222 protein-coding genes, 4 tRNA genes and 1 riboswitch (1 of these 227 running past the window's edge) are annotated in these 225710 nt (G+C 63.9%); of the genes, 101 read left to right on the forward strand and 125 right to left on the reverse strand.

Features of this window, described 5'->3' with window-relative positions; all coding sequences use genetic code 11:
• Positions 1–368: 368 nt before the first annotated feature.
• Positions 369–686: a DUF6455 family protein gene (locus OE856_RS07625; protein ID WP_263715487.1), complete on the reverse strand. Its 318-nt coding sequence runs from the start codon at positions 684–686 to the stop codon at positions 369–371.
• A gap of 58 nt (positions 687–744) precedes the next feature.
• On the reverse strand, positions 745–2241 hold the full coding sequence (locus OE856_RS07630) for an FMN-binding glutamate synthase family protein (RefSeq protein WP_263715488.1): 1497 nt from the start codon (positions 2239–2241) through the stop codon (positions 745–747).
• 118 nt (positions 2242–2359) lie between these two features.
• Here OE856_RS07630 and OE856_RS07635 point away from each other — a divergent pair, with 118 nt between their 5' ends.
• Both OE856_RS07635 and OE856_RS07640 read left to right on the forward strand, forming a co-directional pair.
• On the forward strand, positions 2360–2803 hold the full coding sequence (locus tag OE856_RS07635; protein ID WP_263715489.1) for a DUF302 domain-containing protein: 444 nt from the start codon (positions 2360–2362) through the stop codon (positions 2801–2803).
• Between the two features lie 146 nt (positions 2804–2949).
• Positions 2950–3450, forward strand: a complete 501-nt coding sequence (locus tag OE856_RS07640) for a fasciclin domain-containing protein (RefSeq protein ID WP_263715490.1) — start codon at positions 2950–2952, stop codon at positions 3448–3450.
• A 74-nt stretch (positions 3451–3524) separates the two neighbouring features.
• Here the strand turns inward: OE856_RS07640 and clpB are convergent, their stop codons facing one another.
• Positions 3525–6140 carry an ATP-dependent chaperone ClpB gene (gene clpB, locus OE856_RS07645; RefSeq protein ID WP_263715491.1) on the reverse strand — a complete coding sequence of 872 codons (2616 nt, stop codon included), beginning with the start codon at positions 6138–6140 and terminating at the stop codon, positions 3525–3527.
• Positions 6141–6275: 135 nt separating this feature from the next.
• Entirely contained in the window at positions 6276–7001 is a 726-nt protein-coding gene (locus OE856_RS07650; RefSeq protein WP_263715492.1) for a hypothetical protein, read from the reverse strand.
• Between the two features lie 122 nt (positions 7002–7123).
• On the opposite strand from OE856_RS07650, the gene pyrF reads away from it, so the two are divergent.
• A complete protein-coding gene (gene pyrF, locus OE856_RS07655; RefSeq protein WP_263715493.1) occupies positions 7124–7825 on the forward strand; it encodes an orotidine-5'-phosphate decarboxylase in 702 nt (233 codons plus the stop codon).
• On the opposite strand, the gene OE856_RS07660 is transcribed toward pyrF, so the two are convergent.
• Positions 7822–8088, reverse strand: coding sequence for a hypothetical protein (locus OE856_RS07660; RefSeq protein ID WP_263715494.1), 267 nt, complete (start codon positions 8086–8088; stop codon positions 7822–7824). The genes pyrF and OE856_RS07660 overlap by 4 nt on opposite strands.
• Positions 8088–8969 carry an SPFH domain-containing protein gene (locus OE856_RS07665; protein WP_263715495.1) on the reverse strand — a complete coding sequence of 294 codons (882 nt, stop codon included), beginning with the start codon at positions 8967–8969 and terminating at the stop codon, positions 8088–8090. The genes OE856_RS07660 and OE856_RS07665 overlap by 1 nt, the downstream gene beginning before the upstream one ends.
• Positions 8970–9110: 141 nt before the next feature.
• Between OE856_RS07665 and OE856_RS07670 the strand changes: the two genes are divergently transcribed.
• A complete protein-coding gene (locus OE856_RS07670) occupies positions 9111–10364 on the forward strand; it encodes a DNA polymerase IV (RefSeq protein ID WP_263715496.1) in 1254 nt (417 codons plus the stop codon).
• Here OE856_RS07670 and OE856_RS07675 read toward each other — a convergent pair whose 3' ends face one another.
• Positions 10365–11225, reverse strand: a complete 861-nt coding sequence (locus OE856_RS07675) for an N-formylglutamate amidohydrolase (RefSeq protein ID WP_263715497.1) — start codon at positions 11223–11225, stop codon at positions 10365–10367. It lies immediately after the preceding gene.
• Between the two features lie 150 nt (positions 11226–11375).
• On the opposite strand from OE856_RS07675, the gene OE856_RS07680 reads away from it, so the two are divergent.
• Both OE856_RS07680 and ykgO read left to right on the forward strand, forming a co-directional pair.
• Positions 11376–11450 (forward strand) — tRNA-Val (locus tag OE856_RS07680).
• A gap of 71 nt (positions 11451–11521) precedes the next feature.
• A complete protein-coding gene (ykgO, locus tag OE856_RS07685) occupies positions 11522–11647 on the forward strand; it encodes a type B 50S ribosomal protein L36 (protein WP_010141322.1) in 126 nt (41 codons plus the stop codon).
• Positions 11648–11721: 74 nt separating this feature from the next.
• Here ykgO and OE856_RS07690 read toward each other — a convergent pair whose 3' ends face one another.
• On the reverse strand, positions 11722–13368 hold the full coding sequence (locus tag OE856_RS07690) for a peptidoglycan-binding protein (RefSeq protein WP_263715498.1): 1647 nt from the start codon (positions 13366–13368) through the stop codon (positions 11722–11724).
• 51 nt (positions 13369–13419) lie between these two features.
• Complete coding sequence (locus tag OE856_RS07695; protein ID WP_263715499.1) at positions 13420–14643, reverse strand: phenylacetate--CoA ligase family protein; 1224 nt, start codon at positions 14641–14643, stop codon at positions 13420–13422.
• Between the two features lie 117 nt (positions 14644–14760).
• Here OE856_RS07695 and OE856_RS07700 point away from each other — a divergent pair, with 117 nt between their 5' ends.
• Positions 14761–15591, forward strand: a complete 831-nt coding sequence (locus OE856_RS07700; protein ID WP_263715500.1) for a hypothetical protein — start codon at positions 14761–14763, stop codon at positions 15589–15591.
• A 14-nt stretch (positions 15592–15605) separates the two neighbouring features.
• Here OE856_RS07700 and OE856_RS07705 read toward each other — a convergent pair whose 3' ends face one another.
• The 7 genes from OE856_RS07705 to OE856_RS07735 all read right to left on the reverse strand — a co-directional run bounded on the left by OE856_RS07705 (position 15606) and on the right by OE856_RS07735 (position 23108).
• A complete protein-coding gene (locus tag OE856_RS07705; RefSeq protein ID WP_263715501.1) occupies positions 15606–16430 on the reverse strand; it encodes an ABC transporter ATP-binding protein in 825 nt (274 codons plus the stop codon).
• 120 nt (positions 16431–16550) lie between these two features.
• Entirely contained in the window at positions 16551–17834 is a 1284-nt protein-coding gene (locus OE856_RS07710) for an ABC transporter substrate-binding protein (protein ID WP_263715502.1), read from the reverse strand.
• A 94-nt stretch (positions 17835–17928) separates the two neighbouring features.
• Positions 17929–19005: a branched-chain amino acid ABC transporter permease gene (locus OE856_RS07715; protein ID WP_263715503.1), complete on the reverse strand. Its 1077-nt coding sequence runs from the start codon at positions 19003–19005 to the stop codon at positions 17929–17931.
• Complete coding sequence (locus OE856_RS07720) at positions 19005–19262, reverse strand: hypothetical protein (protein WP_263715504.1); 258 nt, start codon at positions 19260–19262, stop codon at positions 19005–19007. The genes OE856_RS07715 and OE856_RS07720 overlap by 1 nt, the downstream gene beginning before the upstream one ends.
• Positions 19262–20266, reverse strand: coding sequence for a branched-chain amino acid ABC transporter permease (locus tag OE856_RS07725; protein WP_263715505.1), 1005 nt, complete (start codon positions 20264–20266; stop codon positions 19262–19264). The genes OE856_RS07720 and OE856_RS07725 overlap by 1 nt, the downstream gene beginning before the upstream one ends.
• Before the next feature lie 56 nt (positions 20267–20322).
• Complete coding sequence (locus tag OE856_RS07730; RefSeq protein WP_263715506.1) at positions 20323–21141, reverse strand: ABC transporter ATP-binding protein; 819 nt, start codon at positions 21139–21141, stop codon at positions 20323–20325.
• Entirely contained in the window at positions 21138–23108 is a 1971-nt protein-coding gene (locus OE856_RS07735) for a long-chain fatty acid--CoA ligase (RefSeq protein ID WP_263715507.1), read from the reverse strand. Before OE856_RS07735 ends, OE856_RS07730 begins: the two co-directional genes overlap by 4 nt.
• Positions 23109–23301: 193 nt before the next feature.
• Between OE856_RS07735 and OE856_RS07740 the strand changes: the two genes are divergently transcribed.
• Positions 23302–25230: a PAS-domain containing protein gene (locus OE856_RS07740; RefSeq protein WP_412174871.1), complete on the forward strand. Its 1929-nt coding sequence runs from the start codon at positions 23302–23304 to the stop codon at positions 25228–25230.
• Positions 25227–25931: a response regulator transcription factor gene (locus OE856_RS07745; RefSeq protein WP_263715508.1), complete on the forward strand. Its 705-nt coding sequence runs from the start codon at positions 25227–25229 to the stop codon at positions 25929–25931. Before OE856_RS07740 ends, OE856_RS07745 begins: the two co-directional genes overlap by 4 nt.
• Before the next feature lie 3 nt (positions 25932–25934).
• Here the strand turns inward: OE856_RS07745 and OE856_RS07750 are convergent, their stop codons facing one another.
• The 10 genes from OE856_RS07750 to OE856_RS07795 all read right to left on the reverse strand — a co-directional run bounded on the left by OE856_RS07750 (position 25935) and on the right by OE856_RS07795 (position 37978).
• The gene (locus tag OE856_RS07750; RefSeq protein ID WP_263715509.1) at positions 25935–26252 is read right to left on the reverse strand and encodes a DUF3775 domain-containing protein; all 318 of its coding nucleotides are present in this window, start codon (positions 26250–26252) and stop codon (positions 25935–25937) included.
• A 75-nt stretch (positions 26253–26327) separates the two neighbouring features.
• On the reverse strand, positions 26328–27563 hold the full coding sequence (locus OE856_RS07755; protein WP_263715510.1) for a DNA recombination protein RmuC: 1236 nt from the start codon (positions 27561–27563) through the stop codon (positions 26328–26330).
• Positions 27560–29395 carry a DNA mismatch repair endonuclease MutL gene (mutL, locus tag OE856_RS07760; protein ID WP_263715511.1) on the reverse strand — a complete coding sequence of 612 codons (1836 nt, stop codon included), beginning with the start codon at positions 29393–29395 and terminating at the stop codon, positions 27560–27562. The genes OE856_RS07755 and mutL overlap by 4 nt, the downstream gene beginning before the upstream one ends.
• 57 nt (positions 29396–29452) lie before the next feature.
• Positions 29453–30760 (reverse strand): M16 family metallopeptidase, encoded by a 1308-nt coding sequence (locus tag OE856_RS07765; RefSeq protein WP_263715512.1) that lies wholly within the window; start codon positions 30758–30760, stop codon positions 29453–29455.
• A complete protein-coding gene (locus OE856_RS07770) occupies positions 30757–32097 on the reverse strand; it encodes a M16 family metallopeptidase (RefSeq protein ID WP_263715513.1) in 1341 nt (446 codons plus the stop codon). The genes OE856_RS07765 and OE856_RS07770 overlap by 4 nt, the downstream gene beginning before the upstream one ends.
• Positions 32098–32178: 81 nt before the next feature.
• The gene (locus tag OE856_RS07775) at positions 32179–32721 is read right to left on the reverse strand and encodes a DUF3035 domain-containing protein (protein WP_263715514.1); all 543 of its coding nucleotides are present in this window, start codon (positions 32719–32721) and stop codon (positions 32179–32181) included.
• Positions 32722–32771: 50 nt separating this feature from the next.
• Positions 32772–33242, reverse strand: a complete 471-nt coding sequence (gene lspA, locus OE856_RS07780) for a signal peptidase II (RefSeq protein WP_263715515.1) — start codon at positions 33240–33242, stop codon at positions 32772–32774.
• A gap of 3 nt (positions 33243–33245) precedes the next feature.
• Positions 33246–34835: a bifunctional phosphoribosylaminoimidazolecarboxamide formyltransferase/IMP cyclohydrolase gene (gene purH / locus OE856_RS07785; protein WP_263715516.1), complete on the reverse strand. Its 1590-nt coding sequence runs from the start codon at positions 34833–34835 to the stop codon at positions 33246–33248.
• Positions 34836–34850: 15 nt separating this feature from the next.
• Entirely contained in the window at positions 34851–36614 is a 1764-nt protein-coding gene (locus OE856_RS07790) for a heparinase II/III family protein (RefSeq protein ID WP_263715517.1), read from the reverse strand.
• Positions 36615–36703: 89 nt separating this feature from the next.
• A complete protein-coding gene (locus tag OE856_RS07795; RefSeq protein ID WP_263715518.1) occupies positions 36704–37978 on the reverse strand; it encodes an RsmB/NOP family class I SAM-dependent RNA methyltransferase in 1275 nt (424 codons plus the stop codon).
• A 71-nt stretch (positions 37979–38049) separates the two neighbouring features.
• On the opposite strand from OE856_RS07795, the gene OE856_RS07800 reads away from it, so the two are divergent.
• On the forward strand, positions 38050–38229 hold the full coding sequence (locus OE856_RS07800; protein WP_263715519.1) for a DUF1674 domain-containing protein: 180 nt from the start codon (positions 38050–38052) through the stop codon (positions 38227–38229).
• Positions 38230–38238: 9 nt separating this feature from the next.
• Here the strand turns inward: OE856_RS07800 and dapB are convergent, their stop codons facing one another.
• Entirely contained in the window at positions 38239–39048 is an 810-nt protein-coding gene (dapB, locus tag OE856_RS07805; protein WP_263715520.1) for a 4-hydroxy-tetrahydrodipicolinate reductase, read from the reverse strand.
• A 101-nt stretch (positions 39049–39149) separates the two neighbouring features.
• On the opposite strand from dapB, the gene rbfA reads away from it, so the two are divergent.
• The 10 genes from rbfA to OE856_RS07855 all read left to right on the forward strand — a co-directional run bounded on the left by rbfA (position 39150) and on the right by OE856_RS07855 (position 45782).
• Positions 39150–39572, forward strand: a complete 423-nt coding sequence (gene rbfA, locus OE856_RS07810) for a 30S ribosome-binding factor RbfA (protein ID WP_263715521.1) — start codon at positions 39150–39152, stop codon at positions 39570–39572.
• Positions 39559–40296 (forward strand): phosphodiester glycosidase family protein, encoded by a 738-nt coding sequence (locus tag OE856_RS07815; protein ID WP_263715522.1) that lies wholly within the window; start codon positions 39559–39561, stop codon positions 40294–40296. Before rbfA ends, OE856_RS07815 begins: the two co-directional genes overlap by 14 nt.
• Before the next feature lie 54 nt (positions 40297–40350).
• Positions 40351–41259 (forward strand): tRNA pseudouridine(55) synthase TruB, encoded by a 909-nt coding sequence (gene truB / locus OE856_RS07820; RefSeq protein ID WP_263715523.1) that lies wholly within the window; start codon positions 40351–40353, stop codon positions 41257–41259.
• Between the two features lie 153 nt (positions 41260–41412).
• Positions 41413–42270, forward strand: coding sequence for a DUF2189 domain-containing protein (locus OE856_RS07825; RefSeq protein WP_263715524.1), 858 nt, complete (start codon positions 41413–41415; stop codon positions 42268–42270).
• Positions 42271–42312: 42 nt separating this feature from the next.
• A complete protein-coding gene (locus tag OE856_RS07830; protein ID WP_263715525.1) occupies positions 42313–42828 on the forward strand; it encodes a DUF1643 domain-containing protein in 516 nt (171 codons plus the stop codon).
• 94 nt (positions 42829–42922) lie between these two features.
• The gene (locus tag OE856_RS07835; protein WP_263715526.1) at positions 42923–43849 is read left to right on the forward strand and encodes a calcium-binding protein; all 927 of its coding nucleotides are present in this window, start codon (positions 42923–42925) and stop codon (positions 43847–43849) included.
• Positions 43850–43895: 46 nt separating this feature from the next.
• The gene (locus OE856_RS07840) at positions 43896–44171 is read left to right on the forward strand and encodes a DUF5665 domain-containing protein (protein WP_263715527.1); all 276 of its coding nucleotides are present in this window, start codon (positions 43896–43898) and stop codon (positions 44169–44171) included.
• A 71-nt stretch (positions 44172–44242) separates the two neighbouring features.
• Positions 44243–44725, forward strand: coding sequence for a SixA phosphatase family protein (locus tag OE856_RS07845; RefSeq protein WP_263715528.1), 483 nt, complete (start codon positions 44243–44245; stop codon positions 44723–44725).
• A 138-nt stretch (positions 44726–44863) separates the two neighbouring features.
• Positions 44864–45133: a 30S ribosomal protein S15 gene (rpsO, locus tag OE856_RS07850; protein ID WP_263715529.1), complete on the forward strand. Its 270-nt coding sequence runs from the start codon at positions 44864–44866 to the stop codon at positions 45131–45133.
• Between the two features lie 238 nt (positions 45134–45371).
• On the forward strand, positions 45372–45782 hold the full coding sequence (locus tag OE856_RS07855) for a hypothetical protein (protein WP_263715530.1): 411 nt from the start codon (positions 45372–45374) through the stop codon (positions 45780–45782).
• Between the two features lie 71 nt (positions 45783–45853).
• Here the strand turns inward: OE856_RS07855 and OE856_RS07860 are convergent, their stop codons facing one another.
• Together OE856_RS07860 and OE856_RS07865 are read right to left on the reverse strand one after the other, a co-directional pair.
• Positions 45854–46441, reverse strand: coding sequence for a hypothetical protein (locus OE856_RS07860; protein ID WP_263715531.1), 588 nt, complete (start codon positions 46439–46441; stop codon positions 45854–45856).
• A 3-nt stretch (positions 46442–46444) separates the two neighbouring features.
• Positions 46445–46945 (reverse strand): hypothetical protein, encoded by a 501-nt coding sequence (locus tag OE856_RS07865; protein WP_263715532.1) that lies wholly within the window; start codon positions 46943–46945, stop codon positions 46445–46447.
• 290 nt (positions 46946–47235) lie between these two features.
• Between OE856_RS07865 and OE856_RS07870 the strand changes: the two genes are divergently transcribed.
• Together OE856_RS07870 and pnp are read left to right on the forward strand one after the other, a co-directional pair.
• Entirely contained in the window at positions 47236–47682 is a 447-nt protein-coding gene (locus tag OE856_RS07870; RefSeq protein WP_263715533.1) for a DsrE family protein, read from the forward strand.
• Between the two features lie 222 nt (positions 47683–47904).
• On the forward strand, positions 47905–50037 hold the full coding sequence (gene pnp / locus OE856_RS07875; RefSeq protein WP_263715534.1) for a polyribonucleotide nucleotidyltransferase: 2133 nt from the start codon (positions 47905–47907) through the stop codon (positions 50035–50037).
• 84 nt (positions 50038–50121) lie between these two features.
• On the opposite strand, the gene OE856_RS07880 is transcribed toward pnp, so the two are convergent.
• Positions 50122–50907: an SDR family oxidoreductase gene (locus OE856_RS07880; protein WP_263715535.1), complete on the reverse strand. Its 786-nt coding sequence runs from the start codon at positions 50905–50907 to the stop codon at positions 50122–50124.
• A gap of 12 nt (positions 50908–50919) precedes the next feature.
• The gene (locus tag OE856_RS07885) at positions 50920–51822 is read right to left on the reverse strand and encodes a glycosyltransferase family 92 protein (RefSeq protein ID WP_263715536.1); all 903 of its coding nucleotides are present in this window, start codon (positions 51820–51822) and stop codon (positions 50920–50922) included.
• Positions 51823–52010: 188 nt separating this feature from the next.
• On the opposite strand from OE856_RS07885, the gene OE856_RS07890 reads away from it, so the two are divergent.
• Positions 52011–53453, forward strand: a complete 1443-nt coding sequence (locus tag OE856_RS07890; protein ID WP_263715537.1) for an aldehyde dehydrogenase family protein — start codon at positions 52011–52013, stop codon at positions 53451–53453.
• Between the two features lies 1 nt (position 53454).
• Here OE856_RS07890 and OE856_RS07895 read toward each other — a convergent pair whose 3' ends face one another.
• Positions 53455–54105, reverse strand: a complete 651-nt coding sequence (locus OE856_RS07895; protein WP_263715538.1) for an RluA family pseudouridine synthase — start codon at positions 54103–54105, stop codon at positions 53455–53457.
• Positions 54106–54201: 96 nt separating this feature from the next.
• On the opposite strand from OE856_RS07895, the gene OE856_RS07900 reads away from it, so the two are divergent.
• The 3 genes from OE856_RS07900 (at position 54202) to OE856_RS07910 (ending at position 56672) form a co-directional block, all read left to right on the forward strand.
• A complete protein-coding gene (locus OE856_RS07900; RefSeq protein ID WP_263715539.1) occupies positions 54202–54540 on the forward strand; it encodes an STAS domain-containing protein in 339 nt (112 codons plus the stop codon).
• Complete coding sequence (locus tag OE856_RS07905) at positions 54506–55003, forward strand: ATP-binding protein (RefSeq protein ID WP_263715540.1); 498 nt, start codon at positions 54506–54508, stop codon at positions 55001–55003. Before OE856_RS07900 ends, OE856_RS07905 begins: the two co-directional genes overlap by 35 nt.
• Before the next feature lie 88 nt (positions 55004–55091).
• The gene (locus OE856_RS07910; RefSeq protein WP_263715541.1) at positions 55092–56672 is read left to right on the forward strand and encodes a gamma-glutamyltransferase family protein; all 1581 of its coding nucleotides are present in this window, start codon (positions 55092–55094) and stop codon (positions 56670–56672) included.
• 3 nt (positions 56673–56675) lie between these two features.
• On the opposite strand, the gene hspQ is transcribed toward OE856_RS07910, so the two are convergent.
• Positions 56676–57002 carry a heat shock protein HspQ gene (gene hspQ / locus OE856_RS07915; protein WP_263715542.1) on the reverse strand — a complete coding sequence of 109 codons (327 nt, stop codon included), beginning with the start codon at positions 57000–57002 and terminating at the stop codon, positions 56676–56678.
• A gap of 85 nt (positions 57003–57087) precedes the next feature.
• Between hspQ and OE856_RS07920 the strand changes: the two genes are divergently transcribed.
• Both OE856_RS07920 and OE856_RS07925 read left to right on the forward strand, forming a co-directional pair.
• Positions 57088–57969 carry an AEC family transporter gene (locus OE856_RS07920; protein ID WP_263715543.1) on the forward strand — a complete coding sequence of 294 codons (882 nt, stop codon included), beginning with the start codon at positions 57088–57090 and terminating at the stop codon, positions 57967–57969.
• Between the two features lie 78 nt (positions 57970–58047).
• Positions 58048–58635 carry a lytic transglycosylase gene (locus OE856_RS07925; RefSeq protein WP_263715544.1) on the forward strand — a complete coding sequence of 196 codons (588 nt, stop codon included), beginning with the start codon at positions 58048–58050 and terminating at the stop codon, positions 58633–58635.
• Here OE856_RS07925 and OE856_RS07930 read toward each other — a convergent pair.
• From OE856_RS07930 to OE856_RS07945, 4 genes are all read right to left on the reverse strand, one after another.
• Entirely contained in the window at positions 58632–59240 is a 609-nt protein-coding gene (locus OE856_RS07930) for a LolA family protein (protein WP_263715545.1), read from the reverse strand. The genes OE856_RS07925 and OE856_RS07930 overlap by 4 nt on opposite strands.
• 69 nt (positions 59241–59309) lie before the next feature.
• Positions 59310–62147, reverse strand: coding sequence for a DNA translocase FtsK (locus OE856_RS07935; RefSeq protein ID WP_263715546.1), 2838 nt, complete (start codon positions 62145–62147; stop codon positions 59310–59312).
• A 9-nt stretch (positions 62148–62156) separates the two neighbouring features.
• Complete coding sequence (locus tag OE856_RS07940; RefSeq protein WP_263715547.1) at positions 62157–63338, reverse strand: aminotransferase class I/II-fold pyridoxal phosphate-dependent enzyme; 1182 nt, start codon at positions 63336–63338, stop codon at positions 62157–62159.
• Positions 63339–63466: 128 nt separating this feature from the next.
• Entirely contained in the window at positions 63467–64798 is a 1332-nt protein-coding gene (locus tag OE856_RS07945; RefSeq protein WP_263715548.1) for an amidase, read from the reverse strand.
• Between the two features lie 42 nt (positions 64799–64840).
• On the opposite strand from OE856_RS07945, the gene OE856_RS07950 reads away from it, so the two are divergent.
• Positions 64841–66103 (forward strand): FAD-dependent monooxygenase, encoded by a 1263-nt coding sequence (locus OE856_RS07950; protein WP_412174872.1) that lies wholly within the window; start codon positions 64841–64843, stop codon positions 66101–66103.
• Here OE856_RS07950 and OE856_RS07955 read toward each other — a convergent pair.
• The 5 genes from OE856_RS07955 to OE856_RS07975 form a co-directional block, all read right to left on the reverse strand.
• Complete coding sequence (locus tag OE856_RS07955) at positions 66100–66282, reverse strand: Trm112 family protein (protein ID WP_263715550.1); 183 nt, start codon at positions 66280–66282, stop codon at positions 66100–66102. The two genes, OE856_RS07950 and OE856_RS07955, sit on opposite strands and share 4 nt — an antisense overlap.
• The gene (locus OE856_RS07960) at positions 66279–66923 is read right to left on the reverse strand and encodes an LON peptidase substrate-binding domain-containing protein (RefSeq protein WP_263715551.1); all 645 of its coding nucleotides are present in this window, start codon (positions 66921–66923) and stop codon (positions 66279–66281) included. Before OE856_RS07960 ends, OE856_RS07955 begins: the two co-directional genes overlap by 4 nt.
• Positions 66924–66949: 26 nt before the next feature.
• The gene (gene trxA, locus OE856_RS07965) at positions 66950–67864 is read right to left on the reverse strand and encodes a thioredoxin (RefSeq protein WP_263715552.1); all 915 of its coding nucleotides are present in this window, start codon (positions 67862–67864) and stop codon (positions 66950–66952) included.
• A 69-nt stretch (positions 67865–67933) separates the two neighbouring features.
• Complete coding sequence (locus OE856_RS07970) at positions 67934–68722, reverse strand: exodeoxyribonuclease III (protein ID WP_263715553.1); 789 nt, start codon at positions 68720–68722, stop codon at positions 67934–67936.
• 201 nt (positions 68723–68923) lie between these two features.
• Positions 68924–69610: a response regulator transcription factor gene (locus OE856_RS07975; protein ID WP_263715554.1), complete on the reverse strand. Its 687-nt coding sequence runs from the start codon at positions 69608–69610 to the stop codon at positions 68924–68926.
• Positions 69611–69773: 163 nt separating this feature from the next.
• On the opposite strand from OE856_RS07975, the gene ribA reads away from it, so the two are divergent.
• Both ribA and OE856_RS07985 read left to right on the forward strand, forming a co-directional pair.
• Positions 69774–70865, forward strand: coding sequence for a GTP cyclohydrolase II (ribA, locus tag OE856_RS07980; protein ID WP_263715555.1), 1092 nt, complete (start codon positions 69774–69776; stop codon positions 70863–70865).
• The gene (locus tag OE856_RS07985; protein ID WP_263715556.1) at positions 70862–71359 is read left to right on the forward strand and encodes a L,D-transpeptidase family protein; all 498 of its coding nucleotides are present in this window, start codon (positions 70862–70864) and stop codon (positions 71357–71359) included. The genes ribA and OE856_RS07985 overlap by 4 nt, the downstream gene beginning before the upstream one ends.
• Here OE856_RS07985 and OE856_RS07990 read toward each other — a convergent pair.
• Both OE856_RS07990 and OE856_RS07995 read right to left on the reverse strand, forming a co-directional pair.
• Positions 71356–72003, reverse strand: coding sequence for a YggS family pyridoxal phosphate-dependent enzyme (locus tag OE856_RS07990; protein WP_263715557.1), 648 nt, complete (start codon positions 72001–72003; stop codon positions 71356–71358). The genes OE856_RS07985 and OE856_RS07990 overlap by 4 nt on opposite strands.
• Before the next feature lie 92 nt (positions 72004–72095).
• On the reverse strand, positions 72096–72947 hold the full coding sequence (locus OE856_RS07995) for a porin (protein WP_263715558.1): 852 nt from the start codon (positions 72945–72947) through the stop codon (positions 72096–72098).
• Between the two features lie 249 nt (positions 72948–73196).
• On the opposite strand from OE856_RS07995, the gene OE856_RS08000 reads away from it, so the two are divergent.
• From OE856_RS08000 to OE856_RS08020, 5 genes are all read left to right on the forward strand, one after another.
• Positions 73197–73733, forward strand: coding sequence for a DUF3576 domain-containing protein (locus OE856_RS08000; protein WP_263715559.1), 537 nt, complete (start codon positions 73197–73199; stop codon positions 73731–73733).
• 78 nt (positions 73734–73811) lie between these two features.
• On the forward strand, positions 73812–76472 hold the full coding sequence (gene leuS / locus OE856_RS08005; protein ID WP_263715560.1) for a leucine--tRNA ligase: 2661 nt from the start codon (positions 73812–73814) through the stop codon (positions 76470–76472).
• On the forward strand, positions 76459–76956 hold the full coding sequence (gene lptE, locus OE856_RS08010) for an LPS assembly lipoprotein LptE (RefSeq protein WP_263715561.1): 498 nt from the start codon (positions 76459–76461) through the stop codon (positions 76954–76956). The genes leuS and lptE overlap by 14 nt, the downstream gene beginning before the upstream one ends.
• Positions 76953–77972 (forward strand): DNA polymerase III subunit delta, encoded by a 1020-nt coding sequence (holA, locus tag OE856_RS08015; RefSeq protein ID WP_263715562.1) that lies wholly within the window; start codon positions 76953–76955, stop codon positions 77970–77972. Before lptE ends, holA begins: the two co-directional genes overlap by 4 nt.
• A 60-nt stretch (positions 77973–78032) precedes the next feature.
• Positions 78033–78629 carry a glutathione S-transferase family protein gene (locus OE856_RS08020; RefSeq protein WP_263715563.1) on the forward strand — a complete coding sequence of 199 codons (597 nt, stop codon included), beginning with the start codon at positions 78033–78035 and terminating at the stop codon, positions 78627–78629.
• On the opposite strand, the gene OE856_RS08025 is transcribed toward OE856_RS08020, so the two are convergent.
• Entirely contained in the window at positions 78599–79774 is a 1176-nt protein-coding gene (locus OE856_RS08025; RefSeq protein WP_263715564.1) for a TIGR03862 family flavoprotein, read from the reverse strand. The genes OE856_RS08020 and OE856_RS08025 overlap by 31 nt on opposite strands.
• 38 nt (positions 79775–79812) lie before the next feature.
• Here OE856_RS08025 and OE856_RS08030 point away from each other — a divergent pair, with 38 nt between their 5' ends.
• The gene (locus tag OE856_RS08030; protein WP_263715565.1) at positions 79813–80106 is read left to right on the forward strand and encodes an HNH endonuclease; all 294 of its coding nucleotides are present in this window, start codon (positions 79813–79815) and stop codon (positions 80104–80106) included.
• On the opposite strand, the gene OE856_RS08035 is transcribed toward OE856_RS08030, so the two are convergent.
• Together OE856_RS08035 and OE856_RS08040 are read right to left on the reverse strand one after the other, a co-directional pair.
• On the reverse strand, positions 80103–80720 hold the full coding sequence (locus OE856_RS08035) for an enoyl-CoA hydratase/isomerase family protein (protein ID WP_263715566.1): 618 nt from the start codon (positions 80718–80720) through the stop codon (positions 80103–80105). The two genes, OE856_RS08030 and OE856_RS08035, sit on opposite strands and share 4 nt — an antisense overlap.
• Entirely contained in the window at positions 80720–81472 is a 753-nt protein-coding gene (locus OE856_RS08040; protein ID WP_263715567.1) for an SDR family oxidoreductase, read from the reverse strand. The genes OE856_RS08035 and OE856_RS08040 overlap by 1 nt, the downstream gene beginning before the upstream one ends.
• A gap of 97 nt (positions 81473–81569) precedes the next feature.
• Here OE856_RS08040 and OE856_RS08045 point away from each other — a divergent pair, with 97 nt between their 5' ends.
• The 6 genes from OE856_RS08045 (at position 81570) to lpxK (ending at position 87815) form a co-directional block, all read left to right on the forward strand.
• Entirely contained in the window at positions 81570–83096 is a 1527-nt protein-coding gene (locus OE856_RS08045; protein ID WP_263715568.1) for a DUF2125 domain-containing protein, read from the forward strand.
• Between the two features lie 97 nt (positions 83097–83193).
• Positions 83194–84540, forward strand: coding sequence for a TldD/PmbA family protein (locus OE856_RS08050; RefSeq protein ID WP_263715748.1), 1347 nt, complete (start codon positions 83194–83196; stop codon positions 84538–84540).
• Positions 84533–85303: a 3'(2'),5'-bisphosphate nucleotidase CysQ gene (locus OE856_RS08055; protein ID WP_318527633.1), complete on the forward strand. Its 771-nt coding sequence runs from the start codon at positions 84533–84535 to the stop codon at positions 85301–85303. The genes OE856_RS08050 and OE856_RS08055 overlap by 8 nt, the downstream gene beginning before the upstream one ends.
• Positions 85304–85368: 65 nt before the next feature.
• A complete protein-coding gene (locus OE856_RS08060) occupies positions 85369–85605 on the forward strand; it encodes a DUF4170 domain-containing protein (protein ID WP_263715570.1) in 237 nt (78 codons plus the stop codon).
• Positions 85606–85614: 9 nt separating this feature from the next.
• Positions 85615–86823, forward strand: coding sequence for a 3-deoxy-D-manno-octulosonic acid transferase (locus OE856_RS08065; RefSeq protein ID WP_263715571.1), 1209 nt, complete (start codon positions 85615–85617; stop codon positions 86821–86823).
• On the forward strand, positions 86823–87815 hold the full coding sequence (gene lpxK / locus OE856_RS08070) for a tetraacyldisaccharide 4'-kinase (protein ID WP_263715572.1): 993 nt from the start codon (positions 86823–86825) through the stop codon (positions 87813–87815). The genes OE856_RS08065 and lpxK overlap by 1 nt, the downstream gene beginning before the upstream one ends.
• Here lpxK and OE856_RS08075 read toward each other — a convergent pair.
• Complete coding sequence (locus tag OE856_RS08075) at positions 87812–88438, reverse strand: DsbA family protein (RefSeq protein ID WP_263715573.1); 627 nt, start codon at positions 88436–88438, stop codon at positions 87812–87814. The two genes, lpxK and OE856_RS08075, sit on opposite strands and share 4 nt — an antisense overlap.
• Before the next feature lie 14 nt (positions 88439–88452).
• The gene (locus tag OE856_RS08080; protein WP_263715574.1) at positions 88453–88974 is read right to left on the reverse strand and encodes a DUF721 domain-containing protein; all 522 of its coding nucleotides are present in this window, start codon (positions 88972–88974) and stop codon (positions 88453–88455) included.
• 116 nt (positions 88975–89090) lie between these two features.
• Here OE856_RS08080 and mutY point away from each other — a divergent pair, with 116 nt between their 5' ends.
• Together mutY and OE856_RS08090 are read left to right on the forward strand one after the other, a co-directional pair.
• Positions 89091–90113, forward strand: coding sequence for an A/G-specific adenine glycosylase (gene mutY / locus OE856_RS08085; RefSeq protein ID WP_263715749.1), 1023 nt, complete (start codon positions 89091–89093; stop codon positions 90111–90113).
• A gap of 7 nt (positions 90114–90120) precedes the next feature.
• A complete protein-coding gene (locus OE856_RS08090; RefSeq protein WP_263715575.1) occupies positions 90121–91245 on the forward strand; it encodes an alkane 1-monooxygenase in 1125 nt (374 codons plus the stop codon).
• Between the two features lie 4 nt (positions 91246–91249).
• Here the strand turns inward: OE856_RS08090 and OE856_RS08095 are convergent, their stop codons facing one another.
• The 4 genes from OE856_RS08095 to OE856_RS08110 all read right to left on the reverse strand — a co-directional run bounded on the left by OE856_RS08095 (position 91250) and on the right by OE856_RS08110 (position 94432).
• On the reverse strand, positions 91250–91846 hold the full coding sequence (locus OE856_RS08095) for a LysE family translocator (RefSeq protein ID WP_263715576.1): 597 nt from the start codon (positions 91844–91846) through the stop codon (positions 91250–91252).
• A gap of 180 nt (positions 91847–92026) precedes the next feature.
• Positions 92027–93139 (reverse strand): site-specific DNA-methyltransferase, encoded by a 1113-nt coding sequence (locus OE856_RS08100; protein WP_263715577.1) that lies wholly within the window; start codon positions 93137–93139, stop codon positions 92027–92029.
• An 89-nt stretch (positions 93140–93228) separates the two neighbouring features.
• Entirely contained in the window at positions 93229–93867 is a 639-nt protein-coding gene (locus OE856_RS08105) for a ribonuclease HII (RefSeq protein WP_263715578.1), read from the reverse strand.
• A gap of 40 nt (positions 93868–93907) precedes the next feature.
• On the reverse strand, positions 93908–94432 hold the full coding sequence (locus tag OE856_RS08110; RefSeq protein WP_263715579.1) for a hypothetical protein: 525 nt from the start codon (positions 94430–94432) through the stop codon (positions 93908–93910).
• A 48-nt stretch (positions 94433–94480) separates the two neighbouring features.
• Between OE856_RS08110 and OE856_RS08115 the strand changes: the two genes are divergently transcribed.
• On the forward strand, positions 94481–94891 hold the full coding sequence (locus tag OE856_RS08115) for a hypothetical protein (protein WP_412174873.1): 411 nt from the start codon (positions 94481–94483) through the stop codon (positions 94889–94891).
• On the forward strand, positions 94863–95567 hold the full coding sequence (locus OE856_RS08120; protein WP_263715580.1) for a winged helix-turn-helix domain-containing protein: 705 nt from the start codon (positions 94863–94865) through the stop codon (positions 95565–95567). The genes OE856_RS08115 and OE856_RS08120 overlap by 29 nt, the downstream gene beginning before the upstream one ends.
• Positions 95568–95595: 28 nt before the next feature.
• On the opposite strand, the gene OE856_RS08125 is transcribed toward OE856_RS08120, so the two are convergent.
• Positions 95596–95967: a hypothetical protein gene (locus tag OE856_RS08125; RefSeq protein WP_263715581.1), complete on the reverse strand. Its 372-nt coding sequence runs from the start codon at positions 95965–95967 to the stop codon at positions 95596–95598.
• Positions 95968–96107: 140 nt separating this feature from the next.
• Positions 96108–96184 (reverse strand) — tRNA-Arg (locus OE856_RS08130).
• Positions 96185–96314: 130 nt separating this feature from the next.
• Between OE856_RS08130 and OE856_RS08135 the strand changes: the two genes are divergently transcribed.
• Entirely contained in the window at positions 96315–97352 is a 1038-nt protein-coding gene (locus OE856_RS08135) for a LacI family DNA-binding transcriptional regulator (protein ID WP_263715582.1), read from the forward strand.
• 101 nt (positions 97353–97453) lie between these two features.
• Complete coding sequence (locus OE856_RS13720) at positions 97454–101056, forward strand: calcium-binding protein (protein ID WP_318527631.1); 3603 nt, start codon at positions 97454–97456, stop codon at positions 101054–101056.
• Here OE856_RS13720 and OE856_RS08155 read toward each other — a convergent pair.
• Positions 101053–104289, reverse strand: coding sequence for a translocation/assembly module TamB domain-containing protein (locus OE856_RS08155; RefSeq protein ID WP_263715583.1), 3237 nt, complete (start codon positions 104287–104289; stop codon positions 101053–101055). The two genes, OE856_RS13720 and OE856_RS08155, sit on opposite strands and share 4 nt — an antisense overlap.
• Positions 104289–106067 carry an autotransporter assembly complex protein TamA gene (locus OE856_RS08160; protein WP_263715584.1) on the reverse strand — a complete coding sequence of 593 codons (1779 nt, stop codon included), beginning with the start codon at positions 106065–106067 and terminating at the stop codon, positions 104289–104291. The genes OE856_RS08155 and OE856_RS08160 overlap by 1 nt, the downstream gene beginning before the upstream one ends.
• Positions 106068–106261: 194 nt before the next feature.
• On the opposite strand from OE856_RS08160, the gene OE856_RS08165 reads away from it, so the two are divergent.
• A complete protein-coding gene (locus OE856_RS08165; RefSeq protein WP_263715585.1) occupies positions 106262–107230 on the forward strand; it encodes a hypothetical protein in 969 nt (322 codons plus the stop codon).
• 43 nt (positions 107231–107273) lie between these two features.
• Here OE856_RS08165 and OE856_RS08170 read toward each other — a convergent pair whose 3' ends face one another.
• Together OE856_RS08170 and OE856_RS08175 are read right to left on the reverse strand one after the other, a co-directional pair.
• Positions 107274–108101, reverse strand: coding sequence for a M48 family metalloprotease (locus OE856_RS08170; protein ID WP_263715586.1), 828 nt, complete (start codon positions 108099–108101; stop codon positions 107274–107276).
• A 147-nt stretch (positions 108102–108248) separates the two neighbouring features.
• Positions 108249–108324, reverse strand: a tRNA-Lys gene (locus tag OE856_RS08175).
• Between the two features lie 108 nt (positions 108325–108432).
• Here OE856_RS08175 and dapF point away from each other — a divergent pair.
• The 6 genes from dapF (at position 108433) to OE856_RS08205 (ending at position 114151) form a co-directional block, all read left to right on the forward strand.
• Complete coding sequence (dapF, locus tag OE856_RS08180) at positions 108433–109269, forward strand: diaminopimelate epimerase (protein ID WP_263715587.1); 837 nt, start codon at positions 108433–108435, stop codon at positions 109267–109269.
• Positions 109269–110549, forward strand: a complete 1281-nt coding sequence (gene mtaB / locus OE856_RS08185) for a tRNA (N(6)-L-threonylcarbamoyladenosine(37)-C(2))-methylthiotransferase MtaB (protein WP_263715588.1) — start codon at positions 109269–109271, stop codon at positions 110547–110549. The genes dapF and mtaB overlap by 1 nt, the downstream gene beginning before the upstream one ends.
• Positions 110550–110596: 47 nt before the next feature.
• Positions 110597–111211, forward strand: a complete 615-nt coding sequence (locus OE856_RS08190; RefSeq protein WP_263715590.1) for a glutathione S-transferase — start codon at positions 110597–110599, stop codon at positions 111209–111211.
• 218 nt (positions 111212–111429) lie between these two features.
• Complete coding sequence (gene petA, locus OE856_RS08195) at positions 111430–111993, forward strand: ubiquinol-cytochrome c reductase iron-sulfur subunit (protein WP_263715591.1); 564 nt, start codon at positions 111430–111432, stop codon at positions 111991–111993.
• A gap of 11 nt (positions 111994–112004) precedes the next feature.
• The gene (gene petB, locus OE856_RS08200; protein ID WP_263715592.1) at positions 112005–113342 is read left to right on the forward strand and encodes a cytochrome b; all 1338 of its coding nucleotides are present in this window, start codon (positions 112005–112007) and stop codon (positions 113340–113342) included.
• Positions 113343–113359: 17 nt separating this feature from the next.
• Positions 113360–114151 (forward strand): cytochrome c1, encoded by a 792-nt coding sequence (locus OE856_RS08205; RefSeq protein ID WP_263715593.1) that lies wholly within the window; start codon positions 113360–113362, stop codon positions 114149–114151.
• Positions 114152–114202: 51 nt separating this feature from the next.
• Here the strand turns inward: OE856_RS08205 and thiQ are convergent, their stop codons facing one another.
• From thiQ to thiB, 3 genes are read right to left on the reverse strand one after another with little or no spacing between them, the layout of a single operon-like run.
• Positions 114203–114895, reverse strand: coding sequence for a thiamine ABC transporter ATP-binding protein (gene thiQ, locus OE856_RS08210; protein WP_263715594.1), 693 nt, complete (start codon positions 114893–114895; stop codon positions 114203–114205).
• Complete coding sequence (locus tag OE856_RS08215) at positions 114882–116441, reverse strand: thiamine/thiamine pyrophosphate ABC transporter permease ThiP (RefSeq protein WP_263715595.1); 1560 nt, start codon at positions 116439–116441, stop codon at positions 114882–114884. The genes thiQ and OE856_RS08215 overlap by 14 nt, the downstream gene beginning before the upstream one ends.
• Positions 116417–117397, reverse strand: coding sequence for a thiamine ABC transporter substrate binding subunit (thiB, locus tag OE856_RS08220; RefSeq protein ID WP_263715596.1), 981 nt, complete (start codon positions 117395–117397; stop codon positions 116417–116419). Before thiB ends, OE856_RS08215 begins: the two co-directional genes overlap by 25 nt.
• Positions 117398–117436: 39 nt before the next feature.
• Positions 117437–117536: riboswitch (TPP riboswitch) on the reverse strand.
• 115 nt (positions 117537–117651) lie between these two features.
• On the opposite strand from thiB, the gene OE856_RS08225 reads away from it, so the two are divergent.
• The 3 genes from OE856_RS08225 (at position 117652) to aroC (ending at position 121173) form a co-directional block, all read left to right on the forward strand.
• A complete protein-coding gene (locus tag OE856_RS08225) occupies positions 117652–119427 on the forward strand; it encodes a SulP family inorganic anion transporter (RefSeq protein ID WP_263715597.1) in 1776 nt (591 codons plus the stop codon).
• Between the two features lie 54 nt (positions 119428–119481).
• Positions 119482–119955, forward strand: coding sequence for a c-type cytochrome (locus OE856_RS08230; protein ID WP_263715598.1), 474 nt, complete (start codon positions 119482–119484; stop codon positions 119953–119955).
• A gap of 114 nt (positions 119956–120069) precedes the next feature.
• Entirely contained in the window at positions 120070–121173 is a 1104-nt protein-coding gene (gene aroC / locus OE856_RS08235; protein WP_263715599.1) for a chorismate synthase, read from the forward strand.
• Here the strand turns inward: aroC and OE856_RS08240 are convergent.
• The 5 genes from OE856_RS08240 to OE856_RS08260 form a co-directional block, all read right to left on the reverse strand.
• Positions 121170–121583: a thioredoxin family protein gene (locus OE856_RS08240; RefSeq protein ID WP_263715600.1), complete on the reverse strand. Its 414-nt coding sequence runs from the start codon at positions 121581–121583 to the stop codon at positions 121170–121172. The genes aroC and OE856_RS08240 overlap by 4 nt on opposite strands.
• Positions 121584–121595: 12 nt before the next feature.
• A complete protein-coding gene (locus tag OE856_RS08245) occupies positions 121596–122309 on the reverse strand; it encodes a cytochrome c biogenesis CcdA family protein (protein ID WP_263715601.1) in 714 nt (237 codons plus the stop codon).
• Positions 122310–122376: 67 nt separating this feature from the next.
• The gene (locus OE856_RS08250; protein WP_263715602.1) at positions 122377–123243 is read right to left on the reverse strand and encodes a DMT family transporter; all 867 of its coding nucleotides are present in this window, start codon (positions 123241–123243) and stop codon (positions 122377–122379) included.
• Positions 123244–123318: 75 nt separating this feature from the next.
• Positions 123319–123606: an HU family DNA-binding protein gene (locus tag OE856_RS08255; protein ID WP_263715603.1), complete on the reverse strand. Its 288-nt coding sequence runs from the start codon at positions 123604–123606 to the stop codon at positions 123319–123321.
• Between the two features lie 133 nt (positions 123607–123739).
• Positions 123740–125218, reverse strand: coding sequence for an AMP nucleosidase (locus OE856_RS08260; protein WP_263715604.1), 1479 nt, complete (start codon positions 125216–125218; stop codon positions 123740–123742).
• A 114-nt stretch (positions 125219–125332) separates the two neighbouring features.
• Between OE856_RS08260 and OE856_RS08265 the strand changes: the two genes are divergently transcribed.
• Positions 125333–126169 carry an SDR family oxidoreductase gene (locus OE856_RS08265; protein ID WP_263715605.1) on the forward strand — a complete coding sequence of 279 codons (837 nt, stop codon included), beginning with the start codon at positions 125333–125335 and terminating at the stop codon, positions 126167–126169.
• Here the strand turns inward: OE856_RS08265 and dxs are convergent.
• The 6 genes from dxs to OE856_RS08295 are packed head-to-tail and all read right to left on the reverse strand — an operon-like array spanning position 126166 to position 131376.
• Positions 126166–128094, reverse strand: a complete 1929-nt coding sequence (gene dxs, locus OE856_RS08270; RefSeq protein ID WP_263715606.1) for a 1-deoxy-D-xylulose-5-phosphate synthase — start codon at positions 128092–128094, stop codon at positions 126166–126168. The two genes, OE856_RS08265 and dxs, sit on opposite strands and share 4 nt — an antisense overlap.
• Positions 128095–128114: 20 nt before the next feature.
• The gene (locus tag OE856_RS08275) at positions 128115–128984 is read right to left on the reverse strand and encodes a polyprenyl synthetase family protein (RefSeq protein ID WP_263715607.1); all 870 of its coding nucleotides are present in this window, start codon (positions 128982–128984) and stop codon (positions 128115–128117) included.
• On the reverse strand, positions 128984–129226 hold the full coding sequence (locus tag OE856_RS08280; protein ID WP_263715608.1) for an exodeoxyribonuclease VII small subunit: 243 nt from the start codon (positions 129224–129226) through the stop codon (positions 128984–128986). Before OE856_RS08280 ends, OE856_RS08275 begins: the two co-directional genes overlap by 1 nt.
• Entirely contained in the window at positions 129223–130158 is a 936-nt protein-coding gene (locus OE856_RS08285) for a histone deacetylase family protein (RefSeq protein ID WP_263715609.1), read from the reverse strand. Before OE856_RS08285 ends, OE856_RS08280 begins: the two co-directional genes overlap by 4 nt.
• 1 nt (position 130159) lies before the next feature.
• On the reverse strand, positions 130160–130867 hold the full coding sequence (locus OE856_RS08290; RefSeq protein ID WP_263715610.1) for a response regulator: 708 nt from the start codon (positions 130865–130867) through the stop codon (positions 130160–130162).
• Positions 130864–131376: a MarR family winged helix-turn-helix transcriptional regulator gene (locus OE856_RS08295; protein ID WP_263715611.1), complete on the reverse strand. Its 513-nt coding sequence runs from the start codon at positions 131374–131376 to the stop codon at positions 130864–130866. The genes OE856_RS08290 and OE856_RS08295 overlap by 4 nt, the downstream gene beginning before the upstream one ends.
• Before the next feature lie 183 nt (positions 131377–131559).
• On the opposite strand from OE856_RS08295, the gene OE856_RS08300 reads away from it, so the two are divergent.
• Positions 131560–132426 (forward strand): branched-chain amino acid aminotransferase, encoded by an 867-nt coding sequence (locus tag OE856_RS08300; protein WP_263715612.1) that lies wholly within the window; start codon positions 131560–131562, stop codon positions 132424–132426.
• 51 nt (positions 132427–132477) lie between these two features.
• Here OE856_RS08300 and OE856_RS08305 read toward each other — a convergent pair whose 3' ends face one another.
• The 3 genes from OE856_RS08305 to OE856_RS08315 are packed head-to-tail and all read right to left on the reverse strand — an operon-like array spanning position 132478 to position 134786.
• The gene (locus OE856_RS08305; RefSeq protein ID WP_263715613.1) at positions 132478–133401 is read right to left on the reverse strand and encodes a DMT family transporter; all 924 of its coding nucleotides are present in this window, start codon (positions 133399–133401) and stop codon (positions 132478–132480) included.
• Positions 133402–133461: 60 nt separating this feature from the next.
• Positions 133462–133656, reverse strand: coding sequence for a hypothetical protein (locus OE856_RS08310; protein ID WP_263715614.1), 195 nt, complete (start codon positions 133654–133656; stop codon positions 133462–133464).
• 53 nt (positions 133657–133709) lie between these two features.
• Positions 133710–134786, reverse strand: a complete 1077-nt coding sequence (locus OE856_RS08315; protein ID WP_263715615.1) for a HupE/UreJ family protein — start codon at positions 134784–134786, stop codon at positions 133710–133712.
• An 82-nt stretch (positions 134787–134868) separates the two neighbouring features.
• Between OE856_RS08315 and OE856_RS08320 the strand changes: the two genes are divergently transcribed.
• Entirely contained in the window at positions 134869–135675 is an 807-nt protein-coding gene (locus OE856_RS08320; RefSeq protein ID WP_263715616.1) for a DUF4198 domain-containing protein, read from the forward strand.
• A gap of 3 nt (positions 135676–135678) precedes the next feature.
• Here OE856_RS08320 and OE856_RS08325 read toward each other — a convergent pair whose 3' ends face one another.
• The 6 genes from OE856_RS08325 to OE856_RS08350 all read right to left on the reverse strand — a co-directional run bounded on the left by OE856_RS08325 (position 135679) and on the right by OE856_RS08350 (position 145550).
• Positions 135679–136833: a PQQ-dependent sugar dehydrogenase gene (locus OE856_RS08325; RefSeq protein WP_263715617.1), complete on the reverse strand. Its 1155-nt coding sequence runs from the start codon at positions 136831–136833 to the stop codon at positions 135679–135681.
• Positions 136834–136843: 10 nt separating this feature from the next.
• Positions 136844–137851 carry a tRNA epoxyqueuosine(34) reductase QueG gene (gene queG, locus OE856_RS08330; RefSeq protein ID WP_263715618.1) on the reverse strand — a complete coding sequence of 336 codons (1008 nt, stop codon included), beginning with the start codon at positions 137849–137851 and terminating at the stop codon, positions 136844–136846.
• Between the two features lie 99 nt (positions 137852–137950).
• Positions 137951–138616, reverse strand: coding sequence for a glutathione S-transferase family protein (locus tag OE856_RS08335; protein WP_263715619.1), 666 nt, complete (start codon positions 138614–138616; stop codon positions 137951–137953).
• Positions 138617–138672: 56 nt separating this feature from the next.
• Positions 138673–139410 (reverse strand): monofunctional biosynthetic peptidoglycan transglycosylase, encoded by a 738-nt coding sequence (mtgA, locus tag OE856_RS08340; protein WP_412174874.1) that lies wholly within the window; start codon positions 139408–139410, stop codon positions 138673–138675.
• A gap of 86 nt (positions 139411–139496) precedes the next feature.
• Complete coding sequence (gltB, locus tag OE856_RS08345; RefSeq protein ID WP_263715620.1) at positions 139497–144035, reverse strand: glutamate synthase large subunit; 4539 nt, start codon at positions 144033–144035, stop codon at positions 139497–139499.
• An 81-nt stretch (positions 144036–144116) separates the two neighbouring features.
• Entirely contained in the window at positions 144117–145550 is a 1434-nt protein-coding gene (locus OE856_RS08350) for an NAD(P)-dependent oxidoreductase (RefSeq protein WP_263715621.1), read from the reverse strand.
• 217 nt (positions 145551–145767) lie between these two features.
• Between OE856_RS08350 and OE856_RS08355 the strand changes: the two genes are divergently transcribed.
• On the forward strand, positions 145768–146571 hold the full coding sequence (locus OE856_RS08355) for an undecaprenyl-diphosphate phosphatase (RefSeq protein ID WP_263715622.1): 804 nt from the start codon (positions 145768–145770) through the stop codon (positions 146569–146571).
• Positions 146572–146621: 50 nt separating this feature from the next.
• On the opposite strand, the gene OE856_RS08360 is transcribed toward OE856_RS08355, so the two are convergent.
• A complete protein-coding gene (locus tag OE856_RS08360) occupies positions 146622–147605 on the reverse strand; it encodes a complex I NDUFA9 subunit family protein (protein ID WP_263715623.1) in 984 nt (327 codons plus the stop codon).
• A gap of 145 nt (positions 147606–147750) precedes the next feature.
• Between OE856_RS08360 and OE856_RS08365 the strand changes: the two genes are divergently transcribed.
• The 9 genes from OE856_RS08365 (at position 147751) to OE856_RS08405 (ending at position 153805) form a co-directional block, all read left to right on the forward strand.
• Positions 147751–147837 (forward strand) — tRNA-Leu (locus OE856_RS08365).
• Positions 147838–147862: 25 nt separating this feature from the next.
• Positions 147863–148474: a ribonuclease D gene (locus tag OE856_RS08370; protein WP_263715624.1), complete on the forward strand. Its 612-nt coding sequence runs from the start codon at positions 147863–147865 to the stop codon at positions 148472–148474.
• A 3-nt stretch (positions 148475–148477) separates the two neighbouring features.
• On the forward strand, positions 148478–149443 hold the full coding sequence (locus OE856_RS08375; protein ID WP_263715625.1) for a KpsF/GutQ family sugar-phosphate isomerase: 966 nt from the start codon (positions 148478–148480) through the stop codon (positions 149441–149443).
• 4 nt (positions 149444–149447) lie between these two features.
• Positions 149448–150059, forward strand: coding sequence for a hypothetical protein (locus OE856_RS08380; RefSeq protein WP_263715626.1), 612 nt, complete (start codon positions 149448–149450; stop codon positions 150057–150059).
• Between the two features lie 16 nt (positions 150060–150075).
• Entirely contained in the window at positions 150076–150582 is a 507-nt protein-coding gene (lptA, locus tag OE856_RS08385; protein ID WP_263715627.1) for a lipopolysaccharide transport periplasmic protein LptA, read from the forward strand.
• Positions 150579–151340: an LPS export ABC transporter ATP-binding protein gene (gene lptB / locus OE856_RS08390; RefSeq protein WP_263715628.1), complete on the forward strand. Its 762-nt coding sequence runs from the start codon at positions 150579–150581 to the stop codon at positions 151338–151340. The genes lptA and lptB overlap by 4 nt, the downstream gene beginning before the upstream one ends.
• 8 nt (positions 151341–151348) lie before the next feature.
• Positions 151349–152659 (forward strand): RNA polymerase factor sigma-54, encoded by a 1311-nt coding sequence (rpoN, locus tag OE856_RS08395; RefSeq protein WP_263715629.1) that lies wholly within the window; start codon positions 151349–151351, stop codon positions 152657–152659.
• Between the two features lie 63 nt (positions 152660–152722).
• Positions 152723–153286 (forward strand): ribosome hibernation-promoting factor, HPF/YfiA family, encoded by a 564-nt coding sequence (gene hpf / locus OE856_RS08400; protein WP_263715630.1) that lies wholly within the window; start codon positions 152723–152725, stop codon positions 153284–153286.
• Between the two features lie 51 nt (positions 153287–153337).
• The gene (locus tag OE856_RS08405; RefSeq protein ID WP_263715631.1) at positions 153338–153805 is read left to right on the forward strand and encodes a PTS sugar transporter subunit IIA; all 468 of its coding nucleotides are present in this window, start codon (positions 153338–153340) and stop codon (positions 153803–153805) included.
• Here the strand turns inward: OE856_RS08405 and OE856_RS08410 are convergent.
• From OE856_RS08410 to cysQ, 8 genes are all read right to left on the reverse strand, one after another.
• Positions 153802–155208 carry a nodulation protein NodH gene (locus OE856_RS08410; protein WP_263715632.1) on the reverse strand — a complete coding sequence of 469 codons (1407 nt, stop codon included), beginning with the start codon at positions 155206–155208 and terminating at the stop codon, positions 153802–153804. The two genes, OE856_RS08405 and OE856_RS08410, sit on opposite strands and share 4 nt — an antisense overlap.
• Before the next feature lie 3 nt (positions 155209–155211).
• Positions 155212–156909, reverse strand: coding sequence for a beta-1,6-N-acetylglucosaminyltransferase (locus OE856_RS08415; RefSeq protein ID WP_263715633.1), 1698 nt, complete (start codon positions 156907–156909; stop codon positions 155212–155214).
• Positions 156906–157916, reverse strand: coding sequence for a glycosyltransferase family 2 protein (locus OE856_RS08420; RefSeq protein ID WP_263715634.1), 1011 nt, complete (start codon positions 157914–157916; stop codon positions 156906–156908). Before OE856_RS08420 ends, OE856_RS08415 begins: the two co-directional genes overlap by 4 nt.
• A 118-nt stretch (positions 157917–158034) precedes the next feature.
• Positions 158035–159078 (reverse strand): glycosyltransferase family 2 protein, encoded by a 1044-nt coding sequence (locus OE856_RS08425; protein WP_263715635.1) that lies wholly within the window; start codon positions 159076–159078, stop codon positions 158035–158037.
• Entirely contained in the window at positions 159038–160021 is a 984-nt protein-coding gene (galE, locus tag OE856_RS08430) for a UDP-glucose 4-epimerase GalE (RefSeq protein ID WP_263715636.1), read from the reverse strand. The genes OE856_RS08425 and galE overlap by 41 nt, the downstream gene beginning before the upstream one ends.
• Before the next feature lie 15 nt (positions 160022–160036).
• Positions 160037–160933 carry a UTP--glucose-1-phosphate uridylyltransferase GalU gene (gene galU, locus OE856_RS08435; protein WP_263715637.1) on the reverse strand — a complete coding sequence of 299 codons (897 nt, stop codon included), beginning with the start codon at positions 160931–160933 and terminating at the stop codon, positions 160037–160039.
• Between the two features lie 211 nt (positions 160934–161144).
• Positions 161145–161945: a 3-deoxy-manno-octulosonate cytidylyltransferase gene (locus OE856_RS08440; protein ID WP_263715638.1), complete on the reverse strand. Its 801-nt coding sequence runs from the start codon at positions 161943–161945 to the stop codon at positions 161145–161147.
• Positions 161945–162742: a 3'(2'),5'-bisphosphate nucleotidase CysQ gene (gene cysQ / locus OE856_RS08445; RefSeq protein WP_263715639.1), complete on the reverse strand. Its 798-nt coding sequence runs from the start codon at positions 162740–162742 to the stop codon at positions 161945–161947. Before cysQ ends, OE856_RS08440 begins: the two co-directional genes overlap by 1 nt.
• 135 nt (positions 162743–162877) lie before the next feature.
• Between cysQ and OE856_RS08450 the strand changes: the two genes are divergently transcribed.
• Entirely contained in the window at positions 162878–163699 is an 822-nt protein-coding gene (locus tag OE856_RS08450) for an ABC transporter permease (protein ID WP_263715640.1), read from the forward strand.
• A 204-nt stretch (positions 163700–163903) separates the two neighbouring features.
• Here OE856_RS08450 and OE856_RS08455 read toward each other — a convergent pair whose 3' ends face one another.
• Entirely contained in the window at positions 163904–164512 is a 609-nt protein-coding gene (locus tag OE856_RS08455; RefSeq protein ID WP_263715641.1) for an alpha-ketoglutarate-dependent dioxygenase AlkB family protein, read from the reverse strand.
• A gap of 199 nt (positions 164513–164711) precedes the next feature.
• Here OE856_RS08455 and dnaK point away from each other — a divergent pair, with 199 nt between their 5' ends.
• The 4 genes from dnaK to radC all read left to right on the forward strand — a co-directional run bounded on the left by dnaK (position 164712) and on the right by radC (position 169388).
• The gene (dnaK, locus tag OE856_RS08460; protein WP_263715642.1) at positions 164712–166625 is read left to right on the forward strand and encodes a molecular chaperone DnaK; all 1914 of its coding nucleotides are present in this window, start codon (positions 164712–164714) and stop codon (positions 166623–166625) included.
• Between the two features lie 74 nt (positions 166626–166699).
• A complete protein-coding gene (gene dnaJ, locus OE856_RS08465) occupies positions 166700–167857 on the forward strand; it encodes a molecular chaperone DnaJ (protein WP_263715643.1) in 1158 nt (385 codons plus the stop codon).
• A gap of 109 nt (positions 167858–167966) precedes the next feature.
• The gene (locus tag OE856_RS08470; protein WP_263715644.1) at positions 167967–168590 is read left to right on the forward strand and encodes a class I SAM-dependent methyltransferase; all 624 of its coding nucleotides are present in this window, start codon (positions 167967–167969) and stop codon (positions 168588–168590) included.
• A gap of 36 nt (positions 168591–168626) precedes the next feature.
• Entirely contained in the window at positions 168627–169388 is a 762-nt protein-coding gene (gene radC / locus OE856_RS08475) for a RadC family protein (protein WP_263715645.1), read from the forward strand.
• On the opposite strand, the gene OE856_RS08480 is transcribed toward radC, so the two are convergent.
• The 3 genes from OE856_RS08480 to secA all read right to left on the reverse strand — a co-directional run bounded on the left by OE856_RS08480 (position 169385) and on the right by secA (position 174794).
• Positions 169385–170935, reverse strand: a complete 1551-nt coding sequence (locus tag OE856_RS08480) for a substrate-binding domain-containing protein (RefSeq protein WP_263715646.1) — start codon at positions 170933–170935, stop codon at positions 169385–169387. The two genes, radC and OE856_RS08480, sit on opposite strands and share 4 nt — an antisense overlap.
• An 18-nt stretch (positions 170936–170953) precedes the next feature.
• A complete protein-coding gene (locus OE856_RS08485) occupies positions 170954–171994 on the reverse strand; it encodes a hypothetical protein (protein WP_263715647.1) in 1041 nt (346 codons plus the stop codon).
• Positions 171995–172103: 109 nt separating this feature from the next.
• The gene (gene secA, locus OE856_RS08490) at positions 172104–174794 is read right to left on the reverse strand and encodes a preprotein translocase subunit SecA (RefSeq protein WP_263715648.1); all 2691 of its coding nucleotides are present in this window, start codon (positions 174792–174794) and stop codon (positions 172104–172106) included.
• A gap of 187 nt (positions 174795–174981) precedes the next feature.
• Between secA and OE856_RS08495 the strand changes: the two genes are divergently transcribed.
• The 3 genes from OE856_RS08495 (at position 174982) to mutT (ending at position 177619) form a co-directional block, all read left to right on the forward strand.
• Complete coding sequence (locus OE856_RS08495) at positions 174982–175827, forward strand: peptidylprolyl isomerase (RefSeq protein ID WP_263715649.1); 846 nt, start codon at positions 174982–174984, stop codon at positions 175825–175827.
• A 191-nt stretch (positions 175828–176018) separates the two neighbouring features.
• The gene (gene argJ, locus OE856_RS08500; protein WP_412174876.1) at positions 176019–177224 is read left to right on the forward strand and encodes a bifunctional glutamate N-acetyltransferase/amino-acid acetyltransferase ArgJ; all 1206 of its coding nucleotides are present in this window, start codon (positions 176019–176021) and stop codon (positions 177222–177224) included.
• Positions 177221–177619: an 8-oxo-dGTP diphosphatase MutT gene (mutT, locus tag OE856_RS08505; protein WP_263715651.1), complete on the forward strand. Its 399-nt coding sequence runs from the start codon at positions 177221–177223 to the stop codon at positions 177617–177619. Before argJ ends, mutT begins: the two co-directional genes overlap by 4 nt.
• 362 nt (positions 177620–177981) lie before the next feature.
• On the opposite strand, the gene infB is transcribed toward mutT, so the two are convergent.
• From infB to pip, 5 genes are all read right to left on the reverse strand, one after another.
• A complete protein-coding gene (gene infB / locus OE856_RS08510) occupies positions 177982–180489 on the reverse strand; it encodes a translation initiation factor IF-2 (RefSeq protein WP_263715652.1) in 2508 nt (835 codons plus the stop codon).
• Positions 180486–181118: an RNA-binding protein gene (locus OE856_RS08515; protein ID WP_263715653.1), complete on the reverse strand. Its 633-nt coding sequence runs from the start codon at positions 181116–181118 to the stop codon at positions 180486–180488. Before OE856_RS08515 ends, infB begins: the two co-directional genes overlap by 4 nt.
• A gap of 23 nt (positions 181119–181141) precedes the next feature.
• The gene (nusA, locus tag OE856_RS08520) at positions 181142–182761 is read right to left on the reverse strand and encodes a transcription termination factor NusA (protein ID WP_263715654.1); all 1620 of its coding nucleotides are present in this window, start codon (positions 182759–182761) and stop codon (positions 181142–181144) included.
• A gap of 3 nt (positions 182762–182764) precedes the next feature.
• Positions 182765–183349: a ribosome maturation factor RimP gene (gene rimP, locus OE856_RS08525; protein ID WP_263715655.1), complete on the reverse strand. Its 585-nt coding sequence runs from the start codon at positions 183347–183349 to the stop codon at positions 182765–182767.
• Between the two features lie 129 nt (positions 183350–183478).
• Positions 183479–184468 carry a prolyl aminopeptidase gene (gene pip / locus OE856_RS08530; RefSeq protein WP_263715656.1) on the reverse strand — a complete coding sequence of 330 codons (990 nt, stop codon included), beginning with the start codon at positions 184466–184468 and terminating at the stop codon, positions 183479–183481.
• 67 nt (positions 184469–184535) lie between these two features.
• On the opposite strand from pip, the gene ubiG reads away from it, so the two are divergent.
• Positions 184536–185288: a bifunctional 2-polyprenyl-6-hydroxyphenol methylase/3-demethylubiquinol 3-O-methyltransferase UbiG gene (ubiG, locus tag OE856_RS08535; protein ID WP_263715657.1), complete on the forward strand. Its 753-nt coding sequence runs from the start codon at positions 184536–184538 to the stop codon at positions 185286–185288.
• Here ubiG and OE856_RS08540 read toward each other — a convergent pair.
• From OE856_RS08540 to OE856_RS08555, 4 genes are read right to left on the reverse strand one after another with little or no spacing between them, the layout of a single operon-like run.
• Positions 185285–185680 (reverse strand): MarR family winged helix-turn-helix transcriptional regulator, encoded by a 396-nt coding sequence (locus OE856_RS08540; RefSeq protein ID WP_412174877.1) that lies wholly within the window; start codon positions 185678–185680, stop codon positions 185285–185287. The genes ubiG and OE856_RS08540 overlap by 4 nt on opposite strands.
• A 47-nt stretch (positions 185681–185727) precedes the next feature.
• On the reverse strand, positions 185728–186564 hold the full coding sequence (locus OE856_RS08545) for a carbon-nitrogen hydrolase family protein (protein ID WP_263715659.1): 837 nt from the start codon (positions 186562–186564) through the stop codon (positions 185728–185730).
• 3 nt (positions 186565–186567) lie between these two features.
• On the reverse strand, positions 186568–186825 hold the full coding sequence (grxC, locus tag OE856_RS08550; RefSeq protein ID WP_263715660.1) for a glutaredoxin 3: 258 nt from the start codon (positions 186823–186825) through the stop codon (positions 186568–186570).
• Positions 186826–186862: 37 nt separating this feature from the next.
• Complete coding sequence (locus OE856_RS08555; protein WP_263715661.1) at positions 186863–187585, reverse strand: double zinc ribbon domain-containing protein; 723 nt, start codon at positions 187583–187585, stop codon at positions 186863–186865.
• Between the two features lie 37 nt (positions 187586–187622).
• Here OE856_RS08555 and OE856_RS08560 point away from each other — a divergent pair, with 37 nt between their 5' ends.
• Complete coding sequence (locus OE856_RS08560) at positions 187623–188471, forward strand: methyltransferase domain-containing protein (protein WP_263715662.1); 849 nt, start codon at positions 187623–187625, stop codon at positions 188469–188471.
• Between the two features lie 19 nt (positions 188472–188490).
• Entirely contained in the window at positions 188491–189573 is a 1083-nt protein-coding gene (gene hemH / locus OE856_RS08565) for a ferrochelatase (RefSeq protein WP_412174875.1), read from the forward strand.
• A 61-nt stretch (positions 189574–189634) separates the two neighbouring features.
• Here hemH and OE856_RS08570 read toward each other — a convergent pair whose 3' ends face one another.
• Together OE856_RS08570 and OE856_RS08575 are read right to left on the reverse strand one after the other, a co-directional pair.
• A complete protein-coding gene (locus OE856_RS08570) occupies positions 189635–189814 on the reverse strand; it encodes a hypothetical protein (protein ID WP_263715664.1) in 180 nt (59 codons plus the stop codon).
• Between the two features lie 138 nt (positions 189815–189952).
• Positions 189953–190558, reverse strand: coding sequence for a L,D-transpeptidase (locus OE856_RS08575; protein WP_263715665.1), 606 nt, complete (start codon positions 190556–190558; stop codon positions 189953–189955).
• A gap of 154 nt (positions 190559–190712) precedes the next feature.
• Here OE856_RS08575 and OE856_RS08580 point away from each other — a divergent pair, with 154 nt between their 5' ends.
• Positions 190713–191252, forward strand: coding sequence for a CAP domain-containing protein (locus OE856_RS08580; protein WP_263715666.1), 540 nt, complete (start codon positions 190713–190715; stop codon positions 191250–191252).
• A gap of 3 nt (positions 191253–191255) precedes the next feature.
• Here the strand turns inward: OE856_RS08580 and OE856_RS08585 are convergent, their stop codons facing one another.
• The 5 genes from OE856_RS08585 to OE856_RS08605 all read right to left on the reverse strand — a co-directional run bounded on the left by OE856_RS08585 (position 191256) and on the right by OE856_RS08605 (position 195789).
• Positions 191256–191756 (reverse strand): L,D-transpeptidase family protein, encoded by a 501-nt coding sequence (locus tag OE856_RS08585; RefSeq protein ID WP_263715667.1) that lies wholly within the window; start codon positions 191754–191756, stop codon positions 191256–191258.
• A 74-nt stretch (positions 191757–191830) separates the two neighbouring features.
• On the reverse strand, positions 191831–193045 hold the full coding sequence (locus OE856_RS08590) for a class I SAM-dependent RNA methyltransferase (RefSeq protein ID WP_263715668.1): 1215 nt from the start codon (positions 193043–193045) through the stop codon (positions 191831–191833).
• Positions 193042–194193, reverse strand: a complete 1152-nt coding sequence (locus OE856_RS08595; protein ID WP_263715669.1) for a CCA tRNA nucleotidyltransferase — start codon at positions 194191–194193, stop codon at positions 193042–193044. Before OE856_RS08595 ends, OE856_RS08590 begins: the two co-directional genes overlap by 4 nt.
• Positions 194193–194750 (reverse strand): CoA pyrophosphatase, encoded by a 558-nt coding sequence (locus OE856_RS08600; protein WP_263715753.1) that lies wholly within the window; start codon positions 194748–194750, stop codon positions 194193–194195. Before OE856_RS08600 ends, OE856_RS08595 begins: the two co-directional genes overlap by 1 nt.
• A gap of 31 nt (positions 194751–194781) precedes the next feature.
• The gene (locus OE856_RS08605; RefSeq protein ID WP_263715670.1) at positions 194782–195789 is read right to left on the reverse strand and encodes an Hsp33 family molecular chaperone HslO; all 1008 of its coding nucleotides are present in this window, start codon (positions 195787–195789) and stop codon (positions 194782–194784) included.
• A gap of 76 nt (positions 195790–195865) precedes the next feature.
• On the opposite strand from OE856_RS08605, the gene OE856_RS08610 reads away from it, so the two are divergent.
• Positions 195866–196300: an NUDIX hydrolase gene (locus OE856_RS08610; protein WP_263715671.1), complete on the forward strand. Its 435-nt coding sequence runs from the start codon at positions 195866–195868 to the stop codon at positions 196298–196300.
• Here the strand turns inward: OE856_RS08610 and OE856_RS08615 are convergent, their stop codons facing one another.
• Entirely contained in the window at positions 196301–197563 is a 1263-nt protein-coding gene (locus tag OE856_RS08615) for a PP2C family protein-serine/threonine phosphatase (RefSeq protein WP_412174878.1), read from the reverse strand. It lies immediately after the preceding gene.
• A gap of 169 nt (positions 197564–197732) precedes the next feature.
• Here OE856_RS08615 and OE856_RS08620 point away from each other — a divergent pair, with 169 nt between their 5' ends.
• Positions 197733–198062 (forward strand): Hpt domain-containing protein, encoded by a 330-nt coding sequence (locus OE856_RS08620; protein WP_263715672.1) that lies wholly within the window; start codon positions 197733–197735, stop codon positions 198060–198062.
• Here OE856_RS08620 and ilvA read toward each other — a convergent pair.
• Positions 198059–199306 (reverse strand): threonine ammonia-lyase IlvA, encoded by a 1248-nt coding sequence (ilvA, locus tag OE856_RS08625; RefSeq protein ID WP_263715673.1) that lies wholly within the window; start codon positions 199304–199306, stop codon positions 198059–198061. The two genes, OE856_RS08620 and ilvA, sit on opposite strands and share 4 nt — an antisense overlap.
• Before the next feature lie 189 nt (positions 199307–199495).
• Between ilvA and OE856_RS08630 the strand changes: the two genes are divergently transcribed.
• The 3 genes from OE856_RS08630 to msrA all read left to right on the forward strand — a co-directional run bounded on the left by OE856_RS08630 (position 199496) and on the right by msrA (position 202619).
• On the forward strand, positions 199496–200443 hold the full coding sequence (locus OE856_RS08630) for a hypothetical protein (protein WP_263715674.1): 948 nt from the start codon (positions 199496–199498) through the stop codon (positions 200441–200443).
• A 128-nt stretch (positions 200444–200571) separates the two neighbouring features.
• Positions 200572–201795, forward strand: a complete 1224-nt coding sequence (locus OE856_RS08635) for an argininosuccinate synthase (protein ID WP_263715675.1) — start codon at positions 200572–200574, stop codon at positions 201793–201795.
• Between the two features lie 161 nt (positions 201796–201956).
• Positions 201957–202619 (forward strand): peptide-methionine (S)-S-oxide reductase MsrA, encoded by a 663-nt coding sequence (msrA, locus tag OE856_RS08640; RefSeq protein ID WP_263715676.1) that lies wholly within the window; start codon positions 201957–201959, stop codon positions 202617–202619.
• A gap of 56 nt (positions 202620–202675) precedes the next feature.
• Here msrA and OE856_RS08645 read toward each other — a convergent pair whose 3' ends face one another.
• Positions 202676–204934, reverse strand: coding sequence for an NADP-dependent malic enzyme (locus tag OE856_RS08645; protein WP_263715677.1), 2259 nt, complete (start codon positions 204932–204934; stop codon positions 202676–202678).
• Between the two features lie 159 nt (positions 204935–205093).
• Between OE856_RS08645 and mutS the strand changes: the two genes are divergently transcribed.
• Complete coding sequence (gene mutS / locus OE856_RS08650; protein WP_263715755.1) at positions 205094–207709, forward strand: DNA mismatch repair protein MutS; 2616 nt, start codon at positions 205094–205096, stop codon at positions 207707–207709.
• A gap of 60 nt (positions 207710–207769) precedes the next feature.
• Here mutS and OE856_RS08655 read toward each other — a convergent pair whose 3' ends face one another.
• Together OE856_RS08655 and hrcA are read right to left on the reverse strand one after the other, a co-directional pair.
• Entirely contained in the window at positions 207770–208288 is a 519-nt protein-coding gene (locus OE856_RS08655; protein WP_412174879.1) for a nucleotide exchange factor GrpE, read from the reverse strand.
• Positions 208289–208336: 48 nt separating this feature from the next.
• The gene (gene hrcA / locus OE856_RS08660) at positions 208337–209407 is read right to left on the reverse strand and encodes a heat-inducible transcriptional repressor HrcA (RefSeq protein WP_263715679.1); all 1071 of its coding nucleotides are present in this window, start codon (positions 209405–209407) and stop codon (positions 208337–208339) included.
• A 117-nt stretch (positions 209408–209524) separates the two neighbouring features.
• On the opposite strand from hrcA, the gene rph reads away from it, so the two are divergent.
• The 4 genes from rph to OE856_RS08680 are packed head-to-tail and all read left to right on the forward strand — an operon-like array spanning position 209525 to position 212354.
• Positions 209525–210241 carry a ribonuclease PH gene (gene rph / locus OE856_RS08665; protein ID WP_263715756.1) on the forward strand — a complete coding sequence of 239 codons (717 nt, stop codon included), beginning with the start codon at positions 209525–209527 and terminating at the stop codon, positions 210239–210241.
• Between the two features lies 1 nt (position 210242).
• Positions 210243–210851, forward strand: a complete 609-nt coding sequence (gene rdgB, locus OE856_RS08670) for an RdgB/HAM1 family non-canonical purine NTP pyrophosphatase (RefSeq protein WP_263715680.1) — start codon at positions 210243–210245, stop codon at positions 210849–210851.
• A gap of 46 nt (positions 210852–210897) precedes the next feature.
• A complete protein-coding gene (hemW, locus tag OE856_RS08675) occupies positions 210898–212001 on the forward strand; it encodes a radical SAM family heme chaperone HemW (protein ID WP_412174880.1) in 1104 nt (367 codons plus the stop codon).
• Positions 212001–212354: a YbaN family protein gene (locus OE856_RS08680; RefSeq protein ID WP_263715682.1), complete on the forward strand. Its 354-nt coding sequence runs from the start codon at positions 212001–212003 to the stop codon at positions 212352–212354. Before hemW ends, OE856_RS08680 begins: the two co-directional genes overlap by 1 nt.
• On the opposite strand, the gene OE856_RS08685 is transcribed toward OE856_RS08680, so the two are convergent.
• The 7 genes from OE856_RS08685 to hemJ form a co-directional block, all read right to left on the reverse strand.
• Positions 212329–213240, reverse strand: coding sequence for a ParB/RepB/Spo0J family partition protein (locus OE856_RS08685; protein ID WP_263715683.1), 912 nt, complete (start codon positions 213238–213240; stop codon positions 212329–212331). The two genes, OE856_RS08680 and OE856_RS08685, sit on opposite strands and share 26 nt — an antisense overlap.
• An 11-nt stretch (positions 213241–213251) precedes the next feature.
• A complete protein-coding gene (locus OE856_RS08690; protein WP_263715684.1) occupies positions 213252–214061 on the reverse strand; it encodes a ParA family protein in 810 nt (269 codons plus the stop codon).
• Positions 214054–214662, reverse strand: a complete 609-nt coding sequence (rsmG, locus tag OE856_RS08695) for a 16S rRNA (guanine(527)-N(7))-methyltransferase RsmG (protein WP_263715685.1) — start codon at positions 214660–214662, stop codon at positions 214054–214056. The genes OE856_RS08690 and rsmG overlap by 8 nt, the downstream gene beginning before the upstream one ends.
• Positions 214659–216524 (reverse strand): tRNA uridine-5-carboxymethylaminomethyl(34) synthesis enzyme MnmG, encoded by a 1866-nt coding sequence (mnmG, locus tag OE856_RS08700; protein WP_263715686.1) that lies wholly within the window; start codon positions 216522–216524, stop codon positions 214659–214661. The genes rsmG and mnmG overlap by 4 nt, the downstream gene beginning before the upstream one ends.
• Positions 216525–216536: 12 nt before the next feature.
• Positions 216537–217823, reverse strand: coding sequence for a tRNA uridine-5-carboxymethylaminomethyl(34) synthesis GTPase MnmE (mnmE, locus tag OE856_RS08705; RefSeq protein ID WP_263715687.1), 1287 nt, complete (start codon positions 217821–217823; stop codon positions 216537–216539).
• Positions 217823–219094: a transcription termination factor Rho gene (gene rho / locus OE856_RS08710; protein WP_263715688.1), complete on the reverse strand. Its 1272-nt coding sequence runs from the start codon at positions 219092–219094 to the stop codon at positions 217823–217825. Before rho ends, mnmE begins: the two co-directional genes overlap by 1 nt.
• A gap of 125 nt (positions 219095–219219) precedes the next feature.
• Positions 219220–219669 (reverse strand): protoporphyrinogen oxidase HemJ, encoded by a 450-nt coding sequence (gene hemJ, locus OE856_RS08715; protein WP_263715689.1) that lies wholly within the window; start codon positions 219667–219669, stop codon positions 219220–219222.
• 429 nt (positions 219670–220098) lie between these two features.
• Here hemJ and OE856_RS08720 point away from each other — a divergent pair, with 429 nt between their 5' ends.
• From OE856_RS08720 to dnaQ, 4 genes are read left to right on the forward strand one after another with little or no spacing between them, the layout of a single operon-like run.
• A complete protein-coding gene (locus tag OE856_RS08720) occupies positions 220099–220698 on the forward strand; it encodes a Maf family protein (protein WP_263715690.1) in 600 nt (199 codons plus the stop codon).
• The gene (locus tag OE856_RS08725) at positions 220695–221528 is read left to right on the forward strand and encodes a shikimate dehydrogenase (protein WP_263715691.1); all 834 of its coding nucleotides are present in this window, start codon (positions 220695–220697) and stop codon (positions 221526–221528) included. The genes OE856_RS08720 and OE856_RS08725 overlap by 4 nt, the downstream gene beginning before the upstream one ends.
• Entirely contained in the window at positions 221525–222124 is a 600-nt protein-coding gene (gene coaE / locus OE856_RS08730; protein WP_263715692.1) for a dephospho-CoA kinase, read from the forward strand. Before OE856_RS08725 ends, coaE begins: the two co-directional genes overlap by 4 nt.
• Positions 222117–222851 (forward strand): DNA polymerase III subunit epsilon, encoded by a 735-nt coding sequence (gene dnaQ / locus OE856_RS08735; protein ID WP_263715693.1) that lies wholly within the window; start codon positions 222117–222119, stop codon positions 222849–222851. Before coaE ends, dnaQ begins: the two co-directional genes overlap by 8 nt.
• Positions 222852–222888: 37 nt before the next feature.
• Here the strand turns inward: dnaQ and secB are convergent, their stop codons facing one another.
• Positions 222889–223374 carry a protein-export chaperone SecB gene (secB, locus tag OE856_RS08740; protein WP_263715694.1) on the reverse strand — a complete coding sequence of 162 codons (486 nt, stop codon included), beginning with the start codon at positions 223372–223374 and terminating at the stop codon, positions 222889–222891.
• Positions 223375–223431: 57 nt separating this feature from the next.
• Positions 223432–223914, reverse strand: a complete 483-nt coding sequence (locus OE856_RS08745) for an FxsA family protein (protein ID WP_263715695.1) — start codon at positions 223912–223914, stop codon at positions 223432–223434.
• 98 nt (positions 223915–224012) lie between these two features.
• On the opposite strand from OE856_RS08745, the gene OE856_RS08750 reads away from it, so the two are divergent.
• The 3 genes in view from OE856_RS08750 to OE856_RS08760 are tightly spaced (at most 3 nt apart) and all read left to right on the forward strand, a layout consistent with a single transcriptional unit that may run on beyond the window.
• Positions 224013–224675: a Tim44/TimA family putative adaptor protein gene (locus OE856_RS08750; RefSeq protein ID WP_263715696.1), complete on the forward strand. Its 663-nt coding sequence runs from the start codon at positions 224013–224015 to the stop codon at positions 224673–224675.
• A complete protein-coding gene (locus OE856_RS08755; RefSeq protein WP_263715697.1) occupies positions 224672–225706 on the forward strand; it encodes a murein transglycosylase A in 1035 nt (344 codons plus the stop codon). The genes OE856_RS08750 and OE856_RS08755 overlap by 4 nt, the downstream gene beginning before the upstream one ends.
• A gap of 3 nt (positions 225707–225709) precedes the next feature.
• On the forward strand, position 225710 holds a 1-nt sliver of the coding sequence (locus OE856_RS08760) for a Smr/MutS family protein (RefSeq protein ID WP_263715698.1). The gene runs 587 nt beyond the window's last position; only 1 of the gene's 588 nt is visible here; its start codon straddles the right edge of the window (only 1 of its three bases is visible, at position 225710); its stop codon lies beyond the right edge, outside the window.

Raw genomic sequence — 225710 nt, forward strand, 5'->3', positions numbered from 1 at the left:
ATTTTCCGTCCCGCTAGCCCTAAGATCCGTTCCCGAACCGCCAGGCTGGCGTCCCAACCGCGCCTCAGCGCCGCCGGTGAAGGGGTATTTACGGATTGAGCCGACAGGCCGCAAGAGCTTTTTGAAGAAAAGATGACGCTTTTTGAAAAAATCTTATTTCTTGTTTTATTTCAAAGTCTTACCTGGCGCCCCCTGAAAGGGCGGCCAAATTGGCAGCGGCGGGCATGGTCTGGCAGCCGGCGAAAATCGGCGCTTTTACCCCATATATTGGGGTTCAAAACAGAGTCGCCCCCAGAACTGCTGAATCGCAGGCGACGACTCGGGGCGAAGGGCCGGAATCGGGCATGCGGCCAGATCGCCGGGCCGGTTCATTTTTTTGATTTTCCGGGTGCGGGGCGGGTAACGCCACCCTCAAGATCGGCCTTGAGCGCCAGGATCATCTTGCGGTTGGGGCAATAGCCGGGCGGTTCGGATAGTGAGCGGTCGGCCAGTTGGCGCCGGCAATCACCCGGATCAGAGCAGGCCGCGCAATGGCCCATCATCCGTTCAACGGTGGTATGGCGGAGGCCCAGCCGTTGCTGCGCCGTAAAGAGGTTGACCCCCAGCCGGGCGGCCACCCGTTCCATCAGCCCCTCATAGCCGGGCGGCGGCAGAATTCCGAATATCTTTCCGAGGTTGCTACCCATGGCGTTCCCCTTCCTGCCGGACAGGGTGCCATGGGCGGCTGAACAAATCCTTAACGGGTCAGGATTCGGTCGAGAGCGGCGCCGAGCGCGGGTAGATCTCGCTCATGGGTTTCGATGACCCATCAGGCTGAACGATCCGCACATGGCGGCGACGCATCTGGCGCGGCTCGGCCACACCGACCGAATGGGCGATCATCTCGACCTCGCTGATCACTGCCCGCGCATAGGCCGCGACGCGTTTGTATTTGCGTTCGACCACCAGGCCCTTTTGCAGATGCGGGTCATGGGTGGTGATCCCGGTCGGGCAGGTGTTGCGATTGCATTTCAGCGCCTGGATACAGCCCAGCGCGAACATGAACCCGCGCGCCGAGGTCACGAAATCGGCCCCCGTGGCGATCGCCCAGGCCACATCGCCGGGGTTCACCAGCTTGCCGCTGGCAATCAGACGGATGCGATCATGCAGCCCGTAGATGTCGCGCAGGTCGCTGACCATCAGCATCGCCTCGCGGATCGGCATCCCCACCAGATCCATCAGCGGCATCGGAGAGGCCCCCGTGCCGCCCTCGCCGCCATCAATGGTGATAAAATCAGGCGCGCTTTCGATACCGCGCGCGAGGATCGCCCGAAACAGGTCGTGAAACGGCTCGGGCGCGCCGACCACGGTCTTAAAGCCCACCGGCTTGCCCGACACCTCGCGGATGCGGTGAATCAGATCCAGCATGTCTTCCCAGTTGTCGACCTCGGGGTGACGGTTCGGGGAAAAGCTGTCCTTGCCCATGGGAATGCCGCGGATCTCGGCCACTTCGGGGGTGATCTTGCTGGCGGGCAGAATGCCGCCCTTACCGGGCTTGGCGCCCTGGGCCAGCTTGATCTCGAACATCTTGATTTGCGGATTGGCGGCAATGGCGCGCAGCTTGTCCTCGGACAGGTTGCCGTTTTCATCGCGCAGCCCGTATTTCGCGGTGCCGATCTGGTAGACGATGTCGCAATTGGCAGCCAGGTGATAGGGCGACAGCCCGCCCTCGCCGGTGTTCAGCCAGATCCCCGCCTCGGCCGCGCCCCGGCTCAGCGCCTCGACCGCCGGCCGCGAGATCGCGCCATAGCTCATGCCCGAGATATTAAAGATCGACGGCGCATTATAGGGGTGCCGCGCATAGGGCCCGATGCACATGGGCTCGGTCTTGGCGAACTGGTCATCCAGCGGCGGAAAGGCGGCGTTCACGAAAATCGGCGTGCTGGGCACGTTCAGGTTTCGGGTCGAGCCAAAGGCAATGGTATTGCCCTTGCCCTCGGACGAGCGCGACACCCAATCACGCTGTGCCCGGTTGAACGGCATCTCTTCGCGGTCCATCGCAAAGAAATACTGCCGAAAGAATTCGCCCAGCGTGGTGAAGAGATGCCGAAACCGCCCGATCACCGGATAATTGCGCCGGATCGCGTCGCCCGTCTGGGTGCGGTCGATGACAAACATGGCCAGTACCGCAAATACCAGGACCCCAAGGGCCAGAACGAACCCCAAAGCCAGAAACTCCAACACACGTCCTGCCCAGCTCATAATTGCCTCCCGCGACAGTTTGTCCAACACCATGATTCATGATGTATCTTGCTGCACACTGAACCCGCAGCAATGATAGGGCAAGCCTGAATGACAGGCTTTTGTATGGGAGGTTATCATGAAACGCCTATTTTGCGCACTGACCCTTGGAGCGGCCCTGTCGGCCCCGGCCTATGCCGACCAGGCCGTCACCTACTCCACCACCGACAGCTTCGATGACGTGGTCTTTGCCCTCGAAACCGCGATCATCGGCCAGGGGCTGGTGATCGACAGCATCAGCCACACCGGCGATATGCTGGAACGCACCAAGGCCGATGTCGGATCAGATGTCACCCTGTTCACCAAGGCCGATATCTTCAGCTTCTGCTCGGCCAGCCTGTCGCGCAAGGCGATGGAGGCAGACCACATGAACCTGATCTTCTGCCCCTATGACATCTTCGTCTTTACCCGCCCCGGTTCCGACGAAACCGTGGTGGGCTATCGCACCTTCCCCGACGGCCCAATGCAAGAGGTCCAGGCCCTGCTCGATACCATCGCGCGCGAGGCCGCGGGCCAGGATTGACCCCAAACGGTCACATTGATGTGACTGGAAACCGACAGCCGGCCGGGCTTAGCGCGCGGCCGGCCGTCGTCAAGCTGAAACCGCACTGATCCAGCGGCCCGGCACCCCCGTAACACCCCCATCACAACGTTACGGGAGACCAAACAATGATCCGCAGAACTTTCCTCAGCCTGACCGGCGCCGCCCTCATGACCGCCACCGCCGCCTGTGCGGGGTCGCATGAAATGGCCAGCAAAGACATCGTCGATACCGCAGTCGAAGCCGGCAGCTTCACCACCCTCGTCGCCGCCGTCCAGGCCGCAGGCCTGGTCGACACCCTCAAGGGCGACGGCCCCTTCACCGTCTTCGCCCCCACCGATGACGCCTTTGCCGCCCTGCCCGACGGCACGGTCGACATGCTGCTGAAACCCGAAAACAAGGACGCTCTGGTCGCGGTGCTGACCTACCACGTCGTGCCCGGCGCGGTAATGTCCACCGACCTCAGCAACAACATGATGGCCGGCACCGTCGAAGGCTCGAAAGTCACGATCATGACCGAAGGCGGCGTCACCGTCGATGGCGCCAATGTCACCGCCGCCGACATCAAGGCCAGCAACGGCGTAATCCATGTCATCGACGCGGTCATCCTGCCGCCCTCGATGAAATAATCCTGGCTTCTTCTTCGTGAAAATATCCCCGCCGGAGGCATCAAAGTAAAAGGGGGCCGCAAGGCCCCCTTTCGTCAATGCACCACCGCATCCTCAGGCGGTTGCCGATCCGACGTGCCAACCCGGTCGCCGATCAGCAACCCCTCGGCCCCGGCGCTGACAGGGATGGTGTCGCCATCCATGATCTCGCCGCCCAGGATCATCTCGGCCAGCCGGTCTTGCAGACTGCGCTGGATCACCCGCTTCAGCGGCCGCGCGCCAAAGACCGGGTCATAGCCTTCATCCGCCAGCCAGGTCTTGGCCGCCGCATCCAGCTCCAGCACGATCTTGCGACCAGCCAGACGTTTGGCCAGACGGCGCAGCTGGATCTCGACAATGCCATCCATGTCATCGCGCGACAGGCGGTCAAAGATGATGGTCTCATCCAGACGGTTCAGGAACTCGGGGCGGAAATGCGCCCGCACCGCATCCATCACATCGCGCTTGGCGACGCCACTATCCGCGCCCTCGGGCAGCTGGCTCAGCGCCTGCGACCCAAGGTTCGAGGTCAGCACGATCAGCGTCTGCTTGAAATCGACCGTGCGGCCCTGACCATCGGTCAGCACACCGTCATCCAGCACCTGCAACAGCACGTTAAACACGTCCGGATGCGCCTTTTCGACCTCGTCGAACAGCACAACCTGATAGGGCCGGCGTCGCACGGCCTCGGTCAACACGCCGCCCTCGTCATAGCCGACATAACCCGGAGGTGCGCCGATCAGCCGTGCCACGGCGTGTTTCTCCATGAACTCCGACATGTCGATGCGCACCATCGCGCTGTCGTCATCAAACAGATACTCGGCCACGGCCTTGGTCAGCTCGGTCTTGCCGACACCGGTGGGGCCAAGGAACAGGAACGACCCCAGCGGGCGGTTCTCGTCGTTCAGCCCCGCGCGCGCCCGGCGCACGGCGTTGGCCACGGCGGTCACGGCCTGTTTCTGACCGATCACGCGCTTGCCCAGCTCTTGCTCCATCCGCAACAGCTTTTCGCGCTCGCCCTCCAGCATCTTGCTGGTCGGAATGCCGGTCCAGCGTTCCACCACCTGAGCGATCTGCTCGGGGCGCACGGCCTCTTCGACCATGACATCGTCGTCTTGCGCCTCGGCCTCGGCCAGCTGCTTTTCAAGCTGCGGGATCACGCCATAAGACAGCTCGCCCGCCCGCGCCAGGTTGCCCTCGCGCTTGGCATGGTCCAGCTCGGCGCGTGCACGGTCCAGCTGTTCTTTCAACTCGCGCGCACTGTCCAGCTTGTCACGCTCTGCCTGCCATTTGGCGGTCATCTCGGCCGAGCGTTGCTGAAGATCGGACAATTCCTTTTCCAGCTTTTCCAGACGGTCCTTGCTGGCGGCGTCGTCTTCTTTCTTCAGCGCCTCGGCCTCGATCTGCAACTGCAGGATCTGGCGATCCAGCTGATCCAGCTCTTCGGGCTTGCTGTCGACCTCCATCCGCAGACGGCTGGCAGCCTCGTCCACAAGGTCGATCGCCTTGTCGGGCAGGAACCGGTCGGTGATATAGCGGTGGCTCAGCGTCGCGGCGGCAACCAGCGCGCTGTCGGAAATCCGCACGCCGTGGTGCAGCTCGTATTTCTCTTTGATGCCGCGCAGGATCGAAATTGTATCCTCGACCGTCGGCTCATCCACCAGCACCGGCTGGAACCGCCGCGCCAGGGCCGCGTCTTTTTCGACGTGCTTGCGGTATTCATCCAGCGTGGTCGCACCGACGCAGTGCAACTCGCCCCGCGCCAAGGCCGGCTTGATCAGGTTGGCGGCATCCATCGCGCCATCGGCCTTGCCCGCGCCCACAAGGGTGTGCATCTCGTCGATGAACAGGATGATCTCACCGGCGGCGGCCTCGATCTCCTTGAGGATCGCCTTGAGGCGTTCCTCGAACTCACCGCGATATTTCGCACCAGCGATCAGCGCACCCATGTCCAGCGCCATCAGGCGCTTGTTCTTCAGGCTTTCAGGCACGTCGCCATTGATGATCCGCAGGGCCAGACCCTCGGCAATCGCGGTCTTACCCACGCCGGGCTCGCCAATCAGAACGGGGTTGTTCTTGGTGCGGCGGCTCAGCACCTGCATCGCGCGGCGGATTTCCTCGTCGCGGCCGATGATCGGGTCGATCTTGCCCTGCTCGGCGGCCTCGGTCAGATCGCGCGCGTATTTCTTGAGCGCATCATAGCCCTCTTCGGCGCTGGCGGTATCGGCCGTGCGCCCCTTGCGAATGTCATTGATCGCCGCATTCAGGGCCTGCGCGTTGACAGCCCCCGCATCCAGCGCGTCCTTGGCGGGCGATTTGACCAGCGCCAGCGCGGTCAGGATGCGTTCGACCGGCACGAAACTGTCCCCGGCCTTTTTCGCCAGCTTCTCGGCCTCGTCCAGCACCCGGCCAGTGGCCGCATCCAGATAGACCTGACCCGCGGCACCCGTCACCTTGGGCAGTTTCGAGAGGGCCAGCTCGATCGCCTCGACAACGCGTTCGGGCGCGCCACCGGCACGTTTGATCAGGTTGCTTGCCAGCCCCTGATCGTCATCCATCAATGCTTTGAGCAGGTGAACGGGCGCCAATTGCTGATGGCTTTCCCGCATTGCAATCGTCTGGGCCGCCTGGATGAAACCGCGCGACCGCTCCGTGAACTTCTCAAGGTTCATCGGTATCTCCTTTCACTAAGCGCCCTCACTCGGATGCCCGCCCGGCGGCACATCCCTCTCGGGCCTTGTCCCCGATTTGTGGCTGCCGCCGCGCCAGTTCAAGATGCAACGTGAAGATGTCGCAGGGATTTTTGCCTAGTAGATATCGGTGATCCGATCCAGCAGACCGGGGCGCGGGATCTGCTGCGGTGGGTTGAACCGGTCCAGCAGGGCAAATTCGGCGTCCGACAGCCGACCCCGCACAAAGCGCCACGCGCGGCGTTTGTGCCAGTCGCTAAGGCCGCGCTGATGAAACTTGAAATCTCCGGGCGCATCCTTGGTCTGTGAACCGCCACCCACGGCCTGTTTCACATCATATTGCGACCGGCTCTGTGCACCCAGTTCCTCCCATTCATCCGCGATCTGCCGGCGCGTGGGGGGCTCGCGGCCCTCGGCCACCGGAATGGCCAGGAATTCCAGCAGGTCGGCCATGCGATCAGGATCCGAGACCAGCTCGTCATAATAGAACACCGCCTTATGCGGGGCATTGGCGCGCGCATAGAACTGGATGTTGCCGGTATAGCACTTGAACCTGTGCAGGGCCCGCTTCGACATCCGGGCATAGGTTTCCAGAGGATCGCGCAAGATCAGCGCCACGCGAGCATCCTGCATCGCGGCAGGGTCCAGCCGCTGCCACACCCCGGTTTGCCGGCGCTTGGTCAGGTTCAGCGCGTCATGCGACCGCTGGAACGCCTCGCTCGGGTCATCCTCGACCGCAATAAGCGAGGTCTTCCCCGGCGTCCGCACGCCGTGGAAATGCTCGACACAATAGCGCAGCCAGTTCATGCCGCTGCGCGGCGCAGAGACCACATAGGAAACCATATCGCCTCACTTTCCTCGGCAGCTGCTATCGCATGGCGGGGACCGGGCTGTAAATATTCTTGGCCTTGCTGCACCTGCCTCTGGCCGGTAAACCCGGCACGATACCTACCCGGAGAGCTGCCATGACCACCGACCAAGACCGCCTGATCGTCGCCCTTGATGTGCCCAACGCCCTGGCCGGGTTGCAACTGGCGGGTCAGATCGGCGATGCGGTGTCGTTCTACAAGATCGGGCTGGGCATGCTGACCGGCGGCGGGCTGGCCCTTGCCAACGAGCTGAAGCAGGACCACGGCAAGCGCATCTTTCTGGACATGAAACTGTTCGACATCGGCGCCACTGTTGAAAACGCGGTGCGCGGGCTGGCGCAGTTCGATCTCGATTTCCTGACCGTTCACGGCGACCCCTATGTGGTGCGTGCCGCGAAACAGGGCGCGTCGGGCAAGGACATGAAGATTCTGGCCGTCACCATCCTGACCTCGCTGGACCGTGCCGACCTGGACGGCGCGCTGATCAAGCCGGGCGAGATCAAGGATCTGGTGCAGGAACGCGCGGGCCGCGCCTTTGACGCCGGCGCTGATGGCGTGATTGCCAGCCCGCAAGAGGCCGCGCTGATCCGCGCCCTACCCGAATCCGCTGGCAAGCTGATCGTCACCCCCGGCGTGCGCCCCGCCGGCGCGGCGCTGGGTGATCAGAAACGCGTGGCCACCCCGGCCAGCGCCATCCGTGACGGCGCCGACCATATCGTGGTGGGCCGCCCGATCTGGCAGGCCCCGGACCCGCGCCAGGCGGCCGAGGCCATCCAGGCGGAACTGGCCGCGATTTAATCGTCGTTGATATCGCGATCAAAGATCTTGGGCCCGCCGCCGCGCAGCCCAAAAACCTTGCGCATCACCAGCCAGGCCATCAGCGACGCCACCGCGAAAACGACCAGCAGCTGGGGCAGGCTGATCCCGGCGACAAATCCCACGACCAGCGCCGCGACCGCCGCCCCGGCGGCAAAGCCCAGAAAGATATAGCCGGGGGCGAAGAGTTCCAGAATGAACAACACCACCGCCCCGGCCATCCAGACCCACCAGACATCCCACATCAGCCGCGCCCTTTCAGCATCTTGAAGGCATCGCCAAAGGCCTCGAGCGCACTGGCGGGCACCACGATCGTCTGCTTGCCCGCGCCCTGCCCCACGGCGGTCAGCGCCTCGACCTGTTTCAGCGCCACCTGATATTGCGCCGCCTCGATCCCGTGATCGGCAATGGCCTTGGCCACGACCTCGGTCGCATAGGCCTCGGCCTCGGCGGTAATCCGGCGGGCCTTGGCGGCCTGCTCGGCGGCATAAAGATCGGCATCGGACGACAGCTCGACCGCGCGTTTCTTGCCTTCGGCCTCGGTCACCTGGGCGCGACGGGCGCGTTCGGCATTCAGCTGCTGCAACATCGCATCTCGGGTCTGCTGATCCAGGTTAACATCCAGAATCTCGGCCCGCGTCACCTCGATGCCCCAGGCATCAACCGCATCCTCAACCGCCTCTTTGATCGTGTTGATCAGATTCGACCGGTTCGCCTGCACCTCGTCCAGATCCATCTTGCCGATCTCGGCCCGCACGATACCCGCCACGGTGGTGGCAATCGCGGCATCCACGTCACGAATGCGGTAAACGGTCTTTTCGGGCTCGGTGATGCGATAGAACACGCTGGTATCGACCTGCACCAACACGTTGTCCTTGGTGATCGCGTCCTGGCTGGCGGTGGGTAGCTGGCGCTCGAGAATCGAGATCTTGTGCGCCACCCGATCCAGGAAGGGCACGATCATGTTGATCCCCGGCCCCATAACCGCCCGCAGCCGGCCAAAACGTTCGACCACGTGCTTTTCAGACTGCGGCACGATCCGCACAGCCTGATACACGGTAAGGATGATAAACACCGCAAACAGGATCAGAACCAGATTGCCGCCGGTCAGGTCGCTCTCATTCATGTCAAACCTCATACCATGATAATACAACCGGGATGATGCACGCCCCGCCGGGGGTTGCAATCCGAAAGGGCGCGCGCTGCGGAAATTCCGTTCCCCCCGCCCGGCGGCAGGCGTATCCTCGGGCCTTGAAAGGTGCCGAACATGCCTGCCCTGTGCCGCAACTGCCTGTCCCAGATCGACCCCGCCCCGCGCTGCCCGCATTGCAACAGCCCGCGGGTGATCGCGCATGACGAACTGTTCGCCCTGTCGATCGCGCATATGGATTGCGACGCCTTCTATGCCAGCGTCGAAAAGCGCGAAAACCCCGACCTGGCCGACAAGCCCGTCATCATCGGCGGCGGGCGGCGCGGGGTGGTGTCCACCGCCTGCTACGTCGCGCGCATTCGCGGCGTGCGCTCGGCCATGCCGATGTTCAAGGCGTTGCAGCTTTGCCCCGACGCGGTGGTGATCAAGCCGCGCGGCAGCCTCTATGCCAAGGTCTCGAAAGAGATCCGCGCGATGATGAACGACCTGACCCCCGCCATCGAGCCGCTGTCGCTGGACGAGGCCTTTATCGACCTCACCGGCACCGCCCGGCTGCACGGCGCGCCGCCGGCGGTGATGCTGGCCCGGCTGATCAAGCGGATGGAATCAGAGCTGGGCATCTCGGGCTCGATCGGGCTGAGCCACAACAAGTTCCTGGCCAAGATCGCATCCGATCTGGACAAGCCACGCGGCTTTGCCGTGATCGGCCAGGCCGAGACCCTGGATTTCCTCGAACCCAAACCCGTGCGCCTGATCTGGGGCGTGGGCGGCAGCACCGGCCAGGCGCTGGAACGCGCGGGCATCCGCACATTCGCCGACCTGCGCCGTTGGGACAAACAGGATCTGCACGCGCGCTTTGGCAATATGGGTGATCGCCTGTGGCACCTTGCACGCGGGCAGGATCACCGCCGCGTATCGCCCGACAGCCCGATCAAAAGCATCTCGCACGAAACCACATTCGACACCGATACATCCGACCCCGATATCCTGGACGGCCATATCTGGCGGCTGGCCGAAAAGGTGGCCGACCGCGCCAAGGCCCGCGACCTGGCCGGGCGGGTGGTGGTGCTGAAACTGAAACGCGCCGATCATTCCGCGATTTCGCGGCGGATCTCTTTGCCCGACCCCACCCAGATGACCGACCGCCTGTATCGCACCGCGCATGACCTGTTCGCGCAGGTCGGCAAGCAGGGGCCTTATCGTCTGATCGGGGTGGGGCTGTCTGACCTGCGCCCCGCCGCCGAGGCCGACCGATCAGGCGACCTGCTGGACCCGCAGGCTCGCAAGCGCGCCGAGGCCGAACGCGCCACCGACACGATCCGCAGCCGGTTCGGCAAGGATGCCATTGTCAAAGGGCGCGCGCTGCGCTGATCACTCGGCCGCCAGTTTCTGATTGCGGCGCCCGACCTGCGCAATCTCTTCGATCACGCCACGCATCATGTCGCGAAACTGTTCAAAGCTGCTATTGGGGCGGATCTGCTGTTCATTCATGTACAACGAGCGGTCGATCTCGATCTGCACCGCATGCTGGTTGCGCGACGGGCGGCCGTAATGCTGGGTGATATAGCCGCCGGCAAAGGGCGCGTTGCGCACCGTGCGCAGCCCGGCCCGGCGAAACGCCTCTTCGATCCGGTCCACCACCTCGGACGAGGCCGAGGCCCCGAACCGGTCGCCCAGCACCACCTCGGGCCGCCGCCCGCCGCGGCGCGCCAAGCTGTCCAGCGCCTCGTGCGGCATCGAATGGCAATCGACCAGGATCGCCTCGCGGAAAGTGTAATGGGCGCTGTCCAGCAGATCCTGCAAACAGTCGTGATAGGGGTGCCAGTAATCACGCAACCGCGCCCGCGCCTCGTCCAGGGGAATCTTGCCCGACCGGATAACCCGGCCATTGGCCACCACGCGCGGGATCACGCCCAGGCCCGAACTGATGCGCGGGTTGTGGGTGACACGGCCCAGCCCCTCGATCAGGGCCGGGTCCAGCTCATCCGAGGCGCGGTTGAGATCGACATAGGCGCGCGGCGCCATTGCCGCCAGAAAAGGCGCCCCATAGGCCGGGGCCGAATCGAACAGCATGTCGACAAAGGCATCCTCGGACGATCGCACCATATGCTCGGACAGCTGTGCATCACGCAGAAACGCCCGCGGATAGTCCCGCCCGCTATGCGGAGACGAGAAAATCACGCTGGTGATCTGAACCGAAGGCTGCAACAACCGATAGGGCACGGACGACATGGGAACTCCTGAACTCTCAGGAAAACTATAAAGCGAAAATTTCTATCGCCAAAAGCTCTTGAACCCTTTTCCGACTCTTATTATAGACCTGCGAACCGACGCGGTCCCGCCGCGCCATATCTTATGGCAGAACGCAGGATCGAACGGTAAGGGCGGTTAGCTCAGCGGTAGAGCACTACGTTGACATCGTAGTGGCCACTGGTTCGATCCCAGTACCGCCCACCATGAATTCCCTGCCCCGTCAGGCAGACCCGCAACCCCAGGCGCCTGCCGCGCCGCGAATGAGGAGAAGACCCATGAAGGTCCGTAACTCGCTCCGCTCGCTCAAGCAGCGTCACCGCGACTGCCGCGTCGTGCGCCGCAAAGGCCGTGTCTACGTCATCAACAAGACGCAGCGCCGCTTCAAAGCCCGTCAGGGCTGAGCGATCTGAACAGATCATGAAAAAGGCCGCACCGGGAAACCGGGGCGGCCTTTTCCTTTGCGGTCACGGCCCGATCAGCGGGGGCGCGAGAACAGCGAATCCGCCAGCAACTGCACAACCGTCTCTTCGCGCAGAAAGCCCGTCGGCTCCATGTTGCGGGCCGATTGATAGCGCCGGATCGCACGGCGGGTTTTCTGGTCGAACACCCCGTCAACCGGGCCGGGCTTGAATCCCATGGCGTTCAGGCGGCCCTCGATATCCTTGCGGATCGGCAGCGGCAGACCCAGCGCTTCTTCGGCGGCACGCGCCTGGTCGCGGTCGGGCGTTTCCTGCTCTTGCGTGGTCAGCTCTGCGATACGGGCGCGGGCCTCTGGCTCGAAGGCGCCCTTGGGATAGGCCACCAGGTAATCGCGATAGGCCGCTTCGGTGTTGGCCTGAACCGCCCGATCCCAGGCCTGGCGGTCTTGCTCGGCGGCGATGGCGCGCTTTTGGTCCTCGAACACATCCAGCCGATCCTGCGCAACCTCGGCAAAGACGCCATCGGGATAGCGTTTCAAATAGGCACGCAGCCCCGGCTCATCGCCCGCCGCGCCGGTTTCGGCCCAATAGGCCCGGTCGGCCTGTTCCAGCTGAGCACGGCGGGCCTCGGCCTCGGCCTCTAGTTCAGCCGAGCGGCGGTCGGCCTGCGCATCAAGGCGCACGATCTGGTCGCGGGTCAGATAGCCCGTTGCCTCGAACCCGTTTTCGCCCTGCCAGCGCGACAGCGCGCCGCGCGTGCCCGGCCCGAATATCCCGTCAATGCCGCGGGTATTGTATTCAAGCAGGGTCAGATCGCGCTGAATCTGCCGGCGCGCATCGCGGGTCAGGTTAAGCGACTCTTCGGTCTGCCGGGCAATCCGGTTCGGCTCTGCCAAGATCTCATCCAGCCGCGACTTGGCCGTGGCGGCATTGGCGCCGTTCGGGTAGCGATCCAGATAGGCGCGATAGGCCGCTTCGGTGTTCATCGCGGTTGTGGCATCCCAGAACGCGCTTTCGGCATCGACCTTGTTGTCATCCGGCGCCTCGCCCGTGGGCTGCGGCACCAGCACCAGGTCACGCGCGGCAAAGCCGGCAACATCCAACCCGGCCAGCTCGGCCTGAGACACCAACGCCATTCCGGGCAGCGGCAAACGGTCTTCGGCGAAATCGCCGATCTGGCGCGGGCTGCCGGTCAGAACCGTGACACCTTGCGGGATATCCAAACGCCCAAGGCCGGCCGAGACATAGTCGTCGATCGCACCGGTATCATCGTCGGGGCCCAGCAACAGCACCGCCTGCCCCTGATGGCCAGCCAGCACCGTCATCACCAGCGACATCGGCAGGGCCTGCGTGCTGACCGAAATCAGATCGGCGGCCTGGGCATCGACCGGCAGCAGCCAGGTTTCCCGATCGGTATGCACGAACCGACCCGTCAATATCACGGCCACGCGGTCGGCCTTGGATGCCTCGTCCAGGAAATCGCCTAGCGCACCGGCGATATCAGCGGCACTGGCATCCGGGCGTGTAAAGACCTGAAACCCGGCCGCAGCCAGACCATCGCTGGCCTGGGCGGCGTTGTCGCCTCGGCTGACATCGGGAAATTCATCATAATTTTCGTTCGCGACGATCAGGGCAAGATCGTCGGCATTGGCGCTGATCGGCAAGCACAGCGCCAATGCGGTCGACAAGAATAGCTTTCGCATTGTCAAATCCTCCTGACATTACGAAAGCACTTGGCGTGCTGCTATGGAATATCAACCACCATAATCGCGCTGATCGTCGATGACCTTGCCGTCATTGGGCAGGCTGCCCTTGCCGACGATCTCGATCTTGCCTTTCAGTTTCAGCAACTCGGCCACGCTGGCCGCATAGGGCGCGGGGTCGGTCGCATCGCTTTCGACCTGCACGGTCATCACGTCCATCTCGCCTTCGCGGCTGGCAATGACACGGGCACGGGCCACTTCGGAATGCTTGGCGACGAAATCGGCCACCTGCTCGGGGCGGACGAACATGCCCTTGATCTTGGTGGTCTGGTCGGCGCGGCCCATCCAGCCCTTGATGCGGGTGTTGGTGCGGCCGCACGGGCTGTCGCCCGGCATCACCGCCGACAGATCGCCCGTGGCAAACCGGATCAGCGGATAATCGGGGTTCAGCGTGGTCACGACGACCTCACCCACCTCGCCGGGGGCAACCGGGTTGCCGGTGCCGGGGGTGACGATCTCGACGATGACGCCCTCATCGACGACCATTCCGTTCATCGCGGGGGTCTCGTAGGCGACACAGCCCAGATCGGCGGTGGCATAGGCTTGCAGGCAGGTAATGCCGCGATCGGCATATTCCTGGCGCAGCGACGGGAACAGCGCCCCGCCCGACACGGCGGCCTTGGTGATCTTGAGGGCCAGGCCCATCTGGTCGGCCTTGTCGAGAATCAGTTTCAGGTAGTCGGGCGTGCCGGCATAGGCGGTCACGCCCACGTCATGGGCCGCGCGGGCCTGCAGCTCGGTCTGGCCGGTGCCGGCGGGCAGCACGGCGGCGCCAACGGCACGGGCGCCGTTTTCAAAGATCATCCCGGCCGGGGTCAGGTGATAGCCGAAACAGTTCTGCACGATATCGCCCTTGCCGACGCCGCAGGCATTGAGGAACCGGCCCAGGCGCCACCAGTCATTGCTGACGCGGCCCGGTTCATAGATCGGGCCGGGCGACTGAAAGATGTGGTCGAAATCGGTGGCATCGCAGGTGGTAAACCCGCCAAAAGGCGCACTTTTCGCCTGGCCCTTGCTCAGCTCGGACTTGCGGATCACCGGCAGCGCGGCCAGCGCCTCGACCGAGGTGACCGAGGCCGGATCGACATCGCCAAGGATCTCTGCCAGGCCGGGCGCGGATTTCGCGCGCGCGATCTGCTCGGGCAACGCCTTGGCCAGATCGGCGGCGCGCTGGTCGGCGCTGCGGGTCTCTAGCTGATCGAAATAGCGAGTCATTCAGGCTCTCCTTCTTCAACCCGTCGCGGAATTCCGCACATGGGCACTCCGCGTTAGGTCCGCGGCAAATTTCGTGTTACGCAACGTAAGTTCATCTGGTGATGTGAGGAGACACGGATGCCTACCCAGTACGACCCCCGGATTACATTCGACGACGAACGCGAGATCTTGGAGGTCGATTTTTCCGACATTGTTTTTGACAGCTCGGCCGAGGTGAACCGGTTTTACGATCGCATCGAGGAACGCGTGGCCGAGACCGGTGAAACGAAATGGTTCTTTCTGGTCAACTACTCGGGTATGCGCATCGACAGCTCTGCCTGGTTCGCCTTCAGCCGTCGCGGCAAAGAGCTGAACCTGGCCTTTTCGCAAGGCAGCGTCCGCTTTGATGCCAGCGAGGAAACCCGCCGCCAGATCGAACGCGCGGCCAAGACCGATGCCTTTGATCCCAATCTTTTTTCCGATCGCGAAAGCGCCCTGGCCCGGATCGGTGAACTGTCGTCGCAGCGGCTGCGCAAGCTGAACCATGTTCCCAGCTTTGGCCGCGACGACATCGCCCGCCGCGTCACCTTTCACGAGGAACCGGTCATCATGGAGGCCGATCTCAGCAACCTGATCTTCCACCACTCGACCGACGTGAACACGCTTTACGATTACCTCGAAGAGGCGATCAAGGCCTCGGACCGCAAGTGGTTCTTTCTGATCAACTACGAGAACTGCGAGATCTACCCCGAAGCCTGGGTGTCCTTCGCGGCGCGCGGTAAGCGTCTCAATATTGCGGCTTCTCTGGGCTCGGTCCGGTTTTCGCCCGGATCCGAAACCGAAGAAGACATTCGCCTGCGCGCCGAAAGTCAGGACTTTCGCCCCAATATCCGCAACACCCGCGCCGAGGCGCTGGAACGGATCGAAGAGCTGCGGGCCGAACTGCTGGCGTCCATGCGGCAAGACTGAGACGCAAGCCGTCATTAGGCCAGCCAGCGCTTGCGGCGGCGGTACGACCGCACGTCGCGGAAGCTCTTGCGGCCTTCGTCCGACATACCCAGGTAGAATTCTTTCACGTCCGGGTTTTCACGCAGTTCCTTGGCGGGGCCATCCATCACGATGCGGCCCGATTCCATGATGTAACCATAGTGGGCATAGCGCAGCGCGACGTTGGTGTTCTGCTCGGCCAGAAGGAAGCTAACCCCTTCGCCCTCGTTCACCGCCTTCACGATCTCGAAGATCTGTTCCACCAGCTGCGGGGCCAGACCCATCGAGGGTTCGTCCAGCAGAATGGTTTCCGGGCGGCTCATCAGAGCGCGGCCCATGGCACACATCTGTTGTTCACCGCCCGAGGTATAGCCGGCCTGCGATTTGCGGCGCTCTTTGAGGCGGGGGAAATAGTTATAGACCATCTCGAGGTCGGCCGCGACGGCGCCCTTGCCATCCTTGCGCGAATAGGCGCCGGTCAGCAGGTTTTCCTCGATGGTCAGGTGTTCGAAGCAGTGACGGCCTTCCATCACCTGGATCACGCCGCGCGACACCAGGTCAGAGGGGCTCAGATCCTGCACGCGATCGCCGCGATAGTGGATCGACCCTTTGGTCACTTCGCCGCGCTCGGAATGCAGAAGGTTCGAGATGGCCTTCAGGGTGGTCGTCTTGCCGGCGCCGTTGCCCCCCAGCAGGGCGGTGATACCGCCTTTGGGAACACTCAGGCTGACGCCTTTCAACACGAGGATCACGTGGTTGTAGATCACCTCGATGTTATTGACTTCCAAAAGGGTCTCTTTGGTAGCGGTGCTGTCCAGCATCTGTAGGGCCTTCCCTTTATCACATGGTCGCCATCTGGCGTATCTGGTCTCCGGCGCGGCGATCGGGAGCCGCGCCGGAGGAGTTCCCCGGGTCAGGCCGGGGAAAGATCTACGAACTGCTTAGTTGCAGCGCTCGGAGATGTTGTTTTCGGCAGCATAGGCAGCCGAGTCCGCATCGATCAGCGGCTGGATCACGTCCATGTCCGACGGACCAAAGTCAGAGATCAGCGACCACTTGCCGGCGGCTGCGTCCCACTGCTGGATCGCACCGGTGCCGGGGCCACCGTGGTTGGCGCAGTTCACTTCGAAGGCCGGACCAAAGTTCGGCATGCCCAGTTCGGCCATACGCTCTTCGGAGATCGAGAAGCTTTCCAGCGCGTTACGCATGTCGGCGGCGGTGATGTCGGCATTGCCGGTCGCTTCCTGAGCGGAACGAGCAGCTTCGGCCATCAGCATCGCGGCATAGAAACCACGGTTGTAGAGAGCCTTGCCGATGTTGTCGCCAGCGCCGGCAGCCTTGCCAGCATCGACAACGTATTTCTGCACGTCGTCAAACACCGGGAAGTCGGAACCAACGTTGTGGAAGGTCACAGCCTTATAGCCGGTGGCGTTGGCACCAGCCGGGGCCACGTCGTGTTCAGCACCCGACCACCACGCACCGATAAAGTTTTCCATCGGGTAACGGATGTTCGCGGCTTCCTGGATCGCGACCTGGTTCATCACGCCCCAGCCCCACATCAGAACGTTGTCGGGCTTTTCGCGACGAATTTGCAGCCACTGCGACTTCTGTTCCTGGCCGGGGTGGTCAACCGGGATGGTGACCAGCTCGAAACCATGCTTGGCCGACAGCTGTTCCAGGGTCTGGATCGGCTCTTTGCCATAGGCAGAGTTGTGGTAGAGCAGCGCGATCTTCTTGCCTTTGAGATCGCCACCGTTGACTTCCAGCAGGTGGTTGATCGCCAGCGACGCCGCGTTCCAGTAGTTGGCCGGGAAGTTGAAGACGTTCGAGAACACCTTGCCGTTCGCAGCCGAGGTACGGCCGTAACCCGGGGTGTAGAGCGGGATACCATCAGCGGTCACTTTGGGGATCAGCTGGTAGGTGATGCCGGTCGACAGCGGGTTGTACACCAGCGAGCCTTCGCCCTTGGTGGCTTCGTAGCATTCCACGCCTTTTTCGGTGTTATAGCCGGTCTCGCATTCGATGACCTTGGCCATCACGCCACCGATACCGCCGTCACGCTCGTTCAGCAGGGTAAAGTAATCGGCATAACCGTCCGCGTAGGGGATACCGCCCGCGGCGTAGGGGCCGGTGCGATAGGACAGCGACGGGAACACAAGGTCCGCCATCGCAGGCGCTGCGACCATAGTCGCCGTCAGAGCCAGGGTTGCCAGTTTCGTTTTCATCGGTTGATTTCCTCCCATAATGGTTTCCGATGGATCCCGCATTTGCAGGGGGCGGGCACGATTTTGTTCGTGCTCCGCCGAACTTGTTTTCCGCTTAGTGCGGGAAGGGCCAAAGCCGCAGCTTCTCTTTCGTCACGCGCCACAGCTGGGCCAGCCCGTGCGGCTCTGCGATCAGGAAGATGATGATCAGACCACCGACGACCATCAGCTCGAGGTGAGCCGCGATGTCGATCGGCCAGTTCATGCCGCCAACCAGCACGTTCTTGAGCAGCACCGGCAGGATCACCAGGAAGGCCGCGCCAGCGAACGAACCGAAGATCGAACCCAGGCCGCCGATGATGACCATGAAGAGCACCAGGAACGACTTGTTGATGCCGAAGGCTTCGCCGACTTCGACGGCGCCCAGATAGACGCTGAAGAACAGCGCGCCCGAGATGCCGATAAAGAAGGACGACACGGCGAATGCGGTCATCTTGGCCTTGAGCGGGTTAACCCCGATGATCTCGGCCGCGATGTCCATGTCGCGAATGGCCATCCAGCTGCGGCCGACGGTGCCGCGGGTCAGGTTGCGCGCGATCCAGGCCACGGCCACCACGAACACCAGGCAGATCAGGTATTTCGCCCAGGCGTCGGTGTTGGGACCGGTCACGGCGATGTTGAACACGGTGCGCTCGGGGGCGCTGATCTGACCCGAAGCCGAGTAGTTGTAGAACCACGGCACCTTGTTGAACAGCCAGACCAGGAAGAACTGCGCCGCCAGCGTGGCCACGGCCAGGTAGAACCCCTTGATCCGCAGCGACGGCAGGCCGAACAGCACACCCACAAAGGCGGTAATGGCGCCGGCACCGATCACATGAAAGACGATGCTCACGTCCGGGAAGGAGGTCATCAGCTTGTAGCAGGCATAGGCGCCCACCGCCATGAAACCACCGGTACCCAGCGACACCTGCCCGCAATAGCCGGTCAGGATGTTCAGGCCGATCGCAGCAATCGCATAGATCAGGAACGGCACGACAACGGCGTTCGCCCAGTAGTCGTTGATGATGAAGGGAATGATACCGAACGCGACGGCCAGCACCGCGTAGTAGCGGATTCGGTCGAACTTGATCGGGAAAGTCTGGCTGTCATCCGTATAGGACGTTTTAAAGTCGCCTGCCTCACGGTAAAACATCAGACGGTCCCCCCAAATTGATAAGTTGCTTCAGTGGTCGGATAGGCCCGTTTGGGCCGTTTGGCATAGCCGGTGTCTTCCGAGTGGCGGATCAGCATGGCATAGGCCCACAGTCCGACACCCGCCCCCAGCGCGGCCAGGATCACCGCGGTGATCAGCTGGCCAGAGTTCTCGATCTCGGCCGAGAGCGCCAGGTAGCCGAAGGCCCAGAAGCCGGACCAGGCAATGATATTGGTAATGGCGATCAGTTTGGACATCACACCCTCTCGATGATCTTTTCGCCGAACAGACCCTGGGGACGGAACACCAGGAAGATCAGCGCCAGAACATAGGCGAACCAGTTCTCGGTCGCGCCGCCGACCATCGGGCCGATGGCGAATTCGAACACTTTCTCACCCACACCGATGATCAGACCGCCGACAATGGCGCCCGGGATCGAGGTGAACCCGCCCAGCATCAGCACCGGCAGAGCCTTGAGCGCGATCAGCGACAGCGAGAACTGCACGCCCGATTTGGCGCCCCACATGATGCCCGCGACCAGAGCCACGAAACCGGCGATCGACCAGACCAGAACCCAGATGAACTTCAGCGAGATGCCTACCGACAGCGCGGCCTGGTGGTCATCGGCCACAGCGCGCATGGCGCGGCCCTGCTTGGTGTACTGGCTGAAAGCAACCAGCGCCGCCACCAGGATCGCCGCAACGACGGTTGCCGTGATGTCGAGGTTGTCGATGAAGAAACCGTACCCGAAGATATTGTACGTGATCGAGTCGATCGTCGCGTTCAGGCCCTGCGGCAGACAGGTATCACCGGTCAAGCAGACGTTCAGGGTCTTGATTTCCGAACCCCACATCAGGTCGGCCAGACCTTCAAGCAGATAGGCCAGACCGATGGTCGCCATGAACAGAATGATCGGTTCCTGGCCGACAAGGTGTCGGAAAATCAGCTGTTGGACCGCGAGCGCAAGCCCGATCATCACCACCACGGTCAGCGCAATCGCAAGGAACGAATGCATGGTCCAACCGAAATAGTGGAACTCGGTGCCCAGAATTGCGTTGATCAGGTGGGAAAAGGGCACCTGACCCTTTTGAATACCCACCAGGGTCATCGCCGCGAACAGCGCCATAACACCCTGGGCAAAGTTGAAGATCCCCGAGGCCTTGTAGATCAGAACGAAGCCAAGGGCGACCAGAGCGTAAAGCACGCCGGCCATCAGACCGTTCAGCGTGACTTCCATCGCGAAAATCAGGTTATCAGACATGGGTTCCCTCCCCGCCGTTCATGCGCATCGTTTTGCACGCGTTCTGCATGATGAAATCAGTCATGTTCGACCCCCAGATAGGCGTCGATGACCTCTTGGTTGTTGCGAACTTCGTCAGGGGTGCCGTCACCGATCTTTTTGCCATAGTCCATCACGACCACGCGGTCGCTCAGGTCCATGACGACGCCCATGTCATGTTCGATCAGTGCAATCGTGGTGCCGAATTCGTCATTCACATCCAGGATAAAGCGGCTCATGTCCTCTTTTTCCTCGACGTTCATGCCGGCCATCGGCTCATCGAGCAGCAGCAGCTTGGGCTCGGCAGCCAGGGCGCGGCCCAGCTCGACCCGCTTTTGCAGACCATAGGGCAGACGGCCAACGGGCGTCTTGCGGATGGCCTGGATCTCGAGGAAGTCGATGATCTTTTCGACCTTCTCGCGGTGCTCGCTTTCCTCGCGCTGCGCCTTGCCCCACCACATGGCCTGAGTGACCAGGTTGGTGTTCATCATGGTCATGCGTCCGGTCATGATGTTGTCCAGCGTGCTCATGCCTTTGAACAAGGCGATGTTCTGGAACGTCCGGGCGATGCCCTGCTGGGCAACCTGATAGGGTTTCATCTGCGGGCGCTTTTTGCCGTGGAACCAGACTTCGCCCACGGTGGGGACGTAGAACCCGGAGATCACGTTCAGCATCGACGATTTGCCAGCGCCGTTCGGGCCGATGATGGCGCGAATTTCGCCCTCGCGGATATCGAACGAGATGTCCGTGATCGCCTTCACACCACCGAACTGCAGGGTGATGTTCTTCATCTCCATCAGAACCCCGCCGATCTGGCGGCCGTCTGCGGTCACATATCCTTCGGTTGTGTCCTTCATTCCGCTGCCATCCTCTTGTTCTTGGTGTCCACCACCTTGGCGTCACGCAGCGACAGCGTGGCCTTGATCTTGCCCTTGCGGCCGTCCTCGTAGGTGACTTCGGTCTCGGTGTAGACCGAGTCCGAGCCGTCATAGAGAGCGTTGATCAGGTCGGCGAATTTCTCTTCGATGATCCGACGGCGCACCTTACGGGTACGGGTCATCTCACCATCATCGGGGTCCAGTTCCTTGTGCAGGATCAGGAAGCGGTGAATCTGGCAGCCCGACAGCATCGTGTCTTCGGCAACCGATTTGTTCACCTCTTCGACATGCGCCTGGATCGTGTCCAGCACCCGCGGGTGGCCGGCCAGTTCCTGGTAGGACGCATAGGCGATGTTGTTGCGCTCGGCCCAGTTGCCCACGGCGGTCAGGTCGATGTTGATGAACGCGGTACACATGTCGCGACCGTTGCCCAGAACCACTGCCTCGAGGATATCGGGGAAGAACTTGAGCTTGTTCTCGACATATTTCGGCGCGAACAGGCTGCCATCGGCCATCTTGCCCACGTCCTTGGCGCGGTCGATGATGCGCAGGTGGCCGGTGCCTTCCTCGAAGAAGCCCGCGTCACCCGTGGCAACCCAACCTTCGGCATCCTTGGTGTCGGCGGTGCTTTCGGGGTTGTTGTAATACTCAACAAAGGTACCCGAGCTGCGATAGTAGACCTCGCCGTTGTCGCCGATGCGAACCTCGACACCCGGGCTGGGAACGCCAACGGTGTCGTTGCGCACCTGACCATCGGGCTGCTGCGTGATGAACACGCTGGCCTCGGTCTGACCATACAGCTGCTTCAGGTTGATCCCGAGCGAGCGGTAGAACTCGAAAATCTCGGGGCCGATCGCTTCGCCGGCGGTATAGGCCACGCGAACGCGCGACAGACCCAGCGTGTTTTTCAGCGGCCCAAAGATGAACAGGTTGCCCAGCCAGTAGGCGAATTTGCCACCCGTTACGTTCTTGCCGTCCAGAATGGCCGGACCGACCTTGCGGGCGACGGCCATGTACTTGTCGAACAGGCGTTTCTTGAACGGGCTCGCGTCTTCCATGCGGATCATCACGCTGGTCAGCATGGTTTCAAAGATCCGCGGCGGCGCGAAGTAGTAGGTCGGGCCGATCTCGCGCAGGTCGGTCATCATGGTTTCGGCGCTTTCCGGGCAGTTCACGCAGAACCCCGTCCAGCTGGCCTGACCGACCGAGAAGATAAAGTCGCCAACCCAGGCCATCGGCAGATAGGCCAGAACCTCGTCGGTGTGACGCAGGTTGTCGAACTCGGAAGAGTTCTTGGCGGTCTCGATGATGTTGCGGTTCGACAGAACCACGCCCTTGGGCTTGCCGGTGGTACCCGAGGTATAGAGCATCACGCAGGTGTGGTCATAGGTCAGCTCGGCGATGCGGGCATCCAGCTCGGCGTCCAGACGGGTATGACCGGCGCGACCTTCGGCAGAAACATCATCCAGCCAGTTCAGGTGCGAGTGATCGTATTTCCGCATCCCGCGCTTGTCGTTGTACAGGATCTGCTCGACGTTCGGCAGGCTGTCCTGCACTTCCAGAACCTTGTCGACCTGTTCTTGGTCGCCACAAACGACAAAACGCGCGCCGCAGTGCTGCAACACGTATTCCATCTCTTCGGCGACGGCATCCTGATACAGGGGAACCGGAACGGCCCCGCACATCTGCGCGGCGACCATGGCCCAGTAGTGGGCCGGACGGTTACGACCGATGACCGCGACGTGATCGCCGCGATTCAGACCCAGCGCCAGGAAACCCAGAGCCATGGCGCGGGTTTCTTCCGCGACCTGAGCCCAGTTCCAGCTTTGCCAGATCCCGAATTCTTTTTCCCGATAGGCGGGGCTATTACCGTAAGTTCTTGCGTTCCGAGCCAGGAGCGCCGGAATAGAACACAAATCGCCCGAGGGCGTTGCTTCGCTGACCAAGTTCTCTCCTCCCTGTGCCGTTTTCCGGCTTGCAGAACGGGGTTCTTCGATTCCCGTTCCGGCATTAGGTGACATGTTCTCAATGAAGGTCAAACATTTCGTGACTTTTTCCTAATTCTTACAAATTGTAACAACTGCGCCCCGCCCTTTTCGCGCCCGTCTTCGGGTGCTAGCCATGGCGCAGGAGGAACCTATGGCGATGAACCCAGACAGCCGCGCGCGCATGACCGATGCCGGCCTGAACCTTATTCAACAGGCGATGTCGATCTATGACGCCGATCTGACGCTGGCCGTCTGCAATCGCAAATTCGGCGAGATGTTCGATCTGCCCTCCGAATTCGTCACCCCCGGCGCCCGGTTCGACGATACAATTCGCTTTCTTCTGGCCCGTGGCGAATACGGCCCGGTCGAGGATGCCGACGCCTTTGTGGCCGAACGCGTCAAGCAGGCCCAGGCGTTCGAGGCCCATTACATGGAGCGCACCCGCGCCAACGGTCGCACCATCTCGGTCGAGGGCAGCCCCCTGCCCCATGGCGGCTGGGTCACGGTCTATACCGACATCACCAGCATCAAGCTGCAGGAACGGCTGCTGCGAATCCGCTCGGCCGAACTGTCGGATCAGCTGCTCAGCCATGCCGAGAAGCTGGCCCAGACCAACCGAGAGCTGGCCTCGACCAACGCCGTGCTGGCCGAAACCAAACAGCAGCTGATCGAGATGGAGGCCCGGACCCGCACCGTCACCGAGATGATGCCCGCCCATATCGCCCATGTCGGCATCAACGGGCGCTATACCTATTCGAACCGCCGCCTCAGCGCGGTGATGCCCAGCCGGCCCAGCGATATCCTGGATATGACCACGATCGATGCCCTGGGCGAAGAGGCGTTCAGCAAGATCAACCCGCATATGCAGCGCGCCCTGGCCGGAGAGGCCAATATCGTCGAGTTCAACCACGAGGAAAGCGGCCGCCGCATCCGCGTCGCCCTGACCCCCGAGGTCGCCCCAGATGGCGCGGTGATCGGTGTCTATATCCTGTCAACCGATGTCACCGAAGAGGCCCAGGCCCGCGCCGCGCTGGCCCAGACCCGCAAGCGCGAACTGGCGGCCCAGCTGACTTCGGGCCTGGCCCATGATTTCGCCAACCTGCTGACCATCATCCTGGGCCTGCAAAGCCGTCTGGAACGGCAGGTGCCCGACCAGACCACGCTGGATCTGGTCGCCGCCACCCAGGCCGCCGCCCGGCGCGGCGGTATCCTGCTTGACCGGATCGCATCCATTTCGGGCCAGCGCCAGATGCGGCCCGAACCCACCGATATCGACGCCTTCCTGTCAGAGCTGGGCACCATGGCCAACGCCTCGCTACCCGAGGGCGTGACGCTGGATATCCGGCCCGCGCCGCTGGATACGCCGATCCTGATCGACGCCGGCGGCTTGCAGGATTCGCTGCTGAACCTGGTGCTCAACGCCCGCGACGCGATCGGCAAACAGCCGGGCCAGATCACCCTGCAAACCCAGACCCATGGCGACACCTGGATCGAATTCATCGTGCGCGACACCGGCCCCGGCTTTTCAGGCGAGGCGCTGAAACACGCGCTGGACCCGTTCTTTACCACCAAGGGCGGCGAGGGCTCGGGCCTGGGCCTGTCGGTGGTCTATGACCTGACCAAACTGGCCGGCGGGCGCTGCACCCTGTCGAACGCGCCCGATGGCGGGGCGATGGTGTCGCTGCGCCTGCCGCTGCGCCGCCCCACGACCGGCCCCGGACCCAGCCTGGTGCTGCTGGTCGAAGACAACCCCGACATCCGCGAGGCCGTGCGCGAAGACCTGATCGCCCAGGGCCATGCCGTGATCGAGGCCGCCAGCGCCGACGAGGCCCTTGCCCTGGCCGATCTGCCCGGCATCGACGTGGCGCTAAGCGACATGATGCTGACCGGCGAGAAAACCGGCGCTGACCTGCTGGATGCCCTGGCCGCGCGCGCCCACCCGGCCCGGCGCCTGCTGATGAGCTCGCTGCCGCCATCCGACGACCGCCTGCGCGCCGCATCCGACCGTTACCCGGTGCTGCGCAAGCCCTTTGATGCCGACGCCCTTCAGGCCTTTCTGACACAGGATACCGCCCAATGACCGCCCCCATGATCGCCATTCTGGATGACGAACCACAGATCCGGCAGATGCTGTCCGAGGCCCTGGGCGATGCCGGGTTCCGCACCGCCACCTTTGCCCGCGCGACCGAATTCGAGGCCGCCCTGGCCCGTACCGCCCCCGATGTCTGCCTGGTCGACCTGGGCCTGCCCGACCGCGACGGGCTGGCGCTGGTGCACCGGCTGGCGCTGGAATCGGGCGCGTCGATCATCATCATCTCGGGCCGCGCCCAGGTGCAGGACAAGGTCACCGGGCTGGATCTGGGCGCCGACGATTACATCATCAAACCGTTTGATCCCGCCGAGGTCGTCGCCCGCGTGCGGGCCCGTCTGCGCAAAAGCCGCGACAGCGGCAGCAACCAGTCGATGATCGCCCATTTCGAAGGCTGGACGGCCCATTTCGACCGCTACATCCTGACCGCCCCCGATGGCGACGAGGTGCCCTTTAGCCATGCCGAGGGCGAGGTTCTGCGCCTGTTCCTGGACAGCCCGAAACGCCTGATCTCGCGCGCGCAGATGCAGGAAACCCTGGGCGGCGCGGCGGGCGACAGCTTTGACCGGGCGATGGATGTGCGCATCTCACGCCTGCGCACAAAGCTGGGCGAAGACCCGAAAAACCCGCGCCTGATCAAGACGATCTACGGGGCGGGCTATATCTTTCTGGGCACTGTGCGCTGGGGCTGACGCCTAAAGGAAATCTTCTTCTTCATCCGCGACATCGACACCCAGCCGTTCCAGCCCTTCCTCCAGGTAATCCGCCAACAGCGGCATCCCGATCAGATAGTCGGCGGTGGGGGTGGTGGCCTCCATCTTGGCCATCTCGATCGCCTCGTCCAGGTCCTCGGGGTCATAGGTATCGCGGCCGATCCAGGCCACGGCCGTCAGGCTGGCCTGCTCATCCTCGTTCAGCGCGTCGATAAAGGCATGCAGCTCGGCCTCGGCCCAGTTCTTTTCGCGCGCCTGAAAAATGATGTGAACGACTTTGCGAGGGCTGATTTCCAGCATGATCGACTCCGCTGTTGTTTTCCCCACTGTCGCGCCATTGCGCGCCCCGCACAAGTGGATTTGCGGCGCCCGCGCCTAGTCGCGCTTGCCCAGCGCCACGACCTGCGCACCCTCGTCGGGGGCCAGTTCCTCGAAGTCGAAATTATCCAGCCGCGCGGCCCGTTTGCCTGCCCGTTCAGCGGCCGTGCCGATGCCGTCCAGATCTTCGCGCGCCTGTCGGAAATGGGTGTCCAGCTTGCCCACCCGTTCGACCACGATTTCCACATCGCGATGCAGCATCCGCAGGGTCTTGCGAATGGCGCCCGCCTGTTCGCGCATCCGGGCGTCTTTCAGAATGGCGCGCATCGTGTTCAGCGTCGCCATGCAGGTGGTCGGCGACACGATCCAGACCCGCGCGTTGAACCCCTCGCGCACCAGCTCGGGGAAATTGGCGTGCAGCTCGGCATAGACCGCCTCGGAGGGCAGGAACATGATCGCACCGTCGGCGGTTTCGCCCTCGATCAGGTATTTCTCGGAAATGTCGCGGATATGCTTGCGCACCGCGGTGCGCAGCGCCTTGGCGGCCTCGTTGACCTCATAGTCGGTCTTGGCCCGGCGCAGCGCCTCATAGGCATCCAGCGGAAATTTCGCATCAATGACGATCGGCCCCGGCGGGTTGGGCAGGTGAATCAGGCAATCGGCCCGCTTGCCGTTCGACAGAGTCGCCTGCAACGTATAGCTGTCGCGCGGCAGGGCCTTGCCGACGATATCGTTCAGCTGAATTTCACCAAACGCGCCGCGGGTCTGCTTGTTCGACAGAATGTCCTGCAAACTAAGCACATCACCCGACAGTTTCTCGATATTCGCCTGTGCGCGGTCGATCGTGGCCAGACGTTCCTGCAATTCGGTCAGCGACTTGGTGGTTTTTTCGCTGTTCGTGCCCAGGGTCTTGTCCAGCCGCTCGTTCAGGTCGGAAATCGAGCGCGCCGATTTCAGCGCGTTCACATGCAGGGTCTCGTTCATCTGGCGCTGCACCTCGGCCAGACGCATTTCCATGGTCTGCACCACCTTGGTCTGGCTGTTGGCCTGCGCATCCGACACGGTCTGCAAGCCGCCCGCCAGCCGTTCCTGCCCCTGGCCCAACATCTCCACCGCGCGGCCCAGTTGATCCATCTGATAGATGATCGGCGCGGTCATGTCGGCCGCCCGGCCCGACCGGCGCAGGGTGGCAATCAGCAGCACCAGCACCAGCAGCACCACCAGCGCCCCCGCGATGATCCCCAGAACCAGCGGATCGCTGATCGCATACATCTGTCCGCCAATCTGGATCATGTGCGCCCGAACAGCCTTTCGATATCAGAGAGTTTCAGCTCCACATAAGTGGGCCGACCGTGGTTGCACTGACCCGAATGGGGCGTGGCCTCCATCTCGCGCAGCAGCGCGTTCATTTCCTCGGCCCGCATCCGCCGCCCCGACCGGATCGAGCCATGACAGGCCACCCGGCTGAGGATCGCCTCGATCCGGGCCTGCACCATCTGGCTGTCGCCCAGATCGTCCAGCTCGTCCAGAATGTCGGTCAGCATCGCCTTGGCGTTGATCTCGCCCAGAATGGCCGGGGTTTCGCGCACACAGATCGCGCTGCCGCCAAAGGCTTCGATATGCAGGCCCAGCTTGGCAAGATCCTCGGCGTGATCCAGCAGGCGCGCGCAATCTCCGGCGCTAAGGTCCACGATCTCGGGGATCAACAGGGCCTGCGACGCCACGCCATTCTCGGCCATCTGGCGTTTGAGTTTCTCATAGACCAGCCGTTCATGCGCGGCATGCTGATCGACGATCACGATGCCGGTTTCGGTCTGAGCGATGATATAGTTTTCGTGCACCTGCGCCCGCGCCGCGCCCAAAGGCAGATCGGCGGAGGTGTCTTCGACGATATCCTCAACACGGGCCGAGGGCGCCTCGGCAAAACCCGGCATCGGCGGCATCGGCGCCTGCGCGGCATAGCTGGCGCGCATCGCGCCAAGGCTGGGCCGGTCCATCTGATAAACGCGCGGCGCGCCAGTCACCGGCTCGGGCCGCATCGCGCCCAGCGTCGCCCCGGCCACGGTGGTCGAGGCCCGGTGCCCCGCCCCCGCCAGCACGGCCCGCAAGCCGGACACGATCAGCCCGCGCACGATCCCCGGCTCGCGAAACCGCACCTCGGCCTTGGCGGGGTGCACGTTCACATCGACCAGATGCGGGTCGCAATCGACGAACAGCGCCGCCGCCGGATGCCGGTCGCGCGACAGGAAATCGGCATAGGCGCCGCGCAGCGCACCGATCAACAGCTTGTCGCGCACCGGGCGGCCATTGACGAACAGATACTGCGCCACCACAGACCCACGCGAATAGGTCGGCAGCGCGGCATAGCCGGTCAGGTGAAAGCCCTCGCGCTCGGCATCGACCGCCAGCGCGTTCTCGGCGAATTCGGTGCCCAGAACCCGCGCCAGACGGCCATGCAGCGCGTCGAACATGTCGCCGCTTTCGGGATCGGCGCGAAACACCACGCGCCCCTCGCCGCCGCCCGACACATCGCGCAGGGTAAAGCCGATGAACGGCTCGGCCATGGCAAGGCGCTTGATCACATCGGTGATGGCCTGATGCTCGGCCCGGTCGCTGCGCAGAAATTTCAGCCGCGCGGGCGTGGCGTAAAAGAGATCGCGCAATTCGACCACCGTGCCACGGGTCAGCGCGGCGGGCCGCACCGGCCCCATGGCCCCGCCCGCGACGGAAATCTCGGCCGCCTCGCCCCCGGCGCGTGAGGTGATCTTCAGCCGCCCCACCGCGCCCAGGCTGGGCAGCGCCTCGCCCCGAAAGCCGAAGGAATGAATATCCAGCAGGTCCGACCCGTCGATCTTCGAGGTCGCATGTCGGCTAAGCGCCAGCGGCAGTTGATCGGCCGCGATCCCGCAGCCGTCATCGGTGACCCGGATCAGCGTCTTGCCGCCATCGGCAATCGCCACCTCGATCCGCGTGGCGCCGGCATCGATGGAATTCTCGACCAGTTCCTTGACCGCCGAGGCCGGCCGTTCCACCACTTCGCCTGCCGCGATACGGTTGATGGCGGCCTCATCCAGTTGGCGGATAATCGGCAAATCGGCGCTTATATTGGGGTTGGGCTGGTTCATGCCACAACAATTAGCATGCCCCCGCCCGATTCTGCCACCATAGTTTCGCCCGCGGGATCAGTTGCCCGGCAGTCCCTCGGGCTGCCCCACCACCACGAAATGCAGCGCATCCGCATCCAGCAGCCGCGCGGCCACGCGGCGCACATCGTCCAGCGTGACGGCGTTGACCTTGTCGTTGCGGGTGGCGATGTAGTCGAGGCCCAGCCCCTCCATCTGCATGCCGACCATGATATTGGCGATCGGTCCGTTGCCATCGAACCGCAGCGGATACGACCCGGTGAGGTAGGTCTTGATGGTGTCCAACTCGTCCTCGGTGATGCCCTCGGTCGCGGCGCGGGCCCATTCGGCGCGGATGACCTCAATCGCCTCGGCGACGCGATTGTTGGCCGAGGCCACCTTGCCCAGCACCATGTCAGCGTGGTCGAGGTTATAAAGATAGGTCGCGATGCCATAAGTCAGGCCGCGTTTTTCGCGCACCTCTTCCATCAGGCGCGACGAGAACCCGCCGCCACCCAGAACGCTGTTCAACACATAGGCCGCAAAGAAATCAGGATCGTCGCGCGGAATGCCCGTATGGCCGAACACCACCACCGATTGCGGCGTGTCATAGGGCACCACGTCAATACCGCCGGTCAGGGCGAAATCGGCCCGGCCCGGCATCGGCGCGCCGGTTTCGGGCAGGCCGTCGAACAGCCGATCCAACAGCGCGCCCAACTCCTCGGCGGTGATGTCGCCCACCGCCGACACGAACAGCCGGTCGCGCGCCATGACCCGATCCTTTGCGGCGATCAGATCGTCGCGGGTCAGCGCGGCCACGCCATCCAGCGTTCCGTTCACGTCTGACCCATAGGGATGATCGCCAAAGGCCAGCGCGTTAAACCGGTCGCTGGCGATGTCGTCGGGGTCTTTCTGCCGGGCGCGGATACCGCCCAGCACCTGCCCGCGCACGCGCTCGACCGCGTCATCGTCGAACCGTGGCTCGGTCAGCGCAAGGTGCAGCAGCTCGACCCCCTGATCGCGGTTCTCGGTCAGGAACTGCGCCGAGACCGACAGCGCGTCGTTATGCACGTCAAAGGAAATGCGCGCCGCCAGACCATCGCGCGCCGTGGCAAAGGCGCGGGCATCCATGTCGCCGGCGCCCTCTTCCAGCAGGCCGGTCATCAGGTTGATCGCGCCGCGCTTGCCCGGCGCATCCAGGCCTGCGCCGCCTTGAAACCGGATTTCCAGCGCGACGAACGGAATTTCATGGCTTTCCACCAGCCAGGCGTTGATGCCACCGGGCGAGGTGACCTCTTGAATATCGACCGCCGCGCGCGCCGGCAGCGCCGCCAGCATCAGGCAAAGGGCACTGATGATCCGAATCATTGGGTTTCCTCCCGCACCAGCCAGCCGGTGACCGAGGCCCGGCGATCAAACACCATCCGTGCCGCATCCATCACGTCATCGGGGGTAACGGCCTGCAACACGTCGGGCCAGGCCTGCACATCCTCGACCGTCAGCCCCACCGCCAGCGCCTGCCCGTATTTCTGCGCCAGCCCGGCAACGCTGTCCTTTTCATAGATATTCGAGGCGCGCAGCTGCATCTTGAGGCTTTCAAACAGGGCCAGATCGACGCCAGTTTCCATGAACTCGGCAATCACCGCATCCATACGCGCCTCGGCCTCTTGCAGGGGCACTTCGGGGCTGGGCACGACGATCATGCCGAATGTCGTGTCATCGAGGCTGGTGCCGCTATACCAGGCGGCGGTGTAAAGCGCGGTGGGTTCCTCGAACATCAGCTTTTGCCCCAGCAGCGAGGTCGCGCCCTCGCCCCCCAGCAGCTCGGCCAGATAGACCAGCGCGGCGGCGGTTTTCTGGTCGCCCGGGTCACGCTCGGGCGCAAGGTAGCTGCGCACCAGATAGGGCTGGGCCACACGCGCATCGGCCAGGGTCAGCCGGCGCTCGGCACGTTGCGGGGGCTCTTGCGGACGGGCGCGCGGGGTGACGGCATCACTGGGGGCGATGGGGCCGTAATAGGTATCGGCCAAGGCGCGCACATCGTCAGGGGTGACATCGCCCGCGACCACCAGAATGGCATTGTTGGGCGCGTAATGGCGGCGGTAGAATTCCAGCGCATCGGCGCGGGTCAGGCCCTCCATCTCGGCGCGCCAGCCGATTACCGGAATGCCGTAGGGATGGTTCACATATTGCACGGCGTTGCGCTGCTCGGTGAACAGCGCGCCGGGCGAATTTTCGGTGCGCTGGTTGCGTTCCTCAAGAATCACGTCGCGTTCGGTCAGCACCTCGGCCTCGCCCAGGGTCAGGCCGGTCATGCGGTCGGCCTCCATCTCCATCATCAGGGCCAGCCGGTCGGCGGCGACGCGCTGGTGATAGCCGGTGTAATCATAGGACGTGAACGCATTGTCCGAGCCGCCATTGGCCTCGACCAGATCGGAAAACGCGCCCTCGGGGAAAGAATCCGTGCCCTTGAACATCAGGTGTTCGGTGAAATGGGCGAGGCCCGACTTGCCCGGAGGCTCGTCGGCGGACCCGACCCGGTACCAGACCATATGCACCACCACGGGGGCGCGGTGGTCTTCGATGACGACGACCTGCATGCCGTTATCCAGCGTAAAACTGGTGACATCATCGGCCCGCCCCGCACCGGCCCCGGCAAGAAACAGCGAACACGTGGCTACAAGCAGGCGCGACAGGCGCATCATCGGCAATCTCCGGCAAATCACTGGGGTTAAGCTACGGCTTCGTGCCGTCAGTTCAACCCCACCCAAGAGACTGTGATCGGATCAGTTGGCGTTGGGGTTCTCGGGCGGCGCGCCCACGGTGCGCACGCCGGCGCGGCGCCAGCGCTCCAGCTCGGCATGCTGGTTCAGCGACTGTTCGCGGTAGGCTTTGAAATAGACCGACACGTTCATCACCCGCTCTAGGAAGCGGCCGCGGTTTTCCTTGCGGAATTCCAGGTCTTCGGCGGCCAGGATCGGGCGGATATCGTTTGCCACCCCGAATCGCGAGGCCTGCGTGACCAGCGCGCTGTCAGAGGCGGGAATGCCGGTTTCCTGCAAACGCTCCGGACGCCCGCCAAGCGCGGCAATGGCATCGGCCTCTGGCGTGGGATCAACCCGGTTCGCCCCGCCCGGCGTCGGCGCGGGCAGCGCGGCCAGGTCCAGCGTTTCGGGCACTTCGATCGGCTTGTTGGGCACGAAATTGAATTCGTCGGGCGCGCGGCCCTCGCGGATGTTGAACAGCTGCGGCTCTTCATCGCGCGAACAACCCGCCAGCCCGGCAAGGGCAGCTACCGAAATCAGGGCAATAGCGCGAACAACAGGCATACCGGTCTCCTTCACCGTTCGGCCCTGTTTAGCCCAAGGCAGGGGCCACGTCACGGGGTCTTGTTGCCGGGTGTAAAAAGGATCAGCCCCAGCGCCCCGGCAAAGATCGCGATGTCGGCCACGTTGAATGAAAACGGGTTGTTGATGCCGCAGCAGGACATGTTGAGAAAATCGGCCACCGCGCCCCAGACGATGCGGTCGACCATGTTGCCCAGCGCCCCGCCAACCAGCACCCCGGCCGAGGCCATCGCCAGCGGCGGCTGCGGCGTTCGGCGCAGCCAGATCAGCACGCCCAGCGAGATCGCGCCCGCAACGCCGACCAGCACCCAGCGCATCAGGTCGGCGTCATTGGCCATCAGGCCGAAATTGACGCCCCGGTTCCACGCCATGCGAAAATTGAGAAACGGCGGCCATACGTCGATGGCCAGCCGGTTTTGCAGGTCCATCCCGACCACGACCGCGTATTTCGTGGCCTGGTCGACCACGAAAACGACGACTGCGATCAGGGACAGCAGGCGCATCGCTTAGTGACGGAAGTGGCGCATGCCGGTGAACACCATGGCAAGGCCAGCCTCGTCGGCGGCGGCAATCACCTCGTTGTCACGCATCGAACCACCGGGCTGGATCACGCAGGTCGCGCCAGCGGCAGCGGCCTCGAGCAGACCGTCGGGGAACGGGAAGAACGCATCCGACGCCACGGCCGACCCGATGGTCAGCGGCTGCGGCAGGCCCAGGGCCTCGGCCATGCGCTCGGCCTTTTTGGCGGCGATCAGGGCCGAATCGACGCGGCTCATCTGGCCGGCGCCGACGCCGACGGTGGCGTTGTCCTTGACGTAAACGATGGCGTTCGACTTGACGTGTTTCGCCACTTTCCAGGCGAACAGCAGGTCGCGCATCTGCTCAGGCGTCGGGGCCTTTTTGGTGACGACCTTAAGGTCATCCATGCCCACGAACCCGGCATCCTTGTTCTGCACCAACAGGCCACCCGCGACCTGGCGCACGGTCTGGCCGCCCTCCAGCACATTCGGCAGACCCTCGGTGGTCAGCAGGCGCAGGTTCTTCTTGGCGGCAAAGATTTCCTTGGCCTCGTCCGACGCGCCGGGCGCAATAACAACCTCGGTGAAAATGCCCGAGATCTCGCGCGCGGTGTCGGCATCCAGCGGCTGGTTCAGCGCGATGATGCCGCCAAAGGCCGAAGTGCGGTCACAGTCGAACGCGGCCTTATACGCCTCGACCAGCGTCGCGCCCTTGGCCACGCCGCAGGGGTTGGCGTGCTTGATGATCGCACAGGCGGCGCTTTCGGCGGGGTCGAACTCGGCGACCAGCTCGAACGCGGCGTCGGTGTCGTTGATGTTATTATAGGACAGCTCTTTGCCCTGATGCTGCACAGCGGTGGCCACGCCGGGGCGGTTGGTGCCATCGGTATAGAACGCCGCCTGCTGATGCGGGTTCTCGCCATAGCGCAGGGTCTGGGCCAGCTTGCCCGAGAACGAGCGATACCGCGGCGTGGTTTCGCCAATCGCGCCAGCCATCCAGTTGCTGACGGCGGCATCATAGGCGCCGGTGCGGGCATAGGCGGTCTGCGCCAGCTTCTGGCGGAAGCCCAGCCCGGTCGCACCGTCATTGGCGGCCAGTTCGGCCAGCAGGGCGTCGTAATCCTCGACATCCACAACCACGCTGACAAAGCCGTGGTTCTTGGCGGCAGCGCGGATCATCGCGGGGCCGCCGATGTCGATGTTCTCGATGCAATCGTCATAGGCCGCGCCCTTGGCGACGGTGGCCTCGAACGGATAAAGGTTCACCACCAGCAGGTCGATCGCGCCGATACCGTGCGCATCCATCGCGGCGACATGTTCAGGGTTGTCGCGCAGCGCCAGCAGGCCGCCATGCACCTTGGGGTGCAGCGTCTTGACCCGGCCGTCCATCATCTCGGGGAAACCGGTGATTTCCGACACGTCCTTGACCGCCAGGCCCGCGTCGCGCAGCGCCTTGGCGGTGCCGCCGGTCGACAACAACTCTACCCCGCGCGCATCCAGCGCCTTGGCGAAATCAATCAGTCCGGTCTTGTCGGATACGGAAATCAGCGCGCGGCGCAGCGGCACGAGGTCGGTCATCGGTCGGTGTCCTGTTCAGTTTTCTTCGGGCAGCGGATCATCGTCGGTGACGAGATCCCGAATCGCCTGCGGTGTATCCTGTGCCTTGGCGAGGGTCCAGTTTAACTGGCCAGCCTGCATCAAAACCCGCGAAGAAAGCACGATTTGACGGCTTGCGCGCGGCTTTAGCCGCCCGGTTTCCAGGTAAACCGACGGCTCAAGCATCAGCTCGGCATGGCCGTCATGGCGGAACACCCAGATCTCGCCGCTTTTCAGCGCCAGCGACACCGCGTTACCGCCCATGTCCAGCGCGGCATCCACATCCGGGTGCAGATGAAAGCGCAGCTTGTAGACCACGCCCTGCAACTTGCTGCGGGTCATCACCGCGTCGAACGTGGCCAGATGGTCGTCGGTCAGCGCGGCCAGCGTGTCTTCGCCGGTCAACATCCGCCCGTCGGGCGACAGCGACAATTGCCGCGCATGCACCAGGCCATGGGTGCGGGCATAACCGTCATGCCAGCCGCTAAGAACCTGCCCCTGAGGGCCGGCTTCGCGCTCGGCACGCACCTTGCGCGGGGCATCGGCCAGCAACTCGCGCCCATGGCCGCCGATCTGTCGGCGCGGCGCAAGGCGCGACGACGAATAGCCCGCGATCTCCAGCGTCGAATGCGACCCCGTGGCGCGGCCCGCGCGCCGCCAGTCTTCGCCAAAAGATACGCCAGAGCCGCAATTCACGATCACCGGCCGCCGCCCCGATGTCAGCTCGAACGCCAGGGTCGAGGCATGGGCGTTGTAGGATGCGGCCCCGGTGGGCGGCGCCGCGGCGTCGATGATCACGCTGGATCGCCCCGCCGATAGCCGGGCATAGCCCATGGCCAGCCCATCCGCCGCGGGGGTCTTGATGCGTGAGGCCGCCAATGCGTGATCCAGCCGCCCCTCGGCCCCGCGCCCGCCGCCATGAAACCGCGCCAGCCCGCCATCGGAATGACGCAGCGTGCGCAGCGTCGGCGCAATCCGCCGGATCGCGTCCACATGCTCGGCCGGGGGTGTCTGCCCCGAGGCCTCTAGCGCCGAGGCGGCCCAGCTGAGCAGGGTGAACACCTCTAGCAATTCTTCGGGGTTGCGGGTGGGGATGCCGCCCTGGGCGTCGATCTGCTGGCGGCATTCGCGCGCCAGCGCCCGTGCCGCCGGTGCCACGTGGCGGCCCATGCCCTGCAAGGCCAGCCCGGCATAGATCAGCCCGGTCAGCGCCTCAAAGCGCGGCAGGCCCGGCGCGGCGGCCTTCCAGCGCCGCGACAGGAAAATCGTCTGTTGCCCGAGCGAGCGGAAATAGGCCTGCGAGCCGCTTTTTTCCTGCCCCGCCAGCAAAAAGATCGCATGGTTGATCCAGCGGATGATCCGCCGCCCGGTCAGGTCGGGCGTCCAGCCCACGCCGGTGCCGTTTCCATAGCGGTCGATCCAGGTGGCGATCCAGGCCTGCGCCTGTTTGCGCGCCGCGCCATCGCCCACCGCCGCCAGATCATCCAGCCAGCGAAAGCCGTGAATTTCCTCTTCGAAGGCCAGCGAGGGCGGCGGCACGTCCCAGACCGGGGCGCCGGGGGCCTCGACCAGATAGCCCGCGAACAGGTAGTTGCCGCTGATCAGCTGTTTGCCACGGGCATAGCCGCCGATGGTGCGCGGCTCGGGCTGCGACACGAACCCGCCCGCCGGGCGCGCCAGCGACGACATCCGCGCCTGCAGCCGGTTCATGTAACCGCTGCACCGGGCCGTCCAGTTGCCGGTGGTGATCTGCCCTGCCATTGATCCGCTTGTCTGCTCTCACGCGGCTGTCCCGCTTTGGGCCGCAGGATAGCCCCCGGGCGGCGGCCTGTCACCGCCCTTGTGCCGGCTCAGGCGGGTTTGCGCAGACGGGCGATGTAGAACCCATCCATCCCGCCCCGTTCAGACCAGTAATCGGGCCGCAGCCGCAGCCCGCCCTGGGCATCGGTCCAGCCCGGCTCCAGCCCGGCCAGATCGGCAGGTTCGACCACCAGGCCGGGATGACGCTCCAGCGCGGCGGCGATCTGGTCCTCGCCCTCTTCGGGCAACAGCGAACAGGTGCAATAGACCATCCGCCCGCCCGGCTTCAGCAGGGTCAGCGCGCGGTCGATCATCTGGGCCTGCAAGTCGAACAGCGGCTTGATATCCTTGCCACTGCGCACATGCGGCAGATCGGGGTGACGGCGCAGCGTGCCGGTGGCCGAACAGGGCGCATCCAGCAGGATCGCGTCGAATGGCCCGGCCTGCCAGTGCAGAAAGTCACCCTTGACCACATTTGCGGTCAAGCCGGTGCGGGTCAGGTTCTCACGCAGCCGCTCCAGACGCGGCCCGGAAATATCCAGCGCGGTCACATCGGCGCCGGTCGCGGCCAGTTGCATCGTCTTGCCGCCGGGCGCGGCGCAGATATCAGCCACGGCCTCGCCCGGTTTCGCATCCAGCACCCGCGCGGGAATCGCGGCGGCAGCATCCTGCACCCACCAGTCGCCCGTGTCATAGCCCGGCAGGGCCGAAACCTGCACGCTGCCCTGCACGCGCACCGACCCGGTCGGCAGGGCCTCGCCCCCCACCTGTTCGGCCAGCGCCTGAGCATCGCCCTTGGGCGTCAGGTCCAGCGGCGCACCGGCGGCATGAGCCACCTCAAGCGACAGCACCCCGGCGCGGCCCAGCTTGCTTTCCAGCCGACCGCGCAGCCACCCGGCCATGCGCGTGGGCGTCAGCGCGGCCCATTCGTCTGGTGTAACGGTCGAGGCCTTGCGCAGCACCGCATTGGCCAGCCCGCCCAGGGGCGCCGTGCGCGGATGCAGGCGCAGCAGGTTCACGGCGGCATTCACCACCCCATGCGGGGCAGAGCCCTCTTCCAGCATTTCAACGATCGCCAGCCGCAGCACCAACAGCACATCTTCGGGCGGGTGCTTGCGCAGCAGGGGTTTGATCACCGCATCGGCACGACCCATATGGCGCAGGGTCGACACCACCAGCCGCTGCGCGCGGGCGCGCTCGGCGGGCGACAGCGACCCCAGCGGGCCATCCTCGCCGGTCAGTTCGGTCAGGGCCAGTTTTTCATCCAGAACCGCATGCAGCAACTGCACCGCCGCCAACCGAACCGGATCTGCCTTTTGCGCCATGACGGCCCCTTTGCTTGCCTGTGTCGAGGCCGGGGTATATCAATCCCCCGCGCCCGACAAGGAGTGAGCCCATGAGCGACGATTCCAACAAAGACCTGCCCCCCGCCGCCCAGCGCGCGCTGGCCGAGGCCGAGGAACGCCGCAAGAAAGCCGCTGCCGAGGCATTGCCCAAGGAACTGGGCGGGCGCGATGGCCCCGAGCCCGTGCGCTATGGCGACTGGGAGAAAAAGGGCATCGCCATCGATTTCTGAGGCCGGGCCTCAGATCCCCAGCACATCCACCATGTCATATTCGCCCGGGTGCATCCCCTGCCCCCAGATCGCGGCGCGCAGCGCGCCACGGGCAAAGATGCGCCGGTCGGTGGCGACATGGCGCAGGATGATACGTTCACCCTCGCCCGCGAACAGCACGTCATGCTCGCCCACGATATCGCCGCCGCGAATGGCGGAATAGCCGATCGTATTGGTCTCGCGCGCGCCGGTGATGCCATCGCGGCCCCGCACCGCCATCTCGGCATGGTTCAGCCCGCGCCCTTCGGCGGCGGCCTCGCCCAGCATCAGCGCGGTGCCCGAGGGCGCGTCGACCTTGTGCTTGTGATGGGCCTCGATCACCTCGATGTCGAAATCGGGGCCAAGGGCGGCCGCGACCTTCTTGGTCAACTGCACAAGCAGGTTCACGCCCAGGCTCATGTTTCCGGCGCGCACCACGACCGCGTGACGGGCGGCAGCGCTGATCATGGCCAGATCGGCATCCGACAGCCCCGTGGTGCCGATCACATGCACCGCCCGCGCCTGCGCGGCCAGCCCGGCAAATTCCACCGTGGCGGCGGGCGAGGTGAAATCGATCACCGCCTGCGCCTTGGCGAAGGCCTCGAGCGCGTTGTCGGTGACGACCACGCCGGTATCGGGCTCGCCGATCAGGGCGCCCACGTCGCGGCCCAGCCATTCGTTGCCGGGGCGCTCGACGGCACCCACCAGCCGCGCCTCGCTGCTTTCCAGAACGGTGCGCAGCAGCATCCGCCCCATGCGGCCGCTGGCCCCCGTGATGACGATTCCGGGCAGATCGGTCATTGCGCTCTCCATCAAACCTTTGTCGGCTTCGTTTAGCCGAGCCGGGCGCGCTTGGCAAAGCCCCGCTTGCAGCAAGGCCCGGCATGCCCTAGATGCGGGGAATGGCTAAGAACAGGTTCCATACGGGCGCAGGCCCTTCTCAGCGACAGCTTCGCGTGGGCGAGCTGATCCGCCGCACGCTGTCGGATGTGCTGGCGCGCGGCGACGTGCATGACCCCGACCTGAACCGCATGTCGATCACCGTGGGCGAGGTCCGCACCTCGCCGGATCTCAAGGTCGCCACCGCCTATGTGATGCCCCTGGGCGGCGCCAATGCCGAAGAGGCCCTGGCCGCCCTGCGCCGCAACCGCAACGAATTGCGCCGCCAGGTCAACAAGGGGCTGACGCTGAAATTCTCGCCCGAGATCCGGTTCGTCATCGACCAGACCTTTGACCAGATGGACGAGACCCGCCGCCTGCTGAACCAGGACGCCGTGCGCCGCGATGTGGCTGCCGATGGCGAGGACGAGGATGACCAGGCTTAGGCGCCTCGCGCTGACGGTCTTGGCCGGGCTGATGCCCGCCATCGCCCATGCGGGCTGTGCCGAGATCAGCCACCAGGGCCAGGATTACGTCGCCTGCCGCTATGACCCCGCCAGTGCCGATCTGCGCCTGTTTCACCGCGGCGCGCACGGGCAGGTGCTGGGCAGCTTCGGGCAGGTCAATCACCAGCTGGCCGCCGAGGGCAAAAAGCTGGCCTTTGCAATGAATGCCGGCATGTATCACCCCGACCGGTCGGTCGTGGGCCTGTATATCGAGAACCGCCAGCAGGCCCGCGCCCCCGTCACCCGCGCCGGGCCGGGCAATTTCGGGCTGCTGCCCAACGGCGTGCTGTGCCTGACCGACGACGCCGCGCAGGTGATTGAAACCCGCACCTATGCCGCCGCCCCGCCCGATTGCCGCTATGCCACCCAATCGGGGCCGATGCTGGTGATCGACGGCGCGCTGCACCCGCGTTTCCTGCCCGACAGCGACTCGCGCCATATCCGCAATGGCGTGGGCGTGAAAAAGGATGGCACGGTGGTCTTTGCCATCTCGCAGCGCCCGGTCACGTTTCACGAATTCGGGCGGCTGTTTCGCGACCGGCTGAACACGCCGAACGCGCTGTTTCTCGACGGCAGGATCTCGCGCCTTTATGCGCCCGAGCTGGGCCGCAACGACCTGGGCTTGCCGCTGGGGCCGATCGTCGGCGTGGCCGTGCCCCGTTGACGCCCGCCCCGGGCTTTTGTAGCACCCGCACCTCAACCAACCCGGAGACGACACATGGGCCGCAGCCGCAAGGGACGCGACATTTCAGGATGGCTGGTGGTGGACAAGCCCGCCGGCATCTCCTCGAACGCAGTGGTGAACAAGGTGCGCTGGGCCTTTGGCGCGAAAAAGGCGGGCCATGCCGGCACGCTTGACCCCGAGGCCACCGGCGTTCTGGCCGTGGCTTTGGGCGAGGCCACCAAGACCGTGCCCTATATCACCGACGCGATGAAGGCCTATGTCTTTACCGTGCGACTGGGCCAGGCCACCAACACCGACGATGCCGAGGGCGAAGTGACCGCCAGCAGCGATGCGCGCCCCTCTGATGACGAGATCCGCGCCGCCCTGCCCGCGTTCCAGGGCGACATCATGCAGGTGCCGCCCAAGTTCAGCGCGGTCAAGATCGACGGCGAGCGCGCCTATAAACTGGCCCGCGACGACGAAGAGTTCGAGATCGCCGCCCGACCCCTTTACGTCGAAAGCCTGGTGATGCTGGACCGGCCCGACGCCGATCATGTCACGCTGGAAATGGTCTGCGGCAAGGGCGGTTATGTGCGCGCCATCGCCCGCGATCTGGGCGCGGCGCTGGGCTGTCACGGCCATGTACGCGAGCTGCGGCGCGTCTGGTCTGGCCCGTTTGACGCCGAAGACGGCATCAGCATGGACCTGATCGAGGAACTGGCCAAAACGCCCGAGCTCGACGACTATCTCCGCCCGCTGGAACAGGGCCTCGAAGACCTGCCCGAGCTGAAATGCACCCCCGAGGGCGCCAACCGCCTGCGTCACGGCAACCCCGGCATGGTGCTGATGGCAGGCGATGTCGACTATGGCGACGAGGCCTGGGCCAGCGAAAACGGCAAGGCCGTGGCCGTGGGCATCTATCGCTCGGGCGAGCTGCATCCCAGCCGCGTGTTCAATCACTGACCCGCACACGCCTGATCGCGCGAAGTTGCGAACCGCTTTACCGGCGCCCGTGATACTTTGGTATCAGGAAGGCCGGCTGGCATCGACCCGCCCACGCCGTGACGGGCCGCCTCCTCCGGCCGTGTCCTGATTGATCAGGAACGGGAGGACACCATGGTCAACACGATCGGAAATCCCCTTACATGGGGCGCGCAGGCCGCGCGGCAGACCGGCCACCATCTGGCAGACGCCACCGCTCACGTGCAATCCAGCCGCAGCGACAGCGCACCCATCGTCAACAAGATCGGGCTCGAGGATCTCAGCCACGCCCTGCGCATGGGGGTGAAAGACTTTGCCGCCTTTCGCAGCGATGTGATGTTTCTGGTGATCCTCTATCCCATCATCGGCATGGTCATGGCCTGGGTCGCCTTCAACGCCAACCTGGCGCCCTACATGTTCCCTCTGGCCTCGGGCTTTGCCCTGCTGGGGCCGGTGGCGGGGATCTTTCTTTATGAGCTCAGCCGCCGGCGCGAGATGGGCATGCATGCCACATGGGGCGATGCCTTTGGCGTGCTGCGCGGCCCGCAGGTCGGGCCGATCATCGTGCTGGGCATGTATCTGTTGGGCATGTTCCTGACATGGATGATCGCCGCGCACGCGATCTTTACCGCCACGATGGGCCCCGACCTGCCCACCAGCACGATGGGCTTTTTCCGCGAGGTCTTCAGCACCGAGGGCGGCGCGGCCCTGATTATCATCGGCATCCCGGTCGGCGCGGTCTTCGCAGCCATCGTCCTGGCGATCAGCGTGGTGTCTTTCCCGCTGCTGATGGATCGCGACGTAGGCCTGCCGGTGGCCGTGGCCACCTCGCTGCGGGTCACCGCGAAGAACCCGCTGGTGATCGGCGCCTGGGGCCTGATCGTCGCCGCCGCGCTGGCCATCGGGTCGCTGCCGATGTTCCTGGGGCTGGTGATCGTGATGCCCATTCTGGGCCACGCCACCTGGCACCTCTATCGTCGGGCGGTCAGCTAAACCGCTTGCAATTGTCCCATGGCCCGGGCGAAAACCCGGGCCATGATCACGCGCACCCATCTGAAAGGCGATGCCGCCTCGACCGCCGTCTATTCCGACTGCGAGGCCTATCGCTATACCCTGACCCGCATCTGGGATGAGACCGGCAAGCGCGCCCTGTTCATCATGCTCAACCCCTCGACCGCGACCGAGGTGCAGAACGACCCCACGGTCGAACGCTGCGAGCGCCGGGCGCGGGCGCTGGGGTTCGGCGCGTTTCGCGTGACCAACATCTTTGCCTGGCGCGATACCGACCCCAAGAAAATGCGCGCCGCCGCCGATCCGGTTGGCCCGGCAAACGACGCGGCCATTCTGGAAAGCTGCCCCTGGGCCGATCAGATCATCTGTGCCTGGGGCACCCATGGCGCGCACCTTGACCGAGGCCCGCAGGTCGAGACCTTGCTGCGCGGCACCAGCCTGCCGCTGTTTCACCTTGGGCTGACACAGGCGGGCCACCCCAAGCACCCGCTTTACATCAGCTATACCCAACAGCCCCAGCCCTGGCCAACGCTCACCTAACGTTAACCTATTAAAGGATATTTCCTTCGCACGGCGGTCGCCCGGGCGTATCCTCGGGCCATTGCGCGGGATGCGTCTGGGAACGAGGTCTGCCATGTTGGGTATTGCGGGTTTGATGGGTCTGTTGCTGGCAGGCGTGGCGGTCGATCTGACCGGCGTGCTGAAACAGGGCGACGACAGCGACGAACGGCTGGACGGCACCGACGGTGACGACATCATCGACGGCGCCGGCGGCGACGACGTGATCTTTGGCTTTGACGGCGACGACATCCTGCATGGCGGCGACGGGCAGGACATGCTGGATGGCGGCGCGGGGCAGGATCTGCTGCTGGGCGCGGCGGATGGCGACATCCTGTCGGGCGGCGATGGCGATGACCGGCTGGCTGGCGACACCGGCGATGACCACATGTTCGGCGGCGACGGTAACGACGAATTGCTGGGGCAGGCCGGTGACGATTTCATGCAGGGCGACGCCGGCAATGACCGCATGATCGGCGGGCCGGGCGAGGACGTGATCTATGGCGGCGAGGGCGATGACGCGCTGATGGGCGGCAATGACGATGACATCGTGCTGGGCGGCGACGGCGCCGATATCGTCAACGGCAACCTGGGCGATGACCTGCTATCGGGCCTGACCGACGACCCCGACCTGACAGATGACAACGACATGGATTACCTCAACGGCGGCGACGGCGACGACATTCTGCTGGCCGGCGCGCATGACCTTGCCACCGGCGGCGACGGGGCCGACAGCTTTGTCATCGGTGACTGGCTGACCGAGGGCGAAAGCGCGATCGTGGCGGATTATCAGGCGGGCGAGGACGCGCTGATCGTGGTCTATGACCCCGACACCGACCCCACGCCAGAAATCACCATCGATACCGATGCCGAGGGCACCAGCGTCATCCGCCTGAACGGGCTGGCCGTGGCCACGGTCACAAATGCGCCGGATCTGATGCCCGGCCACATCACCCTGATCCCCGTGCAAACCCTGGACGACCTCTTGGGCCTTGCCGCCTAAGCCACCGGGGCGCTAGGCTGCGCAAAGGCAACCAAAGGCGCACGGCGTGGCAGAGCAACCCCATAATCTGGCTCAGGAATTGGCCGCCGTTCGGGCCGAGCTGGAGAAACTGAACAACCACAGCTTCTTTCGTGGCCACCGCACCATTGCCCGAATGATGACATATGCTTTTTTGCGGGGCATGGCGATTGGGCTGGGTACGGCTCTGGGCGCAACGCTGCTGGTCTCGGTCGCGGCCTATTTCCTGGCGCAAATCGACTTTATCCCGATCATCGGCGAATGGGCGCAACAGATCGCCGCCGAGATCCGCGGACCGGAATAGCCGTCGCCGGGGTTTTGCCATAGGCGCCGCCCATGTGTCACACTGACGGCGGCACCGGACAGGAGGACAGGATGAGAACGCGGCTTTGGTGGGCGATTCCGGCCCTGATACTGGCATTGGCCTCGACCGCATCGGCGCAGGAAATGCTGTATGTCATTCGCCACGCCGAAAAGGCCGACGCGCCCGCAGACCCGCCCCTGACCGAGGCCGGCCGCAGCCGCGCCGCCGCCTGGGCCACCATGTTGCGCGACAGCGGCATCGACGTGGTCTTTACATCCGACGCCGCGCGCAGCCGCGAAACCGGGCAGATCATCGCCACGGCGCTGGGGGTTGACCGCACCGAGGTTCCCCTGGCCGAATCCGGTTCACTGGCCGACCTGATCCAGTTCGACCACGAGGACGACACCGTGCTGGTGGTCGGCCATACCGAAACCATCCCCGGCCTGATCGCCGGGTTCGGCGCCACCATCCCGGTCACGCTGGACCATTCGATGTATGACTACCTGTTCGTGCTGCCCCGCGACGGCGCGCTGCTGCATCTGCACATGCCCTGACACTCAAGGCTTTTCATCGCGCCCCGAATCCCGTATACGCGCGCATCCGTCGCGTTTTTTGGGCGTGCGGAGACCTCCATGGGCCCTGCTGGACGACATCCCGGCCTGCGCCATCAACCCTTAACCAAGGAGACCCCGATGTCGATCACTGCTGACGAAAAGAACCGCCTGATCAAGGAATTCGCGACCAAGGAAGGCGACACCGGTTCGCCCGAAGTTCAGGTTGCTATCCTGACCTCGCGTATCTCGACCCTGACCGAGCACTTCAAAAGCCACAAGAAAGACAACCACTCGCGTCGTGGTCTGTTGATGATGGTTGCCCAGCGCCGCAAGCTGCTGGACTATCTGAAAGGCAAAGACGAAGGCCGTTATCAGAGCCTGATCGAGCGCCTGGGCATCCGCCGCTAAGCTTGCGATCAAATCGAATTTCGAACCACCCGCTCGATCGAGCGGGTGGTTTTCGTTTGGGCGCTGCTCACACCCCAGAGGTGCGGATCAGCCGGCTGAACGGTTGCATGTTCCCGCGTCATACCAGTCGACCGACAGCCTCCAGTTGGCTGTCGCCCGGGAATGCAGTTGAAATGTTTGCGACATTCCAATCTTATCCCATTCATGCGGCTTAACCCAATCAGGATGGCAAACACGTATGTATGACTATAACAAGGTTCAGGGCGTTTCCGAGGAAGTTTTCGAAAAAGCCCTTGAGAGCAACGACTTCGAAGACGCGTCAAAGTTCACGAAATCAGATGCGGAAGACCGGCGAAAGATCGAACGGCTGTTGGATCTGCGCGAAGGCACCTTTGAGAACGAGGATTTCTACTTCGAGAAGGGCAATTGCTCTTGCGGCAGAACGCTTACCTTTCTGGACTTCGTCTTTACCGCGATTGTCGACGCGGACCACCCAAAGTCATTTATCCTGCATACGCTCGTCGGAACAAAGAAAACCGCCAACCCCGCGCGACATGTTCGTTGCTCGGAATGTTTCACCGTATCCTCTGGCGTCATGAAATACGGCATGCCGAGCAGTTATCTTTGCCGGGATACAACAACAAGGTGAATCGCCGCGCGGCCCGCCGCATGCAGCGCGGGCCGCCCAGCCCCAAACCCAATCTATTCTCGCGGCAGGATTCAGAACCGGTGCAGCAGCGCCTTGCCCACCGTCACATCCGCCCCGTATTTGGCGCGGATTTCGGGCAGGGTGCGGGCGAATTCGTCACGCACCGTGGTCGAGGTGATCGTGTAGAAATCATCGCGGCGGTAGACCACCGTGCCCACATAGGCGACCTGCGCCCCGGCCGGCATCCGCGTGCGCAGACCGCCGGGCAGCTTGATCTGCGACATGCCGGCCGTGTTCAGCGAATAGACACCCTCTTGCAGGTAAAGCGTCGCGCGCGGCACGGTGATGAAAAACGTCTGCGACAGCGGCAGCGCCCTGTTCTCATTGCCATAAAGGAACATGCCCTGCGGCTTGACCGGCTGGGTCGAGAACGCCGTGCCCACGCGGTTTTCGGCATATTTCTTGCCCAAACCCAATGGGTCGCGCAGCCCGGTCGCGACATATTGCGGTATGTCCGGCGAGATCACCATCTTGCCGACCAGCACGATCTGATCCTGGCGCGCCGGGGCCTTGTCGGCCTCGGCGATCATGTCGGACATGCAGCCCGACAACGCCAGCATCAGCGTCATCAGGCCAATGATGCGGGTAACGACCAACATGCGTTACAGCCGGTTGATGGCTTGCTGAATCAACGGTTTCTGCTGATCGGGTGCCTCTTTCAGAATGGCCTCGAGCATCTGGCGGCGCGACGGGCCGTTGGCGCGGCTGACCGTGAAATCGCGCGGGGCAAAGAACAGGCCGCGACGCGTCTTAAGCGCATAGCTGCCCAGGTAATAGACACCCTTGCCGCGCACATTGGCGGCCGCGACATCGCTGCCCTGGGCGCCGAAATCATAGACGTTGACGACATTTCCACACAGCCCGACGCAGGTCATGGTGCTGAGGGTGTTCAGCTTGATCGGTCCGGGCGCAATGCCCACGTGGTAAAAGATATAACCCTCGCCGAACTTCATATAGCCCGAGGGATAGAGGTTCTTGTCGGCGGGCATATTGTAGGCCCGGATCGTGCCGCCAACGACCTTGTTACCGGCGGCCTGGGACAGATCGACCCAGCCGTATACGACAGATCTGTCGCTGTAATCGGAAATGGGGGTGCCCCCCATACACGCGCTCAGCGTCAGAGCGGCGAACAACAGGGCAAACATACGCGCCAAACGGGAAACCATCAGAAACTCCTTGTCTTTACCAGTGGTTACTCACTTTCGTCACAGAGGCGTTAAGCGCAGTTCTTGACGAAAGAATGGCGGATTTGGGCGATCAACGCAGCAAATCTGTTCGCATTATCCCGACCATGCTGCGCGCCCGACCCAATCTGCGCATTTGTTGATTCATATCATATGCCAACATTCGAATGTATGATCTGATTTTCCAGGCAACCAATCAGGAGACAAAGATGCGTACCTTTCTGACCAAACTCGCGCTTGCCCTTTCGCTGGTGTTCATGCCGCTGTCGGCCAATGCCGATACCGACAAGCCCGGCCTGTTCATCAACCTGACCACCGACGACACTTGGGCCGCGACCAAGGCGATCATGTTCGCGCATGAAAAGTCGCTGAAGAACGGCCACCCAACCGCGATCTGGATGAATGTGCGTGCCGTCTATCTGGCCGACAAGAAACGCCCCAGCCATGTGCACGGCCTGATGGCGGAAAAGGGTTTGTCCGTTCAGGACATGCTGACGAACTTTATGGCCGATGGCGGCGTGGTGATCATGTGCGGCGCCTGCTCGAAAGCGGCCGGTCTGACCAAGGCAGATTATATCGACGGCGTTCAGATGGGCGATTTTGCCCTGGTTGAAAGCTGGCTGTTCAACCCGAATGTTACCACTCTTTCCTGGTAAACACGGGCAATAGTGAACCAAGGGGCGGTCTGCGGGCCGCCCTTTTGCAATGCAATCGCAGCTTTCAAAACGCGCCGATCTGCGATATGGCACCCTAATCTGAGACGTGACGCCCGGACCCCGGCGTCGTGAAGGAATGATAGAGGGGTCGGCGGCAATGGGGCCGCCATGCAAAACGGGAGACCCGGAAGGCCGGGAGTGCTCCCTTACAGGATACGATAGATGTTCAACGTTACGACGAAATCGATGCAGTGGGGCAATGAAACGCTCACACTGGAAACGGGCAAGGTTGCCCGTCAGGCCGATGGCACCGTCATCGCCACCCTGGGCGAAACCTCGGTCATGGCCAACGTGACCTTCGCCAAGGAACCGAAACCGGGTCAGGACTTCTTCCCGCTGACGGTTCACTACCAAGAGAAATACTATGCTGCCGGCAAGGTGCCCGGTGGCTTCTTCAAGCGCGAGGCCCGTCCGACCGAAAAGGAAACGCTGACCGCGCGCCTGATCGACCGTCCGATCCGCCCGCTGTTCGTGCCCGGCTTCAAGAACGAAGTTCTGGTCATGTGCACCGTGCTGTCGCACGACCTGGAAAATGACCCGGACATCGTGGCGATGATCGCTGCCTCGGCCGCGCTGACCATTTCGGGCGCGCCGTTCATGGGCCCGATCGCTGGCGCCCGCGTGGGCTTTGTTGACGGCGAATATGTGCTGAACCCGACCGTCGACGACATGCACATGCTGCGCAACAACCCCGAGCAGCGTCTCGACCTGGTTGTCGCCGGCACCAAAGACGCCGTGATGATGGTTGAATCCGAGGCTTACGAGCTGACCGAGGCCGAAATGCTGGGCGCCGTGAACTTTGCGCATCAGCAGATCCAGCCGGTGATCGACCTGATCATCGACCTGGCCGAAGACGCCGCGAAAGAGCCGTTCAACTTCCAGGCGCCCGATTACAGTGCGCTTTTCGAAGTTGTGAAGGCCGCCGGCGAAGACAAGATGCGCGCCGCCTATGCCATCACCGACAAGCAACAGCGCGTCGCCGCCGTTGCCGCCGCCAAGGAAGAGATCAAGGCCGGCCTCACCGAGGAACAGCTGGAAGACGCCAACCTTGGCTCGGCCATCAAAAAGCTGGAATCGGTCGTTCTGCGCGGCTCGGTCGTGAAAGAGGGCAAACGCATCGACGGCCGCGCGCTGGATGAGGTTCGCCCGATCGTCTGCGAAACCGGCCTGCTGCCCCGTACCCACGGTTCGGCCCTGTTCACCCGTGGTGAAACCCAGGGTCTGGTCGTGACCACGCTGGGCACCGGCGACGATGAGCAATTCATCGACGCGCTGCATGGCAACTTCAAATCGAACTTCATGCTGCACTACAACTTCCCGCCCTATTCGGTCGGCGAAGTTGGCCGCGTGGGTTCGCCCGGCCGCCGCGAGATCGGTCACGGCAAACTGGCATGGCGCGCCCTTCAGGCCGTTCTGCCCGCCGCAACCGATTTCCCCTACACCCTGCGTCTGGTGTCGGAAATCACTGAATCGAACGGCTCCAGCTCGATGGCATCGGTCTGTGGCGGTTCGCTGTCGATGATGGATGCCGGCGTGCCGCTGAAGGCCGCCGTTGCCGGTGTGGCCATGGGCCTGGTGCTGGAAGAGGATGGCTCTTACGCCGTTCTGACCGACATCCTGGGCGACGAGGATCACCTCGGCGACATGGACTTCAAGGTTGCCGGCACCGAGGCAGGCATCACCTCGCTGCAGATGGACATCAAGGTCGCGGGCATCACCCCCGAGATCATGGAAAAAGCCCTGGCCCAGGCCAAGGCCGGCCGTCTGCACATCCTGGCCGAGATGAACAAGGCCCTGTCGGGCGTTGGCGAATTCAGCGTCCACGCCCCGCGCATCGAGACCATGCAGATCCCCACCGACAAGATCCGCGAAGTGATCGGCTCGGGCGGTAAGGTCATCCGCGAGATCGTCGAGGTTTCGGGCGCCAAGGTCGACATCAACGACGACGGCATCATCAAGATCGCCTCGCCGAACGGTGACGCCATCCAAAAGGCCTATGACATGATCTATTCGATCGTGGCAGAGCCCGAAGAAGGCCAGATCTACAAAGGCAAGGTCGTGAAGATCGTCGATTTCGGCGCCTTCGTGAACTTCTTTGGCAAGCGTGACGGCCTGGTGCATGTCAGCCAGATCGAGAACCGCCGCCTGAACCACCCCTCGGACGTTCTGAAAGAAGGCCAGGAAGTTTACGTGAAACTTCTGGGCTTTGACGACCGCGGCAAGGTGCGCCTGGCCATGAAGATGGTCGACCAGGAAACCGGCGAAGAGCTGAAGAAAGAAGAAACCGCCGAGTAATCGGCGCCTTTCTGACAAACAGGAAAGCCCCGCCATCAAGGCGGGGCTTTTTTGTTGGGGCCAGCGGCCTGGCCGTTCAGACGATCAGGGCGCCAGCCCGCCCGCGACCGTCAGTATCGTCCCCGACACAAAGCCCGACCGGGGCGAGGCCAGCCAGACCACCGCATCGGCAATGTCTTGGGGCTGTGCAATCCGCCCCATTGGGGTGGCCTCGGCAACCATTCTTGGGCGGTCGGGGTTGCCTTCGCGTTCATGCATGCTTGTGGCGGTGGTGCCCACCCGGATGGCATTCACGCGGATGCCCAGCGGGCCCAGCTCTTTCCCGGCGCCGATGGTCAAGGTTTCCACCGCCGCTTTTGAGGCGGCATAGTGGACATATTCGCCCGGGCTGCCCAGCGTGGCGGCCAAGGACGACATGTTCACGATCGCCCCACCTGCCCCGCCCTGGTCGGTTCGCATGCGTTTCACCGCCTCTTGAAGACAATAGACAGTGCCGAACAGGTTGGCCTCGAATGTCCTGCGCAGCGCCTCTTGCGCGAGATCGGGCAATGTCGACGTCCCGCCGATGATGCCGGCATTGTTCACCAGGCAGGTCACGGGCCCCAACAGCTCATCGCAAGTGTCAAACATGGCCCGCACGGCCTGCTGGTCTGCAACATCTGCCCCCACCGCAATGGCGCGCACCCCCGCGTCCCGACAGGCCGCGACGGTTTCGTCCGCGCCCCGGCGGTCAGAACTGTAGTTTACGCAGACATCATAGCCTTCCTTCGCGAAAGCCAGGGCGGTGGCGGCACCGATACCCTTGCTTGCGCCGGTGACCAACGCGGTTTTCCGGTAGCCAGGCGGCAGGTCATCTTGCGGCAGGGACATTCCGTTCCTCCTTTAGGGCTGCTCATGCCCCGCGAACCACTGTTTGGCCGCAAGGTCTTCGACGCTTTGCGCCTCAATCTGGTCAACCTTGCGCATCACTCGGCGCAGGTGGTCGGCCTGGTTCTGGGTCATGTTTGACCCGCGGTTGATCTTGGCCTGCAATTCGCTGTTCGACCGGGTGTAATAGTGGTTCAACTGGATGTGGTCGGCCGAATAGAACCCCGGCTTTGCCCGATCGGCCGCAGCCGCCCTTTGTCCGCGATCATTGACCGAATCCGTCGATCCATCGGTCTCGATCGAATGCACCTTGATCGCGGTCACGTGGCAGGGATCGACGATCATCTTGAAATTGCACATGCCTTTCAGCGGGCTCATTGGGTCGGGGTGGCGACGGGTATAATTGGGCACGATGCCGCCCTCGGGCGCATCCTCGAACCCGTTGCGCCCGAACATGTGCCAGGGCAGCGAAATATTCACCTCTTGCCCCAGATGACCCAGGCATTCCGGCAGGGTCTTGCCCGAGCGCGGCACCAGAAATTCATCGACATCGATAAAGGTCATCCAGCGATAGCCGCCGCCGAAATTGCGCACCGCATGGGCATAGGCGAGCACCTGGTTGTGAATCTCGGCCCCATTCACCCCGTCGCGCAGTTTCTGATCCCAGGGCATCACGGTAACGGCCCCCGCCCCCGCCGCATCAATCAGGCGGCTGACGGTCTGATCGGTCGATCCGTTGTCGTAGACATAGAAATGCGCCACCCCGGCGGCCCTGTGAAACCGGGTCCATTCAGCGATGTGGCGTTCCTCGTTTCTGACGATCAGCACCACCGCCAGCCCCGCACGCCCCGGCGCGGGCACGGGCGGGTCAAGCGCGATACGCGAGATGGATTTGGTGCGGCGCAGGAATGAAAACATAAAGACCCCCAATTCGCGGGCAGCTTAGAAAATCCGGGGGCGCGGGAACAGGGCAATTGCGGCGCGAGAAGACTCGAAAATCCTGCCGCAGCGTCATAGATAGCGTTAACGACCCTACAGGATTCGGCAGCTTGCGCATCATCCGATCGGATGACAGAGTGCCGCACGATTGGCCAAAGGAGGCGCAGATGATCGAGAAACGTCAGTTCTATATCAATGGCCAGTGGGTGAACCCTGCTCAGCGCAATGATTTTGATGTCATCGACCCCTCGACCGAGGATAGCTGTGCCGTCATTTCGCTGGGCACTCAGGCCGACACCGACGCCGCCGTTGCCGCGGCGCGTGCCGCCTTCCCGGCCTGGTCGACCACCCCCAAGGCCGACCGCATGGCCCTGTTGCAGCGCATCCTTGAAATCTACATCCGCCGCAGCGACGAGATCGGCGATGCCATCAGCCTCGAGATGGGTGCCCCGATCGACTATGCCCGCGCCAACCAGGTGAATTCGGGCCGCAGCCACATCAAGAATTTCATCCGGGCGTTTGAGGGGTTCGAGTTCGACCGGATGCTGGGCGCGCATGCCCCCAATGACCGCATCCTGCTGGAACCGATCGGGGTTGCGGGGCTGATCACGCCGTGGAACTGGCCGATGAACCAGATCACGCTCAAGGTCATCCCGGCCCTGGCCACGGGCTGCACGATGGTTCTGAAACCGTCGGAAATCGCGCCCCTGTCGGCCCTCATCCTGGCCGAGATCATCGACGAGGCCGGCGTGCCCGCCGGCGTGTTCAACCTGGTCAACGGCGACGGCGCGGGCGTCGGCACGCAGCTGTCGGTGCATCCCGATGTCGACATGATTTCCTTTACCGGCTCGACCCGCGCGGGCATCGCGATCACCAAGGCCGCGGCCGATACCGTGAAACGCGTTCACCTCGAGCTGGGCGGCAAGGGCGCCAACATCATCTTTGCCGACGCCGATGAAAAGGCCGTCAAGCGCGGCGCGGTCGATTGCTTTCTCAACACCGGCCAGTCGTGCAACGCCCCCACCCGGATGCTGGTTCAGCGCGACATCTATGACCAGGCGGTCGAGATTGCCGCCAATGTGGCGACGAATGTCATCAAGGTCGGCTCGGGCCATGACGCGGGCCGCCATATCGGCCCCGTGGTCAGCCAGGCCCAGTTCGACAAGGTGCAGGGCCTGATCGCCAAGGGCATCGACGAAGGCGCGCGTCTGGCCGCCGGCGGACTTGGCCGCCCCGAGGGCTTTAACCGCGGCTATTTCGTGCGCCCCACGGTGTTTGCCCATGTGTCGAACGACATGACCATCGCGCGCGAGGAAATCTTTGGCCCGGTTCTGTCGATCATTCCCTTCGACACCGAGGCCGAGGCCATCGCCATCGCCAATGACACCGTCTATGGCCTGACGAACTATGTTCAAACCCAGGACGGCGCCCGCGCCAACCGCGTGGCCCGCGCCCTGAAATCGGGCATGGTCGAAATCAACGGCCAGTCGCGCGGCGCCGGGGCGCCCTTTGGCGGCGTCAAGCATTCGGGCAACGGCCGCGAAGGCGGTGTCTGGGGCCTCGAAGATTTCTGCGAGATCAAATCGGTCGCCGGTTGGGCGGCCGAGTAATCTAGAACGGCGCCTTGGCCGAGAACGTCATCCCGACTCCGCCATCGGGGTGACGAATACGCAGGCTTTCCGCATGCAGCATCATCCGCGGCGCCTCGCGCGCGGGGCCGGTCGCATAGAACGGATCACCCAGAATCGGGTGCCCCTGCGCCAGCATATGCACCCGCAACTGATGGCTGCGCCCGGTCTGCGGGTATAGCCGCACCCGCGTGGCGTCTTCCTCATAGCGCATCACCCGCCAGTCGGTGACCGCCGGCTTGCCGTTCTCATGATCGACCATCTGAAGCGGCCGGTTCGGCCAATCGACGATCAGCGGCAGATCGACCGTGCCGGTTTTCGGCTCCAGCCGCCCCGACACCCGCGCGACATAGGTTTTCTTGACCTGCCGGTTCTCGAACTGCCGTCCCAGATTGCGTTGTGCATCAGGCGTCAGGGCAAAGACCATCACCCCCGACGTGTCGCGATCCAGCCGGTGCACCAGCAACGCCTCGGGGAAAACCGCCTGAATGCGGGTGATCAGGCAATCGGCCAGATGCTCGCCCCGGCCGGGCACCGACAACAGGCCCGCAGGCTTGTTCACCACCAGGATCGCGTGATCGTGGTGCAGGATATCCAGAGGCGTATCGGGCGGGGCATAGGCGGCGTCAGTCATGGCGCCTGTCTACGCCCATTCGCGCAGCCGGGCCAGTGGATACCAATTGGTAACGATTGCCCGCTAGCCTTGCCCCGATTGCGGAAGGAGAAAACCATGGATCTTACAGCGCAGGATTGCGGCGATGCCCTTTTGATCTGCGTCCCCGACACCCGGATCGACGCCTCGGTCGCCATTCAGTTCAAGGACAAGATGCGCGAGATCACCAACTCTGCCCACGCGCGTATCGTGCTTGACCTGTCGCGCGTCGATTTCGTCGACAGCAGCGGCCTGGGCGCGGTCGTCGGCGCGATGAAACAGCTGGGCAGCGAACGTCGGCTTGATCTGGCCGGGCTGACCCCCAATGTCGCCAAGGTTTTCCGCCTGACCCGTATGGATCGCGTATTCCGGATTTTCGACGATGCCGACAGCGCCACGCAAGCCGACGCCGCCTGAGCCGATGGCCGGTGAATGTCCGCTGGGCGAATGTGGCGGCCAGCTCAGCCTGAACTTTCCGGGCCAGCCACATGCCGTTCGTGCTACCCTGCTAAAGGTGCACGCCTGGCTGAAATCCGGTGGCTACAGCGACACCATCTGCGGCGATGCCGAATTGGTGCTGGCCGAGCTGTTGAACAACATCGCCGAACACGCCTATGCCGATCATCCCGACGGCCAGATCGACATGACCCTGTCGCGCTGCGGCGATCGGCTGTGTGTGCGGCTGCATGATCAGGGGGCCGAACTGCCCCAGGGCCTGTGGCCCGGTGCCGGCAACACACCCTCGGCGCCCGCGCCCGAAACCCTGGCCGAAGGCGGGTTCGGCTGGTTCCTGATCACTCATCTGGGCGAAGACATCTGCTATTGCCGCAGGGGCAAGGATAATGTGCTGACACTGCGAATCCCGCTGGCCGATCCCTAAGGCGGAACGCTGCGAAACGGGTCGAAATCTCGCATTGGAAATCGCAATTGCCCCCCATATCCTGCCCCGAGCAATCAAGGGAGCACCGATGCGCGATTTTCACCTGCCCGGCCGCTCGGCGGTCTTTGCCGCCAACGGTATCTGCGCCACGTCGCACCCGCTGGCAGCCAAGGTCGCGGTGCAGATGTTGGAATCGGGCGGCAATGCCGTTGACGCGGCCATTGCCGGTGCCGTGCTGCTGGGCCTGTGCGAGCCCCAGATGACCGGGCTGGGCGGCGACTGTTTCGCGCTGCTCAAACCCACGGGCACCGAAGATGTGATCGCGCTGAACGGATCGGGCCGCGCCCCCGCCGCGCTGTCGGCCGCCGAAATGCGCGACCGCGGCCTGACCCACATGCCGCATTACACACCCGACGCCGTGACTATCCCCGGCGCGATTGATGCCTTTTGCCGCCTCTCCGCCGATTGGGGCCGCGCGGGACTGGCCGCCAGCCTTGCCCCCGCCATTCACTACGCCGACGCGGGTATCCCGGTCGCCCCGCGCGTGGCCTTTGACTGGGCCGAGGCCGCGCATCTGCTGCAAGGCGACGCCCGCGCGCATTACCTGCTGAACGGCGCCGCCCCGCGCGCCGGACAGATCTTTCGCGCCCCCGGCCAGGCCGAGGTGCTGCGCCGCATCGCCCGCGACGGGCGCGACGGGTTCTATCAGGGCGAGGTCGCACAAGACATGGTCGACACGCTGCGCGGCCTGGGCGGCGTGCATACGCTGGACGACTTCGCGGCCATAGAATGCACCTATACCACCCCGATCAGCGGCCCCTACAAATCGGTCGAGCTGGTCGAGCATCCGCCAAACGGCCAGGGCGCCACGGCGATCCTGATGGCGAACATCCTGTCGCATTTCGACCTGCCCGCGATGGATCCGCTAGGTGCCCAGCGCGCCCATATCGAGGCCGAGGCCGCCAAGCTGGCCTATGACACCCGCAATCGCTTCCTCGCTGACGCCGATCACATCACCCGGCTGCAACACATGCTGGCGCCCGAAACCGCGCGCGCCTTGGCGGCGCTGATCAACCCGGCCCGCGCCATGGACAGCGCCACCACGATCAGCGAGGCGGTGCACAGGGAAACCATCTATATCACCGTCGTCGACCGCGACCGGATGGCCGTGTCGCTGATCTATTCGATCTTTCACAGCTTTGGCTCGGGGCTGGCGTCGAACCGGTTCGGCATCAATTTCCAGAACCGCGGCGCCGGGTTCACGCTGGAACAGGGCCACCCGAACGAGGCCGCCGGCGGCAAGCGCCCGATGCACACGATCATCCCGGCGATGCTGCGCCGCGATGGTCGCGTGGTGATGCCCTTTGGCGTGATGGGCGGCGCCTATCAGCCCAACGGCCATGCCCGCGTGATGACCAACATCGTCGATTTCGGCATGCACCCGCAGGCCGCCATCGACGCGCCGCGCTGTTTCAGCGATGCCGGCACCCTGCAGATCGAGCGCGGTTATGACCACAAGGTGCACGCCGAGCTGGCCGCCATGGGCCACAAGGTCGCCACCCCCTGCGCCCCGATCGGCGGCGCGCAGGCGATCTTGATCGACCATGAAACGGGTGTGTTGCAGGGCGCGTCCGATCCTCGCAAGGATGGCTGCGCGCTGGGTTACTAGGGCCTAGTTCAGCTGGAACTGCAGCGGGTAATGCCCATCTTCGAAATCGCCGAACAGGTCGCAGACATCAGGATGGCTGACCGGCTGTCCGGTATCGTCGGGCAGAAGGTTCTGCTCGGACACATAGGCCACGTAATAGCTTTGCTCGTTCTCGGCCAGCAGGTGATAGAACGGCTGGTCCTTGGACGGGCGGCTTTCCTCGGGGATGGCGTCATACCATTCCTGAGTATTCGAGAACATGGCATCCACATCAAAGATCACGCCGCGAAACGGATGTTTCCGGTGACGGACCACTTGGCCAAGATGATATTTCGCCTGCGATTTCAGCATTGCGTTAGTACCCCCAACTAACGTTAGTAATCCTCGAGAGGGGGGCTTGTCCATCTTGACCCCGCCGGAAAGCGGGAAACAGATTGTGAACCTCGTCCTGACAGTGCTGGAAATCGTGGCCCCGGTTTTCCTTTTGGCAGCGGTAGGTTACGCGTGGGTCAAGCTGGGGTTCGACTATCAGCTAGAGTTCGTCACCCGCCTGACCATGACCCTGTCGGTGCCCTGCCTGATCTTTGTCGCCCTCATGAAAACCGAGATCGACCCGCAGGCGCTGACCACGCTGTCGCTGGCGGCACTGGCGGGCTATGCCGTGATCACCGTTCTGTTCTGGGGGCTGGTGCGTCTGGCGGGGCTGGAAACCCGCACCTATCTGGCGCCTCTGATCTTTGGAAACACCGGCAACATGGGCCTGCCATTGGCAATTTTTGCCTTTGGTAACAGCGGCTTGGGATATGCTGTCGTGGTGTTCGCGGTGATGGCTGTCTATTCGTTCACCTTCGGGGTGTGGCTGGTGTCGGGCGGCGGGTCGCCCTGGAAGGTTTTGCGCGAGCCGCTGGTGGCCGCCACGCTCTTGGGCGGGCTGTTCCTGTGGCAGGGCTGGCAGACGCCGCGTTTTCTGACCAACGCGCTGGAGCTGACCGGCCAGATGGCCATTCCGGTGATGCTGATCACACTGGGCGTGGCGGTGGCGCGACTGCGGCCCGGAAGGCTGGGCCGGGCGCTCTGGATCTCGGTCGCCAAGATCGGAATTTGCGTTGCGGTGGCCTGGGGCGTGGGCCGCGCCTTTGATCTGTCTGCGGAACCATTCGCCGTGCTTGTGATGCAATTGTCCACGCCGGTGGCGGTGACCTCGTATCTGCTGGCCGAAAAATACGGCGCTGATTCGGATGCGGTGGCCGGGCTGGTGGTGGTTTCGACCCTGCTGTCGGTGGCCACGATTCCGCTGACCCTCGCATTTTTGATCTAGGGCCGCGCGGTCGCATTTGCCCAGGGCGCGAAATTCCCCTATTCTCTCGGCAAAACAAAGATATCGAGCGAGAGGCAGATGAGCAGATTCTTTCGCGCCATGGTTGGTATGTGCCTGCTGGCGGTCGTCGCCGGATGTGGCGGGGGGGCCGGTTCACCGCCGCGCAACCTCGACAACGCGTGCAGCATCCTTGACCAGCGCCCCCAATACGCCCGTGCCATGCAAAAAACCGAGCGCCGCTGGGGCGTTCCGATGCATGTGCAGATGGCGACGATCTATCAGGAAAGCAAATTCGACAGCGACGCCCGCACCCCGCATAAATTCCTGCTGGGCGTGATCCCGATGGGGCGGCAAAGCTCGGCCTATGGCTATGCGCAGGCGCTGGATGCCACCTGGGATGAATATGTGCGCCAAACCCGCAGCTATGGCGCCCGGCGTGACAAGATCGCCGACGCGACCGATTTCATCGGCTGGTACATGACCACTTCGCGCGACAAGCTGGGCATTCCGCTGCACGACGCACGCAACCAGTACCTGGCCTATCACGAAGGCCAGACCGGCTATGCCCGCGGCAGCTATCGCAGCAAGGGCTGGCTGAACAACGTGGCCAATTCGGTCGCGTCGCGGGCCGAGACCTATCGCGTGCAGCTGCAACGCTGCCGCTAGTTGCGGCCCAGCCGGGACGAGGTTTCCATGTTGATGTTGAACAGGGTGGGCGACAGCCGCACGCCCTGTTCCAGCGCATCCAGCGTCACGATGGTCTGCCCGCCGGTATCATCGACGATAACCCACTGCTGCAACGCCAGGGGCGCGCCGCCAAAGACCAGTGCGATCGTCCCGTAATCGGGGTTCTCGGGGTCTTGGGCCACCACGATGGTGCGCGTTTCATCGCCCGAATGCCCCACCACCATATTGGCGCGCCCCAGATTGACCTGCGGTTCCAGGATCAGGTTCAACGGCGTGCGCTTTAGCGGGTATTGCTCGGGCGGCTGGTTCGACTTGGGGTCAAAGACCGCCACCTGCCCGCCCCCGGCCATCACCAGCGCGGCATTGGGCGGGTCATATTCGAACCGCATCCGGCCCGGGCGATTGATATACAGCGTGCCGGCCGAAACCGACCCGTCGGCATTGTTCTGTGTGAACCGCGCCGAGGCCGTATCCAGCCCGTTAAGATAATCCGAGATCCGCGCCAGCGGGATCGGGTCTGCCGAAACCGGCAGGGCGACAAACGCGGCCGCAAGGGCCAGGGAAGCAACACGAAGCATTTTCATGCCGTCAATCTAGGCCCCGCGCGACCGGTTTGCACCTGTGCATTTGCTCACTTTCCGGCGAGCGGCATGTTATTGCTCGGGCACCAGGATTTCGCGCTTGCCGACATGGTTCGCGGCGCTGACCACGCCCTGCTCTTCCATCTGCTCGACCAGCCGCGCGGCCTTGTTATAGCCGATGGCCAGCTTGCGCTGGATGTAAGAGGTCGAACATTTGCGGTCTTTCAGCACGATCGCGACGGCGGTGTCATAGAGCGCATCCTCCATGTCGGTATTGCCGCCGGTCAGGCCCAGCACCAGGTCGATATCGCTTTCCTTGTCCTCATCGGGGCCTTCGACCACGCCACCGACGTAATCGGGCGGGCCATAGGATTTGAGGTAGGTCACGATTTCCTCGACCTCTTCGTCGCTGACAAAGGGCCCGTGCACGCGGGTGATCTTGGCGCCACCGGCCATGTACAGCATGTCGCCCATGCCCAGCAGCTGCTCGGCGCCCTGCTCGCCCAGGATGGTGCGGCTGTCGACCTTGGAGGTCACCTGGAACGAGATCCGGGTGGGGAAGTTCGCCTTGATCGTGCCGGTGATCACGTCAACCGACGGGCGCTGCGTGGCCATGATTAGGTGAATGCCCGAGGCCCGCGCCATCTGCGCCAGGCGCTGGATGCAGGCCTCGATTTCCTTGCCGGCCACCATCATCAGGTCGGCCATCTCGTCGACGATCACCACGATATAGGGCAGCGCCTCGGGCTGGAACTCCTCGGTCTCGAAGATCGGCTCGCCGGTATCCTCGTCAAAGCCGGTCTGAACGGTGCGGCTGAACATCTCGTTCTTGGCCAGCGCATCACGCACGCGGCCGTTATAGCCCTCGATGTTGCGCACGCCCATTTTCGACATGCGGCGATAGCGGTCCTCCATCTCGCCCACCACCCATTTCAGCGCGACCACAGCCTTTTTCGGGTCGGTCACAACGGGCGACAAAAGGTGCGGGATGCCGTCGTAAACCGACAGTTCCAGCATCTTGGGGTCGATCATGATCAGGCGGCATTCATCGGGCGTCAGCTTGTAAAGCAGCGACAGGATCATCGTGTTGATCGCCACCGATTTACCCGAGCCGGTCGTCCCCGCGATCAGCAGGTGAGGCATCTTGGCCAGGTTGGCCACCACCGGGTCGCCGCCGATATCCTTGCCCAGCGCCAGCGGCAGACGCATGTTGCTGTCGCCGAAATCGCGCGCGGCCAATATTTCGCGCAGCACCACCTTTTCGCGGTTGGAATTGGGCAGCTCGATCCCGATCACACTGCGTCCCGGCACGGTCGACACGCGGGCCGACAGGGCCGACATGCTGCGGGCGATGTCATCGGCCAGGCCGATCACCCGGCTGGCCTTGAGGCCCGGCGCCGGCTCCAGTTCATACATGGTGACAACGGGGCCGGGGCGCACGCTGACGATCTCGCCCTTGACGCCGTAATCGTCCAGCACGTTTTCCAGCATCCGCGCGTTCTCTTCCAGCGCATCATCCGACAGGTGGTGACGTTCAATGCTGACCGGGTTGGTCAGCAGCGACAGCGGCGGATGTTCATAGGATTCGGCCTGATCGTCGAATTTCAGCGCGGGCTGGGCCTCGGCCTGAGCCTGGCGCGAGGGCTGCACCGGCTTCTTGACCGGATGCTGCACCACCTTGCGCGGCGCGGCGGGCGCGGGGGCGTCAAAGGCGGCGGGTTCGGGCTCGATCAGCTCGGGCTCGAACACGTCGATCTGTTCCTCGACCTCGGCGGCCAGCGGCTGGGGCGGCGGGGTCATGCGCGGCGCGGCGACCAGCGGTTCGGGCGCACCCTTGCGGCGGGCAATGGCGGCGCTGACGGCGCTGTTGACCACCGGTTCGCGGCGCTGACCGGCGGCAAGCGCGGGTTCGACCCGCGGCACACCGTTGCCCTGGCGCACGCGCGTCCGGATCACATCGGCGATGCGGGCCTTGATGCGCTCTTCGCTCATCGGTTCGCCATTATAGTCGGGCAGCTCGGGCTCGATCAGTTCGGGCTGCGGGTCGGGCTGACGGCGCATCAGCGCGGGCACGCGGGCAAAGAGGCTGGGCTTGGCCGGCGCGGCAAGCGGGGCGGCCATGGCCACGACCTCGGGTTCCTGGGCCACGGGCGCGCGACGAACCATCGGTTCGCGCGTATGGGCAGGATGATGGGCAACGGCGTCACGACGGGCCTGGTTGCGGGCCTGCATCACGCGGGCCCCCTGAACCGCACCGCTGGCGCCACGGCCCAGCAGGGTCATCATCTGGGCATAGGTCACGATCAGCCCGACAATCAGGAACCGCGCCAGCGCGCGCAGCTCGGCCCAGTCGAACCCGGTGACGAACAGGCCAAACCCGATCATCACAACCAGGCTGATCACGGCCATCAGTTTCAGGCCAAAGCCCACGCTGAGCGGCAGAATGTTCAACAGCGCACCCAGAATGGTATCGCCAAACAGGCCACCCATGCCGAATTCATGGGTCCACTCGGGCCCCGGCACCAGGGTGGCGGCATAGATCGACATCAACGCAATGGCGATCGGCGCAAAGACCACGCGGCCCAGCGCCCGGTCTTCGCCACGATGCAGCACAAAGCGCAGCCCCCAGGCCATCGGCACCAGCGCGATGCCCCAGGCGCCCAGCCCGACGATCACGTTCAGCGGCGAGGCAATCGACGCCCCGAACCGGCCCAGCATGTTAGAGGCGGGCTCGTCCGTGGCCGACAGCCACGACGGATCGTCCGGCACATATGACACCAGCATCATCGCCACCATCGCCCCCAGCGCGATCAAGCCCAGACCCAGCAATTCCTTGCCGCGTCGCTCGATCGCTGCCTGCATGTTCGTGTCGAACAAGGGATCCCGCTGTTTGATCTGATACGAAGCCATACCTAACCCTTACCTGTAGAGACAGTCGCGAAGCCGGATCAGCCCGCGCTGCATTTCTGTGATTGGGGCCACCAAAGCGACCCGAACGAACCCCTTACCGGGGTTTTGCCCGTTTACCTCGCGGGCCAGATAGGCGCCGGGCAACACCCGCACGCCGGTCTCCAGCCACAATTTCATCGCCGCCTCTTCGCTGTCGGCCACCGGCAGCCACAGGAAAAACCCAGCCTGCGGCGCCTGATAGCCCGGCACCCCGTCAAAGATCTGATCGGCCAGCGCGAATTTCTCGCGGTAAAGGCGGCGGTTTTCTTCGACATGGGCCTCGTCGGCCCAAACCTGTTCGGCCACGCGCTGCAACGGCAGCGGCAGCGGCGCACCGGCATAGGCTCGCAGGCGCTTGATACGCACGATGTCATCGGCCCCACCGGCCACGAAACCAGACCGCAGCCCCGGCAGGTTCGACCGTTTCGACAGCGAATGAAAGATCACCACGCGGTTGGGGTCTGCCCCCATGTCGCGCGCCACCTGCAAGGCACCCACGGGGGCCTCGTCGCGGTAGATCTCGGAATAGCATTCATCGGCAAAAACGCGGAAATCGTGCTTTTCGGCCAGCGCGATCAGCGTTTCCCAATACTCGCGGCTGGCAATCGCACCCTGCGGATTTGACGGCGAGCACAGATAGGCAATCGCCGTGCGATCCAGCACCTCGGCCGGCAGCGAGGCGTAGTCGGGCAGAAACCCGTTGCCCGCATCGGCGGGCACGAACACCGGCTCGGCCCCTACGGCCGCGGCGGCCACGGCATAGACCTGGTAGAACGGGTTCGGTGTCAGCACGACCGGGCGCTGGCCATTCTTGGCCTCGTTGCACAGCGCCAGCGCCGCGTTGAACAGCCCCTCGCGCGTGCCGTTCAGCGCCATGATCTGGGTCTCGGGGTCGACCGTCACGCCATAGCGACGACCCAGCCACGCGGAGATCGCGGCGCGCAGCTCGGGCGAGCCCTCGTTCGGGGGATAGCTGCCAAAGCCATCGACATTCTCGGCGATGATGCGGGCGACGAAATCGGGAAAGGCATGCTTGGGCTCGCCGATGGTCATATGCATGACCTCACCGCCCGGCTCTGATGAGTCGAGAAGCGCCCGCAAACGCGGAAATGCGTATTCTGGCAGGTTCGAAAACCGCTCGGGATAGGCCATGTTGCCCACTATGTCTGCCTCGTCATCGGGGTCATGTCGCCCCGTTTGCAAATCAGGATACCGTTTAGCAACGGATTGGTCCAGAAAAAGCCCGCGAATTTCGGCCCTTGACGGAAAAACTGTGTCTCTCAGGCCAAGGCAGCCTCGGCCGCCGCGCCGATGCGCAGCAAACGCTCTTCGCCGCCGGGCGCGCCCAGGAACATGATGCCACAAGACGGCACGCCCGTGGGCAGCGTCAGCGCTGCGCAATCCATCAGGTTGCCCACCCGCGTGTTGCGCAGCGCCAGCAGGTTTTCGGTGACGTAATAGTCGCCATCCGACATCAGCCGCGCCGCATCGGGCGGCAGAATGGGCGAGGTCGGCAACAGCACCGCGTCATAGCCCGCCACCCGTGCGGCCCATTGCGCGCGCAGATCGCGCAACCGATGCCAGGCGGCAACGAAATCGGCCGCCGTATACTGCGCCCCGGCGCGGAACCGTTCCAGAATGGGCGGGAACATGCGCTCGGGCGCGGCCTCGATCTGTTGCCCCCAGGTGCCATAAGCCTCGGCCGTGAACAGGATCGCGGCCAGGTCCATCGCCTGCGCCACCTCGGGCGCCTCGGCGGTGTTCACGATCGCGCCTGCGGCCTGCAAGCGTTCAACCGCACTGGTAAAGCCGGCGCGGGGGGCGTCGCGCAGGTTTTCCATGCCAACGGTTTTCAAGATCATGAACCGCGTTCCGCGCAGGCTGGCCCCGCGCAGATCGGCGGCGCGCCCACCGCCCAACGCGGCCAGCATCAGTGCCGCATCCTCGACCGTGCGGGTCAGCGGGCCGACCGTGTCGAAACTGGCGGCCAGCGGCACAGAGCCGGTCAGCGACAAACGCCCGCTGCTGGTTTTCAGCCCAACCAGATCGTTCCAGGCCGACGGGATGCGCACCGAGCCGCCGGTATCCGACCCCACCGCCGCCGCCGCCAGCCCAAAGGCCACCGACGCCGCCGCGCCCGAAGACGACCCGCCCGACACCGCGCTTTCGTCATTCACACAAGGCGGCGTGGCCGTCACCGGGTTCAGCCCAAGGCCCGAGAACGCCAGCTCTGACATATGGGTCTTGCCCAGACAGACCAGCCCGGCCGCCGTCGCATTGCGCAGCACCGCCGCATCGCGCGTGGGCACACGGCCGGCCAGCAAGGCCGACCCGGCCTCGGTCACCACGCCGGCGGTATCAAAGAGATCTTTCCAACTGACCGGCACGCCATCCAGCGGCCCCAGCCGCGCGCCATCACGGGCACGCGCGTGTGCGGCCCCAGCCTCGGCCAGGGCGCGTTCCATCGTGGTGCGGGCATAGATGCGGGGGGCGTGCGGATGCGCGGCAATCGCCTCGAGATAGGCCTCGGTCAGGGCCACCGGATCAATCCGCCCTGCCCCGATCGCGCGCCCCAGATCGCCCGCGCTCATCCTCAGCCAGTCGCCCGCCATGATGCCCTCCGCTTTTGCCTCACGCTAGCGACACGTGGGCGCATGGACAATCCCGCCCGTGGCGGCATATTGCTTGGCATGACTTATGATTCCGACGTTGTGATCGTGGGCGGAGGGCTGAACGGCCCGGCCCTTGCGCTGGCCCTGGCCGAGGGCGGGCTGGATGTCACCGTGATCGACGCGCTGCCCCTGGCGGCACGTCAGGGCGATGACTTTGACGGGCGCGGCTATGCGCTGGCGCTGGCGTCGCAGCGGTTGCTGCGCGCGGTGGGCGTCTGGGGCGCGGTCGCCGATCACGCCCAGCCGATCCTTGAGATCAAGGTCACAGACGGGCGCGCGGGCGAAGGGCCGTCGCCTTTCATGCTGGAATTCGACCATGCCGAGATCGAAGAAGGCCCGATGGGTTACATGGTCGAAGATCGCTATCTGCGCCGCGCCTTTCTGGACGCGATGGAGGCCCAGCCGCGCATCACGCAAGTGTCGGGCGAAACCGTCACCGCGCAGGAGATCACCGCCACCGGCGCCACCGTCACGCTGGCCTCGGGGCGCAGCCTGACCGCGCGGGTGCTGGTCGGCTGTGACGGGCGCAAAAGCGGCACCGCCCAGCGCGCGGGTATCGGGCGCACCGGCTGGGATTACGGCCAGACCGCGCTGGTCTGCGCCATCGGCCACGAAAAGCCCCATAACGGCATCGCGCATCAGTTTTTCATGCCGCCCGGACCGCTGGCCATCCTGCCGCTGCCGGGCAACAAATCGTCCATCGTCTGGAGCGAAACCCACGCCCGCGCCGCCGAGATCGCAGCGCTGGACGACGCGGGATACCTGGACGCCCTGCGCCCGCGGTTCGGTGATTTCCTGGGCGAGATCCACCTGGAAGGCGCGCGCTTCAGCTATCCGCTGAACCTGACGCTGGCCAATGCGTTCGTCAAAGACCGGCTGGCGCTGGTCGGCGACGCGGCCCATGGCGTGCACCCGATTGCCGGTCAGGGGCTGAACCTGGGCCTGCGCGATGTCGGTGCCCTGGCCGAGGTTCTGGTCGACGCTCACCGCCGCGGCGAAGACATCGGCACCATCAACGTGCTGGATCGCTATCAAGCCTGGCGGCGCTGGGACACGGCCACGCTGGCCCTGGCCACCGACGGGTTCAACAAGCTGTTTTCGAACGACAATCCCATCCTGCGCGGGCTGCGCGATGTGGGGATGGGCGTGGTCAATGCCATGCCCGGCCTGCGTCGCAAATTCATCCGCGAGGCCGCCGGCCTGTCGGGCGACCTGCCCCGCCTGATGCAGGGACGGCGGATCTAGTCGATCTCGCGCGCCTCGTCGACCAGCATGATCGGAATGCCGTTGCGGATGGGAAAGGCCAGATGCGCGGCCTTGGACACCAGTTCCTGCTTTTCGGCATCATAGCTGAGAACGCCATGCGTCACGGGGCAGACAAGCGCCTCTAGCATGCGGCGGTCAAAGGCGGGTTGGTCGCTCATTGCATCATCTCTTCGTTTGATCCGCCGCGCAGGGCGAATTCGATCAGGGTTGTCATGGTCTCGCGCCGCTCGGTCAGGGTGGGCGCCTCTAGCAGGGCCTGTTTATCCTCGACCGAGAACGGGCACAGCATCGAAAGCGCGTTGATCAGCATTTCGTCATCGGCGTCTTTCAGACTGTCCCAATCGGTCGACAGCTGCCGATCGGCGAAATAGCGCGACAAGAGCGGCAGGAACGTCTCGCGGTCAAACCCGGCGTCATGCTCGGCCGCGCCCAGGTCGCGGGCGAACCCGTCCCAGCCGATCCGCGCGCGGATATAGGGCGCAAACCCTTCGACCTGTTCGATCATTCGAAACCGCGACACGCCGGTGAGGGTGATCATATAGCGCCCGTCCTCGGTTTCGGAAAACGCCGTGATCCGGCCCGCACAGCCGATCGAGTGCAGCTTTTTCTCGGCCCCTTTCGGCACCGGGCGGGGCTGGATCATCCCGATCAGCCGATGCCGGGTTTTCAGCACATCCTCAAGCATCGCCAGGTAGCGCGGCTCGAATATATGCAACGGCAGCTTGGCGCGGGGCAGCAACAGCGCCCCGGGCAAGGGAAAGACCGGAATGGTCGCGGGCAGATCAGCAGCAGGAAACATGCCCCTAACCTAGCGCAGCCCGGCGATCAGGCAAATATCATCGACGATAGTTTCCGCCGGCCGTTCAGCGCGATCGGGTCATTGGCCTTGAGCGCATCGAAGATCGTGAACAGCTGTGCACGCGCCGCGCCGTCGTTCCATTCGCGGTCGCGGCGGAACAGGTCCAGCAACTGGTCCACGGCCTCTTGCACCTCGCCCGCCGCATGCAGCGCCTGGGCCAGGTCGAACCGGGCCTGAAGGTCGGCCGGATCGGCCTCGACCGCGGCGCGCAGCTCGGCCACGGGGCCGGCATCCTGCGCCTGCCGGGCCAGCGCAGCCTGGGCGCGTGCGGCTTCCAGCTCGGGCGCCTTGGCGATCTCGTCGGGGGCATTGTCCAGCAGGGCCAGCGCCTGATCCAGCTCGCCCAGCGCCAGATGCGCGCGCACCAGCCCGCCATAGGCGGCGGCATTCAGGGGATCTTCGCCCAGGATCGCGGCAAAGGTCTGGGCGGCATCATCCACGGCACCCTCGGCCAGCATGGCCTCGGCAGCCTCGACAGCCTCGGCCAGCCCGTCGCCCTCATCCCCCGCCGCAGCGGCGACGCGATCGATAAAGGCCTTGAGTTCCGACGCGGGCAGCGCGCCCTGGAACCCGTCGACCGGCTGCCCCTGATAGAAGGCATAAACGGTCGGGATCGACTGCACCCGCATCTGGCCGGCGATCTGCTGGTTCTCGTCCACGTTGACCTTGACCATGCGCACCTTGCCACCGGCCTCGGTCACAGCCTTTTCCAGCGCCGGACCCAGCGATTTGCACGGGCCACACCAGGGCGCCCAGAAATCGACGATCACCGGCACGTCCTGGCTGGCCTCGACGACATCCTGCATGAAGGTCATCTCGGAAATGTCTTTGATCAGATCCCCGGCGGGGGCAGCGGCAGCATTTGCACCGAATTCAAGCATCGTCGTCCTCGTGGTTTAAGACGTTTGCGCCCTATATGTGCGCGTTTTGGGCAAAACCCAAGGGGCAAGTCACAGATCGAATGTCGCAAAGACCGGCGCGTGGTCGCTGGGCTTTTCCCAGCCCCGAGCCGCCCGCAGCACGCGCGAGCCATGCCCGGCGTTGGAAATGTCGCCCGTGGCCCAGATGTGATCAAGGCGCCGGCCCTTGTCGGCCTCATCCCAGTCGCGCGCGCGATAGGACCACCATGAATACAGCTGCCCCTCGGGGATGTCCTGCCGTGTGATATCGACCCAGCCCCCGGCATCCTGGGTCTCGCCCAGATGGTCAACCTCGATCGGGGTGTGGCTGACGATCTTCAACAGCTGCTTGTGGTTCCAGACATCATCCTCGCGCGGGGCGATGTTGAGATCGCCCACCAGGATCGATTTCTCGGGCCGTTCGCCATGAAACCAGTCGCGCATGCCGGTCAGGTAATCCAGCTTTTGCCCGAATTTCTCGTTCACCTCGCGGTCGGGCACATCGCCCCCGGCGGGCACATAGAAATTGTGGATCGTCACCCCGTTTTCCAGCTGCCCCGCCACGTGGCGGGCATGGCCCAGATCGGCAAAGTCACGGTCGCCCACATCGCGGATCGGCAGTTTCGACAGGATCGCGACGCCGTTGTAACCCTTTTGCCCACGGGCAACCATGTGCTGATAGCCCAGAGCGGCGAACTGTTCGGTCGGGATCTTGTCGACCGGCGACTTGCATTCCTGAAGGCACAGGATGTCGGGTGCCTCTTCCTGCAACAGCTTGCACACGATCGGTTCGCGCAGGCGCACGGAATTGATGTTCCAGGTGGCGATGGTAAAGGGCATGGGGCTCTCCGGCAGATGTCTCGCCCAACCTAGGCGCGGGCCGCCACGGCCTCAACCCGCGAAAAAAGACCCGGGCACGAAACCCGGGTCAGTCCAACAGGGAGGTCGTCACGCTGGAGGATAGCGTGACAAGAGAAACTAGGTCGCAACAATCCGCGGCCTGATTTCAGTATTGCCCATCTTTCGGGCAACAATGTGGCGTCAGGCCACCAGCCGATAGCCACCCGATTCCGTCACCAGCAGGCGGGCATTCGACGGGTCGGGCTCGATCTTCTGGCGCAGGCGATAGATGTGGGTTTCCAGCGTGTGCGTGGTGACACCCGCGTTATATCCCCAGACCTCGTGCAGCAGCACATCGCGCGGCACCACGCCCTCGGAGGCGCGATAGAGATATTTCAGGATGTTGGTTTCCTTTTCCGTCAGACGAATCTTTTTCTCGTCTTCGGTGATCAGCATCTTCATCGAGGGCTTGAAGGTATACGGCCCCAGCTGGAACACGGCGTCCTCGGACTGTTCGTGCTGGCGCAGCTGGGCGCGGATGCGGGCCAGCAGCACCGGAAACTTGAACGGCTTGGTCACGTAATCATTCGCACCGGCATCAAGGCCCAGAATCGTGTCGGCATCGCTGTCATGGCCGGTCAGCATCAGGATCGGGCATTTCACACCCTGCTTGCGCATCAGGCGGCACAGCTCGCGGCCATCGGTATCGGGCAGACCCACGTCGAGGATCACCAGATCATACAGCGCCTCTTTCGCCTTCTCCATCGCGCCCGCGCCGCTGGCGGCCTCGAACACGTCGAAATCTTCGGTCATGACCAGCTGTTCGCTCAGCGCCTCGCGCAGGTCGTCATCATCGTCTACCAGCAGGATTTTCTTGAGATTGCCCATCGTGGCCCTCCTTGGTTGCTGGGTTCAAAATTGTGGGAACACACGCCGCCGACAAGATTTGCTGCAATATTCTCACGCAAGCGTGTGGCATACCCGCGTTTTGTTTCATATTTCCCTTCAAACAGGCTAAAGCCTTGAAACACTGTTACAGCCGGAACCCCGCATGAGCCTTGGCCCCGCCCCTGTCGAAACCCTAGCCCGCGCCCGCGCCGACCTGCGCATGGGCGTGCCCGTGGTGCTGGCCGAGGGCACGGCCGGGTTGCTGTGCATGGGCGCCGAGACGCTGACACCCGAACGGCTGACCGATCTGCGCGCATTGGGTCGCCCGCTGATGCTGACCATCACCGCGCGCCGGGCCGAAACCCTAAAGGCGCGCGCCTATGACGGCGATATCGCGCGGCTGGCCGTGCCCGGCGATGCCGATGCCGGCTGGGTGCAGGCCGTGGCCGACCCCGCCGACGACCTGCGCACACCCATGAAGGGCCCGTTCAAATGCTATCGCGATTCTGACGCGGCCCTGCACCGCGCGGCGATCAGCGCGGTGAAATCGGCGCGGATGCTGCCGGCGGTGATCGGCTGTGATATTGACGATCCTTGGGGGTTTGCCGCGCAGCATGGGCTGACGCTGCTGAACCTTGCCACCACCCGCGACCTGCTGGCCGAAACCAGCCCGCTGCATGAAATCGTCCATGCCCGCGTGCCCCTGCAGGTCTCCGAGGCCGGCCGCCTGCATATCTTCCGCCCCGAGGACGGCGGCGAGGAACATTACGCAATCGAGATCGGCGACCCGCCCCGCGACGCGCCAGTTCTGTCGCGGCTGCATTCGGCCTGTTTCACCGGCGACCTTCTGGGCAGCCTGAAATGCGACTGCGGGCCGCAACTGCGCGCCGCGCTGGCCCAGATGGGGGCCGAGGGCGCGGGTGTGCTGCTGTATCTCAACCAAGAGGGCCGGGGCATCGGCCTGGCCAACAAGATGCGCGCCTATTCCTTGCAGGATCAGGGGTTCGACACGGTCGAGGCCAACCACCGGCTGGGCTTCGAGGATGACGAGCGCGATTTCCGCATCGGCGCCGCCATTCTGCGCGAGATGGGGTTTGGCGTCGTGCGGCTAATGACCAACAACCCCGCCAAGGTCGCGATGATGCAGGCCAACGGCATTGACGTGGCCGAACGCGTGCCGCTGCGCGTCGGCAAGGGCAAGCATAACGAGGCCTACCTGGCCACCAAGGCCGCGAAATCGGGGCATCTGCTGTGACACCGGCCGATCTGGTCGTCACACGCCAGGGCGCGCGGCTGTTAGGCCACACCCTGCCCTGCGCCATCGGTCGCGGCGGCATCCGCACCGACAAGCGCGAGGGCGACGGCGCCACGCCGGTGGGCTCGCATCGCATCGTCGGGCTGCTCTATCGGCCCGACCGCATTACCCGCCCCACGCCCTGGGCCATGCCGATCGGCCCGCGCGATCTGTGGTCGGATGACGGGGCCGACCCGGCCTATAACCACCTCGTGCGCGCGCCCTATGCCGCCAGCCACGAACGCCTGCGCCGCGCCGATCCCTTGTATGACATGGTGATGATCACCGACTGGAACTGGCCCGACGCGGTGCCGGGGCGCGGCTCGGCCATCTTTCTGCATCAATGGCGCCGGCCGCGTTACCCGACCGAAGGCTGCGTGGCCTTTGACCGCCCCACCCTGCTGTGGGTCGCGCAGAACATGCCGCCGGGCAGCCGGATGATCGTGCGGCCCTAGCCGCGCTGCCCGAAAATCGCGCTGCCCACCCGCACATGGGTCGCGCCCAGCGCCACGGCGCGTTCGAAATCGTCGCTCATGCCCATCGACAGACCAGCCAGCCGGTTGCGCGCGGCGATCTTGGCCAGCAGGGCGAAATGCAGGCTGGGTTCCTCGTCGACGGGCGGGATGCACATCAGCCCCACCAGCGGCAGGCCCAACTCTCGGCACAGCGCCACAAGGTCATCGACCTCGCCCAGCGCGACACCCGCCTTTTGCGATTCGTCGCCGGTGTTGACCTGAATGAACAGTTTGGGATGGCGGCCGATCTCGTCGCCGATCATCTTGATCCGCCGGGCCAGTTTTTCGCTATCGACCGTGTGGATCACGTCGAACAGTTCCAGCGCAGGGCGCACCTTGTTGCTTTGCAGCGGGCCGATCAGGTGCAGTTGCACCCCGTCGAACCGTTCTTTGAAGGCCGGCCACTTGCCCTCGGCCTCTTGCACGCGGTTTTCGCCGAACACGCGGTGGCCTTGTTGCAGCACCTCTTCGACGCGTTCCAGAGGTTGCACCTTGGACACGGCAATCAGCGTTACCGCCCCCGCATCGCGTCCCGCGTCGGATTCGGCCTTGGCGATTTTGCTTTGGATATCGGTCAAGCCCATGGCGCACCTCGTGACTGTTGCTGCGACCGGGGTAGCAAAAAGAAAAGAGCGGGCACAAGGCCCGCTCTTCCCTTAATCAGACTGAGTTCAGATTAGAACTTCAGCGAGATACCAGCAGCAGTGGTGGTCACGTCGTTACGCTCACCGGTCTGAGCCAGCAGGGTGGCGCCGCCGCCCAGGTCGTAGGTGACGAACACGGTGTAGTCGTCGGTGTCGGCGACATCGTTCATCAGGTAGTTGGCGCCAACGGTCAGGCCGTTAGCCGAGTACTGGGCCGAAACGTCCCACTGCTCGGTGTCGCCGTTGTTGTCACCTTCCCAGTAGGCGGTGCGAACTTCGAAGGCGTCCATCGACAGGCCAGCCGACACAGCGGTCAGGTCGCCCAGGTCCGAATCTTCGTAGGCCAGACCGAAGGAGGCACCCATGCCGCCCAGGTCGCCCGACCAGTTGATGCCAACGCCGGTGGCGTCGTCAAAATCAGCGTACGAGGCCGAGAAGCCGAAGTCGCCGAACTGGTAGTCGTAGCGCAGGATGTTCTGGTTGTCGCTGTTGTCGACGTAGCCGCCCCACAGTTCGTAGTCCAGACCGATGATGCGGTGAACTTCGGTGATGCGCTTGTCCAGGGCACCGTCGGTGTTACCCAGGGTCAGGGTGCCGAAAGCGCCCGAAACCGAAACCCACGAACCGTCCGAAACGCCCGAGCCAGCTTTCGCCAGGTTGGCGGCGTCTTCGTTTTCATCGTATTCGATGAAAGCCGAGAACGACAGACCGTTGTCGGTTTCGCCCGACATGTTCACGTACAGGTCGACGTTGTGATAGATGATGGCGTCAGCGCCTTCGACGTCCAGAACACCCATGGTGCCCATGCCGCTCAGTTTCACTTCGGCGGAAGCGATGCCAGCAGTCGCGATCAGCGCGGTGGTGGCAAAGAGAACCTTTTTCATGGTTTTCCCTCATTCATTAAAAGGTGACCTCAACCCGATGTGAGCTGAGTATGCTGCTGTGTCGCTCTTTGCCGGACCAAATGCAACAAAACCGGCCAGCCCGATCTGATTGGCGATGCAAATGATGCACCTTTGCCACACCGCAGCATGCCACCCTATACCGCTATATATAGGCCGGTATGGGAAAATCCTTGTTCCCGCCCCACCCCTCGGCTAGAGATCAGCTAGAACTTACAGGGGCAGCATCCCATGACCTTGAAGAGACTCATGCGCATTACCGCGATGGCGCTGGCAACCGCCAGCTTGACCGGTTGCGGCGGCATTGGCAGCGGCGACAGCGGCCTGTTCGGCGGCCGCAAACAGCCGACCGCGACCACCCCCGAACGCGAGGCCGAGCTGGAGCTGCAGCGCCAGAACCTGGCTGGATACGAGGACCGCAATCGCGAAACCATCTGGGATCTGTTCAATAATGCCGACAATCCCAACACCACGGTCGAGGTGAACAGATACCTCTGGCAGGCCTCGCTCGAGGTTCTCAGCTTTCTGCCGGTCGAATCGATCGATCCGTTCTCGGGCGTGATCGTCACCGGCTATGGCACCCCGCCGGGCGGCGGCCGCGCCTATCGCGCCACCGTCTATGTGCAGGATCCCTCGCTGGATGCGCGCGCGCTGAAACTGGCCATGGCCACCAAGTCTGGCCCGGTTGCGGCCTCGACCGTGCGCGCCGTCGAAGATGCGATTCTGACCCGCGCCCGCCAGTTGCGGGTGCGCGACGGCAAGCTCTGACTTTACGGCCCCGCGCCGCACGACTATGACCACGCCGGGCCATTGCGCCCGGCGTTTGACTGACAAGGACCAAGAAACATGTCCCGTTTTGAGCCCCGCGAGATCGAGCCCAAATGGCAAGCCGCCTGGGATAAGGCCGGCACATTCACCGCCACCCGCGATCCGGCCAAGGAAAAATACTATGTCCTGGAAATGTTCCCCTACCCGTCGGGGCGCATCCACATGGGCCATGTGCGCAACTACACCATGGGCGACGTGGTCGCGCGGTATAAGTCGTCTTGCGGGTTCTCGGTTCTGCACCCGATGGGCTGGGATGCGTTCGGCATGCCCGCCGAAAACGCCGCCATGGAAAAAGGCGTGCATCCGGGCGACTGGACCTACAAGAACATCGCCGACATGCGCGACCAGATGAAACCGCTGGGCCTGTCCATCGACTGGAGCCGCGAACTGGCCACCTGCGACCCCGAATATTACGGCCAGCAGCAGGCCATGTTCATCGACATGATGGACAAGGGCCTGGTCTATCGCAAAAACGCCGTGGTGAACTGGGACCCGGTCGATATGACCGTGCTGGCCAACGAACAGGTCGAAGACGGGCGCGGCTGGCGCTCGGGCGCGCTGGTCGAACGGCGCGAGCTGACGCAATGGTTCTTCAAGATCAGCGAGTTCTCCGAGGAACTGCTGTCGGCCCTCGACGGGCTGGATGACTGGCCCGAAAAGGTCAAGCTGATGCAGCGCAACTGGATCGGCAAATCGCGCGGCCTGCAATTTGCGTTCTCGACCGTCGATGCCCCCGACGGCCATGATCGGATCGAGGTCTACACCACCCGCCCCGACACGCTGATGGGCGCGTCTTTCGTCGGCATCTCGCCCGATCACCCGCTGGCCAAACATCTCGAGGCCCATGACGAGAAAATCGCCGCCTTCACCGCCGAATGCCGCCGTGGTGGCACCACCGAAGAGGCGATCGAAACCGCCGAAAAGCTGGGCTATGACACCGGCATCCGTGTGCGTCATCCCTTTGACAACGCTTGGGAACTGCCGGTCTACATCGCCAACTTCATCCTGATGGATTACGGCACCGGCGCAGTTTTCGGCTGCCCGGCCCATGACCAGCGCGATTTCGAATTCGCGACCAAATACGCCCTGCCGATCACCCCCGTGTTCGAGCCCGAAAACGCCGGCATCGACCCGACCGAGGCCTATGTGCCGCTGAAATCGGAAAAGGTGCGCTATGTTCGCGGATTCGCGGGCGACAGCCTGCAAACCGGCGAAGACGCGGTGAACGCCGCCATCGATTTCTGCGAATCCCAGGGCGTGGGCCATGGCGTGACCAAATTCCGCCTGCGCGACTGGGGCCTGTCGCGCCAACGCTATTGGGGCTGCCCGATTCCGGTGATCCACTGCGAAAGCTGCGGCGTGGTGCCCGAGGCCAAGGAAAACCTGCCGGTCGAGCTGCCCAAGGACGTGACCTTTGACAAGCCCGGCAACCCGCTTGACCGTCACCCGACCTGGCGCAACTGCACCTGCCCGCAATGCGGCGCCGACGCCCGGCGCGAAACCGACACGATGGACACGTTCGTGGACAGCAGCTGGTACTACGCCCGCTTTACCGCGCCGCGCGCCACCACGCCCACCAGCGCCGAGGATGTCGAATACTGGATGAACGTCGACCAGTATATCGGCGGCATCGAACACGCGATTCTGCACCTGCTTTATTCGCGCTTCTTTGCCCGTGCGATGCAGATCACCGGCCACCTGCCGAAAAAGGCGATCGAGCCGTTCAATGCTCTGTTTACCCAGGGCATGGTCACGCATGAGATTTATCTGACCCGCGACGAAAACGGCCGCCCGGTCTATCACCTGCCCGAGGACGTTTTGACGTTCTCAGACCTCGACGGGCAACGCCGTGCCATTCTGAAGTCGGAGGCCAAAGAACAAGGACTCTCGAGCGAGAACTTCCAACTCAATATGCAAGTGGCTCTCGACAACCTGAAGAAGGTTACGAATGCCGATGGCGCATTCTCCGATGTCGAGATCATCCCCTCGGCCAAGATGTCGAAATCGAAAAAGAACGTGGTCGACCCGGTCAACATCATCAGCGCCTATGGCGCCGATACCGCGCGCTGGTTTGTGCTGTCCGACAGCCCGCCGGAGCGTGATGTCGAATGGACGGCCTCGGGCGCCGAAGCGGCCTATAAACACTTGGGTCGCGTCTGGCGCATGGCCAATGACATCGCCGCGCAGAGCGGCGCAGGCGAGGGCGACGAAGACCTGCTGCGCGCCCTGCACAAGGCCATTCACAACGTCACGATGGGCATCGAAAGCTTTGGCTTCAACACCTCGATCGCCCAGCTGTATGGCCTGGCCAATACCATCCAGAAATCCAAGGCCGGTGCCGATGCGCGTCGTCATGCGATGCTGATGATGGCGCAGCTGATGTCGCCCATGACCCCGCACCTGTCCGAGGAAATCTGGGCGCTGCTGGGCGGCGAAGGCCTGATCGCCGACGCCCCCTGGCCCAAGGCCGACCCCGCGATGCTGGTCGAGGATACCGTGACCCTGCCGATCCAGATCAACGGCAAGCGCAAGGCGGAAATCAGCGTGCCCAAGGACATGCCCAAGGAAGAGGTTGAAAAGCTGGCCCTTGCGCATGATGCTGTGGTCAAGGCGCTGAATGGCGGCGCCCCGAAAAAACTGATCGTTGTTCCGGGCCGCATCATCAATGTCGTCATCTGACCGCCGCGCATTCCTGACCCTGCTGGCCGGCCTGCCGGCTCTGGCAGCCTGCGGGTTTGAGCCGGTCTATGGCACCGGCGGCGCGGCAGAGGCGCTGCGCGGCACCGTGCGCGCGGCCGATCCAAAAAATCGCGATGAATATCATCTGGTTACCAGGTTCGAACAACGTCTTGGGCGCCCGCAAACCCCGGTTTACGATCTGTCCTATAAACTGACGGTCGACACCGAGGCCCTGGCCATCAACGCCAATGACGACGCGCTGCGCTATCACCTGTTGGGCAAGGTCGAATTCACCCTGACCGACCGGCGCAGCGGTGCGGTGGCCCTTTCGGGCGCGGTCGACAGCTACACCGGGTATTCGGCAACGGGCACCACGGTCTCGACCCTGACCGCCGAACAGGATGCCCATGAACGGCTGATGGTGATCCTGGCCGATCAGGTCGTCACCCGCCTGTTGGGTGCCGCGGGGGGGCTGACCCCGTGAAGCTGACCGGCCGCGACGCGAACCGCTATTTCGCCCGGCCCGAGCCAAACCGGATGGGTCTGCTGATATTCGGCGCCGACGCCATGCGCGTGGCCCTGAAACGCCAAGAGGTCATCGCCGCGCTGATCGGTCCCCAGGGCGAAGAGGAAATGCGCCTGACCCGGATCAACGCCTCCGAACTGCGGTCAGACCCCGCCGCCCTGTCCGACGCCATCAAGGCACAAAGCTTTTTCCCCGGCCCGCGCGTGGCCTTTGTCGAAGACGCCACCGATGCGCTGGCCCCCACGATCAAGGCCGCGATCGAGGATTGGCAAGAGGGCGATGCGCAGGTGATCGTCACCGCCAAGCAGCTGACCGCCAAATCGGCGCTGCGCAAGATATTCGAGACCCACCCCAACGCCTATGCCGCCGGCATCTATGACGACCCGCCCTCGCGCGAGGAGATCGAGGCCGAACTGACCCGCGCCGGGGTGCGGCCCGATGCCGACGCCATGGCCGCGCTGACCGCCCTGTCGCGTGAGATCGACCCGGGAGATTTCCGGCAAACCCTTGAAAAACTGTCTCTTTACAAATTTCAGGACAGCACCCCCGCCACCGCCGAGGATGTTGCCGCCTGCGCGCCCAGCTCGACCGAGGCCGATATGGACGACGTTCTGCACGTCGTCGCCGAGGGCCGCACCGGCGAGGTTGGTCCGCTGATCGGCAAGCTGGAAAGCCAGGGCATAACCCCGGTCAGCCTGTGCATCGGCGCCACCCGCCATTTCCGCGCCCTGCATGCCGCCGCCGCCGATCCGGGCGGGGTGTCGTCCGGCATCGCCCGCCTGCGCCCGCCGGTTTTCGGCCCGCGCCGCGACCGCATGGCGCGGCAGGCGTCAAGCTGGGGCATGGCGCGGCTGGAACAGGCGCTGGCGCAACTGACCGACACCGATCTGCAACTGCGCTCGACCTCGCGCGCGCCGGCAATGGCGGTGGTTGAACGCACGCTGCTACGGCTGGCCTCGATGGCGCGTCGCTAAAACCCTTGCGGGAATCTGTTCCGCCGGGTCAGATGGGGCGAAACCAACAAAGGACACGGCATGTATCAGGTCATCGGAAACCTCAAAAGCCGCACCCTGCGCGTGCTGTGGATGCTCGAAGAACTGGGCCTGCCCTATTCCAACGTCAACTCCGGCCCGCGCTCGGATGATGCGCTGGCGGTGAACCCGTCGGGCAAGGTGCCGGTGCTGATCTGCGATGGCGGCACGCTGATCGATTCGACCGCGATCCTGTCGTTCCTGGCCGATACCCACAAATCGCTGACCTATCCGGCGGGCACATTCGCCCGCGCCAAACAGGACAGCATGACCCATTTCCTGCTGGATGAGGTCGACGGCACCCTATGGACCGCCGCGCGCCACACCTTTGTCTTGCCCGAAGAACGGCGCATGCCCGCGGTCAAGGACAGCCTGCGCTGGGAATTCGCCCGCAGCATGGACACCTTGAACCGGCGTCTGGGCGATGGGAAATTCTTGATGGGCAGCGAAATGACCGTGCCCGATATCATCGCCACCCATTGCCTCAGCTGGGCCACCAACGCCAATTTCCCGGTCGAGCATCCGGCCCTGGTCGATTACATGAACCGCATGACCGCGCGCCCGGCCTATCAGCGCATGATCGCCCGCGCCACGTCCTGAGCCGCCCAGCGCCCCGTCGCCAGGCAGGCGGTCAGCAGATAGCCGCCCGTGGGTGCCTCCCAGTCCAGCATCTCTCCGGCGCACCAGACGCCCGGCTTGTCACGCAGTTCCAGCCCCGGCGTCAGCCCGTCCCACATCACCCCGCCCGCGGTCGAAATCGCCTCGTCAATCGGGCGCGGGCCGGCGTGGTGCACCGGCAGATGTTTGACTAACCCGGCCAAATCCGCGCCTTCGGGCAGGGGGCGGCCGAATTCCAGCAACAGCGCCAGCCGCACCGGATCAAGGCCCAGAGCCTTGCGCAGATGGTTGCCCAGGCTGGCCTTGCCGCGCGGTCGCGCCAGCCGGGCGGCGATCTTGTCGGCGGGCCAGTCGGGCATCAGGTCGATGGCCAGATCCGCGCCCTCGCGCAGGTCACGCGACACGGCATAGATGCCGCCGCCCTCTAGCCCGCGCGCCGAAATCACATATTCCGCCCGCACCCGACGCGCGCCCGCGATCAGCTCGGTGCCCTTGACCGGCTGGCCGAACTGTTTGCGCATCGGGTCCGACCACGGCACCACGAATCCCATATTGGCCGGCTGAAACGGCGCCAGCGGGCTGTGATCACGCAGCGCCTCAACCCAGGCCCCGTCCGAGCCCAACCGCGCCCAGCTGGCCCCGCCCAGCGCCAGGATCGTCGCATCGGGCGTCAGGTGGATCTCACCCGCAGGCGTGTCAAAAACAGTCTCTGTTCCGGCCCAACTGCGCCATTTCCACCGGGTTTCGACCCGCACGCCCTGCGCCGCCAGCCGCCCCATCCAGGCGCGCAACAGCGGCGAGGCCTTCATCACGCTCGGAAACACCCGGCCCGACGATCCGGTGAACACCTCTTGGCCCAGACCCCGCGCCCAGTCCCGCACCTGCTCGGGGCCAAATGCGGTCAGCATCGGGCGCAGATGCGAACCCTCGGGGCCATAGGCGGCGACGAAATTGGGCAGCGGTTCGTCCTTGGTCAGGTTCAGCCCCGACTTGCCCGCCATCAGGAACTTGCGCCCGACCGAGGGCTTGGCCTCGGCCAGCGTGACCCGCGCCCCGGCCGCCGACAACACATCCGCCGCCATCAGCCCCGCCGGGCCGGCGCCGATGATCAGCACCTGCGCGCTCATGCTTGCCCCGCGCCGCGCGCGGCCCCATTCTGCCCGGCATGACCGACCCGACCTGCCCGCTGTGCGGCCGCCCCATCCCGGCGGAGGCGCAACAAAGCCAGCACCACCTGACCCCGCGCCTGCGCGGCGGCAAGGGCGGGCCGACGGTGTTGCTGCATCAGATCTGTCACAATGAAATCCACGCCACGCTTTCCGAAACCGAACTGGCCCGCAGCTATAACACCATCGAGGCGCTGCGCAGCCACCCGCGGCTGGAAAAATTCATCCGCTGGGTGGCCGGGCGCCCGGCGACCTTTCATTCGAAAACGCCGGGGCCGCGTCGCCGGCCCTAGGCGTGGCACATATGCTTGATGGCGACGCGCACATCGGCGGGGCCTGCCTCGGCGGCCTGGGCCAGCTCATCCACCGCCGCGGCCAGATCCTCGGGGGCGACGACGCGATCGACCAGGCCGAATGACAGCGCCTCGTCCGTGGTCAGCTTGGCCGCGCCCATCAAGATCATCTTGGCCCGCGCAGGCCCAACCAGCGCCACCAGCCGCCCCGGATCAGAGGGCTGCGGCAGAAAGCCCAGCTTCATCACCGGGTAAAAGAACTTGGCGCCGGGCACGGCGATCCGCAGGTCACAGGCCAGGGCCATGCCGAACGCGCCCCCCGCCAAGGTGCCGTTCAGCGCACAGATCGTCAGGCTGTTCAGCGACGCCAGACGCCCCGACAGCCGTTCCCACACCCCGTCAGTGGCCAGACCGGCGCGCGCCTCGTCCAGATCGGCCCCGGCGGAAAACACCTTGCCCGTGCCGGTCAGCACCAGCACCGGCACCCGCGCCATGTCGGCCTCGGACGCGAGCGTTTCGATCTGGCACAACATGTCCTTGGTCAGCGAATTTGCCTTGTCGGGCCGGTTGATCGTGATCGTCCAGCGCGTTTCGGTCTTTTCCAGTTCGATCATCAGATCAGCCCCACACGTTTCCTTATGTCTTCGTCACGCAACGCGATTTCCTGCCCGATCATGTCGTCGGCCTCGGGGCCGCACATCCACAGCAGCGCGCGCGCGGGCCATAGAGGGGGGATATGCGCGCTCCAGTCAAGCTGGCTGACCGGATTAATCCCGCTGGCGCTGATCTCGCGCTGCATCTGGGTGGCGACGGTGCCCGGAGACAGGCCCATCGCGCGGATGCCGCGACGGCGGTATTCCTTGTCGAGACAGCGGGTCAGCATCGCCGCGCCCGCTTTCGAGCTGCAATAGGCGCTCCAACCTTCCAGCGCGTTATGCGCCGCGCCAGAGCTGACGGTGATGATCGTGCCACCTCCCGCCGCCAGCATCCCCGGCAGAACCGCGCGCATGCCGTTGAACGGGCCCTTGAGGTTGATGTCGATCAGATGCGCCCATTCAGCCGGATCGGCCTTGCCCAACAGCGAGATCGGCTCGATCACGCCGGCATTGTTGATCAGCACGTCAACCCCGCCAAAGGCCTGACGCGCGGCATTCACCGCCCCCTGCACCGCGCCGAAATCGGCCACGTCGCAGGTCAGCGCCAGCGCACGCTCGCCGATCTCGGCCGCCAGTTCGCCGATGGCGCCGCCACTGCGCGCCAGCAGCACCACATTCGCCCCCTCGCCCGCGAATACCCGCGCGGCCTCGGCCCCGATACCGCGGCTCGCGCCCGTGATCATGACCGTCTTTCCCTGCATCTTCGGCATGGTTCCTCCCGATTAGATTCAACCTGCATCATGCCCTTGACCCCCCCCGCGTGAAAGCAGAAGGTGTCGCCAAAGTTTGCTTATGGAAAGGTTTGTTATGCTTTATCGCAACATGGTTTCGTCCGCGTCGCTGATGGCGGGGCTTTTTGCCGGGCAGATGGCCCTTGCGGATGTGACCGCCCAGGAAGTCTGGGACAACATGGTTCGCATGGCCGCGATGTCGAATGAAACGCTGACCGGCACCCTGAGCCAAAAGGGCGACACGCTGACCGTCAACGACACCGTTCTGACCTATATCGATGACGAAGGCACCACCGTCACCGTTCCGCTGGGCACCATGACCCTGGAAGAAAAGCGTAACGGTTCGGTCGAGATCAACAGCCCCGACAGCTATCAGATGCTGGTCAACGTGGCGCCCGAAGATGGCGAGAAGGTCGAGATCGTCATCGACGTCACCCAATCCGACGCAGATATCATTGCCAGCGGCAGCCGCGAAGCGATGAAGATGACCTACGAGTTCGGCAAGATCGAGCTGGATGTCAGCAGCCTGACCGTCGATGGCGAGAAGGTCGATGCCAAGATCAGCGGCACCCTCAACGACCTCGACGGCGCCTATGAGATGACCCCCAATGGCGGGATGATCCTGACCAAGTCGGAAATGTCGCTGTCCAGCGCCGATGCCACCGTCAAGGCCACTCCGCCCGCCGAAGAGGGCGCCGAGAAAGAGGGCCACCTGAACCTTGAGCTGACCATCGCCGATGTCGCCAGCGCGTCGAAAGCCACCATGCCCGAAAACGTCGACCCCACCGATTTCGGTGCGATGGTCGAGGCCGGCCTGGACACCACCGGCACGCTGACCCACGGCGCCGTGACCATGGCGATTGATTTCGCCGACAAGATGGAAACCGGCCAGGTGAATGCCTCGGTTGCCAGCGGCCTGATCGATTTCGGCCTGGTCGGCGGCGTGGTGAGCTATCGCAACACCTATCGCGACACGTCGATCTCTGCCTCGGGCTCGAACATCCCGCTGCCGATGGTGGCGTTCGGCCTGGCCGAGACCGATTTCAACATCCAGATGCCGCTGGCCAAAGGCGACGAGCCGCAGGATTTCACCTTCCTCACCGCGCTGCGCGGCCTGACCATCAGCGAAGACCTGTGGGGCCTGTTCGATCCCGCCGGCCAGCTGCCGCATGACCCGGTCAACCTGGTGATCGACCTGGCGGGCAAGGGCAACTGGGCCATCAACCTGTTCGATCAGGACGAAGCCAAAACCATGCAGGGCCCTCCGGGCGAACTGCACGAGCTGAACGTGAACGATCTGGAACTGACCGTGGCCGGCGCCTCGCTGACCGGCAAGGGCGGCTTTACCTTTGACAACACCGACCTGACCACCTTCAACGGCACGCCTGCGCCCGACGGCACGCTGAACCTCAAGCTGGTGGGCGGCAACACCCTGCTGGATACGCTGGTCGCCATGGGCCTGGTGCCCGAAGATCAGGTCATGGGCATGCGCATGATGATGGGCCTCTTTGCCCGCCCCGGCGACGGCGAAGACACCATGGTGTCGGAAATCACCGTCAAGCCCGACGGCCAGGTTCTGGCCAACGGGCAGCGCCTGAAATAAGGGCCAAACGCCCAAACCAACCAGAAAACCGCCCCGTGAAGCTTGCACGGGGCAGTTTCGCGTTTTAGGTGCTGTGGGAACACAAATTATGGCCCCCATGTCGGAACGTCTTTCCTCTCTGACAACACAACTGCTGGACGCCGCGCGCAAGGCCGGTGCCGATGCCGCCGACGCGATGGCCGTCAGCGGCACCTCGCTGTCAATCGACGTGCGCCATGGCGCGCTGGAACATGCCGAACGGTCCGAGGGCACCGATATCGGGCTGCGCGTGCTGATCGGCACCCGGCAGGCCTGCGTCTCGGCCTCGGATACCCGCGCCCAGACCATCACCGAGATGGCCGAACGCGCCGTCGCCATGGCCCGCGAGGCGCCCGAGGATGACACCGCCGGGCTGGCCGACCCCGCCGATCTGGCACGCGCCTGGGATCTGGACGCGCTGGAAATCTGCGACCACAGCCCCGAGCCCGACCCCGCCGCCTTGCAAGACGATGCCGCCCGCGCCGAGGCCGCCGCCCTTGCGGTGGATGGCATCAGCCAGGTGCAATCGGCCTCGGCCGGCTATGGCCGCCGCGCGCTGCACCTGGCGGCCAGCAACGGCTTTGCCGGCGGCTATGCCCGCAGCAACCGCGCCATGTCCGTCGTCGCCATCACCGGTACCGGCGGCCAGATGGAACGTGACTATTACGGCGAAAGCCGCATCCACCAGGCCGACCTGCCCGATGCCGAGCTGATCGGCCGCATCGCCGCCGAACGCACCATTGCCCGCGCCGGTGCCCGCAAGCCCAAGACCGGCGCCTATCCGGTGCTGTTCGACGAACGCATCGCCAGCTCGCTGATCGGGCATCTGCTGGGCGCCATCAACGGCACCGCCATCGCGCGCGGCGCGTCCTGGCTGCGCGATGCGATGGGCGAACAGGTGCTGCCCGCGCATCTGTCGCTGATCGACGATCCGCTGGCCCCGCGCCTGTCATCCAGCAAACCCTTCGACGGCGAGGGCCTGCCCACCCGCCGCCGCGCCATCGTCGAGAACGGCGTTCTGAAAAGCTGGACGCTGGATCTGGCCACAGCACGCAAGCTGGGCCTGACCAGCACCGGCAACGCCTCGCGCGGGGTCTCGGCGCCGCCGTCGCCCTCGGTGTCGAACGTGATGCTGACACCGGGCACGCACAGCCGCGACGACCTGCTGCGCGAGATGGGCACCGGGCTGCTTGTGACCTCGATGATCGGCAGCACGATCAACCCCAACACCGGCGATTATTCACGCGGCGCCAGCGGGTTCTGGGTGGAAAACGGCCAGATCACCTATCCGGTGAACGAATGCACCATCGCCGGCAACCTGCGCGACATGCTGCGCGGCATCATCCCCGCGAACGATGCCCGCACCCACCTGTCGCGCCAGGTGCCCAGCCTTTTGGTCGAGGGGCTGACGCTTGCCGGTGACTGACGACCTGACCCTTCTGATCGACGCTGCGCATGAGGCCGGGCATATCGCCGCGCGCTATTGGCGCAAGTCGCCCAAGGTCTGGCACAAGCCCGACCACCAGGGCCCCGTGACCGAGGCCGATATAGCCGTCGACACCATGCTGCGCGACACCCTGCTGGCGGCGCGCCCCGATTACGGCTGGCTGTCCGAGGAAACCGCCGACAGCCCGGAACGCCTGCGCAACCGGCGCATCTTTGTGGTCGATCCCATCGACGGCACCCGCGCCTATATGAGCGGCGACCGCACCTTTGCCCATTCGCTGGCCGTGGTCGATCAGGGCGAGGTCAAGGCCGCGGTGGTGTTCCTGCCGCTGCGCGACAAGCTCTATACCGCCAGCCTTGGCGGCGGCGCGGCGCTGAACGGCACCCCGATCGCCACCGGCACCCGCGCTGATCTGGAGGGCGCCGAGCTGTTGGTCGCCCGCCCCGCAATGGAGCCGCGTTTCTGGCAGGACCGCGCGCCCAAGGTCGGCCGCAACCTGCGCCCCTCGCTGGCCTATCGCCTGTGCCTGGTGGCCGAGGGCCGCTATGACGCCATGGTCACCATCCGCGACAGCTGGGATTGGGATATTGCCGCTGGCGCGCTGATCCTGACCGAAGCCGGCGCCGTGATCAGCGACCGCAAGGGCAACCCGCTTAGCTTCAACACCCCGCACCCGGCCTCGGGCGGGGTGGTGGCGGGCAACGCGGCCATCCATCGCCAGATCATCGACCGCCTGACCTAAGCCCCTTTCGCGGCGGCGCAGCGTGGTCTAGATTGCCCGCGAACGACCTACAGGAGAAAGAATCCATGGCGCAGCGACTGCATCTGGTGTTTGGGGGCGAGCTTGTCGACCCGACCAAGACCGTTTTCAAGGATGTCGATAATATTCACGTCGTGGGCATCTTCCCCGACTACGCCACCGCCTATGACGCCTGGAAGGCCGAAGCCCAGCGCACCGTCGATGACGCCCATACCCGCTATTTCATCGCCCACCTGCACCGCCTGCGCGACGAAGAGGCCGAAACCAGCGCCGACGCCGGCTGATCTCGGCCCATGGCGGGAATGCTGAACTGGCTGCGGACCCTGGTGCCCGGCCCTGCCCCGCAGGAGCCGGACACAACCGATCCGCAGACGCCCGACATTCCCCTCGAACGCCCGGGCGGCGGCCCGCTGATGTGGGTGCATATCGAAGCCGGCCGCCCCGCCGGCCCCGTGCGGGCGCTGATGACCGCGCTGGACGATGAATACGGCACCCTCAATTTCCTGGTCACCGGCCCAGGCAGCCGTGATGCCGATTTCACCAACCTGCCGGTGCTGCGCACCCTGGCCCCGGGCGACAGCAACACCGCTGCCCGCACCTTTCTGGATCACTGGCGGCCCGATATCGGCCTGTTCTTTACCGCCGGCATCCCCGCCACTGCCGAGGCCCAGAAACGCGGCATTCCGCTTTACCTGATCGCCGACGAGGATTCGCTGCGGATCAAGCCCGCCCGCCTGGCGCTGCGCCGGTTCGATCACATCTTTGCTTCGGGTTATGAACAGGCGGCCACCATCCTCAAGCTGGGCGCCACGCCCGAGCGGGTCGAACAGGTCGGCCTGCTGTGCGAAGGCACCGTCCCGCCCCATTGCAGCGAGATCGAGCGCGACGATTTCGTCCGCCTGCTGGCCGGGCGGCAATGCTGGCTGGCGCTGGATGTCACCGCCCGCGAAGACCATATCGTCGTCGCCGCCCACGCGGTTGCCGCGCGTCACGTGCACCGGTTGTTGCTGATCCTCGTGCCCGCCGACCCGACCCGTGGCCCCGATCTGGCCCAGACCCTTCAGGCCGAAGGCTGGCGCGTAGCGCTGCGCTCGGCCGGGCAGGAACCGCATGAAGAAACCCAGATCTATGTCGCTGATACCGCCGGCGATCAGGGCCTGTGGCTGCGGCTGTCGCCGATCACTTTCGCCGGCGGCACCCTGTCCCCCGACACCGAGCCCCCCGCCCAGCCGCAGGCGATCGCGGCGCTTGGCTCTGCGCTTTTGCACGGGCCGAAACTGGGCCGCCACGAAGCCTTCTACCGCCGCTTGGATGTCGGGCGCGCCTGTCGCACCGTTGGTGACGCCAATGCGATGGCGCGCGCGCTGGGTATCCTGCTGGCCCCCGAGAAAGCCGCCGAACTGGCCCATGCAGCCTGGGATATCTCGACCCGTGGCGCCCAGACCACCCAGCATATCGCCAGCCAGCTGATGGATCGGCTCGACACGCTGGAGGGCATCTGATGCGCGCGCCCCGGTTCTGGTTCAACCCGCCCGATCAGCCGGGCCTTGCCACCCACGCGCTGGCACCGTTGGGCGCGCTCTATGCCGGGGCCACGGCCCGCCGCCTGCGCCAGGGCGCGCCGCATCGCGCCAAGGTGCCGGTGATCTGTGTCGGCAACATCAATGCCGGCGGCACCGGCAAGACGCCCACCACCATCGCGCTGGTCATGCGCCTGATCGAACGCGGCCACACCCCGCATGTGGTCAGCCGCGGCTATGGCGGCCGCCTGGAAGGCCCCGTTCAGGTGATCGAGCGTGACCACACCGCCGATGACGTCGGTGACGAGCCACTGCTGCTGGCCGCCTTTGCCCCGACCTGGGTCGCCAAGGACCGCGCCGCCGGTGCGCGCGCGGCCGAGGCCGCCGGGGCCGATGTGATCATCTTGGATGACGGGTTTCAGAACCCCGCCGTGCACAAGGATCTGTCGATCATCGTGGTCGACGCAGCGCGCGGGTTCGGTAATGGCCGGGTCATCCCCGCCGGGCCGCTGCGCGAACCGGTGCCCACCGGCATGGCGCGCGGCGATCTGGTGCTGTCGATCGGCCCCGCCGCCGCCCAGCGCCACTTTGCCAAGACATGGGGCCATGCGGTCACGCTGCCGCATCTGACGGGCGCGCTGAAACCGCTGCCCACGGGGATGGACTGGGCCGGGCTGAACGTGCTGGCCTTTGCCGGGATCGGCCACCCGCAGAAATTCTTTGCCACGGTCGAGGCGTTGGGGGTCAACCTGTTGCGCGCGGAATCGCTGGCCGATCACCAGCCCCTGACCGAGGCCCTGATGAAACGGCTGGAGATCGAGGCCGCCGCCCTGGGCGCCCAGTTGATCACCACCGAGAAAGACGCCGTGCGCCTGCCCGACAGCTTTCGGCAAAAGGTGCTGACCGTGCCGGTGCGGCTGGAACTGGCCGACCCCGCGCCGCTGGATGCGGCGCTGGATCGGCTGTTGGCTTAAAGCGCCTCGTCGATCGCCTCTTTCAGGCCCTTGTAGGTCAGGTTGCCATGCAGCGTGCCGTTGACCACCAGCGAGGGCGTGCCCTCGATCGCATATTCCTTGCGGTTCGCCTGGTCGTGGTCATAAAGCGCTTGCGCGGTGGCGCCGTCGCTCAGGCACTGGTCCAGCTCTTCGGCGGTCAGGCCAGCGGCCAGGCCGATCTTGCGCAGGTTCTGCACGATCGCATTGCCGCTGCCATCGCCGATCCACTCGCGCTGTTTTTCATACAGCATGTCGGTGATCGCGAAATAGCGGGCCTCGCCGCCGCAGCGCGCCACCATCGCCGCCCACAGGCCGGGGCCGTCGAAATAGACCTCGCGATAGATCATCCGCACCTTGCCGGTCTCGATGTAATCGGCCTTGAGCTTGGGCATGACCTCTTCGTGGAAGGCGCGGCAATGCGGGCAGGTGAAAGAGGCATATTCGATCACCGTCACCGGCGCGTCTTCGGCGCCAATGGCGTAATCGATGATCTCGGGCGCGGCGGCCTCGGCGGCGGCCTCTTCGTTGGCCAGGGCCGACATCGGGGTCGCCATCGCGGCGACTGCGCCGGTGCCAAGGATCAGTGCGGTTCTGCGGTCCATTTACTCGGTCTCCGTTACCGTTTCTTTCGGGATAATACGTTGCGCCCCAGGTTTTCCAAGGCGGCGCGCAGGTGGTCGTCACCTACGCCCCGCGACAGGGCCTTGGCCTCGGCCAGGGCCTGCGGATCGGGGGCGGGTTTCTGTTTCGGGGCGGGGTCGAACTGGGCCTGCCCCTCGGCAAAGCCGGTGGGCGCAGTCTGGGTCAGCATGATCCGGGAAATCGCGGCATAGCCATAGCAGGCGTTCACCTTTTCGCGGATCTGTTCCTTTTGCATCTCCAGCATCGGCGCATTGGCGCCCGTGGTCAGCACCGTCAGCGTGGCGCCGAACCCGTGGCGTCCATAGCTGACCTTGACCGGACGGGCCACGCGGGCGGTGCCCTCACCGACGATCTCGGCCCAATGGGTCAACAGCCGCGTCACGGCAAAACCGCGCGCCTCGCCCGCCTGCCGCACCTGCCCGTTCAGCAGCTGCGACGCCCGTTCAAACCCGCGTTTGCGGCGCTTGGGGGGACTGTCGGTGGGGGCTTTGCTCATCACGCCTGTCAATTCCTGTCTCAGCCCCTATTCTTATGCACCGGCGCCCGGCGCGCCAATGGGTATCACGGAAAAGGGCATAAAACTTGCGTGACAAAGAGGTGAGCACCGCGCTGATGCACTGGTATGACCGCCACGCGCGCGATCTGCCCTGGCGCGTGGGGCCGCTGGCGCGCAAGGCCGGGCAGCGGCCCGACCCCTATGCCGTGTGGCTGTCCGAGGTGATGCTGCAACAAACCACCGTTGCGGCGGTGCGCGACTATTTCCACCGCTTCACCACGCGATGGCCCGATGTGGGTGCGCTGGCGGCGGCCGAGGACGCCGATGTCATGGGCGAATGGGCCGGGCTGGGATATTACGCGCGGGCGCGCAACCTGCTGAAATGCGCGCGGGTTGTGGCCCAAGACCACGGCGGCCAGTTCCCGCAGTCGCGCGAGGGCCTGCTGACCCTGCCAGGCATCGGGCCCTATACCGCCTCGGCCATTGCCGCGATCGCCTTTGACGAACCGGCCACCGTCGTTGACGGCAATGTCGAACGCGTGATGGCCCGCCTTTTCGCCGTCGAGACCCCGCTGCCCAAGGCCAAGCCAGAGCTGACCGCCCTGGCCGCCCGGCTGACCCCGCAAACCCGGCCCGGATGCCATGCCCAGGCGGTGATGGATCTGGGCGCCACGATCTGCACCCCGAAATCGCCCACCTGCGGGCTGTGCCCGCTGCGCCCGGCCTGTGCCGCCCATGCCGCCGGCATTCAGGCCGATCTGCCGCGCAAGACCCCGAAAAAGCCCAAACCCACGCGCCACGGTATTGCCTATCTGGCCCGCCGCGCCGATGGCGCCTGGCTGCTGGAGCGCCGCCCCGACAAGGGGCTGCTGGGCGGGATGCTGGGCTGGCCCGGATCGGACTGGGGCGAATCGCCCACTGACTGCCCGCCAATCACGGCGCAATGGCACGATCCCGGCGCCGAAGTGCGGCATACATTCACCCATTTCCACCTGCACCTGGCGCTGCGCGTGGCGCAGGTGCCGCTCGATTCTGCCCCTGATCGCGGGCACTTTGTCGCGCCGGGCGATTTTAGGCCCTCGGATCTGCCCACGGTGATGCGCAAGGCCTTTGACCTTGCCCGCCAGCCCGGGCAATAGTCGCGCCATGAAACCTACGCTACGCCACGCCCTACCGTTCTGGTTGTCTCTCGGACTGATCCCGATGGCCGTCATCGCCGCCATCTGGGGCAGCTGGACCGTTCTGCTGTTGCCCTTTTACGCCTGGTGGCTGACCACGTTCATCGACCTGGCCAGCGGGCTGGACCGCGAGAACCTGCCCACCGAAACCGCGCGCGCCGATCTGTTCTGGTATCGGCTGATCACGCTGATCTGGTTCCCGGTGCAGGCGGCCAGCATCTATGGGATGATCTGGTGGGTCACCCACACCGACCATCTGTCGGTGATCGAGATCATCGTGCTGTTCTTTGGCGTCGGCACAATCTCGGGCACGGTGGGCATCGTCTATTCGCACGAGCTGATGCACCAGAAGACCCGGCTGGAACGCTGGATGGCCGATCTGTTGCTGGGCTCGGTGCTGTACAGCCATTTCCGGTCAGAGCATCTTTTGGTCCACCACCGCCATGTCGGCACCCCGCGCGACGCGGTGACGGCACGCTTTGGCGAGAGCTTTTACCGGTTCATCCTGCGGGTGCTGCGCGAATGCCCCGGCTCGGCCTGGCGGGCCGAGGCGGCGATGCTGGCGCGCAAGGGCCTGCCCGCGACGCACCGGTCAAACCCGTTCTGGCGTTATGGTGCGTTGCAACTGGCGGCGCTGGCGCTGGCGGTTGTGGTCGGCGGCTGGGTCGGGCTGTTGCTGTTCGTCTGGCAGGCGATCAGCGCGATCTGGCAGCTGGAGCTGACCAACTACATCGAACATTACGGCCTGACCCGCAAACACCTGGGCGACGGCAAATACGAACATGTCCAGCCGCATCACAGCTGGAACGCCGCGCATCGCGGATCGAACTGGCTGTTGATCAACCTGCAACGCCATTCCGACCACCACTATAAACCCGACCGGCCGTTTCCGCTGTTGCAGAACCACGGCCCCGATCAGGCGCCGCAACTGCCGCTGGGCTATCCGGTGATGGGCACGATGGCGATGGTGCCGCCGCTGTGGCGCTATCGGATGGACCCGCGCGTGCGCGCCTGGCGCCGCAAGTTCTACCCCGAGATCGACGACTGGGCCCCCTACGACTGCGCCGCCACACCGCAGCCGCGCGGCGCCTGACGGGCTAAGAGACCAGCATCCAAACCGCGACCAAAGCCAGGATGACGCCGAACATCCGGTTCAGCCTTCGGGCGCTGTCCTGGGCGCGGAACAGCCGGGCGATCTTTTGGCCGATCACCGTCCACACGGAAAACGCCACCAGGTTATTCAGGGTAAACACCGTGCTGATCAGCAAAACCGCCAACAACTGCCCCGACTGGACCCCGCCCAGAAACTGGGTGAACATCAAGGCAATGATCACATAGGCCTTGGGGTTGAGGGTCAGCAGGATCACCCCATCCCAATAGCCGGCCGGCCTGGCGTGCGGATCAGCATCCACCGCCCCAGCCCTGAACAGTTTCCAGGCGATCCACAAAACATAGGCCGACCCGGCCAGTTTAAGCGCGACGAAAAGCTGGGGCAGCTGATCCATGACCACCACAAAGCCTGACCCGATCGCCACGGTGACGATCCATGTCGCGACGTGATAGCCGATGCTGGCGGGCACGGTGGCGGCAAAACCAAATCGGGCCCCCATCGCCGCAAAGAACATGTTGCCCGGTCCGGGGCTGTAGGCGAGGGGAAACAGGAAAACGATCAGGGCGGCGGCGGTCTGAAACATCTGGCATCTCCGATACTATGAGACCCCAGATCATCTGATCCCGCGTCGCGTATCGACCCGGTTCCTGCGCAAATCCACTGCACTGCGCACACGAAAAAAGCCCCGCCAGGCAGGCGGGGCAAGTTGATGCCGTGGTGTCAGGCCACAGGCACCGGCGGTAAGCCTAAATTTTCGGTAAGATCAGTGCGGGCGCTCAGCCATCTCCGACCGGATCTGCTGGCGCAGCACGTCGATGGGCACGGTTTTGCCGTCGCGCTTGAACATCCAATAGGTCCAGCCGTTGCAGCTGGGCGCGCCTTCCAGCGCGGCACCCACCTGGTGGATAGATCCCTTGACGTCTTGCGCCACCAGCGTGCCATCGGCGCGCACCTTGGCGGTTTTCCCGCGCGGAGAGGTCAGAACCTCGCCCGGACGCAGCATGCCGCGTTCGACCAGCTGGCCAAAGGGCACGCGCGGCTCGGCGCGTTTCGAGGTGCTGACCGACAGCGCCTCGCGGTCAAACTTGCGCACATTGGCGATGCGTTTCTCGGCCACCTTGCGATAGGCCTCTTCGCGCTCGATCCCGATGAAATCGCGGCCCAGCATTTTTGCCACGGCGCCGGTGGTGCCGGTGCCAAAGAACGGGTCAAGGATCACGTCGCCGGGGTTGGTGCTAGCGACCAGCACGCGGTGCAGCAGGGCTTCGGGTTTTTGCGTCGGATGGGCCTTGTCGCCGTTTTCGTCTTTCAGACGCTCATGCCCGGTGCAGATCGGCAGCACCCAGTCGCTGCGCATCTGCACGCCCTCGTTCAGGGCCTTCAGCGCCTCATAGTTGAAGGTGTATTTGCCACCCTCGGATTTCGACGCCCAGATCATGGTTTCATGGGCGTTCGTCAGGCGCTTGCCGCGGAAATTCGGCATCGGGTTCGATTTGCGCCAGACAACGTCGTTGAGAATCCAGAACCCCTGGTTCTGCAACTCGGCGCCCATGCGGAAAATGTTGTGATAGCTGCCGATCACCCAGATCGCGCCATTCGGTTTCAGAATGCGGCGCGCGGCGGTCAGCCAGTCGCGGGTGAACGTGTCATAGGCGCGGAAGCTGTCGAACTGATCCCAGTGGTCGTCAACCGCGTCGACCTTGGAATTGTCGGGGCGATGCAGGTCGCCCTTGAGCTGCAAGTTATAGGGGGGATCCGCGAAAATCAGGTCGACCGAATTCTCGGGAAGGCTGTTCATCACTTCCACGCAATCGCCGGCCACAATCTGATTGAGCGGCAACTCGGCCGCCTTCTTCGACTTGGTCATCGTCTTCATCTCTGCCTCTGGTGCCGCGCCATTTTGGCGTCGTCTTGTTACCCACAAAGATGAGTCAAAGGTGATTCGGCGTCAAATTCTTTTTTGAATCAGTCACTTACTGTTTTGGCTTGATACAAGATATTGTGCACGGGTTTGAAACAACGCCTATGGTGTGGGGTCACACCAAGATTTTGCAGCGCCTCCAGATGCGCTTTTGACCCGTATCCGGCGTTGTTTTCCCATCCATAGCCGGGATGCTGTTGCGCCAAATCCACCATCAGCCGATCGCGCACCGTTTTGGCAACAATCGACGCGGCCGCAATCGACACCGACCGCGCGTCGCCCTTGACGATGGCCTCGCCCGCGCAGGGCAGATCCTTGGGCAGGCGGTTGCCGTCAACCAACGCCAGGTCAGGCAGCTGCGGCAGCCCCGCCACCGCCCGGCACATGGCCAGATGCGCGGCCTGCAAGATGTTGATTTCGTCGATCTCTTCGACACTGGCATGGGCGACGCTGACATCGGCCACCTGCATCAGCTCGTCATACAGCGCCTCGCGCCGTTTCGCGCTTAGCGCCTTGGAATCGTTCAGCCCTTGCGGAATTCGGTCGGGCCTCAGGCGTACGGCGGCGGCCGTTACCGGCCCGGCCAGCGGCCCGCGCCCGACCTCATCCACCCCCACCACATAGCGCGCACCACGCGCCAGGGCGGTCTGCTCGAAGGTGAAATCAGGGGATGTCTTGGTCATACCCCCTGATCACCCGCCCATCCGCCGGGGGCAAGCGGAATTATCGGCTGGCGCGCACCACATAGCCCTTGTCGCGCAGGCAGCCCAGGTCATAGCCCTGATACCGATAGCGGCCATTCACATAGCTGGCCTTGCAGCTGCGCGGCATCGACGGGATGGCGCCGCGGCGGGCCAGACATTGCATCGACACAAAGCTTTCGGCGCGGCTGTGGCGCTTGCCAACCTCGAACCCGGCGCGCAGGCACGATTGCGGCACAACCTTCGACGAATGGCGGCCGCGGCGATCGTTGTCGCGCCAGCGGTCATGGCGATGGTCGCGATCCCAGCGATCATCGCGGTCATAATAGCGTTGCTGCGAGCGATCATCACTGCGCGTGATGATGGTCTGGCGATGGGGCGAATTCCGGGCGTTCTTGTTCTTGTCGTCGATGACGGCGGCAACGGCGGCGGCGCCCAGCAGCCAAAGCGCGATCTTTTCACCATCGCTGGCCGCCTGGGCCGGTGCGGCACCGACGCTAAGCGCAATCGCGGCCGCGGCAATGCCTGCAATCAGTTTGCGGGTCATGGCGTTTCCTTTCCTGTTGCCCGCGACCGGGTGTCAGCGGGCTGCCCCATGACGATGCGCCCGCCCCGGCATGCAGGCAATAACAGCCCCGCGCTATCGGATAGCCCGACCAAAATCCTTATTGTTATTGAATATCTGACGCGCCTGCCGCATCGTGGGGGCATGAAAAACCGCATGCTACCCTTGTCCGCTTTCGCGATCAGCCTGTTCCTGGCCCTGCCGGCCAGCGCGGCCTGCTATGCGGACTACAAGGCCAAGAAAGCCTCGCCCCTGCGCCTGCATTACGGCGTGATCGAACTGCCCGATGCGGCCTGCGGCAATCGCAAGGCGGCCGCGTCCGAAGTGGAAAAACGCCTGACGCGCAATGGCTGGCAGTTGCTGAATGTGATGTCACTTTTCGACCAAGGCGGGCTGGCTGAAAGGAAAGACAGTGCGGGACAGTACTTCCTCCGCTTCTGAGACACGGCGATCGGGCACGTTCGTTGTGCAGATCGGCATCGTGATTATCGTCGCGATCCTGCTGACCGCGGCCGTTCTGCTGTTCATCAACCTGCCCGATGCCAACGCGTTCAACGCGCGGGTCGAACAGATCTTTGTCGAGAATGACGACCTGACCTCGAACGCGGAAATCAAGCTGCTTGAGATCCTGGCCGAATCCGGCACCGCCTTTTCGGGGGTTCTGGCCTCATATCGCACGGTGATCTTCGTGCTGCTGGTGTTTTCCACCGCGCTGCTGATCGCGGCGCTGGTGTTTCTGGTCACCATCATCGCGCTGAACCGCCGCATGGGCGAGATCGAGCGCGCCGGCATCCAGGTCTCGTCGCTGTTGATCAGCCGCAGCGAGAACACCGTGCTGCTGAACAACATGGCCTTCAAGCTGACCGAGGCCGCGATCGAAACCCTGTCGGTGCTGGCCGAGGCCCGCATGGATGACGACGTTCTGTCAGGCGCCGAGATCGAGGCGATGATATCGGGCCGCAGCGCCGCCGATTGCGACGAGGCCGCCGGCGCCACCCGCATCAAGCGCCTGCGCGATGCCCTGGGCAATCAGATGGTCAGCGAGCTGTTGATCAAGAACATCGCCCGCAAGGGCTACATGCTGTCGATCGACAAGGATGTGATCCGCATGATCTAGGCGCGCGTGGGGGCTTTGAACAAAGACCCTACTCGCACATTAGCGTGGGCTTCTCATAGCCTATCACGGTAAAGCTATCCTGCGCGTTTTCCTTTGCATACAACGTATAAACACAACGCGAAGACCCGACATATCCGCCCGTAGTGGTGGCATACCCGGTGGTCACGTTTCCATATGTTGTTGCATTATAGGTCGTGGTCGATGGCAATACGACATTGCTATCAACCCTCCACTGAAACGCCTTCCGGCCATCAGGCATTTCCAACATGTTCATTGGCGGACCGTATTTGACAATCACTTCTGTGATATCCTTGCCCACATAGCTCTCCATAATCTGGCTTGCACAGCCAGATACAAAGAAAGCCACCGCGACGGCCACTATACGCAGGTTGTTCTTCACCATCACCTCCGATTGCATTTATTTGGAAAGACTCCAATAAGGAGATCCTGTCAACACGTCAAAGACAAGTCAAAACGACGGGAGATTTCTGTATCCGTTGGAAATGCGACTAAGCCGGTCAGCCTGAAAGCATTGGAGAATGGTGACCCCGGCAGGATTCGAACCTGCAACCTGCCCCTTAGGAGGGGGCTGCTCTATCCAGTTGAGCCACGGGGCCAGCCCATGCCTTTCTTGCCGGAATGCGCCGCCGTTGCAAGCCCGCAGCCGCTGCCGCAATTACGGGCTTGGAAAACCGACAGCTTTACCGCTAACTATTGGGAACAAGCACAAAGAATGCAGGGGCCCACATGTCACACCCGCCATCCGACCGTCCGCGCCGACCGCTAACCCTTCGGGACGTGTCCGAGGCCTCGGGCGTCAGCGAGATGACGGTCAGCCGGGTGCTGCGCAATCGCGGCGATGTCAGCCCCGCCACCCGCGAACGGGTGCAGGCGGCGGCAAAGCGTCTGGGATACGTGCCCAACAAGATCGCCGGGGCGCTGGCATCGCAGCGGGTCAACCTTGTGGCGGTGATCATCCCGTCGATGTCGAACATGGTCTTCCCCGAGGTTCTGACCGGCATCACCAAGACGCTGGAAAACGGGCCGTTGCAGCCCGTTGTGGGCATCACCCATTACCACCCCGAGGACGAGGAACGCGTTCTGTACGAGATGCTGTCCTGGCGGCCCTCGGGCGTGATCATCGCCGGGCTGGAACATACCGATGCCGCGCGCGCCATGCTGATGAACGCGGGCATTCCGATCGTCGAGATCATGGATACCGATGGCGAGCCGGTCGACAGCATGGTCGGCATCTCGCATCGCCGCGCCGGTATCGAGATGGGCCGCGCCATCGCCGCCGCCGGCTATAAACGCATCGCTTTTCTGGGCACCAAGATGCCGCTGGACCACCGCGCCCGCAAACGGTTCGAGGGGCTGACTTCGGCCCTGGCGAAACAGGGGATCGAGATCGCCGATCACGAGTTCTATTCCGGCGGTTCGGCCATGGTCAAAGGCCGCGAGATGACCGAGGCCGTGCTGAAACGCACCCCCGACATCGATTTCATCTATTACTCGAACGACATGATCGCCGCGGGCGGGCTGCTGTATTGCCTGGATAACGGCATCGACGTGCCCGGACAGGTCGGGCTTGCCGGTTTCAACGGGATCGAGCTGCTCGAGGGCCTGAACCCGCGCCTGGCTACGATGGATGCCTGCCGCCGCGAGATCGGCGCCAAGGCGGCCGAGATCATCGCCCGCTGTGTCGACGAGGGCGCCCCCAACGCGGGCGAGCGTATCGAGCTGACGCCGCGTCTGGAAATCGGCCAGACGCTGAAACGTAGCTGATACAGCTTTATTAACATTTTCGGGAAACTCCCCGCCGCCGCCACAATCGGGCAAGCGGCGATTAACACCTGAGGGCCATCCTTTTCCCTACGCAGGGGTGCGTGGAAAGGGTGGTTGTGGTGGCCTATTTCACCAACGCGGGTGCTGTCGTGGGCGGCGCCCTGGTCTTACCGTTGACGGCGGTGCGGCTCGACGCTTTGTCGGGCCAGCTGTTCCTGACTGACAATGACAGTGGCACGCGGCTGACCTTTGACCTGGCGCAGGGCGCGCTGGCGGTGCTGAATGCCACCGCCTATTACCCGCCCAACCTGGGCGAGGTCACCAGCGCCATCCTGGGCGCGCGCATCGTGCTGCTGGGCAAGGATGATCTGGCCGCCGTCACAGACCAGGCCGAAGCGGACAGTTTGCGGCTCTATTCCCGCCGAACAGGCACTGAAGCCGACCGGGTCGAGGCCTTGTCGATCACCACGCCGAACGGCACATTCGTCTACCTGGCCGATCCGAATGCCAGCGGCCTGACCTCCTATGCCAGCGCGCTGGATGGCAGCCTGACAATGCTGGTCGCAACGCCAGAGTCGCCCACCATGCCGCTGTCGGGCATCACCGCCATGGCCCGCGTCGAAACCGCCGGCGGCACCTATCTGATCGCCGCGTCCGGGCCCGATGACCGGCTGACGGTCTTTGCGGTGGATGACGACGGCGCGCTGACGCCGACCGTTGCGCTGGGGGCGTCCGATCTGTTGCCCATCAACAGCCCCGAGGCAATCGAGGTGGTCGATATCATGGGCGCGCCGCATCTGGTGGTGGCCTCGTCGGGCAGTTCCAGCCTGACGGTGCTGGCCATTGGCGATGACGGCACTCTGACCCCGGTCGACCACGTGATCGACGACCTGAGAACCCGGTTCGCCGGCGTGTCGGTGATGGAGAGCTTTGTCTATGACGGGCGCGCCTACATCCTGGCATCGGGGCGCGATGACGGGCTGTCGCTGTTCACGCTGCTGCCCAATGGCCGGCTGCTGCATCTGGAAACCGTGGTCGACAGCTATCAGACCGCCCTGTCCAACATCAGCGAAATTGCCGCCCGCGTGGTCGGTGCCGAGGTGCAGGTTTTCGTCACATCCGCCTCCGAGGCCGGCATGACCCAGTTCATGCTGACCCCCGGCCTGTCGGGTCAGATCCTGTGGGGTGGCACATCGATAAGCGGCACGGCAGGGAACGATGTATTGATCGATTCCGCCGAAACAGAGACGTTTTTCGGCGGCGCAGGCGCCGACATGTTCGTCTTTACCGCCGATGGCGCGCCAGACACGATCCTTGATTTTCAAAAAGGCGTCGACCGCATCGACCTGTCCGGGTTGGGCATGGTCTACGACATCTCGAATGTTGTGATCACACCAACCGCCACCGGCGCCACGCTGGTGGTGCATGACGAGATCCTGACCCTGATCAGCCATGACGGCCTGCCGCTGAGCGCATCGGATTTCACCTCGGCCGACCTGGTCAACCTGTCGCGCATCGCCTTTCAGGTCACCCTGCCCGACCCGCTGCCGCCGCAGCTGACACCGGTGCAGGGCACCGACAGGGCCGATGTCCTGATCGGGCAGGACATCAACGAAAGCCTGCACGGCGAAGGCGGCGGCGACCGTATCCAGGCCAATGGCGGCAATGACGAACTGTTCGGCGGGGCCGGGCCGGACAAGCTGTATGGCGATGCCGGCAACGACCTGCTGTCCGGCGGCGATGGCGACGACCTGCTGTTTGGCGGCGAGGGGCAGGACCGCCTGTATGGCGATGCCGGCATCGATATCCTGCGCGGCGACGGCGGCGACGATCTGCTCGACGGCGGCGACCACAACGACAAACTATACGGCGGCGATGGCGGCGATCAGCTGTATGGCGGGATCGGCAACGATATCCTGTATGGCGATGATGGCGACGATGTCATGTATGGCGGCGACGGGCATGACAGGATGTTCAGCGGCGAAGGCGATGACCAGGTCTTTGGAGAGGCCGGAAACGACCTGCTGATCGGCGTGGGCGGCGACGATATTCTGAACGGAGGCGCCGACAATGACCGGCTGGTCGGCGGCGACGGCAGCGACACGCTCTATGGCGATACCGGCAACGACAGGCTCTTTGGCAATGACGGCAATGATATCCTGTATGACGATACCGGTGATGACAGGCTCTTTGGCGGGAACGGCAACGACCGCATGTATGGCGACGCCGGCAACGACATACTGAACGGCCAATCGGGCGATGACATCATGTATGGCGGGGCCGACAACGACCGGCTGATCGGAGGCGACGGCAATGACCGGATGTCGGGCGGCACGGGTATCGACATCGTGATCGGCAATAATGGTGACGACATCATGTATGGCGGCGATGGCGACGACCGGCTGCTCGGAGGCGAGGGCAACGACCAGATCTGGGGCGGCGCGGGCATCGACCTGCTGATCGGTGCCAATGGTGACGACTCCATGGATGGCGGAGACGGCGATGACCGGCTGTTGGCCGGCGCGGGCAATGATCACATGATCGGCGGCGCGGGCAACGATACCCTTCTGGCCGCAATCGGCGATGACGTGCTGGATGGCGGCCTGGGCGATGACACGCTGCTGGGCCATGCCGGTGATGACATCATCGACGGTGGCGAGGGCAACGACCTGTTGAATGGTGGCACCGGCAATGACCAGATGACCGGCGGCACCGGCAATGACACGTTGCTGGCCGGCGGCGGAGATGACAATCTCGATGGCGGCGAGGGCGATGACTCTTTGGTGGGTCATGCCGGCAACGACATCATGCATGGCGGCGACGGCAACGATACCCTGAGCGGAGGCTCCGGCCATGATCTCATGACCGGCGGCGCCGGCAATGACACGCTGTGGGGTCAGTTCGGTGACGACATGATCGACGGCGGCGAAGGTGACGACACCCTGCTGGGCCATGGCGGCAACGACACAATGCATGGCGGCGGCGGCAACGATACCCTGAACGGAGGGTACGGCCACGATCTGATGACCGGCGGCACGGGGAATGACACGTTGCTGGCCGGAGATGGTCACGACACGCTTTATGGCGACGACGGCAACGACCTGCTGGACGGCGGCGGTGGCAACGATCTGCTTGTCGGGGGCGCCGGGGCCGACACCTATATCGGCGGGGCCGGAATAGACACTGTTTCATTCGAACATTGCCTTGCCGGCGTGACCATCAACGTGCCCGACGGGGCCGCCGGCACGGGCGAGGCACAGGGCGACAGCTATGCGCAGGTCGAGATATTTATCGCCACCAATCACGACGACCAGCTGCATGGCGACAAGTATAACGAAACCCTGATCGGCCTGGATGGCGATGACCTGATCATCGGCGGCCAGGGCAACGACACCCTTATCGGCGGGCGCGGCGACGACACGCTATGGGGGGGCGAGGGCAAGGATATCCTGTCAGGTGGCGAAGGCGCCGATGCCTTCTACTTTGACTTCATGAACCTGACGCAGCTTGATGTGATCAAGGATTTCGAGGTCGGAATCGACACGATCCACCTGGATGCCGATCCGCTGTATCCCGGCTATGACCTGTCGGAAAAACTGCTTTCAGGCCAGCTTTCGACGCTGATCAAATGCGGCTACCAGACTATCATCGTCGAAGGCGTGGCCCTGGCCGATTTTTCGACCGACGACATTTTCCTGTTCTAGTAGTCGCGCTCGTAGAACACGCCCAGGCTGGTATCACCCTCGTTTGTGACCCCGCCGCGGACGGTGATGTCGCGGGTGATATCCAGGTTAAGGTTGATCTCGGCCTGGCCTTCGCTATCGACCACCACGTCGGAATAAAGGTTGTCTGACAGATACTTACCAACGCGCAGCTCGGTGGTTCCCTCGGTGGTCGAGGTCACGTCAAGATCGTCCAGCCCAAAGTTGCGCCGCAGCTTGTCGATCACGCCGCCATCGCTGCGGCCGGTCAGAACCGACACGGCGCTGGCCAGTTGCAACGCCTGCAAGGCGCTAAGGTTGGTGACGCTGCCCCCGAAAAGCAACCGCGCCAGGATCTCGTCTTCGGGCAGCTGGGGCGCAGACAGGAAACTGATCTGCGGCGCACTCACCAGCCCCTCGGTGACGATCTCGATATCGGTGCCATCCTCGGCACGGGCCTGCGCCACCAGACGCAGATAGGGGTCAAACGACCCCTGCAGCCGGATCAGACCCTCGGCAAGCTCCAGCCGACGGCCCAGAATATCCAGCCGCCCGCGGATCAGCTCGAACCGGCCCACGGGCACCACATCGGCCGTCGTGCCGGTCAGCTGCAACCGCCCGCCCAGCTCGGCCTCTAGCCCGCGGCCACGCAGGAAAATCTGGTTCGGCGCGTTGATCACCACATCCAGCCCATAGGCCGGGCCGCCCGAGCGATCGGTCGAATTCGTCTCTATTCCGGCCCGATTGCGCGTCGCGCGCACATCTGCCTCATCGTTGACATGGCTCAGCCCGTCCGGGATCGACCCACCCGACCCGATATGGCCCGAAGGCACCCTCAGCTCGGTCGGATCAAGATTGATCTGGCCCGCGATCAGCGCGCCGCCCGCCAGAGGGCCGGCCACCGACAAGGCACCGCTGATCCGGGTCTGATACAGTTCCGGATCACGCAAAATCAGCCGGTTCAGAGACAGATTCAGGTTCGCATCATAGGGCGCGGCCAGGTTGATCGGGCCGGTCAGCTCTAGCCGCCCGCCGGTCAGCAAGCGCCCGCTGCCTGTCACCTGTGCCTGCCCCCCGGCCAGCGCCAGCCGCATCTCAAGGTCGGTCAGTGCCTCGCCCAACAGCGGCGCCGACAGCCGCGCGCCGCTGGCGCTAATCTGGCCCGACAGCGCCGCCAAACCGGGCGCACCAGCCATCTTGAGGTCAAACTCCGCCACACCTTGCAGGTTGCGCGGCGCGATGAACCCGTTCGCCAGGCCCAGGGGCACCGCCCCGTCGATATCAAGATCGACCAGCGGCGCCTGCCCCTCGCGCGGATCAATCGTGCCGACCACCTGCGCGCGGGCGCCGGCGGCGTCGATGTCAAACTGATCCAGAACCACCGGCGTGCCTTCGACCCAATGGGCGCGCGCAGTCACGCTGCCCGGCCCCGTCACGCCATCGGCCAGCGGTGCGATGTTGCTCAGCCGGGCATCCAGCGCGCCCTGCCCGCGCTCGGACGACAGCTGGCCCGAGGCCTCGATCGTGGCGGTGGCGCTGGTGACTTTCAGCGTATCCAGCGTGGCGCCGGTCTCGTCGCGCCGGGCCACGATCCGGGCCTCGGCCGCGCCTTGCAGATAGGGATCAAGCTGCGCGATTCCGACCGACAGATCCTGGGTCTGGGCGTTCAGAGTGATATCGAACATCCCACCCAACGGGGCGTAATCACCGCGCAGATCCAGCTGCCCGGCCCCCTTCAAGGGCCGCTGCGCAACCCCCGAGAACCGGGAGAAATCGTCACTAACAACGCCCAATTCGCCCGACATGGTAAAGGCATCGGCCAGCCCCCGCAGCTGGCCCTCCGCGATCAGTTGCGTGCCGCCCGAACGCAGCCGCGCCTGCGACACCTGTACCGGGCTGCCTTGCACCCAGCCAATACGCGCCGCCGCATCCAGCGCTTTGCCGATGGCGCGGGCCAGAGCCGGGTCATCATGGGCCAGATCGCTGGCGCGCAGGGTCAGATCGGCGCTGATGCCCTGACGGCCATCGGCCAGAATGCGCCCTTCGCCCGCCAGCGCGGCCCGGCCAACAGCCAGCCCGCCCCGCGCCAATCCACGCAGGCTGCCATGCGCCACCCAGCGATCGCCGCGATCGGCGTCGAATTGCACCGCCAGCGCCGCGGCCTCGATCGTGGTTTCGGGCCCCGCAAGCGGCAAGACGACCGGCCCGGTCCCGGCAATGCGCCCGGTCACGTCGATGTGGCGCGGCAGGCCGCCGGGCAACAGCGTCAGGCTACCGATCAGGTCGATCTGATCGGCCTGAAGCCCGAATTCGCCAATCTCTGTCGCGCCATCCGCCAAGCGTTTTCCGCTGAAATAGAGCCGCATTCCCGACCCGAAAAACGCCCGCATCTGCGGCGCGAACAGGGGCGCGATATCGCCCGACAGATCGCCGCTGAACAGCCTTTCGGGCGTGGTATCATCATCGGCGGGCGCATCTTGCAGACGCACAAAACCGCCAAGGCGGGGCTGTTGATCAGACGACAACGCGATCGTCGCGGTGAAATCCGACAGCGGCGCATCACCCTGAACCGTCAGCCCCAGCGCGGGCTGCCCCGGCAGGCGCAGCAGGTTGCCAACGATGCCGCCCTGGTCTTCGCGCAGGGCCAGATCAATGCGCAGATGGCGGGTGAGGTTGGCATAGTCGACATCCAGCCCAAGGGTATCGGTGCGTTCGTCGATCCGCTGGGCGGTCAGCTTGGCCGCACCTTCGCCATTGGCCAGGCTCATGCTGCCGCTCAGCGCGAACTCGGCCGGCTGACCCAGCACCGGCGCGCCCAGCACCACCTTATCGGCGCCCAGCGTGCCGATCTGCACCGAAACCGGCAATTCCGGCAGGGCAAACCCGCTGGCATTCGCATCATCGGGGGTGATCTCGGATTTCGGCAGACGCGGCAGCAGGATTTCCTCGGCGGTCAGGGTGTTGACCTCGACGCGCCCCGACAACAGCGCGGCGCGCGACCAATCCAGTGTCACCCCGCGCAGCGTCAGCCACACGCCGTCACCATCGGCAATGGTCAGCTCGCGCAGCGTCGCGGTCGAAGACAGCGCGCCCTGAAACCCGACGATAGTGACCGCCCGCCCGGCATCGGACAGTTTTTCTTCCAGAAAGCTCTCAAGCGCGCTGCCGTCATCCTGCTGCGGCTGGGCCGGCAGGGGCAGCATCATCAACAGGGCGGCGAAAACGATCTTGCGCATCAAAAGGCCTGCCCGATCCCGACATAGAATTGCATGCCGTCGCTTGTGCTGCCCGAAACGGGCACGGCCACGTCCAGGCGGATCGGGCCGATGCCGGTATTATAGCGCAGCCCCAGCCCGGCACCCGAATGCCAGTCGCCATCGCCGCCCAGCGCCTTGCGCCCGACAAAGCCCGCATCGGCAAAGCCGACAACGCCCCAATCGTCGGTGACGTCATAGCGCAGCTCGGTCGAGAGACCCAGGAATGAGCGCCCGCCGGTGGAATCGCCGCCGCCCAGATCGACACCCAGCGATTGATAGGGCTGCCCGCGCACGGTGCCTCCGCCGCCCGAATAGAACAGCATCTCGGGCGGAATTTCCGACAGGCCCACCCCAAGGGCCGAGCCCAGCTGCACCCGCGCGGCGGCGGTCAGACGCTCATCGGCACCAAAGCTTTCATAGGCCCGCCCGTCGATATAGAACCGCGCGCCCGAGGCGCTGCCGCGCAGACCCAGAAAGGGCGTGGCCTCGGCATTGATGAAAAACCCGTCATCGGCGTTCAGCGTGCTGTTGCGACGTTCCCAGGTGGCGACGACCGGAAACAGCAGCAGGTCGAAGTTGCGCGCGCCCAGATCATCCCAAACCTCGGAATGGCGCAGGCCGACCCCGACGCCCCATTCCAGGTTCTCGATATGGTGAAAGCGTAGCGCCGCCTCGGCGGTCAACTTTTCCTCGATGTAATCGGGCTCGTCCAGCCGCTGGGCCGCGATGGCAAAGCGCAGGCTGGTATCGGGGCCAAAGGCGGCGGGGCGGGTCAGGCTGGCGCCCAGCAGGTAATCCTCGCCGCCCGATTGCCCGCCGATACCGCCGATCTCGGCGTCAAAGCGCAGCCGCTCGGCCCCGCCGAAAAAGTTGCGATGCATCCAGTGCGCCGACAGGCCGACGCCCTCTTGCGACGATATCTCGGCCCCGACACCGATACGGCGCGGGCGCTCGTCGGTGACGGTCAGGCCAATATCCATGCTGCCATCGGGGTTGATCTGGTCAGATTCCGTCAGCACCACCGACCGGAACGCCCCGGTGCGGCGCAGGCGGTTGGCAACACGGTCCAGTTCGTGCGGGTCAAAGATCGTGCCGACCGGCAGGCCGGCAATGCGATGCAACCGGTCATCGCGCACACGGCTTTCCCCGTGCAGGACCAGATCGCCAAACTGCACACGCGGACCGGGGGCGAGGGTCAGATCGGCCGCCAGGGTCGCCTTGCGGTGATCGGCCAACAGCCTCTGCCCCGCCAGCGCGGCCTTGGCGTGACCGGCACTGCGCCAGCCATCAACCCCCGCCACGGCGGCAGCCTTGATTACGTCGGCCTCGGCCGGCTGCCCGGCGGCAAACCCCTCGGGCAGGTCTACCCGTTTGGGCAAGGGGGCCATCTCGGCGCGCGAAAACACGAAACGCTGGCCCGGATCGACGGTTATGACGATCTCGCGCACCTTGTGCGGCCCGTCAAAGGGCGGCAGGGCGGCGGCCTCGGCCCCGTCGATGCGAATATGGATCACCGGCCCGTAATAGGCCCGGCCATACAGCACCCCCACCAGCCGCGCGTAATCGGCCCGCGCGGCGGCGATCAGATCCTGGGTGGTGCTGGCGGCATCGGCATTGGCGGAAAAGGTCAGCGAAGCGGCGCGCAGCTCTTCGTGCAGGCCTTCGGGCGCCTCGCCGGTCAGCTTCAGGCTCAGCTCGGCCGCTTGGGCGCCAGACACGCCCAACATCACGGCCAGAAAGAGAGTAGATAACCGCATACGCCCGCACCCAGATGCACCCAGCCATGCCTAGCACCGTTCGAAACCGCCTGCCAGCACGCGGTTGTCACGATCGCATCAGACGCGGGAAATCGCTTGGGGGCGGGGTGAAAGGCGGCTTGCCAATCAACGGGCCGCATCGAATACTTGCCCGAAAGCCGACCAGCCCGGCCAACACCCCGCGAGGTTCAGCAGTGACCATCCCCGTCGTCTTTCTATACGCGCGCGGCCATGCGACCCGCGGTTCGGTGGTCATGCGGTGTTTTCAGTTCGCCGAGATGGCCCAAACCCTGCTGGGTCAGGATTACAGCTTTCGCACCATCGCCCTGCCCCGCAAGGGAACCGGAGGCCATCTTGAGGCCGTTCAAGGGATCAACGGCGCGGTTGTCGTGCTGGTCAAGGCGCTGATCCAGCATCTCGACCCCGAGGCGATGGACCATCTCAAGGCCCATAACCGCGCGATCCTGGCCGACTGGATCGACAAGGCCCTGCGCAGCCCGCATACCGATCAGATCGACATTCACATCGCGTCGTCACGCGCCCAGGAACAGGCGCTGCGCAACCGGTTTCCCCAGGCCGAGATACGCCATGTCACCCACCACGCCGATCCGCGGCTGATGGGGCAAAGCTTTGGCGCGCTGGCCGATCTGCGCTGTTGTTACCTGGGCCGCCGCGAGAACGCGCCCGAACTGCCCGGGGCTGAGGGCCGGATCGACTGGCTGGACGCCCAGACATCGCAAGGCTTCGAAGACCTGCTTGGCCGGCTGCCAAACTATAACCTGCATCTCGCCGCTCGGGCCGAACCCGCCGACCCGAGGATCCACAAGCCCTTTACCAAGGGCTTTACCGCCGCGCTGTGCCGGTCGAACATTCTGGTGCCGCGCGATGTGCCCGATGCGGTGCATTACCTGGGTGCGGATTACCCGTTTCTGCTGGATGACGACCGGCCCGAAACCGTGATGCAGGGGCTGAGCCGCGCGGCCGAGGCCTTTGGCAGCCCCGAATGGCATCGCGGGCTGGCCGTGATGGCCCAGATCATGCGGCTGTCGTCTCCGAGCCATGTGATGGGGGAATTCGGCGCCATTCTCAGCGAGATCACCGGCCTGCCGCTGCGCCAGAACATGGCGCCACCGCAACTAGACCCCGTGCCGCTGACGGCCTGACGGACGGGTCTGCCCAAGGGACGGCGCCCCTTGGGCAAGGGTGTTACTTCTTGGCTTCCTTGCGCACCAGGGCCTGACGCGCCTTGATCTGCTCGGATGTCGCGATGACCACGGCAATGCGATCGGCATCGGCCGGATGCGTGCCCCAGAACGACAGCTTGCCCGTCTCCCCGCGCGCCTCTTCGGCTCGGGCGAAATATTTCGCGCCCCTGACCGGGTCATAGCCCGCCGCCGCCGCGATCCGCGCGCCCAGCATGTCGCTCTCCAGCTCGTAATTCTTCGAGAAGGCACCATGGCCCAGCGCCGCGCCCAGCTCGATGCCCGAGTTGACCGCATCAGCGTCATAGGTGGTGCCACCGCCCGCCGCCGCAATCAGAGTGCCCATGATCAAGGCCCCGGCAATCGCTTGTTTCTGCTGCTTGTCGATATGCTGACCGATCAGGTGACCGTATTCATGGCCCAGGATGAACGCCACTTCGTCATCGCTTTGGACATCGCGCAGAATCGGCACGGTAAAGCGGATGACCGGGCTTTTCTTGCCCTTCTCGGCATAGGTGAAATAGGCGTTGCGCTCTTCGGCCTTGTAATCCAGCTCTAGCCGCACGTTGCAATCAATGCCCGGCTTGTTGGCCAGCTCTGCCTCGCAGAACTTTTTCGCAACCGGCTCGACCCGGAGCGCAACGCGGGTAAAGCGGGCAACGCCAGAGGCCTGGCTGTTCAGGCCGCGCTCGGGCGAGGACTGCGCCTCGGCAAACATCGCATTGGCGCGAGAGGTGACACCCTCATCAACACCGGGCAACTCATAGGTCGTACCGCAGGCCGCAAGCACCGCAAGCGCCATGCCGGAACAGGCAATTCGAAACAGTTTCATGTTGTCTCCACTCTTAACTCGCCCAAAGGTATAGCGTTGATCGTGGCAACAATTTTTCGGCGAAACAGCAACTTGGCGACGGCGCGACAAACAAAAACCGCGCCCAATGGCGCGGTTTGTTAAGACCCTGATAAATCCGGGAATAAGTGGTGAGCCGTGCAGGATTCGAACCTGCGACCCACTGATTAAAAGTCAGTTGCTCTACCAACTGAGCTAACGGCCCACTTGAGGCCCGCTAACTAGAAAAACCCCGGGGGGCGGTCAAGCCCAATTCGTCGCTTTTTTTCGCTATCTCTGGATTTGGCCGATTTCGCGCGTTATATGCCGCCGCATGGTGACACAGATCGGCACATCCGGCCTGCCCTTCATGAAAATGCACGGGCTGGGCAATGACTTCGTGGTCATGGACCAGCGGGCAGGCGATGCACCGCTGTCTGAGGCGCTGATTGCGGCGATTGCCGACCGGCATCAGGGCGTGGGCTTTGACCAGCTTGCGGTGATCCTGCCGGGGGGCAACGCCGATGCGCGGCTGGTGTTCTACAATTCCGACGGCTCGGTCTCGGCGACCTGCGGCAATGCCACCCGCTGTATCGCACGGCATCTGATGGATGAGACAGGCCAGACCCGCCTGACCCTGACGACCGAGCGCGGCACGCTGATTGCCGAGGATGCGGGCGACGGGCTGACCCGTGTGAACATGGGCGCGCCGCTGCTGGCATGGGACGAAATTCCGCTGGCGCATCAGATGGATACGCTGGAATTGCCGATCGAGGGCACACCGACCGCCACCGGCATGGGCAACCCGCATTGCACCTTTTTCGTCGAGGATGCCGAGGCCGTCGACCTGGCTACCCGCGGCGCCGAGATCGAACATCACCCGCTGTTTCCCCAGCGTACCAATGTGCAATTCGCCAGCCTGATCGGGCCCGACCACCTGCGGATGCGGGTGTGGGAGCGCGGGGTTGGCGTCACGATGGCCTCGGGCTCGTCCTCTTGCGCCACCGCCGTTGCGGCGGCGCGGCGCGGGCTGACCGGGCGCAATGTGCGTATTGATCTGGACGGCGGCACGCTATGGATCGACTGGCGCGACGATGGCGTCTGGATGACCGGCCCGACGACGCATGTGTTTTCCGGCACGTTCACCCGCGAATTCCTGGATTCGGTCTGATGACCGCCAAACCCCCTGTCTTTGCCACGCTGGGCTGCCGCCTGAACGCCTATGAAACCGAGGCGATGAAGGATCTGTCGGCCCAGGCGGGCATGGATAACGCGGTGATCGTCAACACCTGCGCCGTCACCGCCGAGGCCGTGCGCAAGGCGCGGCAAGAGATTCGCAAGCTGCGCCGCGACAACCCCGGCGCAACCTTGATCGTCACCGGTTGTGCCGCCCAGACAGAGCCCGACACCTTTGCCGCCATGGCCGAGGTCGACATGGTGATCGGCAACACCGAGAAAATGCAGGCCGAAACCTGGGCGCGCATGGCCAAGGGGCCTGATTTCATTGGCGAAACCGAAAAGGTGCAGGTCGATGACATCATGTCAGTCACCGAAACCGCCGGCCATCTGATCGACGGATTCGGCACGCGCAGCCGCGCCTATGTGCAGGTTCAGAACGGGTGTGATCACAGATGCACCTTCTGCATCATCCCCTTTGGCCGTGGCAATTCGCGCAGCGTGCCGGCGGGGGTTGTGGTCGATCAGATCAAGCGGCTGGTGGACCGGGGCTATAACGAGGTCGTGCTGACCGGCGTCGATCTGACCAGCTGGGGCGCCGACCTGCCGGGCGAGCCGCGCCTGGGCGATCTGGTCATGCGCATCCTGCGGCTGGTGCCCGACCTGCCGCGCCTGCGGATCAGCAGCATCGACAGCATCGAGGCCGACGAGAACCTGATGCAGGCCATCGCGACCGAGCCGCGCCTGATGCCGCATCTACACCTATCGCTGCAGGCCGGCGACGACATGATTCTGAAACGGATGAAGCGCCGCCACCTGCGCGATGATGCGATCCGGTTCTGCCAAGAGGCCCGCGCGCTGCGGCCCGACATCACCTTTGGCGCCGATATCATCGCCGGCTTCCCGACCGAGACCGAAGCGATGTTCGAGAACTCTCTGCGGCTGGTGGCTGACTGCGATCTGACCTGGCTGCATGTCTTTCCCTATTCGCCCCGCCAGGGCACCCCGGCGGCCCGGATGCCGCAGGTGAACGGCAAGGCGATCAAGGACCGTGCCGCCCGGCTGCGGGCGGCGGGGGATGCGCAGGTCGCGCGGCATTTGCAGGCGCAGATCGGCGCGACGCATCAGGTCTTGCTGGAAAACCCGCGCATGGGCCGCACCGCGCAATTCACCGAGGTGACATTCGGCACCGATCAGCCCGAGGGCCAGATCGTCACCGCCCGGATCACCGGCATCGACGGCCAGCAGCTGACCGCCACCGCAATCGGCGCTTGAACCGGGCCGGACGGGCGCTAAGCTGCCCAAAACCCCGGAGGCCCGCCATGAAACTCTATCACAGCCCCACATCCCCCTTTGCCCGCAAGGTGCGGATGGTTCTGCTTGAAACCGGGCTGGACGCCGGGGTCGAGAAACAGGTCGGCTCGGGCACCCCGGTCGATCCGGGCCAGGCGCCGCTGACCGAAAACCCGCTGGGCAAGATCCCGGTACTGACCCGCCGCGACGGCCCGCCGATCTATGACAGCCGGGTGATCTGCCGCTATCTCGACGCCCGCGCCCAGGCCGGCCTGTACCCGGCCGAGCCCGATCTGTGGGAGGTGCTGACCGCCGAGGCGCTGGCCGATGGCATCATGGAGGCGGCCGTGCTGATGGTCTACGAGACCCGCGTGCGGCCCGAAGAGCTGCGCTTTACCCCCTGGGTCGAAGGCCAATGGGCCAAGATCGACCGCTCGCTGGGCGATCTGAACTCGCGCTGGATCATGTGGCTGAACCGGCCAATGACCATGGGCCATATCGCCGTGGCCTGCGCGCTGGGATACCTCGATTTCCGCCATCCCGCCCGAAACTGGCGCGCGTCCTATCCCGATCTGGCGCAATGGTTCGAAGGATTCGCGACCCGTGACAGCTTTGTCACCACAACTCCGCCGCAAGCTACCTAGTTCGACCCGAATCCGCGCCAAACCGCGACGAAACCGCCCATATGCCATGCTGCGACCGCTACCATGCGGAAACGCCGCGCGAAAATGGTACATGTAAGGTCAATGATTGCTGGACGAAAGGGTTGAGCACCGCTAAAACCGCGCCGATTGCAATGTCATAGCACCCTCCGTCCGGGGGGTGTTTTGGCCACCGCAGGGCCAAGGAAGGGAGAAGTCTCGTGTCCCACGCTGAAGACCACGATAGCACCCGCCGCGATTTTCTATATTACGCGACCGCTGGTGCCGGTGCTGTGACGGCAGGTGCTGCCGTCTGGCCGCTGGTAAATCAAATGAATCCGTCGGCTGACGTTCAGGCGCTCAGCTCGATCCGTGTTGACGTGTCGGGTGTTGCCGAAGGCAGCCAGCTGACCGTCAAATACCTGGGCAAGCCGGTGTTCATCCGCCGCCGCACCCCCGAAGAGATCGAGGCCGGCCGCAACGTCGAGATGAGCGAACTGATCGACCCGCTTTCGCAAAACCCCAACGCCCCGGTCGGCGCCGATGCTTCGGATGCCAACCGCGCGATGGATGAAAACGGCGAATGGCTGGTCATGATCGGCGTCTGCACCCACCTGGGCTGCGTTCCGATCGGCAACGCCTCGGGCGATTTCGGCGGCTGGTTCTGCCCCTGCCACGGTTCGCACTACGACACGTCGGGCCGCATCCGCAAAGGCCCCGCGCCGCAGAACCTGCACATCCCCGTTGCTGAATTCGTGGATGAAACCACGATCAAGCTGGGCTGAGGGAGAACACGATGTCTGGAATTCCGCACGATCATTACGAACCGAAAACCGGTATCGAAAAGTGGCTGCACGCCCGCCTGCCCATCGTTGGGCTGGTCTATGACACCATCATGATCCCGACCCCCAAGAACCTCAACTGGATGTGGATCTGGGGTATCGTCCTGGCCTTCTGCCTGGCGCTGCAAATCGCCACCGGCATCGTTCTGGCCATGCACTACACCCCGCATGTCGATCAGGCCTTTGCCTCGGTCGAGCACATCATGCGTGACGTGAACGGCGGCCACATGCTGCGCTACATGCACGCCAACGGCGCCTCGCTGTTCTTTGTTGCCGTGTATCTGCACATCTTCCGCGGCCTCTACTATGGCTCGTACAAGTCGCCGCGCGAGATCACCTGGATCGTCGGCATGCTGATCTACCTGGCAATGATGGGCACCGCCTTCATGGGCTACGTTCTGCCCTGGGGTCAGATGTCGTTCTGGGGTGCCACCGTTATCACCGGCCTGTTTGGCGCGATCCCGCTGGTTGGCGAGTCGCTGCAGACCTGGCTGCTGGGCGGGCCCGCCGTGGACAACTACACGCTGAACCGCTTCTTCTCGCTGCACTACCTGCTGCCCTTCGTCATTGCCGCTCTGGTGATCGTCCACATCTGGGCTTTCCACCACACCGGCAACAACAACCCCACCGGTGTTGACGTTCGCCGCAGCTCGAAAGCCGAAGCCGAGAAAGACACCCTGCCGTTCTGGCCCTATTTCGTGATCAAGGACTTCTTTGCCCTGGCCGTCGTGCTGGTGGTGTTCTTCGCGATCGTCGGCTTCATGCCGAACTACCTGGGCCACCCCGACAACTACATCGAAGCCAACCCGCTGGTGACGCCCGCGCATATCGTTCCCGAATGGTACTTCCTGCCGTTCTACGCGATCCTGCGTGCCTTCACCTCCGAAGTCTGGGCGGTGCAGCTGGTCGAATTCGTCACCTTCGGCATCGTCAACGCCAAGTTCTTTGGTGTGCTGGCCATGTTCGGCGCGATCATCGCGATGGCTCTGGCCCCGTGGCTGGATACCTCGTCGGTGCGCTCGGGCCGCTATCGCCCGATGTTCAAGTGGTGGTTCTGGCTGCTGGCCATCGACTTCATGGTCCTGATGTGGGTTGGCGCGCGTCCGACCGACTTCCCCTACGACTGGATCTCGCTGATCGGTGCCACCTACTGGTTCGCTTACTTCTTCGTCATCCTGCCGCTGCTGGGTGTCATCGAAAAGCCGACCGCACAGCCGGCCACGATCGAAGACGACTTTAACGCCCACTACGGGACCGATGGCGCCGCCGCGCAATCGACCCCGGCCGAGTGAGAGAAAGGATCAAGAACATGATCAAGCAACTCACCCTTACGGCGGCGACCGCCCTGGCCTTGACCGCTGGCAGCGCGCTGGCGGCAGGGGACACCGGCCATACCCACGACGTCGCCTTCTCGTTCGAAGGCCCGTTCGGCAAGTATGACCAAAACCAGCTGCAGCGCGGCCTCAAGGTCTACACCGAGGTCTGCTCGGCCTGTCACGGCCTGAAATACGTGCCCTTCCGCACCCTGGGTGACGAAGGCGCACTGGGCTACAACGAAGAAGAAGTCATCGCCTATGCCGAACAGTTCGAGGTCTTCGACCCCGAGCTGGACGACTTCCGCCCGGCCAAACCGACCGACAAGTTCCCGGCCTCGGGCCTGGAAACCGCGCCTGACCTGTCGCTGATGGCCAAGTCGCGCTCGGGCTTTCACGGCCCTGCCGGCACCGGTCTGAACCAGCTGTTCAAAGGTATCGGTGGCCCCGAATACATCGTCTCGATCCTGACCGGTTACACCGGCGAGGAAAAAGAAGAAGCGGGCACCACCTACTACAAGAACACCGCCTTCCCCGGCGGCTGGATCGCGATGGCCCCGCCGCTGTACGGCGAGGATGTCGAGTTTGACGACGGTCACAGCAACGATCTGCACCACGAAGCCGAGGACGTTGCCTCGTTCCTGATGTGGACTGCCGAGCCCAAGATGATGGCCCGCCAGCGTGCCGGTTTCGCCGGCGTGTTCATGCTGGTCGTGCTCAGCACCCTGCTGTACCTGACCAACAAGAAACTCTGGGCCCCGGTCAAGAAAAAGGCCAAACAAGCCTAAGGCTGACCACAGTCGAAAAAATCAAAGCGCGCCTCTCGGGGCGCGCTTTTTTCATCCCAGATAGGCCCGCAACGCCGGGGGCGGGTCGTTGAACAGCGCCTCGGTCGGTTGCGGCGGATGGGCCAGGCCGCCAGCCACCAGAACCGTTTGGTCGCCCAGCGCCCGCGCATCGCGCGGATCATGCGTCACCATCAGAACCGTCGCGCCGGTTTCATCGGCCAGCTCGCGCACCAGCATCAGCATCTCGGCCCGCAGCGCCGGCCCCAGCGCGGCAAAGGGCTCATCCAACAGCATCAGCGGCCGTGCCCGCAACAGCACCCGCGCCAGCGCCACGCGGCTGCGCTGTCCGCCCGACAGGGCCGCGGGCTTGCGCGCCTCATAACCGGCCAGGCCGACACGGGCCAGCGCGGCACCCACGGCCGCCCGCTGATCGGCCGACAGCCGCAGATCGGGCCGCAGGCCAAGGCCCACGTTTTGCGCCACGGTCAGATGCGGGAACAGGTTGTTGTCCTGAAACAGCAGGCTGATCGGGCGATCGCCCGGCGGCATCCGGGTCAGGTCATTGCCCTGCCACAGCACACGACCCTGCACCGGGGCAAGAAACCCCGCGATCATATCCAACAGCGTCGATTTCCCCGACCCCGACGGCCCGATCACCGCCACCCGCGCGCCGGGAGGCACGGCGAAATCGGCGCTCAGGCTGAAATCATCCGACCGATAGACAAGACCCTCAAGCGTCAGCATTCACCCGTCCTCCGCGATCGAACAGCCAGAACAGGGCCAGCGACAGCCCCAACAGCAACAGCGCGGCCCCCGCCGCCTGATCCAGCCGATAAGACCCCATCAGGCGATACAGCTGCAACGGCAACGTGGCCTGCGACGGATCGGCAAACAGCGCGATTACCCCCAGATCGCCCATCGACAGCGCCGCCGCCAGCCCCATCGAAAACCCGATGGGCCGCCGCAGACGCGGCACCAGCAACAGCCGCAGCCGCGCCCAGCCGCGCATGCCCAGGCTGTCGGCCAAGTGGCCATAGGTGGCCTCGACCTCGCGCAGGGCGGGCAGCAGGGCGCGCAAGGCAAAAGGCAGGCTCATCACCGCGTTCACCAGCGCCGTCACCGGCAGGGCCAGCGCCACCGGATCGGCCACAGGGCGCAGCAGGATGAACAGCCCCGTGCCGATCACCAGCGGCGAGGCAGCGATCGCCAGCGTGCCGATCACCTCGAACAGCCGCCCGGCCCGCACCGCCGCCACCGACAGCGGCAGGGCCAGCGCCAGCATCAAACAGGCCGACCCGACCGCCACCAGCACGGACCGCAGCGCCGCGCCGAACACCTGCGGCGGCAGGCTGAACAGCGACGCCACGCCCTGCCCCACCACCATGCCCAGCGGCAACAGCAGGAACAGCGCCGCAAGGCCGATCCACAGCGCATCCAGCGCCCGCAGCCAGCCGCGTCGCGCATCCCAGCGCAACACCGGCCGATCCAGCCCCGCGCCGCTAAACCCCGGCACCGCAATCCAGGCGGCCAGCACGGCAGCCAGCGCCGACAGGCCGAACTGCACCACCGACAACAGCGCCGCATGGCCCAGATCAAAATCGAAGCGGAACGCCTGATAGATCGCCAGTTCGACCGTGGTCGACCGCGGCCCGCCGCCCAGCGTCAGCGCGACCGCGAAACTGGTCATGCAGATCACGAAAATCACCACCAGCGCACCGGGCACCACTGCCCGCAGCATCGGCCGCCCCAGCAGGCGATTCACATCATCGGCGCGAAAGTTCAGACTGGCCGCCAGGCGAAACCGCTCGGACGGGATCGACAGCCAGCCTTGCAGGATCAGCCGCGTCGCCAGCGGCAGGTTGAAAAACACATGCGCGACCAGCACGCCTTGCAGCCCGTAGATCGAAACAGGCTCTATTCCGGCCCAACTTAGCGCAATATTCAGCAATCCGTTGCGCCCGAACACCGCCAACAGACCCAAAATCGCGACGATTACCGGCAAGATGAACGGCGCGCCCAAGAGGGTGATCAACAGCCCCCGGCCGGGGAATTGCCGCCGCGCCAGCGCGCGCGCCACGGGTATCGCCAGCGCAACGCTGATCAGCGCCGACAGGCTGGCCTGTAGCAGGGTAAACCGGATGGCGGCCCAATCGGCCGGGCCAAAGCCCGAGAATGACCCGGCGCGATGCATGACCGCGCCGAGCGTGCCCAGCGTCAGCATCAGGATCAGGGCCGCCGCAGCCGCCCCGACCCAGAGGCCCACGCTTATTGGCTGAGCGCGGCGCGCCATTCCTCGACCGCCGCATCGCGCAGGGCGGCGGCTTGCTCTTCGTCAAAGAACAGCACGGTTTCGGGCATGTTCAGCTTGGCAAACCCTTCGGGCAGCTTGTCGTCGGCCAGCTTGGCGGGCAGCGACCAGTTGCCGGTCGGGATCATGTTCTGAAACGCCTCTGACACCACGAAGGCCATGAACTGATCGGCCAGTTCAGGTTGATCAGTGCCTGAAATCTTGCCGGCGAGCTCGACAAACAGATAGTGCCCCTCGGGGAAGATCGCGGCCTTTTTGGTCTCATCGCCCTCGGCGATGATGTGATAGGCGGGCGAGGTGGTGTAGCTTAGCACCATGTCGGCCTCGCCATCGGTGAACAGGCCATAGGATTCCGACCATCCCTTGGTGACGGTCAGGATCTTGGGCGACAGCTTGGCCCAGGCCTCGCCCGATTTGTCACCGTAAACCGCCTTGACCCACAGCATCAGCGCCTGCCCCGAGATCGAGCTGCGCGGATCCTGGATCACGATCTTCAGGTCATCGGGGGCGTTCAGCAGCTCGTCAAAGCTGGCCGGCGGGTTTTCCACGCGCGTGGTGTCATAGATAAAGGCCACATGCGAATAGTTGAACGGCAGGAACACCTCGTCCGACCACGAAATGGGCAGTGTTAGAGACGCATTGTCCTGCCCATGCGGGGCAAAGAGGCCCGATTCCCGCGCCTTTTTGGTGACGTCGGTATTCAGGCCGATCACCACATCGGCGTCGGTCTTGTCGCCCTCTAGCAGCAGGCGCGGCATCAGATCGCCGGTGCGGAATTGCAGGTCGCAGCCGCATTCGGCCTCGAACAATTCCTCCATCTTGGGGCCGGGGCCCCATTCCGAGGCGAAATAGTCAGGCGCATAGACGGTAAGCACTGGGGTCTCGGCCACGGCCATCGTGGCGAACAGGGCTCCCGCAGCGAAGATCGGATATTTCATCTGGTCATCCTCATTCACGACGGGCGGGGTCGGGGTTGGTGGATGTCCACGTGCCTTCCCTCCGCCGGTCTTAACCGGTTCAGGTTCAACGGGTTTGCGTCATGCATCTCAGCCCGGCCGGGCACCCCGAGGTAAAGCGCAATCTAGGCCAGCGCCCCGGTGGCCACAAGGGGCAGCAATGGTGCAAAACCCTTGTGTTTTCAGGGGCAGATGCTAATCACATCATAAAACATGAATATAAAAGGTTGGTTCTGGTGACCCTGCCCCCGCTGAAGGCGTTCAAACGATACCTGCCGATTCTCGACTGGGGGCGGCACTATAGCCGCGACACGCTGACCAATGACCTGGTGGCGGCGGTGATCGTGACCATCATGCTGATCCCGCAATCGCTGGCCTATGCGCTGTTGGCGGGGCTGCCGGCCGAGATGGGGCTTTATGCCTCGATCCTGCCGCTGGTGGCCTATGCGGTGTTCGGCACCTCGCGTGCGCTGGCGGTGGGGCCGGTGGCGGTTGTGTCGCTGATGACGGCGGCCGCTGTGGGCAACCTGGCGCTGCAAGGCACGGCCGAATATGCCGCCGCCGCGATCATCCTGGCGTTTCTTTCGGGTCTGATCCTGCTGATCATGGGGTTTTTCCGGCTGGGCTTTCTGGCGAACTTTCTGTCGCACCCGGTGATCGCGGGGTTCATCACCGCCTCGGGCATCATCATCGCCACCAGCCAGCTAAAGCACATCCTGGGCATTCCGGCCTCGGGGCATAACCTGCTTGAACTGCTGCAATCGCTGATCGCCAATCTGGGCCAGATCAGCATCTGGACCCTGCTGATCGGCATCAGCTCGACCGCGTTCCTGTTCTGGGTTCGCAAGGGGCTGAAACCGCTGCTGCTGGCGCGGGGCATCAAGCCGCGCCTGGCCGACATTCTGGCCAAGGCCGGGCCGGTGGGCGCGGTGGCGGTGACCACTCTGGTGACCTGGATCTTTGGCCTGCACAAGCACGGCGTCGCGATCGTGGGCGAGGTGCCGCAGGGCCTGCCGCCGCTGGGCCTGCCCAGTTTCGACTGGGAGATCTGGACCGGCCTCTTTGGCTCGGCGGTGCTGATCTCGGTCATCGGATTCGTTGAATCTGTGTCAGTCGCGCAAACCCTGGCCGCCAAGCGCCGCCAGCGCATCGTGCCCGACCAGGAACTGATCGGCCTTGGCGCATCGAACGTCGCGGCGGCGATCTCGGGCGGCTATCCGGTGACAGGCGGTTTTGCCCGGTCGGTGGTGAATTACGACGCGGGCGCCGAGACCCCCGCCGCCGGCGCCTTTACCGCCGTGGGCATCCTGCTGGCCGCGCTGGCGCTGACGCCCTTGCTGTATTTCCTGCCCAAGGCCACGCTGGCCGCCACCATCATCGTGGCCGTGCTGTCGCTGGTCGATTTCTCGATCCTGCGCACCACCTGGAACTATAACCGCGCCGATTTCGCCGCCGTGGCTGCGACCATCCTGCTGACGCTGGGCTTTGGCGTCGAAATCGGGGTGTCGTCGGGCGTGGGCCTGTCGATCTTTCTGTTTCTCTACCGCACCTCGCGCCCGCATATCGCCGAGGTTGGCCTGGTGCCCGGCACCGAGCATTTCCGCAACATCAACCGCCACAAGGTGGAAACCCGCCCCGAGATCCTGACCATCCGGGTGGATGAGAACCTGTATTTCGCCAATGCCCGCTATCTCGAAGATTACCTCTATGACCGCGTCGTCGCCGATTGCGATCTGAAACATGTGATCCTGATGTGCTCGGCCGTGAATGCGATCGACACTTCGGCGCTTGAATCGCTCGAGGCCATCGACGCGCGCCTGCGCGACATGGGCATCAGCCTGCACCTGTCCGAGGTCAAAGGCCCGGTGATGGACAGGCTGGCCCGCACGCATTTCCTGCATGATCTGTCGGGCCGCGTGTTCCTTAGCCAGTTCGACGCCGTGCAGCAGCTGTCGAAACCCGGATCGGCAGCAAATCGCCCGGCCCATGCCCGCGTCTCGGCGACCGATTGACCGGCCCATGCGCGCCAATATTGTGACGCGCGTGACCTACCTTGGAGACACCCGATGAAATTCCACCTGTCCCTTGCAGCCGCCTGCCTGCTGGCCGCCGCCCCCGCATTTGCCAACTCGCACGGTGCCCAGCCCGCCGCCGAACCCGCGGTCGAGGAACTGACCGTCACCGGTGACGCCGCTGCGGGCGAAAAGGCCTTTCGCCAATGCGCCGCCTGCCATGTGGTGGTGAACCCCGCCGGTGACATTCTGGCCGGCAAGGCGGGCAAGACCGGCCCCAACCTTTACGGTATCGCCGGCGCACCCATGGGCGCGGTCGAGGGCTTTCGCTATTCCAAGCTGATGGAGGCCGCCAATGCCGCCGGCCTGACCTGGACCGAAGAGAATTTCGCCGCCTATATCCAGGATCCCAGCGGCTATCTGACCAGTGCCACCGGCGAAAGCGGCCGCTCGGCCATGACCCCGCAGCGCCTGCGCAAGCCCGAGGACGCCGCCAACCTCTTTGCCTTCCTGCACAGCCTGCAATAACGGCCACACGCGCCATTCGGGCCGCTGGCGCGTTCCGGCGGCCTTTTTCATTGCGCGCCGCACCCTTGCGACAAATCGCCGGGGCGGCTATTCCGGCTGGAAAGGAGCCCGCCCATGAGCATGAACACATTCGGCCATCTTTTCCGTGTCACCACCTGGGGCGAAAGCCACGGGCCGGCGCTGGGTGCGACGGTCGATGGCTGTCCGCCGGGCGTGCCCGTGGATGCCGCGCAGCTGCAACACTGGCTGGACCGTCGCAAGCCGGGCCAGAACAAGTTCACCACACAGCGGCGCGAGCCTGACGAGGTGCGCATCCTGTCGGGCGTGTTCGAGGGCGTCACCACCGGCACGCCCATTCAGCTGATGATCGAGAACACCGACCAGCGGTCCAAGGATTACGGCGATATCGTCGAGAAATTCCGCCCCGGTCACGCCGACATCACCTATTGGCAGAAATACGGGATTCGTGACTATCGCGGCGGCGGGCGCAGCTCGGCCCGCGAAACGGCGGCGCGTGTGGCCGCGGGCGGGATCGCGCGCGAGGCCCTGACCGCGCTGGTGCCGGGCATCCAGATCACCGGCTATATGACCCAGGTCGGCCCGCACAAGATCGACCGCGACAATTTCGACTGGGACCAGATCGAACAAAACCCGTTCTGGACGCCTGACGCCAAATCGGCCGAGACCTGGGCCACCTATCTGGACGATCTGCGCAAATCGGGCAATTCCGTCGGCGCCGTGGTCGAGGTGGTCGCGCGCGGCGTGCCCGCCGGGCTGGGCGCCCCGATCTATGGCAAGCTCGACACCGACCTTGCCGCCGCGATGATGAGCATCAACGCCGTCAAGGGCGTGGAAATCGGTGAAGGCATGGCCGCGGCCGAGCTAACCGGCGTCGACAATGCCGACGAGATCTTCATGGGCAATGACGGCCAGCCGGTGTTCTCATCGAACCACGCCGGCGGCATTCTGGGCGGGATTTCCACCGGTCAGGATGTCGTGGTGCGCTTTGCGGTGAAACCGACCAGCTCGATCCTGACGCCGCGCAAGACGATCACCAAATCGGGCGAACCGGCCGAGATCATCACCAAGGGCCGCCACGACCCCTGCGTCGGCATCCGCGCCGTGCCCGTGGGCGAGGCAATGATGGCCTGCGTGCTGCTGGATCACATCCTGCTGCACCGGGGTCAGATCGGCGAAAACCGCGGCAAGATCGGTTAAGAGGTCGCCGCGCCCAGCGCGGTGTCCATCAGCGCCTTGATATCCTTGCGCGAGGTGCCGGCGACGATCCGGCCCAGTTCCTGGTCGCCCTTCAGCACCACCAGCGTCGAGCGGCGCGGGATGTTCATCTGGCGCACCAGCGACCCGTTGCCGTGGGTATCCCAGTCGATGTCGATAAAGGTCACGGCACGCTCATAGGCGGGGTTCTCGGCCTTGAGCGCCTTGATCACCCGTTCCTGCGCGGCGCAGGTGCTGCACCAGCTGGCCTTGAAATCCAGAAACAGGGTCTCGCCCGCGGCAAGGCGCTGTTCAACCAGCCCCTTGGTATAGTCCAAAGGCTTGGCCTGCCCCATCACCGGCAGGGTGACGGCGGCAACTCCGGTCAGGGCCAGAAAATCACGACGGTTCATGGGTGTGTCTCCTTAAATCGCAACAGACAGATCGATCAGCCAGGCGGGCAGGCTTTGCACGGCCCAGGCCTCGATCAACAGGTGAAGTTTGAACAGAATGGCCAGCCCGACGGCGGCAAAGATCACCCCCATCAGCGGCCGCGCCTTGACGGCGATGCGGCGCATCAGGGCCTGACGCCGTTGCAGGGCCGAACGCGCGCCATAGCCCAGCGCCAGAATGATGGTGGACACGCCCAGCGCAAAGCTGACCATGATCGCCCCCGCCAGGCCCAGGCTTTCGCCCTGGCTGGCCAGCGAGATCGCGCCGCCCAGCGTGGGGCCGATGCAGGGGCTCCAGACCGCGCCCAGCAAGAGGCCGCCCAGAAACTGCCCCGGCAGGCCCGACCGGTCGACGCCATCCAGCCCGGCATCGGCACGCGCCGACACCCCCGCCGTTGCCGTGGCAAAGCGCGCCCCGAATTGCGGCACCAGCAGGATCAGGCCAAACCCGATCATCAGCACGGCGCCGGCGTTGGCGACCATCTCTTCGGTCAGGCCCAGGCTGCGCCCGGCGACCGTGACGACCATGCCCAGCGTGACGAAAGACAGGCTCATCCCCGCAGCCACGGCAACCGGCCCCAGCCGATGCGCCTGCAACGCGGTGGCCAGCACGATCGGCAGCACCGGCAAAACGCAGGGGTTGATCAGCGTCAGCAGCCCCGCCAGATATCCAAGCAAAAGATCCATGCCCTCAATCTGGCCTCGGCGCGCGGCCAAGTCACCAAACATCAGCTGACATGCCTTCACATGCGCGTCAGCGCACCTGCCGCGACAGCTGCACCGCCAGGATGCCGGCGGCGATCACCGCCACGCCCACCAAATCCATGACGCCCAGTTTCTCGTTCAACAGCACCGCCGCGATGGCGACGCCAAAGAACGGGTTGAGAAAATGAAAGGTCGCGGCCCGCACCGCGCCGATCCGCCCGACCAGCACGAACCAGATGATCGTTGCCAACAGGCCCGGCACCAGCGTCGTATAGACAAAGGCCGCGATCCAGCGCGGGCTGATCGTCACCACCCAGGTTTCGGTCGCCAGGCCGATCACGCCCAACACGGCGCTGCCCACCAGCATCTGCAAGCCGACAATCATGATCAGGTTGCCGCCCGAAGACGCGCTGCGCACCGTCAGCGTCGCCACCGCCAGCGCCAGCGCACCGATCAGGCACAGCCCCACGCCCACCATGTCGACCCCGCCGCCCAGGCGGCTGGACATGATGATCGCCACGCCGGCAAACCCCGCGACCAGCCCGGCAATGCCCATGGGCCGCAGGCGTTCGCGCCAGATCAGCCAGCCCAGCGCCGCCACCAGCAACGGCATGGTCGAGGCGATGATCGACGCCAGGCTGGCCTCGACCGTCTGCATCGCGAAAAAGTTCAGCCCCAGATACAGCGCGTTCTGACACAGGCCAAAGATGATGGTGCTTTTGATCTGAGCGCCGTTCAGGCGCCAGCTTTGCCCCAGCGCCCGCGCGATGGCGATCGCCATCAGCCCCGAGATCAGAAACCGCAGCGACAGCGCCAGCAAAGGCGGCGCATCGGCCACGATGATCCGCGCCGAGGTAAAGGCCGAAGACCACATCAGGGCAAAGGCCAGCCCCATGCCGATGGCGCGAATATCCATGGAACCTCTGCACAAAAGAAAAGGGCCGCCCAAGGCGACCCTAAGCCATTTTCACAGGGGCACAAGCCCGTGTGATCAGCCGTTCACGCTGTCCTTCAGCGCTTTGGCAATGGTCATCTTGACCACCTTGTCGGCCTCTTTCTTGATCTGCTCGCCGGTGGCGGGGTTGCGCACCATGCGCTCGGGGCGCTCGCGGCAGTAGATCTTGCCAACGCCGGGCAGGGTCACTGCGCCGCCGCCGGCAACTTCCTTGGTGATCACGCCGGTCAGCGCGTCCAGAGCAGCCGAGGCGGCTTTCTTATCCGCACCCATTTCCTCGGCCAGCGCAGCAACCAGCTGAGTCTTGGTCATCGGTTTTGCCATGTATGGTCTCCTCACTCCTGCCCCATTGGGTTGGGGCTGATCCGCATAATGTAACGGTATGTAGGCATGACACACAATGATTTGCGGACGCAATCAAGTGCTTTTCATGCATTTTGTAGTTGTTTTCGCCACGTCAGAGGAAAGCTGTTTCCTCAAAGCTACGCAATTTCCGGCTGTGAATACGTTCCAGTGGCATTTCGCGCAATTGCTCCATCGCCCTTATACCGATCTGCAAATGCCGCGAAACCTGTGTTTTATAGAAATCACTGGCCATTCCGGGCAGTTTCAGCTCGCCATGCAGCGGCTTGTCGGACACGCACAAAAGCGTGCCATAGGGCACACGGAACCGATAGCCGTTGGCGGCGATCGTGGCGCTTTCCATGTCCAGCGCGATGGCCCGCGATTGGCTTAGGCGCTGCACCGGGCCCGACTGGTCGCGCAGTTCCCAGTTGCGGTTGTCGATCGTCGCCACGGTGCCCGTGCGCATGATGCGCTTCAGCTCGAACCCCTGCAATTCGGTGACCTGCGCCACCGCCTGTTCCAGCGCGATCTGGATCTCGGCCAGCGCCGGGATCGGCACCCAGACCGGCAGGTCGTCGTCCAGCACGTGATCTTCGCGCAGATAGGCATGGGCCAGCACGAAATCGCCCAGCCGCTGCGAATTGCGCAGCCCCGCGCAGTGCCCCACCATCATCCAGGCATGGGGGCGCAGCACGGCGATATGGTCGGTCGCGGTTTTCGCATTCGACGGCCCCACCCCGATATTGACCAGGGTGATCCCGTTCCCGTCGTCGCGTTTCAGGTGATAGGTCGGCATCTGCGGCAGCTTGGCTGGCACCGGCAAGGGCGCCTGCGCATCGCGGATCGTCACATTGCCCGGCCCCACCAGCGCGCAATAGCCGCTGTCCGGGTCGGCCAGCGCATCGCGGGCGAATTGCTCGAACTCTTCGACATAGAACTGGTAGTTGGTGAACAGAACATGGTTCTGGAAATGCTCGGGCGCGGTGGCGGTGTAATGCGACAGCCGCGCCAGCGAATAGTCGACCCGCTGCGCGGTAAAGGGCGCCAGCGGCGCGGCGCCGTCGTCATACTTGAACCCGTATCCGTTGACGATCTCGTCATGGGTGGTGCTGAGATCGGGCACGTCGAACACATCGCGCAGCGGGAAATCCAGCGCGCCCTCTTGCGGCACGGTGATGCTGGCGTCGCCCGCCACCGCGAAATGCACCGGGATCGGCGTCGTCGACGGGCCGATCGTGACCGGCACGCGGTGGTTCTCGATCAGCAACCCGATCTGCTGGCGCAGGTAGTTGGCGAACAGGTCGGGCCGGGTGATCGTGGCCGAATACATGCCCGGATCGGTGACATGGCCAAACGACAGGCGGCTGTCGACATGGGCAAAGCTGTTCGTGACGAACCGGATCTCGGGGTAATAGGCGCGATAGCGGGCCAAGCGCGGGGCGCCTTCGATCGTGTGCTCGAACCGGTCTTTCAGAAAGGCCGTCGCCTGGGCGTAAAGCTCGCACAGCCGGCGCACGGCGGCGGCGGCATCGGAAAACTCCTCGGGCGCGGTCGCGGGGGGCGTTTCAAAGGGCAGGGTCTGCTCGGCCATGGGGTCACTCGTTTTGGCGCTGTATCGCGCGGGGTTGCTCAAATAGTGACCATCCCGCGCCAAGGCGCAAGCCCGGCCTTGCGCCCCGCCGCCCAAGATCGGATGATCGCGGCCATGAACACACTGCTTTCCATCGGTCACGGCTATAGCGCCCGCGCGCTGGCCAACATCCTGCCCGCCGGCTGGCGGGTCATCGCCACCACCCGCAGCCCGGAAAAGGCGGCGCAGATGACGGTTGATCAGGCCGTAATCTGGCCCGGCGGCGATCTGGCGGGCGCGCTGGCGCAGGCCACGCATGTGCTGTCATCCGTCGCGCCCGATGATCAGGGCGACCCGGTTTTGCGCGAGATCAGTGACGCATTGGCCCGCGCCGATCACCTGCAATGGGTGGGCTACCTGTCGACCACGGGCGTTTACGGCGACCATCAGGGCGGCTGGGTCGACGAGGCCACGCCCCTGACCCCCGCCACCGAACGCGGGCGCGCCCGCGTCGCGGCCGAGGCCGAATGGGCCGCGCTGAACCTGCCGCTGCATATCTTTCGGCTGGCAGGTATCTATGGCCCCGGCCGCGGCCCCTTTGCCAAGGTCAAATCGGGCAAGGCGCGGCGGATCATCAAACCGGGCCAGGTGTTTTCGCGCACCCATGTCGAGGACATCGCGCAGGTGCTGCTGGCCTCGATCCAGCGGCCCAACCCCGGCGCGGTCTATAACGTCTGCGACGATGACCCCGCCCCGCCGCAAGACGTGATCGAACATGCCGCAAACCTGCTGGGTCTGCCGGTGCCGCCCGACATCCCGTTCGATGAGGCGACCTTCACCCCGATGGCGCGCAGCTTTTATGCCGAATCCAAAAAGGTGCGAAACGACCGCATCAAGGAAGAGCTGGGCGTAACGCTGAGATACCCCGACTATCGCGCCGGGCTGGCGGCGTTGTTAAAGGCGGAAAGCTAGGCCCGCTTTTCCCCGATCTGCGCGATGCCCAGAACCTCTAGCACCTTGGCCTCGATATCGGGGGCGTTCAGATGGGCGGCGGCATACATGTCGTCGGGGCTGGCCTGGTCGATGAAACTGTCGGGCAGCACCATCGAGCGGAACTTGAACCCTGCGTCAAACACGCCCTCGTCCGACAAGAGCTGCGCCACATGTGAGCCAAACCCGCCCACGGCGCCCTCTTCGATGGTGATCAGCGCCTCGTGCGTGGCGGCCAGATCCAGGATCATCTCGCGGTCCAGCGGCTTGGCGAACCGGGCATCGGCCACGGTGGGGGTGATGCCCCGCGCCGACAGGGCCTCGGCGGCCTTGGTCACCTCGGACAGGCGCGTTCCAAATGACAAGATCGCCACCCGCGCGCCTTGCTGGACCATCCGGCCCTTGCCGATTTCCAGAACCTCGCCGCGCTCGGGCATCTCGACGCCCACGCCCTCGCCCCGCGGATAGCGAAATGCAATCGGCCCGTCATTATAGGCGGCGGCGGTGGCGACCATATGTACCAGCTCGGCCTCGTCGGCGGCGGCCATCACCACCATGCCCGGCAGGTTGGCCAGATAGGCGATGTCAAAGCTGCCCGCATGGGTCGCGCCATCGGCGCCGACCAATCCGGCCCGGTCGATCGCAAAGCGCACCGGCAGACCCTGCAGCGCCACATCATGCACCACCTGATCATAGCCGCGCTGCAAGAATGTCGAATACATCGCGCAGAACGGTTTCATCCCGCCCGCCGCCAGCGCGCCGCAAAAGGTCACGCCATGCTGTTCGGCAATGCCCACATCGAAACAGCGGCTGGGATAGCGCTCGGCAAAGAGGCCCAGACCGGTGCCATCAGGCATCGCCGCCGTGACCGCGACGATCTTGTCATCGCGCGCGGCCTCGGCCACCAGCGCATCGCCAAAGACCGACGTATAGCTGGGCGCATTCGACGGCGCCTTGTGCTGTTTGCCGGTGACGACATCGAACCTGGCGGTGGCGTGGCCCTTGTCATCGCGGGCCTCGGCGGGGGCATAGCCCTTGCCCTTTTTGGTGATCGCATGAATCAGGATCGGCCCGGTGGCGCGCGCCTTGACGGTGCGCAGCACGGCCAGCAGCTGTTCCATGTCATGGCCGTCAATGGGCCCGAGATAGCTGAAGCCCAGCTCTTCGAACAGGGTGCCGCCGACGGTCATGTGCTTCAGCATGTCCTTGGCCCGGCGCGCGCCTTCCTGAAAGGGCGAGGGCAGCAGGCTGACCGCACCCTTGGCGGCGGCCTTCAGCTCCTGGAACGGATCGCCGGCATAAAGCCGCGACAGATAGGACGACAGCGCGCCCACCGGCGGGGCGATCGACATGTCGTTGTCATTCAGAATGACGATCAGGCGGCGGCCCAGATGGCCGGCATTGTTCATCGCTTCGAAGGCCATGCCGGCGCTCATCGAGCCGTCACCGATTACGGCAATCGCGTCGCCGATGCCATGCTCGGTCGCGCCGCCCAGATCGCGCGCCACGGCAAAGCCCAGCGCGGCGGAAATCGAGGTCGAACTATGCGCGGCGCCGAACGGGTCATAGGGCGACTCGCTGCGCTTGGTAAAACCCGACAGCCCGCCCTTTTGCCGCAGCGTGCGAATACGGTCGCGCCGCCCGGTGATGATCTTGTGCGGATAGCACTGGTGCGACACGTCCCAGATCAGCCGATCCTTGGGCGTATCGAACACCGCGTGCAGCGCCACGGTCATTTCGACCACACCCAGACCCGCACCCAGATGGCCACCGGTTTCGGACACGGCGGCGATGGTCTCGGCGCGCAACTCGTCCGCCACCTGACGCAGCTCGGCATCCGAAAACTGTTTCAGATCGGCCGGAACGTTCACACGGTCCAGCAGGGGGGTGTCTGGTTTGGCGCTCATGGCTTGCCCTCCCCGGGCGCTTACATCTCGCGCGAGATAACGAAACGGGCGGCTTGCCGCAAGTTTTCCGCGCTTGTCCCGTAGGGGTCAAGGGATGTGCAGGCCTGATCGACCAATTGTCGCGCCCGCGCCTTGGCCCCATCGAGGCCCAGCAAAGACACGAACGTGGCCTTTCCGGCCTCGGCATCCTTTTGCAGCCGCTTGCCCGCCTTTTCCGCGTCGCCCTCGACATCGAGAATGTCATCGGCGATCTGAAACGCCAGGCCCAGCGCATCGGCATAGGCACCCAAGGGCGCCACATCGGCCCCGGCCAGACGCGCGCCCGCCTCGGCCGACCAGCGGATCAACGCCCCGGTCTTGCCCGCCTGCAACTCGGTGATCTGATCCAGCGTCAGCGGCTGGTCGGCGGTTTCGGCGGCGATATCCAGCGCCTGACCGTAAACCATGCCCCGCGCCCCGGCCGCCAGCGCCATAGACGCCACCAGATCGGCCCGCACCGCGCCATCGGGGTGGGTGGCCGGATCGGCCAGCAGGCCGAAACACAGGGTCTGCAACGCGTCCCCCGCCAAAACGGCGGTGGCCTGATCCCATTTCACATGCACCGTGGGCAAGCCGCGGCGCAGGTCGTCGTCATCCATGCAGGGCAGATCGTCATGCACCAGGCTATAGGCATGCAGCGCCTCGACCGCCGCCGCCGCGTTCAGCGCGCGGGCCACGGGCACGTCATGCAGCGCCGCGCCCTCGATCACCAGAAAGGCGCGCAGCCTCTTGCCGCCCGCCACCGCATAGCGCATCGCCTGCACCACGCGCTGATCGGGGTAGTCTGCCAGAATGTCATCCAGATGCGCGGCAACCTGCGTTGCCACGTCGGTAAGGCGCGCCTCGAACATCAGACCTCGTCTAGCGGACGGGTGCCGGTGGGCGTGCCGCTGGCATCGGTGGTGATGGCGGCAACCTTTTCCTCGGCCTCTTTCAGCTTGGCCTCGCAGCGTTTCTTCAGCTCGGCCCCGCGCTCATACAGCGTGATCGATTCCTCAAGCGGCACGTCCCCGCGCTCTAGCTGGCCGACAACCTGCTCCAGCGCGCGCATGGCCTCTTCAAAGCTCATCTCATTCACCGGTTTGTCGCTCACGATCCCCGCTCCATCAGAACCTGCACATGCGCGGCCGTGCTGGCCGCCAGCGCATCCAGATCATATCCGCCCTCCAGTGTCGAGACCACCCGCCCCCCGGCATGGGTCTCGGCAAGGTCGCAGATCTGTTGCGTGGCCCAGACGAAATCATCCGTGCCCCAGTTCAGCTCGGCCAGCGGATCGGCCATATGCGCGTCGAACCCGGCCGAAATCAGCACCATCTGCGGTGCGAAAGCATCCAGCCGCGGCAGCGCATAGTTTTCGAACACCATGCGCAATTCACGCCCCGTCGATCGCGGCGGCAGCGGCAGGTTGATGATGTTGTCGCAGCCGCCCTTGTCCGTCAGCGCGCCAGAGCCGGGCCAAAGCGGCGACTGATGCGTCGATACGAACCGCACCCGGCCCTCGTCCCACAACAGATCCTGCGTGCCATTGCCGTGGTGCACGTCGAAATCAACGATGGCGACGCGATCCAGCCCGTGGTGATCAAGCGCATATTTGGCTGCAATAGAGACGTTTCCGAATAGGCAGAACCCCATCTGCTGGGCCTTTTCGGCGTGATGCCCCGGCGGGCGGCAGGCGACAAAGGCATTCTGCGCCTCGCCCGTCATCACCATATCAACGGCCCGCATGTTGCCGCCCACCCCGCGCAGCGCGGCGGTAAAGCTGCCCGGCGACACGAACGTATCGGCATCCAGCGCGGCAAAGCCGTCGGCAGGAATGGCGCCCTTGATCCGCGTCAGGTAGTCGGCGCTGTGACAGCGCAGCACCTCGGCCTCGTCGGCCAGGGGGGCGTCAACGCGCAAAAGCGGCTCGAACTCGGCTGAACTAAGCCGTTTCAGAATGGTTTCCAGCCGCGCCACGCGTTCGGGGTGGCCCGACGGGGTCAGGTGGTTCAGGCAGTCGGAATGGGTGATCAGCGCAGTGGTCATGTCAGAGATCCGGTTGCAGCATGTAACCCGCCCCGCGCACGGTTTGCAGGTATCGCGGTTGTTTAGGGTCTTTTTCGATCTTTTTGCGCAGCCTGGTGATCTGCACATCGACCGCTCGTTCCTGAGCCTGCCCCCCATCGCGGCCCAGCTCCTCGACCAGGCGCGACCGCGCGATCGCCTGCCCCGGCTCGGCCGAGAAAATCCTCATCAGCTGCGCCTCGGTGGCGGTCAGCCGCACCAGAGCATCACCCTGCCACAGCTCGCCCCGATCAATGTCATACCGCACCGCGCCCAGATGCAGCACGGTCGGCCCCGAGCTGGGCTCGGCCGCCTGCGGCACCCGGCGCAAAATGGCGTTGATCCGCAGCAACAGTTCCTTGGGCTCGAACGGCTTGGCCAGATAGTCGTCGGCCCCGGCCTCAAGCCCCATGATCCGGTCGGGGGTCTCGCCCCGCGCGGTCAACAGCATGATCGGCGTGGTGATATCCTTGCGCAGCTCGCGCGTCAGGGTCACGCCATCCTCACCCGGCATCATCACGTCCAGCACGATCAGGTCGAATTCCAGCCCGCTCAACAGCCGCCGCGCATGGGCCGCATCGCGCGCCGCGCTGACCAGAAAGCCGTTGCGCATCAGAAATTTCTGCAACAGCCCGCGAATGCGTTCGTCATCATCAACGATCAGCAGGTGAATATCCTGGCCCGCGCTCATTGGCCGCCATCCCGCATCGAGGCATATTGCCGGCGCATCTCGGGATCCATCATCGCCTCTAGCACCTGGCGAAAGCCTGCCACGGCCTCGGGGCCGGCGGCGCGAAAGGCGCTGCGCATCCGCGCGCGCTGGGCATCCGACAGCTCTTGTTCCAGCGCGGCACCGACGGGGGTCAGATACAGGTGCCGTTCACGCTTGTCGCGCTTGCCGACCCGGCTTTCGACCAGCCCATCCTCGATCAGCGCCCGCAGCACCCGGTTGAGAGACTGTTTCGTCACCCCCAGAATCGCCAGCAGGTTATTCACCGTCGTGCCGGGCGCGCGATGGATGAAATGCACCGCCCGGTGATGCGCCCGGCCATAGCCATGCTGTTCAAGAATGCGATCGGGATCGGACGTGAAGGCCCGATAGGCAAAAAACATTGCCTCGATCCCCTTGCGCAGCTGCTCGTCAGTCAGGAACAATAGGCTTTCGCCATGCTGGATAGGCCCGGTGCCGGTATCGGCCATATTGCGCGTCCCTTGTGTTCACGTATTATGTTTCAGGCACCGATTTTATGTCAGTCTTGTTGACATTCCAAGAATCAATTACTAGGAATGCCTCAATTTCGCGCAACATTATGTCCGAACCGGCCCTAAGTTGCGCAACATTAGAAAAACGGGCCCGGCCCGACGCTTGGAAAGGACAAACCGATGACCGGCTATGATGACCGCGACGGCAAGATCTGGATGGATGGCAAGCTGATCGAGTGGCGCGATGCCAAGGTGCATATCCTGACGCATGCGCTGCACTATGCCTCGTCGGTATTCGAGGGCGAGCGCGCCTATAACGGCAAGATCTTCAAAAGCGTCCAGCACTCAGAGCGCCTGCGCCATTCGGCCAAGCTGCTGGATTTCCAGGTGCCCTACTCGGTCGAAGAGCTGGAAAAGGCCAAATATGACGTTCTGGCCGCCAATGGCTGGTCGGACGCCTATGTGCGCGCCATCGCCTGGCGCGGTGCCGGCGAAGACATGGGTGTCGCCTCGCGCCGCAACCCGGTTCGCGTGGCCGTTGCCGCCTGGGAATGGGGCAACTACTACGGCGACGCCAAGATGAAAGGCGCCAAGCTGGACATCGCCAAATGGCGCCGCCCCGACCCGGCCACCATCCCGTCCGAAGCCAAGGCCGCGGGCCTTTACATGATCTGCACCATGTCGAAACACGCCGCCGAGGACAAAGGCTGTTCCGACGCGATGATGTTCGACTATCGCGGCTATGTGGCCGAGGCGACCGGCGCCAACATCTTTTTCGTCAAGGACGGCGAGGTGCACACGCCCAAGCCCGATTGCTTCCTCAACGGGCTGACCCGTCAGACCGTGATCGGCATGCTCAAGGAAAAGGGCATCACCGTGAACGAACGCCACATCATGCCCGAAGAGCTGGAAGGCTTTGAGCAATGCTGGCTGACCGGCACCGCCGCCGAGGTTACCCCGGTGGGCCAGATCGGCGAGTTCAACTTCGAGGTCGGCGCTCTGACGCGCGACATCTCGGACAGCTATGAAAAGCTGGTGCGCGCCTAAGCGTTTTCGGCTGAAACAGTCTCGAATGCGGCCCCCTCGTGGGGCCGTTTTTCATCCCAGCGGGGTCTGCGCCTTACGCTGCTTGTCGCGCTCGAGCCCCAGCTGGCGTTCGCGCCAGATGATCACCACCCCAGCCCCGATCACCAGCGCCGCGCCGCCCACCATCGGCCGCGTCGGCAGTTCGTCAAAGAACACGTAGCCGATCGCCACCGCAAACAGCATCGACGCATAGTCAAACGGCGCCACGACCGAGGCATTGGCAAACCGATAGCTTGAGGTCAGGAAAATCTGCGCCACCCCGCCGATGAACCCGGCCAGAACCAGCATGACCGCCACATCCCAAGTGGGCATCACCCAGCCAAAGGGCAGCGTCAGCAGCGACAACAGCGTCGCCGAGATCGAGAACCAGAACACGATGGCCGAGGTCTGTTCGGTCTGCACCAGCTTGCGGATGAACACCTGCGCCAGCGCCGCGCAGCCCGCCCCGGCCAGTGTGATCACAGCGCCCAGCGCCAGACGGGCATCCATTTCATGATTGGTCAGCGCCGTCAGCCGCGGCGATAGCATGATCAACACCCCGATCAGCCCGACCATGACCAGCCCAAGGCGAAACAGCCGCACCTCTTCGCCCAGGAACATCGCGGCAAAGATAACCACCAACAGCGGCGTGGCATAGCCGATCGCCGTCACCTCGGGCAGGGGCAACAGCGCCAGCCCGGCAAACATCAGCCCCATCGCGCTGGTGCCAACAAAGCCCCGCCAGAAATGCCCCATCGGGTTGGCACTGCGCAGCCCGGTGCGCAGATCGCCCCGCGCCGCCAGCCACAGCACGATCACCGGCACCGCAAAGAGCGACCGGAAAAACACCGCCTGCCCCGCCGGCACCTGGTCCGACGCGGCCTTGATCAGCGACGCCATGATCACGAACAGGGCGACGGACAGCAGCTTGAACAGAATGGCGCGCAGGGGATTCATAAGGAGTCTCGCTTGATCCTCCTCATCTCGATCAGCTTTGGCGCGCAAGCAAGACCAACGTCAGGTCAGATAACCTTTTTCAATCCGCAGATACTCGGCCATGCGCATCGATCTCTCATCGACATTGGTGGGCCGCCGCTGCGCCGCAACCGCCGCCCGATGCGGGGCAGTCTGCCGTTCGATCCGGGCGAACTGCGCGGCGCGCTTGGTCACGTCATAGTCACGCAGATGGTCAAAAAAGCTGCGTTCGGTCATGTCTGATCCTCCTATTGGGGCGATCATACCACAGCGCGGGGCGCTTTTCGCCCTTACAGCAGCGTCCGTTCCACAACCCACCACGCCCCGACCAGCGCAATCGCCGCCGATCCGGGCACCACGATGGCCGCGCGATACCAGGGCTTGCGGCCAAACCACAGCCCGACCGCCAGATAGGCCAGGGCAATCACCGTCAGCTGCCCGATCTCGACCCCGATATTGAACCCGATCAGATCGGCAACAAACCGCGCGGGGTTCAGCCCGATCTCGCCCAGCACACTGGCAAAGCCCAGCCCGTGCAACAGGCCAAAGGCAAAGACCACAGCCACCCGCCGCCAGCCCAACTTGCCGCCGATGATGTTTTCAACCGCCACGAAAACGATCGACGCCGCGATCAAAGGTTCGACGATTTCCGCTGGAACAGTGACGATTTTCAGGCTTGCAAGCGCCAGTGTCACCGTATGCGCCAGGGTAAAGGCCGTGACCTGCAACAGCAGCGGGCGCATCTGCAACGAGAACAGGAACAGCCCCAAAACGAACAGGATGTGGTCCAGCCCCTTGGGAAGGATATGTTCGAACCCAAGCACCACATAGCGCCCGAATTCCGTGATCGCGCCCACCTGCGCCACACCCTCGCGCGGCAGCGGGTCAGACAGCGCGCCCCCCGTCAGATAGCCCGAATACAGGTCGTCCCCCTGCCCCATCTGCCGCAGCACCAGCGGGCCGTTGGTCGCGGCCCAGCCGATCTGCACCGGGGCATCGCCCGTCGGCAGCACAGCGGTCAGCACCAGAACCGAATCGCGCGGCAGGGCGGTGTCGCCCACTTCGGGAATGCGCAGCCCGGCCAGGTCAGGCACAATACGCGTGTCACCCACCTGAAATACCAGCCCCTGTGCGATACGCGGCCAGACCTTGTCAAAGGCTTGCTCCAGCTCTTGCGGAGGCAGCGCGCGCAGGCGGTCATAATAGCCCGACAGGGGCGATTCATTGGTGTCGCTCAGCCCAGCCATGTCGATCCCGGCCACCAGCGCCTCTAGCGTCACGGTCAGATCGACGCGCACCTGCTCGGCCGTAACCGTGACATCGCCAACCGCCGGCCGCACCTCATGCGCCTGCCCGGGCAGCGTCATCACAAACAAGACAACCGCCGCCAGGACGCTTGACCGCCCACAGATCCGGTTCACATTGAATATCATCGCTGAAAGGCCCCTCATGCGTTTGCCCATATTACTGATCACTGCCCTACTTAGTGCACCCATGGCGCTGGCCCATGAATTCTGGCTGTCTCCGCAAACCTATCAGGTTGATCCCGGCGCGCCAGTCATTGCCGACCTGCGGCTGGGGCAGAATTTCAGCGGCGCGCCCATGTCGTTTTTGCCCGGTCGGATCACCCGGTTCGAGCTGTTTCAAGGTGAAACAGTGACTGAAATCACCAGCCGTATCGGTGACCGCCCCGCCATGTCTCAGCCCGCCCCGGCCCAGGGCCTGGCGATCATCGTACATGAAACCACCGATCAACGGCTGACCTATACGGAATGGGCCAAGTTCACTGATTTCGTCACGCACAAGGCCTTTGACGGCCTGCCAGACACTCATACCGCGCGCGGCCTGCCGCAAACCGGGTTCGACGAAACCTATCGCCGCTATGCCAAATCTCTGGTCGCGATCGGCGACGGCCAAGGTCAGGATCGCGCCATCGGCCTCGAGACCGAGATCGTCGCCCTGCGCAACCCGTATACCGATGACCTGACCGGCGGCCTGCCCGTTCGGGTGCTCTATCAAGGCCACCCGCGCAACAACGCCCAGCTCGAGCTGTTTAACCGCGCCCCGGGCGGCCAGATCGAGATACAGCGCCTGCGCACCGATCAAAATGGTGAAGTATCCGTGCCGGTCGCGCCGGGGCATGAATACCTTCTCGACGCGGTGATCTTGCTGGATACAGGGCAGAATGACCCCGCACTGGGGCCTGTCTGGCATTCGCTATGGGCCAGCCTGACCTTCAGAGTTCCGCTGGAATAGAGCCTATTTCAGCGACAAACGCAGAATACCGCCATCATCGGCATCGACCAGCACCAGGATCGACCCGTCCGGGGCAACCTCGACATCGCGCACCCGCGTGCCGGTCAGCATCCGCTGTTCGCCCACAACCCGACCATCGCGCAGACGCAGCCGCACCAACCCGCCGGGCCGCAGCGACGCGATCAACAGATCACCGCGCCATTCCGGGAACATCGCGCCGTCATAGAACACCATCCCCGAAGGCGCGATCACCGGATCCCAGTAATACACCGGCTGCTCCATCCCCGGCGCCTGGGTCAGCCCGCGCCCAACCGGCGTGCCGCTGTAATTCTCGCCATAGGAAATCACCGGCCAGCCGTAATTGGCCCCGCGCGTGATCTTGTTCAGCTCATCCCCGCCCTTGGGGCCGTGCTCGATCGCCCACAGCTGTCCGGCCGCGTCAAAAGCCGCACCCTGCACGTTGCGATGACCCAGCGACCAGACGGCATTGCCGAACGGGTTATCCGCCGGCAGCGCGCCTTCGGGCGACAGGCGCAGCACCTTGCCGTAATCGACACCCTTGTCCTGCGCCAAAAGCCGGTTCGCGGGCGAAAACCTCTCTCCCGTGGTGATGAACATGTGGCCCCCGCCAAACACCACCCGCGACCCGAAATGCGCGGCGTTCCGGCTGGGTCGATTCTGGAAATAAACGTCTCTAATATCGCCCAATTCGGTCATATCATGTGACAACTGACCGCGTGCCACCGCCGTTACCGACCGCCCCAGACCCACCGGTTTCGCATAGCTCAGATAGATCGCGCGACTACTGCCAAAATCGGGCGCCAAAGCCACATCCAGCAGCCCGCCCTGCCCACGGGCCACAACCTCGGGCACGCCCAAGATCGCCGCTGAAACAGCCCCATCCGCACCGACATGGCGCAACCGCCCGTCGCGCTCGGTCACCAGAAAGCCGCCTCCAGGCAGCGCTGCAATCCCCCAGGGATGCGCCAGACCCTGGGCAAAGATCGTGACATCCAGGCCATCAATCGCGGCCATTTCGGGCGCACGGGTCTGCCCAGCGAATGCGGGCGCGAACTCTGGCACATTGGGAGCGCCCTGCGGCACCTCGCCCCAGGAAATCGACGGAATCAGCAGGAATAGTGACAAAACTCGGCGCATTTGGCCTCCCTTATCGCAGCCGCCCAACCGCCCAGCACGCCGCATCGGCCACGGTGTCATCCTCATCCTCGCACAAACCCTGCGCCACCGCCATAAGCGCCGGATCACCGGAATTGCCGATCGCATACAGCACATTCCGAACGAACCGGTTGCGCCCTACCCGCTTGACCGGCGAGCCCGAAAACAGCGCCCGAAACGCCGCATCGTCCAACACCGCCAACTCGGCCAGACGGGGCGCAACCAATTCAGGCCGGGCCGCATAGCGCGCCTCACTCGCAGTCTGGGCAAACTTGTTCCACGGGCACACCGCCAGGCAATCATCGCAGCCATAGATCCGGTTGCCCATCAACGGGCGCAATTCTTCCTCGACGGGTCCGTGATGTTCGATCGTCAGATAGGAAATACACCGCCGCGCATCCAGCTGATTGGGCGCAGGAAACGCCGCTGTCGGACATACATCCAAACACGCCCGGCACGACCCGCAATTGCCGTTTTCAGGCGGATCAGGCTCTAATTCAATCGTCGTAAAAATCGCTCCCAGAAAGAACCAGCTCCCCAGATCACGCGACAACAGATTGGTATGCTTGCCCTGCCAGCCCAACCCCGCAGCAGCGGCCAGCGGCTTTTCCATCACCGGCGCGGTATCCACAAACACCTTGATTTCGTCACCCGGCGCCTGCTCCAGCAACCAGCGCCCCAGCCGTTTCAGCCGCTTCTTGACCAGATCGTGATAGTCCCGGTTCTGCGCATAAACCGAAATCGCCCCACGATCGCGCTGCCCGATCACCTGCATCGGATCATGCGCGGGCGTGTAAACCTCGGCCAGCATGATCACCGATCGCGCCTCGGGCCACAGCGCCGCCGGATTCCCGCGCCAACCCATCCGCTCAGCCATCCAGCCCATCTGCCCATGCCGCCCCTGCGCCACGAACTCATCCAGCCGCGCCGGCAATTCCGGCACCGCATCGGGCCGTGTCACCCGGCACTTGGCGAACCCCTCTTCAAGGGCACGCGCCATCAAACGATCTTTCAACACAGCCCCCTCCCTTCTTCTTTGGAAAAGTATCCTCGGGGGGGAATTCGCCGTAGGCGAAGGGGGGGCAGACAGCCCCCCACCCTAGAAATCCAGATCGGCATAATGCGCCGGCGGCGGAAAGCCCGGCACCTGGTCGGCCAGCAACCCGCGAAAGGCCGGGCGAGATTTGATCTTGGCATACCAGTCCCGCACCGTCGCATTGCGGTTCCAGTCGACATCGGAAATGTAATCCAGGCACGACAGATGCGCGGCGGCGGCGAAATCGGCCATGGTCATCACATCACCCGCCAGCCAGCGGCGCTGATCCAGCAACCAACCCATATAGTCGAGGTGATACTTGATCTTCTGCGCGCCCGCCTTGACGTGCTTGCTTTCGGGATAGCCCAGCCCCATGACCTTCTTGTTCACCCGCTCATACAACAGCTTCGACGTCACCTCGGCGTGAAACTTGTCATCGAACCACGAGATCAGCCGCCGCACCTCGTAGCGGGCTGCGGGGTCGCTGGGCAGCAGCGGCGGGTTGGGGTTGGTTTCCTCGATATACTCGCAGATCGCCTGGCTTTCCGACATGGTACGCCCGTCCAGCCGCATCACCGGCACCTTGCCTGCGGGGTTACGGCGCATGAATTCGGCGGATTGCTCCCAATAGCGCTCTTCGATCAGCTCGACCTCGATCTTCTTTTCGGCCAGCACCAGGCGAACCTTGCGGCAATACGGAGACAGGGGAACGTGATAAAGGCGGTTCATAAGGGGGCCACGACTGATTTGATTGCCCCCTGTCTTGCCGTGCCGCGCAGGGTTTTTCAACCTTCGAAACAGGATGCGCGGCCGTCTGCCTGTATCGTTGCGGCCCCATCGACCACCCCGTCGACCCGGCGCAGCATCCGGCGTGACAGATCTGCGGCGTTGCGATTCTTGGGGTCGGGCAGGATGGCGGCCAGCCGCGCCGCCTGGCGCGCGGTCAGCTTGTCGGGCGTGGTCTTGAAGTAATGCCAGGCCGCGGCCTCGATCCCGAACACGCCAGTGTCGAACTCGGCCACGTTCAGGTAAACCTCAAGGATACGCCGCTTGGGCCAGGCGGCCTCGACCATCGGGGTCAGCATCGCCTCTAGCGCCTTGCGCAGCCAGCTGCGCTCTTGCCACAGGAACACGTTCTTGACGGTCTGCTGGGTGATGGTCGACCCGCCCCGGCGCGCACCCTCGCGCAGCGCCGCCCGGATCGCGCCCATGTCGAACCCCCAGTGGTGACAGAAGTTGGCATCCTCGGCCGCCACGACCGACCGCACCATCACCGGCGCGATGTCGTCGATATCGACCCAGTTGCGCTCGATCCGGCCCAGCCGCCGGCCCTCGGACCAGATGGTGTGGGTGATCGGCGGATTGACGACCCGGTAAAGCAGCACCAGCCCCAGCACCAGCAACACCGCCGCCCCCAGCCCTCGCAGCGCCCAGCGGCGAATGCTCCGCCAAGGCACCAGCCATTGCCAGAGTGTGCGCTCGTCGCGCTTGGGTTTCCTTGCCTGTTTCGTCTTCTTTGCCACGGCGGCACAATATCCGCCCGCGCGGCGGCGACAAATGAAAAAGGCCGGGCAACGGGGCCCGGCCTTTGCAATTTATCGTGCGGCGATTACTCGGCCGGCACGGCGGCGCTTTCCACCGACAGCGGATGCGCGATCTTGTCCAGCATCTCTTTCGGGCAGACCTGAACAAAGTTCGCCAGCTCGAGATCCCAGTGCTGCAGGATGTTCCGCGCCTTGGCGCTCTTGGTTTCCAGGGCGTGCCGCTCGATCAGGTCTTTCAGCTGGTTCTCCCAGTGTTCGACCGTAACCGGGCAGGTCACCAGCGTTTCCAGGTTCATCATGTCGGCGGCCTTGCCGTCGGGGTCATAGAGATAGGCCATGCCCCCGGTCATACCGGCGCCAAAGTTGGCCCCGATCGACCCCAGGATCACCGCGACACCGCCGGTCATGTATTCACAACCGTTGCTGCCACAGCCCTCGATCACCACCTTGGCGCCCGAGTTCCGCACCGCGAACCGTTCACCCGCACGGCCGGCGGCAAACAGATAGCCGTCGGTGGCGCCGTACAGAACGGTGTTGCCGATGATGGTGTTTTCGGCGGCGACCAGCGGGCTGGCCATCGGCGGACGCACGATGACGATACCGCCCGACAGACCCTTGCCGACATAGTCGTTCGCATCGCCCGACACCTCGATCTTGAGGCCCGGCGCGGCGAACGCCCCCAGCGACTGCCCGGCCGAGCCGGTCAGCTTTACCGTCAGGTGGTCGGGCTGCAGACTGTTGCGCATGCCGAACCGTTTCACGATATGGCTGGAAACGCGGGTGCCCACGGTGCGGTCGGTGTTCTGCACCGCATAAGACAGCTGCATCTTTTCGCCGTCTTCCAGGAAGCGGTGACCGTCTTTGACGATCTGCGCATCCAGCGTGTCGGGCACCGCGTTGCGCGGCTTGTAGCGGTCATAGGTGATCTGGGCCGAGCCATCCACGGTCAGCAGCAGCGGGTTCAGGTCCAGGTCATCCAGATGCGCCGAGCCACGGCTGACCTGGGTCAGCAGGTCGGCACGCCCGATCACCTCGTCGATGCTGCGGGCACCGATCGAGGCCAGGATCTCGCGGACCTCTTGCGCGTAGAAGGTGATCAGGTTCACCACCTTGTCGGCATTGCCGGTGAACTTGTCACGCAGGCGCTCGTCCTGGGTGCAGACGCCCACCGGGCAGGTGTTCGACTGGCACTGACGCACCATGATACAGCCCATCGCGATCAGCGCGGCGGTGCCGATGCCGTATTCCTCGGCACCCATCATGGCGGCCATGACGATGTCGCGGCCGGTGCGCAGGCCACCGTCGGTGCGCAGGGTCACGCGGTCGCGCAGGTTGTTCATCGCCAGAACCTGATGCGCCTCGGTCAGGCCCATCTCCCACGGCAGACCCGCATATTTGATCGAGGTCGCGGGCGACGCGCCGGTGCCACCGTTGTGGCCTGAGATCAGGATGATGTCGGCCTTGGCCTTGGCCACGCCGGCGGCGATGGTGCCAACGCCCGAGGACGCCACCAGTTTGACCGTCACCTTGGCCTTGGGGTTGATCTGCTTGAGGTCGTAGATCAGCTGCGCCAGGTCCTCGATCGAATAGATATCGTGGTGCGGCGGCGGCGAAATCAGCGTCACGCCCTTGGTCGAATGGCGCAGCTTGGCGATCAGGTCGGTGACCTTCATGCCGGGCAGCTGACCACCCTCGCCGGGCTTGGCGCCCTGGGCAACCTTGATCTCCAGCTCTTCGCAATGCAGCAGGTATTCGGCGGTGACGCCAAAGCGACCCGATGCCACCTGCTTGATCTTGGCCGACGCGTTGTCGCCATTGGGTTCGGGGGTGAAATCCTCGGGGCTTTCGCCGCCTTCACCCGAATCCGACTTGGCGCCGATACGGTTCATCGCGATCGACAGGGTGCGGTGCGCCTCGGGCGACAGCGCGCCCAGCGACATGCCCGGCGTCACGAACCGCTTGCGGATCGAGGTGATCGATTCGACCTCTTCGATCGGCACCGGCTTGCCCAGCGGTTTGATGTCCAGCAGGTCGCGCAGGTGGATCGGCGGGTTCGCCCGCATCGCGGCCGAGAACCGTTTCCACATCTCATACGAGGCACGATCACAGGCCGATTGCAGCATATGCATGGTCTGCGCTTCCCAGGCGTGTTTCTCGCCCGAGCGACGCGCCTTGTAGAAACCGCCGATCGGCAGAACATCGGTGCCGGCTTTCCAGCCCTTGGCGTGCACCTCTTCCAGCTTGTGCTGGATGCCGTGCACACCGATGCCCGAAATGCGGCTGTGCATGCCGGGGAAGAACTCGGCGCACAGCGCGCGCGACAGGCCGACGGCCTCGAAGTTCAGACCGCCGCGATAGGACGAGATCACCGAGATGCCCATCTTGGACATGATTTTCAGCAGGCCGTAATCCACCGACAGGCGATAGTTTTTCACCGCTTCGGTCAGCGACATGTCCAGCAGGCCGCGCTCGATGCGGTCGGCCAGGCTGTCTTCGGCCAGATAGGCGTTCACCGTGGTGGCGCCACAGCCGATCAGCACGGCGAAATAATGCGGGTCGATACATTCGGCCGAACGCACGTTCAGCGAACAGAAGGTCCGCAGCCCCTTGCGGGTCAGCCAGGAATGCACGGCCGAGGTGGCCAGGATCATCGGCATCGCGACCTTGCTGGCGCTTTGATGCTGATCGGTCAGCACCAGGTGGCCGGCACCCGAACGCACGGCGTCTTCGGCCTCGGCGCGGATGCGGGTCAGCGCGTCATGCAGCGCCTCGGGCCCGCCATTGGCGGGGAAGGTGCAGTCGATCACCGACACTTGCGCGTTGAACTGGCGCACCAGCTCGTCGAACTGGGCGTTGCCCACGAACGGGCTTTCCAGCACGAAAATCTCGGTCTGGCTGCCGTCTTCATCCAGCACGTTCTTGAGGTTGCCGAACCGCGTCTTCAGCGACATCACGCGATATTCGCGCAGGCTGTCGATCGGCGGGTTGGTCACCTGGCTGAAGTTCTGGCGGAAGAAGTGGCTAAGCGGGCGATACTGCGTCGACAGAACCGCCGACGGGGTGTCGTCGCCCATCGAGGCAATCGCCTCTTTGCCATCCTCGGCCATCGGTGCGAGGATCTGTTCCAGCTCTTCGATGGTGTAACCGGCGGCAATCTGACGCTTGCGCAGCTCGGCGCCCGAGAACATCGGCTGTTCGGTCACCTCGGCCAGCACGTCGTCCAGCTCGTTGATCTTGCCGACCCATTCACCAAAGGGCTGGGCGGCGGCCAGCTTGTCCTTGATTTCCACATCGTGGAACAGCTTGCCCTCTTTGGTGTCGACGGCAATCAGCTGACCCGGACCCAGGGCGCCTTTTTCACGCACGGTCGACTCGTCGACGGGCACCATGCCCGCCTCGGAACCGGCAATCAGCAACCCGTCGCCGGTGACGACATAGCGCATCGGGCGCAGGCCGTTCCGGTCAAGACCGGCGCAAACCCAGCGGCCATCGGTCATGGCCAGCGCGGCGGGGCCGTCCCAGGGCTCCATCACGCTGTTGCAATAGGAATACATGTCGCGCCAGGCCTCGGGCAGTTCGACGGCCTGTTTCGACCACGATTCCGGCACCAGCATGGTTTTCGCCATCGGCGCCGAGCGACCAGCACGCACCAGCACCTCGAACACCGCGTCCAGCGCGGCCGAGTCCGAGCTGCCCTGCGGCACGATCGGCTTGATGTCATCGGCCAGATCGCCAAAGGCGGCCGAGGTCATGCGGATCTCGTGGCTCTTCATCCAGTTCAGGTTGCCCTTAAGCGTGTTGATCTCGCCGTTATGGGCCAGCATGCGGAACGGCTGAGCCAGCCACCACTGCGGGAAGGTGTTGGTCGAATAGCGCTGGTGATAGATCGCGAAGGCCGATTCAAACCGGACATCCTGAAGATCGGGATAGAACACGGCCACCTGTTCGGCCAGCATCATGCCCTTGTAGATGATCGACCGGCACGACAGCGAACAGACATAAAGGTTGTTGATACCTGCGGCGATCGCGGCCTTTTCGATGCGGCGGCGAATGACATACAGCTCGCGCTCAAACGTCTCTTCGTCCACGCCCTTGTTGTTCGAGATCAGGATCTGCTCGATCTCGGGGCGGGTGGCGTTGGCCTTTTCACCCAGGCAGGTCACATCGACCGGCACGTGGCGCCAGCCATAGATGTAATAGCCCATGCGCAGCACTTCGGCCTCGACGATGGTCCGGCATTTTTCCTGGGCGCCGAAATCGGTGCGCGGCAGGAACACCTGGCCAACAGCGATCAGCCGATCCATCTGCGGCTCGTGGCCGGTGCGGCGGATCTGGTCGTAAAAGAACGGAACCGGGATCTGCACGTGAATGCCCGCGCCGTCGCCGGTCTTGCCGTCGGCGTCGACAGCACCGCGGTGCCAGATCGCCTTGAGCGCATCAATGCCGGCCTCGACAACCTTGCGCGACGGCTTGCCGTTGACCGACACAACCAGGCCCACACCACAGGACGAATGCTCGTCCTCGTCACGATACAGGCCATTCTCGGCCATGAAGGCGCGCTTTGCCTCTTCGGCGGCGACCCAAGCGTCATCGTATTTCGTCATCGTCGTTCTCCTGCTTTCGGCGGCGGGGCGGTTCTGGGCCCTCGGCCACCACAGTCCGGGCGTGGCCCGGAAATCCTTGTCTTACTCGGCGGCGGCCTGAGCGGGCTGCGCCAGATATTCCAGAATGCTGTCGGCGGCTTCGCGGCCATCGCGGATCGCCCAGACCACCAGCGAGGCACCGCGCACGATGTCACCCACGGCATAGACGCCGGGCAGGCTGGTCTGGTGGCTGCGGAAATCGGCCTTGATGGTGCCCCAGCGGGTCACTTCCAGCGCCTCTTCGCCCCACAGCGTCGGCAGATCCTCGGGTTCGAACCCCAGCGCCTTGATCACCAGATCGGCGGGCTCGGCATAATCGGCGCCTTCGATCACCTCGGGCGACTGGCGGCCGCTGGCATCGGGCGCGCCCAGGCGCATCCTTTGCACCAGCACGCTTTCGACATGGTCACCGGCAAAGCCCTTGGGCGCCGACAGCCAGACGAATTCGACGCCTTCTTCCTCGGCGTTCTGGGTTTCGCGCTGCGAACCGGGCATGTTGGCGCGGTCACGGCGATAGAGGCATTTCACGCTGGTCGCACCCTGGCGGATAGCGGTGCGCACACAGTCCATCGCGGTATCGCCGCCACCGATGACGATCACGTTCTTGCCCTCGGCGTTCAGCTCACCGCTGTCATATTCGGGCACGTCATCGCCAAAGCTCTTGCGGTTGCTGGCGGTCAGATAGTCGATCGCATTCACGATGCCCTGCGCGCCCGAACCGGGGCCTTGCAGGTCGCGGGTCTTGTAAACGCCGGTGGCGATCAGCACCGAGTCATGCTTGCCGCGAATGGCGTCGAAGGAAATGTCCTCGCCCACGTTGCAGTTCAGCACAAACTCGACGCCGGCTTTTTCCAGCTGCTCGATGCGGCGCATGACCACGTCTTTTTCCAGCTTGAAGCCCGGAATGCCATAGGTCAGCAGACCGCCGGCGCGGTCATACCGGTCATAGACCGTGACCTGCACACCGGCACGGCGCAGACGATCGGCGGCGGCCAGGCCACCGGGGCCGGCCCCGATGATGCCAACGCTTTCGCTGCGCTCTTCGGCGGGGGTGATCACCTGCACCCAGCCTTCGTCCCAGGCGGTGTCGGTGATGTATTTCTCGACCGAGCCGATGGTCACGGTGCCGTGGCCCGACTGTTCGATCACGCAGTTGCCTTCGCACAGGCGATCCTGCGGACAGATGCGGCCGCAGATCTCGGGGAAGGTGTTGGTTTCCTGACTCAGCTCATAGGCTTCTTTCAGGCGGCCCTCGGCAGTCAGGCGCAGCCAGTCGGGAATGTTATTGTGCAGCGGGCAATGGGCCTGGCAATAGGGCACACCACATTGCGAACAGCGGCTGGCCTGGGTCTTGGCCTTTTCCGCCGCGAATTCCGCGTAGATCTCGTTAAAGTCCTGTTTGCGCGCCTCGGCGTTCCGCTTTTGCGGCATTTCCCGTTGCACATCCACGAACTGGAGCATCTGCTGCTTTGCCATTGCCAACCTCTTCAATCTCTCAGCCGCGTTGTAATACTTTGGTTGTTCGGGAAATAAAAGTCAGTATGAGTGACCTAAAACAAATATTTTTAGCCCATGCTCGCCCTGATTGCCCTCAAAAGGTGGAAATTTAGGTTATATATACTGACCTATTAATCGGCTTTTCTTTAAAAAACATTGATTTAGTATCTGCACAGGAAAATGAGGCCCTCAAACGATGTCCTGGCTCTATCTTCTTGCCGTTGCTGCGCTTCAGGGCGTGACAGAGTTCCTGCCCGTGTCGTCATCGGGTCATCTGATTCTCTTGCCGGCGCTGACAGGGCATGCGGATCAGGGCCAGATCATCGACGTCGCGGTGCATGTCGGCACCCTGCTGGCGGTGATGCTGTATTTTCGCCGCGACGTGGCCATGGCGGCCGGCGGCATTCCGCGGCTGCTGACCGGGCGGATCGACACGCCGGGCAGCCAGCTGGCGTTTTTCCTGGCCGTGGCGACCGTGCCGGTGGTGATCGCCGGGCTGATCCTCAAGATGACGGGCCTAAGCGACGCGATGCGGTCGATCGCGGTGATCGGATGGGCGATGCTGCTGTTCGGGCTGGTGCTGTATTGGACCGACCAGAAAGGCCCCGCCCGGCTGGAAGCCCGCGACTGGACGCTGCGCGACGCCATTATCATGGGCCTGTGGCAGGCGGTGGCGCTGATACCGGGCACCTCGCGGTCGGGCATCACCATCTCGGGCGCGCGGGCGCTGGGATACAAACGTCAGGATGCCGCGCGGCTGTCGATGCTGATGTCTATTCCGACCATCATCGCCTCGGGCACCCTGCTGGGGCTAGAGGTCGCCGCCACCGCCAATGCCGCCGTCGCCCGTGACGGGGCCATCGCGGCGGTGTTCGCCTTTCTGGCGGCGCTGCTGGCACTAAGCCTGATGATGCGGCTGCTGCGGTCGGTCAGCTTTACGCCCTATGTGATCTATCGCGTGATCCTGGGCGTGGTGCTGCTGGTCATCGCCTATACCTGAACGAAAAAGGCCGGGCGCAATGGCCCGGCCCCTATTCGATTGTCACCCGATCAGGCCTTGAGGTTCTTGGCCGAGTTGGTGATCGCGTCATACTGACCCTGCGGGCGATAGCGATACAGGTATTCCGGCACGACCGCCTCGGACGGCGTCGGCGTGATGCCCAGATCGGCGAACCCCTTGGCGCCTTCGGATACAACATTGTCGTTGCGCAGATCGCGCACCTGGTTGCCGGTCAGGATCTTGTTGGTGATCAGGCCGCCAGTGACGAACTGCATGAAATCAAAGCCCATGGCGAGCGCGCGGCCAACAAGGAACGGCGCGTTGATCACCAGGCGGCGGCGATGCGCGACCTTGGCGATGCCCTTGACGATATCGCCCAGGGTTTCGACATCGGGACCGCCCAGCTCATAGATACCCGCCTGGGCCTTGCCCTGCGCGGCGGCGACGGCGGCGCGGGCCACGTCATCAACATAGACCGGCTGGAACTTGGTGTTGCCACCCACCAGCGGAATGATCGGGCTGAACCGGGTCATGCTGCCAAAGCGGTTATAGAACTGGTCCTCGGTGCCGAACATCACCGACGGGCGCAGGATCACGGCGTTGGGGTGGCCGGCCTGCACGGCAGCCTCGCCTTCGCCCTTGCTGCGGCTGTATGCGCTTTTCGAGTTCGCATCCGCGCCGATGGCCGACACATGCACCATATAGCCAATGCCCAGCTCATGAGCGATGCGGGCGATACGGCCGGCGCCTTCGGCCTGAACGGCGCCGAACTTGTTCTTGCCGACCTCGTTCATGATGCCCACGCAGTTGATCACCGCATCGGCGCCCTCGGCCACCGCACGCACCGAGGCGTCATCGCGGATGTTGCAGAACACCGGCTCTACCTGACCAACGCGGCCATAGGGTTTTACATGCAGCGCCTCGTTGGGGCGGCGAACGGCGACACGCACGCGCCAGCCATCCTGTGCCATGCGCCGGGCGATATACTTACCCAGGAAACCCGAACCGCCGTAGATCGTAACAAGCTTGGACATCTTCAAGCCTCCATGCCTTTCGTTACTGCCCTGAATAGCTTTCCAAGCCGCCACAAACAAGCCGATATGCAGTTTGTGAAAAAACTGTGCGAAAGCCCGTTGACACTATCTGCACCCGCCTATAAATCCCCGCTCCACGACACCTGCCCAGGTGGCGGAATTGGTAGACGCGCTAGCTTCAGGTGCTAGTGTCCGTATGGACGTGGAGGTTCGAGTCCTCTCCTGGGCACCAACCCCTTCTCAACACAGGGGCCACCGTGGCGAATATCCTTTACAAGAACGACCTGCCCGCCGATCTCGACCTTGGTCCGATCGTTGCGATTGATTGTGAAACCATGGGTCTCAACCCGCATCGCGATCGCCTGTGCGTGATCCAGATGTCGGGCGGCGACGGAAATGCCCATCTGGTGCAGATCGAAAAGGGCCAGACCAGCGCCCCGAATCTGTGCAGGATGCTGGCCGATCCGACCGTGCTGAAACTGTTTCATTTCGGCCGGTTCGACATTGCGGCGATGCATCACGCCTTTGGCACGCTGGCCGCGCCGGTCTATTGCACGAAAATCGCCTCCAAGCTGATTCGCACCTATACCGACCGGCACGGGCTGAAATTCCTGTTGCAGGAACTGGTGGGCGTGGACATTTCCAAACAGCAGCAGATGAGCGACTGGGGCGCCGAAACCCTGACCGATGCCCAGCTGGAATATGCCGCTTCTGACGTTCTGTATCTGCACCAGCTGAAAGAGGCGCTGGATGCCCGCCTGGCCCGCGAAGGCCGCACCGAACTGGCGCAAGCCTGTTTTGATTTTCTGCCGACCCGTGCCAAGCTTGATCTCGAAGGCTGGCCCGAGATCGACATTTTTGCGCACTGAGACATGAGCACTGAAACCTTCCTGACCGTCGGCCGCCGCGTCGTCACCCGCGAGGCCGAGGCCCTGACCCTGCTGTCCGAGGCGCTGGGCGACAGCTTTGCCCAGGCCGTGCAGCTGATTCTGGACGCGCCCGGCCGGGTGATCGTGTCGGGCATGGGCAAATCTGGCCATATCGGGCGCAAGATCGCGGCGACGCTGGCCTCGACCGGCACGCCCGCGCATTTCGTCCACCCCGCCGAGGCCAGCCATGGCGACCTGGGCATGCTGGCCAAGGGCGATGTCACGCTGGTGCTGTCGAACTCGGGCGAAACGCCCGAACTGGCCGATATCGTTGCCTATACCCGCCGGTTCTCGATCCCGCTGATCGGGGTTGCGGGGCGCGAGGGCTCGACCCTCTTGCGCGAATCCGACGTGGCCATTCTGCTGCCCGCCGCGCCCGAGGCCTGTGAAACCGGCATCGTGCCGACCACATCCACCACGATGACCCTGGCATTGGGCGACGCGCTGGCCATCGCGCTGATGGAACACCGCAAGTTCACCCCCACCGATTTCCGCCAGTTCCACCCCGGCGGCAAGCTGGGCGCGCAGCTGTCCAAGGTGCGCGACCTGATGCATGGCGCCGACGAACTGCCGCTGGTGGCCGCCGACGCGCCGATGGCCGACGCGCTGCTGACGATCAGCCAAAAGGGCTTTGGCGTGGTGGGTGTCACCGACGACACAGGCGCGCTGGCCGGCATCATCACCGACGGCGACCTGCGCCGCCACATGCAGGGCCTGCTGGATCTGACCGCATCGCAGGTCATGACCCGCGCCCCCAAAACCATCGAACCCGACGCCCTGGCCGAAGAGGCGCTGGCGCTGATGAATGACCGCAAGATCACCTGCCTTTTCGTCACTGATCCTGCAGAAAACGGCCGTGCCTGCGGCATTCTGCATATTCACGACTGCCTGCGCGCCGGGGTAGCCTGAGGCCATGGCCTCGTATGACAACAGCTATTCGCGCTTTATCGCCTGGGCAAAGGTGATCCTGCCGCTTGCGGCGCTGGCGCTGTTGTCGACGCTGTTCCTGTTCTCGCGCACGCTCGACCCGACGGCGGCCATTCCCTACGCGCAGGTCGACGTCGAGGAACTGGCCCGCGAGCAATCGGTGTCCTCCGCCGAATATGCCGGTGTCACCGAAGACGGCGCTGCGATCTCGATCTCGGCGGCGCGGGTCGATCCCAGCAATGCCGACCGCCCCGACACCCTGGCCCGCGACATGACCGCCCGGCTGGAATTCCCCGACGGCTCTTACGCCGTGATCCGCGCGCCGCAGGGCCAGGTCGACGCCCGCGCCTCGGTCGCGACACTGGGCGGCGGGGTCGAGATGGACAGCTCGACCGGCTATCACATCACCGCGCCGCAGATCGACACGGCGCTGGACCGCACCGAGGTGCAGGCCGACGGCCCCGTCGACGCCACCGGCCCCGCCGGCACGCTGACCGCGGGCCAGATGCAGATCACCACCCAAACCACCGATGACGGTGACAGCCACGTTCTGGTTTTCAACCAGGGTGTGAAGCTGATATATCAACCCCCGAATTAGGATGGATTTTCGGTTGATGCGGTTGCGTTTTGTTCTTGTGGCCTTGGCACTGGCGCTTTCCCCTGGTCTGGCCACGGCGCAGGGCACGGATATCTCTCTGGGCGCGCTGGTCGTCGACAGCAAGCTGCCGGTGCAGGTAACGGCCGATCAGCTGCGCGTGGCCCAGGCCGATGGCACCGCCACGTTTGACGGAAATGTTCTTGTTATTCAGGGTGATATGCGCCTGTCGGCCGATCGGGTCGGGGTTGAATACGTGCTGGAAAACGGCCAGCCCACCCGCCGCATCGCGCGCATGCAGGCCGAGGGCAAGGTGCTGTTGGTCAATGGCTCCGAGGCCGCAGAGGGCCAGCGCGCCACCTATGACATCGAGGCCTCGACCCTGGTCATGACCGGCGACGTGTTGCTGACCCAGGGCGGCAACACCGTGTCGGGGCAATCGCTGTCGATCAACCTGAAAACCGGCGCCGGGCAGATGCAGGGCCGGGTAAAGACCGTGTTTTCCCCGCAGGGGGGCGCCGAATGAGCAAGGCCCCCAAACTGACCGTCGAACAGGGTGACGCGGGCCTTAAGGTCGTGAACCTGCGCAAAAGCTATCGCCGCCGCCCCGTGATCCGCGATGTCAGCCTGGAGCTGAACCGGGGCGAGGTCGTCGCCCTGTTGGGCCCGAACGGGTCGGGCAAGACGACGTGCTTTTACAACATCGCCGGGCTGATCCGCCCCGAGGGCGGGCAGGTGCTGATCGACGGGCGCGACGTGACCAACCTGCCGATGTATCGCCGCGCCAAGCTGGGCATCGGCTATCTGCCGCAAGAGGTCAGCATCTTTCGCGGCCTCAGCGTCGAAGACAACATCCTGGCCATTCTCGAAGTGGCCGAGCGCGACCCGCACAAGCGCCGCGAACGGCTAGAGGAGCTGCTGTCGGAATTCTCGATCAGCCACCTGCGCCGCGCGCCCGCTCTGTCGCTGTCAGGCGGGGAACGCCGCCGGGTGGAAATCGCCCGCTGCCTGGCCGCCAACCCGAAATACCTGCTGCTCGACGAACCCTTTGCCGGGGTCGACCCGATCGCCGTGGGCGAGATCCGCCACCTTGTGCATGACCTCAAGGATCGCGGCATCGGCGTGCTGATCACCGATCACAACGTGCGCGAGACGCTGGAAATTGTCGATCGGGCCTATATCCTGAACGATGGCACGGTGCTGATGAGCGGCACCACCGACGAGGTGATCCGCGACGAGAACGTGCGCCGCGTCTATCTGGGGCAATCCTTCCGCATCTCATAGGAACGCGCATGGCGGCTCGGCAGACCCTTACCGCGACCCAGACCCAGCGCCTGAGCATCACGCCGGGCTTGCGGCAGGGCATGTCGCTGTTACAGCTCAGCACCGTCGATCTCTGGGCCGAAATCGCCCGCGTCGCCGCCGAAAACCCGCTGCTTGATTACACCGAGGGCGGCGAGCGTCAGCTGCCCGATTTCGACACCGCCACCCGCACGATCAGCGAATCTCAGACCCTGGCGCAGAACCTGACCAAGCAGATCACCCTGATGGACCTGCCCAAACAGGTGTCATTGCTGGCGCAATACCTGGCCGCCGACCTGACCGAGGACGGCTATATCGAACACAGCGACGAAGATATTTCCGATATGCTTGACCTGTCGCTGGTCACGGTCGAACGGGCCATCGACGCGTTGCAGGCCTGCGAGCCCACCGGCATCGCGGCGCGCAATCTGGGGGAATGCCTGGCATTGCAACTGATCGAAAAGGGCGTGCCCGGCCAGGCCGCGCACCTGGCCTGTCAGCATCTCGACCTGCTGGTCGAACAGCAATGGCGCCGCGCCCACCGGGTGACCGGCCTGGCGATCGAGGCCCTGCAAGACATCGCCCAGCTGCTGCCCGGGCTGAACCCTCATCCCGGCCGCGACTATGCCCCCCTGGCCGCGCCCATGATCCCCGAGATCGAGGTCGAGCTGGATCGCGGGGGCAACCTGAACGTCGTTCTTATTCGGGACGTGCAACCCCGGCTGCAACTCGACGATCAGCTGCTGGCGCAGATGAGTCGGGACTCGGCCCTGCGGCGGCAATTCCGAACACCGGCGCAGGCGATGATCGGCGCATTGGCTTTCCGCAACGAAACTTTGCTGAAAGTTGCCCAGGTTCTGGTGCGCCGGCAAACCGCCTTTTTCACCCGCGGCCCCGACCACATGGCGCCCCTGACTCGCGCCGATCTGGCCGCCGATATGGGCCTGCACCCGTCGACCATCGGCCGGGCAATCTGCGGCAAGGCTTTGATTTTCAACGGTATTACTCATCCGCTTTCGGGCTTTATCTCGTCCGCGGTTTCAAACGGGACGGGCGCGCAGGTTTCGGCCTATTCGGTGCAGCGCCGCATTCGCCGCATGATTGAGCACGAACAGCCCGACGCGCCGCTGTCAGACAGCGAAATTGCTGCGGTGCTGCGCAGCGAGGGCGTTGACATCGCCCGTAGAACTATCGCCAAATACAGGGGATGCATGAACATTCCATCATCATTCGAGCGTGGCCGTTTGGGGGCCATGCGTCGAAATCGCCCGGCACCACCGGGCAGCGGTTCTCCCGAATAATCAACATGCCCAAGTATGCCCGCGGGCAGCTAGGGGCGTGACTTTAACACTAGAGGAGGCGATATGCGCTATCAGATCACTGGCAAACAGATCGACATCGGGGATGCCCTGCAAACCCACGTCAAGCAAGAGCTTGGCGCCGTCGTGGACAAGTATGCCGAACGGCCGACCGATGCTATGGTGATTTTCTCGCGCAGTGCCCACGAGTACGTGTGCGAAGCCACCGTGCACCTGTCGACCGGTCTGACGGCTCAGGCCAAGGCCCATGCGAACGAAATCTACGCCGCATTCGACAGCTGCGCCGAGAAAATGGAAAAACAGCTGCGCCGCTACAAGCGCCGGCTCAAGGACCACCACCGCGACCGCTCACAGCCTGTTGAACTGTCCGGCGCATCCTCGTATATCCTCGCCGCGAACGACGGGGCCGAAGATGTGGAACCGGATTCGCTGGCGCCGATTATCATCGCCGAGATGGAAACCAGGATTCCGTCTTTGTCGGTGGGCGAGGCAGTGATGCAGATGGAACTTGCCGGCGCACCGCTGTTGGTGTTCCGCAACGAAAAAACCGGGGGCGTCAATGTTGTCCACCGCCGCGATGACGGCAATGTGGGCTGGATCGACACCTGACCGAAAACGGGATCAGCCTGCGCGCAGGCGCAGGAAAGGCAGAGCGGATACATGGAACTTTCGAGCATTCTTAAGCCCGAAGCGGTAAAGGTATTCGGCACCCTTACCAGCAAGAAGCGTCTCTTCCAGGACCTGGGAGAGATCGCCGCCAGCTGTTACGGCCTGCCCGCGTCCGACGTTGTGGACGCCCTGCAAGAGCGTGAAAGCCTGGGCCCGACCGGCGTCGGGCAGGGTGTCGCCCTGCCCCATGCCCGCCTCGAAGGCCTCGACCACGTGGTCGGCGCCTTCCTGCGGCTCGACAAGCCGATGGATTTCGACTCGGTCGACCGCCAGCCCGTCGATCTGATCTTTGCCCTGTTCGCGCCCAAGGATTCGGGCGTCGATCACCTGAAAGCGCTGGCGCTGGTCTCGCGCACGCTGCGCGACACGACCGTCTGTGCGAAACTGCGCGCCAATGACGACCCGGTCACCCTGCACGCCCTGCTGACCGAGGCGCCCAGCTCGACCAAGGCCGCCTAAGCCCAGGCGCCGTAGCCGAACACCATGTAATCTCGCTGATAGACATCGCGCACCGCGGCCTCGACCTGGCTGTCATAGATGCTGCGCAGCGCCTCGGCCATGTCATCGCCCGCAGGCGCCTCGGGCGCCGCAACGCCCACCTGCCCCGCCAGAACCGCCCAGTCGCCCGGCAGACGTTCCTCGCGCAGGATCAGGTCGGGCAGGGTGAATTGCGCCATGCCCTGCACCAGCGCGTCCTGGCTGGCCCAGGCCTGATCGACCCGAATGCTGGTCTGCCCGGCAAGGTTACCCTTGAGAAACCCGACAAAGCCCAGAAACGCTGCGCGGCGATCGGCATCGCTGATTTCCGGGTCGGTCGGGATGGGCAGCTTGTAGCGCCGGGCCAGAACCTCGCGGATGGCGGCAAACCCGCCCTCGCCGGGGTTGAGGATATGATTGGCAAAGCTGCGATAGATCCGCAGTACCGGGTGGCTGACGATGGTAAACCCGCGATGGCCCGTGTTCTGGCGTTTCCACTGGCGCAGGGTCTTTTGGGTAAAGCCGCGCTGCAACGCGCCCTCGGGCGCCAGCGCCTGCAACCAGGCCTCGGCCAGCGTCACCGGCCCGCCGCGCACCGGCATATAGATCAGCGGCGCATTGGCAGCGGCGACATAGCCCGGCACGGCGGGGCCGCGACGCGGCTCGAAATTCGGGGTGCGGGTCAGGTCGAACCGGTCATAGCCCGCCAGCGCCTCCTGCATCTCGTCGAAATTTTCCACCTTGTCCGACAGAGGCTCGGGGTTTTGCTTTTTCAGATCGCCGTCCAGCTTTTCCAGCTTTTGCTTACAGCCCAGATAGCGCCCCAGCCCGTTGATCACATCCAGATCGTTGATGTCGTCATAGCCGATGTAAAACGCCGTCTGACCACTGGCCTGCAAGCCATGCATGACCTGCACCTGAAACTCTTGCAGATCGGCCAAAAACGTCTCGAACACAGCCGGATCGAACCGAACCTGCGCGTCGCGGCGGTGCTTCATGTCCGACAGTTTCCACTGCCCGGTCTGGGCGGCGATCTGTAGCGACACGAAACTTTCAACCGGGTTGCGGGTCAGGATGATCTTGGCGCAGCGCCGGTCCGACAGCACATGCGCGATCACGCGCGGGTCATGGTCGTGAAACAGCCGAAACCCCGGCATCGCGTGGCCATCACCCTGCATCGCCTCCAACAGCGCCAGCGGATCGGCCTCGCGCTGGGGCAGGGTCATACCCAACAGCTGGGTGTCGTTCTTTTTGCCGATGAAATGCGGGTTGAAGGCCTCGCCATAGCTGTGCACGCCCTCGAACCCGTTCAGGTTCGCCTCGAGAAAATTCGACCCGGTGCGCATCTCGGCCAGAATGACGAAATAATCGAACCTGCCTGCCATGCGCTATTTCACCAGATAGGGCCGGCGACGTTCGCGCGGCGGGGTGCCGGGGTCTTCGCCGACGGGGAAATCGCCCATCAGATAGGGGTGCATGCCCTGGTTCTTGAGGTTTTGCAGAAACTGCCCGAACCCGCGCAAATCGGCCATCACCGGCGCCTCGGTCAGGCGGTGCTGCCCGCGCGGGGCGATCTCGTCGATGATGATTTGCAGCGGCTCCATCGGGTTTTGAACGAAATCGGCCATCGACCAGATCCGCACCCGCGCCTTGGTGAATTGCGAGCGCAGGATGTCGACATGCCGCGCCTCGATCTTTTGCAGGGCCGCCGCTTCGCGCCGGATGGTCGAGAAATTGCGGTTCGACTGGAACAGCCGCACCGCCCAAGCACCTGTGATCACAGAGATCTGGGCATTGGGGTCGCAGGCAATGAACCAGCTGATATCCTGCTGGTCATAGGGGCCGAACTGAAAGCACTGTCTTTCGCCCCGCGTGTTCCAGATCAGATTGGTCAGAAAGGCGCGCGGGTTATAGTCGCGCAGCGGCGCGCCATTGCCGAGCGAGCCGTTATAAACCTGCTCGTCCCCGGCAAACTGCACCTGTTCGGGGTGGAATAGATGCCCGTGCACCCGCCCGCCAACCGAACGCGCCAGCCAGGTTTCAAAGTTCTCGAACAGATCGCTGAACCCTTCGAACACCGAATACTGCCCTGCCGTGCGGCCATTTTCGAACCCGTCGATGGGAAAGCGACTTTGCATATACAGCCCCGCCCGGCCCAGCGTGCGCCGTTCGACCGCCTTGGTGAACAGCCGGTCGATCTTGGCCGGGTTAGGCTCTGCATTCTTGGTGACGGCCGGGTCATTCGACAAAAACGCCGAATACAGCCGCCCCGCCTGCGGCCAGATCTTGCGCGCGACAAAGCAATCCGACCGGCGCAGCAGCTGCAGGTGGTCGTCATAGAAAATATGCGGTTTGCCCTGGTGATCGAACTTCGACAGGGTCAAAGACCGGCTTTGCATATCCTGGCTGTAAAGCCGCGCCAGCGTCTGGAAATAGCTTTCATCCGGAATCCAGACCCGGCGGAAATAGGCGTCATAGGTGGCGCGGTCGGGATCTTCGAGAATGGCCGACAGGGTTTGCCGAGTCAGGCACCACCACTGCGACCCCAGATGCGGCACGATGCCCGGCGGCACCTTGCGGCGGTATTTCACCCGGCGCTGGACTTTCACATAGGCGTCGAACAGGCGGCGGTGGCGTTTCCAGCTGAACGGAAAGCGCATGGTGAACCGCTCGCGGTCCAGCCCGCCGACCGTCCAGGGCACGTCAGACGTGGTGACGGATTCGATGAAATCGGTGCGCGGGCGCGCCGCCAGATAGGCGACCAGTTCCTGCACCGGGCGCAGCGGCAGACAGGCGCCCGAGGCCAGGTAAACATGGCGGATATCGGGAAACTCGGCCAGGGCCATCTCGGCCGCCGATTGCGTCGCGGCAACCATCGACCAGGTGCCCCATTCGACCCTGTGCCGCCTGCAAAAGCGCACATTGTCCAGATCAGCCAGGCCCTGCGCGAATTCGTCATAGTCAGACCGCGCGACGTTGCGATCGACATGGATCACCACCGGGCAACCGCTGCCGGCCCAGTGCCGCGCCACGGCCGTAGCCCGATCCAGCGCGGTATGCACCAGCATGATGAACCCGACGCTCATGCCCAGTTCCCCTTGGACATCAGGCCCAGAATTTCCAGCTGACGCCAGTTGATGTATTTCTCGGACCACTTGTTCCACAGAACCGGGCTGTTCTGCATCTGGCGGACATAGGCCTTGTATTCACGGCTTTCGCCGTAATGTTCCTTGCGCTCGATTTCCTCTTCGCTCTTGTCGATGAACGTGTCGAGGAACTTGGCATGCAGCAGAACGCCGCTGGCCTTTTCGCCGCCGCGGTCGTCATAGACCAGGTTCAGCCCGCGCGGCAGCAGCATGTGGGTCGAGTTCACGAACGTATAGCTGCGGTGCCATTTGATCAGCGGGATCTTGTTCAGCGCCGGCGCCTCTTGCGGGCGGTCGGGGAAGAACAGCCGGGCACGCGGCCCGCCCTGAATCCACAGGTTCCGGTATTCGGGGTTGCGGCTGATGATGTAATTGCCGCTGTCGAACCAGGCGGCGATATCAAAGGGGTTCTGACCCTCGACATAGGTTTCGGCCTGCACCGGCCCGCGCGGATACATATCCAGCATCATCGTGCCGAAACTGCGCACGCCGCTGCTGTCCAGCCAGTCGGTCAGCGCGGCGATGGGGCGGGTGTCGCAGAACGGATAGACCAGGAATTCATCAACATCGACCACCACGCACCAGTGATCCTGGCCGTATTTACGCAGCAGCCAGTTCATCCAGTCGACCCCAAAGCGCGACCGTTTATAGCTGGCCGTGGTCGACCACAGCGACACATCGGGCTGCGCCTCCAGAAACTCGCGGCTGCCGTCGTCTGACCCGTTGTCGACAAACAGGAAATGCTGCACGCCCTGCTGGCGGTAATATTGCAGGAAATACGGCAACCGCCGCTTTTCATTGCGCAGCGTGCAGAACAGCAAGATATCGTTGGGTTTTATCTGACCGGTGCGCCCGGCAACGGCACTCAGCTCACGCCGCTTGCGCAAGGCCCGAATCCGGAGCCTTCGGCGGGCAAGCCGCAACTTGTATCGCTGCCAAAGACCCAACTGCGCCTCGTTTTTGCGTTATCTTGCGCGACAGGGCGTAAACATTGCCTAAACCGCGTGAATTGGGCCGAATCATACGCAATGCGCCGCCGCAGGTAAATCGCCCAGTTGCATAGACTTAGCGCCAGTCACCGCGCGTCATCAGGCCCAGGTCCTCGAACTGCTGCCAATCGCGCAATTCGCACGAGTCCGGCCCCCACAAAACCGGGTCGGCGGCAAGGTGGTCGTAATAGGCATCATAGCGCGCGGCATGGGTGAAATGCTCGGCCCGGGTCTTTTCCTCGGTCGATTTGGTGACGACCTCGGGCAGGAACTTGCTGTGCAGCAGCACGCCCGTCGGCAGACCCAGCCGCGCATCCAGACCCCGGTTCAACCGCCGGGGCAATGCGATATGGGTCGAGCTGATATAGGCATAGGACCGGTGCCACTTGATCAGCGGCGTCTTGTGCAGATGAGGCGCAAAATCGGGTTTTCCGCTGAAATAGAGCCTTTTTCTGACCCCGCCCCGCACGGAAATATTGCCGTATTTGGCCTGTTGCTCCCAGGTATGGCCCCAACCGTCGAACCAGCGTAGCGCCTCTTGCGGGGGCTGGCCGGGGGTGATCTGGGTCTGGCTCAGCCGGCCTTTGGGGTACAGATCGACCATCACCGCGGCAAATACCTCGGCCCCGCGCGCATCCAGCCAGGCGGTCAGGTCGCGCAGATCGCGCGCGCCGTGATGCGGCAGCATCAACAGCTCGTCCGCGTCGGCGGTCAGGCACCAATGCCCGTGGCCATAGCGCCGTTGCAGCCATGTCAGCCAATCGACCCCGAACCGCGAGGCGCGATAGCTGGCCCCGGTGCGCCACAGCGAAACATCGGGCTGTTGGGCAAGAATAGAGACTGTTTCGTCACTGCTGTCGTTATCGACGAACAGGAAATGCGCCACGCCCAGCGCGCGGTAATGGCGCAAGAAATAGGGCAGGCGCGCGGCCTCGTTCCGGATGGTGGAAAACAACAGGATGTCATCGGGCATGATCCGCGCGGTGCGGTCATGCAGCCGCGTCACCTCGCGCCGTTTGCGAAAGGCCCGCCACAGCAGACGCTTGCGCCGCCAGCGCAGCCGCAGGGCCTGCGCCGGGTCAGCGGTCGTAATGTCCGGTTTGGTGCCAGCGCCAGGCATCGGCGATCATGATCTCCAGGGTTGACCGTTGGGGCGTCCAGCCCAGTTCGGTCTTAGCCCGGCTTGACCCCGAAACCAAGCACACCGCGTCACCCTCGCGCCGGGGGCCGATCTCGAACGGCACCTCGCGGTTGGTGACGCTGCGCGAATGGTCAATCACCTCGCGCACCGAAAAGCCGGTGCCGGTGCCCAGGTTGAACGCCCGGCTGCCCTTGCCATCGGTCAGCCATTTCACCCCCAGCACATGCGCATCGACCAGATCCATCACATGCACATAGTCACGAATGCAGGTGCCATCAGGCGTGGGATAATCGGTGCCGAACACGGTCAGCGCCGGGCGCTTGCCATCGATCGCATCCAGCATCAGCGGAATCAGATGGGTCTCGGGCTGATGAAACTCGCCCACCTCGGCGTCAGGGTCTGCACCGGCAACGTTGAAATAGCGAAAGATCACCGATTGCAGGCCGTGGCTGGCCTGGAAGTCGTGCAGGATATCCTCGATCGCGCGTTTCGATGCGCCATAGGCGTTCAGCGGCATCTGCGCGCTGTTTTCATCCAGCACCACACCATCCTGGTCGCCATAGGTGGCGCAGGTCGAGGAAAACACGAAATTCAGGCACCCGGCCTCCACCGCCGCCTCGATCAGGGTCAGCGATCCGGCCACGTTGTTGCGCCAGTATTTGCCCGGCTCGCGCATGGCCTCGCCCACCTGGCTGAAGGCGGCGAAATGCATCACGGCGGCGGGTTTGTGCTTGGCGAAAACCTCGTCCAGGCGGGCGCGATCCATCAGGTCGCCCTGTTCGAACGGGCCGAATTTCACCGCATCGGCCCAGCCCGTGGACAGGTTGTCATAGGTGACAGGGGTATAACCCGCCTTGCGCAAAACCTTGCAGGCGTGCGAGCCGATATAGCCCGCGCCGCCTGTCACCAGAATGGTCGTCATAAGTCGTCTGCCTTGTTACTGCGCGGCCTTGTCCAGCATGACCATCTCGCGCAGATAGTCACCGAATTCCTCGCGCAGATCATCGCGCGCCAGGCCAAAGGCCACGGTGGCCTGCAGGAACCCGGCCTTGGAGCCGCAGTCGAACCGCTGCCCGCGGAAGCGGAAGCCGTAAACCCCGCCGTTGGGCTCGTTGATCTGCTGGGCGATGGCGTCGGTCAGCTGAACCTCGCCACCGGCGCCTTTCTTCAGCTTGCCGATATCGTTCATCACCTTGGGCGACAGGATATAGCGGCCGATCACCGCCAGGTTCGACGGAGCCTTTTCGGGCGCGGGCTTTTCGACCATGCCCTTGACGGAAACCAGCTGGCCCATGTCCTCGGCCACGTCCAGCACACCATAGGCGCCGGTCTTTTCCTGCGGCACTTCCATCGCGGCGACCATGTTGCCGCCGGTCTCGGCATAGGCCTCGACCATCTGCTGCAGACAGGGGGTTTCGGCGGCGATCACGTCATCGGGCAGGATGACGGCAAAGGGTTCGTTCCCGACCAGACGGCGGGCGCACCACACGGCATGGCCCAGGCCCAGCGCCTTTTGCTGGCGGATATAGGCAATCGCGCCGCTTTCCATGTTGGTTGCGCGCAAAATCTCTAGCAGGTCGGTCTTGCCGGCGCGGCGCAGCTCGGCCTCGAGGATGGGCGCGGTGTCGAAATAGTCTTCCAGCGCGCTTTTGCCGCGCGCGGTGACAAAGATGAATTCCTTGATGCCGGCGGCACGGGCCTCGTCGATCGCGTATTGGATCAGCGGGCGGTCGACCAGCGTCATGATTTCCTTGGGAACGGACTTAGTGGCGGGCAGAAACCGCGTACCCATCCCGGCGACGGGAAAAATAGCTTTGGTAACCTTACGCTTCATATCAACACTCACCCTTTAACTTGGTTGCCGACTCTGCGTCGGGCCTGCTCTTGTTTCATACGCTGTGGGTTTCGCCCGCAAGATGCAATTGTTCAGCCCAGCAACGATATCGATTATCGCACCATTGTAACACTACAGGCAAAGATGCCCTATTTTAGGCGGCTTTGGTATCAAATCGTGACATGCTCAGCCGACCTTTGCCGATGGGGGCCTAATCAACCCCCATCTGCGCCAGCATCGACTCGATGCGCGGCACGTCTGATGGGTTGTTCAGCTCCCAGAACTGGCGGCCTCGGCCTTCGACCTCGACGCACAGAACCGGGCGCTCGCGTTCCAGGAACCGCAGCTGTTCCAGCCCCTCAAGCGTCTCCAGCGGGCCGGCATCCCAGCGCGGATAGGCGGCCAGCGCCGAAGGCCGGTAGGCATAGCAGCCCACATGGTGAAACACCGGAGTTTCGGCATCATCGGCATAGGTCTTTCCGGTATAGGGAATGACCTCTTTCGAGAAATACAACGCCTTGCGATCATTGCCGAAAACCGCCGTTGTGCCGCCCACGCGACCGGCGCGGCGGTCGGCCAGCAGCGCGTTCAGCGTCTCGCCATCACAGCGCAGCACCGGGGTCGCGACCTCGGCCACCGGATCGGCGCGCAGACCCGCGACCAGTTCATCCACGAACCAGGCGGGCGTCAGCGGCGCGTCGCCTTGCAGGTTGACCACCACGTCATAGCCACCGCCCAGCGTATCGAACGCCTCGGCGCAGCGCTCGGTGCCATTGGCGCAGGATTCACTGGTCATCACCACCTCGGCGCCAAACCCTTCGGCCGCCTCGCGGATGCGGTCATCATCGGTGGCCACAACCACGCGGGGGCTGCCCGGCACGGCAACCGCGGCCTCCCACGACCGGCGGATCAGAGACTTTTCCACCCCGCCGGCGCCCTTGAGCCCGACAAGCGGTTTGCCCGGATAGCGGGTCGAGGCATAGCGGGCGGGGATGACAATCAGAAAGGACATCAGGCGCTCTTGAGTTCGACACCAGGGGCATAGACGATAAAGAACGGGTTCTCGTAGATCGGCTTGCCATAGGTCAGGTCGGAATGGTCGTCAAAGCGCACAACGCGCCCGCCCGCGCCCAGCACAACGGCGTGGCCGGCGGCGGTATCCCATTCCATCGTGCGGCCCACACGCGGGTAAAGATCGGCCTCGCCCGTGGCGACAAGGCACAGCTTCAGCGACGACCCGGCGCTGGTCATGTCCTTGACGTTATACTTGGCGATATAATCGTCGGTGGCCTGATCCCGGTGCGATTTCGACGCCACCACCACCAGCGCGCCATTGTCGGGCGTCGCGACCGAGATCGGCGCAACCGGCCCGGCCTGATCCAGCGCGAAATCACCGGTCTCCTCGACCGACTGGCCGCTGGCATCGGTATAGAACAGCCGGTTCTTGGCGGGCGCATAAACCACGCCGCGGATCGGCACGCCGTTTTCGACATAGGCGATGTTCACGGTGAACTCGCCCCGGCGCTTGACGAATTCCTTGGTGCCGTCCAGCGGATCGACGATCAGAAAGGTATTGGCGGTTTCCGAATGGCTGTCGGCCTGTTCCTCGGTCACGATCAGCGTGTCGGGGAAGGCATCGCGCAGAATGTCGGTGATGATCGCATCGGCGGCCTCGTCGGCCTCGGTCACCGGGCTGGCATCCGACTTGGTTTTCACCTCGAAATCGTCCGAATTGTAGATTTCCATGATCTTGGCGCCCGCTTCCAGCGCCGCACGACGGGCGATTTTCTCAAGCTTCTCGAAATCCAATACCTGTACTCCGTCTCGCGAGGCGCGCACACGCGGCCCCGTCGTTGTAAGAATTTGCTAATTCCCTTATGATCCGCTGCAACAAGAACAGCAAGCCGGGCAAATGGTTCCGGCGTCACGCGATGCAGGCACCCCATGTTTGAGGCACAGCGCACCACCAACAGCCTGACAGGCGCGTTCCGCCTGTTCGCGCTGATCTATCACGCGACCGTGCGCAACATCCGGCGCAGCCATGGCAACGCGCTGATCGGGCTGCTGATGAACATGCTACAAACGATCATGTTCGTGGCGGCGTTTTACTTCATGTTCGAGTTTCTGGGCCTGCGCGGCGTCGCGATCCGGGGCGATTTCATGCTGTTCATCATGTCGGGCATCTTTCTGTTCCTGACCCATAACAAATCGCTGGGCGCGGTGCTGTCGTCCGAGTCCTCGACCTCGCCCATGATGCAGCACGCGCCGATGAACACCATCGTCGCCATCAGCGCCGCTGCGCTGTCGTCGCTGTATATCCAGGTGCTGTCGATGGTGGTGGTGATGTTCATCTATCACGCCGCCATGACGCCCATCACCATCTATCAGCCCATCGGCGCCTTTGGCATGGTGCTGCTGGCCTGGGGGTCGGGCGTGGCGATCGGGCTGATGCTCTTGGCGATCAAGCCGTGGTTTCCGGGCCTCGTCAGCATTATCAGCCTGGTCTACATGCGCGCCAACATGATCGCCTCGGGCAAGATGTTCGTGGCCAACATGATGCCCGGCTATATCCTGACCATGTTCACCTGGAACCCGCTGTTCCACACCATCGACCAGGCACGCGGCTTTGTGTTCATCAACTACAATCCGCATTTCTCGAACACCACCTACCCGATTCTGCTGTCTCTGATCCTGGTGCTGATCGGCCTGATGGGCGAGTTCTATACACGCAAACACGCCTCGAAAAGCTGGAACGCCAAACGCTAAGCCGTTGAAATCACGCAATCTGGCGCGCTGTTATCGACTATCAAAGCCGTTTCATGCCTTGTGATCGTGGTGGTGCGGGGCCGATTGGTCGTGCCCACCGGCAGGGCACAAATGCATTGACGAGTGTTCCGCTTTATTAGTCCCCGCTGGGCCGTCCCCATGATTAACGGCCCATTGCCCCGGCGCAGTCCCCGCGCCGGGGCATCAATCAACCACCCGCAGCGTCAGGTTGATCCGCCCGCCCTGGGGCAACAGCGACGACGACCCGGCCCGGATGCGATCGACCCCGTGATAGATCAGCCGCGCCTCACCCCCCATCACCACCACGTCGCCCGAGTGCAGCCACAGGCTCTCGGTTCGGCCACCCCGCGTCAGGTTGCCGATGCGAAACAGCCCGTCATCGCCCAGCGACAGTGACACAACCGGGTAGGAAAAATCGGCCTCGTCGCGATCCTGGTGCATGCCCATCCGCGCGTCGGACCCGTAGAAATTGATCAGACAGCAATCGGGCGCGCGGCTTAGCCCGGTGATCTGGTGCCACATCTCGGCCACCGCGCCCGGAATGGCCGGCCAGGCCGCGCCGCCGGGATGGTGCGGCTGATACCGGTATCCGCGCCGGTCCGACACCCAGCCCACGCGCCCTGCCGAGGTCATCCGCACGCTCATCGCCTTGCCCGAGGGCGTGACCGGCGAAAACAGCGGCGCGGCCCGCACCACGGCGCGCAGATCCTCGACCAGCGCCGCCTGCGCCTGCGCGTTCAGCCAGCCGCGAAACACGCCCACACCGCGCACAGACAGGTCGGGAACCGGCATTTCGCCCGCTTTAAGTCGGGTTTTTGGCATTTCTCCTCACATTTCCGTCATGCGCGCCGCTTGCAGCGTCCCTGACCCCTCCTTATATACGCCGGGAAGCCTGATCGGGGCATACCCGGTCAACAATCTGGGATCGGGGGCAGAAGCCTTATAAGGGTCTGCACCCCATATCATCGCCTAAAGAAGAGGTAGAGTAATTATGGCCAAAGTCATCGGGATCGACCTCGGGACGACCAACAGCTGCGTTGCCATCATGGATGGTTCGCAACCCCGTGTGATCGAAAATGCCGAAGGGGCGCGCACCACGCCCTCGATCGTCGGTTTCACCGACAATGAACGCCTTGTGGGCCAGCCGGCAAAACGCCAGGCGGTCACCAACCCGTCGAACACCGTTTTCGCGGTCAAGCGCCTGATCGGGCGCCGCGTCGACGACGCCGAAGTCACCAAAGACAAGGAACACGTGCCCTATTCGATCGTCGATGGCGGCAACGGCGATGCCTGGGTCGAGGTGAAAGGCGAGAAATACAGCCCCAGCCAGATCTCGGCCTTCATCCTGCAGAAGATGAAAGAAACCGCCGAATCCTATCTGGGCGAAAAGGTCGAACAGGCGGTCATCACCGTGCCGGCCTATTTCAACGACGCTCAGCGCCAGGCCACCAAGGACGCCGGCAAGATCGCCGGTCTTGAAGTGCTGCGCATCATCAACGAACCGACGGCCGCCGCGCTGGCCTATGGTCTGGACAAGAAAGAAACCCGCACCATCGCCGTTTACGACCTTGGCGGCGGTACCTTCGACATCACCATCCTGGAAATCGACGACGGCCTGTTCGAAGTGAAATCGACCAACGGCGACACCTTCCTGGGCGGCGAAGACTTCGACATGCGCATCGTCCGCTACCTGGCTGACGAGTTCAAGAAAGAGAACGGCACCGACCTGACCAAGGACAAGATGGCCCTGCAGCGCCTGAAAGAGGCCGCAGAGAAAGCCAAGATCGAACTGTCCTCGTCGCAGCAGACCGAGATCAACCAGCCGTTCATCGCGATGGACCCGAACTCGGGCGCACCGCTGCACATGGTGATGAAACTGACCCGCGCCAAGCTGGAAAGCCTGGTGGGCGACCTGATCAAGGCCTCGATCAAGCCGTGCCAGGCCGCGCTGAAAGACGCGGGCCTGTCGACCTCGGACATCGACGAGGTGGTTCTGGTCGGCGGTATGACCCGCATGCCGCGCGTCATCGAAGAAGTGACCAAGTTCTTTGGCAAGGAACCCCACAAGGGTGTGAACCCCGATGAGGTTGTCGCCATGGGCGCCGCCATTCAGGCCGGCGTGCTGCAGGGCGATGTCAAAGACGTGGTTCTGCTGGATGTGACCCCGCTGTCGCTGGGTATTGAAACCCTGGGCGGCGTCTTCACCCGCCTGATCGACCGCAACACCACCATCCCGACCAAGAAGAGCCAGATCTTCTCGACCGCCGAAGACAACCAGAACGCCGTGACCCTGCGCGTGTTCCAGGGCGAGCGCGAGATGGCCGCCGACAACAAGCTGCTGGGCCAGTTCAACCTGGAAGAAATCCCGCCGGCGCCGCGCGGCATGCCGCAGATCGAAGTGACCTTTGACATCGACGCCAACGGCATCGTGTCGGTGGCCGCCAAGGACAAGGGCACCGGCAAGGAACAGTCGATCACCATCCAGGCATCGGGCGGTCTGTCGGACGACGAGATCGACCAGATGGTCAAGGACGCCGAGGCCAACGCCGAGGCCGACAAAGAGCGCAAGGAACTGGTCGAAGCCAAGAACCAGGCCGAAAGCCTGATCCACTCGACCGAAAAGTCGATGGAAGAGCACGCCGACAAGGTTGACCCGACCACGATCGAGGCCATCGAACTGGCCATCGCTGCCCTCAAGGACACGATGGAAACCAACGATGCCGGCAAGATCAAATCGGGCATCCAGAACGTGACCGAGGCTGCGATGAAGCTGGGCGAAGCCATCTACAAGGCTCAGCAGGCCGAAGCCAGCGACGGCGATGCCGGTGATGACGAGCCCCGCGGCGTCGATGACGACATCGTGGATGCCGACTTCGAAGACCTCGACGACGACAAGCGCTCGTAAGGGCTCAACCCGTGCCAGGGCCGGTCCGGTAATTCCGGGCCGGCCCTCGCATTCCCCCTCAGAGGGATCCTGACATGTCAAAACGTGACTTCTATGACGTCCTGGGTGTTGCCAAAGGCGCCTCGGCCGAAGAGCTGAAGAAAGCCTATCGCAAGAAGGCGAAAGAGCTTCACCCCGACCGCAATTCCGACAACCCCAATGCCGAGGCCCAGTTCAAAGAGGTGAACGAGGCCTATGACATTCTGAAGGACCCCGAGAAAAAAGCCGCCTATGACCGGTTCGGCCACTCCGCGTTCGACGGTGGCATGGGCGGCGGCCCCCGTGGCGGCCCGCGCGGCGGAATGGGCGGCCAGGGCGATTTCGCCTCGGCCTTTTCCGACGTGTTCGACGACCTGTTCGGAGACTTCATGGGGGGCCGCGGTGGCGGCGGCGGACGTTCGCGCGCCGCACGTGGCGCCGATCTGCGCTATAACCTGCGCATTACCCTCGAAGAGGCCTATGCCGGCCTGCAGAAAACCATTCACGTGCCGACCTCGGTCTCGTGCTCGGGCTGTAACGGCACCGGTGCCGAAAGCGGCGCCGAACCCGCCGCCTGCCCCACCTGCTCGGGCATGGGCAAGGTGCGCTCGCAACAGGGCTTTTTCACCGTTGAACGCGCCTGCCCCACCTGTGGCGGCCTGGGCCAGATCATCAAGAACCCGTGCAAATCCTGCGGCGGCGCCGGCCGCGTCGAGAAAGACCGCACGCTGAACGTGAACATCCCCGCGGGCGTCGAAACCGGCACCCGCATCCGTCTTGCCGGCGAGGGCGAGGCCGGGCTGCGTGGCGGCCCGACGGGCGATCTGTACATCTTTATCGAGGTCGCGCCGCACCCGATCTTTGAACGCGAAGGCGTGCACCTGTCGTGCCACGTGCCGGTGCCGATGACCACCGCCGTTCTGGGCGGCGATATCGAGGTGCCGACGATCGACGGCGGCCGCTCGCGCGTCAAGGTTCCCGCAGGCAGCCAGTCGGGCAAACAGATGCGCCTGCGCAGCAAGGGCATGCCCGCCCTGCGCGGCGGCGGCACCGGTGACATGTTCATCGAGCTGGCCGTCGAAACGCCCGTGAACCTGACCTCAAAGCAAAAAGACCTGCTGCGCGAGTTCGAGCGCCTGAGCGAGAACAACAACCCCGAAAGCAGCGACTTTTTCGGCAAGGTCAAAAGCTTTTGGGACCAGATGAAAAGCTGATAGCCAAGGCCCGCCGTTTCCGCCACGGCACAATGGTGGGCCTCGGCTCTTGCAGCGGGCTTTAGCGCTCTGTCTGGAACGCCACCGGCATCTGTGGCACGCTGCCTGAATGACCGGCAAAACCGCCCATGACACGCGTCGCTATGACCTTGTTGCCCCCCGCTGGGGCGACAAGATGCGCGCGCTTGGGTATTACGACGGCTATCTGGGCTTTCTCACTGCCGCAGGGCCGCGCCCCGATCCGCAGCAAAGCGTGATCGACATCGGCGCAGGCACCGCCGCCTTTTCCGAAGCCTGGGTCGCCGTTCATGGCCCGCCGCGCAACCTTACCCTGCTGGACCCAAGCCGCGAGATGCTTGATCGCGGCCTGGCCGCGCTGCGCGCCCACGGGGTTGATCCGATCCCCGTTCAGGCGCTCTTGGGCGACCATGCCGCACCGCCCGTTGACGTGGTTCTGGCCGCCCATGTCATCGAACACTGCCCCGATCCGCTGGTGGCACTTGGGCAGATGCGCGATCTGCTAAGGCCCGGCGGGCGGCTTTACCTTGTCGTGTCCAAGCCGCATTGGTGCAATGCGATCATCTGGCTGCAATGGCGGCACCGAACCTTTCAACAGGAAGAGATCGTCGACCTGCTGCACAAGGCCGGCTTTGACGTTGAACAGATCCACGATTTCCCCGCGGGGCCGCCCTCGCGAACCAGCCGGGGGATCGTTGCGGTCTCACGGCATTAACCTGTTCTTTACCAAGCAACGCGCAGATTGCCGGGTATGAACACGCCCCGCGCCTTTCACGAAGCCCCCCTGCCGCTCTTCGAGCCGGATGAATGCGCCGTGCCCCCTCCGGCGGCGGGCAAGCTGCCCTCATACATCCGCGATCATCGCAGCCGCCTGCGCGCCCGGTTCATCGCCGGCGGCGCCGGGGCCATGCCCGATTATGAATTGCTTGAACTGGTGCTGTTCCGCGCCATCCCGCGCCAGGATGTCAAACCGCTGGCCCGCGCGCTGATGGATCAGTTCGGCGATTTCAACCGGGTCATCTCGGCCCCCATCCCCCGCCTGCGCGAGGTCAAGGGCGTGGGCGACGCGGTGATTTGCGAGCTAAAGATCGTCGAAGCCGCCACCCACCGCATGGCCCGCGCGCGGGTGATCGACCGCCCGGTGATTTCCGGCTGGGATGCGGTGATCGACTATTGCCATACCACCATGGCGCACCGCGATACCGAACAGTTTCGCGTGCTGTTCCTGGATCGCAAGAACGTGCTGATCGCCGACGAGGAACAGGGCCGCGGCACCGTCGATCACGTGCCCGTCTACCCGCGCGAGGTGGTCAAGCGGGCGCTTGAACTGAACGCCTCGGCGCTGATCCTGGTGCATAACCACCCCTCGGGCGACCCCACGCCGTCGGAATCCGATATCACCATGACCACACGCATTGATGAGGCCTGCCAGGCGCTGGGCCTGACGCTGCATGATCACATCATCGTCGGCAAATCGCGCGAGGTCAGCTTTCGCGCGGGCGGCTATCTTTAACGCAGCCAGACCTCGACCCGGCGGTTCACCCGTGTGCCCCAGTCGGTGTCGTCACAGGCCATCGGCATCGCCGGCCCGTATCCGGCGACCCTCAGCCGAAACCGCGATTTGTCGGCCGCAAAGGCCGCGCGCAACACCAGCGCCCGCATCTGTTCGGCGCGTTTCAGCGAGGCCCGCTGCGCCGTCTGCCAATCCGCGCCGCCCTCGGCAAAACCCACAAGGATCAGCTCTCGGCCGTCGAAAACACCGCTTTCCAGCGCCCGCGCCAGATCGGCCAGATCGCCAGCCGAATGCACATCCAGCACCTCGGCCCCGGGCCGGAACCGAAACGCATAGGTCAGACGCTGCGCGCCGTTCAGGTCGTTCAGCATGGATTGAACTTCGTTCAATGGCGCCCCGCCATCCGCCCCACGCAGCGCGTTGGCCAGGCGCAGCCCCTGGTCGTTCAGCGCGATCACCTCGCGCCCGCGATCGACAAACCCGGCCTTGCGGATCACCACCTGCGCCGCCGGGGTCGACAGAAAGGCCAGGAACTCGCGCGCGAAAAGCGGCAGTTTCTGCGACGACGTATACAGCAACAGCGGCGCGCTGAACGGATAGTCGCCGGTTTTCAGCGTCCGCCGATCCAGCGGCAGCGCCATGCCGCAACCGCCCGTCAGCGCGATTGGCACCGCATTGCCCAGCTCAGACAGCCGCGTCACGCCCAGCGCCAGAGGGTCAGCCGCAACCCGGTCAACCAGATCGGCATCACGCAGATGGCGGGCGGAGGCGGGCTTCAGCGCCTGCCCGTGCAGCAGCTGGTCGCTGATCACCTGCGCCAGCCCGTTGTGGTCATCGGGCAGATGCAGCGACACCGGCGCGGCTTGCGGCCCCCAATCGGTGGTCTCGCCGGTCAGATAGGCCGCCAGTTCCGGCACGGTCATCGCCGTCACCGGATTGCCCCGCGCCGTGACCGGCACCAGCGCATCCAGCGCCACGATCCGCGCCCGCGCCGGGTCGGCCAGATCGCCCAGCCCGGCCTCGGCGGCAAGGCGGGCCTCGTGCGGGCGCACCTCGCGCATGGCCATGACGATATCGGCCTCTTCGGCGATCAGATCGGCAAACCCCTCGGCGGTCGAGCTGATGCGAAACCCGATCCGGGCCAGCGGCTGGCGCGTGGCCTCGTCCAGCAGGTCGATGCGGAAATCGCTGTCACTGCTGACCACGCGGCGCAGCAACAGCCCACGGCGCGTGGCATAGGCCTCGACCAGCGCGGGCAGCAGCACCTCGCCCAGCGCGGGGGCGCCGGCAAAGGTGAACTCGGCCACGTAATCGGCCAGATCGGGGCAGCCCGCCCCGGTGCAACGCACACCCTGCCCATCCAGAACCAGCGGGCCATAGGGCGTATCAACGCGGTAAAACTCGCCGTCAAAGCCCAGCAGCGTGCCGTGCAGCGTGATCCCGCCATCGCGCGAGGTCAGGGTGACATCTTGCGCCAGAGCGGCGGAAGAGAGGCCAAGAAAGCCAAGCGCGGCGAAAACCGCCGCGCCAAGAAATGTCCGGATCATGTCACCAGCTGTGTTGTCTTAGTTGCTGGCGACTTTCAGGTCTCGCAGCAGGTTTTTCAACACCAGAAATTCACCTGCGGCATCACATCCCGGCACCGACAGGTTGATCTCGCTGGCAGTCAGCGTGCCATCGGCCGCCGGTTGCAGGGTTTCGGCGATCAGGTCGCGCCCGCAATTGGCGGCGGTGACCTCGGCCTCGATGTTCAGGCGCACGACACCGTCCAGACGCTGCGGCCCGCGCGGATGGCTGTAAACCTCGGCCATGCGCGGATCGGCCAGGGTTTCGTCGCCCAGCCGCACCATGAATCCACCCTGCGCAGCCTCGGCGCGGGCGGCATCATGGGCGTTGCCCGCCCAGACATGGCCGGCGTCATCGTAATCGGCACCCATTTCAAACGCGTGAATCTGCACCCCGCTATGCCCCTGCCATTGCAGCGCGACACGATCATAGGCGGCGGCCTCGGGCATCTGGGCGGTGGCGGTCAGCAAGGGGCCATCTTCGACCTCGACGATAAACACCGGCAGGGTCGACAGCGCCGGCACATCGACGCTCAGGTCGCCCGTCACCGAGTTGCGCAGGGCAAAACGCAGCCGATCCTGCACCACTTCAAGACGTGCCAGCGGCGCGCAAGAGGCCGTGATCGACAGGCGCACCATGCCACCCTCGATCGGGGTAGCGCTGAGTGCGTTTTCACAAGGCAGGCCGAATTCATTCAGGCCCAACCCGGCCCCACGCGGGGTGTTATAGCGCGGTTCCAACCCGGCAAGGCGCGTCGCCAGGGCAGAGGTCTGAGGGTCGAACCCAAGGGTTGCCGTGGCGAAACCCGGCTCGGCCGGCATTTTGACCGGCGCGGCACCGATCACGTCGGTATTTACGGGACGATTAAAATTGGCCTTGACGGCCGGACGGGCCACCGTGGCCGGTTGCTGCGATTTGACAGAGGCTTGCGGCACCACATTGCTTTGGGTGGCCCCGGCCTGAGATTGCACGAAATGCCCGGCCACAAAGGCCACGGCCATGGTCATCCCGGCGGAAATCAATCTGCGTTTAATCGTCACAACACGACCCCTTTCTTAACCTTTGGGGTCGAAATACCCGCGATTCTGGGCAATTGGATGGCGAATTCAGGGATTGTTGCGGCAGCCCGAACAACTGCCGCAGCCTGAGTCAGATACGTCCGTGGCAATGCTTGAACTTGGTTCCAGAACCGCAGGGGCAGGGATCGTTGCGGCCCGGATTGCCCCAGGTGCTTTGATCGGTCTCGTCGAAACCATCGACCAGCGGCGCGGGCGCCTCTTGCGGGCCGGCATCGACAGGCGCCTGCGCGGCCTGCTGCTGAGCCATCATCTGGGCCATCATCTGGGCCTGTTCTTCCTCGGTCAGCGGGCGCACGCGGCCCAGCTGCTGGGACACCTGCTCGCGCAGGGCGTCCAGCATCGATTCGAACAGGGCAAAGGCCTCGGTCTTGTATTCGTTCAGCGGGTCACGCTGGGCATAGCCGCGGAACCCCACGACCGAACGCAGGTGATCCAGCGTCAGCAGATGCTCGCGCCACTTGCCGTCGATGGTTTGCAGCAGCACCTGCTTTTCGATGTTGCGCATGGTCTCGGGGCCGAACTGTTCGGTCTTTTGCGCCATGGCGTCATCGCTGATCTGTTCCAGACGCTCGCGGATCTCGTCGCCATCGACGCCCTCTTCGTCGGCCCAGTCGGCCACGGGCGCGTCGATGTTCAGACGGTCGATGATCGCGGCGCGCAGCCCCTCGACATCCCACTGATCGGCATAGGAGCGTTCGGGGATATATTCGTCGACCAGATCGTCGATCACCTGGTGGCGCATATCCTGCACGATCTCGGCCAGGTCGTTCGATTCCATGATCTCGCGGCGCTGGCCAAAGATGACCTTGCGCTGGTCGTTCATCACGTCGTCGAATTTCAGCAGGTTCTTGCGGATGTCAAAGTTGCGGCCCTCGACCTTGGCCTGCGCCTTTTCCAGCGACTTGTTGACCCAGGGGTGAACGATGGCCTCGCCTTCCTTCATGCCCAGCGTCGACAAGACCTTGTCCAGCCGTTCCGACCCAAAGATGCGCATCAGGTCATCTTCGAGCGACAGAAAGAACGACGACCGCCCCGGGTCGCCCTGACGGCCCGAACGACCGCGCAGCTGGTTGTCGATGCGGCGGCTTTCGTGACGCTCGGTGGCCAGAACGAACAGCCCGCCGGCATCCTTGACCGCCTGTTCATCGGCGGCGTGCTCGGCCTCGATCCGGGCGCGGATCTCGTCGGGGTGCGCCTCGGGGTCGGCGGCGATGGCCTCCATCACCTTGAATTCGACATTGCCGCCCAGTTTGATGTCGGTGCCACGACCGGCCATGTTGGTGGCGATGGTCACCGCGCCCAGCTTGCCGGCATCGGCCACGATCTGAGCCTCTTGTTCGTGGTGACGCGCGTTCAGCACGTTATGCGGCACGCCGGCCTTTTTCAGCAGGCCCGACAGCATCTCGGATTTCTCGATCGAGGTGGTCCCCACCAGGATCGGCTGACCCTTGGCGTTCGACTCTTTGATCGCCTCGACGATGGCGGCGTATTTCTCGGCGGCGGTGCGGAACACCTGGTCATGATCGTCGATCCGCGCCACGGGACGGTTGGTCGGAACCTCGACCACGCCCAGGCCATAGATCTCGGCAAATTCGTCCGCCTCGGTGACGGCGGTGCCGGTCATGCCGCCCAGCTTGGAATACAGGCGGAAATAGTTCTGGAAGGTCACGCTGGCCAGCGTCACGTTCTCGGGGTGGATATGCACGCCCTCTTTGGCCTCGATCGCCTGGTGCAGACCGTCCGACAGACGCCGCCCGGCCATCATCCGGCCGGTGAATTCGTCGATCAGCATCACCTCGCTATTGCGGACGATGTAGTCCTTGTCTTTCTGGAACAGCACATGCGCCTTCAGCGCCTGCGTGGCGTGGTGCACGATGGTCGTGCTTTCGGGGTCATAGAGCGACTGGCCCTCGGGCAGGATGCCCAGGCGCGCCAGTTCCTGTTCCATGAACTCGTTGCCCTCGTCGGTAAAGGTGACGTTGCGGGACTTTTCATCCTTGGTGAAATGCGCGTCGGTCAGCGAGGGAATGACCTCGTTCAGCGTCACATACATCTCGGACCGGTCCTGGCTGGGCCCCGAGATGATCAGCGGCGTCCGGGCCTCGTCGATCAGAATACTGTCGACCTCGTCAACGATGGCAAAGTTATGCCCGCGCTGCGACATCTGCGACAGCTCGGCGCGCATGTTGTCGCGCAGGTAATCAAAGCCCAGCTCGTTGTTGGTGGCATAGGTCACATCGGCGGCATAGGCGGCCTTTTTCTCTTCTTCGGGCTGCTGCGGATAGACCACGCCGCAGGTCAGGCCCAGCTGGGCGTAAACCTTGCCCATCCATTCGGCGTCACGCTTGGCGAGGTAATCGTTGACGGTGACGATATGCACGCCCTTGCCGGTCAGCGCGTTCAGATAGGCCGGGAAGGTGGCGACCAGGGTCTTGCCCTCGCCGGTCTTCATCTCGGCGATATTGCCCTCATGCAGGAAAATGCCGCCCATCAGCTGGGTGTCGAATGCGCGCAGGCCCAGCGCCCGTTTCGCCGCCTCGCGGCAGTTGGCGAAGGCCTCGGGCAGCAGGGCGTCCAGGCTTTCGCCGTCCTGCGCGCGCTGCGCCAGCTCGCGGGTTTTTTCCTTCAGACCCTCATCGCTCAGCGCCACGAAATCTGGCTCTAGCGCGGTGATCTTGTCCACGATCGGTTTGGTGGCTTTGACTTTACGGTCGTTCGGTGTGCCAAATACCTTTTTGGCGATGGTTCCGATGCCCAGCATGTTTACTCCGCGTGGTGGTCTTTGTCGGGATCGTGAAAGCGAACGCCTTGCCCACCCCGGCTGCCCCGCTTAGGTAGGGCAATGAAAAAAGGGCGGTCCGGCACTTTCGGACCTTGAAGCGATGTAAGCGCCCACCCATAGAGTGTCAACGCCGCCGGGTCAGGTGGCCGGAAAAGGAGTTGCCAAGATGCCGAATCTGATGAAATCCGCGATGGTTGCCACGCTGGCGGTCGGCCTTGCCCTGCCCGCCCTGGCCGACGAGCCCACTGCAGACACCGTGATCGCCAGCGTCGGCGGCACCGATATCACCCTGGGCCAGATGATCGTGATGACCGCGCAGCTGCCCGGCGAATACCAGGCCATGCCCGACGACGTGCTGTATCAGGCCGTGCTGGACCAGCTGGTGCGCCAGACCGCCGTCGCCCAGACCATCGAGGGCCAGCTGAGCCGCGAGGCCGAACTGGCGCTGGCCAACGAACGCCTGTCCTTCATGGCCAGCGAGGCGCTAAGCAAGATCGTCGCCGATGCTGTCACCGAAGAGGCCGTGCAGGCCGCCTATGACAAGGAATTCGCCGATATCGGGTCTGAAACCGAATACAACGCCTCGCATATCCTGGTCGAAACCGAAGACGCCGCGAAAGAGCTGAAGGCCGCGCTGGATGGCGGCGCCGATTTCGCCGAGCTGGCCAAGGAAAAATCGGTCGGGCCGTCCGGCCCCTCGGGCGGCGCGCTGGGCTGGTTCGGCGAGGGCGCGATGGTGAAACCCTTCGAAGACGCGGTGCTTGCGCTTGAGGTCGGGCAGATCTCGGAACCGGTGCAGACGCAGTTCGGCTGGCATGTCGTAATTCTGAATGAAACCCGTGCCAAAGAGGCCCCGGAACTGGACCTGGTGCGCGATCAGCTGGTCGCCCAGATTCAACAAGAGGTCGTCACGCAGGCCATTGATGAAATCGTTGAAAAAGCAGATGTTGTGCGCAACGAGCTAGAGATCGACCCCGCGCAGCTGCGCAACCGGGATCTGCTGGCCGAGTAACTTGTTAGGGATAGAGCATGCCCAAGAAAGACAAATCCAAATCCAAGTCCGTCACCAAACGCGAGGTCGAAGCCTTTGAGCGCGAAGTCGCCAAGCTGAGCAAGAAGGTGAAGACCAAGAAGAAGGCCAAGGCCAAAGTCGAGGCGCCCAAGGAAAAGCTGCAGATCATCTCGCCGCTGGCCCCCGCCGGCATGCCCGATCTGCCGATCATCAAGGGCGCCGAGTTTGCCGCCATCGCCGCCGGTGTGCGCTACAAGGGCCGGGTCGACGTGATGCTGGCACGGCTGGCGCCCGGCACGCAGATGGCCGGGGCCTTTACCCGCTCGGCCACCCGCGCCGCGCCGGTGCTGGATTGCGAATCCAAGATCGGCCTGGCCGATGACGGCGCGGGCGCCGCGATCATCGTCAACGCGGGCAACGCCAACGCTTTTACCGGCGACAATGGCCGCAAGGCGGTCGAGGCCGTCACCGCTGGCGTCGCCGCCGCGACCCAGGTGCCGCAAAGCCGGGTGTTCTCGTCCTCGACCGGCGTGATCGGCGAGCCGCTGCCGCATGACCGCATCACCGCCGCGCTGGAAGACCTGACCGCCAACCTGTCGGAAACCGCCATGGCCGACGCCGCCCGCGCGATCATGACGACCGACACCTTCCCCAAGGCCTCGACCGCCAGCTTTGAGATCGACGGCAAGACCGTCAATATCGCCGGCATCGCCAAAGGGTCGGGCATGATCGCGCCCGACATGGCGACGATGCTGGTCTATATCTTTACCGACGCGAAAATCGCCCGCGCCCCGCTACAGCGCATCCTGTCGCGCCTGACCAACGAGACCTTCAACAACATCACCGTCGACAGCGACACCTCGACCTCGGATACGCTGTTGCTGGCCGCCACCGGCCAGTCCGAGGCGCCCGAAATCACCGACATGCGCGCCAAGCCGGCCCGTGATTTCGCCGCCGCGCTGAAATCCGTGATGATGGACCTGGCCCACCAGGTGGTGCGTGACGGCGAAGGCGCCACCAAGTTCATCGAGGTTGCCGTGACCGGCGCCGCCAGCAATGCCGACGCTCGCAAGGTGGCCATGTCGATCGCCAACTCGCCGCTGGTGAAAACCGCCGCCGCCGGCGAAGACCCCAACTGGGGCCGCATCGTCGCCGCCGTGGGCAAGGCCGGCGCCAAGGCCGACCGCGATACTTTGTCGATCCGGTTCGGCGATCTGGTCGTGGCCGAGAAGGGCTGGGTCTCGTCCAGCTATTCCGAGGCCGACTGCGCCGCCTACATGAAGAACCCCGACCTGGTGTTCGGCGTCGACATGGGCCTCGGCCGCGGCAAGGCCACCGTGTGGACCTGCGACCTGACCCATCGCTATATCGACATCAACGCGGATTACCGGTCGTGAAAACGGTTCTGGTCTCGGCGGTTGCGCTGATCGACATTGACGGGCGGGTGCTGCTGGCGCAGCGCCCCGAGGGGAAATCCATGGCTGGTCTGTGGGAATTTCCCGGCGGCAAGGTCGAACCCGGCGAAACCCCCGAGGCCGCGCTGATCCGTGAGCTGCAAGAAGAGCTGGGCATCGACACCTGGCAGAGCTGCCTGGCGCCGCTGACCTTTGCCAGCCACAGTTATGACGACTTTCACCTGCTGATGCCGGTTTTCGCCTGCCGCAAATGGCAGGGAATCCCCCAGGCCCGCGAAGGCCAGGCGCTGAAATGGGTGCGCCCCAATGATCTGCGCAACTATCCTATGCCGCCAGCAGACGAGCCCCTAATTCCCGTATTGCGCGACTGGCTGTAGCGCGCTCGCCGCAATTTCTTACGTTTGCAACGATTTCATGGGCGGATTCCCCAGATCTGCCCAAATAATCGGATGATTTTTCGCAGATTTTGTGTATTGTCTCCAAACTGTCACAAATCTTCATGTTTGCGAAAGTGGGGTCGCACATGATCAGAACGATCACGATCGGAAGCTGTGTTTCGATACAAGGGGCTTTCGTACGCAAGATGGCCAACGGCAACATTCAGGTGCGCGTTGGCGAAAAAATATACGAGGGACGCCCCGTAAAAGGCCGGTCTGCGGCCTGAGGCATTACCACTCATGGAAGACAAAAAGGACGGCCGCGGGGCCGTCCTTTTTCATGTCTGCACTGAGGGCTGCGATCAGTCGAGCTGACGCTCGACCTCTTCGCGCTCGAAAATCTCGATGACATCGCTGGGGCGGATATCGTCGTAGTTTTCAAAGGCCATGCCGCATTCCTGGCCCGACTGCACCTCTTTGACTTCGTCCTTGAAGCGCTTGAGCGTTTTCAGCGTGCCTTCGTGGATCACGACGTTGTCGCGCAGCAGGCGCACACCGGCGCTGCGGCGGGCGACGCCCTCGGTCACCAGACAGCCGGCAACCTTGCCGACGCCCGACACCTTGAAGACCTCTTTGATCTCGGCGTAACCGATAAAGTTCTCGCGGATCTCGGCCGACAACAGGCCAGACGCAGCGGCCTTGATGTCATCCACCAGGTCATAGATGACCGAGTAATAGCGGATTTCCACGCCCTTCTGGTTGGCAGCATTCCGCGCGGGCGCATTGGCACGCACGTTGAAGCCCACGATCGGCGCGCCCGACGCTTCGGCCAGGCCGACATCGGTTTCGGTGATGGCACCCACACCGGCATGCAGCACGCGCACGCGCACCTCTTCGTTGCCGATCTTTTCCATCGCCTGAACGATCGCCTCGGCCGAACCCTGCACGTCGGCCTTGACCAGCACCGGCAGCTCGGAGACGCTTTCGTCTTCCTTGGCCTTGGCCATCAGCTGATCCAGCGTGGTGGCGGCACCGGCAGCGGCACGTTTGTCCTTGGCCGCCTGGTGGCGGTATTCGGCGATCTCGCGGGCCTGCGCCTCGGTCTCGACCACGTTCAGAACATCGCCCGCCTCGGGCGTGCCGTTCAGGCCCAGAACCTCGACCGGAACCGACGGCCCGGCCTCTTGCACACGGTCACCCTGATCGTTGACCAGCGCACGCACCTTGCCCCACTGCTCGCCGACGACAAAGATGTCGCCCTGGCGCAGCGTGCCGTTCTGAACCAGAACGGTGGCAACGGGGCCGCGGCCCACGTCCAGCTGAGCCTCGATCACGGCACCCAGCGCGGCGCGCTTGGGGTTGGCCTTGAGCTCGAGGATCTCGGCCTGCAGCGCGATCGCTTCCAGCAGTTCGTCCAGGCCCTGGCCAGTATGGGCCGAAACCTCGACATCCTGCACTTCGCCCGACATGGCCTCGACGACCACTTCGTGCTGCAACAGCTCGGTCCGCACCTTCATCGGGTCGGCCTGGGGCTTGTCGCATTTGTTGATCGCCACGATCATCGGCACACCGGCCGCCTTGGCGTGGTTGATGGCCTCGATGGTCTGCGGCATGACGCTGTCATCGGCCGCAACCACCAGAACCACGATATCGGTCACCTGCGCACCACGGGCACGCATCGAGGTGAACGCCGCGTGGCCGGGCGTATCGAGGAAGCTCAGCACCGCGCCGCTGTCGGTTTTCACCTGGTAAGCGCCGATATGCTGGGTGATGCCGCCGGCCTCGCCCGCGACAACCTTGGCGTTGCGGATCGCATCCAGCAGCGAGGTCTTGCCGTGGTCGACGTGACCCATGATGGTGATCACCGGCGGACGCGATTCAAGATCTTCGGGCTTGTCCTCGACCGAGTCGATGACCTGTTCCACATCGGCATCCGACACGCGCACGATGCGGTGGCCGAATTCCTCAATGATCAGCTCGGCCGTATCGGCGTCGATCGACTGGTTCTGCGTGACCATCATGCCCATTTTCATAAGCTCTTTGACCACGTCAGCCACGCGTTCGGCCATGCGGTTGGCCAGTTCCGAGACCACGATGGTTTCGGGAACCTGCACATCACGCACGATCTTTTCGCGTTCCTGCGCGCCGCCCATGGCCTTTTGGCGCATGCGCTCTTGCTTGCGTTTCATCGCGGCCATCGACCGCTGACGGCCACCCTCGCCCGACAGGGCCTGGTTGACGGTCAGCTTGCCCGAGCGGCGGTTATCGTCGCGGGCCTTGTTGCCACGCGGACGATCATCGGCGCGCTCGCGCTCGACCTTGCGCGGCGCGGCCTTGGCAGCAGCGCCACCACGGCTGGCCTCGGCTTCGGCATCTGCGGGCGAAGCGGGCGGCTGCTGCGGCTCGGCCGCCTTGGGGGCGGCTGCGGCACGCTTGCGGGCCTCTTCGGCCTCGCGCTTTTCGCGCTCTTCTTCCTCGGCCTTGCGGCGCGCGGCTTCTTCGATCTCGCGCTGCTCGCGTTCCTTGGCCTCGGCCTCTTCGCGGCGGCGCTGGCGATCTTCCTCGCGGCGCTTTTCATCTTCGGCGCGCTGACGCGCCTCATCGGCCTCGTTCGCCTTGGCCGCGGCCAGAGCTTTCAGACGGCGCTCCATCTCGGCATCGGAAATGCCTGCGGGGCGCTTCGAGGGATCCCCCGACTGCGGCGAACCGGCACCGGCCTTTGCCGCGCCCGGCTTGGGCACGACAACGCGCTTGCGCTTGGTCTCGACCACGACATTCTTGGTCCGTCCATGGCTAAAGCTTTGCTTTACCTGGCCAGACCGCGGACCGCCGCGGATACCGAGAGTTTTTTTGCCGTCACTATCGCTCATGTGGTCTTAACACCCTTCCCGGAGGCCTTGCCCCCGCTCACTTTGCGAACGCCCGCAAGTTTGGCAGCATCCTCTACAACACGTCGTGTGAGTCCGCCAGCCGCAAGCGCGCCATGTATCACATGTTCCCGTCCGAAAGCCAAACCCAATTCATCGGCAGTCAGACAGCCTATAAAAACAGACGTATCCGAGGGCAGCCGCAGCTTGGACTTGCCCCTTTCGGACCCGTCACTGGCCTGGATCAGAACGTCGGCGTTCCCCCCCATCAGCCAGTTTTTAACCTTTTCATACCCGGCCACCGCCAGCCCGGCCTTGCGCGCCAGCGAGATCCCCTCGACCACGCGCTTGGCCAGCCCGGCCTCGACCTGGGCAAACAGATCCTCGGGCACGTTGACCGCCTGTTTGGCGCCGCGCGCGAACAGCCGCTTTTTGATCGCGGTTTCCAGCGCGGCACGGTCGGCGGCCACCCAGATGCCCCGGCCGGGCAGCTTGCCCAGCAGGTCGGGCACGATCACGTCGCCCGGGCCAACCACGAAACGGATCAGCCCGGCCTTGGGCTGCACCTCGCCGGTGGCGATACAACGCCGCTCGGGTTCGTCGTGCTTGTTATGTTGGCCACCGCGGCTCATGTTCGTGCCCTCCGGACCTGAGATCAGGCCTCGGCCTCCTCGGTTTCGTCACCCTCGGCCTCGGCATCGTCCTCGGACACCAGATCAGCCGGATCGACCCAGCCCAGCGCGATGCGGGCATTCATGACCAGATCCTGGGCCTCTTGCAGCGACACGTCGAATTTTTCCAGGATGCCGTCATCCTTGGTGCGCTCGCCGTTCACCGTGGTCCAGCCGCCGGCCAGTTCCCAGTCGGCGCAGGTGGCAAAGTCTTCCAGCGTTTTCACGCCGTCTTCGGCCAGAGCCTCTAGCATCTGGGGGGTCAGGCCTTCGAATTCAACCAGGCTGTCCTCGACACCCAGTTCGCGGGCGCGTTCCATCGCCTTCTGGTTCAGTGCGTCGATATGATCGCGGGCGCGGGCCTGCAGCTCTTCGGCGGTGCCTTCGTCGACACCGTCGATCACCAGCAGCTCGTCCAGGTCGACATAGGCGACCTCTTCCAGGCTGGTAAAGCCTTCGGACACCAGCAGCTGGGCAAAGAATTCGTCCAGGTCCAGGCTGTCCATGAACAGCTGGGTGCGCTCGGCGAATTCGGCCTGGCGGCGCTCGGATTCTTCGCTTTCAGTCATGATGTCGATATCAAGATGCGTCAGCTGGCTGGCCAGACGCACGTTCTGACCGCGGCGGCCGATGGCCAGCGACAGCTGCTCGTCGGGCACGACAACCTCGATGCGCTCGGCCTCTTCGTCCAGAACCACCTTGGAAACCTCTGCCGGCTGCAGCGCGTTCACCAGGAAGGTCGGCTGGTCCTCGTTCCACGGAATGATGTCGATCTTCTCGCCCTGCAGCTCGTTCACGACGGCCTGCACGCGGCTGCCGCGCATACCAACGCAGGCGCCCACGGGGTCGATCGAGTTGTCATAGCTGATCACGGCGATCTTGGCGCGCGAACCCGGGTCACGGGCGACGGCCTTGATCTCGATGATGCCGTCATAAATCTCGGGCACTTCCATCTTGAACAGCTCGGCCATGAACTCCGGCGCGGTGCGCGACAGGAAGATCTGCGGGCCGCGGGCCTCGCGGCGCACATCCTTGATGTAGCAGCGGATGCGGTCATTCGGGCGATAGCTTTCGCGGCCGATCTTTTCGTTGCGGCGCAGGATGCCTTCGCCACGGCCGATATCGACGATGACGTTGCCGTATTCCTCGCGCTTGACGACACCGTTGATGATGGTGCCGGCACGATCCTTGAACTCTTCGAACTGGCGGTCGCGCTCTGCTTCGCGAACCTTTTGCAGGATGACCTGCTTGGCCGACTGGGCGGCGATCCGGCCCATTTCCACCGGCGGCACCTCGTCGCTGATCTCGTCACCGATCTGGGGATTTTCGAGATACGGCTTGGCCTGCTCGACGGTCAGCTCTGCCTGATAGTTTTCCAGCTCGTCATCGGCGACAACGGTGCGCACGCGGGTAAAGGTCGCCTTGCCGGTCTTGCGGTCGATCGACACGCGAATGTCCATCTCGGCGCCGTAGCGCGACTTGGCGGCGCGGGCCAGGGATTCTTCCATCGCCTGAACCACCAGATCGGGGTCGATCATCTTTTCGCGGGCCACGGCCTCGGCGGTTTGCAACAGCTCAAGCTGGTTTGCAGAGGTAATCGCCATCACTCACTCCTCCTCGGAAGCGTCGGTTGTTTCAATCTCGTCGAATTGGTCTTCGTCCACGATGCCGGCGGCCTTGCGGGCGCGCAGCATGTCGCGGATCAGATCGTCGGTCAGCACCAGCTTGGCATCCGACAGCCAGTCGAATTTCAGCCCGATGGTCACATCGTCGCCCTGATCCTCGATGGTGATCAGAACCTCGTCGCCCTCGGTGCCGGCCAGCGCGCCCTTGAAGCGGCGGCGCCCGTCGATCAGCTCGGAAGTCTCGATCTTGGCCTCATAGCCGCTCCAGGTGTCGAAATCCTTGAGCCGGGTCAGCGGGCGGTCGATACCGGGGCTGGACACCTCAAGGGTATAGTTTTCCTCGATCGGGTCCTCGACGTCCAGCACAGCCGATACGGCGGTCGAAATCTCGGCGCAATCGTCAACCTCGATCCCGCCCTCGGGACGCTCGGCCATGATTTGCAGCGTATGGGTCTTGCCACCCATCAGACGCAGGCGCACCAGCTCATAGCCCATGCCCTCTAGCACGGGCTGGACAATCTCGGCGAGGCGCCGGTCAATGGCGGCTTTGGCGATCAGGTCGTTCATATGGTCCAAACACAAAAAAACGGGCGCGCGGCCCGTTGAAACTCTCCGGTGGAGCGTCGGGGTGGAAACCAACGCACCGCTGTTGAAGGGGGATATACGCCCGATGCCCCGAGTCTGCAAGGGGCAATCCTAGAACCCCAGCAACCCCGCCTGGCGTTGCACCGCACGGGTGGCGCGGATCAGTTCGGCGGTGATGCCCGGCTCGCTTAGCGCGTGGCCGGCCAAGGGCACCAAGCGCAACTCGGCGCGGCTCCAGCGTTCCGACAGTTTCCACGACGCGGCCGGCGGGCAGACCATGTCATAGCGGCCCTGCACGATGGTCGCCGGTATGTGGCTGATCAGCGGCACGTTGTTCAGGATCTGCTGGTCATGTTCCAGCCAGCCCTGATGGCGGAAATAGTGGTTTTCCAGCCGGGCAAAGGCGCGGGCATAATCGGCCGGGGCCTCGCCCACGGGGCCGTCATGGTCGATCGTGGCCAGCGCGTTTTCCCAGCCGGCCCAGGCGCGGGCAAAGCGGGTTTCCAGCATCCGGTCGCCGGAAAACAGACGCTTGTGATAGGCGCCGATCATATCGGATTGCTCGTCCAGCGGGATCATGCTGGCGAACCGCGACCAAAGATCGGGCCAGAACTGCCCCGCGCCGCCGCCATAGAACCAGTCGAGCTCGGCCCGGGTCATCAGGAACACGCCCCGCAGGATCAGATGCGCCACCCGTTCTGGGTGCGCCTGCGCATAAAGCAGCGACAGCGTCGCGCCCCAGCTGCCGCCGAATACGACCCAGCGGTCGATGCCCAGCGTCTCGCGGATCAACTCGATATCGCGCACCAGGTGCCAGGTGGTGTTGTCGTCGACGCTGGCATGCGGGCGCGAACGGCCACAGCCGCGCTGATCGAACAGCACGATGCGATATTCCTTGGGGTCGAAATAGCGCCGCATCGCCGGGCTGCACCCGCCGCCGGGGCCGCCATGCAGCACCACGACCGGTATGCCGCCGGGGTTGCCGCATTGCTCGACATAAATCTGATGACCGCCGCCAACATCCAGCATCCGCTTGTCGAAGGGCTCGATCGGCGGATAAAGGAGTTGCGTTGCGCTCTTTTGGCCTGCGGACTTGTCCATAACAAATCTATATAGTGCCTCGAAACGCCCGCACAGGGGTGAAACGCGCAAAACCGCGGAGACAGACATGACCACCACGCAAACCACCGTCGATACCGCCGAGGTCGCCAAATTCGAGGCGATGGCCGCCGAATGGTGGGATCCGCATGGCAAGTTCAAACCGCTGCATATGCTGAACCCCTGCCGGCTGGATTACATCACCCGCCAGATCGCCGCCGAGTTTGGCCGCGACCTGACCGCGCCCAAACCCTTTGCCGGGCTGCGCCTGCTGGATATCGGCTGTGGCGGCGGGCTGTTGTCCGAACCGATGGCCCGGCTGGGCGCCACGGTAATCGGCGCCGATGCCGCCGGGGGCAATATCCCCGTGGCGCGCATTCATGCCGAACAATCGGGGCTGGACATCGACTATCGCCACACCACCGCCGAGGCCCTGGCCGCCGACGGCGAACGGTTCGACGTGGTGCTGAACATGGAGGTGATCGAGCACGTGGCCGACCCGCTGGCCTTTCTGACCGCCTGCCGCGACCTGTTGAAACCGGGCGGGCTGCACCTGTGTTCGACCATCAACCGCAACGCCAAAAGCTTCATGATGGCGATTGTGGGGGCCGAATACGTGATGCGCTGGCTGCCCAAGGGCACCCATGAATGGAACAAGTTCATCACCCCCGACGAATTGTTCGATCTGCTGAAAAGGGCCGGGCTTGATCCGGTCGATCGCAAGGGGTTCGTGTTCAACCCGGTCAGCTGGCAATGGTCGATTTCCGACCGCGACCTGGCCGTGAACTATGTCACCGCCAGCCTGCGCCGGGCCGAGGCCTAGCTGTCGCTGGTGCCCAGTTTCTGACGCAGCGCCCGCAACACCGGCAGCGCGGCGCGCACCTTGTCGGCGCCGATATCGTCGACCACCTCGGAAATCAGCGGCGCGATCGCCTGAATCGCCACGTTGCGCGCCTGGATGCCGGCCGGGCTGACCGATACCAGCTTGCGCCGCGCATCGTCCCAGTCGGGGCGGATATGCACGTGGCCGGCCCATTCCAGCTTGTTCAAGGTGTTGGTCATCGCCCCGCGCGTCACGTGAAAGTTCTGCGCCAGCTGCGCGGGGGTGCGTTCCTCGCCCAGGCGGGCCAGATGATTGAGCACCGAGAAATGGCTTAGCTCCATCCCGCGCGGCAGCGCCTTGGTCAGCCGCGACCGTGCCAGCTGATCCGCCATGAACAATTCGCTGAACAGCGAAACGGCTAGATTTTCAGATTGGTCGTTCACAACTGGGGCGCCTTGAAATCGTGATCATGGTTCAAAGAGGGCACGCGGCCCCGCGCTTTGTCTACGTTCGCGGGGTCGAGGTCAACGAAAACCACGCCCTTCTCGGTGCCCGCATCGGCCAGAACCTCGCCCCAGGGCGAAATTGCCAGGCTATGCCCATAGGATTGGCGCGGCCTGCCCTGCCGGATCGCATGATCGCCGGTCTGGGCCGGGGCCAGCACGTAACAGCCGGTTTCGATCGCCCGCGCCCGCAACAGCACATGCCAATGCGCGGCACCCGTCACCGGGTGAAAGGCCGACGGCACCGTCAGTATCCGCGCGCCCGCATGGGCCAGGGCGCGGTAAAGATAGGGAAAACGCAGATCATAACAGACGCTCAGCCCCAGCGCGCCAAAGGGCGTATCGGCTACAACGGCCCGATCACCGGGCCGATAGGCATCAGATTCGCGAAACACCTCGCCATCGCCGATATCGACATCAAACATGTGAATCTTGTCATAACGCGCGGCAATCGCCCCATCCGGCCCGATCAGGAACGACCGGTTAGCGAACCGCCCGTCGGCGTCATCGGTCTTTAGCGCCAAAGACCCGATCAACACCCAGATGCCCAGCGCCGCCGCCTGGTCACGCAGTGCATCCAGGGTGGCATCGTCGGATTCGTGCCGCAGCACTTCATTCTGAACACTGCGGCTGGTCGAGATACAGTTGGTCGCCTCGGGCGTCAGCACGAAACCGGCACCGCCCTCGGCGGCCCGGCTGATCATCGCCTGGGTCTCGGCCAGATTGGCGACAGGATCGTCGCCCGATGTCAGCTGTATCAGCCCGGCCCGCACCGATCAGGCGGCCAGGATCGGGTCAAGCTTGCCAGCCCGGTCCAGCGCATACAACTCGTCGCAACCGCCGACATGCTGCCCGTCGATGAAAATCTGCGGCACGGTGCGGCCACCAAGGGCGCGCTGCGTCATCGCGGCACGCTTGTCGGGGTCGCCGGCCACATCGATCTCGACATAAGACACGCCCTTTTCGGCCAGCAGGATCTTGGCGCGGCGGCAATAGCCGCAGGTGGGGGTGGTATAAATCTCGATGGTTTTCATCTCGGGTATCCTCTGCTTCGCGCCAAGATATAGGGCGTCAAAGCTCTTTCGCAACGCGCGCCAAGACCAGAACCGACACATTTTTCGCACCTGCGGCAAAACAGGCGTGGCTGGCGGCCGTCATCGTCGCGCCAGAGGTCATCACATCGTCGATCAACAGCACATGCCGCCCCGCCAGCCGCCCGATACGACGCGGATTCGCCCGGATCGCCCCGGCCAGATTGGAAAAACGGGCGTCATGGCCCTTGCCGTCCTGGCTCTCGGTGCGGCGCGCGCGAATCAGCAGGTCGGGGCAATGCTCATAGCCCGTGCCCGCCGCGATCCGCGCCGATAGCAGGGCGGACTGGTTATACCGCCGCCGCAACAGCCGCCAGCGATGCAGCGGAATCGGCGCGACCAGCATGCCATCCTGAAAAATCGGCGCCCCCGCCCGCAGCATCCACCCCGCCCCCGGCCGCGCCAGATCGGCCCGGTCGCCATGTTTCAGCGCCAGAACCAGCCGCCGCGCATTGTCCTTATAGACCAGCGCCGCCCGCCCCCGCGCCCACGGGCGATCAAACGTCATGCAATCATCGCAACGCACAGATGTGTCACTATCCTCGCCCGGCAGGGGCACGCCGCAGCAATCACACACCAGCCCGTTGATGAAATGCGTATCGCGCCAACATGGCCCGCACAGGCCGAACGCGCCCTCGACCAGCGCGCCGCAGGAAATGCAGGTCGGCGGATAGATCATCTCAAGCGCGCTTTGCAAATTCATGCGATGCCTTCTACATAGCGGTCAAAGGACATTGCCGATGACCCAAAGCCCCACCCTGACCGACCGCGCCGCGCTGGCCCGGTTTCGCGCCCGCGCCCAGCGCCGGGCCGAGCCCGCCCTGTTCCTGCATCAGGACGCCGCCGACGAGATCAAGGAAAGACTGACAGAGGTTAACAGAACCTTTACGGCCCCCGCCGTCGTGTCGGGTTTTCCGCAGGTCTGGGCCGATCTCATCCCCGGCGCGGTGCATGTGGCCGATGACGACATCCTGGCGCTGGAACCCGGCGCGCATGACCTGGTCATTCACGCCATGGGCCTGCACTGGGCGAATGATCCGGTCGGGCAGCTGGTGCAATGTCGCCGCGCGCTGCGGCCCGACGGGCTGTTTCTGGGCGTGCTGTTCGGCGGCCATACCCTGCACGAATTGCGCGCCGCCCTGGCCCAGGCCGAATCCACCCTGACCGGCGGCCTGTCGCCGCGCGTTGCCCCGATGGGCGAGATCCGCGACCTGGGCGCGCTGCTGCAACGCGCGGGCTTTGCCCTGCCGGTGGCCGATGGCGCGCCGCGGATGGTGACCTATCGGTCGGTCCTGCACCTGATCGACGACCTGCGCGCCATGGGCGAGGTCAACGCCCTGCACAACCGCCACCGCGCCACACCGCCCCGCGCCCTGTTCGCCGAAATGGCCCGTATCTATCACGAGGCCTATAGCCAGCCCGACGGGCGGATTCCGGCAACGTTCGAGACGATTTTCCTGACCGGATGGGCCCCCGATGACAGCCAGCAGAAACCCTTGCGCCCCGGCAGCGCAAAGGTGCGTCTGGCCGATGCCCTGAACACGAACGAGATCACCCTGCCCGACCCCGCGACCCCAAAGCGCGATTGACCCGCCGCCAAATGGGGTTATGTCGGAACCAAGACCCTTAACCGCCGAGGACCACATGACGGAAAAACCCGCCCACGCCCCCGCGGATCATCCCGCCCTGCCGCGCCCCAAGATCGGCGTTCTGATCGCCAACCTGGGCACGCCCGACGGCTATGATTACTGGCCCATGCGGCGGTATCTGAACGAATTCCTGTCCGACAAGCGGGTGATCGACTATCCGTCATGGAAATGGCAGCCGCTGTTGCAGGCGATCATCCTGACCAAGCGGCCGTTTTCCTCGGGCAAGGCCTATCAGTCGATCTGGAACGAGGAAAAGGGCGAAAGCCCGCTGATGACCATCACCCGCGACCAGACCGATGCCCTGCGCGCCGAGCTGGAGAAAACCTATGGCGCCGAAGTGCTGGTTGATTTCTGTATGCGCTACGGCAACCCCTCGACCAAATCCAAGGTGCAGGAGATGGTCGATGCCGGCTGTCAAAAGATCCTGTTCTTCCCGCTTTACCCGCATTACGCCGGCGCCACCTCGGCCACCGCGAATGACCAGTTCTTTCGCGCGCTGATGGATCAGCCCTGGCAGCCCGCCGCGCGCACGGTCGCGCCCTATTTCGACAACCCCGCCTATATCGACGCGCTGGCCCAATCGGTCGAGCGCGCCTATGCCGACCTGCCGAATGCGCCGGAAAAGCTGATCGTGTCGTATCACGGCATGCCGAAACGGTACCTGATGCAGGGCGACCCGTATCACTGCCAGTGCCAGAAAAACACGCGCCTGCTGCGCGAGCGGCTGGGCTGGTCTGACGCCCAGATCGGCACCACCTTTCAGTCAGTTTTCGGCCCCGAGGAATGGCTGCGCCCCTATACCGTCGAAGAGGTCGCCCGCCTGGCCCGCGAAGAGGGCATCAAGCGCATCGCCGTCATCGCCCCGGCCTTTTCCGCCGATTGCATCGAGACGCTGGAAGAGATCAACGAGGAAATCCGCGAAAGCTTTGAGCACGCGGGCGGGCAGGAGTTCACCTATATCCCGTGCCTCAACGACGAACCCGCCCATATCGCGATGCTGGCCGATGTGGTGCGCGAAAACCTGCGCGGCTGGATCAGCTGACCAGACAAGCAAAAAGGGCGGTGAAACCACCGCCCTTTTCGTAGATCGTAGCGTGCGCTGATTAGTTCGACGCGATCGCGGCAACAGCCAGCAGCAGCAGCAGCGGAACAACCATGCCGCCAGCCGACGACGAGGTTTCTTCGACGATAACTTCGGGCTCCATCACCGGCTCGGCCATGTTGCCGGCATAGGCGGTCGAGGCAGCAGCGGTCAGGGCAGCAGCGAGAACAAGTTTCTTCATTTTTTCACTCCAGAATGGGAACACGGGCGAACCTTTCGCCGCGCGAACACAAAGCGTGTATGTAAACATCACTAAACAGGAAGAAAAAGATATTTCAACTGGCGTTTTTGTCCAGCGTTCAAAGTTGCAAATATGTGGTCAAATCAGCAACACCTGTGTGCCCACCTTGGCATAGCCGAACAGCTCGGAAATATGCTCGTTATAGAGACCGATACAACCATTCGACGAACGGCGCCCGATCTTGCGCGTGTCATGGGTGCCGTGGATGCGGTAATAGGTCCATCCCAGATACAGCGCGTGGGTGCCCAGCGGGTTGTCGGGGCCGGGGCCGACATAGTCGGGCCATTCGGGGTTGCGCTTTTTCATCGACGGGGTGGGTCGCCATTCGGGGCCCTCGACCTTGCGCACCACCGAGGTGCGGCCACGACGGGTCAGCTCCTCTGACAGCGGCACGCTGGTGGGATACAGCTTGTAGGTCTCGCCATCCGCCGACCAGTAATGCAGCGCGCGCGAGGTCGTATCGACCAGAATCGCGCCGCCCTTGAGATTGGCAAAATAAGGCTCCCATTGCAGGGTGCGGAAGCTGGAAATGTTGTGCCGAACGATGCTCGACACCTCGGCCTCGATCTCGACCGAACCGGGCAGATCCTGCGCCAGCGATGGCCGGGCCACACCAGACAAAAGGGCCGCGCCCCCCGCCAGAAACGCCCGGCGGCTATTGATATCAAACGACCCCTTACCCATCACATGCTCCAGCTTGTGGCCCTGTTTCGCGGTATCTTATGGCTTTAGCGCCTCAGTCGCAAATCAAACACGCGGTTCTTGGCCGCCCATCATCGAACCGTTTGAACCATGCCACGCTTCGGGCTAGAGGTGGGACAAATAAGAGGTTCCGCCCATGCTGCGTCTGTTTTCGACCGTCATCTTTGCCGCCTTCACGCTGGCGGCCTGTACCACCACCGCGCCGCAATACGGGCCGGATGGCAAACCCTTGCCGCGCGTCTATCGCATTGCCGCAGGTGACACGGCCAAGATCCAGTATCGCATGCTTGATTCGGTCAACGCTCTGCGCCAGGTGCGCGGGGTTGCGCCGCTGCAGCTGAACGCCCAGCTGAACGCCGCCGCCGCCACCCATTCGCGCGACATGTCGGTGCAGAACCGGCCGTGGCATTTCGGCTCGAACGGCTCGTCGCCGATCGACCGCGTTCAGCGCGCCGGCTATCCGGGCACGATGCTGGGCGAAAACATCTCGGAAACCTACGAGACCGAGCTGGAAACCCTGGCCGCCTGGATGGAACAGCCCGACACCGCCAACGTGGTGATGGATGCGCGCGCCCGCGACCTGGGCTTTGCCTTCTTCCAGGAACCCAACGGCAAGATCTGGTGGACCATGGTCACCGGCGCGGGCACCGGCCTGTCGGCCACCGCCGGGTTCTGACCCTTAGGGAAAGATGTCGATGATGGTGCCGTTGGGCACCATCGACCACACCTGTTCAACCTCGCGATCCGTGACCGAGATACACCCCGCCGTCCAGTCGCGCGGCTTGCCCTTATGCTTGCCTGCCTGGCCGTGAATAAAGATATCACCGCCCGGCTTTTTCCCCAGGGCCTGCGCCGCCGCCACATCGGCGGTGTTGGGGTATGAGATGCCCAAGGACAGGTGGAACTGGCTGCGATGGTTGCGCCGGTCGATAAGATAGCGGCCCTCGGGGGTGCGGCCATCGCCTTCGAACTGCTTGTCGCCTTCGGGTGCGAACCCCAACGACACATCGTATTTCTCGAGGATTTTCTCGTGATGCATCAGATACATGCGCCGGTTGGCCTTCATCACCACCACGCGCGTGACCTCGGGGCCATCATACCGCGGTATTTGCGGGCTGGATGCACAGCCCGTCAGGGCCAAAGCCGCACCGGAAAGAACAAGCTCGCGCCGGGTGAACATGGAATACTGCCTTGCCTCGTTTTTTGTTGCGGCGCTTATACCGCATTTGCGGGCGGGCTTGAATCCCCCGCGTATCAGCCCCGGCTGAATTTCGCGGCCAGTTCGATATGCGGCGACCAGCGAAACTGATCGACCACCTGCACCCAGTCCAGCACGTACCCCGCACCCACCAGCAACGCCGCGTCGCGCGCGAATGTCACCGGGTTGCACGACACTGCCGCCACAACCGGCACCTCGGAGCGGGCGATTTGGCGCATCTGGGCCTCGGCCCCAGCGCGGGGCGGGTCGATGACCACGGCATCGAATCGCTTTAGCTCGTCCGGCATAAGCGGGCGGCGAAACAGGTCGCGGGTTTCGGTCGAGACCCGGCGCAGCCCCTGCGCCTGGCGCCAGCCCCGATCCAGCGCGGCCATCATCTCGGCCTCGCCCTCGACGGCATGCACCTCGGCCCGTTCGGCCAGCGGCAGCGAAAACGTGCCCGACCCGGCAAACAGATCGGCCACCGATTTCGCCGGCCCGGCGGCCTCGATCACCGCATCGGTCAGCGCCGCCTGCCCGGCCTCGGTCGCCTGCAAGAACGCACCGGCGGGCGGCACGACCACCGCCTTGCCGAACCGCTGCGCAGGTGCGCGGCGTTCGACCACAAGTTCGCCATTCCAGCTTAGCCGGGCCAGATCATATTGCTGCGAAAACGTGCCTAACTCGGCCCAAAGCGGCCCGTCCAACGGCTTGGCGTTGCGCACGGCCAGGTCAATTCCGGCCTCGGACCGGGTGAGGGTAAAGCTGATCTCGCCCTTGCGCGACCCGCCGATCGGGATCAGCGCCTCGAGCATCGGCAGCGCGGCCATCAGGTCGGGATGCAGCAGCCGGCAATCGGGGATCGGCACCACCGTATCCGAGGCCCGCGCATGAAACCCCAGGATCACGCCTTTTTTCGTCCGTCGCCCGGCCAGGGTCGCGCGCCGCCGCGATTGCGCGGGCGATGTGATCACAGGCCGCATCGGCGCCGACAGCCCCTGCGCCCGCAGCGCGGCCTCGACCACACTCTGCTTCCAATCGGCAACAAACCCGTCGCTGGCATGTTGCAGCGTGCAACCCCCGCAAGACTTGTAATGTGCGCAGGGCGGGCGCACCCGATCAGGCGACGGCGTCATAATCCGAGGCTGCGCGATGCGACCATCGGTGATCTCGCCCTCGACCACCTCGCCCGGCAGGGCCAGCTGCACGAAAACCGGGCCATCGGCCACCCCGTCACCAAGATGGCCAAGCCGTTGAATCGTAACGCTCATTCCGTGATTCCTAGCAATTCATCGCGGCCCAGCGCGAACCCCGACGCGATCCATCTCTGTTCCAACAACCTCAGCCGCGCGCCCAACGCCGGGCCTTGCAGCGCGGGCATCAGATCGGCGGCCTTGATTGGGAACTCTGCCGCCGCGCCTTGGGCCACGGCGGCCTGCCAGCCCTGCGGCAAGGGCTGCTCAAAAAGCGCACCGCGCAGCATCAGCGCATCGCGCGCCTCATCCGTGCCCAGCCGATAGCCCAGCGCCCCCGGCCCATCGGCCGACCCGATCGCCTCGCGCAACCGTTCATGTCGCGCCGCCTCGTCGCGACTAAGCCGCAAGGCCGCAGCCACGTCCTGGCCACTCAGCACAGCCAGGCGACGGATTGCATCAGGCGCAACGCCCTCTTCAAGATGCAGCAAAACCGGCAGGGCGCGCGCATCGGCCCCCGGCAAAACCCGCGCCAACACTCCGGCCTGCGCCATTGCCGCGACCGACGGCCCCGGATCGGGCGCCGAAAGCAGCTTTTTCATCTCGGCGCCCAAGCGTTCGCGCGAAAGTGTCTCTATTCCAGCCGAAAACGCCGCACAGGCCGCCAACCCGTCAGCATCCAGCCCGGCCTGCGGATCGCCATACCAGGCGTGAAACCGAAAGAACCGCAGGATGCGCAGGTAATCTTCGCGGATGCGCATCTCGGCATCGTCGATGAACCGCACCCGCCGCGCCTGCAAATCAGCCAACCCGCCCAGCGGGTCGATGATCTGCCCATCGGGGCGGGCATAAAGCGCGTTCATGGTGAAGTCGCGGCGATGGGCGTCGGCCTCGGGACCATCGGCATAGGCCACCACCGCGCGCCGCCCGTCGGTTTCGACATCGCGGCGAAAGGTTGTGACCTCGTGCGGGACGTGGTTCGAAACCACCGTCACCGTGCCATGATCAATGCCCGTGGGCACCGCCGCCAAACCGGCGGCGCGCACCACATCCATCACCTGTTCCGGGCGGGCATCGGTGGCGATATCCAGATCGCTGACCGGCGCCCCCAACAGCGCATTGCGCACACAACCCCCGACAAACAACGCCTGATAGCCCGCATCGGTCAGCGCCGCACAGACCGCGCGGGTCTCGGGCGCGCTGATCCAGGCCTCAGAGATGCGCATCAGTCGGCCATGCGCGCCGCCAGCCCACGCAGAATGCGGGCCGTGGCACCCCAGATGTAATAGGGGCCAAAGGGAACGGTGTAATAATACCGCCGTTGCCCCAACCACATCCGCGATTGCACAACAAATTGCGCCGGGTCGATCACATGCGCCAGCGGTACGGTAAAGACCTCATCCACCTCTCCGGCCTCGGGGATCGGGCGAAATTCTTGATGAATCAGGCCGAAAACCGGGGTTACGGTAAAGCTGGTGACGGTTTCATGGGACGGCAGCGTGCCCAGAATGGTCACGTTTTCAGAGGGCAAGCCAACTTCTTCGCGCGCCTCGCGCAGCGCCGCCTCGACCGGGCCGGCATCGATGTCATCCTGCTTGCCGCCCGGAAAGGCAATCTGGCCGGGGTGGTGTTTCAGCCGCGACGACCGCTTGGTCAGCAGCACGCGCGGCCTGTCATGATAGGTGGTCACGCCCACCAGCACCGAAGCCGGGCGCAGCACCCGCCCCGGCGGCGGGGCATATTGCGGGTTAAGGTCGAAGTCGGACGACCCGTCACCGGGCATCGTTAGCGCGGCGCGCAGGCGCGACAGGGTGTCAGTCGTCGTCACCCGGCGCCCCCTTGTCGGCCTCGAACCCCAGCGTTTCGGGATCAAGCACGTAATGCGCGCCGCAGAACTGGCAATCGGCGGTCACGATGCCCTCGTCCGTGGTCATATGCGCGATGTCCTTGGCCGAGTAGATCGACAGGCTTTCGCGCACACGCTCTTCGGAACAGGTGCAGCCGAACTTGATCGACTGCGAATCGAACACCCGCGGCTGTTCCTCGTGAAACAGGCGGATCAGCAGGTCGGTCGGCTGAACCGAGGGGCCGATCAGTTCCAGGTCTTCGACGGTATCCAGCAGGGTATTGGCGCGGATCCAGTTTTCCTCTTCGTCGCCGGTCAGCATATCCGCCGCGCGCAACAGGCCGCCATCGCCCGAACCACCCTCTTGCGCCACATGCGGCGAGGCCTTGGGCATATGCTGCAACATCACCCCGCCCGCGCGCCAATGTTCGCCTTGCCCAGCCAGGGTCGAGCGGCCAAAGCTAAGCGCGAACCGCGTCGGCAGCTGTTCGGACTGGGCGAAATAGGTCTCGGCGCAAGAGGCAAGCGACCCGCCGGCGATCGGCGTGATGCCCTGATAGGGCACCATGCCCTCGCCCTGGTCGATCAGGATTGCCAGATAGCCCTTGCCGATCTGGCTGAACGGATCTGCCGCAACCGGGTCAAGCCGATCCTCGTCATAAGACGCATAGGCCCGCACCCGGGCCGAGCGGCCGTCCTCGGTCGGGCCATAGTAATCAGTGGCAATCAGCCGCGCTGGCCCATCGCCGCGCACCTGCAACGACAGCTTCCACCGCAGCTTGATCGTCTGCCCGATCAGCGCCGTCAGCAGCGCGGCCTCGGCAACCAAAGCCTCGATCGCGGGCGGATAATCATGTTGCGCCAAAACCTGATCCAACACCCCGTCAAGCCGGGCAACACGGCCACGGATATCCGAGCGATCCAACTGGAAGGGCAGGACTGTATCGTCCCAGGCGATTTGAGATCCGAAAGACATGGGGTTTCCTTGCGTGCCTGTGCTTGGCATACCGCGACTATATAGGCGGCACAACCAGACACACCAAGGGGGCAGCATGATCAGACGGTTTGGCGAGGCGGTTCAGGCCGGAAAGCCCTATCGGGTGCGCCATGGCGCCTATGCGCTGCTGCCCATGGGCAACGGCCTGTTGCTCACCCATCAGGCTTATCCCTACCCGGAATTCCAGCTGCCCGGCGGCGGTATCGACCCCGGCGAATCCCCGACCGCCGCACTACATCGCGAGGTAATCGAGGAAACCGGCTGGCGCATCGCGGCGCCCCGGCGGATCGGGGCCTTTCGGCGGTTCACCTATATGCCCGAATATGAAATCTGGGCCGAGAAGGTCTGTCATATCTACCTCGCCCGCCCGGTGCGGCAACTGGATCTGCCCAGCGAACCGGGGCATCGCGCCGTCGTCGTGCCGGTGGCCCGCGCCGCCAATCTGTTGGGCAATGCCGGCGACCGTCATTTTGCCCGGATGTTGCTGTGATCACGGCCCTCCGTATTCGATCAGCACGGCCGACACGTCATCCGCCATCGGCGCGCTGCCCTGTCGCTCTGTCAGTTGCCAGTAGAGATCATCCAGAACTTCGGGCCCCGACAGGCGATGCGCATGGCTGATCATCTCGCGCAGACCGTTTTCCTCTAGCATCTCACCGTCGGCCTCTGCCTCGGTGAACCCGTCGGAATACAACAGCAGACGATCGCCCGGGCTAAGCCGGATCTCGAACGATTCATACTCGGCCCCCGGAATCAGCCCGACCGGCACGCCACCGTCACCGACAAATTCGATCCGGCCATCGGCGCGTTGCACCATCGGGTGCGGATGCCCGGCCTGCACCAGCTTGATCTGCCCGGTGGCCAAATCGGCGATGCCATAGGCCATGGTGAAATATTCCTCGACCCCCGAATCCGCCAATAACCGCTCGTTCAGCAACAGCGCCACCTCGTCGGGCGGACGCAGGGCAAAGAAGCGATCAAAGCGACGTTCAAGCGCGATGTTCTGTTCCAGGAACTGCGCATTCAGATAGCCGGCCAGCCGCGCCGTCATCAGCGCCGAAGTCACCCCGTGGCCCGACACGTCGACATTGTAGAACCCCAGCCGGCGCGGCCCCGGCGAGAACACCCCGACCAGATCGCCGCCCACATGGCCGCAGGGTTTCATCAGCATCGAAACCTGCGTCTTGCCGAATTGGCAGTGCCGCTCTGGCACCAATGACTCCTGGATCTTGCGCGCCTGGGTCAGGTCGCGATCAATGGTGTCATAGAGCAGCTGCAATTCGTTCAGTGCCGCGCTGATCATCTGCGTTTTGCGATTCAGCTCGTGCTCCATCATCAATACGCGTTCGCCCGCGATCAGCCGCGCGCGCAGCTCGCTGGCATTCACCGGTTTCGTCAGAAAATCATCGGCGCCGATCTCCAGCCCGTTCACGATCTCGCCGGTTTCCGATTTCGAGGTCAGCAAGATGAAATACCCGTAAGTATCGCGCGACAGGGCGCGAAACCGGGCGCAGAAATCCAACCCGGTCATGCCGGGCATCATCCAGTCGCTGATGATGAAATCGATCTGTCGCTGACGGCAGATATCCAGCGCCTCGCCGCCCGAACCGGCCTCGACCACGTCATAGCCCCAGCGCATCAGCGACGCGCGCAAGATGCGCCGCTGGGCGCGGCTGTCATCCACCAACAGCACCACCTTTGGTGAGGTGGCCACGGCATCAGGCATCGATGCCAGCGAATGTTTCTCGGCGATTGTCACGAAAGCCCCGGTTTGTCTGCCACTGCGACTCAGTCATGACAGCCCCGGCTTAACACCGCGTGAACGCTAAAATGCCAGCCAAATTCCCGGCGCCATTAGCAACTGCGTAACTTATGCCGGTCACTCTGGTCACGTGGGGTGCGCGGCAAGCCGGAGGGGTGGCATGATTGATTGGGACCGCGTTGTAGAGTTGAAAACAGAGGTCGGCGATGATGCCTTTGACGAGGTTGTCGACCTGTTTCTGGAGGAGACGGATGAAGAAATCGCCAAGCTGACAACTGGCGGATTAGCGGACGCATTGCCCGAGATTCTGCATTTCATCAAAGGCTCGGCGCTGAACCTGGGGTTTCAGGATCTGGCTGCGCTAAGCGCGCGTTGCGAAAAGGCGCTGGCTGGTGGGGGCACGGTCGATTGTGGCGAGGTGACGGAATGCTATCGCCTGTCGAAACAGTGCTTTCTGACCCGTATAGGCCGGTTGCAGCCCGCCGCCTAAAGCATGAACTGCGACAGCAATTCGTCGTCGGTGATGTCGCGATAGGCAAACCCGGCGGCGTCCAGCTTTTTGAACAGGGTGCGGAAATTCTCGGCATGGGTGGTCTCGATGCCGATCAGCACCGAACCAAAGTTTCGGGCCGATTTCTTGAGATATTCGAACCGTGCAATATCGTCATCCGGCCCCAGCAGTTGCAGGAAATCCCGCAACGCGCCGGGGCGCTGGGGCATGCGTAGAACCATGTATTTCTTGACCCCGTTATAGCGCTGGGCGCGCTCTTTCACCTCAGGAAGGCGTTCGAAATCAAAATTCCCGCCCGAGGTCAGGCAGACCACCGTCTTGCCGGCGATCTGGTCGGCCAGCTCGGGCAGGGCGTCGACGGCCAGGGCGCCGGCGGGCTCTAACACGATGCCCTCGATGTTCAGCATCTCAAGCATGGTCACACAGATCCGGTCTTCGGGCGCCAGCAGAACATGCCGGCGCGGAACGTTGCTCAGCACCTCAAAGGTCAGCGAGCCGATACGCGCCACCGCGGCCCCATCAACGAAACTGTCGACCTGTGGCAATGTCACGGGCCGCCCCGCCTCTAGCGCCGCGCTTAGCGATGCCCCGCCTTTGGGTTCGACAAAGCGGATCATCGTGCGGGGCGATACCTCTTGCAGATATTGCACCACACCCGCCGCCAGCCCACCCCCGCCCACCGGCAGGATCACCAGATCGGGCGGCCGGGGCAGCTCTTCGATCAGCTCAACCGCGACCGAGGCCTGACCCTCGATCACGTCACGATCATCGAAGGGCGACAGGAAATGCGCGCCCACCTCGGCGCAATAGGTCTGGGCGGCGGCAAGGGCGGTATCGAAATAGTCGCCCGTCAGGCGAATTTCGACACAATCTCCGCCGAAAACCCTGGTTTTCTCGATCTTTTGCTGGGGCGTCGTGACCGGCATGAAGATCACGCCGCGCACACCGAAATGACGGCAGACCCAAGCCACACCCTGGGCATGGTTACCCGCGCTGGCACAGACAAAGACACGCTGATCGGGCGCCTCGGCCAGGGCCTTGCGCATCGCGTTGAAAGCCCCGCGGATCTTGTACGACCGCACCGGCGACAGATCTTCGCGCTTTAGCCAGATCTCGGCGTCATAGCGCGCCGACAGGTGATCGTTGCGCTGCAGGGGGGTCGCGGCAAACACCTCACGCATGGCGCGGGCGGCATCCTGGGCCTGTTTTGAAAACTCTGGCATCTTGGCCCTCTTCTGGCTGCCGGCTTGGCGATCCTCTGCCGCGCTAGCGTGAACACCGGCAAGTTTCCGCACAAATCCGGGCCGAGCGCAACGTAAGCTCAAGGCATTTGCAACAATTTGCCATTGTATGGCCCCAATCCAAACTTAACCATTACCGGGAATTTTATTTCGAGACGCCGGAGGAACTCCATGAAAACCACTCTTCGAAACACAGTAAGTGCGCTGATCGTCAGCGCCATGGCGCTGGGCGCCGTATCAACCGTCAGCTTTGTTCTGACCGCAGATGAGGCATATGCCCGCGGCGGCGGCGGTGGTGGCGGCGGCGGCGGTGGTGGCGGCGGCGGTGGAAACGGCGGCGGCGACGGTGGCGGCAATGGCGGCGGCAACGGCGGCGGTAACGGTGGAGGAAACGGCGGCGGTAACGGCGGCGGCAAAGATAGCGGCAAGGATGCGGGCCATGGGGGCGGAAAGAGCTCTGGCAAGTCGTCCGGCAAGGCCAGCGGCAAATCCAACAGCAAGGCCAGCAGCAAGGCCGCTGAGAAAACCAACAATGGCCGCGGCAAGATCGCGTCCGAGCTGAAGGGCCTGAACGCAGCCCATGCCAGCCCGAACGCAATGGCCAACGCCAGCCCCAACAGCATGGTCGGCAAGGTTGCCACCTATCAGGCGGCTGTGCAGAACTCGCAAGCGATCGACAGCCAGCTGGGCGATAAGAAACAGGCCCTGGCCGATCTTGAGGCCGCCTATTCCGGCCGCACGTCGGGCGATATTCAGAGCGATATCGACGCCGTCAACGGCCAGATCAGCGATCTGGACCCCGAAGCGGAAAGCTATGCCGACGACCTGGCCGATCTCGAAGGTCAGCTGGGCGATCTGAACTCCGAGCTTGAAGGCGCTGTCGGCTATGAAACCCAGCACGAGGCGCTGGCCGGCGAGGTTGCCGATCTCGAGGCTCAGGCCGCGACCAGCCAGCAGGCCGAAGATGACGCGCTAAGCGCGGCCACCGGCGGGCGCGCCCTGTCGCCCGAGGCCAAGGCCGAGCTGCACGACATGCTGGGCCTTGAGGCCCCCGAGGCCGAAGAGGCCGGCGAGACTGGCGAAGCGGCCGAAACCGAAGAAGCCGCAACCAGCGAATAGATCAACACGGGGGCGATCACAGGGTCGCCCCCGCTTTTCGGCCGCGAACCCGGCCCACCCCTTGCCCACAAGGCAAAAAAGACATAAACGCCGCCCGAACCCGTATAATATCCGGAGGCGTTAGTCGCATGTCTGCCCCCAAGAAAGTTGTCCTGGCCTATTCTGGCGGCCTCGATACCTCGATCATCCTGAAATGGCTGCAAACCGAATATGGCTGCGAGGTCGTGACCTTCACCGCTGACCTTGGCCAGGGGGAAGAGCTGGAGCCCGCCCGCAAAAAGGCCGAGATGCTGGGCATCAAGCCCGAGAACATCTTTATCGAAGACGTGCGCGAGGAATTCGTGCGCGATTTCGTCTTCCCGATGTTCCGTGCCAATGCCGTGTATGAGGGCCTGTATCTGCTGGGCACCTCGATCGCGCGTCCGCTGATTTCGAAACGCCTGGTCGAGATCGCCCAGGAAACCGGCGCCGATGCCGTGGCCCATGGCGCCACTGGCAAGGGCAACGACCAGGTGCGGTTCGAGCTTAGCGCCTATGCGCTGAACCCCGACATCAAGGTCATCGCCCCCTGGCGCGAATGGGATCTGACCTCGCGCACCAAACTGATCGACTTTGCCGAAAAGAACCAGATTCCGATCGCCAAAGACAAGCGCGGCGAGGCCCCGTTCAGCGTCGACGCCAACCTGCTGCACACCTCGTCCGAGGGCAAGGTTCTGGAAGACCCCGCCGACGAGGCGCCCGAATACGTGTTCCAGCGCACCGTCAGCCCCGAAGAGGCCCCCGATCAGCCCGAGTTCATCGAGATCACCTTTGAAAAGGGTGACGCGGTGGCGATCAACGGTGTCGCCATGAGCGCCGCCACCATCCTGACCGAGCTGAACGAATATGGCCGCAAGCACGGCATCGGCCGTCTGGATTTCGTCGAAAACCGCTTTGTCGGCATGAAATCGCGCGGCATCTATGAAACGCCGGGCGGCACGATCCTGCTCGAGGCCCACCGCGGCATCGAACAGATCACGCTGGACAGCGGCGCGGGTCACCTCAAGGACTCGATCATGCCCCGCTATGCCGAGCTGATCTACAACGGCTTTTGGTTCTCGCCCGAGCGCGAGATGCTGCAAGCCCTGATCGACAAGTCGCAAGAGCACGTCACCGGCACCGTGCGCGTTCGCCTCTACAAAGGCGCCGCCTTTACCGTTGGCCGCTGGTCCGATCACAGCCTCTATTCCGAGGCCCACGTGACCTTTGAAGACGACGCCGGCGCCTATGACCAGAAAGACGCCGCCGGGTTCATCCAGCTGAACGCCCTGCGCCTGAAACTGCTGGCCGCGCGCAACCGTCGCCTGGGCTAAGACCCGCCACAAGATTTCAAACCGGCGATGCCCCGCGCACCGCCGGTTTTTCTTTGCCCGAATTGTTTCAGCCGTTCGCCATCGCGTGAGGTCACGGGCTTGTCAGTTCCCTGTCATCGCCGCCTGCCGTTAGCTAGTGCCCACAGCTACAGGAGACGGCCATGACAATGACCCTGCAAACCACCAAGACGCTGATCCTGGCCTTTGCCATCGCGCTGGGCCTGACCGCGCATTGCACCGCCGCCAGCGCCGCACCCAAGGAAACTGCAATCTTCGCGGGCGGGTGTTTCTGGTGCGTCGAAGCCGATTTCGAAAAGGTCGAAGGCGTGAAAAGCGCGGTGTCGGGCTATACCGGCGGCACGACCGTGAACCCGACCTACAAGGATGTCACGCGCGGGGGCACCGGCCATTACGAGGCGGTAAAGATTACCTATGACCCCGATCAGGTCAGCTATGAACAGCTGCTGCACCTGTTCTTCCGCAGCGTTGACCCGCTGGATGCCGACGGCCAGTTCTGCGATCGCGGCGACAGCTATCGCACGGCGATTTTCGTCTCTAACTCGACCGAACACGCCGCCGCCGAGGCCGCCAAGGCCAAGGCCGGCGCCGATCTGGGCAAGCGTATCGCCACGCCGATCCTGCCCGCCGCGCCGTTTTATGACGCCGAGGATTACCACCAGGATTACTATAAAAAGACCGAGCGCGTGCTGACCCGCTTTGGCCCCAAGACCAAGGCCGAGGCCTATAAACGCTATCGCCAGGCCTGTGGCCGCGATGATCGGGTGAAGCGTATCTGGAAAGACGCCGCCGCCTTTGCCAAATAGGCCGCGCGGCAAAGAAAAACCCCGGCAAGGCGCGCCCTGCCGGGGTTTTTGTTTTCTTAACCGATCTTGCTAGAGGCCAGCAGCGCCATGTTCAGGATGTCGTTGACCGTGGACACGGTCGAACAGATCTGAATCGGCTTGTCGACACCGGTCAGGATCGGGCCGATCACCGTGGCGCCGGCCATTTCCTGCATCAGCTTGACCGAGATAGACGCCGAGTGCCGCGCCGGAACCACCAGGATGTTGGCGGGGCCAGTCAGGCGCGAGAACGGGTAAAGCTTGCGCGCATTCTTGTTCAGCGCCACATCCACCGTCATCTCGCCCTCATACTCGAAATCGACACCCCGCTTTTCCAGCACCTGCGGCGCCAGATGCATCTTGTGGGCGCGTTCCGACATCGGGTAGCCGAAGGTCGAGAAGCTGACGAACGCCACGCGCGGCTCCAGGCCCAGACTGCGGGCCACGGCGGCGCTGCGCTCGGCAATATTGGCCAGATCGTTTTCGTCGGGCCATTCATGCACCAGCGTGTCGGCGATCAGCACGATCCGCCCCTTGTGCAACAGCGCCGTCACCCCAACCGCCCCGTCCGATGCCTTGGCGTCAAACACGTGGTTGATCTTGTCCAGCACCTGCGCCGAACGCCGGGTCGCCCCGGTGATCATGCCGTCGGCATGGCCATGTTCCAGCATCAGCGATGCAAACACATGACGGTCGCGCGACGCCATACGGTGGCTGTCGTGCATGTCGTAACCGTTGCGCTGCAGGCGCTTGTACAAGAAGTTGCGATAGCTATCGAGGTGCCGCGAGTTTGCAGCATTCACGATTTCCAGCTCGCGATAGGCGTCACCGATCCCGGCCTGCTCGAGCATACGGCGCACGTTGTCTTCGCGCGCGATCACCAGAGACTTGCCGTAACCGCCGCGCTGATACTGAACGGCGGCGCGCAGAACACGCTCGTTATCGCCTTCGGCAAACACGATCCGGGCCTGCGAAGATTTCGCACGCGCCGCGATGCCGCGCAGGATGCTGGCGGTCGGGTCCATCCGCGCCTTCAGCGATTCCTGATAGCCATCCATGTCGACGATCGGGCGACGGGCCACACCAGTATCCATACCCGCACGGGCAACCGCCGGCGGGATGATGTGGATCAGACGCGGATCGAACGGCGTCGGAATGATGTAGTCGCGGCCAAAGGTCAGCTTGCGGCCATAGGCCATCGCAACCTCGTCGGGCACATCGGCACGGGCCAGTTCGGCCAGGGCCTGGGCGCAGGCGATCTTCATCTCGTCGTTGATCGCGCGGGCGTGGATATCCAGCGCGCCGCGGAACAGGTAGGGAAAGCCCAGAACGTTGTTCACTTGGTTCGGGTAATCCGACCGCCCCGTGGCGACGATCGCATCGGCGCGCACCGAATGGGCCTCTTCCGGGGTGATTTCCGGGTCAGGGTTGGCCATGGCAAAGATGACCGGATTGTCGGCCATGCTGGCAACCATCTCAGGCGTCACGGCACCCTTTGCCGATACGCCCAGGAACACGTCGGCACCCTCCATCGCCTCTTCCAGGGTGCGGGCATCGGTCTCGGCCGCATGGGCCGATTTCCACTGGTTCATGCCCTCGGTGCGGCCCCTGTAGATCACGCCCTTGGTGTCGCACATGATACAGTTGTCGTGCTGAGCACCCATGGCCTTGATCAGCTCAAGGCAGGCGATCCCCGCCGCGCCCGCGCCGTTCAGCACGATGCGGCAATCCTCGATCTTCTTGCCCGAAATATGCAGCGCATTGATCAGACCGGCGGCACAGATCACGGCGGTGCCGTGCTGGTCGTCGTGAAACACCGGAATGTCCATCTCTTCCTTGAGCTTCTGCTCGATGATGAAACATTCGGGCGCCTTGATGTCTTCAAGGTTGATCCCGCCAAAGGTCGGGCCCATCAGCTTGACGGCCTTGATGATCTCGTCCGGGTCTTCGGTATCCAGCTCGATGTCGATGGCGTTGACGTCGGCGAAACGCTTGAACAGCACCGCCTTGCCCTCCATCACCGGCTTGGATGCCAGCGCGCCCAGATTGCCGAGGCCCAGAATGGCCGTACCGTTCGATATCACGGCCACCATGTTGCCCTTGACCGTGTAATCGTAAGCCGTGCCGGGATCGGCGGCGATTGCCTCCACCGGCACCGCAACGCCGGGGCTGTAAGCCAGCGAAAGATCCCGCTGGGTATTCATGGGTTTTGACGAGACGATCTCGTATTTCCCCGGGGTGGGTTCCAGATGATAGACTAACGCCTCTTCATCCGTAATCTTGTTATTGGTCCCCATCGCTTCCTCCTTATTTTTTATCCCTCCGTCATAGCGTCACAATTCTGAACCCTCAATAAAATATGGAAATCCGCTTTCCCCATTTTGCGCAGCCCTCTAATCTGTCGGCACATAAATTCGGGGGAAGTCGTGACGATCGCCAACGCAGCCGTGACGCCGATGATGGCGCAGTTTCTGGAAATCAAAGAGGCGCACAGGGATGCGCTTCTTTTTTACCGGATGGGCGATTTCTACGAGATGTTCTTTGACGATGCCGTCGCCGCGTCCGAGGCGCTGGATATCGCGCTGACCAAACGCGGCAAGCACCTGGGCGAAGACATTCCCATGTGCGGCGTGCCGGTGCATTCGTCCGAAAGCTATCTGCTGACGCTGATCCGTAAGGGCTTTCGCGTCGCGGTCTGCGAACAGCTCGAAGACCCCGCCGAGGCGAAAAAGCGCGGCTCGAAATCGGTGGTGAAACGCGGGGTTGTGCGGCTGGTCACCCCCGGCACCCTGACCGAGGAATCCCTGCTTGAGGCGCGGCGTCACAACTATCTGGCCGCCTTTGCCACGGTGCGCGATCAGGCAGCATTGGCGTGGGTCGATATCTCGACCGGCGCGTTTCGCGTCATGCCCTGCCCGCCCGCGCGCCTGTCGCCCGAACTGGCCCGCCTCGCCCCGCGCGAGGTCGTGATCTGCGACACAGATGACGCGGATTGGGCTGAAATAGTCACTGAATCGGGCGCTGCGCTGACCCCCCTGTCGCGCGCCAGCTTTGACAGCACCAATGCCGAAACCCGCCTGACCAGCCTGTTCGGCGTCGGCACGATCGACGCATTCGGCAGCTTTACCCGCGCCGAAATGTCGGCCATGGGCGCCATCGTCGATTACCTGGACATCACCCAAAAGGGCAAACTGCCGCTGCTGCGCCCCCCCGCGCGCGAGGCCATCACCCGCAACGTCCAGATCGACGCCGCCACACGCCGCAACCTTGAACTAACCGCCAGCCTGTCGGGCGGGCGCGACGGCTCGCTCTTGGCCTCGATCGACCGCACCGTCACCGCCGCCGGCGCGCGCCTGCTTGAACGGCGCATCTCCAGCCCCTCGCGCGACCTGCCCACCATCCACGCCCGGCTTGAATCGGTGCGTTTCATGGTGGAACAGTCTCGATTGGCCGAGACCCTGCGCGCCCACCTGCGCAAGGCCCCCGACATGGATCGCGCCCTGTCGCGGCTGGGTCTGGAACGCGGCGGCCCGCGCGACCTGGCCGCCATCCGTAATGGCTTGGCCCAGGCCGCCGATATCGCCGCCGACCTGCCAGAAACCCTGCCGCCCCTGCTGGCCGATGCCGCCACCGCCCTGACCGGCCACGATCAGCTGCTTGACCTGCTCGATCAGGCCCTGATCGCCGAGCCGCCCCTGCTGGCCCGCGACGGCGGCTTTATCGCGCCCGGCTATGACCCCGATCTCGACGATGCCCGCCAGCTGCGCGACGAAGGCCGCTGCGTCATCGCCCGGATGCAGTCCGACTATGCCGCCCAAACCGGCATTCAGTCGCTCAAGATCAAGCATAACAACGTGCTGGGCTATTTCATCGAAACCACCGCAACCCATGCCGAAAAGATGCTGTCGGCGCCGCTGTCCGACAGCTTTATCCACCGCCAGACCACCGCCAACGCCGTGCGCTTTACCACGGTCGAGCTGTCTGAAATGGAAACCAAGATCCTCAACGCCGGCTTTCGCGCGCTCGACATCGAAAAGCACCTGTTCGAACAGCTGCGCAACGCCATCCTCGACCACGCCGCCCAGATCGCCCAAGCCGCCAGCGCCCTGGCCGAGATCGACCTGGCTGCCGCCTTTGCCGACCTGGCCAGCGGCGAAAACTGGTGCGAACCCCATGTCGATGACAGCCGCGCGTTCGAGATCACCGGCGGCCGCCATCCGGTCGTCGAGCGCGCCCTGCGCAAACAAGGGGCCGAACCCTTCGTCGCCAATGACTGCGACCTGACCGCCACCGACACCGCCGCCGTCTGGCTGCTGACCGGCCCGAACATGGCCGGTAAATCGACATTCCTGCGCCAGAACGCGCTGACCGCCCTGCTGGCCCAATCGGGCAGCTTCGTCCCCGCCAGCCGCGCCCATATCGGGTTGGTCTCACAACTCTTCAGCCGCGTCGGCGCCTCGGACGACCTGGCGCGCGGGCGATCGACCTTCATGGTCGAAATGGTCGAAACCGCCGCCATCCTCAACCAAGCCGACGACCGCGCCTTGGTCATCCTCGACGAAATCGGCCGCGGCACGGCAACCTATGACGGCCTCTCGATCGCCTGGGCCACGCTCGAACACCTGCACGACGTCAACCGCTGCCGCGCGCTGTTCGCCACGCATTACCACGAAATGACCGCCCTGGCCGGCAAACTCCCCGGCGTCGAAAACGCCACCGTCGCCGTCAAGGAATGGCAGGGCGAGGTGATCTTCCTGCACGAGGTCCGCCGCGGTGCCGCCGACCGATCCTACGGCGTGCAGGTCGCCAAACTGGCCGGCCTGCCCGAGGCCGTCGTCGCCCGTGCGCGCGTGGTGCTGGAAGCATTGGAAAAAGGCGAACGCGAAGGCGGCCCGGGCCAAAAGGCCCTGATCGACGACCTGCCGCTTTTCGCGGCCACACCCGCCCCCGCCGCAACCCCGGCCAAAGACTCCGCCGCCCTCGACCGCCTGCGCGATATCCATCCCGACGGCCTGACACCGATCGAGGCGCTCAACCTGATCTACGAGCTCAAATCGCTCGACGACCAGTAGCCTTTTCATCTTGGATAAAATACCTCGGGGGGCACGGGGGGCTGGCCCCCCGCCCCGAAATCAGGATTTCGGCGTCGACGACACGCCAACCTGCGCCGGGCGCAGCAGGCGGTCGTGCAGCATGAAACCGCCGGTCATCACCTGAATAATGTCGCCAGCCTTGGTGCCGGGCACCGGGGCCTCGAACATCGCCTCGTGCATCTGCGGGTCGAACCTGTCGCCCACCTGCGGGTTCACCTGGGTCACACCATGCTTGGCGAACACATTCAACAGCTCGCGCATCGTCAGCTCGACACCTTCGATCAACGCCTTGTTGCTTTCGCGCTGGTCCTCGGGCACCGCCTCAAGCGCGCGGTTCAGGTTGTCGAACACCGGCAGCATGTCGCGCGCCAGTTTCGATCCGCCATATTGCTCGGCCTCGCGGCGATCACGATCGCTGCGCTTGCGCGAGTTCTCGGCGTCGGCCAGCGCCCGCATAAAGCGGTCGCGCAGCTCGTCGCGCTCGGCGCGCAGCGCCTCCATCTCGTCGGCTTCGCGCTCCAGCTCATCCAGGCCCAGCACGTCTTCGGTTTCGCCCATGTCGGTCAGATCGACCTGGGGCTCGTTCTTCTCAGCATCTGCCATCTTTTACCTCTTACCCCGATCAGAGATCAGTTTTCCGACCAGTTGGGCGGTGTAATCGACGATCGGGACAATCCGTCCATAGTTCAGCCGGGTCGGGCCGATCACCCCCACCGCACCAATGATCTTTCGGTCAGCGTTCATATATGGAGACACCACCAAAGAGGAACCCGAAAGTGAGAAAAGTTTGTTCTCGGAGCCAATAAAAATGCGCACGCCCTCGCCCTGTTCGGCCAGTTCCAGGAATTCGGCAATGTCGCGCTTGCGTTCAAGGTCGTCGAACAGGCTGCGTATGCGTTCCAGCTCTTCGGCGGCGGCCGCATCTTCCAGCAGATTCGACCGACCGCGCACGATCAGGCGTTCGTAATTCTCGCCGGCATTTTCCCAGATCGCCGCGCCGGTTTCGACCAGTTCGCGCGCCAGCACGTCCAGCTGTTGCCGACGCGCCTTGATCTCGCGCTCGACCACCACGCGCAATTCGCTCAGCGTGCGACCCTCGGCCAGCGCATTCAGAAAATTCGCCGCCTCGCGCATCGAGCTGGGCGTCTGCCCCATCGGCGGGGTGAAGACGCGGTTTTCGACGTGACCGTCGGCAAAGACCAGAACCACCAGCGCCCGGTCATGGCCCAGCGACACGAATTCGATATGGCGAATGGGCGCCTCGTGTTTCGGGGTCAGCACCAGACTGGCCCCATGGGTCACACCCGACAGGGCCGACCCGACCCGATCCAGCAAACTGCCCATATCGCGGTCATTATTGCCCAGTGTCGCGTCCAGCTTTTCGCGGTCGCCATCATCCAGATCACGCACCTCTAGCAGACCGTCGACAAACATCCGCAGCCCCAGCTGCGTCGGCACGCGCCCCGCCGATACATGCGGGCTGTCGAGCAGGCCCATATATTCGAGGTCTTGCATCACGTTGCGAATGGTTGCGGCGCTGACCTTTTCGCTCATCTCGCGGGTCAGGGTGCGCGACCCGACCGGGCCGCCACTGTCCAGATAACCCTCGACCACGCGGCGAAACACCTCGCGCGATCGCTCGTTCATCTGGTTCAGAATGTCCGCTCGGTCAGTCATCCGACCCCTTTCCGTACTGCCCCGCCATTAAAGAGGATGCGCTCGTGGCGTCAATCGGGCTTGCACCAGCGGCAAAGGCATGGGAACACACCGCCAATCAAAAAAGAGGATGACATGATGCGCCCGTCTGGTCGTGATGTAAGCGAAATGCGCTCGATTTCAATTGAAACCGGTGTGATCAAACATGCCGAGGGGTCTTGCCTGATCAAGATCGGCGACACCCATGTTCTGTGCACCGCCTCGCTGGAACCGCGCGTTCCGCCGTTTCTCAAGGGTTCAGGCCTGGGCTGGGTCACCGCCGAATACGGCATGCTGCCGCGTTCGACCGGGTCGCGGATGCGGCGCGAGGCCGCTGCCGGCAAACAAGGCGGCCGCACCGTTGAAATTCAGCGCCTGATCGGCCGCAGCCTGCGCGCCGGTATCGACCGCGTCGCCCTGGGCGAACGTCAGATCACCGTCGACTGCGATGTCATCCAGGCCGATGGCGGCACGCGCTGCGCCTCGATCACCGGCGGCTGGGTCGCGCTGCGCCTGGCGGTGAACAAGCTGATGAAGGCCGGCGATGTCATTTCCGACCCGCTGACCGATCACGTCGCCGCCGTGTCTTGCGGCATCTATGCCGGCCAGCCGGTGCTCGATCTGGATTACCCCGAGGATTCCGAAGCCGGCGTTGACGGCAATTTCGTCATGACCGGTGGCGGCCAGATGATCGAGGTGCAGATGTCGGCCGAAGGCGCCACCTATTCGCGCGCCCAGATGGATCACCTGCTGGATCTGGCCGACAAGGGCATTGCCGAGCTGGTCGCCGCCCAAAAGGCCGCCGTGGGGGAATAAGATGCGCAAGTTCGACAGCGATACCCTGCTGGTTGCCACGCATAACCAGGGCAAACTCGAAGAGATTGCCGATCTGCTGCGCCCCTATGGGATCGCTGTCACCGGCGCCGCCACGCTGAACCTGCCCGAGCCGGAAGAGACCGGAACAACGTTCATAGAAAACGCCCGCATCAAGGCCCACGCCGCCGCCAAGGCCACCGGCCTGCCCGCGCTGGCCGATGACAGCGGCCTTGCGGTCGATGCTTTGGGCGGCGCGCCGGGCGTCTATACCGCCGACTGGGCCGAAACGGGCGATGGCCGCGATTTTCCAATGGCCATGACCCGCGTCTGGGACGAGCTGGAAAAAGCAAACGCGCCCGCCCCGCGCGCGGCGCAATTCTGGTGCACCTTCGTGCTGGCCTGGCCCGATGGTCATGACGAGGTGTTCGAAGGCTTCGTCCCCGGCCAGATCACCTGGCCCATGCGCGGCGATCAGGGCCACGGCTATGACCCGATCTTTCTGCCCGACGGCTATGACATCACCTTTGGCGAAATGGACCGCTGGGAAAAGAACCGCATCAGCCACCGCGGCCGCGCCTTTGAAAAACTGGTAGCGGCCTTTGACCGCTGATTGGCAGAACGGGGGCTTTGGCCTCTATCTGCACTGGCCGTTCTGCATGGCCAAATGCCCCTACTGCGATTTCAACAGCCATGTCGCGGCCAGCATCGATCAGGATCGCTGGCAGCGCGCCTACCTGTCCGAAATCGACCGCATCGGTGCCGAAACCCGGGGCCGCGTTCTGAACACCGTGTTTTTCGGCGGCGGCACGCCCAGCCTGATGCAGCCCGAACTGGTCGCCGCGATCATGGATCGCATCCGCGCCACCTGGCCTACCGCCAATGATCTTGAGGTCACGCTCGAGGCCAACCCCACCTCGGTCGAGGCCGCACGGTTCATCGGATATCGCAATGCCGGGGTGAACCGGCTGTCGATGGGGGTGCAGGCGCTGAACGACGACGATCTGCGCCGCCTTGGCCGCCTGCATTCCGTGGCCGAGGCCCGCGCCGCGTTCGACATTGCGCGCAACACGTTCGATCGCGTCAGTTTCGACCTGATCTATGCCCGCCAAGATCAAACCTACGACGCCTGGCGCGCCGAGCTGACCGAGGCCCTGTCGATGGCCGTCGATCACCTGTCGCTGTATCAGCTGACCATCGAACAAGGCACCGCCTTTGGCGACCGTTATGCCCGCGGCAAACTGCGCGGCCTGCCTGATGAGGACGACGCCGGCGATTTGTATTTCCTGACGCAGGACCTATGCGAAAAGGCGGGGATGGAGGCGTATGAAGTCTCTAACCATGCCCAAAACGGCTCTGAGTCACGTCACAACATGATCTATTGGCGCTATGGCGATTACGCGGGCATCGGGCCCGGCGCCCATGGTCGCGTGACGATAGACGGGCAACGCTATGCAACCGATACCGGACTTTCGCCCGCCAACTGGCTGGAACAGGTCGAAAAAACAGGAAGCGGCGAACAGTCGCGCAGCGCGATCTCTGGCGCCGATCAGGCCGCCGAATACCTGATGATGGGCCTGCGCTTGCGCGACGGTATCAGCCTGGCCAGATACGAATCGCTGGCAGGAAAGCCACTAAATACAAACAATATCAATCGCTTAGCTGATATAGAGATGGTATCGCATCAAGGCGACTCGCTGCGCTGCACCCCCAACGGGCGTGCGGTTCTCAATGCCGTCTTGCGCGACCTGCTGCCGGACTGATGCGAGCGGTGTGGTTGATATCAGGGCTGATCTGCGTTGGCCTGGGCATGGCGGGCATCTTCCTGCCGCTGCTGCCAACCGTGCCGTTCATGCTGCTGGCCGCGTTCTGCTTTGCGCGCTCGTCCGAGCGGCTGCACAACTGGCTGCTGATGCACCCGCGGTTTGGCCATCACATCGTCGATTGGCAAGAACGCGGCGCCATCACGCGCCGCGTCAAATGGATCGCAACAGTCTCTATCCTTGCGACTTTCGCGATTTCCCTAGCCCTGGACCTGCGCCCACTGGTGCTGGGCATTCAGGCCGTCACACTGGGCTGTGTGCTGCTGTTTATATGGTCCCGGCCCGAGGGCTAGCGCTAAGCATCCGGCACAGCTCGTCCAGCTGATCAAGATCGGCATAGCTGATCGTGATCTTGCCGGCCTCTTGCCCTGGCGGATGGTCAATCGCCACCTTCATTCCCAGATTTGCAGCCAGATCCAGCTCTAGCGCGCGGGTGTCGGCGTCTTTCTCGCCGCTGGGCGCGGAAACGCGCGGCTTTGACGCCACCGGTTTCGGCCCCTTAGCCAGCTTTTCGGTCTCGCGCACCGACAACCCGCCGGTAATAACCTGACGCGCCAGCGCGGCAGGATCGTCGGTGGTGATCAGCGCCCGTGCATGGCCAGCGGTCAGCTTGCCCTCGCGCAGATAGTCCTGCACCTCATCGGGCAGCTGCAACAGCCGCAACAGGTTGGCGATATGACTGCGCGATTTGCTTAGCGCATCGGCCATCTTTTCCTGGGTGTGACCAAAGCGATCCATCAGCTGACGATAGCCCTGCGCCTCTTCGATCGGGTTCAGATCGGCGCGCTGAATGTTCTCGATGATCGCAACCTCAAGAACCTCGGTGTCGTCGAATTCACGCACCAAAACCGGAATCTGATGCAGCTGCGCGCGCTGCGAGGCACGCCAGCGACGCTCACCGGCCACAATCTCATAGGTGCCAGCCTGGCGCGGGTTGTTGCGCACGATCAGCGGCTGGATCACGCCCTTTTCACGGATCGAGGCGGCCAGCTCTTCCAGTGCCTCTTCGGCGAAATGGCGGCGCGGCTGATCGGGGTTGGGCACGACGCTTTCGATCGGCACCAGCATATCGGCGCGGCGCGGGCGGTCTTCGGTCGCGGGCGCCTCTTCGTTCATGTTCACATCGGCGATCAGCGCCGACAGGCCACGGCCCAGGCCACGTCTTTCGGGTTTTTTCATCAATCTTCCCCTTATGCCGCGATCGCCGTGCCGCGTTTCAGCATTTCCCGCGCCAGCGCGCGATAGGCCTGCGCCCCGCGCGAGGTCGGATCGTAATCAAGCACCGGCATCGCGAAAGACGGCGCCTCGCTGACCCGCACGTTGCGCGGGATCACCGTTTCGAACACCAGCTCGCCCAGATATTCGCGCGCGTCCGATTCCACCTGCTGCGACAGGTTGTTGCGGCCGTCATACATGGTCAGCACCACGCCCTCGATCCGAAGGCTGGGGTTGGCGGTCTGGCGCAGCTCGCGGATCGACAGCATCAGCTGCGACAGCCCTTCGAGCGCGAAGAATTCCGATTGCAGCGGCACCAGCACCGAATGCGCGGCGACCATCGCGTTGACGGTCAACAGGCTAAGCGACGGCGGGCAGTCGATCAGAATGAAATCAAAGCCATAGGCATCAATCGCGGGCTGGCGCAGGGCGTCGTGCAGCAGATAGCTGCGCTTTTCGTTCGAAACCATTTCGATATCGGCAGAGCTAAGATCGGTGGTGGCAGGTGCGATCAACAGGCCCTCGACATCGGTACGGCGGATCACCTCGCTCAGCGGTGCGTCGTCCAGCAGCAGATCATAGGTGGTGCGGGTGCGCTGGTCGGGCTCGATGCCCAGCCCGGTAGAGGCATTGCCCTGCGGATCGAGGTCAACGATCAGCACGGTCAGCCCCTCGGCCACCAGCGCGGCAGCCAGGTTGATCGCGGTGGTGGTTTTGCCCACACCGCCTTTTTGGTTGGCAACGGCGATGATTTTCGGGCCAGCGGGCCGGCTTGGATCAGACATGGGAAAGCCCCTTGATTGCCAGGATGACGGCGTTTGAATCGGTTACGCTATTGGATTTCTGAACCTCGAAGCGCCAGTTTGCAAGCGCCTCGGTCAGTTCGGCCTGATGGTTTGCGCCCTTGGGGAAAATCGCCACACCATCGGGCAAAAGATGCCGCTGGGCAAAGCCCAACAGCACATCAAGCGAGGCCAGCGCCCGCGCCGACAGCACATCTGCGCCCAAGGGCGGCACATCCTCGATGCGTTCGGCGATCACATTCGCACGCACACCGGCCTCGCGGGCGACGGTACGCAGAAATGTCGCCTTGCGCTGATCGCTTTCCACCAGCGTGACTTGCATGTCGGGCGCATGCTCGGCGGCCAGAATCGCAATCACCATCCCCGGAAATCCGCCGCCGCTGCCCAGATCGGCCCAATGGCGGGCCAGCGGGGCCAACTGAAAGATCTGCGCGGAATCGACGAAATGCCGCGCCCAAGCGTCGGCCAAAGTGGACTTGGCGACCAGGTTGATCGCCGGATTCCACTTGTGCAGCAGGGATTCATAGGTTTTCAGGCGCTCGAATGTTTCACGTGAAACACTCAGCCCGGCCAGGTCACTCATGCGGATTTGCGCCCCATCTGGCGGATTTTGGCCAAAAGCAACGTCAGCGCGGCGGGGGTCATCCCATCCACGCGCCCCGCCTGCCCCAGCGTTACCGGGCGCACGCGGCCAAGTTTCAGCTTTAGCTCATTCGACAGGCCTTGCAGCGCGTCGTAATCGAAACCATCCGGAATCGCCTGCGCCTCGTCGCGCTTCATCGCCTCGACATCCATCTGTTGGCGACGGATGTAATTGGCATAGAGCGCATCGCGGGCGATCTGGTCGCTAATCTCGGGCGCGACATCGGTCAGCGCCGGTTCAAGCCGCGTGACATCGGCAAAGGTGACATCCGGAAACGCCAGCAAATCAAAGCCCGAACGGCGGTTGCCATCAGCATTCACCCGTATCCCGGCCTCGTTCAGCTGCTTGGGCGACAGGGCCATCGCATCAAGGATCTCGCGCGCCTTGCCCATCGCCTGCATCTTGTCGCCAAAGGCGCGGCGGCGGGCCTCGCCCACGCAACCCAGATCAATGCCCATGGGCGTCAGCCGCTGGTCGGCATTGTCGGCGCGCAGGCTCAGGCGGAACTCGGCGCGCGAGGTGAACATGCGATAGGGCTCGGACACCCCGCGCGTAACCAGGTCATCAATCATCACGCCGATATAGCTGTCGGTGCGGCTGAATGTGATCGGATCACGCCCCAGCGCCGCCAGCGCGGCATTCAGCCCGGCCACCATGCCCTGCGCGGCGGCCTCTTCATAGCCAGTGGTGCCGTTGATCTGCCCGGCCAGATAGAGGCCCGGCACATCCTTGACGGCCAGCGTCGCGGCCAGCGCGCGCGGATCGACGTAATCGTATTCAATGGCATAACCCGGCTGCAGGATCACCGTATCCTCTAGCCCGCGGATCGAATGAACATAGTCATGCTGCACATCCTCGGGCAGCGAGGTCGAGATACCGTTCGGATAGACCGTATGGTCGTCCAGACCCTCGGGTTCGAGGAAAATCTGATGCGAGGTCTTATCGGCAAACCGCACGATCTTGTCCTCGATCGAGGGGCAATAGCGCGGGCCGACGCCCTCGATATGGCCACCATACATGGCAGATCGTTCAAGGTTCTCGCGGATGATCTCGTGGGTTTTCTCATTCGTATGGGTGATGCCACAAGCCACCTGCCGCACGAACGGCGTCTTGTTCATAAAGGAAAACACCACCGGATCGTCGTCGCCCGGCTGTTCCTCGAGGATATCCCAGTTGATCGTGCGCCCATCCAGACGCGGCGGTGTGCCGGTTTTCAGACGGCCCAGCGGCAGGCCGAAACCATCAATCCGCTCAGCCAGCTTGACCGAGGGCTTGTCGCCCATCCGCCCGCCCGCACGCCGCACATCGCCAATATGGATCACGCCGCGCAGGAACGTGCCCGTTGTCAGCACGACAGACGCCGCGCGCAGCTCGGACCCATCCTCTAGCACCACGCCACATACCCGGTCGCCCTGCATGATCAGATCGGTCGCTTCGCCCTCGATCACGGTCAGGTTGGGCGTCGCGGCGATCATCTCTTGCATCGCGGCGCGATACAGCTTGCGGTCGGCCTGGGCGCGCGGGCCTTGGACAGCGGGGCCTTTGCGGCGGTTCAACAGGCGGAACTGGATGCCCGCCCGGTCGGCAACCTGCCCCATCAGCCCGTCCATGGCGTCAACCTCGCGCACCAGGTGGCCCTTGCCCAACCCGCCAATCGCCGGGTTGCAGGACATGGTGCCTAGGTCGGCCTGGCGCAGGGTGATCAGCGCCGTGCGCGCACCCAGCCGCGCCGCCGCATGGGCCGCGTCTGCACCGGCATGGCCACCACCGATGACCACCACATCAAAGTCGAGATGTTTCACGTGAAACACTCCTTACTTGCCAAGGCAAAAGCTGGCGAAGATCTCATCCAGAATATGTTCGACATCCACACGCCCCACCAACGAATCCAGCGCGCGGATCGCGGTGCGCAGGTCTTCGGCGGCCAGCTCTGCAAAATCAGGGCCCCGTAATACCTGATTCCGCGCCTCAGCAATAGAGGTCAGCGCATTCACAATCGCCAACCTGTGGCGTTCGCGCGTCGCGGTCACGGCGCGGGCAGCGCGGGTTTCCAGCCGGGCGGTGATATCGGCGATCAGTTCAGCCACGCCCTGCCCGGTTTTTCCTGATACTGCAGGGCCTTGGCCGGTGGACACATCCGCCTTGCCGCGCAGCACAATGTCATCAGCATCGGGCGTCAGGCCAAGGGTAGAACCCTCGGCATCCAGCAAAAACACCCGCAAATCCGCGGCCCGCGCCCGGTCGCGCGCGCGTTCAATGCCGATGCCTTCGACCACATCATCGGTTTCGCGCAGCCCGGCGGTATCCAGCACCGTCACGGGCAGACCGTGCAGATCCATCCGCACCTCGATCACGTCGCGGGTGGTGCCGGCATATTCGCTGGTAATCGCGGCCTCGCGCCCGGCGAGCGCGTTCAGCAACGTCGATTTCCCGGCATTCGGCGGCCCGACGATCGCCACCTCGAACCCCTCGCGGATACGTTCGGCAGCGGAAACGCCTTCGGCCTCGCGCAGCAGATCGGCCTCGGTGCGGTCCAGCAGGTCGAGCACCTCGGGCGAGACATCGACCGGCACGTCCTCGTCGGCGAAATCAATCGTGGCCTCCATCAGCGCGGCGGCGCGGATGAGATCAGACCGCCAGACCTCGGCCCGTTTGCCGATGGCGCCCGACAGAACCCGCAGCGCCTGCTTACGCTGCGCTTCGGTCTCGGCCTCGATCAGATCGGACAGACCTTCGACCTGGGCCAGGTCCAGCCGCTCGTTTTCAAGCGCGCGGCGGGTAAATTCGCCCGGCTCGGCCAGACGCAGCCCGTCGATGTCGGACAAGGCGCGCAGCACGGCCGTGACGGTGGCGGAGCTGCCATGGGTGTGCAGCTCGACCACCTCTTCGCCGGTAAAGCTGTGCCCGGCCTCGAACCGCAATACCAGGGCCTCGTCCAACACCTCATCCCCCTGGCGCAGCAGGCGCAAGGCAGCGCGGCGCGGGGTTGGCACATCCGCCCCCAAAGCAGACAGGGCCACACTTGCGTGCGGCCCCGAGATCCGGATGACAGCAACGCCCGCCTTACCGCGGGCCGTTGCCAAGGCATAGATCGTATCCATCAGGCATTCATTGAATCAAAGAATTCCGAGTTCGATTTGGTTTGCTTGAGCTTCGAAATCAGGAATTCGATCGCGTCGGTCGTGCCCATCGGGTTGAGGATACGACGCAGCACAAAGGTTTTCTGCAGGTCTTTCTGATCGACCAGCAGGTCTTCTTTCCGGGTGCCCGATTTCAGAATATCCATCGCCGGGAAGACGCGCTTGTCGGCGACCTTGCGGTCCAGCACGATCTCGCTGTTACCGGTGCCTTTGAATTCTTCAAAGATCACCTCGTCCATCCGGCTGCCGGTGTCGATCAGTGCGGTGGCGATGATGGTCAGGCTGCCGCCTTCCTCGATATTCCGCGCGGCGCCAAAGAAACGCTTGGGCCGTTGCAGGGCGTTGGCATCCACACCGCCGGTCAGAACCTTGCCCGACGACGGCACCACGGTGTTATAGGCACGACCAAGTCTTGTGATCGAGTCGAGCAGAATAACAACATCTCGTTTATGTTCGACCAGACGCTTGGCTTTTTCGATCACCATCTCGGCCACGGCGACGTGGCGGGTGGCGGGTTCGTCAAAGGTAGAGCTGATCACCTCGCCCTTCACGCTGCGCTGCATGTCGGTCACCTCTTCGGGGCGCTCGTCGATCAGCAGAACGATCAGATAGCATTCGGGGTGGTTGGCCTCGATCGAATGGGCGATGTTTTGCAGCAACACCGTCTTACCGGTTCGCGGCGGCGCCACGATCAGCGACCGCTGGCCCTTACCGATCGGCGACACCAGGTCGATGATCCGGGCCGAGCGATCCTTGATGGTGGGATCTTCGATCTCCATCTTCAGGCGCTCGTCGGGATAGAGCGGCGTCAGGTTGTCAAAGTTGATCTTGTGACGCGCGCGCTCGGGCTCTTCAAAGTTGATCTTGGTAACTTTGGTGATCGCGAAATAACGCTCATTCTCGCGCGGGGCCTGCATCACGCCCTCGACCGTATCGCCGGTGCGCATGCCGTGCTGGCGGATCATCTCGGGCGAAACATAGATGTCATCGGGGCCCGGCAGATAGTTCGCCTCGGGCGAGCGCAGGAAACCGAACCCGTCTTGCAGCACCTCAAGCACACCGTCGCCGGAAATCTCCCAGCCCTCTTCGGCGCGCTCTTTGAGAATGGCGAACATCATGTCGCCCTTGCGCATGGTCGAGGCGTTCTCGATCTCCAGCTCTTCGGCCATGGCCAAAAGATCTTTGGGGCTTTTCGCCTTGAGATCGGCGAGATTCAAACATTCCTGAGTCATTGGGAAAACCACGTTACGACCCACGCCAGGCGTTTCAGGGGTCAGGGAAGTGAGTATGGGAGTTTCACGGGCAGGACTGCCCTTCGCCCGTCACATAAGCCCCTGCGCGCCCCAAGTCAACAAAGTCAGAATTTCACAATCACCGACATGACGATCACGATCATCAAAACTGTCGGCACTTCGTTCATCATCCGGTAAGTCTTGCCGGGCAGAGTATTCGTGCCATTAACGAAATCTTTGCGACGATATCCCAGCCAGTGATGAAACCATGTCATGATCAGCACCGACACCGCCTTGGTCCAGGGCCAGACCGACGACCAGTCGACGATACCGGGCGTGAAGACCAGCATCAGGCCGAACACCCATGTCGCCGTCATCGCAGGGTTCATGATGAAGCGCAGCAGTTTACGCTCCATCATCTGAAACAGGGCATCCGTTTCACTGCCCACTTCGACGCGTTCGGTATGATGCACGAACAGCCTGGGCAGATAGAACAGCCCTGCCATCCAGCTGATCACCGAAATCACATGCAATGTCTTTGTCCAGGGATAGAGCCCCGCCAGAATATCACCCAAGGGTCTGATCCTTTCGATCCGGTCCAGTCAGGCCCTTCTTAAATAAATAAAGAAAGAAAAGAAAAGATGATGATGTTTGTAGGGCCTGTGGACAGTGTGGATTAATGATCTTTCCACGGTTTCATACACAGCTATGCCCGGTTGTGAATAGATGTGGGCGACTCGGCTGCTGGCGCAGAAAATTCATAGAAAATACATGTTTATTAACGACTTATGCTGATTTCCTTATGGCAGAGCCTGTGGATAGCCCTGCGGATGAAATCTGAAAGGCGCGCTTATCCCAACGCTGAAAATCTTGCCGCCCACAAGGAATAATATCGGGGTCATCCTTGACAAGATGCCGGCCATCTGGGGAATTCATCCAAAGGCCCGCATCTGTCCAGAAATCACCCCCGGCCTTATCGGGGGCTTATCCACAGGTTCATACCCATGCCCAAACCCGTGCTGTTGGCGTCAGGCTCTGAGATCCGGCTGCAACTGCTGCGTCAGGCCGGGGTCGATGTCACCGCCAAACCCGCCCGGATCGACGAAGATGCCATCCGCCACGCGCTAGAGGCCGAGGATGCCACCCCCCGCGACGTTGCCGACACGCTGGCCGAATTCAAGGCCCGCAAGATCGCCGAGAAACAGCCCGAAGCCCTGGTGATCGGCTGTGACCAGGTGCTGGAATATCGCGGCCAGATCCTGACCAAGCCCACCGATATCGACGACGCCCGCGACCAGCTGCGCCGGCTGCGCGGCAATCCGCATAAACTGTTGTCCGCCGCGGTGATCTATGACGGGATCGAGCCCGTCTGGCGCCATGTCGGCGAGGTGCGCCTGACCATGCGGCCCTTTTCGGATGCCTATCTGGACGACTATCTTGACCGCAACTGGCACAGCATTCGCCACGCCGTGGGTTGCTATAAGCTGGAAGAAGAAGGTGTGCGGTTGTTTTCACGGGTCGATGGCGACTACTTTAACGTATTGGGCCTGCCGCTGTTGCAGGTGCTGGCCTTCCTGACAACGAACGGAACATTACAGGCATGATCCAACGTCCCCCCCTTGCTGGTGTGATCGGCTCTCCGATCGGCCATTCGAAATCGCCGCGCCTGCATAATTTCTGGCTGAAACGCTATGGGATCGACGGGTTCTATATTCCGATGGAAATCGCGCCCGAGCATCTGGGCAAGGCGATGCGGATGCTGCCCAAGTTCGGCTTTGTCGGGCTGAACGTCACCATCCCGCACAAGGAAAAGGTGTTGGCCCTGGCCGATGAGGTCACAGATACCGCCCGCCGGATCGGCGCGGCGAATACGCTGGTCTTTGGCGAAAACGGCAAGATCCACGCCGACAACACCGACGGCTATGGGTTCATGACCAACCTGCGTCACGGCGCGCCCGACTGGGATCCGGCCTCGGGGCCGGCGGCGGTGCTGGGCGCGGGCGGCGCCTCGCGCGCGGTGATCGTGTCGCTCTTGGATGCGGGCGTACCCGAAATTCGCCTGTCGAACCGCACCCGTGGCCGGGCCGAAACCCTGGCGGCAGAGTTCGGCGACAAGATCAAGGTGCAGGATTGGGCTGATGCCGGCGATATGCTGGCCGGCGCCGCGCTGCTGGTGAATACGACCTCGCTGGGGATGGTCGGGAAGAAACCATTGAACATCGTTCTGGATGATCTCTCGCCCGATACGGTCGTGACCGATTTGGTCTATACGCCGCTGCGCACCGAGTTGCTGATCGAGGCCGAGGAAATCGGCTGCAAGACTGTCGACGGGCTGGGGATGCTGGAACATCAGGCCACCCCCGGCTTTGAGCGTTGGTTCGGCGTGAAACCCGAGGTCGACGAAAAAGCCCGCGCCGTATTGTTGGGCGCATGAGCAGGCCGTTTCTTCTGGGCCTGACCGGGTCGATCGGCATGGGCAAATCGACCACGGCGGCGATGTTCGCGGCGGCGGGCGTGCCCGTGTGGGATGCCGATGCCGCGGTTCACCGCCTTTATGCGCCCGGCGGCGCGGCCGTCGCCCCGATGCGCGGGCTTTACCCCGATGCGGTGATCAACGGCGAAATCAGCCGCGACGCGTTGAAAACCTGGATCGGCCGCGACCAAACCGCGCTGAAACAGATCGAGACGATCATTCACCCGCTGGTGGCCCGTGACCGCGCCGATTTCATCGCGCGTAATGCCGATCATGATATCGTGGTGCTGGATATTCCGCTGCTGTTCGAAACCGGCGCTGCGGGCGGGATGGATGCGGTGGTGGTCGTGACCGCCCCGGCCGATATTCAGCGCGCCCGCGTGCTGGAACGCGGCACCATGACCGAGGCGCAGTTCGAAACCATCCTGGCAAAACAGCTGCCCGACGTCGAGAAACGCGCCCGCGCCGATTACATTATTCAGACCACCAGTCTTGAGGCAGCGCAGGATGCAGTGAACGGCGTTCTGAAATCCATAAGGGGCAAGATCCATGCGTGAGATCGTTCTCGATACCGAGACCACTGGCTTTGACCCTGAAAGCGGCGACCGCATCGTCGAGATCGGCGCGATCGAGCTGTGGAACCACCTGCCGACCGGCAACACCTATCACCAATACATCAACCCGCAGCGGATGATGCCGCAAGCGGCGTTCCAGGTGCACGGCATCGGCCCCGACCTGCTGGAACCGCCCCAACCCGCTGCGCCCGGTGCGATCACTTTGGGCGACAAGCCGGTCTTTAGCCAGATCGGGCAGGCCTTTGTCGATTTCATCGGTGATGCGAAACTGGTGATCCACAACGCGGCCTTCGACATGAAATTTCTCAACGCTGAACTGCGCTGGATGGGTTTGTCGCAACTGCCCTGGGAACGCGCGGTCGATACGCTGACCATGGCGCGCGACAAGTTTCCCGGCTCGCCCGCGTCGCTGGATGCGCTGTGCCGGCGGTTCAGCATCGACAACTCGTCGCGCACGCTGCACGGGGCGCTGTTGGACTCGGAAATTCTGGCCGAGGTCTATCTGGAGCTGATCGGGGGTCGTCAGCCCGACCTGGTGCTGGGCGCGGCCAGTCAGGGCGGCGCGTCAGAAACCGGCGGCAGGTCTGATTGGCGCGTGCCGCCCCGGCCCAACCCCCTGCCCGCGCGTCTGACGGCCGAGGAATCGGCCGCGCATGAGGCGTTCGTCGCCAAGCTGGGCGATGGCGCCGTCTGGAAGAAATTCGGCTGAAATGAAAAACCCCGGCGCTGGGCCGGGGTTTGTCGGATCAGTTTGCCGGGCCGGCGTTTTCCGCCTGGGCCTGGGCGCGGCGCTGCGCCTCTTTGCGATAGAGTTCGATGAAATCGACCGGCTCGAGGTTGAGCGGCGGAAAGCCACCGTCGCGGGTGACATCGCTGACCACGCGGCGCACGAACGGGAAGATCATGCGCGGGCATTCGATCAGCAGGAACGGGTGCAGCTGGTCCTCGGCCAGACCCTCGATCTGGAACAGGCCGGCATATTCCAGCTCTAGCAGGAACAGCGGCGACTGATCGACCTTGTTCTGCGATTTGACGGTCAGCTTGGTGATCACCTCATACTGGTTTTCGACCGGGCGCTTTTTCGCGTCCAGCGCCACCTGCACCTGAATCTCGGGCTGAACGTCGCCCTTGACGCCCTTTTGCACCAGAAAGTTTTCGAACGACAGATCGCGGGTGTATTGACCCAGGATGTTCATCTTCAGCTGCGGCGCCTCGGCGGCTTGGTCGGTCATGTCATGCTCCTGACGAAACTGTGTTGGCGGGGTGCTTAGCAGATGGGCGCGCCCGCCTCAATGCCGCGTCCAGCCTGACGGCAACCGCGAGGCATCATCCGCCGGGGTCACGTCCTGGAACTCGCCATCAATGACATCATCGGGTTGCTGGCCGGGGTGCCGGTGCGGCGGCTGGGCGGTGGTAAAGGTCTGGATATGAATGCGTGATTTGATCCAGCGAAAGGCCATCGCGCGATTGCCGGGGATCAGCAGCAGGATGCCGACCGTATCGGTGAAAAACCCGGGCGTCAGCAGCAGAACCCCGGCGATCAGGATCATCGCGCCATGGGCCAAAGGTTCTGTCGGGTCGCTCATCTGTTCAAAGCTGCCGCGGATCTGCCCCATCGCCAGCGCGCCCTGCGCCCGCATCAGCGTGGTGCCGGCAATCGCGGTCAGCACGACAATGCCCAGCGTCGGCCACAGCCCGATCGCCCCGCCGACCTGCACGAACAGCGCGATTTCGATCAGGGGAACCGCCAGAAACAGCGCCAATAACCACATTTTCTTGCCTTTCTCATCAACGGGCCGTTAGCTGGACTTGACGCGACCCGTGCCTTACATAAGTGCAACGTGACAGTTTCTCAAACCCCCGGGCATTCATGAACCCTAGCATCATTCAGCTTCTGGTCCTTATAGGCGTCGCCGTTTTCCTGATCCTCAAACTGCGATCGGTTCTGGGCACGCGCGAAGGCTTTGAAAAACCGCGTGTTGACCTGCCCAAACCGGCAGAGCGCACCACGCATCGCGATTTTGAGGTGATCGAGGGCGGCGCCGATGCCGATATCACCGATCACGTGCCCGACGGCTCGGATGCCGCCAAGGCGCTGGCCGCGATGAAGCTGACCGAGCCGGGGTTCAACGTGGATCAGTTCCTGACCGGTGCGCGCGGTGCCTATGAAATGATTCTGATGGCCTTCGAGAACGGCGATATCGGGTCGGTTCAGGGCTTTCTGTCCGAGGACGTTTACGAAAGCTTCCTGTACGCGATTGCCGACCGCGAAGATAAGGGCCTGAAGATCGACGCTACCTTTGTCGGCCTGCGCGAGATCGAGCTGGTCAACGCCACCTTTGCCCGCGACACGAACGAGGCAGAGCTGACCGTGAAATTCGTGGGCGAGCTGACCTCGGTTGTGCGCAACACCGCCGGCGAGGTTGTCGAGGGCGACGCCAACCAGATCAAGCGTCAGCGCGATGTCTGGACCTTTGCCAGGGAAATGGGCGCGAACGATCCCAACTGGCAGCTGGTCGCCACCGGGGAATGATCGGTGCGCTGCGGTCGTTTGCCGCTGCGGTGGCTGTGACCGTGGCGGGCGCGGTGTCCGCATTGGGTGCGACTGCGGAAATCCTGCGGTTTGACGATCTTGAAGGCTGGGCCGATGACGATCACGCCGCGGCCTTTGCCGTTTTCCTGAACACCTGCGGCGATCTGGATGCCGACACCTGGGGCGCGCTTTGCGCCTATGCGCGCTCTGGCCCCGATCCGCGCGCGTTTTTCGAGCTGTTCTTTCGCCCCGTCCTGATCGGCGGCGAACAGCCCGCCCTCTTTACCGGCTATTTCGAGCCCGAGCTGAACGGCGCCCGCAACCCCGATGCGCGGTTTCGCTATCCGATCTATCGCACCCCGCCCGGCCTGACGCGCGGCCAGAAATGGCACAGCCGGGCCGAGATCGAAAACAACGGCTTGCTGCGCGGTCAGGGTCTGGAAATCGCCTGGGTCGATGACCCGGTTGATGTGTTCTTTCTGCAAATCCAGGGCTCGGGCCGCATTCGCCTGCGCGATGGCAATGCGTTACGCGTGGGTTATGGCGGCGCGAACGGGCATGAATACCGCTCGGTCGGGCAGGAACTGGTCCGCCGCGGCGTATTCCAGCCGCATCAGGTCTCGGCCCAGGTGATCCGCAACTGGGTGCGCAACAACCCGCGCGACGGGCGCGAGCTGTTGCAGCACAACCCGTCCTATGTGTTCTTTCGCCGGGTCACGAACGTGCCCGCCCATCTGGGCCCGCTGGGCGCGATGAACCGGTCGATCACCCAGATGCGCACCGTCGCGGTCGACCCCGCCTTTACCCCGCTGGGCGCCCCGGTCTGGATCGAGAAAGGTGGGCGTGGCCCGTTGCGGCGGTTGATGGTGGCGCAGGATACCGGCTCGGCCATCAAGGGGCCGCAGCGCGCCGATATTTTCTTTGGCACCGGCGATCAGGCCGGGCGCAACGCGGGTGCGGTGCGCGACGCGGGGCGGATGGTGGTGCTGTTGCCGATTGATCAGGCCTTTGCCCTGGCGCCGGGGGGTTGACCCA

The sequence above is a fragment of the Actibacterium sp. XHP0104 genome (assembly GCF_025751515.1).
GTDB lineage: Bacteria > Pseudomonadota > Alphaproteobacteria > Rhodobacterales > Rhodobacteraceae > Actibacterium_D.

Excerpts from the sequence above, each read along its gene's own strand:
- hemH (WP_412174875.1), top strand. The coding sequence starts at position 188,491 with ATGTCGGAACCAAGACCCTTAACCGCCGAGGACCACATGACGGAAAAA.
- OE856_RS07895 (WP_263715538.1), bottom strand. The coding sequence starts at position 54,105 with ATGACTGACGCCGCCTATGCCCCGCCCGATACGCCTCTGGATATCCTG.
- OE856_RS07630 (WP_263715488.1), bottom strand. The coding sequence starts at position 2,241 with ATGAGCTGGGCAGGACGTGTGTTGGAGTTTCTGGCTTTGGGGTTCGTT.
- OE856_RS07800 (WP_263715519.1), top strand. The coding sequence starts at position 38,050 with ATGAGCGACGATTCCAACAAAGACCTGCCCCCCGCCGCCCAGCGCGCG.
- OE856_RS07825 (WP_263715524.1), top strand. The coding sequence starts at position 41,413 with ATGGTCAACACGATCGGAAATCCCCTTACATGGGGCGCGCAGGCCGCG.
- OE856_RS08135 (WP_263715582.1), top strand. The coding sequence starts at position 96,315 with ATGTCACACCCGCCATCCGACCGTCCGCGCCGACCGCTAACCCTTCGG.
- truB (WP_263715523.1), top strand. The coding sequence starts at position 40,351 with ATGGGCCGCAGCCGCAAGGGACGCGACATTTCAGGATGGCTGGTGGTG.
- OE856_RS08560 (WP_263715662.1), top strand. The coding sequence starts at position 187,623 with ATGACCCAAAGCCCCACCCTGACCGACCGCGCCGCGCTGGCCCGGTTT.
- clpB (WP_263715491.1), bottom strand. The coding sequence starts at position 6,140 with ATGAACCTTGAGAAGTTCACGGAGCGGTCGCGCGGTTTCATCCAGGCG.
- OE856_RS08355 (WP_263715622.1), top strand. The coding sequence starts at position 145,768 with ATGTCCTGGCTCTATCTTCTTGCCGTTGCTGCGCTTCAGGGCGTGACA.
- rimP (WP_263715655.1), bottom strand. The coding sequence starts at position 183,349 with ATGAACGACCTGATCGCCAAAGCCGCCATTGACCGGCGCCTCGCCGAG.
- OE856_RS08655 (WP_412174879.1), bottom strand. The coding sequence starts at position 208,288 with ATGGGCGAAACCGAAGACGTGCTGGGCCTGGATGAGCTGGAGCGCGAA.
- OE856_RS07695 (WP_263715499.1), bottom strand. The coding sequence starts at position 14,643 with ATGACTCGCTATTTCGATCAGCTAGAGACCCGCAGCGCCGACCAGCGC.
- OE856_RS08750 (WP_263715696.1), top strand. The coding sequence starts at position 224,013 with ATGAACCCTAGCATCATTCAGCTTCTGGTCCTTATAGGCGTCGCCGTT.
- OE856_RS08275 (WP_263715607.1), bottom strand. The coding sequence starts at position 128,984 with ATGTTCGAGGCGCGCCTTACCGACGTGGCAACGCAGGTTGCCGCGCAT.
- leuS (WP_263715560.1), top strand. The coding sequence starts at position 73,812 with ATGTCCCGTTTTGAGCCCCGCGAGATCGAGCCCAAATGGCAAGCCGCC.
- OE856_RS08575 (WP_263715665.1), bottom strand. The coding sequence starts at position 190,558 with ATGGGTAAGGGGTCGTTTGATATCAATAGCCGCCGGGCGTTTCTGGCG.
- rsmG (WP_263715685.1), bottom strand. The coding sequence starts at position 214,662 with ATGAGTGACCTGGCCGGGCTGAGTGTTTCACGTGAAACATTCGAGCGC.
- OE856_RS08265 (WP_263715605.1), top strand. The coding sequence starts at position 125,333 with ATGAACACACTGCTTTCCATCGGTCACGGCTATAGCGCCCGCGCGCTG.
- OE856_RS08035 (WP_263715566.1), bottom strand. The coding sequence starts at position 80,720 with ATGATCGAACTGGAAAAGACCGAAACGCGCTGGACGATCACGATCAAC.
- OE856_RS07770 (WP_263715513.1), bottom strand. The coding sequence starts at position 32,097 with ATGATGCGCCTGTCGCGCCTGCTTGTAGCCACGTGTTCGCTGTTTCTT.
- ilvA (WP_263715673.1), bottom strand. The coding sequence starts at position 199,306 with ATGCCAGAGTTTTCAAAACAGGCCCAGGATGCCGCCCGCGCCATGCGT.
- OE856_RS07925 (WP_263715544.1), top strand. The coding sequence starts at position 58,048 with ATGAGCAGATTCTTTCGCGCCATGGTTGGTATGTGCCTGCTGGCGGTC.
- OE856_RS08720 (WP_263715690.1), top strand. The coding sequence starts at position 220,099 with ATGCCCAAACCCGTGCTGTTGGCGTCAGGCTCTGAGATCCGGCTGCAA.
- OE856_RS08425 (WP_263715635.1), bottom strand. The coding sequence starts at position 159,078 with ATGCCTGGCGCTGGCACCAAACCGGACATTACGACCGCTGACCCGGCG.
- hpf (WP_263715630.1), top strand. The coding sequence starts at position 152,723 with ATGCGCTATCAGATCACTGGCAAACAGATCGACATCGGGGATGCCCTG.
- OE856_RS08170 (WP_263715586.1), bottom strand. The coding sequence starts at position 108,101 with ATGAAACTGTTTCGAATTGCCTGTTCCGGCATGGCGCTTGCGGTGCTT.
- OE856_RS08020 (WP_263715563.1), top strand. The coding sequence starts at position 78,033 with ATGTATCAGGTCATCGGAAACCTCAAAAGCCGCACCCTGCGCGTGCTG.
- OE856_RS08030 (WP_263715565.1), top strand. The coding sequence starts at position 79,813 with ATGACCGACCCGACCTGCCCGCTGTGCGGCCGCCCCATCCCGGCGGAG.
- petB (WP_263715592.1), top strand. The coding sequence starts at position 112,005 with ATGTCTGGAATTCCGCACGATCATTACGAACCGAAAACCGGTATCGAA.
- OE856_RS08290 (WP_263715610.1), bottom strand. The coding sequence starts at position 130,867 with ATGAGCGCGGGCCAGGATATTCACCTGCTGATCGTTGATGATGACGAA.
- OE856_RS07855 (WP_263715530.1), top strand. The coding sequence starts at position 45,372 with ATGTATGACTATAACAAGGTTCAGGGCGTTTCCGAGGAAGTTTTCGAA.
- dapB (WP_263715520.1), bottom strand. The coding sequence starts at position 39,048 with ATGACCGATCTGCCCGGAATCGTCATCACGGGGGCCAGCGGCCGCATG.
- queG (WP_263715618.1), bottom strand. The coding sequence starts at position 137,851 with ATGGCGCGTGCCCTTGAAGAGGGGTTCGCCAAGTGCCGGGTGACACGG.
- OE856_RS08455 (WP_263715641.1), bottom strand. The coding sequence starts at position 164,512 with ATGCCGGTTCCCGACCTGTCTGTGCGCGGTGTGGGCGTGTTTCGCGGC.
- pip (WP_263715656.1), bottom strand. The coding sequence starts at position 184,468 with ATGGACAAGTCCGCAGGCCAAAAGAGCGCAACGCAACTCCTTTATCCG.
- galE (WP_263715636.1), bottom strand. The coding sequence starts at position 160,021 with ATGACGACCATTCTGGTGACAGGCGGCGCGGGCTATATCGGCTCGCAC.
- OE856_RS08315 (WP_263715615.1), bottom strand. The coding sequence starts at position 134,786 with ATGACGCTGCCCGGGCAGGCGCATGAGGTGCGGCCGGCGGTTGGCGAT.
- OE856_RS08350 (WP_263715621.1), bottom strand. The coding sequence starts at position 145,550 with ATGGCAAAGCAGCAGATGCTCCAGTTCGTGGATGTGCAACGGGAAATG.
- OE856_RS08585 (WP_263715667.1), bottom strand. The coding sequence starts at position 191,756 with ATGTTCACCCGGCGCGAGCTTGTTCTTTCCGGTGCGGCTTTGGCCCTG.
- OE856_RS07835 (WP_263715526.1), top strand. The coding sequence starts at position 42,923 with ATGTTGGGTATTGCGGGTTTGATGGGTCTGTTGCTGGCAGGCGTGGCG.
- rph (WP_263715756.1), top strand. The coding sequence starts at position 209,525 with ATGCGCCCGTCTGGTCGTGATGTAAGCGAAATGCGCTCGATTTCAATT.
- OE856_RS07715 (WP_263715503.1), bottom strand. The coding sequence starts at position 19,005 with ATGTTTTACCGTGAGGCAGGCGACTTTAAAACGTCCTATACGGATGAC.
- OE856_RS07720 (WP_263715504.1), bottom strand. The coding sequence starts at position 19,262 with ATGTCCAAACTGATCGCCATTACCAATATCATTGCCTGGTCCGGCTTC.
- OE856_RS07635 (WP_263715489.1), top strand. The coding sequence starts at position 2,360 with ATGAAACGCCTATTTTGCGCACTGACCCTTGGAGCGGCCCTGTCGGCC.
- OE856_RS08310 (WP_263715614.1), bottom strand. The coding sequence starts at position 133,656 with ATGACCGAACGCAGCTTTTTTGACCATCTGCGTGACTATGACGTGACC.
- dnaJ (WP_263715643.1), top strand. The coding sequence starts at position 166,700 with ATGTCAAAACGTGACTTCTATGACGTCCTGGGTGTTGCCAAAGGCGCC.
- dnaQ (WP_263715693.1), top strand. The coding sequence starts at position 222,117 with ATGCGTGAGATCGTTCTCGATACCGAGACCACTGGCTTTGACCCTGAA.
- OE856_RS08325 (WP_263715617.1), bottom strand. The coding sequence starts at position 136,833 with ATGCGCCGAGTTTTGTCACTATTCCTGCTGATTCCGTCGATTTCCTGG.
- OE856_RS07730 (WP_263715506.1), bottom strand. The coding sequence starts at position 21,141 with ATGAAGGACACAACCGAAGGATATGTGACCGCAGACGGCCGCCAGATC.
- OE856_RS08305 (WP_263715613.1), bottom strand. The coding sequence starts at position 133,401 with ATGAATCCCCTGCGCGCCATTCTGTTCAAGCTGCTGTCCGTCGCCCTG.
- rpsO (WP_263715529.1), top strand. The coding sequence starts at position 44,864 with ATGTCGATCACTGCTGACGAAAAGAACCGCCTGATCAAGGAATTCGCG.
- OE856_RS07675 (WP_263715497.1), bottom strand. The coding sequence starts at position 11,225 with ATGTCGTCCGTGCCCTATCGGTTGTTGCAGCCTTCGGTTCAGATCACC.
- coaE (WP_263715692.1), top strand. The coding sequence starts at position 221,525 with ATGAGCAGGCCGTTTCTTCTGGGCCTGACCGGGTCGATCGGCATGGGC.
- OE856_RS07960 (WP_263715551.1), bottom strand. The coding sequence starts at position 66,923 with ATGTTTCCTGCTGCTGATCTGCCCGCGACCATTCCGGTCTTTCCCTTG.
- OE856_RS08440 (WP_263715638.1), bottom strand. The coding sequence starts at position 161,945 with ATGTCCTTTCTGATTGTCATCCCCGCCCGCTATGCCTCGACCCGCTAT.
- OE856_RS08380 (WP_263715626.1), top strand. The coding sequence starts at position 149,448 with ATGGCCTCGTATGACAACAGCTATTCGCGCTTTATCGCCTGGGCAAAG.
- secB (WP_263715694.1), bottom strand. The coding sequence starts at position 223,374 with ATGACCGACCAAGCCGCCGAGGCGCCGCAGCTGAAGATGAACATCCTG.
- OE856_RS08105 (WP_263715578.1), bottom strand. The coding sequence starts at position 93,867 with ATGACCAAGACATCCCCTGATTTCACCTTCGAGCAGACCGCCCTGGCG.
- OE856_RS08205 (WP_263715593.1), top strand. The coding sequence starts at position 113,360 with ATGATCAAGCAACTCACCCTTACGGCGGCGACCGCCCTGGCCTTGACC.
- OE856_RS08250 (WP_263715602.1), bottom strand. The coding sequence starts at position 123,243 with ATGGATATTCGCGCCATCGGCATGGGGCTGGCCTTTGCCCTGATGTGG.
- OE856_RS08300 (WP_263715612.1), top strand. The coding sequence starts at position 131,560 with ATGACCGGCTATGATGACCGCGACGGCAAGATCTGGATGGATGGCAAG.
- OE856_RS07765 (WP_263715512.1), bottom strand. The coding sequence starts at position 30,760 with ATGATTCGGATCATCAGTGCCCTTTGCCTGATGCTGGCGGCGCTGCCG.
- OE856_RS07790 (WP_263715517.1), bottom strand. The coding sequence starts at position 36,614 with ATGGCAGGGCAGATCACCACCGGCAACTGGACGGCCCGGTGCAGCGGT.
- OE856_RS08000 (WP_263715559.1), top strand. The coding sequence starts at position 73,197 with ATGACCTTGAAGAGACTCATGCGCATTACCGCGATGGCGCTGGCAACC.
- OE856_RS08075 (WP_263715573.1), bottom strand. The coding sequence starts at position 88,438 with ATGGACCGCAGAACCGCACTGATCCTTGGCACCGGCGCAGTCGCCGCG.
- ribA (WP_263715555.1), top strand. The coding sequence starts at position 69,774 with ATGAGCCTTGGCCCCGCCCCTGTCGAAACCCTAGCCCGCGCCCGCGCC.
- hrcA (WP_263715679.1), bottom strand. The coding sequence starts at position 209,407 with ATGACTGACCGAGCGGACATTCTGAACCAGATGAACGAGCGATCGCGC.
- OE856_RS08045 (WP_263715568.1), top strand. The coding sequence starts at position 81,570 with ATGCTTTATCGCAACATGGTTTCGTCCGCGTCGCTGATGGCGGGGCTT.
- OE856_RS08725 (WP_263715691.1), top strand. The coding sequence starts at position 220,695 with ATGATCCAACGTCCCCCCCTTGCTGGTGTGATCGGCTCTCCGATCGGC.
- OE856_RS08375 (WP_263715625.1), top strand. The coding sequence starts at position 148,478 with ATGAGCACTGAAACCTTCCTGACCGTCGGCCGCCGCGTCGTCACCCGC.
- OE856_RS08555 (WP_263715661.1), bottom strand. The coding sequence starts at position 187,585 with ATGAATTTGCAAAGCGCGCTTGAGATGATCTATCCGCCGACCTGCATT.
- dxs (WP_263715606.1), bottom strand. The coding sequence starts at position 128,094 with ATGAGCGCCAAACCAGACACCCCCCTGCTGGACCGTGTGAACGTTCCG.
- OE856_RS07950 (WP_412174872.1), top strand. The coding sequence starts at position 64,841 with ATGGACAATCCCGCCCGTGGCGGCATATTGCTTGGCATGACTTATGAT.
- OE856_RS08360 (WP_263715623.1), bottom strand. The coding sequence starts at position 147,605 with ATGTCCAAGCTTGTTACGATCTACGGCGGTTCGGGTTTCCTGGGTAAG.
- OE856_RS08755 (WP_263715697.1), top strand. The coding sequence starts at position 224,672 with ATGATCGGTGCGCTGCGGTCGTTTGCCGCTGCGGTGGCTGTGACCGTG.
- rho (WP_263715688.1), bottom strand. The coding sequence starts at position 219,094 with ATGACTCAGGAATGTTTGAATCTCGCCGATCTCAAGGCGAAAAGCCCC.
- OE856_RS07930 (WP_263715545.1), bottom strand. The coding sequence starts at position 59,240 with ATGAAAATGCTTCGTGTTGCTTCCCTGGCCCTTGCGGCCGCGTTTGTC.
- OE856_RS07865 (WP_263715532.1), bottom strand. The coding sequence starts at position 46,945 with ATGGGGGGCACCCCCATTTCCGATTACAGCGACAGATCTGTCGTATAC.
- OE856_RS07690 (WP_263715498.1), bottom strand. The coding sequence starts at position 13,368 with ATGCGAAAGCTATTCTTGTCGACCGCATTGGCGCTGTGCTTGCCGATC.
- OE856_RS07970 (WP_263715553.1), bottom strand. The coding sequence starts at position 68,722 with ATGCCCTTTACCATCGCCACCTGGAACATCAATTCCGTGCGCCTGCGC.
- OE856_RS07890 (WP_263715537.1), top strand. The coding sequence starts at position 52,011 with ATGATCGAGAAACGTCAGTTCTATATCAATGGCCAGTGGGTGAACCCT.
- OE856_RS07740 (WP_412174871.1), top strand. The coding sequence starts at position 23,302 with ATGGCGATGAACCCAGACAGCCGCGCGCGCATGACCGATGCCGGCCTG.
- OE856_RS07945 (WP_263715548.1), bottom strand. The coding sequence starts at position 64,798 with ATGGCGGGCGACTGGCTGAGGATGAGCGCGGGCGATCTGGGGCGCGCG.
- OE856_RS08745 (WP_263715695.1), bottom strand. The coding sequence starts at position 223,914 with ATGTGGTTATTGGCGCTGTTTCTGGCGGTTCCCCTGATCGAAATCGCG.
- OE856_RS08620 (WP_263715672.1), top strand. The coding sequence starts at position 197,733 with ATGATTGATTGGGACCGCGTTGTAGAGTTGAAAACAGAGGTCGGCGAT.
- trxA (WP_263715552.1), bottom strand. The coding sequence starts at position 67,864 with ATGCTTGAATTCGGTGCAAATGCTGCCGCTGCCCCCGCCGGGGATCTG.
- OE856_RS08245 (WP_263715601.1), bottom strand. The coding sequence starts at position 122,309 with ATGGATCTTTTGCTTGGATATCTGGCGGGGCTGCTGACGCTGATCAAC.
- pyrF (WP_263715493.1), top strand. The coding sequence starts at position 7,124 with ATGACCACCGACCAAGACCGCCTGATCGTCGCCCTTGATGTGCCCAAC.
- OE856_RS07710 (WP_263715502.1), bottom strand. The coding sequence starts at position 17,834 with ATGAAAACGAAACTGGCAACCCTGGCTCTGACGGCGACTATGGTCGCA.
- OE856_RS07815 (WP_263715522.1), top strand. The coding sequence starts at position 39,559 with ATGACCAGGCTTAGGCGCCTCGCGCTGACGGTCTTGGCCGGGCTGATG.
- OE856_RS07900 (WP_263715539.1), top strand. The coding sequence starts at position 54,202 with ATGGATCTTACAGCGCAGGATTGCGGCGATGCCCTTTTGATCTGCGTC.
- OE856_RS08190 (WP_263715590.1), top strand. The coding sequence starts at position 110,597 with ATGAAACTCTATCACAGCCCCACATCCCCCTTTGCCCGCAAGGTGCGG.
- OE856_RS07880 (WP_263715535.1), bottom strand. The coding sequence starts at position 50,907 with ATGTCCCTGCCGCAAGATGACCTGCCGCCTGGCTACCGGAAAACCGCG.
- OE856_RS07745 (WP_263715508.1), top strand. The coding sequence starts at position 25,227 with ATGACCGCCCCCATGATCGCCATTCTGGATGACGAACCACAGATCCGG.
- OE856_RS07975 (WP_263715554.1), bottom strand. The coding sequence starts at position 69,610 with ATGGGCAATCTCAAGAAAATCCTGCTGGTAGACGATGATGACGACCTG.
- lspA (WP_263715515.1), bottom strand. The coding sequence starts at position 33,242 with ATGCGCCTGCTGTCCCTGATCGCAGTCGTCGTTTTCGTGGTCGACCAG.
- OE856_RS08690 (WP_263715684.1), bottom strand. The coding sequence starts at position 214,061 with ATGTCTGATCCAAGCCGGCCCGCTGGCCCGAAAATCATCGCCGTTGCC.
- OE856_RS07845 (WP_263715528.1), top strand. The coding sequence starts at position 44,243 with ATGAGAACGCGGCTTTGGTGGGCGATTCCGGCCCTGATACTGGCATTG.
- mnmE (WP_263715687.1), bottom strand. The coding sequence starts at position 217,823 with ATGGATACGATCTATGCCTTGGCAACGGCCCGCGGTAAGGCGGGCGTT.
- mutL (WP_263715511.1), bottom strand. The coding sequence starts at position 29,395 with ATGAACCAGCCCAACCCCAATATAAGCGCCGATTTGCCGATTATCCGC.
- lptA (WP_263715627.1), top strand. The coding sequence starts at position 150,076 with ATGCGGTTGCGTTTTGTTCTTGTGGCCTTGGCACTGGCGCTTTCCCCT.
- galU (WP_263715637.1), bottom strand. The coding sequence starts at position 160,933 with ATGAAGCGTAAGGTTACCAAAGCTATTTTTCCCGTCGCCGGGATGGGT.
- OE856_RS07860 (WP_263715531.1), bottom strand. The coding sequence starts at position 46,441 with ATGTTGGTCGTTACCCGCATCATTGGCCTGATGACGCTGATGCTGGCG.
- OE856_RS08095 (WP_263715576.1), bottom strand. The coding sequence starts at position 91,846 with ATGTTTCAGACCGCCGCCGCCCTGATCGTTTTCCTGTTTCCCCTCGCC.
- OE856_RS08320 (WP_263715616.1), top strand. The coding sequence starts at position 134,869 with ATGCGTTTGCCCATATTACTGATCACTGCCCTACTTAGTGCACCCATG.
- OE856_RS07700 (WP_263715500.1), top strand. The coding sequence starts at position 14,761 with ATGCCTACCCAGTACGACCCCCGGATTACATTCGACGACGAACGCGAG.
- OE856_RS08610 (WP_263715671.1), top strand. The coding sequence starts at position 195,866 with ATGATCAGACGGTTTGGCGAGGCGGTTCAGGCCGGAAAGCCCTATCGG.
- OE856_RS08480 (WP_263715646.1), bottom strand. The coding sequence starts at position 170,935 with ATGATCCGGACATTTCTTGGCGCGGCGGTTTTCGCCGCGCTTGGCTTT.
- OE856_RS08600 (WP_263715753.1), bottom strand. The coding sequence starts at position 194,750 with ATGCCCGGTGACGGGTCGTCCGACTTCGACCTTAACCCGCAATATGCC.
- OE856_RS08495 (WP_263715649.1), top strand. The coding sequence starts at position 174,982 with ATGCCGAATCTGATGAAATCCGCGATGGTTGCCACGCTGGCGGTCGGC.
- OE856_RS07935 (WP_263715546.1), bottom strand. The coding sequence starts at position 62,147 with ATGGCTTCGTATCAGATCAAACAGCGGGATCCCTTGTTCGACACGAAC.
- lptE (WP_263715561.1), top strand. The coding sequence starts at position 76,459 with ATGTCGTCATCTGACCGCCGCGCATTCCTGACCCTGCTGGCCGGCCTG.
- OE856_RS08255 (WP_263715603.1), bottom strand. The coding sequence starts at position 123,606 with ATGGCAAAACCGATGACCAAGACTCAGCTGGTTGCTGCGCTGGCCGAG.
- OE856_RS07830 (WP_263715525.1), top strand. The coding sequence starts at position 42,313 with ATGATCACGCGCACCCATCTGAAAGGCGATGCCGCCTCGACCGCCGTC.
- hemW (WP_412174880.1), top strand. The coding sequence starts at position 210,898 with ATGGCCAAATGCCCCTACTGCGATTTCAACAGCCATGTCGCGGCCAGC.
- OE856_RS07665 (WP_263715495.1), bottom strand. The coding sequence starts at position 8,969 with ATGAATGAGAGCGACCTGACCGGCGGCAATCTGGTTCTGATCCTGTTT.
- OE856_RS08415 (WP_263715633.1), bottom strand. The coding sequence starts at position 156,909 with ATGAGCGTCGGGTTCATCATGCTGGTGCATACCGCGCTGGATCGGGCT.
- OE856_RS08115 (WP_412174873.1), top strand. The coding sequence starts at position 94,481 with ATGACGATGCGCCCGCCCCGGCATGCAGGCAATAACAGCCCCGCGCTA.
- OE856_RS07990 (WP_263715557.1), bottom strand. The coding sequence starts at position 72,003 with ATGGGCTTGACCGATATCCAAAGCAAAATCGCCAAGGCCGAATCCGAC.
- rpoN (WP_263715629.1), top strand. The coding sequence starts at position 151,349 with ATGGCGGCTCGGCAGACCCTTACCGCGACCCAGACCCAGCGCCTGAGC.
- OE856_RS07995 (WP_263715558.1), bottom strand. The coding sequence starts at position 72,947 with ATGAAAAAGGTTCTCTTTGCCACCACCGCGCTGATCGCGACTGCTGGC.
- OE856_RS08260 (WP_263715604.1), bottom strand. The coding sequence starts at position 125,218 with ATGGCCGAGCAGACCCTGCCCTTTGAAACGCCCCCCGCGACCGCGCCC.
- OE856_RS07940 (WP_263715547.1), bottom strand. The coding sequence starts at position 63,338 with ATGGCCTATCCCGAGCGGTTTTCGAACCTGCCAGAATACGCATTTCCG.
- OE856_RS08680 (WP_263715682.1), top strand. The coding sequence starts at position 212,001 with ATGCGAGCGGTGTGGTTGATATCAGGGCTGATCTGCGTTGGCCTGGGC.
- OE856_RS08630 (WP_263715674.1), top strand. The coding sequence starts at position 199,496 with ATGAAAACCACTCTTCGAAACACAGTAAGTGCGCTGATCGTCAGCGCC.
- OE856_RS07905 (WP_263715540.1), top strand. The coding sequence starts at position 54,506 with ATGCCGACAGCGCCACGCAAGCCGACGCCGCCTGAGCCGATGGCCGGT.
- OE856_RS08335 (WP_263715619.1), bottom strand. The coding sequence starts at position 138,616 with ATGAACCGCCTTTATCACGTTCCCCTGTCTCCGTATTGCCGCAAGGTT.
- OE856_RS07795 (WP_263715518.1), bottom strand. The coding sequence starts at position 37,978 with ATGGCGCAAAAGGCAGATCCGGTTCGGTTGGCGGCGGTGCAGTTGCTG.
- OE856_RS08685 (WP_263715683.1), bottom strand. The coding sequence starts at position 213,240 with ATGAAAAAACCCGAAAGACGTGGCCTGGGCCGTGGCCTGTCGGCGCTG.
- OE856_RS08450 (WP_263715640.1), top strand. The coding sequence starts at position 162,878 with ATGTTTGAGGCACAGCGCACCACCAACAGCCTGACAGGCGCGTTCCGC.
- OE856_RS08635 (WP_263715675.1), top strand. The coding sequence starts at position 200,572 with ATGTCTGCCCCCAAGAAAGTTGTCCTGGCCTATTCTGGCGGCCTCGAT.
- OE856_RS07625 (WP_263715487.1), bottom strand. The coding sequence starts at position 686 with ATGGGTAGCAACCTCGGAAAGATATTCGGAATTCTGCCGCCGCCCGGC.
- dapF (WP_263715587.1), top strand. The coding sequence starts at position 108,433 with ATGGTGACACAGATCGGCACATCCGGCCTGCCCTTCATGAAAATGCAC.
- OE856_RS07775 (WP_263715514.1), bottom strand. The coding sequence starts at position 32,721 with ATGCCTGTTGTTCGCGCTATTGCCCTGATTTCGGTAGCTGCCCTTGCC.
- rbfA (WP_263715521.1), top strand. The coding sequence starts at position 39,150 with ATGGCTAAGAACAGGTTCCATACGGGCGCAGGCCCTTCTCAGCGACAG.
- infB (WP_263715652.1), bottom strand. The coding sequence starts at position 180,489 with ATGAGCGATAGTGACGGCAAAAAAACTCTCGGTATCCGCGGCGGTCCG.
- OE856_RS07670 (WP_263715496.1), top strand. The coding sequence starts at position 9,111 with ATGCCTGCCCTGTGCCGCAACTGCCTGTCCCAGATCGACCCCGCCCCG.
- radC (WP_263715645.1), top strand. The coding sequence starts at position 168,627 with ATGAACACGCCCCGCGCCTTTCACGAAGCCCCCCTGCCGCTCTTCGAG.
- OE856_RS08405 (WP_263715631.1), top strand. The coding sequence starts at position 153,338 with ATGGAACTTTCGAGCATTCTTAAGCCCGAAGCGGTAAAGGTATTCGGC.
- OE856_RS07660 (WP_263715494.1), bottom strand. The coding sequence starts at position 8,088 with ATGTGGGATGTCTGGTGGGTCTGGATGGCCGGGGCGGTGGTGTTGTTC.
- OE856_RS08090 (WP_263715575.1), top strand. The coding sequence starts at position 90,121 with ATGAAACCTACGCTACGCCACGCCCTACCGTTCTGGTTGTCTCTCGGA.
- purH (WP_263715516.1), bottom strand. The coding sequence starts at position 34,835 with ATGACCGACCTCGTGCCGCTGCGCCGCGCGCTGATTTCCGTATCCGAC.
- OE856_RS08025 (WP_263715564.1), bottom strand. The coding sequence starts at position 79,774 with ATGAGCGCGCAGGTGCTGATCATCGGCGCCGGCCCGGCGGGGCTGATG.
- pnp (WP_263715534.1), top strand. The coding sequence starts at position 47,905 with ATGTTCAACGTTACGACGAAATCGATGCAGTGGGGCAATGAAACGCTC.
- OE856_RS08040 (WP_263715567.1), bottom strand. The coding sequence starts at position 81,472 with ATGCCGAAGATGCAGGGAAAGACGGTCATGATCACGGGCGCGAGCCGC.
- OE856_RS08470 (WP_263715644.1), top strand. The coding sequence starts at position 167,967 with ATGACCGGCAAAACCGCCCATGACACGCGTCGCTATGACCTTGTTGCC.
- OE856_RS08540 (WP_412174877.1), bottom strand. The coding sequence starts at position 185,680 with ATGGCGGATCAGCTGGCACGGTCGCGGCTGACCAAGGCGCTGCCGCGC.
- OE856_RS08215 (WP_263715595.1), bottom strand. The coding sequence starts at position 116,441 with ATGGCGCGCCGCGCTCAGCCAATAAGCGTGGGCCTCTGGGTCGGGGCG.
- OE856_RS08580 (WP_263715666.1), top strand. The coding sequence starts at position 190,713 with ATGCTGCGTCTGTTTTCGACCGTCATCTTTGCCGCCTTCACGCTGGCG.
- OE856_RS08155 (WP_263715583.1), bottom strand. The coding sequence starts at position 104,289 with ATGCGCAAGATCGTTTTCGCCGCCCTGTTGATGATGCTGCCCCTGCCG.
- lpxK (WP_263715572.1), top strand. The coding sequence starts at position 86,823 with ATGCGCGCGCCCCGGTTCTGGTTCAACCCGCCCGATCAGCCGGGCCTT.
- mutY (WP_263715749.1), top strand. The coding sequence starts at position 89,091 with ATGCACTGGTATGACCGCCACGCGCGCGATCTGCCCTGGCGCGTGGGG.
- hspQ (WP_263715542.1), bottom strand. The coding sequence starts at position 57,002 with ATGCTGAAATCGCAGGCGAAATATCATCTTGGCCAAGTGGTCCGTCAC.
- aroC (WP_263715599.1), top strand. The coding sequence starts at position 120,070 with ATGAGCATGAACACATTCGGCCATCTTTTCCGTGTCACCACCTGGGGC.
- msrA (WP_263715676.1), top strand. The coding sequence starts at position 201,957 with ATGACAATGACCCTGCAAACCACCAAGACGCTGATCCTGGCCTTTGCC.
- OE856_RS08080 (WP_263715574.1), bottom strand. The coding sequence starts at position 88,974 with ATGAGCAAAGCCCCCACCGACAGTCCCCCCAAGCGCCGCAAACGCGGG.
- thiB (WP_263715596.1), bottom strand. The coding sequence starts at position 117,397 with ATGAAATATCCGATCTTCGCTGCGGGAGCCCTGTTCGCCACGATGGCC.
- ubiG (WP_263715657.1), top strand. The coding sequence starts at position 184,536 with ATGACCACCACGCAAACCACCGTCGATACCGCCGAGGTCGCCAAATTC.
- OE856_RS07750 (WP_263715509.1), bottom strand. The coding sequence starts at position 26,252 with ATGCTGGAAATCAGCCCTCGCAAAGTCGTTCACATCATTTTTCAGGCG.
- gltB (WP_263715620.1), bottom strand. The coding sequence starts at position 144,035 with ATGACGAAATACGATGACGCTTGGGTCGCCGCCGAAGAGGCAAAGCGC.
- lptB (WP_263715628.1), top strand. The coding sequence starts at position 150,579 with ATGAGCAAGGCCCCCAAACTGACCGTCGAACAGGGTGACGCGGGCCTT.
- OE856_RS07755 (WP_263715510.1), bottom strand. The coding sequence starts at position 27,563 with ATGATCCAGATTGGCGGACAGATGTATGCGATCAGCGATCCGCTGGTT.
- OE856_RS08110 (WP_263715579.1), bottom strand. The coding sequence starts at position 94,432 with ATGACCCGCAAACTGATTGCAGGCATTGCCGCGGCCGCGATTGCGCTT.
- argJ (WP_412174876.1), top strand. The coding sequence starts at position 176,019 with ATGCCCGATCTGCCGATCATCAAGGGCGCCGAGTTTGCCGCCATCGCC.
- OE856_RS08590 (WP_263715668.1), bottom strand. The coding sequence starts at position 193,045 with ATGAGCGTTACGATTCAACGGCTTGGCCATCTTGGTGACGGGGTGGCC.
- OE856_RS08295 (WP_263715611.1), bottom strand. The coding sequence starts at position 131,376 with ATGGCCGATACCGGCACCGGGCCTATCCAGCATGGCGAAAGCCTATTG.
- OE856_RS08050 (WP_263715748.1), top strand. The coding sequence starts at position 83,194 with ATGTCGGAACGTCTTTCCTCTCTGACAACACAACTGCTGGACGCCGCG.
- OE856_RS07885 (WP_263715536.1), bottom strand. The coding sequence starts at position 51,822 with ATGTTTTCATTCCTGCGCCGCACCAAATCCATCTCGCGTATCGCGCTT.
- OE856_RS07725 (WP_263715505.1), bottom strand. The coding sequence starts at position 20,266 with ATGTCTGATAACCTGATTTTCGCGATGGAAGTCACGCTGAACGGTCTG.
- OE856_RS07870 (WP_263715533.1), top strand. The coding sequence starts at position 47,236 with ATGCGTACCTTTCTGACCAAACTCGCGCTTGCCCTTTCGCTGGTGTTC.
- OE856_RS07640 (WP_263715490.1), top strand. The coding sequence starts at position 2,950 with ATGATCCGCAGAACTTTCCTCAGCCTGACCGGCGCCGCCCTCATGACC.
- OE856_RS08285 (WP_263715609.1), bottom strand. The coding sequence starts at position 130,158 with ATGACCACTGCGCTGATCACCCATTCCGACTGCCTGAACCACCTGACC.
- OE856_RS07650 (WP_263715492.1), bottom strand. The coding sequence starts at position 7,001 with ATGGTTTCCTATGTGGTCTCTGCGCCGCGCAGCGGCATGAACTGGCTG.
- OE856_RS08605 (WP_263715670.1), bottom strand. The coding sequence starts at position 195,789 with ATGTCTTTCGGATCTCAAATCGCCTGGGACGATACAGTCCTGCCCTTC.
- grxC (WP_263715660.1), bottom strand. The coding sequence starts at position 186,825 with ATGAAAACCATCGAGATTTATACCACCCCCACCTGCGGCTATTGCCGC.
- dnaK (WP_263715642.1), top strand. The coding sequence starts at position 164,712 with ATGGCCAAAGTCATCGGGATCGACCTCGGGACGACCAACAGCTGCGTT.
- OE856_RS07910 (WP_263715541.1), top strand. The coding sequence starts at position 55,092 with ATGCGCGATTTTCACCTGCCCGGCCGCTCGGCGGTCTTTGCCGCCAAC.
- secA (WP_263715648.1), bottom strand. The coding sequence starts at position 174,794 with ATGCTGGGCATCGGAACCATCGCCAAAAAGGTATTTGGCACACCGAAC.
- rdgB (WP_263715680.1), top strand. The coding sequence starts at position 210,243 with ATGCGCAAGTTCGACAGCGATACCCTGCTGGTTGCCACGCATAACCAG.
- OE856_RS07705 (WP_263715501.1), bottom strand. The coding sequence starts at position 16,430 with ATGCTGGACAGCACCGCTACCAAAGAGACCCTTTTGGAAGTCAATAAC.
- OE856_RS08100 (WP_263715577.1), bottom strand. The coding sequence starts at position 93,139 with ATGAAGACGATGACCAAGTCGAAGAAGGCGGCCGAGTTGCCGCTCAAT.
- OE856_RS08595 (WP_263715669.1), bottom strand. The coding sequence starts at position 194,193 with ATGCGCATCTCTGAGGCCTGGATCAGCGCGCCCGAGACCCGCGCGGTC.
- OE856_RS08060 (WP_263715570.1), top strand. The coding sequence starts at position 85,369 with ATGGCGCAGCGACTGCATCTGGTGTTTGGGGGCGAGCTTGTCGACCCG.
- OE856_RS08065 (WP_263715571.1), top strand. The coding sequence starts at position 85,615 with ATGGCGGGAATGCTGAACTGGCTGCGGACCCTGGTGCCCGGCCCTGCC.
- OE856_RS08515 (WP_263715653.1), bottom strand. The coding sequence starts at position 181,118 with ATGAGCCGCGGTGGCCAACATAACAAGCACGACGAACCCGAGCGGCGT.
- OE856_RS07955 (WP_263715550.1), bottom strand. The coding sequence starts at position 66,282 with ATGAGCGACCAACCCGCCTTTGACCGCCGCATGCTAGAGGCGCTTGTC.
- OE856_RS08570 (WP_263715664.1), bottom strand. The coding sequence starts at position 189,814 with ATGAAGAAACTTGTTCTCGCTGCTGCCCTGACCGCTGCTGCCTCGACC.
- OE856_RS08240 (WP_263715600.1), bottom strand. The coding sequence starts at position 121,583 with ATGAACCGTCGTGATTTTCTGGCCCTGACCGGAGTTGCCGCCGTCACC.
- OE856_RS08160 (WP_263715584.1), bottom strand. The coding sequence starts at position 106,067 with ATGCGGTTATCTACTCTCTTTCTGGCCGTGATGTTGGGCGTGTCTGGC.
- ykgO (WP_010141322.1), top strand. The coding sequence starts at position 11,522 with ATGAAGGTCCGTAACTCGCTCCGCTCGCTCAAGCAGCGTCACCGCGAC.
- thiQ (WP_263715594.1), bottom strand. The coding sequence starts at position 114,895 with ATGCTGACGCTTGAGGGTCTTGTCTATCGGTCGGATGATTTCAGCCTG.
- OE856_RS08410 (WP_263715632.1), bottom strand. The coding sequence starts at position 155,208 with ATGGCAGGCAGGTTCGATTATTTCGTCATTCTGGCCGAGATGCGCACC.
- mtaB (WP_263715588.1), top strand. The coding sequence starts at position 109,269 with ATGACCGCCAAACCCCCTGTCTTTGCCACGCTGGGCTGCCGCCTGAAC.
- OE856_RS08645 (WP_263715677.1), bottom strand. The coding sequence starts at position 204,934 with ATGGGGACCAATAACAAGATTACGGATGAAGAGGCGTTAGTCTATCAT.
- nusA (WP_263715654.1), bottom strand. The coding sequence starts at position 182,761 with ATGGCGATTACCTCTGCAAACCAGCTTGAGCTGTTGCAAACCGCCGAG.
- mutS (WP_263715755.1), top strand. The coding sequence starts at position 205,094 with ATGATGGCGCAGTTTCTGGAAATCAAAGAGGCGCACAGGGATGCGCTT.
- OE856_RS08230 (WP_263715598.1), top strand. The coding sequence starts at position 119,482 with ATGAAATTCCACCTGTCCCTTGCAGCCGCCTGCCTGCTGGCCGCCGCC.